We start from the raw sequence: 230,686 nt of genomic DNA, 5'->3' as shown, positions 1-230,686 counted from the left end.
GCATGGGCCGACTCGATCGCAGGGATGATGCCCTCGGTACGGCACAACAGCGAGAAGGCATCCATTGCCTCGGTATCGGTGATCGGCCGGTACTCGGCGCGGCCGACGTCCTTGAGCAGCGCGTGCTCGGGTCCGACACCCGGATAGTCCAGCCCCGCGGAGATCGAGTGGGACTCGATGGTCTGCCCGTCCTCGTCCTGCAGCAGGTAGGAGAACGACCCCTGGAACGCACCGGGCGATCCACCGGTGAAGGTGGCGGCATGACGGCCGGTCTCGACGCCGTCACCGGCGGCCTCGAATCCGACCAGACGGACGGCGGGGTCGTCGATGAAGGCGTGGAAGATGCCGATGGCGTTGGATCCGCCGCCGACGCAGGCAGCCACGGCGTCGGGCAGCCGGCCGGCCTGTTCACGCATCTGGACCCGGGCCTCCATGCCGATGATGCGCTGGAAATCGCGGACCATCAGCGGGAAGGGATGCGGTCCGGCCGCGGTGCCGAACGCGTAGTAGGTGTTGTCGGCGTTGGCCACCCAGTCCCGGAACGTCTCGTTGATGGCGTCCTTGAGGGTCGCAGAACCCGACTGGACCGAGACCACCTCGGCGCCGAGCAGCCGCATCCGGGCGACGTTGAGCGCCTGGCGGGCGGTGTCGACCGCACCCATGTAGATGACGCACGTCAGCCCGAGCAGGGCGCAGGCGGTCGCGGTCGCAACACCGTGCTGACCGGCTCCGGTCTCGGCGATGACCCGGGTCTTGCCCATCTGCCGGGCCAACAGCGCCTGTCCGAGCACATTGTTGATCTTGTGAGAACCGGTGTGGTTGAGGTCTTCTCGCTTCAGGAAGATGCGGGCACCGCCGACGTGCGCGCTGAGCCGCTCGGCCTCGTACAGCGGTGACGGACGCCCGCTGTAGTGGCGCTGCAGGCGGTCCAGTTCGTCGAGGAAGGTCTGGTCGCTGCGGGCCTTCTCGTAGGCCGCGGTGACCTCCTCGATGACGGCCATCAACGCCTCGGGCACCAACCGGCCGCCGTAGGCGCCGAAATGGCCCTTGGCATCGGGGTCGTGACTGGTGGGTTCGGCCAGTGCGGCACTGGTGTTCGGCAGGTCGGGGCCGGCGATATCGCCCATGTTCTACAGCGCCTCTTCGCGGGAGCGGCTCATCGTTGTCTGGGATCAGCGTGAAGGTTTCGGGCAGGACGGATGCGCACCCGCGGTGACCAGTTCCGACACCGCGCCGCGGGGATCACCGCTGGTGACCAGGCCCTCACCCACCAGGACCGCGTCGGCACCGGCACCGGCGTAGGCCAGCAGGTCGGCGGTCCCGCGGACACCGGATTCGGCCACTCGGATGATGTCGGTCGGCAGTCCCGGTGCGATGCGGGCGAAGCAGTCGCGATCGACCTCGAGGGTCTTCAGATCGCGGGCATTGACCCCGATGACGGTCGCGCCGGCGTCCAGTGCCCGGTTGGCCTCTTCCTCGGTGTGCACCTCGACCAGAGCGGTCATCCCCAAAGACTCGGTGCGGTCGAGCATCGACTCCAGAGCCTTCTGCTCCAGCGCCGCGACGATCAGCAGCAGCATGTCCGCGCCGTGCGCGCGCGCCTCGTGGATCTGGTACGGCCCCACGATGAAATCCTTGCGCAGCACCGGAATCGATACCGCCGCGCGCACGCTGTCCAGGTCGTCGAGCGAGCCGTTGAACCGGCGCTCCTCGGTCAACACGCTGATGATGCGGGCGCCACCGTCCTCATAGGCCGTGGCGAGTTGCGCCGGGTCGGCGATCGACGCCAGTTCGCCGCGCGACGGGCTGGCCCGCTTGACCTCGGCGATCACCGCGATGCCCGGTGCGCGCAGCGCGGCCATCACGTCGAGCGCCGGGCGTGCGTCCTTGGCCCGCTGCTTGATATCGGCGAAGCTGACGGCGGCTTCCCGGGCGGCAACATCGGCGCGGACTCCTTCGATGATGGAGTCGAGCACGGTCGCCGTCATTGGCCATCGTCCTTTTCGGTCGGTCGGAGCGTTCCCATGAAGGTTAGTCGCCAGCGCTGCACCCGCCGTCACCGACCCTTGTTGTCCGGGTCGGCCGACTTGTCGGGGCCTTCACGGGTGGGATCGCTGCCCTCGTCCAGGGCGTCCCACATCATCCGTTCCGACATCTGCGCCGGCTCCGACGCGGTCTCCTTGCGCACCGCCTCCCGGCGTGCGGCCGGCGCCGCGTACCGGGTGCCCGCACCCTTGGCCGTCCCGGCCGAGCGCATCAAGATCACCGCCGCCAGCAGGGCGATCACCGCGGCCAGGACGGCCGTCGCCGCGCCCCAGTAATGCCGCTGCGAGCCCACCAGCGCGACCACCGGCACCTCGGCCAGACCCGCACCGCGCACCGAGATGTCGTTGACCGCCCACTGACTGACACCCAGGTAGCCGATTCCGGCGCTGGACACGGCCACCAGCACCGCCACCGCACGCAACAGGCCCCCGCGTACGGCCAGGGCGACCACGGCGGCGGCCAGCAGCACCAGCGCCAGCGGTATCAGCGCCGTCGACCATTCGGCGCCGTTGAGCGTCGTGGTCTTGGGCTGCCCCAGACCGTCGGCCGAACTGATCTCGACCCAGGGCAACCGAGAGGCCACCCACAGGGCGAGCGCGGAGAGGGCCAGCAGCCCCTGTGCGAGGCGGATCATGACGACGCGGTATCCAGCGGCTCGCCGAGCGTCTCAGCGGCGGCAACGGCGGCCAGCACGGCCTTGGCCTTGTTGGTGGCCTCGTTGTACTCGTAGGGCCCGTTGGAGTCGGCCACGACTCCCCCGCCGGCCTGCACATAGGCGGTTCCGCCGCGCATCAGTGCGGTCCGGATGGCGATCGCGAAATCGGCGTTACCGGCGAAATCGAGGTAGCCGAGCACCCCGCCGTACAACCCGCGGCGGGTCAGCTCGACCTCTTCGATGAGCTCCATGGCGCGCACCTTCGGCGCACCGGACAGGGTGCCTGCCGGGAAACAGGCCGTGACCGCGTCCAGCGCGGTCTTGTCCTGGGCCAGGTGCCCGGTCACCGTCGATACCAGATGCATGACGTGGCTGTAGCGCTCGATATGGCTGTAGTCCTCCACCCGCACCGTCCCGGGCTCGCACACCCGGCCGAGGTCGTTGCGGCCCAGATCCACGAGCATCAGATGCTCGGCGCGCTCCTTGTCGTCGGCCAGCAGCTCCTTCTCCAGCAGCAGGTCCTCCTCCTCGGAGTCCCCGCGCCACCGGGTGCCGGCGATCGGATGGGTGGTGGCCTTGCCGTCCTTCACGGTCACCAGGGCCTCCGGGCTGGATCCGACGACCGAGAAATCAAGTCCGCCTTCGGCATTCGGCACGTTGAGCAGATACATGTACGGGCTAGGATTCGTGGCGCGCAGCATCCGGTACACGTCGAGCGGATCGGCGGTGGTGCTCATCTCGAACCGCTGCGACGGCACCACCTGGAACGCCTCGCCGGCCTCGATATCGCCGACGAGCTTCTCCACGATCGCGGTGTACTCCTGCACCGTGCGTTGCGCGTGGTACCGCGGCTGCGGCCGGCTGAAGGTCGCCACACTGGAGTGCAGCGGCTCACCGAGGGCCGCAGTCATCACGTCCAACCGCGCGACCGCATCGTCGTAGGCCTCGTCGACCCGCTCGTCGGTGCCGTTCCAGTTCACCGCATTGGCGATCAACGTGATGGTGCCCTCATGGTGATCGACCGCCGCGATATCGGTCGCCAGCAGCAGCAACATGTCCGGCAGGCCGAGGTCATCGGTGGCCAGCGCGGGCAGCCGTTCCAGCCTGCGCACCATGTCGTAGGCGAAGAATCCGACCAGACCCGAGGACAGCGGCGGCAGCCCGGGCAACGCGGCGGTGGCCAACAGGTCCAGCGTGCTGTGCACCGCGACCAGCGGATCACCGCCGGTCGGGGCGCCCTGCGGGGTGGTTCCCAGCCATCCGGCCTCACCGTCGCGCACGGTCAGGGCCGACGGCGCACCGGCACCGATGAATGACCAGCGCGACCACGACCGACCGTTCTCGGCGGACTCCAGCAGGAAGGTGCCGGGCCGGTTGGCGGCCAGCTTGCGGTAGGCCGACAGCGGGGTCTCGCTGTCGGCGAGAACCTTGCGGGTCACCGGGACCACCCGATGGCTGGCGGCGAGCTCCCGGAAGTCGGCGCGGGTCGTCGTGACGGCCAGCGTGCTGGCGTTAGCGGTCTGCACGAGGACAATCCTCCCAGACCCGCGTTGGGTAGCGTGGGCAGCCATGACGCTCCTCAAGCCCGGCGACCAGGTGGCCGAGTTCGAACTCCCCGACCAGACCGGGACCCCGCGCAGCCTGACCGCGCTGCTCGCCGACGGCCCGGTGGTGCTGTTCTTCTATCCCGCGGCGATGACGCCCGGCTGCACCAAGGAGGCCTGCCACTTCCGCGACCTCGCCGGCGAGTTCGCCGCCGCGGGCGCCGTGCGGGTGGGCATCAGCACCGACTCGGTGGACAAGCAGGCAAAGTTCGCCGATCAGCAGCGCTTCGACTACCCACTGCTGTCCGACTCCGACGGCGCCGTCGCCACCGCATTCGGCGTCAAGCGTGGCCTGCTGGGCAAGTTCATGCCGGTGAAGCGCACCACGTTCGTCATCGACACCGACCGCACCGTGCTGGAGGTCATCTCCAGCGAGCTCAGCATGGACGTCCATGCCGATCGGGCACTGGACGTCCTGCGGGCACGCACGGCGTGACACCCGTTCTCGACATCTGCGAGGTCACGTTCCGCCGCGACGGCAAGCAGATCATCGATGGCATCTCGCTGACCGTCCGAGCCGGTGAGCACTGGGCGTTGCTCGGCCCTAACGGGGCCGGTAAGAGCACCCTACTCGGATTCTGTGCGGCAGTGACGTTTCCGAGCAGCGGCACGGTGCGCATCCTCGGTGCGCAGATGGGCAAGACCGACCTGACGGTGCTGCGCCGCTCGATCGGGCATGTCAATCCGCGCCACCGGCTGCAGTATCCGCTGACCGTGCGCGAGGTGGTGCTGACCGGTTTCACCGCGACCATCGACACCGCCGCGCGGTGGACCCCGACCCCGGAACAGGCGGCCCGCGCCGACGATCTGATCGCGACGGTCGGCCTGGTGGCGCGCGCCGACGCGGTGTGGCCGACGCTGTCCCAAGGTGAGCGCGGCCGCGCCCTGATCGCCCGGGCGCTCATCGGCGAACCCGAGCTACTGTTGCTCGACGAGCCCAGCACCGGTCTCGATGTCGCCGCGCGCGAGCAGTTGCTGGAGACGATCGACACCCTGGACGACACCCACCCGGAGATGGCCTCGATCCTGGTCACCCATCACCTGGAGGAACTGCCGACCAGCACCACGCACGCGCTGTTGATCAGCGAGGGCCGCACCGTCGCCAGCGGTCCGGCGCCGACCACGGTGACCACCGAGCACGTCAGCGAGGCGTTCCGGCATCCCGTGACGGTCGGATTCGACGACGGCCGCTGGAGCGCGCGGGCGAAGGCCGGCTCGAAAGTGATCTAGGCGGTCGGGGCGCTGTTGCGCCGCCGCCGGGCCTCGCGGTGCCGGGTCACCGGGGAGGTGTCGATGACGCGGGAGGCCATGGCCGCCAGGAAACGGGCCGGCTGCAGTTGCGGCGGAACCGTGTCATGCCGGATGACGACGTGCGGTAGGGCCGCCAGTGCTTCGTCGACGGCCGCGGTCTCGACGTCGACGATCTCGAAAAGGGTTTCCGGATCGGCCTTTTCGATGCTGTCGACCTCGTCCTCGGGTGACTCCGCGATATCGGCGTCGTAGTCGATCATCACCAGCGCCACCGCGTGATAGGCATCGTCTTCGGTACCGAGCTTGCCCAGCAGGTCGATCATCCATTCGGCCTTGTCCGGTTCGGACGTCAGGATCGTCGAACGCAGACCGTAGACGAAGCCCAGCGCAGCCAACGGGTGCCGCAACCGCAGGTTCTTGGCGTCGCCGTAGCTCTCCTCGACCCGGTTGGCGGCGTTCTTGCCGAAGCTGGAATCCATCCGCTTGGTGCTGATCAGCAGCTCGGGGCCGGTGTCCCAGTCGGACATGATGACGTCGACCTGCTTCATGTAGTGCTTGCCCAGCACACTGGCGCTCGAACTGGACACGCCCTTCATGGAGCGCCGCAGCCGTTGCTCGATGAGGTGGCGTTCCTTGATCGGTAACGCCTGCAGCAGATTGGCGATGGCGCTGGGCATGATGCGGGGATCGGTCGGCCGTGGCCACACCGCGTCGGGATCGAAACCGGCGCGACGCAGTTCGTAGGACAGCCAGACATCGAGGGCCAATGCCGGCACCCCGGTGGTCGAGGGCGCGTCCAGGTACAGCGGAACGCCCAACAGCCTGCGCAACACCCGGAAATCGGGCACGTAGGTCAACGTCTCGGCGGTGCGGATCCACGGGTTGGTGTGCTCGCCGCCCGGTGCGGCATCGGCGACGATCCGGTCGAAGATGGCCCAGGCGGTGGCCTTCGCAGACGGTTTGGTGGACGGTTCAGCGGGCACGCCGCGACCTTACCGCCCTCCGCGATGCCAGCGAATGATGCGCGGCCCGAACCGATTCCAGATCGGTGTCGAGTCCCAGTGCGTCGTCGACGAGGGCCACGGCCTCCGGTAGCCGTCCGCGCGCCAGCAGTCCGGCCACGCCGCGGCGCACGGCGCGCAACCCCGCGGCGCGCGCGGTGACCAGTTCGGGTGCGGGCACCAGCCAGCGATCCGCCTCGCGCGGTTCGATTTTCAGCACCCCGCCGCCATAGGCGCGGCCCACCATCTCGGCGTGCAACACCGTGACCGAGTTCAGCGCCGCCAGCGGCAGCAGATCGCGCCCCACCGCGGCGACATCGTCGCGCAGATACACCCCGTGCACGGAGTTGAGGTGATGGGCGCGCGCCCGGTTGGTGACCAACCGCGGTGTGTCGGCGTTCATGCAGGTCAGCAGAAGATCGGCGGGGGCCAGCAGCGGTACCCGGTACCAGGGTGTGCGGACCCGGCACTTGTAGGCCAGATGCACCCCGGCGGCCTGTCCCGCCTCCACGTACCGCCGTGCCGCGGCCGACAACCGATCCGGGGGGCGGAACAGGTGCACCGACCGTCCTTCGGCGCCGAGCGTGCCGAGTTGACCCGCGGTCAGCGTGAGTCCGCGCAGATGCGCGCTGCCCGGCGGTGAGAGCGTCAGCAGTTCGGTCTCACCGAGGCCGAGTTCGGCGGCCCGCCCCGGAGACAGCGCGAAGAAGCCGTTGTTGCCGGTGACCATGCCCAGCGTCGTCTGGCCCCAGCGTTCCAGCACATCGAAGTGTCCGCCGGCCTGCAGCGTCTGCAGGGCCTCGACCGGCCGGTGCCCGATGAGCCCGCTGACCCATTTGTCGGACGGGTCCGCCGGTGACCAGTGCCGCTGCACCAGTTCGCTGTTGAGGGCATCGGCATTGCGCGCGCGGTGGATGACGGCATGCCCGGACGGCCCGGCGCCGAACCCGTCGGCCAGCAACAGCACCACATCGGCCTCCGCACCCGGGAAGACCTGTTCGTCGAACATCACCAGTTCCACGTTGGCGAACCGGTCGAAGAGGAACTGGCGGACGGCGGCGGCGTAGTTGACGCTGAGCAGTTCGGCCGGCAGCACCAACGCCATCCGGCCTCCGGGTGCCAGGAACAGCGCGGCGTGCACGGTGAACGCCGCCCAGCTGGATGCCAGGGCCGACAGCGTCACCCCGGCCTGCAATGCGGCACGGCGGGACTGGGCCCGCTGCTTACCGCGGAATTCCTGGTAGCGGATATAGGGCGGGTTGCCCAGGACCGCGGTGTAGGCCGGTCGCGGAGGGACATCGAAGAAGTCGGCGGTGCGGACCTGGGCCCGGCCACCGGCCTCGGCGACCCTGCGGCGGGCAATGGCCGCGCTGGCCCCGTGGATCTCGACCCCGTGCACCTCGGGTTGGTCCACCCCGAGACTGCGCAGCCGCTCGGTGGCCGCGACCAGAAAGGCGGCATCGCCTGCCGACGGTTCGAAGACGCTGTCCTCGGGGCTGCGAACCGCCCAGTCGGCCAGATGGTTCGTGATGGCCGTCGGGGTGAAAAACGCACCACGCGCCTTACGTGCGGCGGCTGTATCCATCGCCACCCTGCCGTCGGTCATCAGAGCATTGTTGCCGATGGCACCGACAAAACCGGTCAGCTGTCCCCGAGCAGCTGGTCGGCGTCGAAACAGCTGTGGTCGCCGGTGTGGCAGGCGCCGCCGACCTGATCGACCTGCAGCAGCACGCTGTCCCCGTCGCAGTCCAGCCGCACCGAGTGCACGTACTGGGTGTGCCCGGAGGTGGCGCCCTTGATCCACTGTTCGCCACGCGAGCGGGAGAAGTAGGTGGCCTCGCGGGTCTGCAGCGTGCGGGCCAGCGCATCGTCGTCCATCCAGGCGACCATCAACACATCTCCGGTGCTCCGCTCCTGCACCACCGCGGTGAACAGACCGTCGGCATTGCGCTTCAGCCGGGCCGAGATCGCGGGATCCAGGCTCATCGCACCTCCAGCCCATCGGCCGCCATCGCGGCCTTCACCTCGCCGATGGTCAGCTCGCCGAAGTGAAAGACGCTGGCGGCCAACACCGCATCCGCACCGGCATGCACCGCCGGTGCGAAGTGGTCGACCGCTCCGGCACCGCCGCTGGCGATCACCGGCACCGACACGGCCTCGCGCACGGCGTGCAGCATCGGCAGGTCGAAACCGGCCTTGGTGCCGTCGGCGTCCATGGAGTTCAGCAGGATCTCCCCCACCCCGAGTTCGGCTCCGCGGCGGGCCCATTCGACGGCGTCGATGCCGGTGCCGCGGCGGCCGCCGTGAGTGGTGACCTCCCAGCCGGACGGCGTGGAGGGTTCACCGGCGGGGACCGTGCGGGCGTCCACACTCAGCACGATGCACTGCGAACCGAACTGCCGTGACAGTTCGGCCAGCAGTTCCGGGCGCGCGATCGCGGCGGTGTTCACCGATACCTTGTCCGCCCCGGCGCGTAACAGGGTGTCGACATCGGCGACCGACCGGACACCCCCGCCCACGGTGAGCGGGATGAAGACCTGTTCGGCGGTGCGACGCACCACCTCGAGCATGGTGCTGCGACCCGACGAGGACGCGGTGACATCCAGGAATGTCAGCTCATCGGCGCCGGCGGCATCGTAGGCGGCCGCCAGCTCGACGGGATCCCCTGCATCGCGCAGGTTCTCGAAGTTGACCCCCTTGACCACCCGGCCGTCGTCGACGTCCAGGCACGGGATGACCCTGACCGCAACGCCCATCTCAGTAGTCCTCCGGTGCGCCCGCGGCGGTCACCAGTTCCAGGATCTGCGGGTGGATCCCGGGGGCGGCGGCCAGCGCCGACTTGGATTCGATGGTCCACGGTTGGCCGGCCAGGTCGGTGACGATGCCCCCGGCGGCGCGTACCAGTGCGACACCGGCGGCGTGGTCCCAGACGTGGTGGCCGAAACTGATGGCCCCACCCAGGATCCCGGCCGCCACATAGGCCAGGTCGACGCCGGTGGCACCGTGCATCCGCACCCGCGAGGACACCCGGCTGAGGTTGGCCAGCACCTCGGCGCGGTAGCGGCCGGGAAACCGGCCCCGCGAGTCGATGTTGAAGGTCTGGATCCCGATGATCGACTCGGCCAGGCCGGTCGACGTCAGCGCGGGAAGCTCGCCTCCGTTGTCCCGCAACGGGGTATCCACCATGGCGGTGTACCGGTTGCCGGTGAACGGCAACCAGGTCAGCCCGGCCACCGGGGTGCCCCGGTGCAGTAGGCCGAGCAGGATCGCTGCCATCGGCGACCCGGCGGCGTAGTTGAACGTGCCGTCGATGGGGTCGAGCACCCAGACCAGCTCCGAGTCGACCGGCGCTCCCCCGAATTCCTCACCGTGCACCCCGATGCCGGTGCGTTCGGTCAGCGCGGCGACGACCTGCCGTTCGATGGCCAGGTCCACCTCGGTGGCGAAGTCGTTGCCCTGCTTGCGGACCGCGGAGTCGGCGCGGTGCCCGGCGACGAACGGCGCCGACGCGTCGTCGAGGATCTCGGCGGCGGTCGCGACCAGCGCCGCCAGTTGGGCGGGCTCGAGCATCAGCTGCTGACCGCGGCGAGCGCCTCGGGGAGGGTGAACCGTCCGGCGTACAGCGCCTTTCCGACGATGGCGCCCTCGACACCTCGCTCGGTGAGGGTCGCGATGGCGCGCAGATCGTCCAGGCTGGACACGCCACCGGAGGCGATCACCGGTGCGTCGGTGCGGTCGGTGACCGCGGCCAGCAGCTCCAGATTCGGGCCGTTGAGCGTGCCGTCCTTGGTCACATCGGTCACCACGAAGCGCGAGCATCCCTCGCCGACAAGGCGATCCAGCACCGGCCACAGGTCGCCGCCGTCGGTCTCCCAACCGCGCCCGCGCAGCCGGTACTCGCCGTTCTCCAGCTTGACGTCCAGACCCACGGCAACCTTGTCCCCGTGCTCGGCGATGGCGGCCGCACACCACTGCGGGTTCTCCAGCGCCGCCGTGCCCAGGTTGACCCGACGACATCCGGTGGCCAGCGCGGCCTTCAAGGATTCGTCGTCACGGATACCGCCGGAGAGTTCGACCGCGACGTCGAGCCGACCGACCACGTCGGCGAGCAGTTCACGGTTGGAGCCGCGGCCGAAGGCGGCATCGAGGTCCACCAGGTGGATCCATTCGGCGCCGTCGCGCTGCCAGCCCAGCGCCGCGTCCAGCGCGGAGCCGTACTCGGTTTCGCTGCCGGCCACACCCTGTACCAGGCGCACCGCGCGGCCTTCGACGACGTCGACGGCGGGGAGAAGAATCAATGACACGTGCGGATACCTTACTTGTCGTCTCAGTCGAGGCTGTCGACCCAGTTGCGCAGCAGCATCGCACCGGCGTCGCCGCTCTTCTCGGGGTGGAACTGGGTGGCCGACAACGCGCCGTTCTCGACGGCGGCCAGGAACGGCACCTGATGGGTGGCCCAGGTCAGCTTCGCATCGGCGTCGCCGGTCCAGGTCTGCGCGGCGTAGGAGTGCACGAAGTAGAACCGGGTGTCGGCGTCGAGCCCCTTGAACAGGGTGCTGTCAGCCGGGGCGTCGACGACGTTCCAGCCCATGTGCGGGATGACCGGCGCGTCCAGGTGCGTCACGGCACCGGGCCACTGGGCGCAGCCGCGGGTCTGCACCCCGAATTCGACGCCCTCGGTGAACATGATCTGCATGCCGACGCAGACGCCCAGCACCGGACGGCCGGCGGCCAGCCGGTCGGCGATGATCTGCTCACCGCCGATCGCCCGCAGGCCGACCATGCAGGCCTCGTAGGCGCCGACGCCGGGCACCACCAGCCCGTCGGCCTCCAGCGCGGCGGTCGCATCGGCGCTCACCACGACCTCGGCGCCGGTACGTTCCAGCGCGCGCTGCGCCGAGCGCAGATTGCCGGACCCGTAGTCCAGGATGGTGACCTTCTTCGAAAGCCCCACGGTCACAACGTGCCCTTGGTGGACGGCACACCGGTGACGCGGGGATCGAACTCGACCGCCTGGCGCAGCGCCCGCGCGACGGCCTTGTACTCGGCTTCGGTGATGTGGTGCGGGTCGCGGCCGTAGAGCGTGCGCACATGCAGCGCGATGCGGGCGTTGTAGGCCAGCGACTCGAACACGTGCCGGTTGATGACGGTGTGGTACGGCGCTGTGCCGCCGGCACCAGATCCTGAAATGGTGAACTCCACCATGTAATCCGGCTCACCGGTGTGCACGAAGTAGGGTCGGCCGGACACGTCCACGGCGGCGTGTGCCAACGTCTCGTCCATCGGGATGTACGCGTCACCGAAGCGGCGGATGCCCTTTTTGTCCCCGAGCGCCTGACCCAACGCCTGGCCCAGCACGATGGCGGTGTCCTCGACGGTGTGATGGCCCTCGATCTCGATATCACCCTTGGCGTGCACCGTCAGATCGAAGCTGGCGTGGCTGCCGAGTGCCGTCAGCATGTGATCGAAGAACGGGACGCCGGTGTCGATGTCGACCTGTCCGGTGCCGTCCAGATCGATCTCCACGACGATGTCGGATTCGCGGGTCTTGCGTTCGACCTTGGCGCGGCGGGTCATGAGGCTCCTTGGTGTTGCGATAGGACGCCGGATTCGGCGATCGTGGCACTCACATCGAGAAATACGTCGTTCTCCTCGGCCAGCCCGATGGTGGTCCGTAGGTAGCCGGGCAAACCGACATCGCGGATCAGCACGCCGGCGTCGAGATAACGCTGCCAGACGGCGGGGGCGTCGGCGAAACCGCCGAACAGGACGAAGTTGGCATCGCTGGGGATGACGCGAAATCCCATGCCGCTCAACGCCGCCGAAACCCGTTCCCGCTCGGCGATCAGCGTTGCCACGCTGCCCAGGGTGTCGTCGGCATGGCGCAGCGCCGCGCGCGCCCCGGCCTGGGTGAGCACCGACAGGTGATACGGCAGCCGCACCAGCAGCACCGCGTCGATGACCGCCGGATCGGCGATCAGGTAGCCCAGCCGCCCACCGGCGAAGGCGAACGCCTTGCTCATGGTGCGGGTGACGATGAGTTTGGCCGGGTACTCGGCGATCAGTCCGATGGCGCTGGGCTGGGAGGAGAACTCTCCGTAGGCCTCGTCGACGATGACGACACCGGGCGCGGCGTCGAGCACCCGGCGCAATTCGTCGGGCGTGACGCTCTGGCCCGACGGGTTGTTCGGGCTGGCCAGGAACACCACATCGGGACGGTGCTCGGCGATGGCGGCGACGGCCCGGTCGGTGTCCAGACCGAAATCCTCGGCGCGGGCGGCTTCGAGCCAGTCGGTCTGGGTGCCGTCGGAGATGATCGGGTGCATCGAATAGGACGGCACGAAGCCGATGGCGCTGCGGCCGGGACCACCGAACGCCTGGAGCAGCTGCTGCAGGATCTCGTTGGATCCGTTGGCCGCCCACACGTTGTCGACCGTCACCGCGACGCCGGTCTGACCGCTCAGATAGGCGGCGAGGTCGGTGCGCAGCGCCACCGCGTCCCGGTCGGGATACCGGTGCAGTTCGGCGGCCGCATCGCGGACGGATTCGGCGACATCGTCGATGAGCGCCCGCGTCGGTGGGTGCGGATTCTCATTGGTGTTCAACCGCACCGGCACCGCGAGCTGTGGCGCGCCGTAGGGTGACTTGCCGCGCAGGTTGTCCCGCAGCGGCAGATCCTCGAGCGTGATGGATACCCCAGAGATGGTGGTCACCTTTCGAATCTCCGTCGGACCGCCTCGCCGTGGGCCGGCAGGTTCTCCGCCTTGGACAGTGTGATCACGTGTCCGGCAACATCTTTGAGCGCCGCCTCGTCGTATTCGACGACGTGGATGCCGCGCAGGAACGTCTGCACCGACAGGCCGCTGGAGTGCCGGGCGCAGCCCGCGGTGGGCAGCACGTGGTTGGACCCGGCGCAGTAGTCGCCGAGGCTGACCGGGGACCAGGCGCCGACGAAGATCGCCCCGGCCGAGCGGATCCGGCCCGCGACGGCCGCGGCCTGCTCGGTCTGGATCTCCAGGTGTTCGGCGGCGTAGGCGTTGACCACCTTGATGCCGGCATCGACATCGTCGACCAGCACGATCGCCGACTGCCTGCCGGTGAGCGCGGTGGTGACACGTTCGCGGTGCACGGTGGTCTCCAGCTGCGCGCGCGTCTCGGCGTCGGCGGCATCGGCCAGGTCGACACTGTCGGTGACCAACACGCTGGCGGCCATCTCGTCGTGTTCGGCCTGGCTGATCAAGTCCGCGGCGATGTGCCGGGGATCCGCGGTGTGATCGGCCAGGATCGCGATCTCGGTGGGACCGGCCTCGGCGTCGATACCGACCTGGGACCGGCAGATGCGCTTGGCCGCGGTGACGTAGATGTTGCCGGGTCCGGTGATCATGTCGACCGGGGCGAGTTCGGCCCCGTCGGTGTCGGTGCCACCGTAGGCCAGCAGGGCCACCGCCTGGGCGCCGCCCACCGCCCACACCTCGTCGACGCCGAGCAGCGCGGCGGCGGCGAGGATGGTCGGGTGCGGCAGACCGCCATGCTCGGCCTGTGGCGGACTGGCGATGACCAGTGAGTCGACGCCTGCGGTCTGAGCGGGCACGACGTTCATCACCACACTCGACGGGTAGACGGCGTTGCCGCCCGGCACGTACAACCCGACCCGCTCGACGGGAACCCACCGTTCGGTGACGGTGGCGCCCGGGGCCAGCGTGGTGGTGGTGTCGGTGCGTCGCTGGTCGGCGTGCACCACCCGGGTGCGCTCGATGGCGACCTCAAGGGCGGCGCGGACGTCGGCGTCGAGGACCTGCACAGCTTCGTGCAGTTTCGCGATGGGCACGCGCACGGCGTCGGGACGGATGCCGTCGAAGGACTGGCCGTACTCCAGCGCCGCCTCGGCACCGCGTGCCGCGACATCCTCGACGATCGGACGGACCTTGGGGACCACCGCATCCACGTCGACCCCGCCACGCGGCAACGTGGTGCGCAGCCGGGCCGCGGACAGGTCCGCACCGCGCAGGTCGATGCGGGACATGAGGGATCCTGATGACGTCACGGGTCTATTGTCCCAGAGCAGGCCAAATCGAAATCGGGAGCCGTCATGTCCGCGTCACCGTCGCGCAAGGATCACCCCAACAACGCCGCCGGCGTGCCGATGCTGGTGCCGCCGGCGCTGGAGAAATTCCAGATCAAGTACATCAATCCGCTGATGACACCGATCAGCCGCAAGATGCCGGGCATGAGCGTGATCAAGCACACCGGCCGCACCTCCGGGACCGAGTACGAGACGCCCGTCACGCCCTATCGCAAGGGAAACACCCTGGCCATCGGGCTGATCCACGGCAAGACCAACTGGGTGAAGAACGTGCTGGCCGCCGGTCAGGCGGATATCCGGGTGTCGGGCAAGGACCTGCACCTGGTGAACCCGCGGGTGCTGCCCGCCGGGACCGTCGACCGGTCGCTGCCGTTCATCGCTCGCGTCATGCTGCGCAAGACCGGCGTGTTCGTCGCCGATATCGCCTGATATCTCAGTTGCGCGCCCCTGCGACACTCCTGTCATGACCTGGCAGGTGTGGCTGGCGTTCCTGGGCGCCGCGATCGCGATCAGCATCGCTCCCGGGCCCGGTGCCGTGCAGTCGATGGCCACCGGCATGACCGAGGGCCTGCGGCGCGGTTGGTGGAGCGTGTTCGGGCTGGAGATCGGCCTGATGTTGCAGCTGACCCTGGTGGCTGCCGGCGTCGGCGCCGTGGTGGCCTCCTCGGCGCTCGCCTTCACGGTGATCAAATGGCTGGGGGTGGCTTATCTGGCGTACCTGGCGGTGCGTCAATGGCGCACGGCGCCGCGCGATCTGCGCGAACAGATGAACGCGGTGACCGTCAGCAGCCGGCGCGGGTTGGTGCTGCGCGGATTCCTGGTCAATGCCACCAATCCCAAGGGACTGGTGTTCTTCCTGGCCGCTCTGCCCCAGTTCGTCACGCCCGCCGCACCGTTGTTGCCGCAATATTTGGCGATCGGGCTGACGATGATCGTCGTCGACATCGTGGTGATGGGCGTCTACACCGGATTGGCCGGCCGGCTGGTCGGCTGGCTGCACAACGCCCGGCAGCAGACGATCCTGAACCGCGTCATCGCGGCGATGTTCGCCGTGGCGGCCGTCGTGCTGTCGCTGGTGCGCCGCGGCGCCCCGGCCTGAGACGCTGCAGGGTGGAGGACCTCACCTACGCCACCCGGGAGGCGATCTACAGTCTGGACTCCGATCTGGCGGGTGCGGGGCCCAACCTCGTCCTGCGGGTGCTCACCGCGGTCCCGGCGCATTGGGCCTATACGGCGCTCGCCGCCGTCGGCGTGCTGCTGTTGTTGCCGACCTTCAGCGGACCGCCCGCCTGGTCCTACGCCCGCCGGATGGGCGTGGCGCTGTCGCTGATGGCCGCGGCGTCGTTCATGCATTTCGTCTGGGACGCACCCGCTCCCGACGATCGCGGCTGGGTGTTCCTGCTCGGCAAGCTGGCGATCAACCTGGCGGTGTTCCTGATACCGGTGGCCCTACTGCTGCGGTTCGAGCACCGCTGGGTGGCCGACCGGATGCCACCGGCCGCGCCGACGGACACCTCGCGGCGGTACCCGATGACGTTCTGGATTCGCTGCTCACCGGCCGGGCGCGACGCCGACTGCGCAGCCACGCGCGCCGTACTGGAGGACGGCGCGCGAAGAAGGCCATGCGCCGGACGCAAAATGATGCCTTGGATTCCGTCCAGCTTTGCGCGTGACGGGCGACTTCAGCAAACCGTCCGCGGCCGTCTCGCAGTTAGCTGAGCCGGGTTGGTCTCGGTGCAAACACCTCGTGATGCCGCTCGGTCACCGAAGCGGCGGGTTGCGAGTTTTCCGGCCTGTCGAGATCTGGCGGATTCGAGTGGGGCTTATTCCCGTTGCGGCACAACATGATTCGTTGCAGCTAGCGCTGTGCAATTCGGCGGTCGCCGTGTATAGATGACGTTCGAAACCGATTGTCGGTGATGGCGCGCAGCGCAGATATCGAGGGGATTTGTTCATGGGGGCGACCGTTTTCGTGACGGCACAACGTACGGTTCTGGCCTCGGCCCTGACGGCTGGCGTGGTCGTGGCGACCGGACTCGGCACAGCAGGCAGTTTCTCGTTGACGACGGACGCACCCGAACGCGATCCTCGCCCGGTCACCGTGGCCACCGCCCCGGCCATCCGGCCGGTGAGCACCGCCATACCGCTGGTGCCGTCGGCGTTGCCGACGCCCAACGCCCTGTATGCGAGCGTCGCCGCGACGCTGCCGCCACCGGTGGCAGCCGAACCGGAAAGCGTCGCGCTCACCGGCGCAGCACAACGCGTTCTGGACGAAACGGCCGACGAGGACAATGACTTCCCGGCCTTCATCCTGCCCACCAACTTCGCTCGCGACGCCGAAGCGACCGGCCTGGCCCAGACCGGCGACGGGACCGCGGCCGCCGAGCCGGTGCCGTTCGACCCGCAGGTGCTGTTCGGCCCCGGCGGTCTGCTCATCGGTGACGCCATCGAGCCGGGCGCCAACGGCGGCCTCCTCGGCGGCAACGGTGCACCCGGCGCTCCCGGCCAGAAGGGTGGAAACGGCGGACTGCTGTTCGGCAACGGCGGCCGCGGCGGGGACGGTATCGACGGCGGGCCGGGCGGCGCGGGCGGTAAGGCCGGACTGATCGGCAATGGCGGCGCCGGAGGCAACGGTGACCTCGGCGGCCGGGGTGGTGACGGCGGCGACGCGGGCGTGATCGGTAACGGCGGCCGAGGCGGAAACGGCGGCACCAACACCGATTCCGGCGCGTCGAGCAACTACGGCGGTGTCGGCGGCCGAGGCGGCAACGGTGGTGTTCTCGGCGGCTCCGGCGGCGACGGCGGCACCGGCGGTAGCGGAGTGTCCACCGACGGCCGGCAGGCCGGCGGCGCCGCCGGTGGTGACGGCGGACGCGGTGGCCTGTTCGGCAACGGCGGCAATGGCGGCGCGGGCGGTGACGGTGCGTCGGCGACCGGAGACGGCGCCGGCGGACGCGGCGGGCAGGGCGGCGGTACCACGAACGGCAATGCCGGGCGCGGCGGTGCCGGCGGTGATGCCAGCGGCGGCACCAGTTCCTTCGGCGGATCCGGCGGCGACGGCGGCAGCGCCTCCGCGGGCGGATCCGGCGGTGCCGGTGGGGCCGGAGGTTCCGCCCAGACCGATGACGGCTACTCGGCCGGCGGACACGGCGGCAACGGCGGTCGCGGTGCGGGCGCCGGTTCGGGCAGCCGCGGCGGCGATGGCGGGAACGGCGGCAACGGTTCGGCCACCGCGGGTATCGGCCGCGGGGGCAACGGTGGAAACGGCGGCGCAGGTGGCATCGGCAGTCCTGGCGGTTCCGGCGGCACGGGCGGCACCGGCACCGGTTCGGACTCCGGCAGCCGCAACGGCACCGACGGGGCCGACGGCTAGCGGCGGCGCCGCCTCAGGTGTCCAAACCGACGTCGAGGACCCGCACCGAGTGGGTGAGCGCCCCGACGGCCAGGTAGTCGACACCGGTCGCCGCGTACGCCGCGGCCGATTCCAGCGACAGCCCGCCGGAGGATTCGAGCTTGGTACCCGGTGCGCGGGCATCGCGGCGCTGCACCGCGATCTGGGTCTGCCACACCGGGAAATTGTCCAGTAAGACGAGTTCGACACCGGCGCCGAGGATCTCGTCGAGTTGCTCCAGCGAGTCCACCTCGACCTCACACGGGATATCGGGGGCGGCGGCACGGACCGCGTCGAGCGCGGCCAGCACCGAACCCGCCGCGGCGACGTGGTTGTCCTTGATCAGGGCCGCATCCCCCAGGCCCATCCGGTGGTTCACCCCGCCACCGACTCGCACGGCGTATTTCTGCAGGAACCGCAAGCCCGGCAACGTTTTTCGGGTGTCCCGGATCCGCGCCGCGGTTCCGTCGACGGCATCCACCCATCGCGCGGTGGCGGTGGCGATCCCGGACAGGTGGCAGACCAGATTCAGCATCGTGCGCTCGGCGGTCAGCAGCCCCTGCGCGGGCGCCTGCACCTGCAACAGCGACTGACCCGGCTGCAGCCGGGTGCCGTCCTCGACGCGATCCAGCACGGTGTAGCCGTCGGTACCGAGCACCGCGTCGAGCACCAGCAGCGCAAGGTCCACCCCGGCCGCGACACCCGCCTCGCGGGTGGCCATCGAGGCCGTCGTCGTCGCGTCCGCAGGTACGGTCGCGGTGGTGGTGACGTCCGGGCCGTAGCGCAGATCCTCTTCGAGGGCGCGTTCGACGACCCGGCGGGCCTCCTCGAGTTCCTGCGCCGACAGTTGCTTCACCTGCGCTCCGTTCATCAGTTCACTCCCAGCGGTGTCACGACCACGGGGTCGTCGGTGGCGTCGAGGCGAACCACGACGCTGTGCGCCTGTGCCGCATCGGGTTCCGGAAAGTCGTGGCGATGGTGGCAGCCCCGCGACTCGGTGCGCGCGGCCGCGGCGGCGGCCACCGCACGGGCCGTCAGGGTCAGAGCGGCATCCTCGGCACCCGCCCGGCCGGAAACCGCACCGCTGCGCGCGCCGGCGAGCAGTTCGGACAGGCCACGCAGGCCCGCGCCGTCACGCACCACGGACGCGGCGCGGGTCATCGCCCGTTGCAGGACGGCGCGATCGAGCATCGGTAGCCTGATCGGCCCGTCGGCCACCGCGCGGGTGGCTCCGACGTCCACGGCGTGCGCCGCCGCCGCTCGACCCGCCCGGCCACCGACCACGAGACCCTCGAGCAGACTGTTGGACGCCAGTCTGTTCGCTCCGTGCATACCGGTTCTGGCGACCTCGCCGGCGGCGAACAGACCGGGCAGATCGGTGCGTCCGTGCACATCGGTGACGACGCCGCCGCAGCTGTAGTGCGCACCGGGTACCACCGGGATCGGTTGGCGCGCCGGATCGATGCCGGCGGATCGGCACGCGGCGGTCACGGTCGGGAACCGGCTCGCCACATCCACCACCCCGGTGGCATCCAGGTACACGCAACCGTCGCCGCTCTCGCGCAGCCGCGCGTCGATCGCGGCGGCAACCACATCGCGCGGGGCGAGATCGCCCAGCGGGTGTACACCCGCTGTCACCGAACGCCCGGCACCGTCGACCAGCACGGCGCCTTCGCCGCGCAGCGCCTCGGTGATCAGTGGACGGCGGCCTCCCCCGGCGGATTCCGAGTACAGCATCGTGGGATGGAACTGGACGAATTCGATATCGCTGACGGCCAACCCGGCCCGTAGCGCCAGCGCGATACCGTCGCCGGTCGAGCCTTCGGGGTTGGTGGTTGCCGCGTAGAGATGGCCGAGTCCCCCGGTGGCCAGAATGACCGCGGGTGCGTGCAACAGGCCGAGGCCGGCATCGCTGTGCACCAGGACGCCGGTGACGGCCCCGCCTTCCTGGCAGATCTGCAGCGCGACGTGGTTGTGTCGAATGTCCAGCCGGGCGGCGGCCGCGTTCAGTGCGCGCTGCACCTCGGCACCGGTGGCATCCCCGCCGGCATGGATGATCCGGCGCCGGGTGTGTCCGCCCTCGCGGGTGAGCGACCAGCGGCCCGGTTCGGACTCGTCGAAGCGGGCGCCGTCGGATACCAGCTCGGCCACCGCCGCGTAGCCGTCGGCGACGATGGACCGCACGGCCTCGACGTCGCACATCCCGCCACCGGCCGCCAACGTGTCGGCGACGTGCGCGTCGACGGAGTCAGCGCCGTCGCGCAAGGCCTCGGGGAGCACCACGGCGATGCCGCCCTGGGCGTAGAAGGTCGCGGTCTCGCCGATCTTGCTCAGCACGACCACTCTGCGCCCCTGGCGCACCGCGGCAAGCGCGGCCACCAGTCCGGCCACTCCGGTGCCGATGACGACGACGTCGGCACGCTGTTGCCAGTATCCGGCTCCGCCGCATCCGGAAGCCGGACGCGCAGTGGTCATTCCCCGCCGCCGGGCTGCCCGATCTCGATCATGCGCTGCACGCTCTTTCGACCGGCCGCTGCAACATCCGCGTCGACGTGCACCTCATCGCCACCGGTGACCAGGCAGCGCAGCAGGGCGGCCGGAGTGATCATCTTCATGTAGGTGCACGATGCCCGGTCGTTGACCGCGAGGAAGTCGACCTCCGGCGCGGCGCGGCGCAGCTGATGCAGCATGCCCACCTCGGTGGCGACCAGGACCTGGCGGGCCTGGGTTTCGCGGGCAGCATCCAGCATCCCGCCCGTGGACAGGATCTTGACCCGGTCCTCGGGCACCGCACCCTCACCGGCCAGGTACAACGCCGAGGTGGCGCAACCACATTCGGGGTGCACGAACAGCTCGGCGTCGGGATGGGCGCGCGCCTGGTCGGCGAGCTCGTCACCGTTGATGCCGGCGTGCACATGACACTCGCCGGCCCAGATGTGCAGGTTCTTGCGGCCGGTCACACGCTTGACGTGCGCGCCGAGGAACTGGTCCGGGCAGAACAGCACCGTGCGGTCCTCGGGGATGGAGGCGACCACCTCGACCGCGTTGGACGAGGTGCAGCAGATGTCGGTCAGCGCCTTCACCGCCGCGGTGGTGTTCACATACGACACCACTACGGCGTCCGGGAAGTCCGCCTTCCAGGCCCGCAGTTCCTCGGCGGTGATCGAGTCGGCCAGCGAGCAACCGGCGCGCTGGTCGGGAATCAGGACCGTCTTCTCGGGACTGAGGATCTTGGCGGTCTCGGCCATGAAGTGCACGCCGCAGAACACGATGGTGTCCTCGGAGGCCTCTGCCGCGATCCGCGACAGCGCCAGGGAATCCCCGACATGGTCGGCGACATCCTGAATGGCCGGCAGCTGGTAGTTGTGCGCCAGCAGGGTCGCGTTGTGCAGGTCGGCCAGCCGACGCACCTCGGCGGCCCACTGGCCGTCGGCGACGATGCCGCCGTATCCGCCCGGCCCGTCGACGATGCGCGAGGCCAGCGGGCTGCTGTATACCTGCGCGTTCGCCCCAGTGTGGTCCAGGACCGTCATGGCAGTCTCCTTTGTGCCCGTGAGGTTTTCGACTTATGATCGAAAACATGTCACATGGTAGCACCGACCACGAAGTGCTCGCCGTCGTCCTCCAGGTTCGCCGGCTGGAGACCAAGAAACCTCAGCTCAGCGTGCTGTTGTGGGAGCGCGCCATGGATCCGCAGCGCGGCGCCTGGGCCCTGCCGGGCGGACGGCTGCGTCACGACGAGGACATGACCAGTTCGGTTCGACGTCAACTGGCCGAGAAGGTGGACCTGCGGGAATTGACCCACCTGGAGCAACTCGCGGTGTTCTCCGATCCCGCGCGGGTGCCCGGTCCGCGCACCATCGCGTCGACCTTCCTGGGTCTGGTGCCCTCCCCCGCCACCCCGGAACTCCCGCCGGACACCCGCTGGCACCCGGTCGCGGCGCTGCCGCCGATGGCCTTCGACCACGGCATCATGGTGGCCAACGCGTGTGCCCGGCTGATCGCGAAGCTGTCCTACACCAATATCGGATTCGCTTTGGCGCCCCGAGAATTCGCGCTCTCGACGCTGCGTGACATCTACAGCGCGGCGTTGGGGCATCCGGTCGATGCGACCAATCTGCAGCGGGTGCTGGAACGCCGCAATGTCATCACCAGGACAGGTACCACCGCGCGATCGGGCCGCAGCGGTGGACGGCCCGCGGCGCTGTACAGGTTCACCGAGGCGCGCTACCGGGTCACCGACGAGTTCGCCGCGTTGCGCCCGCCCGGGTGAGTCGACTGGATTCTTAGACCCTTCTTAAGTAACAATGCCCGGATGGACTTTGGCAGCTCGGCCGCCACCGCGGACGCCGAATGGCTCGGAGCCGTCCCGCATGCGGAGCTCGATCCCCAGGCGCGCCCTCGGCTGCCCAAGGATGACGCCTTCTATCAGGCGCCGGCCGGCTTCGAGCACGCCACGCCCGGCACCGTGTTGCGCAGCCGCGATGTCGAGCTGGCCTTCCTCGGGCTCATCCCCCAGCAGGTCCGGGCCGTACAGCTGCTGTTCCGGACCACCGATATGAACGGCCATCCCGAGGTGGCGGCGACGACGGTCGTCGTCCCGGCCGAGCGCGGCCCCGAGCGGGTCTGCCCGCTGGTCTCCTACCAGTGCGCCATCGATGCCATCACGTCACGGTGTTTCCCGTCCTATGCGCTGCGCAGGCACGCCCTGGCGCCCGGTTCGGTACCGCAGTTCGAGATGCTGCTGATCGCCGCGGCCGTCGCCGAGGGCTGGGCGGTGTCGGTGCCCGATCACGAGGGCGTCAACGGCACCTGGGGAACCCCGTACGAACCGGGCTACCGCATCCTCGACGGTCTGCGCGCGGCCACCAGTTCGGATCAGCTGTCACTGTCACCGCAAGCGCCGATCGGGTTGTGGGGGTACTCCGGTGGCGGGCTGGCCAGCGCCTGGGCCGCCGAGATGAGCGGCAGTTACGCACCGGAACTCAACATCGTGGGCGCCGTACTGGGATCGCCCGTCGGTGACCTTGGCCGCACGTTCCGCAAGCTGAACGGCACGTTCGCCGCGGCGTTACCCGCGCTCGTGGTCGCCGCGCTGGCCGACGTCTACCCCGGACTGCAGAAGATCATCGCCGAGCACGCCAGCGAGCAGGGCCGCGCCCTGTTGGACCGGTTGCACCACATGACCACGGTCGAGGCGATCGTGCGTCTGTTCCGCACCGACATGGGCGATCTGCTCGATCAGCCGCTCGAGCAGATCCTCAACACCCCGGAGGTCCAGCACGTCTTCGCCGATATCAAACTCGGTGCCGCCGTACCCACCCCACCGGTGCTGATCATCCAGGCCGTGCACGACGAGATCATCTCGGTGCACGGGATCGACGAACTCGCCGACACCTACTCGGCCGGTGGCGCGCACGTCACCTACCATCGCGACCTGTTCAGCGAGCACCTGCTGCTGCACCCGATGTCGGCGCCGATGGCCCTGCGATGGCTGTCGGACCGGTTCGCCGACCGCCCCCTCGGCGAGAACCTGGCCCGCACCAAGTGGCCCACACTGTTCAACCCGTCGACCTACAAGGGCATGGCACGGTTGGCCGTCATCACCGCGAAAGTGTTGACCGGCAGGCGACTTCACCGGCTGCCGCTGTCGGTACTGGACCGCTGAACCTCAGGGTCGCCCGGGTGCCACCTCGGCAAGAGACGGCAGCTTCCAGTGCAGGCCCTGCTCGCGGTCGAAGCTCATCGGCTTGTAGCGCAGCAGACCGCTGCCCGGATACGGCGTGTACTCGCCGAACCACACCTCACCGTCGACGGCATACAGATCGATACGGATGAAATCCCAGTCGGCACCCAGGACCTTGGCGATCTCGAGCATCTTGTCGAGTTCGACGGGCCGCGGTTCCTCGGCGACGGGCTGAATCCGCCAGCGCACCGGGAGTTGGCGCCAGTTGGCGTCCAGAAAGGTGGTGGTCTGATGCGCGCCGAACCGGCCGCGATTCACCTGGATCAGTTCGACACGTCCGTCGAACACGAAGAACTTGTAGTCGACCGGCGGGTTGCCGTCCGGGGTGGGAATGCGCTCCTCCAGCAGCAGTTGCGCACGCGCCGCGCTGTACCCCCACTCGCCGAGTTCCAGCGGGGTCTCCGAGAACCACGTGCGGGTCTGCTTGTGCAGTGCGTCGATATCGGTCTGCGGGTCGGGCCCGAACAGCGCGCGACCGCTGCTGGCATTGGGTTTGAGGACCCAGGGCGGCAGCGAGTCGAGATCCGGGGCGTCGCGCAGATCGGTACCCGACCAGTACGTTTCCGGTATGCGCAGATCAGGACTCGGGTAGGCCTCGCGGGCCATCTCCTTCATCCACATCTTGTCGCAGGCCTTGACGATGCGATCGCGCCGATCGTTGAAGATCCGCCAGTTCACCTTCTCGTTGAAGGTGGTGGGGTTGGTGAAGTCACCCCGCTTGCGGATCATCATCAGATACAGGGCCTTGCGCATCGCCAGGACCGGCATCTTCTCGATCATCCGACGACGGGAGGCCTGCAGCCACGTCGGGGTGGGCACATATTCCAGCAGCGGCATCGCGGCACTCCGTAGATCTCGGTTATTGACGCGACGTCCATTTTGCTGATTCACCGTCGCGCGACCGACAACTTACTTGTCGGGCGCAGATCTGTGGGGCCTACCTTTTGCGAGATCTGCCACACCGGTGATGCCGGGTCAACGCTGCGCCGGTGCTGTCCCGTCGCTGCCGCCGCCGACGGGGGCGACCGGCACCGGGATGGGCGGGTACATCCCGGCGTAGTGCACCGGCGGCCAGGCGCCCAGATCATCGCGCGAGGCGGAGACCGCCATCAGCGCGTAGGTCAGCGCGGCCACCGCGGCCGGCAACAAAATGGTGGCCGCGATGACGAACGGCCCGTGCCCGAAGAACACCGCCGGGGCCTCGGCAACGTAATGCACCCGGTCGGACTCGGTGACCGGGGCGGTGTCCACGTCGATCGTGCCGTACCGCCAACGTGCCAGCACCGCGCCCACTCCCGCGGCGGCGCCCAGCGCGCCGGCCGCACCCAGCGCGAGCGCTGCCGCCAGCAGCGGCCCGCGGTGCGCACGCCACTGCCAGGCGGCCACCGCGCCGACCACCGCGATGACGCCGACGAATCCGACGAGCAGAAAAGCGCCCAGGAACAGTTGATCGGAGTCGTTGCCCAGATATGCGCGCACCCGGTCGCCGGCGCGGGTCAGCGCCACGATGCCCTGTGCGGGCGGCGCCAGCAGCGCCCACAGCGCGCCCGCCGCGACCCCGGCCGCCACCATGCCTGCGAAGACCCGCAGCGCCGCGCCGCGCCGCGAGATGCGCGGCGGATCGGTCGGTCCCGGGTTCACCGACGGGTGTCCAGATCGGTGGAGTCCACCTGACCGTGCCGCGAGCACTTGGCCCACCAGCCGGTGGGTCGCACCTGGACGATCATCCGGCGACCGCACTCGGCGCAGAACCGCGGCGGTTCCAGGCCCAGTTCGGCGGCGGTGGGCATCACCTTGCCCGCCGCACCCCCGACCTCGGCGCCGGTATAGACGTTGTAGACCCCGGCGCCGACGGGCGCGGGCAGAGCCTGGAATTCGTCGATCATCACCAACAGTTCTACAGCGTCGCGTTGAGCGCCTTGATCGGCATCTGCAGATCGTCGAGCAGTTCGAGGTCGGCTTCGGCGGGTCGGCCCAACGTGGTCAGGTAGTTGCCGACGATGACAGCGTTGATGCCACCGAGGATGCCTTGCTTGGCGCCGAGATCGCCGAGGGTGATCTCCCGACCACCGGCGAAGCGCAACATGGTCCGTGGCAGCGCCAACCGGAACGCCGCCACCGCCTTGAGCGCCTCCGACGCCGGCAGCACCTCCAGATCGCCGAAGGGGGTGCCCGGACGCGGGTTGAGGAAGTTCAGCGGCACCTCGTGCGGATTGAGTTCGGCGAGATTGGCGGCGAACTCGGCGCGCTGCTCGAGGCTCTCCCCCATGCCCAGGATGCCGCCGCAGCACACCTCCATCCCGGCCTCCCGCACCATCCGCAGCGTGTCCCAGCGCTCCTCCCAGGTATGGGTGGTCACCACATTGGTGAAGAACGACCGGGCAGTCTCCAGGTTGTGGTTGTAGCGGTGCACGCCCATCTCCGCGAGCCGCTGCACCTGCTCGGCGGTGAGCATGCCCAACGAGCAGGCGATCTGGATGTCGACCTCGTTGCGGATCGCCTCGATGCCCGCGGCGACCTGCGACAGCAGCCGCTCATCGGGTCCACGGACCGCTGCCACGATGCAGAACTCGGTGGCGCCGGTCTTTGCGGTCTGTTTGGCGGCCTCGACCAGGCTGGGGATGTCCAGCCACGCGCTGCGCACCGGTGAGGCGAAAAGCCCCGACTGCGAACAGAAGTGGCAGTCCTCGGGACATCCGCCGGTCTTGAGGCTGATGATGCCCTCGACCTCGACGTCCGGTCCGCACCACTTCATCCGGACCTCGTGTGCGAGTTCCAGCAGATCGTCGAGCCGATCATCGGAAAGCTGCAGCACCTGCAACGTCTGGTCCTGGTCGAGACCGACGCCGCGGTCGAGTACCTGCTCGCGTGCCACTGCCAGAATGTCGGTCACCAGAAGTCCTCCGTTTGAACACGTCGTCTGAACGTCGCCGCCGACAGTTGAACACTGTTCAGGCTTGAACGGTGTTCAGGTTAGGGTAAGGGTGTGCAGCTCCACAAACGGGACGTCGTCGACACGGCGACCGCACTGCTCGACGATTTCGGGATCGCCGACCTGACCATGCGCCACCTGGCGCGCGAACTCAGCGTCAGCCCGGGCGCGCTGTACTGGCATTTCGCCAACAAGCAGGAACTGCTGGGGGCGGTCGCCGACCGGATCCTGCAGCCGGCGTTGGACGATCCGGCAACCGGCCGCTGGCAGGATCAGCTCACGGCGTCGTGCCGCCGGCTTCGCGATGCGCTGTTGTCGCACACCGACGGTGCCGAATTGGTGTCGGCCAGTTTCGCCGCCGGACAGTCCGAGGCGATGACGCAGATCGTGGCGCGGCTGAGCGACGCGGCAATCGCGGCAGGTGTTGCGGATTCACATGCCGCGCTGGCCGCCCGCACCGTCGTCTACTACGTGCTGGGCTTCACCGTCGACGAGCAGTCCCGGCTGCAGTGGGACGCCGCGGGCGCCGAATTGCCGGAGAGTCAGTCCGCGTTGGCCGGCGGCGCCGACCAACGCTTCGCCTTCGGCCTGGGCTTGCTGGTGGACGGCATGGCCGCGCACAGCCGGCTCGTGCGTTAACCGGCAGCCAAGTCGATCGGGTACTCGACCCGCGCATCGCCGTCCCAGTGCCGCAGCCCGGTCAAGGTCCCGGCAAGATCCGCGCCGGTGCCCACCACCGTCATCGCCCGCTCCAGCTGCCCGGCATCCACGCGCCGCGCCAACGTGACGTGCGGTGTCCACTGCCCGGTCGCGGCGTGCGCCAGCGGCCCGGAGTTCATGTGCGGCAGGCAAATCCGGTTCACCTCGGCATGCAGGTCCAGCAGTGCCCGCGACGGCACCACCAGCAGCGCCAGAGTGAACGGTCCCCGACCGAACAGCAACGGCGCACCCATCCGGCACGGCACCGGCATCAGGTCGGCCACCGCCTGTAGCGCGGTGTCGACCTCCGATGACAGCGCGGCACCCACCGTGACCGTGACGTGCGGGCGATTGCTGGGTGATCGGTGCGAGGCCTGACTGCGCACCCCCGCCTCGGCGAGCGCATCCCAGATGCCCCGCACCGCCGCATCGGCGGCCGCGTCCAGGGTGAGTTCGACCGAGTGCACCATGACTAGACCAGACTCTCGATCCAGGTCCGCTCGAAGGCGGCGGCGCTGAGCGACTCGAACTGCGCGGCCGTCAATGCACCCGCCCGCGCTGGCAGTACCGCGCGCACCGGCGCCAGCGCCGCCAGCGCGTCCCGGTTCCCCCGTTCGGCGACGCCGGGTTCCTGCGGCCAGGCGCCGATCACCAGGCCGGCACAGCGGACACCTTGGCCCGCAAGGGATTCCAAAGTAAGGGCGGTGTGATTGAGCGTGCCGAGACCGGCCGCCACCACGACCAGAACCGGAGCCCGCAGTGCGACCGCCAGGTCGCGCAGCGTCACACCGTCGGCACCCAGTTCGACCAGCAACCCGCCGGCACCCTCGACGATCGTCAGCCGTCCGGGGGCGTCGACGGCCCGCACCGCGTCGAGCAACGCCGACCGACTGGGCAGCGGCAGTCCCGCGCGGGCAGCGGCAGCCACCGGGGCCAGCGGTTCCGGATAGCGCCAACCTCCGTGCAGCGCAGCGATTCCGGCCTGCCTGCGGACCTCCCCGAGGTCGTCGTCGCCGTCGATGGTGCCGGTCTGCACCGGTTTGCACACCGCGACGTCCAATCCGGCCAACCGTCCCGCACATGCCAGCGCCGATGTCGTCACCGTCTTGCCCACGCCGGTGTCGGTGCCGGTGATCAACAGGATCGTCATCGGCTGTGCCCGAGCACGTCGGTGAGCACCGCACGCGCCGACGCCATCTCGTCGGGGGTCAGCGCGGCCCGCGCGGTCAGTCGCAGCCGGGAGGTCCCTGCCGGAACGGTCGGCGGCCGGAAACACCCAACCCGAACCCCGCGCTCCAGACATGCAGCGGCCGCGGCGACGGAGACCTCGGGATCGCCGAGGATCACCGAGACCACTGCCGAGGTCGGTTCCTCGGCCACATCGCAGATCTGCGCGAGCTCGGCCGCCCTGGTGAGCACCGCATCGGCCAGTTGCGGTTCGCCGATGAGTACCTGCAAAGCGGCCAGCGCCGCCCCGACCGACGCCGGGGCCAGGCCGGTGTCGAAGATGAACGGCCGCGCGGTGTCGATCAGGTGGGCGCGCACGGCGGCCGGACCCAGCACCACCCCGCCCTGGCTACCCAGCGCCTTGGACAGCGTCGTGGTCATCACCACGTCCGGTTGCCCGGCCAGCCCGAGTTCATGGAGCAGGCCCTGTCCGCCGACACCGCGCACACCGAGACCGTGTGCCTCGTCGACCACGAGCAACGCGCCGGAGCGCCGGCACACCTCGTGCAGTTCACGAAGTGGCGCCAGCGCTCCGTCGGTGCTGAACACCGACTCGGTGACCACCACCGCCCGGTCTTCCGACCGGGTGGACAGGGCGTCGGCGACAGCGTCGACGTCGCGGTGCGGCGTCACCGCGACGCGGGCCCGCGCCAACCGGCAGGCGTCGACGATGGAGGCATGCGTCAGCGCGTCGGAGACCAGCAGCGATCCCGGCCCGGTCAGGGAGACCAACGCACCGATATTGGCGGTGTAACCCGAGGAGAAGACCAGTGCCGATTCGGCACCGACGAACTCGGCGAGCGCGGCCTCGAACTGCTCGTGAAGTTCGGTGTTGCCGGTGACCAGGCGTGAGCCACCCGAACCCGCGCCCCAGGTGCGCAACGCCTGCACCCCGCCCTCGAGGACGGCCGGGTGCTGCGAGAGGCCGAGGTAGTCGTTGGAGGCCAGGTCGAGTTCGGTGCCCACCGGCGGCCGGACCCGCAGGGTGCGGCGAAGTCCCTGCGCGCGGCGGCGCTCTTCGACCTCGGCCAGCCAAGCCAACGGGGAAAGACCGGTACGCGTCACGGTGCTGGCTCCTCCTGAACGGTGTTCAATTCACCGATCAGGTTAGTGCACGCGCGACAGCCACCATGCCGCCACCGATCTGAGCGACTTCCTCGGTGCTGCAGATGAACGGCGGCATGGCATAGACCAGCTTTCCGAACGGCCGCAACCAGAGGCCGTGCCGCAACGCGGTCTCGGTCGCACGCACCATGTCGACCGGCTCGTGCATCTCGATCACGCCGATCGCACCCAGAACGCGGACGTCGGCCACAGCCGAGAGCTCACGTGCCGGCTCCAGGCCGGCGCGCAGTCCGGATCCGATACCGCGCACCGCTGCGCGCCAATCGCCCTCCAGCAGCAACTCGACCGCGGCCACCGAGACCGCGCACGCCAGCGCATTGGCCATGAACGTAGGACCGTGCATCAGTGCGCCGGGCTCACCGGCACTGATGGCCTGCGCGATGTCCGCGGTGCACAACGTGGCCGCCAGCGTCAGGTAGCCGCCGGTCAGCGCCTTGCCCACGCACATGATGTCCGGGCTCACCCCGGCATGGTCGGCGGCGAACAGCTCCCCGGTGCGCCCGAAACCGGTCGCGATCTCATCGAAGATGAGCAGCACACCGTGCGCGTCGCAGATACGGCGCAGCTCCACCAGATAGCGCGGGTCATGAAAACGCATCCCGCCGGCGCCCTGGACCACCGGCTCGACGATCACCGCGGCCAGTTCGTCGGCATGTTCGGCCAGTTGCGCCTCGAATGCCGCAACATAGGCCGGGTCGTAGGCACCCGGCACCGGCGGTGCGAACACCTGCCGGACCAGCACATCGCTCCAGATCGCGTGCATACCGCCGTCGGGATCGCAGACGCTCATCGGCGTGAAGGTGTCCCCGTGATACCCACCGCGCCAGGTCATCAGCCGGTGCTTGCCCGGCCGCCCGCGGCTGCGCCAGTACTGCAGCGCCATCTTCGCGGCCACCTCCACCGACACCGAACCGGAATCGCTGAAGAACACCGTCTCCAACCCGGCGGGGGTGATCTCGACCAGCAGCTGGGCCAGCCGGGCGGCCGGCTCGTGGGTGAGGCCCCCGAACATGACGTGGTTCATCGTCGCCAGCTGCGCGGAGATGGCGGCGTCCAACCTGGGGTGGCCGTGCCCGTGCACCGCCGTCCACCACGAACTCATGGCATCGAGGACCTCGATCTGGCGGCCATCGTGCACGACGCGCAGCCACGCACCCTTGGCGCCGACAGCAACCACCGGGGGCTGCGCGGCCCGGCCCATCGTGCTGTAGGGGTGCCAGATGTGCGCGGTGTCGATCGCGCTGATCTCAGAGGGTGTCAACGCCGGCATGGGATCGGACACTATCGCCCGGTGGAGCGGACACCTTCGCGCGCGCCCGCGACCTGAGGCACCCAGGTTCCTTAGGTAGATTGACTCCCCGACCATGATGACCCTCGCTCCAGCCCGACCTGCGCGTACCGCCGGTCCGGTGTCGACCGCCGGCACCGCATCGGCCACTCGCACCTCGGGCTTCTACCGGCATGACCTCGACGGACTCCGCGGGGTCGCGATCGCGCTCGTCGCGGTCTTCCATGTCTGGTTCGGACGGGTCTCCGGCGGGGTGGACGTCTTCCTGGCGCTGTCGGGGTTCTTCTTCGGTGGCCGGCTACTGCGCTCGGCGCTGGACGAGGCGGTCGCGATCCGCCCGGTGTCCGAGGTGATCCGGCTGGTCCGACGGCTGCTTCCGGCGCTCATCGTGGTCCTCGCGGCTGCCGCCGTGCTGACGATCCTCATCCAGCCCGAGACGCGCTGGGAGACATTCGCCGATCAGAGCCTGGCCAGCCTGGGCTACTACCAGAACTGGGAACTGGCCAACAGCGCCGCAGATTACCTGCGGGCCGGTGAAACCGTCAGCCCGCTGCAGCACATCTGGTCGATGTCGGTTCAGGGTCAGTTCTACATCGCGTTCCTGGTGTTGATCCTCGCGTTGGCCTTCGCGTTGCGCGGCCGCCTCGGCAGGCACCTGCGGACGGTGTTCATCGTCCTGCTCACCGCGCTGACCATCGCGTCCTTCGTGTACGCGATCATCGCGCACAACACCGACCAGGCCGTCGCCTACTACAACAGCTTCGCCCGCGCATGGGAGCTGACGCTGGGCGCACTGATCGGGGCGCTGGTGCCCTATGTGCGGTGGCCCATGTGGCTGCGCACCATCGTGGCCACCGTCGCGCTGGCCGCCATCCTGTTGTGCGGCTGGCTGATCGACGGCGTCCGCGAATTCCCCGGCCCGTGGACGCTGGTGCCGGTGGGCGCCACCGTGCTGTTCATCCTGTCGGCGGCCAACCGTGGTGCCGATCCCCGGGTGGACGGCAAGTTGCCGGCCCCCAACCGCCTGCTGGCCACCAAGCCGTTCGTGTGGTTGGGCTCGATCGCCTACTCGCTGTACCTGTGGCACTGGCCGCTGCTCATCTTCTGGCTGGCCTACAGCGGCAAGGAGCACGTCGACTTCGCCGACGGCGCGGTGGTGCTGCTGATTTCCGGCGTGCTGGCCTGGTTGACGATGCGCTACGTCGAGACGCCGCTGCGGTACCGCGCACCCGTACGCGCCGCGGACGCAGTGGTCATCCCGTGGCGCAAGCGGATGCGCAGGCCCACCATCGTGCTGGGTTCGGTGGTGACGCTGCTGGGTGTCACCCTGACCGCCACGTCGTTCACCTGGCGGGAGCACGTCACCGTCGAACGGGCCAGCGGCAAGGAACTGTCCGGGCTCTCGGCGCGCGACTATCCCGGTGCGCGAGCCCTGATCAACAACGCCAAGGTGCCCAAGCTGCCGATGCGCCCGACGGTGCTGGAGGCCAAGAACGACATCCCCGAGTCCACGCCCGCGGGCTGCATCAGCGATTTCGACAACGTCGACGTCATCAACTGCACCTACGGCAACAAGGACGCCCAGCGCACCATCGCGTTGGCCGGCGGCTCGCATGCCGAGCACTGGATCACCGCGCTGGATCTGTTGGGACGCCTGCACGATTTCAAGGTGGTCACCTACCTGAAGATGGGCTGCCCGCTGACCACCGAGCAGAAGCCACTCGTGATGGGTGACAACCGCCCCTACCCGAAGTGCCGGGAGTGGAACGAGAAGGTGATGCCGAAGCTGCTGGCCGACAAGCCCGATTTCGTCTTCACCACCTCGACCCGGCCCTGGAACATCAAACCCGGCGACGTGATGCCCAGCCAGTATCTCGGCATCTGGCAGGAATTCGCCGACGCCGGCATCGACGTGCTGGCGATGCGGGACACCCCGTGGCTGGTGCGCAACGGCAAACCGTACTTCCCGGCGGACTGCCTGGCCGCCGGCGGCGACGCCATCTCCTGCGGTATCAAACGCGCTGCGGTACTGTCCGACGTCAACCCCACCCTCGCCTACGTGGAACGGTTCCCGAACCTGAAGCCCCTCGACATGACCGACGCGGTGTGCCGACCGGACTTCTGCCGAGTTGTGGAGGGAAACGTGTTGATGTATCACGACGCTCATCACCTCTCGACCACGTACGTCCGCACCATGACGAACGAACTCGGCCGCCAACTCTCGGCTGCCACCGGCTGGTGGTGACATGGACATCACGGTCTGGCCCGGCACCGCCTACCCGCTCGGCGCCACCTATGACGGTGCGGGGACGAACTTTTCGTTGTTCTCCGAGGTCGCCGAGAAGGTCGAGCTCTGTTTGATCGCCAAGGACGGCACCGAAACCCGCATCCCGCTGGATGAGGTGGATGGATACGTCTGGCACGCCTACCTGCCGACGGTCAGCCCCGGCCAGCGCTACGGATTCCGGGTACACGGACCGTGGGATCCGGCCGCCGGACACCGGTGCGATCCGAGCAAGCTGCTGCTCGACCCGTACGGCAAGTCCTTCCACGGTGACTTCACCTTCAGCCAGGCGCTGTTCTCCTACGATCTGAAATCCGACCACCCGGCCGTGACGGGCGCGGATCCGGCGGTGGACTCACTGGGGCACACCATGACCAGCGTGGTGATCAACCCGTTCTTCGATTGGGGATCGGACCGGGCACCGCGCACGCCGTACCACGAGACGGTCATCTACGAGGCCCATGTCAAGGGTCTGACGCAGTTGCACCCCGACATCCCCGAGCAATTGCGCGGCACCTATGCGGGACTGGCGCATCCGGTGATCATCGAGCACCTCAAGTCCCTCAACGTCACCGCCATCGAGCTGATGCCGGTGCATCAGTTCCTGCACGACCACCGACTGCTCGAGCTGGGACTGCGAAACTACTGGGGCTACAACACCTTCGGATTCTTCGCGCCGCACGCGGAGTACGCGGCCAATCGCCATGCCGGCGGCGCGGTCCCGGAATTCAAGGCGATGGTGCGCTCCTTCCACGACGCCGGCATCGAAGTCATCCTGGACGTGGTCTACAACCACACCGCCGAAGGCAACCACCTCGGCCCCACGCTGAACTTCCGCGGTATCGACAATGCCGCGTACTACCGCCTACTCGACGGTGAGGAGCAGTTCTACAAGGACTTCACCGGCACCGGCAACAGCCTGAACGCGCGTCATCCGCACACGCTGCAGCTGATCATGGATTCGCTGCGCTACTGGGTGCTGGAGATGCACGTCGACGGTTTCCGGTTCGACCTCGCCTCCACCCTGGCCCGCGAGTTCTACGATGTCGACCGCCTCTCGGCATTCTTCGACCTGGTGCAACAGGATCCGGTGATCAGCCAGGTCAAGCTCATCGCCGAACCCTGGGACGTCGGCGAGGGCGGCTATCAGGTCGGCAACTTTCCGGGCCTGTGGACCGAGTGGAACGGTAAGTACCGCGACACCGTGCGCGACTACTGGCGCGGTGAGCCGGCGACCCTGGGCGAGTTCGCCTCCCGGCTGACCGGCTCGTCGGACCTGTACGAGAACACCGGCCGACGCCCCGGCGCCAGCATCAACTTCGTCACCTGCCACGACGGCTTCACCCTCGCCGACCTCGTGTCCTACAACGAAAAGCACAATGAGGCCAACGGCGAGGACAACCGCGACGGGGAAAGCCACAACCGGTCGTGGAACTGCGGTGTCGAAGGACCCACCGACGACCCCGAGATCTGCGCGCTGCGGGCCCGGCAGATGCGCAATGTCATCGGCACGCTGATGGTGTCGCAGGGCACGCCGATGATCAGCCACGGCGACGAGATCGGCCGAACGCAGGGCGGCAACAACAACGCCTACTGTCAGGACAACCCGGTCGCGTGGGTGGACTGGTCCAAGCTGGCCGAGAACACCGAACTGCTGGAGTTCTTCCGCAAGGCGGTGGCACTGCGCAAGAAGCACCCGGTGTTCCGCCGGCGTCGCTTCCTGGCCGGCAACCCGATCCGCAGCGGCGAACAGGAACGCGATATCGCGTGGCTGACACCATCGGGCACGGAAATGACGCCCCAGGACTGGGGTTCGGGCTTCGGTAAGAGCATCACGGTGTTCCTCAACGGCGATGCCATCCCCGAACCGAACGCCCGCGGTGAGCGGGTGCGCGACGACTCGTTCCTGCTGTGCTTCAACGCACACGACGAATCGTTGGATTTCGTGCTGCCTCCCGATGATTACGCCGAAAAATGGGTAACCGCGTTGGACACCGGCGACCCCGCCGGTGCCGACGAGGTGACGATTTCTGCCGGCGAGAAGATCTCGCTGCAGCCACGTTCGCTTCGGGTGCTGAAGAAAACGACCTAGGCGGTAATGGCTGATGGGTGTCCCGGTCTCCACATATCGGCTTCAGATGCGCGGTGACTCGTTCACCTTCGCCGACGCGGTGGACCTGCTGGACTATCTGCACGACCTCGGCGTCTCACACCTGTACCTGTCCCCCATCCTGACCGCGGCGCATGGTTCGGCCCACGGTTACGACGTCACCGACCCGACGACCGTCTCGGCGGCCCTCGGCGGTCCGGAGGGGCTGGCCGAGTTGTCGGCCCAGGCGCGCGCCCGCGGCCTCGGACTCATCGTCGACATCGTGCCCAACCATGTCGGCGTCGACGATCCGACCCAGAACGCCTGGTGGTGGGATGTGCTCAAGCACGGCCGGGATTCGTCGTTCGGAGCGTTCTTCGACATCGATTGGGAGGTGGCCGACGGCCGGATCCTGTTACCGGTGCTCGGTTCCGACGACGACGTCGCCGACCTCACGGTGGACGGTGATGTGCTGCGCCTGGGTGAGCGGACCTGGCCCATCGCCGCAGGGACGGCCGACGACGGCGCCGCGGGCCCCGCCGTGCACGACCGCCAACACTACAAACTCATCGGCTGGCGCAACAATGTGTGCGGATATCGACGCTTCTTCTCGATCACCTCGCTTGCCGGTCTGCGCCAGGAAGATCCGGCGGTGTTCGATGCGACGCACACCGAGGTGCGGCGCTGGTTCACCGAAGGCCTCGTCGACGGTCTGCGCATCGATCATCCCGACGGGCTGACCGACCCCGCGAACTATCTGCGGTGGCTGCGCGATCTGGTCGGACCCGCCGCCTGGATCGTCATCGAGAAGATCCTGGCTCCCGATGAGCCGTTGGACGTCACCCTGCCCGTGGACGGCAGCACCGGTTACGACGCGCTGCGTGAGATCGGTGGACTGTTCGTCGATCCCGCCGCCGAGCCGGAACTGAGCGGGATGTACGACACCGACGCCGAGTACGAGACGCAGGTCGCCGAGCTCAAGATCCGAGCCGCCACCGTGACCTTGGCCAGCGAGTTGGCCAGACTGCACCGTGCGATCGTGGCCGAGACCGGGTCGGATCACCCGCGGCTGTCGGAGTCGGTCGCCGAACTGCTGACCCACATCGGGGTATACCGGTTCGATTACCCTGTCCTGGCGGCGGTGGGACCGGTGGCGATCGCCGAAACCATCTCGGCACGTGGTGATCTCGCCGAGCCGCTGCAGATCGTCGCGGCCGCCGTCGCGATGGGAGGCGAGTCGGCCAAGCGAATTCAACAGTTGTGCGGCGCGGTGACCGCAAAGGCCGTCGAGGACTGCGAGTTCTACCGCGACGCGCGGCTGGTATCGCTCAACGAGGTCGGTGGCGAGCCGGACCGCTTCGGCGTCAGCGCGGCGGAGTTCCACGCCCGCGCCGCGGCGAGGGCGCAGCTGTGGCCGCGCGCCATGGTGACCACGTCGACGCACGACACCAAGCGCAGCGAGGACGTCCGCGCCCGGATCGGGGTGTTGTCGCAGGTGCCTGCGCTGTGGGCCGACCGGGTCGCGCGCTGGTCGCAGGTGGTGATACCGCCGGATGCTGCCACCGGACTGTTCCTGTGGCAGAACATCTTCGGTGTGTGGCCGGTCGGTGGCGAGGTCACCGACGAATTGCGTGATCGCTTGCACGCTTACGCCGAGAAGGCCATCCGGGAAGCCGCGGTGCACACCTCCTGGAACGAGCCCGACACGGAATTCGAGACCGCCGTGCACGAGTGGCTCGACTCCGTCGTCGACGGACCGGTCGCCACCGAGCTGACCGCGCTGGTCGATCAGCTGCACCCGCACGCCGTCAACGACGCCGTCGGGCAGAAGCTGCTGGCGCTGACCGTGCCGGGCATCCCGGACGTCTATCAGGGCACCGAGTTGCTCGATGACAGCCTTGTCGATCCCGACAACCGTCGCCCGGTCGACTATGCGGCGCGGCGGGCGGCATTGGCCGCGGGCACCGACCCCAAGATCCGGGTGGTCGGTGCCGCACTGCGCTTGCGCAGGGAACGGCCCCAGAGCTTCCTGGCCGGCGATCATCGGCCGCTGTTGTCGCACGGCGTGGCCGCCGATCACGTCATCGGGTTCTGCCGCGGCTCCGAGGTGGCGGTGGCCGTGAGTCGATGGACCGCGGGGTTGACCGAAACCGGATGGGGTGACACCACATTGACCTTGCCCGACGGGACATGGACCGACAGACTGACCGGGCGCAGGCTGTCCGGTCCGGTCGCCGCGGCCGACCTATTCGCCGAGTTGCCGGCCGTGCTGCTGGAGCGTGCGTGATGACCTCCTTCGAAGTATGGGCGCCGCGGGCGCAGCGGGTCCAGGTCGACGTCGACGGGTCCCGGCACCCGATGGTGCGCGAGGACGGCGACTGGTGGCGCGCCGAGATCGCCGCCTCCCCGCAGAGCCGGTACGGGTTCGTCCTGGACGACGACGACACGGTGCTGCCCGACCCACGATCGGCGCGCCAACCCGACGGGGTGCACGGGCTGTCGCAACTCTGGCGACCGCGCGATCTCCCGATGCCCTGGGCCGGGCGCAGCGTCGAGGGCGCGACCATCTACGAGTTGCACATCGGGACGTTCACCCCCGAGGGCACCTTCGATGCCGCGGTCACAAAGCTGGACCATCTGGTCGATCTCGGCGTCGCTTTCGTCGAGGTGATGCCGGTCAACGCGTTCAGCGGGACGCACGGCTGGGGCTATGACGGTGTGCTCTGGTACGCCGTGCACGAGCCATACGGTGGGCCGGATGCCCTGCTGCGGTTCGTCGATGCCTGTCACAGCCGCGGTCTCGGCGTACTCATCGACGCGGTGTTCAACCACCTCGGCCCATCGGGCAACTACCTGCCCCGCTTCGGCCCCTATCTGTCCAGCGGCAGCAACCCGTGGGGCGAGTCGATCAACATCGCCGACTCCGGTGCCGACGAGGTGCGCCGCTACATCATTGACTGCGCTCTGCGCTGGATGCGCGACTTCGGCGCTGACGGGCTGCGCCTGGACGCCGTGCACGCACTGGTCGACACCACCGCAGTGCACATTCTGGAGGAGCTGGCCGCCGAGACCGAGCAATTGGCACAAGAATTGGGCCGTCCGCTGTCGTTGGTCGCCGAGAGCGACATGAACGACCCGCGCACGATCACCCCGCGCGACCAGGGTGGTCTGGGCATGACCGCACAGTGGGATGACGATATCCACCACGCCATCCACACGGCGGTGTCCGGTGAGCGGCAGGGCTATTACGGCGACTTCGGTTCCCTGCAGACCTTGGCCCAGACCTTGGCGAACGGCTTCTTCCACGCCGGAACGTTCTCGTCGTTCCGCGGCCGGCGGCACGGCCGCCCGTTGGACACCGCCACCATCCCGGCCACCAAACTGGTGGCCTACACGCTGACCCATGACCAGGTCGGCAACCGCGCCATCGGCGATCGCCCGTCACAGAACCTGACGCCCGGCCAGCTCGCCGTCAAGGCGGCCCTGGCACTCGGATCGCCCTACACGGCAATGCTTTTCATGGGTGAAGAGTGGGGTGCGAGCACACCGTTCCAGTTCTTCAGCTCCCATCCGGAACCCGAGCTGGCCCGTGCCACCGCGGAGGGTCGCAAGGCCGAGTTCGCCGCCCACGGATGGGACGCCGCCGAGATTCCCGACCCACAGGATCCGGCCACCTTCGAGCGTTCGAAGCTGAACTGGGCGGAGGTGGGCGACGGTGTGCATGCCCGACTGTTGGAAACCTACCGAGCCTTGATAGCGCTGCGTCGCGGCGAACCCGATTTCGCCGACCCGTGGCTGACGCACCTGCGCGTCGACTTCGACGAGGACGCACGGTGGATCGTGCTGCATCGCGGCGCGTTCGCCGTCGTGTGCAACCTCGGTGAATCGCCGGTGTCGGTGCCGGTCACGGGTGAGGTCGTCTTGGCCTGGGAGCAGCCGACCAGCGAGGGTGACGCGACCGTGGTGCCGGGGTATTGTTTCGCAATTCTGCGAACTGTCAACTGAGCTTCCACAGCCTGTGCACAGCGCATTGTGAGGCTGCAGCGCGTTCGCCACGATGCGGATATGTCTGCCATTCTTCCGATTCCGCCGCTCGAATCCGCCACCGATCCGGTGCAGTCCTCCGCCGACATCGGCCAACGTTGGCGAGCCCTGATGGGCCCGTTCAGCTTTTACAGACCGCTGCTTCACTTCCTGTTCGTCGGATCGGACCGGCGATTCATCAAGGTGCTGACCGAAGTGGAGGTCGACCTGAGACCGGATCCGACACACGCGCTGCGCTTGATGCGCGTCATCGCCGAATTGATGGATGACAGCCCGCCGGACACCACGGTGGCTTTCTTACTCGCCAGGCCCGGCCGGGATGGGATTTCGGCGCACGACAGGCGTTGGGCGGCGGTGCTCAACGATTGCGCCGCTGCATACCGGGTCCCGATCGAGCCGTTCTTCCGGGCGAACGATGACGACCTCGTCGAGGTGTCGTCGGCATGATGTCAGGTCAGGTATCGGTAGGTCGGTGAACCCGGCTCCAGCAGCTCGACGTGCGCATCGGAATCGTGCATCCGCTTCAGCAACCCATCCAGGTCGCCTGCCGATCCCATCTCGATACCGACAAGTGCCTCCCCGGTCTCGCGGTTGTTGCGCTTGACGTACTCGAACAGCGTGATGTCGTCGTTGGGACCCAACACGGTGTCCAGGAATCCGCGCAACGCACCGGGCTCTTGGGGGAAGTCGACCAGGAAGTAATGCTTGAGTCCCCGGTGCACCAGCGAACGTTCCAGGATCTCGCCGTAGCGCGAGACGTCGTTGTTGCCGCCGGAGATGATGCAGACCACCGTCGTGTCGGGGGTGATATCGGCCTCCAACAGCGCCGCCACCGACAGGGCGCCGGCGGGTTCGGCGATGATCCCCTCATTCTGGTAGAGATCCAGCATTGCCGAGCAGACCGCGCCCTCGTCGACCGCCGTGATGGACAGCATGTCACCGGCCGCGGCGAGCGCGGCGTAAGTGTGGGTACCGGCCCTGGCAACCGCGGCGCCGTCGACGAACTGGTCGACATGCTCCAAGGTGACCGGGGTGCCCGCCGCCAGCGCCGCCAGCATCGACGCGGCTCCGGCCGGTTCGGCGCCCAGCACCGCGGTGCTGGTGGTGCGCTCGGACAGGTATGTGGTGATACCGGCGATACAACCTCCGCCACCCACGGGGACGATCACCAAGTCCGGCTCGCCGGGCAACTGGTCGAGCAGCTCGACGGCGATGGTGCCCTGCCCCGCCATGGTGCGCGGGTCGTCATAGGGCGGCACCAGGGTGGCGCCGGTGCGTGCGACGTCGTCGAGGGCGGCCTGCGCCGCCAGATCGTAGGTCTTGCCACCGACGATGAGCTCGATGAACTCGCCGCCGTGATAGCGGATGCGGTCGCGCTTCTGCTTCGGCGTCTTGGCCGGCACATAGATGCGGCCGTGCACACCCATCGAACGGCATGCGAGCGCGAAACCCTGGGCGTGGTTGCCGGCCGAGGAACAGACCACGCCGGCAGCGAGCTCCTCGGCGGTCAGCTGCATGAGCAGGTTGTAGGCACCACGAAGCTTGTAGGAGCGGACCGCCTGCAGGTCCTCACGCTTGAGATACACCTGCGCGCCGGTGATGTGCGACAGTCGGTCGCTGAACTGGAGCGGGCTGACCGTAACGACACCGCTAATTCGCTCGGCTGCCTCGTCCACGTCGGTGGCGGTCAGCGGCGAAGTGCGGTGATTCAGATCGGTCGACACCCGACAATGGTGCCACTACCTGGGCCGCCTGCGAAAACCGGTTATGCTCGCGGCGACATGCCGGATCGAAGATTTCGGTTGCCCGAACTTCATGTTCAGAGTTATCGTGTAGGCGTGACGACGCGCTCCGAAATTCCCATCGCCGGGGTCCCCTGGCCGATGTACAAGCTGCTTGCCCTGATGGTGGGCGCAGTGGTGCTGGTCGTCGTCGGCGTCGTCACCGCCAGCCTGGCCCCGGCCGTTTTGACCGCAGCCGCTACGTCAACTGTGGTGTGGCTGACCGGCGGGATGTCGGCCCGCCGCTAGCACTGGGTCGGCATGGCGTGCGGAATTCTGCACGAACAATCCTCGATCGACGGACATGGGCAATCCAGTCCTCGGGCGATGACTTCCTTGGCGTGCTGCAGCGCCAGCACCTGTTCATCGATCTCGACGAGCTTGGCCTCGGCCAGGGCGCGGGCCACGGTCTTGCCCGGCGTGTCATCCCCCATCAGGACTGCGATCTCGTCGAGGGCGAAACCTGCCGCCTTGCAGGCGGTGATGATGTCCAAGCGCACCAGCACGGATTCCTGATAACGCCGCTGACCGCCGACGCGGTCCGGTGCCGGTAGCAGACCCACCTGCTCGTAGTAGCGCAGCGCGGTCGGCGCGACGCCGGCGCGGACGGCCACCTCGCCTATCGTCATCGATGCCGCCATGGAACCGGCCTCCTCGCAGGACTTGACTTCGAGTCAACTCTAAGTTGTTCACTGTCGATCATGACATCCACCAGAGCCGATCTGTCCGCCCTACGTTCATCCCGCTACGCGATGCTGCGCACCTACCGCAGGGACGGAGAGCCGGTCGACACGCCCATCTGGTTCGTTCTCGAAGGCCGAACGGTATTGTTCCGCAGCAAGATCGGACCCAAGACGCGAAGGTTGCAAGCCCATCCGGACGTCCGACTCGCGATATGCGATCACCGCGGCAACAAGGTGGGTGATTTCATGCCCGGTCGGGCCCGGATGCTGGCCGGCGACGACGCGCAGCGTGCCAACACCGCGCTACATCGCCGTTACGGGTGGCAGTGGAACATCCTGCCGCTACTGAAAATTCCGGGTATCACCAATGTCCACCGCGACCTGCCCATCGGTGAGAAGTTCCGGCGGACACGCCACCGCGACCTGTGGCCGGACAGCGCGATCGCGGCGATCGACCTCTGACCGCGGATCAACCGCCCAGGCAGCCGGGGCCCAGCAGCGCCTTGAGATCTCCCATCAGCGCGGACGACGGCGTCACCCGCAGCGACTGGTCGAGTTCCAGCGTCGTGATCCGCTCTCCGCTGATCAGCCGCAGATGCACCTGCGAGGTACCGGGATGGCGTGCCAACACCTGCTTGAGCGCAGTCACCTTGTCGTGCGTGCACTGGCGAGTGGGCAGGCTGACCGCCACCGGCCGGTCTCCCTGCGCATTCGAGAAATCGGGCACCACAAGATCATTGGCGATCAGCGAGATCCGGTCATCGCGGATGGCCACCTTCGCCCCGACGATCACCACCGCGTCATCGGCGATGTCCGCGCCGAACGCCGAGTAGGTCTGCGGAAAGAACAACACCTCGATACCACCGGTCAGATCCTCGACCTGCGCGGAGGCCCACGGCAATCCGTTCTTGTTGACCCGCCGGTTGACCGAGGCCAGGATGCCGCCGATACGCACCTGGGTGTCGTTGGCGATATCACCCTCCAGGATGGCCGGGATCTGGGTGTCGATATGCGAGGTGAGCAGATGCGCCACCCCGTCGAGGGGATGGCCGGACACATACAGACCCAGCATCTCGCGTTCGAGGGCAAGCTTGTGCTTGTCCTCCCACTCCCCCTCGGGAACCGGGATGGTGAACACCGATTCCATCCCAGAATCGGCGTCGCCGCCACCGAACAGGTCGAACTGCCCGACGGCCTCGGCCTTCTTGGTGCCCAGCACCGAGTCGACGGCATCGGCATGGACCAGGAACAGACCCTTACGAGGGTGGCCCAGCGAGTCGAACGCGCCGGCCTTGATCAGTGATTCCGTCACCTTCTTGTTGCAGGCGGTGATGTCGATCTTGTTCAGGTAGTCCGAGAAATCGGTGTACTTACCCTTGTCGTTGCGTGCGGTGATGATCGACTGCACAACATTCGCGCCGACGTTGCGCACACCGCCCAGACCGTAGCGGATATCGGTGCCGACCGAGGCGAAGTTGTGCACCGATTCGTTGACGTCCGGTGGCAGCACGGTGATTCCGAGCCGACGGCAGTCCGACAGGTAGACCGCAGCCTTGTCCTTGTCGTCACCGACCGAGGTCAGCAGACCGGCCATGTATTCGGCGGGATAGTTGGCCTTCAGGTACGCCGTCCAGAACGACACCAGACCGTAGCCGGCGGCGTGCGACTTGTTGAAGGCGTACCCGGCGAACGGAAGAATGGTGTCCCACAACGCCTTCACGGCGGCCTCGGAGAAGCCGTTGGCGGTCATGCCCTCCTTGAAGCCCTTGTACTCGGCCTCGAGCACCTCGAGCTTCTTCTTGCCCATGGCTTTTCGCAGCGCGTCGGCCTTGCCCATGGTGTAGGAGGCGACCTTCTGGGCGATGAACATGATCTGCTCTTGATAGACGATCAGGCCGTAGGTCTCGGCCAGGATCTCCTTGAGCGGTTCTTCGAGCTCGGGATGGATCGGCTTGATCGGCTGGCGACCGTTCTTGCGGTCGGCGTAGTCGTTGTGCGCGTTCATGCCCATCGGTCCGGGCCGGTACAGCGCCAGCACCGCGACGATGTCATTGAAACCGGTGGGCTGCATGCGGCGCAGCAGATCGCGCATCGGGCCGCCGTCGAGCTGGAACACCCCGAGCGTGTCACCGCGGGAGAGCAACTCGTAGGTCGCCGGATCGTCGAGCGGCAGGTGATCCATGTCCAGGTCGATGCCGCGGTTGGCCTTGATGTTCTCCAGCGCATCACCGATGACGGTCAGGTTGCGCAGCCCCAGGAAGTCCATCTTGAGCAGGCCGATGGCCTCGCACGATGGATAGTCCCATCCGGTGATGACGGCGCCGTCCTGCGGCCGCTTCCACAGCGGAATTGCATCGACGAGCGGCTCGGAGCTCATGATGACCGCGCAGGCGTGCACGCCGGCGTTGCGCACCAGGCCCTCCAGGCCGCGCGCGGTCTCGTAGATGGTGCGGACATCGGGATCGGTGTCGATCAGACCGCGCACTTCGGCGGCTTCCTTGTACCGCTCGTGGGTGGGATCGGTGATACCGGACAGCGGGATGTCCTTGGCCATGATCGGCGGGGGCAGCGCCTTGGTGATGCGGTCGGCGATGGCGAACCCCGGCTGGCCGTAGTTGACCCGGGCCGAGTCCTTCAGCGCGGCCTTGGTCTTGATGGTGCCGAAGGTGATGACCTGGGCGACCCGGTCACTGCCCCACTTGTCGGAGGCGTAGCGCACCATCTCACCGCGGCGACGGTCGTCGAAGTCGATATCGATATCGGGAGCCGACGGGCGTTCGGGGTTGAGGAAGCGCTCGAACAGCAGCCCGTGCGGGATGGGATCGATATTGGTGATGCCCATGGCGTAGGCCACCAGTGATCCGGCGGCCGATCCGCGGCCCGGACCAACCCTGATGTTCACCGACCGGGCGTAGTTGATCAGGTCGGCGACGATGAGGAAGTAGGCCGGGAAGCCCTTGTCGCAGATGACCTTGATCTCGTAGTCGGCACGGTCGAGGTACTCCTGCGCGGCGCCCTCGGGGAAACGGCGCGCCAAACCCGCGTGCACCTCGTGACGCAGCCAGGACTGCTGGTCGTGGCCCTCGGGCACCGGGAAGATCGGCATCCGGTCGCGCGGTGTCCACACGTCGGTGTAGGGCTGGACGCGCTCGGCGATGAGCAGCGTCGAGTCGCAGGCGCCGGGCACCTGCGGATCCCACAGCGCCCGCATGTCGGCGGCCGACTTCAGGTAGTAGCCGTCCCCGTCGAACTTGAACCGGGTGGGATCGGACAGTGTCTTCCCGGTCTGCACGCACAACAGTGCTTCGTGGTTGTGCGACGCCTCACGCGTCACGTAGTGACAGTCGTTGGTGGCCAGCGGCGGGATGCCCAACTTGCGGCCCACCGCCAGCAGACCTTCGCGGACCCGGCGCTCGATCTCGATACCGTGGTCCATCAACTCCAGGAAGAAGTTGTCCTTCCCGAAGATGTCCTGCCACTTGGCGGCGGCCTCCACGGCCTCCTTCTCGTGTCCGAGCCGCAGCCGCGTCTGCACCTCGCCGGACGGGCAGCCGGTGGTCGCGATGATGCCCTCGGCGTGCTCGGCGATCAGCTCGGCATCCATGCGCGACCACTTGCCGAGCTGGCCCTCGAACGAGGCCAGAGACGACAGCTTGAACAGATTGCGCAGGCCGGTGGCGTTCTCGGCGACCATCGTCATATGCGTGTAGGCACCGCTGCCGGAGACGTCGTCGCCCTTCTGGCTGCGGTCACCCCACTGCACGCGCTTGGTGTCGAACCGCGACGCCGGGGCGATATAGGCCTCGATACCGATGATCGGTTTGATGCCGGCGTCGGTGGCGATGTTGTAGAACTCGCTGGCGCCGAACATGTTGCCGTGGTCGGTCATCCCGATGGCCGGCATCTCGAGACGCTGCGCCTCGGCGATCATCGGCTTGACCTTCGCGGCACCGTCGAGCATCGAGTATTCGGTGTGGTTGTGCAGATGCACGAAGCTTGAAGACGATGCACCGGTACCCATAGGCCAGTCAGTCTAGGGCTCGGTACCGACACCTCCTGACGGACGCGCGGGAGGACTTTTCACTGTCGGCGTGCCGCCCGGCGTGTCGCACTCCAGCGGTCTGCCAGTGTCAGCGAACCTCTTTCCATTCCTTGCTGACCGACTTCTGGAACAGGAAGACCGACAGCGAGTTTGCGCCCCAGTCGCGCACCAGCTTGCCCCAGCCGACCGCGTGGGCACGCCGTCCTGTGTGGAACACGGTCAGGCCATTCTCGAAGCGAGTTTTACCAATCTTTGACAACCTTCGAAACAAGTCCATATCTTCGGCTGCCGTGAGCGTCGGATTGAATCCACCTACTCGCCGGAACTGAGTCGCTGAGATCATCTGGAACTCACCGCCAGACCCGCCGATGCCGAGTACGTTGTTCTGGAACCAGAACTGCAGTCCCAGCAAAGTGAACATTACCTGATCGGACCACGTCCGGTCGTCCCGCCGCACGCGGTATCGGCTGGTCAGAGCCACCAGATTTGGACGTAGACGGAAAGAATCCAGCGCATACTCAATAAATGAATCGATTTCTGGGATCGTCACATCAGCATCTAGAAACACCAGAAAATCGCCGCGCGCCTCGGCGGCCCCCATATTCCGAGCGAGCGCGATAGTCTGCCGTTCTGGGCGATCGTAAACAACCACCCTGTCCGCGTACCGACTGCACAACTCGACCGTGCCGTCGGTGCTGTTGCCGTCGGAGACGATAATCTCGTGGGGGCCGGAGTACTCGGCAATGCACTTTAGCGTTGACTCGATGGTCTTGATCTCGTTTAGCGCGGGTATGACGAATGAGATCACTTTCCAAACCCCCTCACGCGGACGCCGCTGCCGGCAAACAATCGGCACGACTCGATCTGGACGAATGGTACCCACTCAAGGCGTGAGGCGTCTGATGATGGTTCGCCTTCGCTACGTCGAACAGACCGGAGGCCACAGCGTCTGTATCGTATGTCTCCGTGATTGAGCTCATCAATGTCGCCAAAACATTCGGCGGGGACGTCCCCGCCTTGCGCGACGTGAGCTTCTCGGTTCCAAGCGGGTCAGTTTGCGCTTTGCTGGGCCACAACGGGGCTGGCAAGACAACCACAGTCAATATCCTGTCGACGTTGCTGAAACCGACGTCGGGTACCGCGCTCGTGGCTGGCTACGACGTTGCGAAGGAAGCGGCGAATGTCCGCAGGAGCATAGGGGTCACCGGCCAGGACGCCGCATTAGACTTGCGGTTGAGCGGACGCCAAAACTTGATCTTGTTTGGGCGGCTTCGCGGCATGCGCCGGGTGGAAGCTCGGGCTCGCGCAAACGACTTGATCGATCAATTCGATATGGGACATGCCGCCGATCGCGAAGTCAGTGGTTACTCAGGCGGCATGCGACGGCGCATCGACATTGCAGTGTCCTTGGTGGTGCCTCCCAAGGTGCTTTTCCTCGATGAGCCGACGACTGGGCTTGACCCGCGTAGCCGTCGCGATGTGTGGAACCTGGTCGCCTCACTTAAAGCTCAAGACATAACCGTGCTACTCACGACGCAATACCTCGAAGAGGCGGATATATTAAGCGATTCAATAGTCATCCTGAATCACGGCCAGATCGTGGCCAGTGGCACCGCCGATGACCTGAAGCGTCAGATTGGTGATAGCTACTGTCAGATGACTGCAGTCAATCCGAGCGACCTGCCTCGCATAGCTGCGGCACTTGCCGGTTTCGACGAGATCGAGGTGGATGCAGACTCGAGCACGGTGTCCGTACCGGCTCCGGGAGGCGTTTCAACACTGGCTGAAGTATTCCGAAAGATTGACGAAATCGGCGTGGACCTGCTCGACATCTCGCTGCGTCGCCCCTCGCTGGACGAAGTATTTCTACACTTGACGACCCCATCCAAGAGGCCATGAACGCACCTGCCATCCTCACGGCCCGAGTTCTGCAACGTAACAGGGTCGACCTGATATTCGCGGCTGTTGCGCCCCTGCTCGGTCTGCTCGGCTTGACTTTCTTGCTGCGCGGGGTAATTGACACGGGCGAAATGAGCTACGCGCAATACGTGTTGCCGGCTGTCGTGGTGCAAGCCATGCTTTTCGGTGCACTCACAACAACAGATCGTGCTGCAACAGAGAAAAACACGGGAATGGGTACCCGCTTGCGGACGCTACCGATTTCGCAGTATGCCTCTTTGACAGCGCGAATGAACTACTGCATCATACGTGGAATCATCGGTATCATTGCCTCCTTCGTGGCAGCAGCGGTGTTCGGTTACGTTTTCGACTCCGGGTTCTTATACTTCGCCGCCTTCCTCGCTGTCGCATTGACGCTCACTCTCGCTTTGTCGCTGGGTGCCGACGCCGCTGGCATGAAAGCTGGGCGCACAGAAGTCGCCAGTCAGCTGCTCCTCGTGCCACAGCTCTTCCTCGTCCTGCTGTCGACCGGAGTCGCACCCCTAACGGCCTTTCCGACGTGGTTGCAGCCTGCCGTGTATTGGCAACCCGTGTCGCAGATCACGGAGACCTTGCGCGGATTCACCATTGGCAGCATTGACGCGACTAATGTCACAACGAGTTTGGCGTGGTGCATCGGGCTGCTATTCCTGTTTACTTGGATGGCGCTCAAATCTCAGAGGCGGACCCAATGACCGACCGCACGAAGGCGGCGCATCTACCGTCTACGCTGCGCCAGCACTCGTTGCTTATGGAGAGCTGGATATTCGCAGGTCGTCTGTTCATGCACTGGCGCAGTTACCCGACAGTTCCACTGCAATCCCTTTTGCTTCCGACGGTGCTCCTGGTGACGTACAGCCTGCTCGTCGGCAAGTCCATGGTCCGCATTACTGGCGACAGCGGCTTGGACGTCCTGATTCCCGTATGCGCGGTGGCGGGCGCGATGTCTGGTGCTGTGAGTGCAGGAATGATCCTGCCTCAAGCACGTGAAACCGGCCTCCTCGCCCGTCTATGGGTAATGCCCGTCCACCGCGCCAGCGCGCTGACTGGCACTCTGCTAGCCGAGGCCTTGCGTACACTACTCGGGACAGCGTTGATCTTGCTCATCGGTTACGCGCTTGGGTTCCGATTCCACGGGCATGTACTTGGACTGGTGGTTTATCTAACTATTCCAAGTGTCGTGGTGGCGGTCTTCGCAACGGTCGTCGTTTCACTGGCGCTTCGTACCGAAGGACGGACGATCCTCGCTTGGGTGGGTACCGGCAGCATGGGGCTAGCGTTCGGTGCGATTATCCCGGTGGAACGAATTCCCACCGCGCTGCGACCGCTGGCGGAATATCAGCCGGTGAAACCGGCTATCGAGGCTATGCGCGCGTTGTCCCACGGCAGCACGCAAATCTGGTGGCCGCTTGTCGCGACCGCCATCTGGATGATTCTTCTCGCAACGGTTTTCGGCCGTATGGCTATGAGAAACTATGAGCAAGCCGCCGAGACAGGCAAAGTAGGCGACTGACGTTTACGACGTTTGATCAAACCAGGTACGTCCAGCCATCGCTGATCCATTTATCGCGATCGAGGCACATACGGCCATCAATAACGGTCTTATGGCGCACGACTGCGCCGAGAACCGCTGGGGCAATCTGTAGGAACTCCGACCATTCGGTGAGTACCATCACCAAATCCGCATTGTCGCACGCGTCGTGCACTGAATCGGCATACGCCAAAGTCGGGAAGACTGCCCGGGAGTTCTCGACTGCCTTGGGGTCGTATACGGTCACGGAAGCACCCTGCAGTTGCAGCTGCCCCGCCACGTTCAGTGCCGGCGAATCTCGGACGTCATCAGAATTTGGTTTGAAGGCCGCGCCCAGGATTGCGATGTTGGAGTTCAGCAACGACCCCTGGCAGGCCTTACGCGCCACGTCGACCATTCGTGTTCGCCGACGCATGTTCACGTTGTCGACCTCTCGCAGGAATGTCAGCGCCTCGGACGCACCGAGTTCTCCTGCCCTGGCCATAAAGGCTCGGATGTCCTTGGGCAGGCAACCGCCACCAAATCCTATGCCGGCGTTGAGAAATCGGCGCCCGATACGGTCGTCGTAACCAATCGCGTCCGCGACCGCTCTGACATCGGCGCCCACCACATCACACACCTCTGCGATGGCATTGATGAATGAGATCTTCGTCGCGAGAAACGCATTCGCAGAAACTTTGACCAACTCTGCTGTCCCAGGGTCTGTGACGACAAACGGCGTATCGACGTCCAACATGGCGGCGTAAACCTCGCGAGTCATCGCTTCGGCTCGACCACCCTGCTGGCACCCAAGCACGATCCGGTCGGGCCGAAGCGTGTCCTGGATGGCGAAGCCCTCTCGCAGGAACTCCGGGTTCCAAGCAATCTCAATCATTGCATGCCCGGACAGAACCTCAGCGCGCTCAGCAAGTTTCGCGCATGTACCCACCGGAACCGTCGATTTTCCTAGAATCACCACATCTCGACTCACCAATGGCGCGAGATTGTCAACGACCGCGTTTACGTAACGAAGATCTGCTGCGGATTCGCCCTTCTTCTGCGGTGTTCCCACAGCAATGAAGAAGAGGGTCCCCCACTCGGCCGCAAGTCCGTAATCGGTCGTGATCGTAAGCCGGCCGGTGTCCAAGTGTTTACGCAGGAGATCGGCCAAGCCTGGCTCGAAGAACGGCACCTCGCCCAACTCCAGCCTCGCGACCTTCTGCTGGTCGACCTCTACGCCCAGCACTTCATGTCCAAGCTCGGCCATGCAGACGGCATGCGTTAGCCCTAGGTAGCCGAGGCCAAAGACGGTCAAACGCACGACTAGATCTCCTTCTAGGGACGAACTGAGCACTGGGATGCGCATCGCACCGGCCGCTTTACCGAAACACTAATCCATGACCTCCTAGGTCGCGGAACGTAGTCCTGCGGTCTTGCTCGGCTTCCTCGGCGGTACAGGAACGCTCCACCGAGGGGTTAACTTCCTTTGTCGAAGCAACGAAATTCTCGGCTTTAGTTGCGGCATGAACGGTAGCGCGCCAAAGCCTGAGCGATCGCAAAAATTCACGATTGCCGACTACAGCGGACCCGGACTGTGTTGTGGCAAAATGCGCAGAATTAACTGCCAAAATCAGATGTTGAGCAGCGGCGCGTTCAACCGCATTGTCCCGGTTGCCGCGCTAACTGCGCCGTGTATGGTCCAGGTAAACCAGACCAGATGATGACGCGCTCTTCGGTCTCTCGAGAGTATTGGACGGCGCAACAGCAGAATGGTGGCCGACGGGTGCTCGTCTTCATAACATCGCTTCGCCATCCGGCGAACACTCCGAATTACCGGCGGACGGAAGGCTACTTCCGCGACACCCTGGCTTCGGTCGGTAATCAGTCGTCTGATGACTACGCGATAGTGGTAGTAGGCAACGAACGCCCCTCTTTCCGACTGCCTCCGCGAGTTCACTTTGTAGAGGTTGACTTTCCGCCGCCGACGGAATTCGCCGGTCAGATGAATGACCTAGCGCAGCATTTGTGGGACAAAGGCACGAAATTGGGTATCGGGCTGAGTGCAGCTCGATCTCTAGATCCCGACTACACGATGTTCTTCGATGCGGACGATTTCGTTCATCGTGAGGTGGCAGCGTTTGTGCATGACCATCCGGGCTGCCCCGGCTGGGTGGTACGCCGCGGCTTCATCTACTCACGCACCAGAAACGCATACGCGCCGCGACGCCGACTCTTCCGAATTTGTGGCTCCAGCTACATAGTCCCGTTCAGCGCACACGAGGTGCCTGCTGACCTATCGACCGCTGCCTCCCAAGAGCAGGTCGTTGATGCTTTCGGCATTGAACGCATCGACCGGGTGATCGCTGGTCATCGACGGGCACTGGAATGGTGGCAAGACTACGGGCTCAACCTCGAGCCGTTGCCGTTCCCGGGAGTCGTTTACCATGTCGACACGGGCGAGAATCACTCGCGCTCCGTGCTGGCAGGGCCGGCGCTGCCCCATAGTCCCCGGTTGCTATTCGACTTCGGAGTAAAACCGACAAGATCTCGGTGGCACGCGTATTGGTCAGCGGTGGGGATACCCGCATTCAAACCGGACCTCAGAGTTCGGCCACCGGGATTTCTCAAACCGACTACTCCGCGGATCGTTCGCCCTGAGGTCAATAAGTAGGCAAGAGCAACAATGTGCCGCAACGACTCTCATCGAACTTGCGATACTGCATGCCGTCTCGCGCCGACCCATCCGTTTTCGCGAACTTCGATGGAGCTTTCATGCGAAGTCGATGTCGAGTAATCACGGCGTAGCATGACTATGGGGTGGCAGTCCAATTTGTCGGCGCGCGCGGCTGAATTCATTTCGAAGGCGTTGACGCAAAGTCTGGACGGCAGCACGCTTCATCGAACGCACACCCGCACTGTCGGCCAACGAATCCAGGGCGCGACTGACGACTTCACCACTGGATAGCACATCGGTCCTAATCAACGACCTTTCGTCGTTGATCGACATTGCGAAGTCCCTACACTTGGGCTGGTATTCGAGTGAGATGGTCGGAGTATCGGAAAGAGCGGCGAGGATCAACGCGTGGAGTCGCGTTGCAATCACCAAGCTGCACCGCGCGAGTTCCGCTGACACAGCTAGCGAATCCTGCGGCGCGATCAACTCGGCGTCGACGCCGTCCAAAACTCTGGAAGTCCAACGGCGGTCGCTGCCGTCCATCAGGATCCCCACGAACCGATACCCCTGCAACGCCAATTGCTTGACGGCTATCGAAAGTTCGTGGACGACGGAATCCGGATCATGCCCCCAAAGATCGTCGTGGAAACCAAGATTGACGCCGATCAAACCATCCACAGGCGTCACCTTGGGCCGAGGCAGTAGAAGCGCAGGATCGCCCGTCACCGCCACATCGAAGCCGACATCCGCCAATAGTTCCGCACTTCGAGGCCCTCGGACCGACACATTCTGAAAGCGCGACAGGACGGCCGGCCATCGCGCGAGCTCACCTCTTGCAGAACCGCTACGCTTACCGCCGAAAGCAGGGTCTTCAACGCCGACGCCGATTGCATAGGTCTGCTGGTCACGCGTCAACCTTTCACCCATCTTTATCAGCAGACGCCAGTGACGGCGGCCGATGAGCGTTCCGCCACCGATAACTTGGGCGCCGCCGCGCAAGGCACGCGTGCTTCCCGCCAGGGTTCCTCGGATGTACTCTCCCGGTGTTCTAGGTATATCAACGAACCGCGCTCCGGCAAGTTCAGACCGGACCGCGTCGTAGATCGCTTCGTCACCAAGATTGCCGTAGCCGTGCCATCCGAGATAACCAACGCGCGGCACGTAACTCGACTCTGAAAGGCTGCTTCGCACGAGCACAATCGTAGATGCGATGCAGCCAAGTGGTGCTCTCGCCGTCGGCGCGGAACGCGTCTTCCCGTGCTTAGCTAAGTTCATAGTCCGCGGCCACGTGGTGACTCCAAAAGTTGACCGCATTGTTCCTCACAGCCCGGGCACAGTTATCTCAGGCAACGTAGGCCGGACAAAGACGCATGCTGTCGCTACTCTCGCAAGCAAGTATGTGCTTCGTTCACCCGGATCATCCGCGCCACTAGAAAGAACCAGCAACCGAGATGTCCAACGCCATCCCAGTCATCGCCGCAATACCCAACTACAACATGGGTCAACACTTACGGAAACTGCTCCCGCAAGTACTGGCCCAGGGCTATGACCGCGTGTACGTGATGGATGATGGCTCCACCGACGAGAGCGTCGCCGTCGTCAAGGAATTCGATGGTCGCGTCGAGTTGATCGCCGCCCGGCACAACCAGGGATGCACCGCGAACCGCAATCAAATCCTCAATAAGCTAGATGGCGATGAGTTGATCCACTTCATCGATGCTGACATGGATCTTGCCACTGACAACATCGCCGAGGTAGCCCGCGACCTCGCTGCACGCTATGCCGATCACGGGGTCGGAGCGATCGGCGGTTTGGTGAGCCGTGCTGATGGCAGCCAAGAGCCCTTCAATTTCGGCCCAGCGTTCTCGCTACAGACGCACATCACTTCAATTCCGCCGATCCTCGACCAGGTGAGGCACCGGCCTAGATTTGCCCGGACAATCGAGCGTGCGGTCCGGCCAGTCATGAGGCATTATCCGAATGTTCTGGCGGTTCCTGCAGCTCAGCCCACATTCTGGCTGCATGAGGGCAACATGTTGATCTTTGCCGACGTATACCAATCGATCGGTGGCTACGACATCAACATGCGTAACCACGGCGCCCAAGACCTTGCCATCCGGTTGGAGAAGCGCGGAATCAATCGCTGGTTCGACCCCAGCATCCGGGTGGTCCACCACTACATCGACGTTCGCGGCAAAAAGCGCAAGAAGCAGCAGTATGAATCACTGCGCTACCTGGTCGGAAAGCACGGCCCGATGGCGTGGGCTACCGGGGTCTATCGGTAGCCCTCAGCGCTTGCTCAGCAGGTAGACCTGGGCACCACCCATCGACTGGATGACGCCCAGGTTCTCGACGGCGTAACCCTGTTCCTCGAACTGGGCCACGAGGCGCGCGCGTTTGTCCAGTGTGTTGCCGTAGGTGTTCCCGACCATGACCCGACTTGCGTAGTACAGCCGACGATTGGCGATCTGTGACAGGTCCGGGGGATGCAGGAGCAATGAGTCCTGGGTGGCCACATAGGCGTGAACGCCCGGCGGAAGCTGAATCAATGTCGGCGGTACGAGCCCACGACGGTCGGAGTCCACGATGACCGCGGTATCGGCGCCGGGAAGCGGCTCGGGCCGCACACGCTCGTAGACGTGGACGGTGGTTGCTATCGCAACCCCAACGAACTGAAAGCCGAGCAACACGACGAGCGCACCCACCACTGCCGTACGCTGCCGGCCCGCCACCGCCAGGGCGACCGCGAGGAACGGCGTCAGGAAGTACAGGTACAGCGGGCGCATCGAATGTAGCGGGCTGACGCAGACCACGAACATTACGAGCACTACGAGACCGCTGCCGAGGAGCATGATCGAGACCATCGAGCGGTCGGTGACCATGCGTCTTTGCCGGCGACGGCACTGTTGCAGGAGCGATCGACCGGCCACGAACATCATCGGCAGCACAAGGATTGCGGTGATCACCGTCGCCACCACCATGGGCCCGGTGATCCGGTAAGCGGGATCCAGTGGTAGGAACATCTCCACCGCTGCGAGCAGGACCAGTCCTATTCGCAGCGGGACGGCAGCGAGGGTCAGCGGTTGAGCTTGCTCGGACCCGAGCTGAAGAGACTGCCTGAAATCGGGGTTCGCCAGAACGAAAATGACTACCGCACCGACATATACCAAAAGCAGCGCAAGCAGATTGCGGTAGCTGCGTCCGCGCACCGCGGCGACCGCGAGCACGAAGAAAGCCATGGCCGCGGGAACCGCAAACAGGTATTGGGTCAGCATGCCGCCGGCAAGTGTTGGCAGCAACGCCAGCAGGTAGATTGAGCTTGGCCGCCGGTACCACAAGATCAATAGAAGCAACAGCAGCGCCGAGAACGTGCCGAGCAGCGCGTACTGGCGCACCGACGTGACGGCGACCCGGGTTGACATCATTGACAACCAGACCAGGACGACAGCGACGGACCACGGTGTCGGGATGGCGAGTGACCGGCAGGCCAGGTAGATCAAAAGTGCGGTCGCGAGGACGAGCACCAGGTTCAGCGCCGCGGCCGCCGGGATCGACACCCCGAATACCAAGAACCACAGGTGCAGCAGCCAGAAGTACAGCGGCGGGTGGATGTCGTGTTGGGCCAGATCGGCACGGACCGTCTCCAAACACGACGATCCGATCGACCAGTACGAATGCCACTCCTCGACTGGCACCCAACGCCCGACGGGTGTCCCCATCGCGTACCGACCCTGCTGGCAGGTCGCACTGAGCAGCGTGATGCCATCGTCGTGAGCCAGATATGTCGACGTCAGAACGCGAATGCACAGCATAAGGAAGGTGATTGCGAGCATGCCGACAACCACTGGCGGCGTCGAGCGGCCGTTGACTAGGCAGGAATGCAGCGTAGCGGTCAGTTGCCGACGACGAGCGTCCACGACGTCGCGTAGCTTACCTATTGCCATATTATGCCTTCGTGATCCGAGCACGACGGGTACTTGCCTCGGTGCTGCGAACGACTACCGGTCCCGCCACGCCGCGTTGACCATCGACGCCTTGGCGACCGCCACGCCATAACCCTCGTTCGTGTCGTCGTCATCGGGATCGTCGTCGACCGCGAACCGCATGGGCGTCGTGCGCTCGCCGACACCCGCCCCCACCTTGGACCGCAACAGCGGCACCTTGTTGCGAAGTTCGTTGGGCACCACCGAGGGCCACCAGTTGCGCTCCCCCAGCAACACCGCAATGGCCGGCACGGTGATGGTGCGGACCAGGAAGGTGTCCAGCAGCAGACCGACACCGATGATGAAGCCCAGCTGCACGATCGCGGCGATGCTGGACACCGTCATCGCCAGCATGGACGCGGCGAAGATCAGGCCCGCCGAGGTGATCACACCGCCGGTCGCACCGACCGTGCGGATGACGGCCACCTTGGTTCCGCGGTGTGCCTCCTCCCGGATGCGGGATATCAGCAGCAGGTTGTAGTCGGCGCCGACCGCCACCAGCACCAGGAAGGTCATACCCGGGGTGTTCCAGAACAACGGCTGATCCAGGATGTACTGGAACACGATCACCGCGATACCGAGCGCCGACGCATACGACAGCACCACCGAGAGCACCAGATAGATCGGCGCGACGATCGCCCTCAACAGCACCGCGAGGATCAGGAACACCACGATCAGCGTCACCAGCACGATGTAGCGGATATCGCCGTTGTAGTAGCCGCGGATTTCGTTCTGCACCACACTGCCACCGACCATGACGATGTCGGCGTCTTCGAGCGTCGTGTTGGGTTTAGCGCTTTCGGCAGCTTCGATGATGTCGTCGACCTGATCCATCGCGTCAGATCCGAACGGATCCAGTGCGGTCTGCACCACGTATCGGGCGGTGTGACCGTCCTCGGAGATGAACAGCTTGGCGGCCTTCTCAAATTCTGGCCGGGTCAGGATCTGCGGCGGGATGTAGAAGCCGGACATCGATGGATCGCCCGCGTCGCGCTTCATCGCCAGCAGGAAGTCGGACGCCTGGCCGAGTCCGCCACCCATTTGCCGGGTCTGGTCGACCAGCAACTGCACTCCCTGCGCCAGCGCCTCACTGGAGTCGGCGAGCATGTTCAACCCGTCAAGAAGCTCGTCCATCTGTGCCTCGACATCGGCCGCGCTGGTGAGGCCGAGGTCATCGACCGCAGTGACGGCGGTGTCCAGTTCACCGGTGACGCCACCCACGGACTGGTGCAGGCTGTCACCCTCGGTCGTAGTCTCCAACTGCTTGGACAGCTCGTAAAGCTGCTGGATGGTGCCGTCGTCATAGGCGATGAGGATGCGTTCCATATCGATGCGCACGGCATTACACACCGGGTCGAGATTGCAGACCGGGCTGGACTTCATGATCGCCACGGTGGGTTCCATCCACAGCGTGTTCAGCACGACCTGCTCTAGTCCGACGCCCATCGTCTTGCCGACACCGCGCAGCAGGTCGATCATGCGAGCACCGGCTTCGATATCGCGCAACGTTGCGGTACCGCCGAACTGCTCTTCGACCTCGACCAGCGAGGTGAGGATGGTGCGGATGGAATCCGAGGAGGCGACGATCTCATCGCGGATCTGATCCAGCACATCGGCCAATGTGCGCGCACCCTCGGACAGCTGGGTCAGCCGCGAGTCGTTCTCGTCGATCAGGTCGGTGGCCTCACCGAGCTTGTCCCCGACCTCACCGGCCTGATGGGTGGCGCGGGCCTCGGTCAGCATCTCTCCGTTGGGCCGTGTTATGCCGCGTACCGCTTCGATGTTTGGGAGTTGGCTGACGCGGTTGGCCATCTGCTCCATGTCGGCCAAGGCACGCGGTGAGCGAAGGTCCTGAGACTCGGAGTGGATCACGATGAACTGCTGAATGGAATTACTGATGGAGAAGTGTTTGTCCATCACCTCGTACGAACCGTTGCTCTCCGATTCCGTCGGCAGGTTCTTGCGGTCGTCGTAGTTGAAGTCGACCAGCAGCGCGCAGCCGGCCAGGGCGGTCAGGATCGCGAGGCTGACCACGAGATTGAGCTTGGGCCTGCGGACGATGAAGACACCCATCCGGCGCCAGAACGGGCCGGTGATGTCCTTGCGCGGATTGACCCACCCCCGGCGGCCGGCCAGCGTGATGAACGCCGGCAACAAAGTGATCGAGCCGAGAAACCCGATGAAGATGGTTGCCGCCAGCGCTGGGCCCACCGTGGAGAACACGCTCAGGGTCGCAAACGACAGCCCGAGGAAGGTGATGGCCACCGTCCCCGCCGAACCGGCGATCACCTCACCGATCGACACCATCGCGGACACGATCGCGACGTCGGATTTGGCGCCGCGTCTCAGATACTCCTGATATCGGCTGAAGAAGAAGACGGCATAGTCCACCCCCGCGCCGAGCATCATGCCAGTGATCAACACGATGGTCTGTGGCGCCAGGCCCAGCCCGATCAGGCCCAGACCGGCCACCACCTGCTGGGCCACCGCGAGCGATATCGCGATGCTGATCAGCGGGATGATCATCGCCACGAGGTTGCGATAGACGATGATCAGGATCAGCAGCACCGTGACCACGGTGGAGATCTCGATGAGTACCTGATCACTCAGCGAGATCTTGCTGACGTCCTCGAACGTCGCGGCCGCGCCGACGATCGAGGGTTTGAGCGTCGTGCCGGCGGTGACCTCTTCGATGATCTTCCGCGCGTCTCGATAGGCGGCTTGGCCCTCACCGCTGCCCATCGATCCGTACAAACTGACGGGCAGATTCCACGCCATCCCGTCCTTGCTGGTCATCGCCTGCCGGATTTCGGGGATGCTGATGAAGTCCTGCATCGACGAGACGATGTCGGTGCGCGCGCGCAATCTGTCCACCAACGTGCGGTAGGTCGCTTCGTCGGCTTCGGTGAGGCCCTTCTCGTTGACCAGCACGACCGCGATGAGGTTGGCCGCATCAGCCTCGTTGAAGGCATCTTTCATTTGCTGGTTGGCGGCGGTCACCGCCGAGTCCGCGGGCATGAAATCCGGCGGATTGCGCTCTGCGACCGTGATCAACGGGGGAAACGCAAGAAACAGCGAACCGGCGATGACCAGCCAAGCGGCGATCATGAGTACCGGATGACGAACGATCATGCGACCGTTGGCGTCGAGAAGGCCGCGCAGGGTCACCTTCGAACGTCTGGACATTGGCGACAAGGCTACATGGTGTTGCTGTTAACTCGACCAGCTACAAACGCCCAGCGCCCCGGGTGTCGCCGAGTTCACCGACCGGTCTGTTCGCCCGCGCTCGGCGCGCGCGCAGCACCGAGTCGACCGTGAAGACCGCGAGCGCCACCCAGATCAGCGAAAACCCCAACCAGCGGGCCGGCGGCATCGGCTCGCCGCCGACGACGATCCCCCAGGACAGCTGCATGACCGGCGTCAGATAGAACAGCAGCCCCATCGTCACCAGCGGTAGCCGCTGTGCCGCAGCGGCGAACAGCAGCAGCGGCAGCGCCGTGAGGACACCGGCCAGGATCAGTAGCATCGTGTGCCCCGCGCCGTGTCCGGTGAAGGTGCCCGCACTCGTCACCTGCAACACCATGAGATAGCCCAGGGCCAACGGCGTGGCCAGCGCGGCCTCCACCCCGACGCTGACCCGGGGATCGGTGGGCACCACCTTCTTCACCGCCCCGTAGAGCCCGAACGACAACGCCAGCCCCAGGCCGATATAGGGCGGTGCTCCGACATGCACCGTCAACACCAGGACGCCGGCAACGGCCACCGCCAGCGCGACCCACTGAGCACCGGTGAGTCGCTCCCGGAACACGACCAGGCCAAGCATCACCGTGACCAACGGGTTGATGAAGTAGCCGAGGGCGGCGTCGACGACGTGGCCGTTGTTGACGGCGTAGACGTAGATCACCCAGTTGGCCGATATCAGTGCGGACGCCGCCGTCAACAACATCCAGGTACGGGCGCTGATGGCCCGCAGATCGGTCATCCGGCCGACGACCGCCACCACCACCGCCATGAACAGGAAGCTCCAGACGATGCGATGCGCCAGGATCTCCACTGCGCCGGCCGGTTTGAGCAGTGGGAAGAACGCCGGGAAGAGACCCCACATGCCGTAGGCGCCCACCCCGAACAGCAGTCCGGCACGACTATCCGGGCGATTGCTCACAGTTCGTGGCTGCGGATGCGGTCCAGTGCCAACTGCAGATCGGCGGGATACGGACTGGTGACCTCCAGCCACCGCCCGTCGCCCGGATGGGCGAAGCCCAGTGACCGGGCGTGCAGCCACTGCCGCTCCAGCCCGAGTTTCTTGGCCAGCGTCGGATCGGCGCCGTAGGTGAGATCACCGCAGCACGGGTGGTGCAGGGCCGCGAAGTGCACCCGAATCTGGTGGGTGCGTCCGGTCTCCAGATGGACATCGAGCAGGCTGGCCGCGACGTACGCCTCGACGGTGTCGTAGTGCGTGATGCTGTGCCTGCCGCCCTCGGTCACCGCGAACTTCCAGTCGTGGCCCCGGTGCCGCCCGATCGGGGCGTCGATGGTGCCACTGGACGGGTCCGGATGTCCCTGCACCAGCGCGTGATAACGCTTGTCCACGGTGCGCTGTTTGAACGCCCGCTTGAGCAAGGTGTAGGCACGCTCGGAGATCGCCACCACCATGACTCCGGACGTACCCACATCGAGGCGGTGCACGATGCCCTGCCGTTCGTGCACGCCCGATGTGGTGATGCGGTAACCCGCTGCGGCCAGCCCGCCGAGCACTGTCGGACCGGTCCAGCCCACCGAGGCGTGCGCGGCCACGCCGGCCGGCTTGTCGACGACGACGATGTCGGCGTCGGAGTACAGGATCGACATGCCCTCGATGTCGACGGGTGTGTTCTCCACCGGTGCGGGCGGTTCGGGCAGGCGCACCTCCAGCCACGCACCGGCCACCAACTTGTCGGACTTTCCGGCCGCGACGCCGTCGAGTTCGACCCCGCCCTCTTCGGCGATGGCGGCCGCGGCCGTCCGGGACAGACCGAGCAGCCGGGCCAGCCCGGCGTCGACCCGCAGACCGGCCAGCCCCTCCGGGACGGGCATCGAGCGGGTGGTCATCAGTTCGATGTGTCCGGCTGCTCGCGCGACGGCTCGACGGCTGTGGCGGTCGGCGCCGGTTGCACCTTCTCGGCGCCGGGTTCATCCGATGTCGGGTTGGCCTTCTCGGACTCCGGTCGGTGCCGGCCCGCGGTGTCGTAGTCGAAGCCGAACAGCGACAGCACCACCAGCAGGATGGCTCCGCCGACCACCGCCGGGTCGGCGACGTTGAAGACCGGCCACCATCCGATGGACAGGAAGTCCACCACGTGCCCGCGCAGCGGACCCGGTGAGCGGAAGAAGCGGTCGACCAGGTTGCCCAGCGCCCCGCCCAGGATCATTCCCAGTCCGAGCGCCCACCACGGTGAGACCAGCCGCCGGCCCATCCAGATGATGCCGATGACCACACCGATGGCGATCAGCGTCAACACCCAGGTGTAGCCGGTGGCCATCGAGAAGGCCGCACCGGAGTTGCGCACCAGCGTCCAGGTGACGGTGTCACCGATGATCGAGACCGGCTGACCGGGCACCAGCAGGCGCACCGCGAGCACCTTGGTGACGATGTCGAGGACCAACACCACACCGGCGATGGTCAGCAACAGACGCAGCCTCTTGCGGGGCCGCGGTTGTCCTGCGTCGTCCGCGGTCACCGGCTCGGCAGAGCCTGTCGAATCGTCAGTCACCGATCCATCATCCCAAACTGTCGAGCGGGCGACGCGATGCCGTCGCCATGATGGTGAACAATCGCAGCCATGCCCGGTATCACCGTCCTCAGTACCGGCGGCACGATCGCGACGAGTTCCGGAGCGGACGGCGTCGCCCGGCCCACCCGCAGCGGCGCCGACCTCACCGCGGGTCTCGACGTCCGCGCGCTGGATCTGATGTCGGTGGACAGTTCATCGCTCGGTCCGGCCGAGTGGGACCGCATCACCGCGGCAGTACACGAGGTGGCCGCCGACACCGACACCCGCGGCATCGTGATCACCCACGGCACCGACACCATGGAGGAGACGGCGCTGTGGCTGCAGATGACCTATGCCGGCGAGGTCCCGGTGATCCTGACCGGGGCGCAGCGCAGCGCCGACGCGCCGGACGCCGACGGCCCGGCCAACCTGCGTGATGCGCTGACCGCCGCCCACGGCGTCGACGCCGGTGTGCTGGTCAGCTTCGCCGGAACACTGTGGCAGCCGTTGGGCCTGTCGAAGGTGGCCACCGAGGATCTCGCGGGTTTTGCGGGCGTCGCGGTGGGCAGTGTGCGCGACGGACGGGTGCAGATGTCCAGGGCGACGCGCGGTCCGCACTTCGGCGCGATCGCTGCGGTCGACGCCCCGCGGGTGGACATCATCGCCGCCTACCCGGGCGCGGACGCAGTCGCCCTCGACGCGTGCGTGGCCGCCGGCGCCGGTGGCCTGGTGCTGCAGGCGCTCGGATCCGGCAATGCCGGACCGGCCATCATCGACGGCGTCCGGCGTGCCACCCGGGCCGGGGTCGCGGTCGCGATCTGCACCCGGGTACCCGGCGGACGCGTGCGTCCCGCATACGGACCCGGCCGGGACATGGCCGACGCCGGCGCGGTGCCGGTGGCGACGCTGCGTCCGGCGCAGGCCCGGGTGATGTTGATGGCCGCCCTGGCCGCCGGGGCCCCGATCGGCGACGTCTTCGCCGAATGGGGCTGAGGGGCTTCATTCGTTGCGCCGGTAGACCTCGTCGAGGTAATCGCGCCAGTCCAGGCTGTCGACCGGATTGGCGCGGGTGAGCTCGGGCAGGTCGGCGCGGAATGTCCGTGCGATACCGGGCCCGGACGCCCTGGTCTCGAAGCGCACCGTCATCACCCCGTGCCCGGCCCCCTGCACCCAGCCGTGCCCGTACTCGCTGTGCACCACATCGTCGCCGATGCGCCACGGTTCCGGGCCGGCATGCACCGGTGCCGCGGTCTGGCTGCCGGGCACCTCATCGTCGACCAGGTCCAGGTCGGGGAACAACGATTCCTGCTGCACCTCGGACAGACCCGAAAAGCCCACGCCCACAAGGCGAACGGGCCCGATCTCGATCGGGTCGAGCAGCAGCCGGCGCGCGGTGGCGACCAGCGCGGCGGGGTCGGTACTGGCATATGGCAGCGTCGCCGACCGGGTCAGGGTGGACATATCGGACTTCTTCAGCTTCACCGTGACGGTCCTGGCACCGCGGCCGTCCTTCAGCAGCCGCCGGTGCGCGTGCTCGCCGATGGTCGCCACCGCATCGCGGAGTTGGTCGAGGGTGCGCAGATCCTCGGCGAAGGTGGACTCGGCGCTGATCTGCTTGGCGGGCGCGTTCTCGGCCACCGGCCGATCATCGATACCGCGCGCCAGGCGATGCAGCGCCGGTCCGAGGGTGGGGCCCAGCACGTCGGCGACCTCACCGTCGCTGAGCGCGGCGAATGCGCCGATGGTCTCGATGCCCAGACGGCGCAGTTTGTCCTCGGCGACCGGGCCGATGCCCCACAGCCGGCGCACCGGTAGACCGGCCAGCAGCGTCTGCTCGTCCGGCCGGCCGATCACCCGGATACCGTCGGGTTTGGCCAACCCGGAGGCGATCTTGGCGACCTGTTTGCCCGAGCCGGCGCCCACCGAGGCGATCAGTCCGGTATCGGTCAACACCTTGGCGCGCAGGTCTTCACAGAACTGTTCGACCTCGGACACCGTCGCACCGGCCAGTTCCGCGGGTTCACCGAACGCCTCGTCGTACGACAACTGCTCGAGCACCGGCACGACCGAGCGCACCGTCTCGAAGACGCGTCCGCTGGCCGCGCCGTACACCACTCCGCGCGGTGGCAGCACCACGGCACCCGCGCCCACCAGCCGGCGAGCCTGATGCATGGGCATGGCCGACCGTGCCCCGAACACGCGGGCCTGATAGCTGGCACCGGCCACCACACCGCGACCGCCGAGACCGCCGACCAGGACCGGACGGTCCCGCAGGGTGGGCCGGGTCAGCTGTTCGACGGAGGCGAAGAACGCATCCATGTCCAGATGCAGCACCCACCGTTGCACAACAGGAAATGCTAGGTGCCGCACCCGACGCGGATACCCTGACGCCCATGGAAGACGTGCCGATCCGCGACGAGACGATCCGGCTGGGACAGTTCCTCAAGCTTGCGGGGCTGATCGACACCGGCGCCGACGCCAAGTCGGTGATCGCCGACGGGCTGGTCACGGTCAACGGTGAGGTCGAACTGCGCCGGGGTCGGCAACTGCGGGTCGGCGACATCGTGAGCTGCGGCGGCGAATCGGCCCGCGTCAGTCGCTGATCACTGCCCACCTCGACGAAATGGTGGGCTGCTCTCGCACTTTCCCGCCGAAATGTACATTTCGGCGGGAAAGGACAGGGTGATCACGCCTTGGTGATCGCGACGCGCACACCCTCGCCGATCTCGCTGCCGTCTACGGGATCGCCGAACTCGAAACCGGTGGCCAGGATCTCCCCGGCGATCAGGTCACGGTGGGCGGCGGCCCAGTCGGCGAATTGCGCGGGCACCGACATGACCACCGAGATCCGGTCCGAGACGTCCAATCCGGTGCTCTTGCGCAGCTCCTGCAGTTCACGGATGCGGTCCTTGGCCCAACCCTCGGCCTCCAGCTCGGGTGTGACGGTGCCGTCCAGCACCACCAGGCCCGCGCCGTCGGGCAGCGCCGCCGTCCATTCCGGATCGGCGGCAACGAGTTTCGAGGTGAACTCGGCCGGCAGCAGAGTGGCCGGTCCGGCCGTCAGGGTGCCGTCGGCGTTGAGCACCCCTTCGCCGGCCTTGACCGCCTTGATCGCCGCCTGCACGTCCTTGCCGATGCGCGGACCCGCGGCGCGCGCGTTCACCGCCAGTTCGAACCGACCGTAGGTGTCGATCTCGTCGCTGAGGTCGACGGCCTTGACGTTGAGCTCATCGGCGATCAGTTCGACGAACGGCGCCAGGCTCTCCGGGTGCTGCACCGCCACGGTCAGTTTGGGTAGCGGCAGGCGCACCCGCAGCTTCTTGGCCTTGCGCAGCGAGGATCCGGTGGAGCACACCTCGCGCACCTGATCCATGGCGGCGACCAGGTCCGGATCGGCCGGCAACTCGTCGGCCGACGGCCAATCGGTCAGGTGTACCGACCGCTGTCCCGTGACACCGCGCCAGATGACCTCGGAGACCAGCGGCAGCAGCGGCGCGGCCAACCGGCCGGTCACCTCGAGCACGGTGTGCAGGGTGTCGATCGCGTCGGCATCCTCCTCCCAGAAGCGCGAACGTGACCGGCGCACATACCAGTTCGTCAACGCGTCGGTGAACTGCCGCAGCTGGTCGCAGGCCCCGGAGATATCGCAGACATCCAGCGATGCGGTGAGCTCATCACGCAGGGCGGCGAGCTTGGCCAGGATGTAGCGGTCCAGCACATGGGGCGAGTCGGTGCGCCAGGTGCCCTGCTGCGGTGCGTACAGGGTGAGGAAGGTGTAGGCGTTCCAGAACGGCAACTGCACCTGCCGCACACCTTCGCGGATGCCCTGTTCGGTGACGATCAGATTGCCGCCACGCAGGATCGGCGAGGCCATCAGGAACCAGCGCATGGCGTCGGAGCCGTCGCGGTCGAACACCTCGGACACATCCGGGTAGTTGCGCAGCGACTTGCTCATCTTCTGACCATCGTTGCCGAGCACGATGCCGTGCGACACACACGTTTTGAACGCCGGCTTGTCGAACAGCGCCGTGGCCAGCACATGCATGGTGTAGAACCAGCCGCGGGTCTGCCCGATGTACTCGACGATGAAATCGCCGGGGAAGTGCGCGGCGTCGGCGCCACCACCGGTGCCAGTTCCCGCCGCCCCACCCGCGAACCACTGCTTGTTCTCGAACGGGTAGTGCACCTGCGCGTACGGCATCGACCCGGAGTCGAACCACACGTCGAGCACATCCTCGATGCGCCGCATGGTCGACCTGCCGCTCGGGTCGTCCGGGTTCGGCCGCGTCAGCTCATCGATATAGGGCCGGTGCAGGTTGGTGGGCCGGACCCCGAAATCGCGTTCGAGTTCGTCGAGGCTGCCGTACACGTCGGTGCGCGGGTACGCGGGGTCGTCGGACACCCACACCGGGATCGGCGTGCCCCAGTAGCGGTTCCGCGAGATCGACCAGTCGCGGGCATTGGACAGCCACTTGCCGAACTGGCCGTCCTTGACGTGCTCGGGGTACCAGGTGATCTGCTGGTTGAGCTCGACCATCCGGTCGCGGAACTGGGTGACCTTGACGAACCAGGACGACACCGCCCGGTAGATCAGCGGGTTGCGGCAGCGCCAGCAGTGCGGATACGAGTGCTCGTAGGTCTCATGCCGCAGCAGCACCGGCGCGTTGACCGCGGCGGGCCCGGTGCCGTTCTTGAGGTCCTTGATGATCTGCGGATTGGCCTCGAAGACCTGCAGGCCGGCGTAATCGGGCACCGTGGAATCGAAGCGCCCCTTGGAGTCGACGGGAGTGACCGCGACGATATCGGCGGTGTCGGCGGTGGCCTTGTCGTCCTCGCCGTAGGCGGGCGCCATGTGCACCAGACCGGTGCCGTCCTCGGTGCTGACGAACTCGGCACCGAGCACCTGGAAGGAGTTGCGGGCCTGCTCGGAGTCGACGAAATACGCGAACGGCGGGAGATAACGCGTGCCGAGCAGCTGCTCACCCAGATAGGTGGCCAGCACGACGGGCTCCTCACCGAGTTCGCGGGCATAGGCGCCCAGCCGCGCCTCGGCGAGCACGAATCGGTGCCCGTCCGGGCCCTCGACCACCGCATAGCTGACGCCCGGGTTGACCGCGACGGCCTGGTTGGACGGCAGCGTCCACGGCGTGGTGGTCCAGATCAGCAGGTACGCACCGGCGACCGGGCCGTCGGCGGCCTTGAAGCCGACCGTCAGCGCCGGGTCCTGGCGGCTCTGGTAGACGTCGTCGTCCATCCGCAGTTCGTGATTGGACAGCGGGGTCTCGTCATTCCAGCAGTACGGCAACACCCGGTTGCCCTCATAAGCCAGCCCCTTGTCCCAGAGCTGTTTGAACGCCCAGATGGTGGACTCCATGAAGTCCAGATCCAGTGTCTTGTAGTCGTTTTCGAAGTCGACCCAGCGGGCCTGGCGGGTGACGTAGGCGCGCCATTCGCCGGCGTACTTCATCACCGAGGCGCGGCAGGCGTCGTTGAACTTCTCGATGCCGAGTTCTTCGATCTGGGTCTTGTCGGTGATGCCGAGCTGGCGCTGCACCTCGAGCTCGGCCGGCAGACCGTGGGTGTCCCAGCCGAACCGGCGCTCCACCTTGTAGCCGCGCATCGTGCGGTAGCGGGGAACGATGTCCTTGACGTAACCGGTGAGCAGATGGCCGTAGTGCGGCAGACCATTGGCGAACGGCGGACCGTCGTAGAAGACGTACTCCGGCGCGCCGTCGCGGCGGGCCACGCTGGCGCGGAAGGTGTTGTCGGTGTCCCAGTAGTCGAGAACCTCGGCCTCCAGCGCCGGGAAGTTCGGGGTTCCGGCGGCCGGCTTGGGATAGGCGGTCACTGCTGTCGTCTCCTGTGTGCCCATTGGTTCAGGCACGGGGACGAACATCGCGCGGTTGCGCGAGCCCGCGGTACCACCCCGCTTGCGCACCCGGCTCGGGTGCGCCGCTCAACTATGGGTGATGACGGACCCCACCGTTCGGTTCTACTGGGCCCGCTGCGCGGGCCGTTCTTCCGAAGGCTCCCCGGTGATGTCCGGATCGACGCCGTTGGATCTGGAGTCTAGCGGTCAGGCTGCGTCGATGACGCTGGGGACGGCCTCCGAGGTGATCTCGACCAGCGCCTGCGGGAACTGCTCGGCCAGCTCTTCGATGGTGTAGGCCTCGAACCGGCGGGTGTCGAACCACAGGTCCAGCTGCACCAGGCCGTTGTCGCGGTAGGCCCGAAGCTCCAGCGCGTGCCCCTCCAGCGGCGCCTCGGCCGACACCGGTCCGGCGCACCGGAAGGCGAGGTCGGCGAGTGCCTGGCCCGGGCTGCGCACCGTCGAACCTGTCAGCGCCGAGCACACGTGCTCGAGCAGTTCGGTGGCATCCAGCTCGGAGGGCATCACACAGTCCAGGGCAATGGTGTGCGACTCCACGTCGACCGCGAGGACACCTCGGCCGATGGTGCGGGCCACCGCCCGGCCGAGTGCGGCGATCAGGATCTTGCCGTTGAGCACGCCGAGGTGCGCGGCGGCACCGTCGAGTTCGGCACTGAGCACCGCAGACAGCGCGATCGACAGCTGCTGCAGGTCCGAGGCGGCGGGCACGCCGTCGGCGTCGTAGTCGGTCAGGGTCAGAGTGGCGGCGATATCGCGCGCGTGTCCGATGACGAGATCGAAACCGGATGTCGAGAAGTCGTCGACCTGAACCCGGTCCTGAAAGAGCGGAGCAACCATGAGTAGGAGACTACAGCCGGATTCCCAAAAATGGGACATCACTCCCGAAAGTCTGACACCCATGTCAATTAAAGGCCAAATGTCCACCAAACGGTTGCTGGCCTTCAATACAGGGAAGGGGTTATTGTCAACGGGTGCCTCGTACCGATGAGAACGGCCGACAGCTCAAAGCCCTGCTCGACTACCTCCTGGACGGGGACGTCGAAGCCAAGGACATCTACGACGCGCTGGACATCTCCAGCAGCACCTACTACCGGCGGATCAAGGAAGACAGCTACCCCGACGCCGAAGAGCTGCGCCGCATCTCCGACCGCTTTGACCTGAGCTATCCCGACCTGCAGATCCGGTTCGGTCTGATGAGCAGGCAAGAAGTGTGGAGCTACATAGAGTCCACCCCGTTCACCGTCACCACGGTCAAGGAAGCGGTGCGCGAACAGACCGAGCTGCACCAGCGGACCCGGCCGAAACGCCTCTCCGAATTGACGCCGCGTAGCGACGCACCGCCGCTTTAGGCAGTACCATTTGCTGGTAGTAATTCAGCACGCCGGCCTCGAAGGCACACGATGGAACTGACAGCCCTGATCCTGATCACACTCATGTGTATCTCGTGGAGCTTGTGGATTCGTCGCGTCACGTGGTCGTGCCGGTGGGAGGTCGCCGCCACGCTGAACATCGCCCTGCAGGGCGGGGCGATCCTGCTGATGTCGCCCTGGGCCTCCGAGACCATCGGCAAGGCGCTGCACTCGGTGACCGGCATGTGGAATCTCGAGGATTTCATCGGCCACGACATGTACATCGTGGCGGCCTCGGCCATCGTCTACAACGCGCTCGGCAGGCTGCAGGACGACCATGCCATGCAGCGGACCTTCAAGCAGTACGTGGAGTTCCCCGCCACGATCTGCATCCCGCTGCTGCTGGCGGCCTTCTCGCTGAGCAACGCCCACAATGTCTACGCCCGGGACTTCTTCGCCTCCCCCACCGATGTCTGGCTGGGCGTGTACTGGGCGATGCTGTGCGGCCTGCTGATCTACCTGCTCGGGTACGGCGGTCGCGCGCTGCTGGTCCTGCGCAAGGACCCACGCTCGCGGCGCATCGCCAACATCTACCTGGCCGCCTGTGCCAGCGGCATCATCGCCTGCGTCATCCGGATCACGACCGCGTTGTGGCCCGCCGCCCTGGAATGGGAGGGTGGCGTGCTGGTGTGGATCTTCGCCTGTGCCTGCGGCGCCGGGTTCGCGCTGTCCTCGGCCCATTCCTGGCGGATCAAGACGAAGTGGTTCGCCAAGGCTGATCGCTGACCGCGGCCCGTCCGCACGACCAGCGACGACATACACTCTCGCCTGATGAAAATCGTTGTGGCAGTCCACGGCACCCGTGGCGATGTCGAACCGTGCACAGCCGTCGCCCGTGAACTGCGTGACCGCGGCCACGAGGTGAAGATGGCGGTGCCGCCGAATCTGGTCGGATTCGTCGGCGAGGTCGGGTTCGGCGATGCCGTCCCCTACGGGGTGGATTCGGCCAAGCAGGTCGAAAGCGACGCCTTCCAGAACTACTGGGCGCTACACAACCCGCTGACCGTGATGCGCAAGGCGGTGGACTACTACACCGCCGGCTGGGCCGATATGAGCGCCGCACTCACCACGGTGGCCGCCGACGCCGACATCATCCTGACCGGCACCACCTATCAGGAGGTCGCGGCCAATGTTGCCGAACACCACGGGATCCCGCTGGCGGCCCTGCACTATTTCCCCAGCCGCCCCAACAGCCAGCTGATCCCCGTGCCCGTCCCGGAGTGGGTGGGCAAGGCCGGTTTCACGGTGCTGGAATGGGGGCTGTGGCGGATCGCCAAGCGCGCCGAGGATGAGCAACGCCGCACCCTCGGGCTACCCAAGGCGACCACCCGGTCGGCCAAACGGGTCGTCGACTACGGCACCACCGAGATCCAGGCCTACGACGAGCTGTTCTTTCCCGGGCTCACCCGGGAATGGCGCGGCGCCCGTCCCTTCGTCGGCGCCATCACGCTGGGCCTGCAGACCGCCACCGACGACGAGGTGACGTCCTGGATCGCCGGGGGCACGCCGCCGATCTACTTCGGTTTCGGATCCATGCCCGTGGAATCGCCGCGCGAGGCCGTCGCCATGATCACCCAGGTGTGCGCCGAGCTCGGTGAACGAGCACTGATCAGTGCGGGCGTCTGGGAGCTCGACGAGATTCCGCAGGCCGACCATGTCAAGCTCGTCGGCGCGGTGAATCATGCCGCGGTGTTCCCGAGCTGCCGCGCCGTCGTGCACCACGGCGGCGCCGGCACCACCGCCGCCGGGGCGCGCGCCGGCGTGCCCACCCTGGTGCTGTGGGTGTCCGCCGACCAGCCGGTCTGGGCCGGTCAGGTCAAAAAGCTCAAGATCGGTACCGCGCAACGCTTCACCCGGATGAACCGCACATCGCTGACGTCGGCGCTGCGTACCGTTCTGGACCCGGCGGTCGCCGCGCGGGCGCGTGACTTCGCGGCGCGGCTGGCCACCCCCGAACAGAGTGTCCGCAGGGCCGCCGACCTCGTCGAGAACGCGGTCCGCACCTCCACGGTGCGCTGACCGCCCGGACGGGCATCAGCTAGGCGGCCGGCCCCTCCACGGTGCCGGTCAGCCCGAAGTCGGCCAGCGCGTCGACCACGACGTCGCGCAGCGCCTCCTTGGAGTTGGTGCGGCCGACCGTCCACGACCCGACGGCCACCGCCATCCGGCCCCGCGTCCGGCACCCGGCCAGCAGGAGCTGACCCCCGATCCGGTTGAGCACCCGACTGGTGATCTGCGGTTCCAGCCCGCGGATGACGACGTAGTCGGCGTCGGTCCCGTCAGGTCTGCCGAAGGCGGGGTCCAACTCCCCCATGTTCGAGCAGGCGATCGGGCTGTTGACGGCCAGCACCATGCCCTCCAGCCGGCGCAGCATGACCTGCGGCGTCACCGGGGTGAGCGGCAACGGCCCGGTCATCCGCACCGAGTTCACGGCGGATTCCGACAGCGCCTTCTTCGTCGCGGCCCGCAGGGCGCTGAGGTCGGTGACCACCTGCTCGGGGTCGACGGACATGTTCGCCTCGACCAGGGCGTTGGCCCGAGTGTCCCCCTCGGTGCGCTCACTGACCGGCCACGACAGGTACGCCAGACCGTCGCGGTCGACCCGGCCCAGACGGTGGCCGACTCGGGCCGCGACCCCGGAGAACAGCGAATTGCTGGTGCCACCGAGCCTGCGCGCGCACGCGTCCCACTGCTCGGTGTCGACGAAGGCCACCACCGACGGCGGCAGCATCGGCCGGTCGTCACCGCCGACCGCGTCACCGGCGGATCTGAAAGAGGTTGCCAGATCGCCACTTTCGGCGCGCGCCACCTTGATCGACGCGACCACCGCGCGCCCCATGCTGGGCACGCTGCGCAGGATCTGTCGCGCGTCCTGCGCCAGCGCACGCCCGAGGGTGCGGGAGTTGGGTGCCGGATAGCTCAGTCGCCGGTCCACCCCGTTGACCGCGTCCACGACCGAGTTCACCAACCCGAGCCCGTCGACGATCGAATGCGAGGTCACCAGGCTGACCGCAGCGCCGCCGTCGCTGAAGGGCTGCACCGCCAGCCGCCAACTGGGTCCGTGTTCGGGATCGATCGGGGCGCGCATGCAGTCATCGGCCCAGGACCACAGCTCGGAACGCCGGCATTCGCGCGAGGACATGTCCAGCGATTGCGGTGCGGGATCGGCCACCCAGCGGTGGCGGCCGAACGGCAGCGGCGACCGTTCGATCCGGCGGCCCAGCAGACCGTTGCCGAGATTGCGACGGAACCGCAGCAGCCCGTCCAGGTCGACCGGGCGGTCATAGATCCAGACCGCCTGGTCGATCGGGCCGCGACCCAGCGCGCGCAACCCGAGGAAAGATCCCTGGTCTATGTAGGCGAGTGTGTTGTCCACTGCTCCAGCGTAATTGGCGCTCAGGCGGTCGGAACCTTGTCGTCCAGTCGGGAGAACTCGTGGTTGCGGTACTTCTCCACGCACGACTGGCGGCGGATCTTGCCGCTGGTCGTGATCGGGATGGCACCGCGCGGCACCAGCACCAGATCCGCCGCGCTGATCCCATGCGTCTGCGATACCGCCGAGGCCACATCGCGCTTGATGTTGAGGAAGTGCTCGAGCACGGCCTCCTCGGTGTCGCCGCGCTTCTTCACCTCGATGATCGCGACGAGTTGCTCGGCGCGCTCCTCTTCCACGGCGATCGCCGCGACCCGGCCGCCGGTGATCTCCTGGATGGTGGCCTCGATGTCATCGGGATAGTGGTTGACCCCGCGCACGATCAGCAGGTCCTTGATCCGGCCGATGATGAAAAGCTCACCGTCGGAGATGAAGCCCAGATCGCCGGTGCGCAGCCACGGGCCCTCCGGGGTGCCCTCCGACGGGTTCTCGATGCGCCCGCGGAAGGTGTGCTCGGTCTGCTCGGGCTTCTCCCAGTAGCCCAGGCAGTTGTTCTCGCCGTAGGACCAGATCTCGCCGACGCCACCGGCCGGCACCTCGCGGCGGGTCTCCGCGTCGACGATGCGCACGACCGGCTCCTCGGGCCGGCCGTAGCCGACCAGCTGGGTGCCGCTGCCGTCGGTGGTGCGCTCGGCGACCCCGGCGGACAGCTTGGCCGAATCGAAGGCCACCACGCTCGGCGGGCCGGGCTCACCGGTGGCGACATAGAGCGTCGCCTCGGCCAGCCCGTAGGACGGCCGTAGCACATCCTGGGTGAAGTTGAACTTGGCGAACCGCTGCGCGAACCGCTTCAGGGTGGCCTCGTGCACGCGCTCGGCACCGCTGTACACCGCGATCACATCGCTGAGATCGATACCGGCGAGGTCCTCGTCGGTGGTGCGTCCCGCCGCGAGTTCGAAGGCGAAGTTCGGGCCGGCGGTGATGACCCGGCCGAAGCTGCCCATCAGCTGGATCCAGCGCGCCGGGCGGGCCAGGAAGGCCAGCGGCGTGGTGAAAACAGTGCTCCAGCCACCCAGGATGGGGGCGACGATGCCGAGCATCAGGCCCATGTCGTGGTAGAAGGGCAGCCAGGAGACCACGTGCGCACCCGAGGGCGGCACCTTGCCGAAGTGCGGGAAGAAGTCGCACATCATCTGCTCGAAGTTCGAGGTCAGGTTCCGGAAGGTGACCATCACGCCGGCCGGGGTGCGGGTGGACCCCGAGGTGTACTGCAGGTAGGCCGTCTCCGGCTTCTCCTCGCGGCTGCTCAGTGTCTTGCGCCGCGAATCCAGATCCAGCTTGTCGACCTCGATGACGGCCGCCGCGGCCGCACCGTCGTCGGTCTTGGCGTACTCGGCCACGGTCCCGGCCACCGCGGAGGTGGTCAGGATGATCGAGGGCGCCGAGTCCTTGATGACGGCCGACACGCGCTCGTCGTGCTGGCCGACCATGGGCACCGACAACGGCACGGCGATGATGCCGGCCTCCAGCGAGGCCAGGAACCCGATGACGTACTCCAGGCCCTGCGGTGCCAGGATGACGGCGCGATCACCGATCTGGCCGAGTGCGCGCATCTCGACGGCGAGATGGCGCACGCGCCGGTTGAGCTGCGCCCAGGTCAGGGTGGTGGAAACCCCGTCCCACTCGTGGTCGTAATCCATGAAGGTGTAGGCAATGTCCTCAGGCTGCAGGCTCGCGCGTTCGCGGAGCACGCCAATGAGGGAGGTATCGGACATCGGGTTGTGCCTTTCTCAGCCATTCTTTTTCAAGAACATGCTCAATCGGTAAGCAGTATTAAACGAACACGCCGGTCAGGTCGAATTCGGCCAGGGTCGCTGCCGCCAGCTCGCGCAGCCTGGCCTTGGAGTTCTCGGCGCCGGACTCATAGGCGACGATGCCGATGATGACCTTGCCGCTGATCCGCCCGGACACCAGCACCAGCTGACCGTCACCACTTTCCAGCTCACCGCGCGGGGTGGCCTGGTCGACGCCGTAGAACGAGGTGTATTCGGCCTCGGTGCCGTCGGGACTGGTCAGCACCGGCGGCAGGTCGCCCATGTTGGAACACACCACCGGCATGTCGTCGGAGGCGATCATCATGTCGGCGACCTTCTTGACCAGTGCCTTGGGTACCAGTGGGGTCAGCGGCATCAGGTCCAGGATCTCGTCGGGTTGATCCTTGGCCGACTTCAGCGCGTTGCGCAGCGTCGTGCGGGTGACGCTGAGGTCGGAGGTGACATCGGTCGGGTCGACCTTCGCGTTGACCAGCGTCATGGCGTTGGCCCGGACGTCGGTCTCGGAGGTGCGGTCGCTGATGGCGATCAGCAGCGACACGTTGCCGTCGGGATTGCGCCGGCCCATCCGCTCGCCCAGCTTGGCACTGACGGCCGCCAGCATGGAGTAGCCGTTGCCGCCGAGAGACTCGGCCTTGGCATCCCATTCGGCCAGGTCGACGTAGACGGTGATCGCCGGCACGATGACGAGTTCGTCGGGGTTGGCGACCGGCGGTTTGACCGGGCGTGCGGATGCTCCGACATCTTTGTGGCCGTCCTGCTGGCCACCGGCGCGCAGCACCTTGACCGCCTTGCGGGCGGCCCGCGCGATCTCGGGGAGTTCGCGGATGGTGTCGCGCAGGTCGGCGGCGATGGCGCGGCCGGTGCGCCGCGACAGCGGCGGCGGGTAACCGATGTCGATGTTGGCCCCGGTCACCGCGGTGCCGACGGCCAGCAGCGCGGCGACGCCGTCACCGAGGCAGTGTGAACCCACCACCGAGATGGCGGTCACGCCATCGGTGAACGACTGCACCGCCATCTGCCAGCCCGGCCCGTTCTCCGGGTCGACGGTCACCTGCGCCCAGCGGTCGGCCCAGTCGCTGACCTCCTCGCGGGGCAGCGGATCGGTGTTGATGTGCAGCGGCGCGGCCGGCCCGAGTGCGGACACCCACCGGTACCGCCCGAACGGCAGCGGTGAGCGCTCCACCCGGCGCCCGGCCATCCCGTAGCCGAAGTTGCGGTGGAACCGTCGCACCTGGTCCATGTCGACGGGATGCTCGTAGACCCACACCACCTGGATCATCTGCACCCGGCCGGTGGCCCGGTTCGCCCGGACCAACGCCTCATCCCACAGCGTCAGCCGGTTGTCGGTCAGCCCGAAGTCTGCGATCGCCAAGAACGGTCCCCCTGCTACTCGATCACGCCGGACAGCTCGAACGCGGCCAGCGTCTGCTCCAGTTCGGCCCGCAACCATGCGGTGGTGTTCTCCGCGCCGGGCGCGTACGCGGCGAATGTCATGGTCTCGGTGCCGTTGATCCGGCCGGCCACCACGGTCAGCAGCCCGCATCTTTCCTCCAGGGCGTGCCGGGTGGCGACCCGGTCGATACCGCGCAGGAAGACGAAATCGGCCGGGGTGCCGTCGACATTGGGCACATCGGGCGGGACATCGCCCATGTTGGAACACGACACCGGCAGCTCGGTGGAGAACCCGAACGCGACATCGGCCATCTTGCGGACCACCCGCTTGGGGATGAACGGCGTCAACGGAAGCAGTTTGAGGTCCTCGTCGGGGACCTCGCGGGCCACCCGCAGACCCTCCTTGAGCGCGGCGCGTGCCTCGCTCAGATCGACGGTCACCTTGGTCGGATCGATCGCGAGGTTGACCAGGATCACCGCGTTGGCCCGGGTGTCGTCATCACCGGGCAGCCGGTCACCCTGCGGGATGTTGAGCGTCACCCTGCCGTCCGGCCCGACCCGGCCGATCTGCTGCGCAAGTTTGGCGACGAACCCGGCCACCAGCGAGTGACCGTGGCCGCCTAGTTCGGCGGCGCGCCGGTCCCAGTCGTCGAGCTTGACGCAGACGGTCGCCGACGGGGTGAACACCTGATGGTCCGGTCCGGTGACGGTCGGCTTGGCTCCCCCGGACCTGGACAGTTCGTCGCGGCGGCGGACGGCCTGGCGGGCAGCCTCGGCGAGGGTGCGGCCGACCTCGGGCAGGCCGCGCACGGTATCGCGCAGGTCCGCGCGCAGTGCGGCGGCGCGGGTGCGCGACGCCGGCGGCGGATAGCCGAAGTCCAGCCGCCGCCCGTGGATCGCGTTGACCATGGCCTGCAGCGCACCGCCGCCGTCGCTGACGCAGTGCGAGATGACGATGCTGACCGCCGTCGACCCATCGGTCATCGGCAGCACCCCGACGTGCCAGGCGGGACCGTACTCGGGATCCAGTGGCATGGTGGCGCGCTCGTCGATCCAGCGGCCCAGCTCCCCGCGATCGCGCGGTTCGGCGAAATCGAGCTCGGATGTCGGCCCCAGCGCCGAGACCCAGCGATGCCGACCGAAGGGCAGCGCCGAGCGTTCGATACGGCGTCCGAGCAGGCCGTGCCCGATGTGCTGGTGGAACCGGCGCACACCGTCGAGGTCGATCGGACGCTCATAGATCCAGACGACCTGCATGACGGCCTCTTGGCCGGTGGCCCGCAGGCCCAGGAACATCGCCTGGTCGGTGAAGTCGATCCGGTTGTCAGGCGCCACCGACCGTGTGGCGGCACGACTCATCGCGTCGGCACCTCCGATACGAACAGGGCGATCAGGCCGTCTTGAGCTTGAGGCCCGCGGCGTCGGCACCGATCGGCACGAGCGCGATATCGCGGCCCTCGACGACGCTGACGTAGACGGCCTTCATCGCCTCGAGATAGCGCAGCACCGACTCGCGGGCGATCGGATTGGCCGGGAACGCCGCGGTGACGGTGGTCTCGTGCTCCACCCGGTTGACCCACATGCCGACCTGATAGGCCGCCCGCGAATCACTCCAGATGGTGCCGTTGAGACGCTGCCATTCGGCGATCACGCCGGGCGACAGCAGCCCGACATCGAGGTAGGACAGCATCGGCACGCCGCCATTGGGGGCGCGCAGCCCGTGCGACTCGGCACCGAGTTCGAGCACCCGCTCGACCGGGACGTGCGCGAGATCCAGGCCGCCGTCGAAGGACTCCTGCGCGGCGCGGGCGGTCTCCCCGAACGCGTCGGCGTCGACCGGCACCGTGATCGGCACCAGACCGGTGAACCAGCCGGTCGTCATGAACTCCGCCGGGGTGCGCCGCGTGGTGGTCGGTGTGATGACGCGGTACACATCGTCACCGGTGAGCGCCGCGTGCGCGATGGCACCGCAGGCGAACACGCCACCGCTGAACCGGGCGCCCGCGGCGATGCAGGCGGCCTCGAAACGGTCGCCCTGCTCCTTGTCCAGCAGCGGGAGGGTGATCACGTCACCGGTGTATGCCACCGACGGGTCACCCAGCGGCAGCGGGAAGGTCGGCAGGCTGCCGCCGCTGTCCTGCAGGAAGTCGATCCAGCCGGCCACCTCCGGCGAATCGGTCGTCAGGGCCGACACGTACTCGTGCTGTTCGCGGCAGTAGTTGTCATAGCTACCGGGCTCGGGCAGCTTCAGCGGCGCCGCGCCCTCGACCAGTGCGTTGTACATCATGTGGATCTCGACGAAGGCCAGCCCCATGAACATCGCGTCGGTGTGCACGTGGTCGACGCTGATGTAGACCGTGAAGTGGTCCTCGCGCTGGATGACGCCGACGTGGAAGCAGTCCCATTCCCAGGGGCTGGCGGTGGCCAGGATGTGCTCACGCCACTGCTGGGCGGTCATCTCACCCTGCTCGGTGGCGACAAACTTGATATCGCGCGGGTTGGTCACCGTGTGGCGCAGGATCTCCCCGGATTCGGTGTACTCGAACCAGCTGTGGAAGGTGTCATGCCTGCGCAGGTAGGCGTTGATGACATGGGTCATCGCCCGGACGTCGCAGCGGCCGGGGATGTCCCAGGACGGGATGTTGAGCCGGGCCATGTCGGTGCCGGAGGCCGAGTGCTTGCGGTAGGCCAGCAGATGCTGAGCCTGCTGGTAGCTGACCGGTACATCGCTGACCGGAGCTTCCTTGACCTTGGCAAGGGTCGCCCGGGAGGGATGCCAAGAGATGACGGCACCTGGTTCGCCGACCCAGTCATGGATCGGTTTCATCGCTACCACTATTTCTCTCCTGCTTCGACGACGCCAGATCCCCGACCGTGCGACGTTGCGCGACCTTTGATCATGACGGAACCGATACTTCTTCGGGAGCAAGAACGTCACAAAGACGATCTGCGAGCACCCGAATGGTCGAAATATCTGTCGATCCGATACGTATACCTGTTTCCGCCTCGATGCGGGTCCGTACCTCCAGCGTGCCGAGCGAGTCCAGACCGTACTCGGCCAGCGGCCGATCCGGGTCGACCGACCTGCGCAGGATCATGCTGATCTGCTCGGAGATCATCCGGCGCATCCGAGCCGGCCACTCGTCGCGTGGCAGTTCGTTCAGCTCCGCCAGGAACGCGCTGCCGGTGCTGCGCTGCCCGGTCGATGCGAACGCCTCGGCGAACTTGCTGCTCTGCGCGAACGCCGCCAGCCACGGCGTCCCGACCACCGGCGCATAACCACTGTAAGCCCTGTCATGGCGCAACAGCGTCTCGAAGGCGTGGGCGCCCTCGGCCGGGTCGATCGCCGCATCGCTGGTGTCGGCCAGCCCGGTGCCCGCACCGATCTCCGACCACGGGCCCCAGGCGATCGAGGTGCTGGGCAGGCCCTGGCTGCGGCGCCAGTGCGTGAAGGCGTCCAGCCAGCTGTTGGCCGCGGCATAGGCGCCCTGGCCGGGTGACCCGACCAGCGCGGCCGCCGAGGAGAACACGCAGAACCAGTCCAGGGTCTGCTTGGCGGTCGCGCGGTGCAGATTCAGCGCACCGTAAACCTTTGGCGCCCAGTCGCGTTCGACGAGCTCGTCGGTGATGTTGGACAGCACCGCGTCCTCGATGACGGCGGCGCCGTGCAGCACTCCGCGCAGCGGCAGACCCGTCGCGCAGGCGGCCTCGACCAGCCGGTCGGCGACATCGGGCTCGGCGATGTCGCCGCGCTCGACCTCGACCTCGGTGCCGGCGGCGCGGATCCGCTCGATGACCGCCAGGGCCGCCTCCGACGGAGCCGAACGACCGTTGAGGATGATGCGTCCGGCGCCGGACTGGGCCAACTTCTCGGTGAGGAAAAGTCCCAGGCCGGTCAGGCCGCCGGTGACGATGTAGGCCGAATCCGACCGGGCGACCCGGACTTCCTCCGGTGGCAGCACCGCCTCGATCTGTCCGCCGTGCGGAACGTCGAGCACCAACTTGCCGGTGTGCTCGGCAGCACCCATCACCCGGATGGCGGTGGCGCCGTCCTGCAGCGGGTAGTGGGTGGTCTCCGGCAGCGGCAACACGCCGTCGGCGATCTGCTGGTAGCAGACCTCCAGCAGCCGGCGCAGCGTGTCGGAGTCGGTCAGCGACAGCAGCGCGAGGTCCACGGCGTAGAACGACAGGTTGCGCCGGAACGGGAACAACCCCATCCGGGTGTCGCCGTAGATGTCACGCTTGCCGATCTCGACGAAGCGGCCGCCGAAGGACAGCAGTTCCAGACCGGCCTTCTGCGCCGCGCCGGTCAGCGAGTTCAGCACGATGTCCACCCCGTAGCCGTCGGTGTCCCGACGGATCTGCTCGGCGAACTCGGTGCTGCGCGAATCGTAGACGTGCTCGATTCCCATGCCGCGCAGCAGCTCTCGTCGCGCATCGCTACCCGCGGTGGCGTAGATCTCGGCACCGGCGGCCCGTGCGATGGCGATTGCGGCCTGTCCCACCCCACCGGTGGCCGAATGGATCAGCACCTTGTCCCCCGCGCTGATGCGGGCCAGGTCGTGCAGGCTGTACCAGGCGGTGGCGTGCGCGCTGGGCACCGCGGCGGCCCGGTTGGTGGGCAGCCCCGGCGGGAGCGTCACGGCCAGGTTGGCATCGCAGGTCACGAACGTGGCCCATGCGCCGTCGGCGGAGATGCCGCCGACCCGGTCGCCCACCTTGTGCCCGGTGACACCCGGCCCGACCGCGGTGACCACACCGGCGAAATCGGCGCCGAGCTTGGGCATCCGGCCCTCGAAGGAGGGATAGCGGCCGAACGCGACCAGCACATCGGCGAAGTTCAGGTTGGACGCGGTGACCGAGACCTCGATCTGCCCCGGACCCGGCGCCACCCGCTCGAAGGCCGCCAACTCCAGAGACTGGATGTCCCCGGGGGTGCGGATCTGCAGTCGCATACCGTCGCGGGCCGGATTGACCACGGTGGTGCGGCGCTCCTCGGGACGCAACGGTCCGGGCACCAGGCGCGCCACGTACCACAAGCTTGCACGCCAGGCGGTCTCGTCCTCGTCCGTACCGGAGACCAACTGCGCGGCGATCTGAGCCGCGTCGGTGTAGTCGTCGACGTCGATCTGGGTCGTGTTCAGCTGCGGGTACTCGGTGGCGATCACGCGCACCAGGCCGCGCAGGCCGGCCTCGTCCAGGTTGGCGACATCGTCGGCCAGCACCGTCTGCGCATTGCGGGTCAACACGTGCAGTCGCGGCGCCTCACCCGGAGTCTCGGGCAGCTCGCGCACGACCTTGACCAGATGACGCACATTGTCGCCGCCGCGCACACCGGACTGCTCATCGGTGACACCGTGCCGGGGCGGGCTGACGATCAGGACGTCGCCGAACGGTTGTGCCGCCAGCTGCTCGCGCAGCCGCGCGGCATGCGCGTCGTGATCGGAGTGCTGCGGCCACACCATCGTGGTGACGTCGACATCGTGGCTCTTGAGCGCGTCGGCGAGCTTGGTGGCCAGCAGGTCGGCGGCGTCGGACGTGCTGATCAGCAACCAGCGGCCGGCGTCGTGGTAGTCGACCTCCGGCAGCTCCTGCTGGCGCCACTCGACGGCGAGCAGCCGATCGTTGAACGTGCGGTCACGCCGGCCGCTGTCGGACACCCCGGTGCCCAGCCGCAGTCCGTCGACCGCCACCAGCACGGAGCCGTTCTCGTCGAGCAGGTTGAGGTCGACCTCGACGGCGGTGGCGGTCACGCTGATGATCCGCGCGTGGCAGTAGTGCGCGTTGCGTGTCGAACCGAACGCGCGCAACCGGCGTACGCCGAGTGGCAGCATGAGCGTTGCGGTGGTGTCGCTGCGCAGCGCGGGATGGGCGCCGACGGCCTGGAAGCAGGCGTCCAGCAGCGCCGGATGCACCCCGTAGGCGCCCTGCTGCGAGCGGATCGAGCCGGGCAGCGCCACCTCGGCCAGCACCGAGTCGGACCCGGCGTCGGAGCCGTCGTTGACGTTGACCGCGACCAGACCGGCGAAGGCCGGACCGTACTGGATACCGCGCTGGCCGTACCAGGCACGCATCTCGGCACCGTCGACACGCACGGTGTGCGCGGTCAGCAGGGCGTCGATGTCCACCGTCGCGGGCGCGAGCTCCTCGGTGCCGGCGCGCAGCGTGGCCGATGCGCGCTTGACCTGCTCACCCTGCTGATAGGTCTCGACGACGAAATCGGCGGCGGTCGCGCCGGTGACGGCGGCGGCCGCGGTCACCTCGGTGCTCTCCTCCAGCAGCAACAGCTGATCGAAGCTGATGTCGTGCACCTCGCCGGCATCGCCGTGGATCTTGCGGGCGGCGGCAAGCGCCATCTCGCAGTAGGCGGCACCCGGCAGCGAGGCGACGTTGTGCACCTGGTGATCGCCCAGCCACGGCTGGGTGTCGGTGCCCACGTCGGCCTGCCAGGCGTGCCGTTCGGGCTCCTCGGGCAGCCGGACGTGCGCACCGAGCAGCGGGTGTACGGCGATGGTCGCACCGCCGGGGGCCAGCTCGGACGGATCGCGCACCAGGATCAGTTCGCGGTGCGTCCAGGTCGGCAGCGGCGCATCGAGCAGGTTGCCGCTCGGATACAGCACCGAGAAGTCGATCCGCGCTCCGGCGTTGTGCAGGTCGGCGACGACACCGCGCAGCCCGTAGGGCAGTTCCTGCTCGCGCCGCACGCTGGCCAGCGCGGCATGCGTGATGTCCAGGCTGTTTGCGGTCTGGTCGACGGCATGGGTCAGCAGCGGATGCGGGGACAGCTCGGTGAAGACCCGGAAACCGTCCTCCAGCGCGGCCTGCACGGCCGCGGCGAAGCGGACCGCGTGGCGCAGGTTGTCCACCCAGTAGTCGGCGTCGAAGTCGGCGATATCGCGCGGGTCGTACAGGGTGGCCGAGTAGTACTCGATCTCGGGCTCGGCAGGGTCGAGGTCCTCCAGGGCGTCGGCGAGATCGTCGAGGATCGGATCGACCTGCGGCGAGTGTGAGGCGACGTCGACGGCGACCTCGCGGGCCATCACATCGCGGCTCTCCCATTCGGCGACGAGTTCGCGGATGGACTCCTTGGCGCCGCCGACCACGGTCGAGCGGGGCGAGGCGACGACCGACAGCACCACGTCGTTGATACCGCGCGCGGCCAGTTCGGACAGCACCTGCTGGGCCGGCAACTCCACCGACGCCATGGCCCCGGAGCCGGCGATCGTCGCCATCAACTTGGAGCGACGGCAGATGACCTTGACGCCGTCCTCCAGCGTCAACACGCCGGCGACCACCGACGCGGCGACCTCGCCCATCGAGTGACCGATGACCGCACCCGGGGTGACCCCGTAGGCCTTCAGCGTGGCCGCCAGTGCCACCTGGACCGCGAACACGGTCGGCTGCACCTTGTCGATGCCGGTGACGGTCTGCGACGCCTTCAGTTCCTCGGTGACCGAGAAGGCGGATTCGGCCGCGATGAGCGGTTCGATCTGGGCGATGGCGGCCGCGAAGGCCGGCTCGGTGGCCAGCAGACCGGCACCCATGCCCGCCCACTGCGAGCCCTGGCCGGAGAACACCCACACCGGACCGCGGTCACCGCCGGCCACGGACCGCTGGTACGGCGTCTCACCGTCGGCGACCTCGCGCAGCGCGGCGATCAGGGTGTCGCGGCTGTCGGCCAGCACGGTGGTGCGCACCGGCCGGTGTGCCCGGCGGCGGGCCAGCGTGTAGGCCAGGTCGTGCAGATTGAGGTCGGCGTCCTGAGCGGCGACCCAGTCGGCCAGCCGGCCGGCCGAACGCCGCAGTTCCTCGGCCGACGTCGACGACAGCGCGAAGATGTGCGCCGCGTCCTCGGCCGGCGCGTCGGTACGCACCGCCGACGGCGCCTCTTCGAGCACCGCGTGCACATTGGTGCCCGACAACCCGTACGCCGAGACCGCGGCGCGCCGCGGCTGGTCACCGGCCGGCCACGGCGTCACCGCCGCCGGGACGAACATCTCGGTCTTGATGCTCGCGAGCTCGTCGGGCAGCCGGTTGAAGTTGACGTTGGGCGGCACGATCGCGTGCTGCAACGACAACACGCTCTTGATCAGACCGATGGTGCCCGAGGCGGACTGCGAGTGCCCGAAGTTGGTCTTGGAGGAACCGAGCGCGACGGGACCGGAGGTGCCGTACACCTCGGCCAGGCTGGAGTACTCGATCGGGTCGCCGACCGGGGTTCCGGTGCCGTGCGCCTCGATCATCCCGACGGACGCGGCGTCCACCCCGCCGGATTCCAGTGCGGCCTTGTAGACGGCGACCTGGGCGTCCCGGGACGGGGTGGCGATGTTGACGGTGTGCCCGTCCTGGTTGACGGCACTGCCGCGCACGACCGCCAGGATGCGGTCGCCGTCGCGTTGGGCGTCGGCCAGGCGCTTGAGCAGCACGACGCCGGTGGCCTCGCCGGGGACGAAGCCGTCGGCCGCCGCGTCGAAGGCGTGGCAGTGTCCGGTCGGCGACAGCATGCCCTGTGCCGAGCCCGAGGACAGCTTGCGCGGTTCCAGCACCAGGTTCACGCCACCGGCCAGCACGAGATCGCTTTCGCCGTCGTGCAGGCTGCGGCAGCCCAGGTGCAGCGCCAGCAGGCCCGACGAGCAGGCCGAGTCCACCGAATAGGCGGGGCCGTGCACGCCGAGGTGATAGGCGATCCGGCCGGAGGCCATGCTGAAGTTGTTGCCGGTGAAGCCGTAGGGTCCCTCGATCGAGTGCGCGTCGGCGGCCAGCAACTGGTAGTCGCCGTGGGTCAAGCCCATGAACACACCGGTGAGCGAACCCTGCAGGGTCTCGGGGTCGATACCGGCGTGCTCGATGGCCTCCCAGGCAGTTTCCAGCAGCAGACGGTGCTGCGGGTCGACTGCGGTGGCCTCACGGTCGCTGATACCGAAGAAGTCGGCATCGAATCCGGCTACGTCGTCGAGGAAGGCTCCCCACTTGGAGACCGACCGGCCGGGCACACCGGGCTCGGGGTCGTAGTACTCGTCGGCATCCCATCGGTCCGCCGGAATCGTGGTGACGAGGTCCTCGCCGCCGAGCAACGCCTGCCACATACGGTCAGGTGAGTCGATTCCGCCAGGCAAGCGGCACGCCATCCCGATGACGGCGACCGTTGTGACAGGTGTCTCAACCACGTAGTTCAAACCTCTTTCAAGGGGTACTGCAAAAGTGATGGATAAGGAAACGACTGTTTGGAGCACGTCCAGCGCCGGTCGAAGCGCAGACGCTCTATGTGTCTCGCACCCTTACCGCACCCCTCTCACATCTTGCTGAGACTCGTCAGTGAGTCGGTAGCGTAATCGTCCCCGTTGACGACGGCGTCAAAACCTGAGCAAATCCACTGCAAACTCTACAGCTTCAAGTGCCGCGAGGCGCAGGCTACACCAGCTACATCGAGTTCATCCAGCAACTTCCCGATATGCCCTTCACCTGGGAATCCATTGTCTTATTGACGTTGAAGTAAATGTGATGCGGCTCACCGTGTCAAGTCGGGCATTAGCCAACTGATCGCTCAGCAAACAACTTCGAATGGCTACATATGACATCAGCACCCGTCCGTGGGCCGAAATCACCTCATCGGAGCGCCGGCACATTCCGCTGTTCGAGGCCTGCTAGCTCAGTAAACACTTGTAACAACTTTCCCAGTGGTGACATCACATGGGCCCGGATGCCCGCCGTGCACGCGCATCCGGGGAACTTCGCCACGGCGGTGGCAACGTTTGCATTGGTAACGGTCCACCTGGCTCACAGGTAATCCCAAGATTTCGTCTGCAGGCGCTGCGAATTCGCCTTCCGGCGCGACTTCGACCCATTCCGCGGCCCAACCGCCGAGGTCACCAGCAATATCGCGTAACCCGCGGTACCGCGTGGTCCTTGCGCCGGCAAGCAAAACATCGGCCGGGCGAAACCAAGATCGGCGAAGTGGTCACATGGCCGCCGACGCCGCCCCCGGGGCACCCTCGCCGAAGCGCGGGACGGCGGCGAAACCGCGCTCCCGCGCGCGGGCCGCGCCGCGCCGGATGAGGGCCGCCGTCGCGACGAAACCGGCCTGATCGGCGACCACGAGTGGAGTGAGCAGGCGGTTGTGGGCATAGCCGAAGGCCAGCCCCGTGGCGGGGTCGGCCCAGCCCAGCGAGCCGCCCAGCCCGACGTGCCCGAAGCCGGGTAGGACGCCCGGGAACGGCAGCGAGTGATACCCCAGATGGAAGGCCATCGGCAGCCCGATCGATCCGTCCGGATGCAGGCTGCGCGGACCGGTCAATCCGGCGACCGCCTCCCGCGACAGGAAGCGGGTGCCGTCGATCTCGCCGCCGTTGGCGATGGCGCCGTACACCCGCGCCAGCCCCCGAGCCGTCGCGACGCCGTTGGCCGATGCCATCTCGCTGTCCAGCAGCGGAGTGTTGCCCTGCACCATCGACTTCATGCCCGGGAAGTACAGCGCCCCGAAACCACCCGAGAGCGGTAACGCGGCGAGGTAGGGAGCGACCGCGTTGAAGACGGGGTTCTGCAGCGCCGATTGCGGTCCGATGATCTGAGCGGGTTGGGTGGGTGCCGACACCGGCGGCCGGCCCAAATGGATACCGTCGACATCCAGGGGTCCGGCCAGCTCGGTGCGGAAGAGTTCACGCATCCCGCGTCCGGTCACCGCGCGGGCCAGCCCGGAGATCAGCCAGCCGTAGGTCAGCGCGTGATAGGCCGGACGGCCGCGCAGCAGGCCGACCGGGGCGGCAGCGATACGTTCTTCCATCCGCACGTGGTCGAGCAGATCGGTCTTGGTGACGCCGTTGAGTTGGGACAGACCGGCCCGGTGCCGCATCACCTCGCGGACGGTGATCGCCGACTTGCCGTTGACCCCGAATTCCGGCCAGTACTGCGCCACCGGTGCGTCGTAGTCGATGAGACCGCGGTCGGCCAGCCGGTGGATCACGGTGGAGGCCAGGCCCTTGGTCGCGGAGAACACCATGGCCCCGGTGTCCGCCGACCAACGTCGCCGCCCCGCCCGGTCGGCCCAGCCGGTCCAGACGTCGACGACGGGCACTCCGTCCAGATAGACCGACAACGCGCCGCCCCCGAACCGGTGGTGGCCGAACAATCGGGCGAAGGCGTGGACGGCGCAGGCGAAGTTGGGATCGGCCGCACCCTGCACACCGCGCGGCAATACGAAGCCGCCGGTGGTCTGCGGGAGCGCCGCGCTGCGCTCCCCATCTATCGCGTGGGTCACAGTGCCACCAACTTACTCCGCCCACTGGCTAACTATCGAGGAGCGTTACCCAACCGTGAGACGTGGACGTTTAACGTTTCGGCAACGCTGTGCAGCCATTGCGCCGGCTCAGCCGGCGGCGTCCAGGATGCGTTGCGCCGCCAGCGCCGCGGTCAACTCCCCGTCGCGCACCTGCCGCTCGACCTCGGCGCGGATCCGTTTGACCTCCGGATTGCTGAGCACCCGGTCCAGCACGGTGTCACGCACCATCGACCACGTCCAGTTGACCTGCTGGGCGCGGCGGCGAGCGTCGAACTCCCCCGCCTCGGTGAGCACCTCACGGTGTTTGAGCACCGTCTCCCACAACGTCGCCAGCCCGTCGCCGGTCATCGCGCTCATCGTGAGAACCGGGGGCCGCCACAGTGTTTCGCGAGGATAGATCAGACGCAACGCACCGGTCAGCTCGCGTGCGGCCGCCTTGGCCTCGACGGCGTGCGGGCCGTCGGCCTTGTTGACGACCACGATGTCGGCGAGTTCCAGCACACCCTTCTTGATGCCCTGCAACTGGTCACCGGTGCGGGCCAGCGTGAGGAATACGAAGGTGTCGACCATGTCGGACACCGTCACCTCGGACTGACCGACGCCGACCGTCTCGACCAGGATCACGTCGAACCCGGCGGCCTCCAGCAGCACGATGGTCTCGCGGGTCGCCCGCGCCACCCCGCCGAGGGTGCCCGAGGTGGGCGACGGCCGGATATAGGCGTCCGGATGCACGGCGAGCTTCGCCATGCGGGTCTTGTCGCCCAGGATCGATCCCCCGGTACGCGTCGAGGACGGATCAACCGCGAGCACCGCGACCCGGTGTCCGGCCTCGATGAGGTGCATGCCGAGCGCCTCGATCGTCGTCGACTTCCCGACGCCGGGGACCCCGGTGATGCCCACATGCAGCGCACCACCGGCTTCCGGCATCAGCTCCAGCAGCAGTTCCTGCGCCTGCTGCCGGTGGTCGGCCCGGGTCGACTCGACCAGGGTGATGGCCCGGGCCAGACCCGAGCGTTCCCCCTCGCGGATCTTCGCGGCGAGTTCGGCGACCGTCTGACTCATCTAGCTCAGGCTGTAACCGAGTCGGTCGGCCAGCTTGCCCAGCAGACCGATCGCCGCCTCGGCGATGACCGTGCCGGGCGGGAAGATCGCGGTGGCCCCGGCCTCGTACAACTCGTCGAAGTCACCCGGCGGGATGACGCCGCCGACGACGACCATGATGTCCGGGCGGCCCACCTCGGCCAGTGCGTCGCGCAGCGCCGGCACCAGCGTGAGGTGCCCGGCCGCCAGCGAGGACACCCCGACGACGTGCACGTCGTTGTCGGCGGCCTGGCGGGCCACCTCGTCCGGGGTGGAGAACAGCGAGCCGACGTCGACGTCGAAACCGATATCGGCGAACGCCGTGGCGATCACCTTCTGGCCGCGGTCGTGCCCGTCCTGGCCCATCTTGGCCACCAGGATGCGCGGCCGGCGTCCGTCGGCCTCGGCGAAGCGTTCCACCAGATCCGTCGCGGTACCCACGTTCCCAGCCTTCCCGACCTCGTCGCGGTACACCCCCGAGATGGTGCGGATCTCGGCGACGTGCCGGCCGTACACCTTCTCCAGCGCATCCGAGATCTCACCGACCGTGGCGTGCGCCCGGGCGGCGTTGATGGCCAGCGCCATCAGGTTGTTGCCCATACCGTCCTCACCGGCGGACGTGTTCTCACCGGCGGCCCGGGTCAGCTCCGCCAACGCCGCCTGCGTGGCGGCCTCGTCGCGCTCGGCACGCAACCGCTCCAGCTTGGCCAACTGCTCGGCGCGCACCCGGCTGTTCTCGACCTTGAGAACCTCGATCTCCTGGTCCTCGGCGACCTGGTACTTGTTCACCCCGATCAGCGCCTGCACCCCGGAGTCGATGCGGGCCTGGGTGCGGGCGGCGGCCTCCTCGATGCGCATCTTCGGAATGCCCTCGTTGATGGCTTGGGCCATGCCGCCGTGTTCGGCGATCTCCTTGATGTGCGCGCGGGCCTTCTCGGCCAGCTGGTGGGTCAGCCACTCCACGTAGTACGACCCACCCCACGGGTCGATCGGGCGGGTGGTGCCGGACTCCTGCTGCAACAGCAGCTGGGTGTTGCGGGCGATGCGGGCGGAGAAATCCGTCGGCAGCGCCAGCGCCTCGTCCAGGGCGTTGGTGTGCAGCGACTGGGTGTGGCCCTGGGTCGCGGCCATCGCCTCCACGCACGTGCGCGCGACGTTGTTGAACACGTCCTGCGCGGTCAGTGACCAGCCGGAGGTCTGCGAGTGGGTGCGCAGCGACAGCGATTTCGCGCTCTTGGGGTCGAACTGTGACACCAGTTCGCTCCACAGCAGCCGGCCCGCCCGCAGCTTGGCGACCTCCATGAAGAAGTTCATCCCGATGCCCCAGAAGAACGACAGCCGCGGTGCGAACTTGTCGATGTCCAGCCCGGCGTCCAGGCCGGCCTTGATGTACTCCACACCGTCGGCCAGCGTGTAGCCCAGCTCCAGGTCGGCCGTCGCCCCGGCCTCCTGGATGTGATAGCCCGAGATCGAGATGCTGTTGAACTTCGGCATCTTGGCGCTGGTATAGCCGAAGATGTCGGAGATGATCCGCATCGAGGGCTTGGGTGGATAGATGTAGGTGTTGCGGACCATGAACTCTTTGAGGATGTCGTTCTGGATGGTCCCGGCCAGCTTCTCCGGCGGCACGCCCTGCTCCTCGGCGGCCACCACGTACAGCGCGAGGATCGGCAGCACCGCGCCGTTCATCGTCATCGACACCGACACGGTCGACAGGTCGATTCCGTCGAACAGCTGGCGCATGTCCAGGATCGAGTCGATCGCCACGCCGGCCATGCCGACGTCGCCGGCCACCCGCGGATGGTCGGAGTCATACCCGCGGTGGGTCGCCAGGTCGAACGCCACCGACAGGCCCTTCTGGCCGGCGGCCAGGTTGCGGCGGTAGAACGCGTTCGACTCGGCGGCGGTGGAGAACCCGGCGTACTGGCGGATGGTCCACGGCTGGTTGACGTACATCGTCGGGTACGGGCCGCGGATGAACGGCGGCTCGCCCGGGAAGCTGTCCAGCGGGTAGCCCGCCGCGACCGCCTCATCGCGATCGGCGGCGATGTACACCGGCTTGACGTCGATGCCCTCGGGGGTGGACCACACCAGCTGCTCGGGGGTGTAGCCGTGCGCCTCGGCGGCGACGGCGACCTGCTCGGTGACCGCCTCCGGCGTCGGCGTGGCAGCCGTATCCTCACCATGCAGCGGTACGTCGGCGAAACTGCCGATGACGGTGCGCTCAACGGCGGTCATGTCAGGCCCCCAATCGGGTGAGCAGCGTCGAGAGGGCCTCGACGGCATTGATCTTCGCGGTCAGATGATCGTCGGGCCGGGTGGTGGCGTCGCCGAGGGCCTTCTCCGGGCCGGCCAGATAGATGTGGGACACGCCCGCGGACCGCGCCGCGTCGATGACGGCCTCGGCCTCGGTGCCGTACCGGGCGTCGGTACCGCAGACGACGACGGCCTTGTGTTCCGCGACGACCGCCGCCACCCCTGCGGCCTCGATGGTGCCCGGATTGACCGCCTCGATACCGCCGGAGGCCAGCAGATTCGCGGCGAACGTGGTCCGGATGTTGTGCTCGGCAAGCGGACCCAACGGCAACAGCAGCGCCTGCGGCCGGGAGCCGGTTCGGGCGAGGTGGGCATCCGAGCGGTCGCGCAGCGCCTCGAATCCGGCCGCGTAGCGCAGCACCCCCTGCACGCCGGTGGTCTCGGGAAGGGGCCTCTCGGCGAGGTTCGGGAACTCGTTGACGCCGGTGAGCGAGGTCTTGCGGTGCGCGATGTCATCGGCGCGCGCCGCCTGCACCGCCGCGATCTGCTCGCCCAGGTACCCGCGCGCGGCGACGAAGCCGCCGCGGCCCTCCAAATCCTGGAAGTGCGCCCAGGCCTGCTCGGCCAGTTGCGCGGTCAGATCCTCGACGAACCACGATCCGGCGGCCGGGTCCAGCACCCGCCCCAGATGCGACTCCTCCAGCAGGAGCAGCTGGGTGTTGCGGGCCATCCGGCGGCTGAAGGTCGTCGCCGTGCCCGGCAGGCCGCCCGGGATCGCCGCATCGAAGGGCGCCACCAGCACGGTATCGGCGCCGCCGACACCGGCGGCGAAGGCGGCCAGCGTGGTGCGCAGCATGTTCACCCAGGGGTCGCGCTGGGACATCATCGGCGCCGATGTCACCGCATGCACGACGGCGGCACCGGCTCGGGCGTCGCCGGCGACCTCGGCCACCCGCGCCCACAGTCGGCGCGCGGCACGCAGTTTGGCGATTGTCATGAACTGATCGTCATCGGCGGCGATCCGGAAGCTGATGGTGCGCAGCGCGTCGCCGACCGGGAGCCCGGCCTCGGTGAGCACCCGCAGGTAGCTCACTCCGGCGGCGACCGCACCGGCCAGCTCCCAGGAGGCGCTCGCCCCGAGATCGTGCAGGGCCGGGCCGTCGACGGTGACCGCGCGGACCCCGGCCTGCCCGGCGACGCGTCTGGCGACGGCGCTGACGTCGTCGAGGTCGGGAGCGTCCCGGCCACTCAGCGGTGCCGTCAGCGGGTCGGCACCCAGATCCAGCGACAGCCGGGAACGCTGATCGTCGTCGAAGTCCGCGACCATCGACAGCAGCGCCCCGGCGGCCGCCGCGTAGTCGGTTCCGGCGTCCAGCACCACCGGGACGAGGTCGAGGTAGACCCCGGCCAGCAGCTGGTCCAGCTCGCCGGCCGGGATACCGTCGCCGCCCACGCTGAGCACCAGCGCACTGGTGCCCTCGGTCAGCGCCAGCAGCAGCGCACCGTTGGCCTCGGCGGCGCCGGAGGCGGCGAGCGGGAACTCCTCGGCGACCTTCCAGCCGCTTAGCACGTCACGGCGGGCGTCGCCGCCGCGGGCGAAGGGCCACTGCCCCGGCAGCGGCGACTCCGGCACCGCATCGAGGGCGGTGTACAGCGGCCGCACCGGGAAGCCTTCGTAGGTCGGTGTGTCGAGCAGCCGTTCCGGTTCGGCGGGCAGATCCGCGGCGTCGCGCCGCAGGCTCTTCGCCAGCACGCCGGCCACGCCGGAGCGCCAGCGCTCGCGATCCGATTCAATGACGCTCGAGGACACTCGCGACTCCTGAGGGATGTGAAGCGTTGTCTGACTTAGTTAGATTAGCCAGGTGTGACTGGCCGCTTTCACCTGAGGCTAAATGATCGGTATCACGGCGGCGCACGGCGGGCAAAGGCTACTGACCAGTAGCGTTGTGCGCAGGCCGGCGCGGCGCCCCGTAGGGTTGGCAGATGTGAATCGCGTCGGTACCACGTTGCGCACGGTCTGGGCCGCCGTGAAGACGACGGCCACTCAGCTACCGCCGCGCCGCGCGCTGGGCATCTTCGCCACAATTGTGATTCTCGTCGCAGTGGCGATTCTGGTGCCCCTGCCCAGTGCCGTGCAGATGCGCGATTGGGCCACCGCCGCGGGACCGTGGTTCCCGCTGGTGTTCTTCGCCGCCCACACGGTGATGACGATCTTCCCGTTCCCCCGCACCGCGTTCACCCTGTCGGCCGGGCTGCTGTTCGGGCCCCTGCTGGGCATCGTGCTCGCGGTGGCGGCCAGCACGCTCAGCGCCGTGATCGCCGTCGTGCTGGTCCGCGCGGCCGGTTGGCAGCTGAGCCGCCTGGTCCGCCACCCGCGGGTGGACTCCCTGGACGCCCGACTGCGTGCGCGGGGCTGGGTGACGGTGCTGTCCATGCGGATGATCCCGGCGGTGCCGTTCGCGGTGCTCAACTATGCCGCAGGAGCCTCGGCGGTGCGGGTGCTGCCCTACGCGGTGGCCACGCTGGTCGGTGTCATCCCGGGCACCGCGGCCGTGGTGATCCTCGGTGATGCGCTGACCGGCAACATCAGTCCGCTGCTGTTCTTGGTGTCGGCGTGCACGGCGGCCGTCGGCATCGCAGGCCTGGTCTACGAGATCCGGATCCACCGGCGCCACCACGGGCACCGAAGCGCCGAGGACAACCCGGCGGTGAACGGCTGACCTCAGGCCGCGCGATCGCTGCGGTCCAGGAAGCGCACCACGGCGGCATCGCCGGTGGGCGTCTTGATCCGCATGCTGCGCGGCGTGTGCAGCGCCACCAGGGCGCCCGAGCGCACCACTCCGAGCGGACCGGGCCCGGCGAACCGTCCGATGCCGGCCACGTGTACGGCCCAGCCCGCCTTGGCCTGGCGGTAGCCGATGCGCACGCCGAGGGCGCAGATGACGAGCAGTCCGCCGACACCGGGCAGCGCGACGGCGGCCAGGGCGGCCAGCGACAGCGGCAGCAGCACCTCGGTGACGGCGCGGTCCAAGAACGAGTCCGGGGTGCTGGAGGTGGCGATACCGCGCAGGCCCACCGGGACCGGAGTGGAGATGACCGTGCGCGGTGCCGCGGCCAGCGTGCTCGCCGACAGCAGCGTCGGCGCGACGGGCGTCTCGGCGACCGGAATCGTCAGCTGGCCGGCCGACTGCGTGGGTGCCGACATGATCGTGGACAGCCCGGTCGCCGCGGCGGAATCGAGCGGCCGCGGCGTCTGCGGTGGCACCGCCATGTTCGGCGTGGGCGTCACCGGGACACCCATCAGCGTGCTCAGGTCGGTGGGCAGTGCGGTGATCGCGCTGACCGAGGTGGTGACCGAGGCCAGCATGGACTCGATCGTGGTGATGACGTCGGTGACCGGGGTCTGCGAGCCCGGCAGGGCGGCGAGCAGCGCGGGCAGGGCCGCGACGGTGTCGTGCGTGGAGTCCAGAACGGTCGCCATCGTGTTGCCGACCGTGGCGACGGCGTCGGGCACCTTGGCGAACGGCAGGGTGGGCCGGCCGTTGTTCACCTTGGGTTTCGTCGAGGTGGACCGCGGCATAGTGACCGACAACGACGTCGTGGTGGCGGAGTTCGGCTCGGTTACCGTCGGGACCACCGGCGCCGTCGTCGAAGGCAGTGGCGCCACAACCTCTTCGGGCGCCGGGGCGACGATCTCGGCGGCGACCTCCGGGGTGACATCGGGCGCATCGATCTGGCCCGCCGGGAGTTGGGCCTCGGCCGCCTCCTCGATGGCGGCATCCACGGCGTCATCGATGGCCGAGGACTCCTCGGCGGCATCCGTTGCAGCACGCCGCTCGGTCAGCGAACCGAGCGTGGTGCGGACCTCACGCAGCGATTCGCGCACGGACTCACGCAGCGTGGATCCGATCTCGGTCGCGGTGCGCGGGCCGGTGGTGGGCTTGTTGCCGGTGGAACCGCTCGACTGGCTGTCGCTCGAGGTGTCCGCGGAACCGCCCTCGGTATCGGCCGCGGCGACGGCGACGGGACCGCCGATGAGCAGCGCGGTGGACAGCATGCACGCACCCATTGCGCCCCGCACGCACGCTCTCTTCATAATGCCGCCATTCCGTCTCCGCACCGGCAAGAGGTCAAGTACACCGTCAGCAACTGCTCAATACGCCATTAGACCACGCACAAGGCCCAGTGGCAGCAAAAATATTGTACGGACGCGTCAACTCCGGGGCCAGCGGCGCTCACGGAGCCTGATGCGCGCCGCCCGACGGCGGCGGGGTCGGCGTGCTGCCCAGCGCAGGCGACTGTGTCGGCGCGTCCAGCGGGGCGGCCGGCGCGCTGCCCAACGGCGGGACCGGGGTGCGCGCCTCGGCCTCGGCCTTGGCCACCGCGCGTGCGATCTCCGGGTCGGTCTCGGTGTTGAACCAGTCGGCCACCTCGGCGGCGTCGTCCTCGTCGGTCTTGGTCGGCTGGTCCTCGACCGGCGATGGGGTGTAGCGGAACACCCCGTCCTCCCCCGGCGCGCCGAGTAGCTTGGTGAACCCCTGCAGCGCCGAACCGAAGTCACTGGGCACCAACCACACCTTGTTGGCCTCGCCCTTGGCCATCTGCGGCAGCGTCTGCAGGTACTGGTAGGCCAGCATCTCCGGGGTCGGCCGGCCGTTCTTGATGGCCGCGAACGTCTTCTCGATGGCCTTGGCCTGCCCCTGGGCCTGCAGGTAGGCCGCGGCGCGCTCACCCTGGGCGCGCAGCATGCGGGACTGCCGGTCTGCCTCGGCGGCCAGGATCGCCGCCTGCTTGGCGCCCTCGGCCGCCAGGATCTGGGCCTGCTTCTGGCCCTCGGCCTGCTTGATCGACGCCTCCCGGTTGCCCTCGGCGGTCAGGATCATGGCGCGCTTCTCGCGGTCGGCGCGCATCTGCTTTTCCATCGAGTCCTGGATCGACGGCGGCGGGTCGATGCTGCGCAGTTCGACGCGGGCCACCCGCAGGCCCCAGCGGCCGGTGGCCTCGTCGAGCACGCCGCGCAGCTGACCGTTGATCGAGTCGCGCGAGGTCAGCGTCTGCTCCAGCGTCATACCGCCGACGACGTTGCGCAGCGTGGTGGTGGTCAACTGCTCGACACCGACGATGTAGTTGCTGATCTGGTAGACCGCGGCCTGCGGGTTGGTCACCTGGAAGTAGACGACGGTGTCGATGTTGACCGTCAGGTTGTCCTCGGTGATCACCGGCTGCGGCGGGAAGGACACCACCCGCTCACGCAGATCGACCCGGGCCCGGATCTTGTCGACGAACGGCAGCAGCAGGGTCAGCTGTCCCGACACCGTCTTGCTGTACCGGCCCAACCGCTCGATGACCGCCGCCTCGGCCTGCGGGATGAGCGCCACCGATTTCGCGACGATGATGACCGCGAAGATCACCAGTACCGCGAGCAGGACCAAACCTGCAATCGCACCGTCCACTACATCCCCCTTCGGATCCGAACTCGTGGTTCTAGACGATCTTGGAGACGACCGCGGTGGCTCCGTCGATGTGCACGACGGTCACCTGGTCGCCGGTTTCGAATACATCGTCGTCGTTGAGCGGTCGCGCCGTCCAGACCTCGCCGTCGAGCTTCACCTGGCCGTCATGTCGCGACACCGGGCTGAGCACCAGCGCACCCCGGCCCTCCAGCGCCTTGGCCGGATCCGGCAGCCCACCGCCGGACTCCATCCGGCGGCGCAGCGCCGGCCGGACCAGTACCAGCAGCAGCACCGAGACGATCAGGAACACCGCACCGTCGGCCCAGATCGGCCAGTCGAACACGAAACTCGCCCCGGCCGCGGCCAGCGCACCACCGCTGAGCATGAGCAGGAACATGTCGCCGGTGAGGGCTTCTGCGCCTGCCAGTCCCAGCGCTGCGACCAGCCAAATCCATGCGGGCATGAGTGTCAGCCTAGCGAATCCGGCCGTACCTGCGACCGACAACTACACTGCGGAAACTATGTGGTGTCCGAGTGCTTCGCTGACGGTCTGGGTCAATGCCTGGCTTGCCGGAGTCGCCGCACCCGACGACGTACTGGACGCGTTATCGCAATGGGCACCAAAGCATTCCGTGACCGCGTACGACTCGGTGGCGGCGGGCAGCACCGGGTTGCCGTGGCCCGACCTCAACCATTCGGGCACCATGTCGCTGCTACAGACGATGCGCACCGCGGCCGGGCCGGCCACCGGGGCGCCGGCGCTGACCCTGGTGATGCCGGTTCCCGGTGATGTGCGCGGCCTGCCGCCGGACACCCAGTTCCAGCGCGATGCGATCACCATGGGTGAGGCGATCATCGTCGGCACCGACCCGTCCCGGTCCGTCGGCATGGTGCCCGAATACATCTACCAGGACATCGACGATCCCGATTACGAGCCGGATCCGGTATCGCTGGCGTGGACCGTGTACTCGGTGCCCGGTCCCGGCTTCGTCGATCACACCGACCTCGGCGAGGCCGAGTACACCCTGCGCTCGGCGGTGCGGGCGGCCGCCGATGCGCTCGGGGCGTTGAGCGCCGGCATCGGCGCCGCCGACATCGACGATCCGCGCGGCATGGTGGAACAACTCCTGGAGGCCACCCGGCTGCACCGGCTACCGGATCACGCCCCCGAGCGCGCGGCGCGGGTGCTGGAGAACGCGGCGCACGTGGACGCGATCATCACCGCCAGTTCCGGCCTGATGCCGATCGGGCTGCAGAGCAGTTCGGAGGTGCGGATCGCCTCCGACACCCTGCGGCCGCTGGCCTCGGTGGTGCGCACCGCGCGACTTGCAGCGATCAGCGCGATTCTGCACTCGGCCTGGAAGCGCTGACCGGCGCGCACGCTGGCGTGCAGTACGCCCCGTCGACACTGTTGCCGTAGCCCGGAACGGGCTGTGGCCCAACGACTCTGACCGGCTCCGCACCCGCCTGGAGCTCGTCGACCAACCCGATGACGAGCTCGGCGAATCGGCGTTGCGCGTTGGGCGTGCCGGCCCGCGCCAGCGCCACACCGGCGCCCTCGGCCTGTTCGGCGAGTTCGTTGTCCAGGTCCCAGATGACCTCGATGTGGTCGGCGACGAAGCCGATCGGGCAGGCGATGACCGCCTTGACCCCGCGCTCGACGAGCACGTCGAGGTGATCCCCCACGTCGGGCTCCAGCCACGGCACCTGCGGCGGGCCCGACCGCGACTGCCAGACCAGGTCGAAGTCCGGGTAGCCGGCGGCGGCCGCCACCAGGCGCGCGGCATAACCGACCTGGCGTTCGTAGAGATCGGGGCCGCACCGGTCGGCAGCCCGCAACGGGATCGAATGCGCGGTGAACACCAGGCGCGCCCCGTCGCGCACCTCCGCCGGCAGGCTCGCGGCGGCCTCGGCGATGGCATCGGCGAACATCGCGATGAACAGCGGGTGGTCGAAATACTGGCGCAGCTTCACCAGCTGCGGCGCCGGACCGTTTCCGTCACCGTCCACCGCGCCCCGCGCCCGGGTGATGTCCTCCTGATACTGCGCACAACCCGAGTAGCCGCCCCACGCGGAGGTGGCGAACACGGCGGCCCGACGAACACCGTTGTCGCGCATGGCGGCAACGGTGTCCTCGATGAAGGGCTGCCAGTTGCGGTTGCCGAAGTAGACCGGCAGATCCCGGCCTTGCTCGGCCACGATGGCCTCGATCTGTTCGATGAGCGCACGGTTGATGCCGTTGATGGGTGAGACGCCACCGAAGTGGTGGTAGTGCTCGGCCACCGCCTCCAGCCGCTCACGCGGGATACCGCGTCCGCGAGTGACGTTCTCCAGGAACGGCATCACCTGTTCGGGTCCTTCGGGTCCGCCGAAGGACAGCACCAGCAGGGCGTCGACAGGTCCGGTCAGGTCTTCGCGCAAGCGCTCATCTCCCATCTACAGCAGCTGGGTGCTGGCGCCGCCGTCGGCGTAGATGATCGTGCCGGTGGTGGCGGGCAGCCAGTCCGACAACAGCGCGCAGACGGTCTTGGCGACCGGCGTCGGGTCCTTCATGTTCCAGCCGACCGGAGCGCGCTGATCCCAGCCCTCCTCGAGCAGACGCATCTGGTCGCCGGCCTCGGCACCCAGCGCGCCGCCGACGATGGCGCTCATGGCCAGCGTGCGGATCGGGCCCGCGGCAACGAGATTCGAGCGCACCCCGAACGGACCGGCCTCACGTGCGACGAAGCGGTTCACCGATTCCAGTGCGCTCTTGGCCACCGTCATCCAGTTGTAGGCGGGCATCGCGCGGGTGGGGTCGAAGTCCATGCCGACGATGCTGCCGCCGCTGTTCATCACCGGCAGGGTGGCCTTGGCCAGCGAGGCGTAGGAGTACGCCGAGATGTGGATGCCCTTGGCGACGTCCTCGTAGGGGGCGTCGAAGAACGGGTTGACGCCCATACCGGTCTGCGGCATGAAACCGATGGAGTGCACCACACCGTCGAGTTTGTTGCCCTCGCCGATCGCCTCGGTGATGCGGCCCGCCAACGAATCCAGGTGTTCGGGGTTCTGCACGTCGAGCTCCAGCAGCGGCGCCGGATTCGGCAGCCGGTCGGCGATGCGCTGGATCAGCTTGAGCCGGTCGAACCCGGTGAGCACCAGTTCGGCGCCGGCCTCCTGGGCCTGCTTGGCGATGTGGAACGCGATGGAGCTGTCGGTGATGATCCCCGTGACGAGGATGCGCTTGCCTTCGAGTAGCCCTGCCATGTCCTGTCTCTTCCTTTCCAGTGGCCCTAGTGGCCCATGCCCATGCCGCCGTCGACGGGGATGACCGCGCCGGCGATGTATCCCGCATCCTCGGACGCCAGGAAGCTGACGGCGCCGGCCACGTCCTCGGCGGTGCCGACCCGCTTGGCGGGGATGAACTCCAGCGCGCCTTCCTGGATCCGCTCGTCCAGGGCGCGGGTCATCTCGGTGTCGATGTACCCGGGTGCCACCACGTTGGCGGTGACGCCGGCCTTGGACAGTTCCCGGGAGATGGAGCGGGCCATGCCGATCAGGCCGGCCTTGGCGGCCGCGTAGTTGGCCTGGTTGCCGATACCCCACATGCCGGAGACCGATCCGATGTAGATGATCCGGCCGAACCGGTTGCGCTGCATGCTGCGTGACGCGCGCTGGGTCACCCGGAAGGCACCGGTCAGGTTGGCGTTGATGACCTCGGTGAAACGTTCCTCGGTCATCCGCATCAGGAAGGCGTCCTTGGAGATACCGGCGTTGGACACCAGCACCTCGACCGGCCCCTGGTGCTCCTCGACCTCTTTGAACGCGCGATCCACGGCCTCGTTGTCGGTGACGTCACACACCACACCGAACAGTCCCTCCGGGGCGCCGGAACCGCGGTGGGTCACCGCCACCTTGTGGCCGTCGGCGGCCAGTCGCTGCGCGATCGCCAGGCCGATGCCCCGGTTACCACCGGTGACCAGGACCGAGCGGGACACGAATGCGGGACGACCGGCGGGCGCGGCTTCAGTTGCAGCAGTGTCACTCATGATCGCCAACTTAGTGCCTGACCGGCGCCGGTCCGAAATCGCGTCACCGGCGCTCACGGTAGAGGCGGTCCCTGGGCAGTCAGCCGCGCCGCGTCGCGACCCGGCGGCGCTCCGAACATCCGGCGGTACTCCCGGCTGAACTGGGTCGGGCTGTCATAGCCGACGCGATGACCGACCCCGGCGATGTCACCGGGATGCGTCGCCAACAGCGTTCTGGCCTGATGCAGGCGGATCTGCTTCTGGAACTGCAACGGGCTCATTGCCGTGATGGCGCGGAAGTGCCGGTGAAAGGCCGATGGGCTCATCCCCGCGATCGACGCCAGATCGGCGATGCGCAGCGGCTCGGCGTAGTTCTCGCGGATCCATCGGATCGTCCGGTTGAGATGGACGAGCCCACCGCCTGCGGATCCGATCTGACCCACCACCGCCGCCTGCGGTCCGGTCAGCAGCCGCCACAGGATTTCGCGTTCGATCAGCGGGGCCAGCACCGGGGCGTCGCCGGGGCGCTCGACCAGCCGGACGAGTCGCCGCACCGCGTCGAGCAGCTCGGGCCCGGCGGCGCCGGTCGCCATGGCCGGCGCTGACGACGACCGACGCGCACCGGTCGGGGCATCGAGCAGCAGTTCGGTGATCGCCACCGGTCGCAGCACGACGCCGACACCCAACGCCGGGGTGTGCGGGTCGGCACCGACGAAGTGTCCGCTGACCGGCAGCTCGGTGGTGACCACCAGCAGGTCTCCGGCGTGGTACTCGAAGGTGCGGTCGCCGAGCAGCAGTCGCTTGGCGCCCTGGACCATCACCACCAGTAGCGGTTCGGTCAGCGAGTACTCCGGCACCGACCGGCTGACCCGGGACAGCAGCAGCCCATCGATCGGTGTCGACATGGAGTCCGTCGCGTGCCTGTCGACGAGCGTGCGCAGCTCTGACAGCGCGTCGTCGGTGTGCATACAGCCACTGAATCACTTCGGAGCCCTCCCGCCTATCTGATCGAGGCGAAGTCAGCAGGATCGGGCAAGAGGACGCGCGGATCGGTCTACCCCGCCCCGGCAGCGCGGCGGTTGTATGAGATGTCCGTCCGACAACCACAGAAGGAGAATGCGCATGAGCCTCGACCACTACCTGACACTGGGCCGATCCGGATTGCGAGTGAGCCCATTCGCGTTGGGAGCGATGACCTTCGGTGAAGACGACGGCGGCGCCGGATGCAGCGTCGCCGAGTCCGAGGCCATCATCACCGGTTACCTGGAGCGCGGTGGCAACTTCATCGACACCGCCAACTTCTACACCAACGGCCATTCCGAGAAGATCCTCGGCGACTATTTCACGGCTCATCCGCACCGGCGGGATCGTGTCATCCTGGCCACCAAGTTCTTCACCAACATGTTCCCCGGCGATCCCAACGGCGGTGGCGCCGGACGCCGGTCGATCATCGCCCAGCTCGACGACAGCCTGCGCCGGCTTCGCACCGATCACATCGACCTCTACTGGTTGCACAACTGGGATCGGCACACGCCCATCGAAGAGACCATGCGGACCCTCGATGACCTGGTGCGGGCCGGAAAGATCCGGTACCTCGGCTTCTCGAACATCCCGGCCTGGGTCACTGCGCAGGCGCAGACCGCGGCACTGTTGCAGGGATGGACACCGCTGATCGCGCTGCAGATCGGATATTCGCTGCTCAACCGTGGTGTGGAGCGTGAGGTCGCTCCGCTCGCCGAAGACCAGGGCATGGCGCTGGTGCCGTGGAGCCCACTGCAGAACGGCTACCTGTCCGGCAAGTACCGGCGCGGCGCCCAGGTGACCGACTCGGCTCGGGCCGCCTACGTCGGCGGCCCGACCGACGCGGAGTTCACCGTCATCGAGACCGTCGCCGCCGTGGCCGAGGAATTGGGCACCTCCTCGGCGGCGGTGGCGCTGGGCTGGCTGCGGTCTCGCCGCGGCACTGTCGTCCCGATCCTGGGCGCGCGCCGACTGGCGCACCTGGAGGCCAACCTGGCCGGACTTGAAATTGCCCTGACGCCTGAGCAGTTGCACCGACTCGACGCGGTGTCCGGTCCGGATCTGCACGCCGCCGTCGAGCCGGAACTGCTGTCGGCGCTCCAGTTCGCCGGCGCGACCGTCGACGGCGCGCCGTCGGGCGTCTATCCGCCGCTGGCAGCGGGCACGATCCGGTACTAGCCCGGCAGGCGGCGGTTGATCAGCAGCGCCGCCAGCGCGGCCAGCGCCAGCGTCAGAGCGCCGAGGCGCAGCCAGCCGACGCTGGCGTCACCCTTGATGGTCTCGTAGCCGATCTGCTCCTGCAGCGAGCTGAACACCGCCTTGAGCTGTTCCAGGCTGGAGGCGGTGAAGGCCTCGCCGCCGGAGAGTTCGGCGATCCGGCCCAGCATCTCGTCGTCCACCGGAACCGGCTGGCGCTGCTCGTTGATCTCGACGTAGCCGTACGGAGTGCCGAATGACACCGTCGAGATGGGCACACCCTGATCCTTGGCGGTGCGCGCCGCGGTGTAGGCACCCTTGGGGTTGTCCGGGTTCGATGGCACCGTTTCCTTGCCGTCGGACATCAGCACGATGCGCGCCGGTGGCGGCTCGTCACCGCCGCCGATCACCGCGCCGACGGTGGCGACGGCCTGCAGCGCGGTGAAGATCCCCTCACCGGTGGCCGTGCGGTCGGCCAACTGCAGTTTGTCGATGCCATTCTTGGTGGCCTCGCGATTGGTCGTCGGGGACACCAGCACGGTGGCCGTGCCCGCATAAGCGATCAGTCCCAGGTTGATACCCGGGGTCAACTGGTCGGCGAACTGCTTGGCCGCCTCCTGAGCGGCGACCAGCCGGCTCGGTGCCACGTCAGTGGCACGCATGGACTGCGAGACGTCGATGACGAGCATCACGACGGCACGGTTGCGCGGGACGCGGACGTCGTTGGTCGGCCCGGCCATGGCGATGGTCAGCAGGGTCAGCGCCGCGATCAGCAGGATGGCGGGCAGGTGCCGCCAGCGGGTCGGCTGCTTGGGCGCCACCCGCTCCAGCAGTTCCATGTTGGCGAACCGCAGGATCCGCTGCTTGCGTGCCCGCTGCACCACGATGTAGAGCGCGACAAGTCCCAGGACCGCCAGCAGGAACAGGAAGAACCACTTGTGTTCGAAGCCCGAAAGGCTCATCGGGCCGAGCAACGGCAATGTCATGTGTGCCTAGTCATTTCAGTATCGATTGCCCCACCCACGCTACCGACCACCGGCCATGGCACCCCGGCGCCGGTCCGCCACGAAGCGCACCACGTCGGCGATCCAGTCCCGGTCGGTACGCAGCGTCAGCAGCGGCGCATCACAGCGACGCAAGGTACGGGCCACTTCGGCACGGTGCGCCGCCGAGGCACGGGCGAAATCGTCCCGCAGCTTTTCGTCGATGGTGAACTCGCGCGTGACACCGGATTCGGTGTCCTGCAGCACCACATCACCGACCGCGGGCAGTTCCACATCGCGCGGATCGATGACCTCGATACCGAGCACCTCGTGGCGACCGGCGATGGCCCGCAACGGGCGCATCCAGTCGATCGGTCCGAGGAAGTCACTGATGATGACGGCCATCCCGCGCCGGCGCTCGGGCCTGCGCAACGCATCGATCGCACCGGCCAGGTCGCCGCGCACCCCCATCGGGGCCTGCGGCGTGGTGGCGATGGCGCGCAACAACTCCTGCTCGTGCAGGCGACCGGACAGTGCGGGCACCCGCTTCATCGACGCGCCGTTGGAGATCACCGCACCGATGCGGTTGCCGCCGCCGCTGTTGAGGAACGCGATGGCCGCCGAGGCCGCCACCGCCAGATCGCGTTTCTCGCACCCGGTGGTGCCGAAGTCCAGGCTGGACGACACATCGACCACGAGCCAGGTTTCCAGCTCGCGGTCGGCGATCATCTGCCGGACATGCGGTTGGGTGGTGCGTGCGGTCACCGACCAGTCCATCCGGCGGACGTCGTCGCCGGGCTGGTACATCCGCGACTCCCCTGGCTCCGAACCCGGTCCGGGGATCAGGCCGAGGTGATCGCCGTGCAACACCCCGTCGAGCTTGCGTCGCACCGTCAGCTCGAGCTTGCGCAGCGCCGCACTCAGTGCGGGATCGCGGATCTCACCACGCTTGAGCGAGGGCAGGTCGACCGTCCGTCCTTGCTTCGGCGAAGCCGAACGATCCGGCCCGGTCCCGGTCACCGACCGCCGGCCGCCGCCGCGGCGGGCACCCCGGGAGGCGCCGAATGACCTTGCTGCGGAATGGCATTGACCTGAGGCAGCCCGACCGTCTGCATGATGCGGTTGATCACGGTCTCGGCCGAGACCTCGTCGGCCAGCGCGTCGTAGGTGAGCACCAGACGGTGCCGCAGCACATCCGGGATCACCTCGACGACATCCTGCGGGATGACGTAATCGCGACCGCGCACCAGCGCCAGCGCGCGGGACGCCGAGATGATGCCGAGCGAGGCGCGCGGCGAGGCGCCGTAGGCGATCCACGACTTGGCATCGGGCATGCCGAACTTCTCCGGCTCGCGGGTCGCGGTGACGATGCGCACCACATAGTCGACGAGTGCGTGATGGACGAAGTTGTTGGCCGCCACCTCCTGCAGCCGAAGCAGGTCACCGGTGTTCAGGATCTGCTTGGGCTCAGGCGGTTTCACGCCCATCCGGTAGATGATCTCGCGCTCTTCCTCCGGCGACGGGTAGTCGACGTTGAGCTTGAACAGGAAGCGGTCACGCTGCGCCTCGGGCAGCTGATAGACACCCTCCTGCTCGATCGGGTTCTGGGTGGCCATCACCAAAAACGGCGTCGGCAGCGGGAAGGTCTTGCCGCCGATGGAGATCTTGCGCTCGGCCATGACCTCCAGCAGTGCGGACTGCACCTTGGCCGGGGCACGGTTGATCTCGTCGGCGAGCAGGAAGTTGACCACCACCGGGCCGAGTTCGATGTCGAACTCCTCCTGACCTTGGCGGTAGATGCGGGTACCGACGATGTCGGTGGGCACCAGGTCCGGGGTGAACTGGATACGCGCGAAGGTGCCGCCGACGACCTTGGCGAAGGTCTCCACCGCGAGGGTCTTGGCCACACCGGGCACACCTTCGAGCAGGACGTGCCCCTTGGCGAGCAGGCCGACCAGCATCCGTTCCACCAGGCGGTCCTGGCCGACGATGATGCGCTTGACCTCGAAGATCGCCCGCTCCAGGGTGTGCACCTCGCCCTGCAGGCCTGCACTCGCGGGCGGTGCGCTCTGCGTGCCGGGCGGGTAGCCCTGCGTCGGGGCCGGGCCTTGATAGCCTCCGGCGCCCTGCGGCGGCCCACTCGGTGACGTCATCTAGCTTCCTCCCACGGTCGATCTGCAACAAACTCGCTGGACTTCATGGCGACCGCCGAGGTGGCGGGGCATCCGCCGTCAACTATTCCAGGCAGTTCGAGATCCGTCGACGTCACCCACCCAGCGTGGCGGGTACGTCAGGATTCGATGATACGAACCAGGTGCGGTGACATCCCGGCGGTACGCAGCGGGCTGACGGTCACCTTCTCCGCACTGCCGGAGGCCTCCAGCATCTTGCCGCCGCCCAGATAGATGGCCACGTGCTGGCTGCCGCCGGGACCCCAGAAGATCAGGTCACCGCGTTTGGCCTGCGACGGCGGGATGGCCCGGCCGAAGTTGTACTGATCACCCGAATACTTCGGGATCTGCACGCCCACACCGGCGAAGGCATAGCGGGTGAAACCCGAGCAGTCGTAGCCGATCTTGCCGGCGTCATAGTCGACGCCGGGGCCGGGTCCGGTCAGCGTGCCGCCACCCCAGGAGTAGGGCACACCGAGCTGGGATCCACCGCGGCGGATCACGTACTCGATGGCCTGCGGTCCGCGCACCCGGGCACCCATCGGCAGGCCGCCGGTGGAGGCGGCCGGCGCGGGCGCCAGCCCGATGGACTGCAGGAATTTCGAGCCCAGGCTTTGAGTGGTTTCCAGCGCGATCTTGCTCACCTGGAACGACGCATTCGCGATCGCCACGGGGTCACCGGGCGCACCCGAGCTGGGCCGGGCCGGCAGGGTCGGATCCCATTCCGGCGCCGCGGTCGCAGGCGATGCGCTGCCGATGGCCATCGCGCCGGCCACCGCCAGCGCGGCGAGCACCCGGTTGAGGTTTCGAAAGCGTTTGGAGTTCAAGGAATTCCCTACGTTCAGTACTCGATGTAACGGACGGCATGCGGGGTCATGCCACTGGTGCGCACCGGTGAGATCTTGACGTGTGAGCCGGTGTACGGGGCCTCGATCATCTGGTTGTTACCGAGGTAGATGGCGACGTGCTGGCTGCCGCCGGGACCCCAGAACAGGACGTCGCCGCGGCGCATCTGCGATGTCGGGATCTTGCGTCCCATGTCGTACTGGGCGCCCGAGTAGTGCGGAAGCTTGATACCGACCCCGGCGAACGCATACAACACCAGACCCGAACAGTCGAAACCTACTGTGCCTGCGCCGGAATCGATACCGTTGCTCTTCCCGGCGGCGTTGCCGCCACCCCACGAGTACGGCACACCGATCTGCGACATGGCGCGCTTGATGACGTACTCGGATGCCGTCTGGCCATGCACCCGGGGAATGGCGCCGTTGTTGGTGAATCCGGTCGGCGTCGGCAGGATGCCGAGCTTCTGCAGGAACTTTCGGCCCATGTCCGCGGTCACCTGGGCCGAGGTCTGCATGATGCCCAGGATCGCGTTGATGATCGCGATGGGATCGCCGCTGACGAAGGCGCTCGGGATGGCCGGCAGGGTCAGATCCCATTGACTGGACTGCGCGGGCGCCGGTCCGCCGGGCTTGCGGTCCCAGTCGGCGGCCGGAGCACGTCCGGTCGGCGCCGCACCGCCCGGTGCGGCGGGCGCCGGAGCCCGGCCCGCAGGCACCGGTCCCGACGGTGCCGCCAGCGGCAGAGCCGGTCGCACGGCATCCAGCTTCGCTTGTGCGGCAGCACGTTCGGCGGTGAGACGGTCCAGTTCGGCCTGCTGCGATCCGAAGGTCTGCTGCGCCTGTGTCAGGCTGGCGACGGCGGCGTCCTGGCTCGTCTGCGCCGCGGCGGCGGCCTTGTCGGCGTTCTCCTTGGCCAGTCGCGCCGCGGACTCGCGGTTCACCTGTTCGGTGCGCGCCTTCTGCAGGTCGGCCATCACCTGCTGCGAGCTTGCGGCGAGCGCCTGCCCGGTGGCCGCGGTGTGCAGCGCCGCGTCCGGATCGGCGGCCGTCAGATAGGACGCCGAGGGGCCGTTGACATAGGCGGCGACGGCGTAGGTGTCGACGCGTCGTTGCGCATCGGCGATCGCGGCGCCGGCGTCTTCCACACCGCGCCGACTGGCCTCGACCTCGGCCGCGGCGGTCGCGGCGTTGTCGCGTGCGGTCTGCACCTCGACCAACGCCTTGTTGACGCTTTCCTGCTGAAGCTGTACTGCCGCACCGAGATCCTGCAGCTTCTGGTTGGCGTCGGCGACCGCGGCCACCAGCGCCGCGATCCCTTCCGGTTTGACCGGGTCGGCGATCGCGACCGGCCCGGTGATCGGGCTGTGCGGCAGCGCGCCCGCGCACAACAGGCCCATCGTCAGGGGTACCGCGCAGACTCGCCCGTAGAAACGGGACGCGGAGGCGCCCGGGGTGCGTCTCATTCGACTCAAGTCTCCTAGGGCTCAACGCGGAACGTTTGGCACATCCGTGTCAGGAGTCACATCAATCACAGCTGAAACACCAAACACTGTTTGCACCGTACGTCACATCACGCGCTAAAGAAACTTTAGTCACAAATTACATGAATGTAATTGAAATGACCGTTATCGAACGGTGATATTCGAATTCGAAGAAGGCCGTTCGGCGATTACTCGCGGGGGCTTGCAGAGCCCGTATCAGCAACGCTCCGACGGGCACGAACCTGCAGTACACGGGTACAAACGGCGGCCAAGGCAACGCCTAGCACAAGCACCACGGTAAACGGCGTCCAGGGAAAGTCCGGAGTTTGCAATTGGGTCACGAAATTTTGCGAAGACAGCACCGGATCGCCGGTTTTCGCGAGGTCCTGACCGGCCTCCAGAGTCACCCGGTCGAAAGCCCGGCTATAGGTGCCTGCATAGAAGGGGCTGATGGCCAGCACCGTGGAGCCGGGGAAGTCCTGGCCCACCTCGGTCGCGATATCGCGCAGCGGTGTGTCGATCGGCGGATTCTGGTCGATGACGACGATCTTGAGCTCGATACCGTCCGCTTCGGCCGCCGTGACCACATCGCGCAAGGCGGCGATATCGGCCCCAGGCGGGGCGCTGACGCCACCGTCGCCGACCTGGTCCTTGACCAGGTTCATGTCCACCCCGGGCGGGATGTAGGCGGGGATGTGCGGCAGTACGTGCGGTCCGGTCACCACCGCACCGTACCGCCGCCGCGCGCGCCGGCCATCACCCGACTCGCCACCTGTCACCGCCGCGTGACGTCGGCGTGATCTCACCATCTGGCCGAGCGGTCGCATACGGCGGCGCACTGGAGAAGACTGGAACCCACCCGCCCAGCTATGCAGGACAAGCGTACTGTTAGGATCAGTGGTGCCGTCGACACAGCCCGTCGCGGCGAGATCTAACCGGGAGTTGATGTGAGTAGCACAGATTCGGTCAATTCGTTTGGAGCCCGCGACACGCTGACCGTCGGGGACAACAGTTATGAGATCTACCGCCTCGACGCGGTGCCCGGTACCGAGAAGCTGCCCTACAGCCTCAAGGTGCTCGCGGAGAACCTGCTGCGCACCGAGGACGGCGCGAACATCACCAAGGAACACATCGAGGCCATCGCCAACTGGGATCCGCAGGCTGAGCCGAGCATCGAGATCCAGTTCACCCCGGCCCGGGTGCTGATGCAGGACTTCACCGGCGTGCCCTGCATCGTCGACCTCGCCACCATGCGTGAGGCCGTGGCGACCCTCGGCGGCGACCCGGACAAGGTCAACCCGCTCTCTCCCGCGGAGATGGTCATCGACCATTCGGTCATCCTCGACGTGTTCGGCCGCGCCGACGCCTTCGAGCGCAACGTCGAACTCGAATACGAGCGCAACGGCGAGCGCTACCAATTCCTGCGTTGGGGCCAGGGCGCGTTCGACGACTTCAAGGTCGTCCCCCCGGGCACCGGCATCGTGCACCAGGTGAACATCGAGTATCTGGCCCGCGTCGTGATGACCAGGGATGGCGTCGCGTACCCCGACACCTGCGTGGGCACCGACAGCCACACCACCATGGAGAACGGCCTCGGCGTGCTGGGCTGGGGCGTCGGCGGTATCGAGGCCGAGGCGGCCATGCTGGGCCAGCCGGTATCGATGCTCATCCCCCGCGTCGTCGGGTTCAAGCTGACCGGTGAGATCAAGCCCGGCGTCACCGCCACCGACGTGGTGCTCACCGTCACCGACATGCTGCGCAAGCACGGCGTGGTCGGCAAGTTCGTCGAGTTCTACGGCAACGGTGTGGCCGAGGTGCCGCTGGCCAATCGCGCCACCCTGGGCAACATGAGCCCCGAATTCGGTTCCACCGCAGCGATGTTCCCGATCGACGCGGAGACCATCAACTACCTGCGGCTGACCGGGCGAACCGAGGAGCAGCTCGCACTGGTCGAGGCGTACGCCAAGGAACAGGGCATGTGGCACAACCCCGACAAGGAGCCGGTGTTCTCCGAGTACCTCGAGCTGGATCTGTCCACCGTGGTGCCGTCGATCTCAGGCCCCAAGCGCCCGCAGGACCGCATCGAGCTCTCGGACGCCAAGAACGCCTTCCGCAAGGACATCCACAACTACGTCGAGGAGAACCTGCCGACTCCGGAGACCAAGCTGGACGAGGCCGTCGACGAGTCGTTCCCGGCCAGCGATCCGGTGTCGCTGTCCTTCGCCGACGACGGCGCCGTGGACGCCCGCCCGTCCGCCGCCAACGGCTCGGAGGGCCGACCCACCAAGCCGGTCACCGTGAAGTCCGACGAGCGTGGCGAGTTCGTGCTCGACCACGGCGCCGTGGTGGTCGCCGGCATCACGTCCTGCACCAACACCTCCAACCCTTCGGTGATGCTGGGCGCCGCGCTGCTGGCCAAGAAGGCGGTCGAGAAGGGTCTGACCACCAAGCCCTGGGTGAAGACCAACATGGCGCCCGGTTCGCAGGTGGTCACCGACTACTACAACAAGGCCGGCGTGTGGCCATACCTGGAGAAGCTCGGTTACTACCTGGGTGGCTACGGCTGCACCACGTGCATCGGCAACACCGGCCCGCTGCCCGACGAGATCTCCAAGGCCATCAACGACAACGACCTGTCGGTCACCGCCGTGCTGTCGGGTAACCGCAACTTCGAGGGCCGCATCTCCCCCGACGTCAAGATGAACTACTTGGCCTCCCCGCCGCTGGTGATCGCTTACGGCATCGCCGGCACCATGGACTTCGACTTCGAATCGGATCCGCTGGGGCAGGACAACGACGGCAACGACGTGTTCCTCTCCGACATCTGGCCCTCTGCCGCCGAGATCCAGGAGGTGATCGCCTCCTCGATCGACCGCGACATGTTCGCCGAGTCCTACGCCGACGTGTTCAAGGGCGATGACCGGTGGCGCTCACTGCCGACGCCAGAAGGCAACACCTTCGCCTGGGATGACAGCTCCACCTACGTGCGCAAGGCGCCCTATTTCGACGGTATGCCCGCCGAGCCGGAGCCGGTCTCTGACATCACCGGAGCCAGAGTGCTTGCCCTGCTGGGCGATTCGGTCACCACCGACCACATCAGCCCGGCCGGTGCGATCAAGCCGGGCACCCCGGCCGCGCAGTACCTGGAGGCCAACGGTGTGGAGCGCAAGGACTTCAACTCGCTGGGCTCGCGGCGCGGTAACCACGAGGTGATGATCCGCGGCACCTTCGCCAACATCCGGCTGAAGAACCAATTGCTCGACGATGTCTCCGGTGGCTACACCCGCGACTTCACCCAGGATGGCGGTCCGCAGGCGTTCATCTACGACGCCTCGGTCAACTACCAGAAGGCGGGCATCCCGCTGGTGGTGCTGGGCGGAAAGGAATACGGCTCGGGCTCCTCGCGTGACTGGGCGGCCAAGGGCACCACGCTGCTCGGTGTGCGTGCGGTCATCACCGAGAGCTTCGAGCGCATCCACCGGTCCAACTTGATCGGCATGGGCGTCATCCCGCTGCAGTTCCCGGCCGGCGAGTCGGCCGCGTCGCTGAAGCTCGATGGCACCGAGACCTTCGACATCACCGGTATCGAAGAGCTCAACAACGGCAAAACGCCGAAGACGGTGCACGTCACCGCCACCAAGGAGGACGGCTCGAAGGTGGAGTTCGACGCGGTGGTCCGCATCGACACCCCGGGTGAGGCCGACTACTACCGCAACGGTGGCATCCTGCAGTACGTGCTGCGCAACATGCTCAAGGCGAAATAGGCAGGGGGCACAGAGGCAACGGAACCACCGTGCCACGGGTAACCGACGATCATCTGGCCGCGCGACGCCGCCAGATCCTCGACGGCGCCCGGCGCTGCTTCGCCGAGTACGGCTATGAGAAGGCGACCGTGCGGCGGCTCGAACACACCATCGGGCTGTCGCGCGGCGCCATCTTCCACCACTTCAAGGACAAGGACACCCTGTTCTTCGAACTGGCCCGCGAAGATGCCGAACGGATGGCGGACGTCGCCGCGCGCGAGGGGTTGATCCAGGTGATGCGCGATCTGCTTGCCGCACCCGACCAATTCGACTGGTTGGTCACCAGGCTGGAGATCGCGCGCAAGCTGCGCAACGACCCTGCGTTTCATCAGGGTTGGGCCGAGCGGTCGGCCGAACTGTCGGCGGCCACCACCGAGCGGCTACGCAAGCAGAAGCAGGCCGGACGGCTGCGCGAGGACGTGCCGGGTGCGGTGCTGCAGACCTATCTGGACTTGGTCCTGGACGGTCTGGTGGCGCGGTTGGCATCCGGTGAGGACACCGAGAACCTCAGCGCGGTGCTGGACCTCGTCGAGGATTCGGTGCGACACCCGCGCTGAGCGTCAGCCGGCTTTACGGCGGTGATTGGGCCCGCCGCGACTCCGCATCCGCGTGCCGGACTCGAGCAACATGCTGTGCACGGACCCGTACGATCGGCCGGTCTGCGCGACCAGCGACCGAATGCTCGCGCCACGTTCATAGGCGCTGCGCAGGTCGGTCAGGATCTGCTCACGGGACTTGCTCATTTCATTCATCGATTTCTCCCCACTCCCGATCCTCGTCGCGGATACCCAGACTACGAATGGGTAAACGCGACGGATCGGAATCGATGAAAAGCGTTGCGCGCAGCGCTATGCCAGCTCGATGAGATCCCGGTACTCGGTGGACCAGAAATCCTCGGTACCGTCGGGCAACAGCACCACCCGCTGGGGGTCCAGAGCCTCGGCAGCACCGGGATCGTGGGTCACCAGCACCACCGCACCCTGGTAACTGCGCAGCGCGTCGAGCACCTGCTCGCGTGAGGCGGGGTCGAGGTTGTTGGTCGGCTCGTCGAGCAACAGCACGTTGGCCGTCGAGGCCACCAGGCCGGCCAGCGCCAACCGGGTCTTCTCGCCACCGGACAGCGTGCCGGCCGGCTGGTCGAGCTGCGGCCCGGTGAACATGAACGCGCCCAGCAGTCCTCGAAGGTCCTGCTCACCGGTATCGGGCGCGGCATGGCGGATGTTCTCCCACACCGTCGCCTCGTTGTCCAGGGTGTCGTGCTCCTGGGCGAAATACCCGATCTTGAGGCCGTGCCCGGGCACCAACCCGCCGGCATCCGGGGTTTCGGTGCCCGCCAGCAATCTCAGCAATGTGGTCTTGCCGGCGCCGTTGAGACCCAATACCACAACCCGAGAACCCCGGTCGATCGCCAGATCGACGCCGGTGAACACTTCCAGCGAACCGTAGGTCTTGGTCAGCCCCTTCACCACCAGCGGTGTCTTACCGCACGGTGCGGGCACAGGGAACTTGATACGCGCCACCTTGTCGGCCACCCGCTCGTCGTCGAGCTCGGCGATCATCCGCTCGGCACGGCGCAACATGTTCTGTGCCGCAACCGCTTTGGTGGCCTTGGCGCCCATCTTGGCTGCCTGCGCCCGCAGCGCGCCCGCCTTCTTCTCGGCGTTGGCACGTTCGCGACGGCGTCGTTGTTCGTCGGTGGCCCGGGCGTCCAGATACTTCTGCCAGCCCATGTTGTAGACATCGGCCTCGCCACGCACGGCGTCGAGGAACCACACCCGGTTCACCACGTCGGCGAGCAGGTCGACATCGTGGCTGATCACCACCAGCCCGCCGGTGTGGTTCTGCAGGAAGCTGCGCAGCCAACCGATCGAGTCGGCGTCGAGGTGGTTGGTGGGCTCATCGAGCAGCAGCGTGGTGGCCGATCCCGATCCGGTATCGGACGCCGCGAACAGGATGCGGGCCAGTTCGACCCGGCGGCGCTGCCCACCCGACAGCGTGCGCAACGGCTGCGTCAGCACCCGGTCGGGCAGGCCGAGGCTGGCGCAGATCCGGCCCGCCTCGCTCTCGGCGGCGTACCCGCCGAGGGCGGCGAAGCGTTCCTCCAACTGGCCGTAGCGACGCACCGCGCGGTCGCGGGCCGAGTCGTCGGCGACTTCGGCCATCAGGACCTGCTGCTTCTCCAGATCGGCCAGCAAGGTGTCCAGTCCGCGGGCCGAGAGCACGCGGTCGCGCGCCAGCACGTCCAGGTCGCCCTCGCGAGGATCCTGCGGCAGATACCCGATCTCCCCGGTCGACTCCACCTTGCCCGCGTAGGGCTCGCCCTCACCGGCGAGAATGCGCATCGTCGTGGTCTTGCCCGCGCCGTTGCGCCCGACCAGGCCGATCCGGTCGCCGGGTTGGATGCGCAGCGCGGCGCCCTCGATGGACAGCAGTGTGCGCGCCCCGGCGCGGACCTCCAGGTCCGTTGCGGTGATCACGCCACTACCTCCTGTTGACTACTTGTCGTCGGTGAACACCGGCGAACGCTTATCTTTGCGTGCGGCGACCGCTTCTTCAAAGTTGGCGGTGAGCAGACGCACGTAGAGCTGGCCGAGACCTTCGGCCTGCATGTGGCCCTCCAGGCTACCGGCGTCCAGTCCACTCCACAGCGTGCGCTTGGTCAACTCGATTCCGGGCCGGGAGAACGCCGCGATGCGCTCGGCCATGGCAAAGCACCGCGACAACAGCTCGTCCTCGGGTGCGACGCTGGAGACCAGGCCGATGCGCTCGGCTTCGGCGGCGTCGACATCGCGTCCGGTGAGCATGATCTCGAAGGCGCGCGAGGCCCCGATGGCGCGCGGCAGCAGATAGGACAGGCCCAACTCGCTGGCCGTCAGGCCGTTGTTGATACCGGCGGCCCGGAAGTACGCACCCGCCGCGGCAACCCGGATATCGCATGCCAGGGCAAGACACAGGCCACCGCCGATGGCGGCACCGTTGACCGCCGCGATCACCGGTTGGTGCAGCCGGCGCAGCGCCAGGATGACGTCGTCGAGCACCTCCATCGAGCGCAGCGCGTAGCTTGGCCGGGTCAGCCCGTCGACATGCGGAACCGATCCGGCGGATTTGTGGTCGGCGCCCGAGGAGAATCCCCGGCCGGCACCGGTGAGGACGACCGCGCGCACCGCGTTGTCGTGGCGCAGGTCGTCCAACACCGAGCGCAGCGGGACCATGACGTCGAACGCCATGGAGTTCATCCGCTCCGGCCGGTTCAACGTGACCAACGCCACGCCCGGTGTCGGCTGGTCGACCTTTACGAATTCGCGGTGCTCGGTCACGTCGTGCACGCTATCGCGTGCCGGGCCGTGACCGGCTCAGAGCGTCAGTTCTGCTGCGACGCGATGGCGGCGTCGATGTCGAAGTCCTTGATCTTGGTGATCAGTTCCTCGAGCTGGGCGGGGCCGAGCGCACCGGACTGCCGGAACACCTGGTGCCCCTTCTTGAACGCCATCAGGGTCGGGATGGCCTGGATCTCGGCGGCCTGCGCCAACTCCGGCTCGGCCTCGGTGTCCACCTTGGCGTGGACGACGTCGGGATGCTTGTCCGCCGAGGCGCCGAACGTCGGCGCGAAGGCACGGCATGGACCACACCACGACGCCCAGAAGTCGACGAGCACGATGTCGTTTTCGTCGACGATCGACTTGAACTCTGCTGCGGTGATGTCCTTTGTACTCACGTTCTCCCTAACGTCGCGGCCGGTCCCCGAATTCCCAGTATGGCCTGCCATGGGCGACCTCAAACGGATTCCGGTCGAGCCTTGATAGATGCACTTGTGTAGCTACATATGTGTAGCTATGGTGGCCGCATGCGCCGACCTGTGGAGTCACTCAAGAACGACTGCCGGGACGCGGTGCTCGCCGAGATCGCCGAGGCCGGACTGGCAGGGCTCACCGTGGACGGCGTCGCGCGGCGCGCTGGCGCGGCCCGAACCTCGATCTATCGGCACTGGAGCACCGTGGAGGAACTCCTGCTCGACGCTCTGGCTGCGGCCTACCCGCGAGAGCAGCCCACCGTCCGCGGCGGAAATCTGCGCGGTGATCTGGTGCGCTCGCTGGAGCAGCTCACCGACTGGCTGTCGGGGCCGACGGCCCCCGCGGTGGCCGCGATCCTCGGCGAGCGGCGTCGCCGCCCGGATCTGGTCGACGAGTTGTACCGCCGGGTGTTCGACGCCCACGGCGGGCGCTTCACCCGCACCGTCCTCGAGCACTACGCCGCCCGCGGCGAGATCGACCCGGCCCGGGTGACCCCGATCGTCTGCGATATCGGCGAGGCACTGGTCATCAAGCATCAGATCGACAACGGCGAGCTTCCCGACGCCAACGTCCGCCGCGCCATCGTCGAGCAGGCCATCATGCCCGCGCTCGGCATCTCGACCACCCGCGAAGGAGCATCGTGACCATCCCCGTCCACGTCGACTGGCAGCGCAGCACCGGGGTGTCACGGACCACCCTGACCACGCATCTGTGGACCGCTCCCCCGTTGCGCCGGGGATCACCGGTACACGACAGGGCGTTCGGCGCGCTGCGCGATCTGCGGGCCGATCTGGTCCGGTTTCTGCCCTGGTTCTCCCATCCGCGGTTGTCGGTACCCCAGCTCGAACCGCCGACCGTCACCGAGACCCATTGGAATTTCGGCCATCTCGATCCGTTCGTCGAGGACTTCATGGCCGCCGCCGAGGGGCGCGCGGTGGTTGCCAATTTCGCGACCATCCCGGCCTGGATGTTCACCGACCCGGTCGACGTACCCGCCGATCCCGACGAGATCGTCTGGGATTACGAACGCGGCACGGAGTTTCGCGACCCCACCCTGACCGAGGTCGCCGAGTACTTCTATCGGATCGCGAGCTGGTACATCGCCGGCGGTTTCACCGACGAACTCGGAGGCCGGCACGAGTCGGGTCACCGGTATCGCTTCGCGTACTGGGAAGTGCTGTGCGAACCGGATATGCGCGGGATGACGCCGCAGACCTATACCGCGCTGTACGACGCCGTGGTCCGGCGTCTGCAACCGCTGGATCCGCAGATGAAGTTCGTCGGTCTGTCACTGACGCACATGCACCGCGACCCGGAATACTTCTGGACCTTCCTGGACCCGGCCAACCATCACGACGGGCGTGCCCCGCACGCCATGTCCTACCACTTCTACGCTCACCCGGAGATCATCGACCCCACCGCACCCGAACTGAATGCACCGGAAAGCCACTGGCGCGACATCTATTTCGCGCAGGTCGAAGGCTTCATCGAGCAGGTGCGGCTGATCGACTCGATCCGGCGCAGGATCGCGCCGGACACCCGGACGTTCATCAACGAGGTCGGCACCTTCCCGGCCGACCTGATGAACCCCGAACCGGAGATCTCGCAGGAGTACTGGCGCCTCAGCGCGGCCGTGCAGTCCTATCTGTGGGCCAGGCTGCTGGAGATCGGCGTCGACCTGGTGGGCATCGCCGAGTTCATGGACTACCCCGCGATGATCCCCGGTGTCAGCCTGATCGACTGGGAAACCGGCGAACCCAACGCGCGATACGATGCGCTGGCCTACCTGCTGCGGCACTTCGGTCCCGGCGACACCCTGGTGGCCACCGCTGCCGGCCACCCCGGTCACCCGGACCCACGCATCCACGCGCAGGGGTTCCTCTCACCGGCCGGCGAACGCAAACTGTTGGTGATCAACAAGACCGGCGCACCGATGGACATCGCACCCGGCGACGGCGACACCGTCGGGGTCGGACCCTATGAGATCCGCGTGCTGGAGCACGCGGCGTCCGCATTGGCCAGCAGCTGATCCTGCCGCGTCGGCCACCACCAGATCTCGGCCGCCAGCAACGCCAGATAGATGCACGACACCACGGCATTGCCCAGTGATCCGAACACCGCGTCCCACACCGCCGTCAGGACCGCCACCACGAGCACGAAAATCAGTAGTCTGCGCCACGGCCGCGCCTGGTCGGCCGCCGCGTGCAAGCCGCACGCGTAATCGGCAAGGGCGCCGCTCAGGGCAGGGTCCGGCACCGCGACACCGCGGCGCGCCGCACCGGCCACCGCCAGGCGCTGCGCACCGGTCAGGGTGCGCGCCGCCGGCCAGAATCGCGCCATGCGACGTGCCATCCAGGACCCGTACCAGCCGCCGACCACCACGAACACAGCGATTCCGGCCGCCGCCAACCCGGAGTCGATCCAGGCCAGCACTCCCAGCGACAGGCCGACCACACCGCCGACGATCAGTGCACGGCCGTACGGTCCCTGTCGCCACACCCGGGCCGGAATGGTGACCATCCGGTGATTGTGCGCCGCTGCGCAGAAATCAGACGGTGAAACCCAGCGCGCGCAGCTGCTCGCGACCGTCGTCGGTGATCTTGTCCGGGCCCCACGGCGGGTTCCACACCCAGTTGATCTTGATCTCGTTGACCAGGCCGGCGCCGACCAGCGCATTACGGGACTGATCCTCGATGACATCGGTGAGCGGGCAGGCCGCCGAGGTGAGCGTCATATCGATGAGCGCGACGGTGCCCGCGTCGCCCTCCTCGAGATTCATGCCGTAGACCAGGCCGAGGTCCACGACGTTGATACCGAGTTCGGGGTCGACCACATCACGCATGGCCTCCTCGACATCGGCGAGCAGTTCCTCGTTCACGGGACCGGTCTCGGTCATCGTCTGTCCTCCACATCATGGCTGGCCTCGGCGAGGGCGGCCTTGAACGCCGTCCAGCCCAGCAGCGCGCATTTCACCCGTGCGGGGTATTTGGACACTCCGGCGAAGGCGATTCCGTCGCCGAGCACGTCCTCGTCTCCTGCAACGTTGCCACGTGAGGAGATCATCTCGGTGAAGGCGGCCACCGTCTTCAGTGCGTCACCCACACTCTGCCCGATCACCTGATCGGTCAGCACCGAGGTGGCGGCCTGGCTGATGGAACAGCCCTGCCCGTCATAGGAGATGTCGCGGACCGTCTCACCGTCGGCCGACAGCGCGACCCGCAGCGTCACCTCGTCACCGCAGGTGGGGTTCACGTGGTGCACCTGTGCCCCGAACGGTTCCCGCAGGCCGCGGTTGTGCGGGTGCTTGTAGTGGTCCAGGATCACTTCCTGGTACATCTGTTCCAGTCTCATCGCATCAGCGCCCGAAAAACTCCACCGCGCGCCGGACGCCGGCCACCAGCCGATCGACCTCGTCGAGGGTGTTGTACACCGCGAAGGAGGCCCGCGCCGTGGCGCTGATCCCGAACCGCCGGTGCAGCGGCGCCGCGCAATGGTGGCCCACGCGCACCGCGACACCGTCGTCGTCGAGTACCTGGCCGACGTCATGCGCGTGCACGCCGTTCACGACGAAGCTCACCGGCGAGGCGCGTCGCTCGGTGGACTGCGGCCCGATGATCCGCACACCCGGGATCTCGGCCAGACCCGCCAGCGCCGCCGCCACCAGTGACTGCTCGTGGGCCTGGACCGCCGACATGCCGATGGAGTCCAGATAGCGCGCCGCCGCGGCCAGACCGACCACCTGGGAGGTCATCGGGGTGCCCGCCTCGAACCGCTGTGGTGCCGGCGCGAAGGTCGTCGCCTCCATGGTCACGGTCTCGATCATGGAGCCACCGGTGATGAACGGCGGCAGCGCGTTCAACAGCTCGCGGCGCCCGTACAGGGCGCCGATCCCCGTCGGTCCCAGCATCTTGTGCCCGGAGAACGCGGCGAAATCGACGCTGAGTGCGTGGAGATCGACGGGTTGGTGCGGCACCGACTGGCAGGCGTCCAACACGGTCAGCGCGCCGACCGCCTTGGCCCGGGCCACCAGTTCATCCACCGGGGCCAGCGCGCCGGTCACATTCGAATGGTGGGTGAAGGCCACCACCTTGACCCGCTCGTCGAGCTGCAGGGAATCCAGGTCGATACGGCCGTCGTCGGTGACGCCGTACCAGCGCAGGCTGGCGCCGGTGCGCCGGGCCAGTTCCTGCCACGGCACCAGATTGGCGTGGTGCTCCAGCTCGGTGGTGACGATGACGTCACCCGGACCGACCGCTCCCTCGAAGCGGCTGTCCCCCAACGCGTACGCAACCAGGTTGATCGCCTCGGTGGCGTTCTTGGTGAACACCAGCTCGTCGAAGTCGGCGCCCACGAAGGCCGCGATATCGGCGCGGCCCTGTTCGTAGGCGTCGGTCGCCTCCTCCATCAACTGGTGGGCACCGCGGTGCACGGCGCCGTTGGAGGTGGTGAGGAAGGCGCGCTCGGCATCGAGCACCGGCAGCGGCTTCTGCGAGGTGGCCCCCGAGTCCAGGTAGGCCAGCTGACACCCGCCGCGCATCACCCGGTTCAGGATGGGGAAGTCGGCCCGGATGCGGGCGATCCCCTCCAGATCCAGTGCTGCCGAACGGGTATCGGACACGGTCATACCCGGAACTCCTTCCTCAAGCGGGCGTTGCCTGGGTGAAGCGGACGTAGCCGTTGGTTTCGAGCTCGTCGGCCAGTTCCGGGCCGCCCGATTCGACGATCCGACCGCCGACGAACACGTGCACGAACTGTGGCTGGATATAGCGCAGGATGCGGGTGTAGTGCGTGATCAGCAGCACGCCACCGTCCTCGGCGTCCTTGTACCGGTTCACACCCTCGCTGACGACCCGCAGCGCGTCGACGTCCAGACCGGAATCGGTCTCGTCGAGGATCGCGATCTTGGGCTTGAGCAGCGACAGCTGCAGGATCTCGTGGCGCTTCTTCTCGCCGCCGGAGAAACCCTCGTTCACGCTGCGCTCGCCGAAGGTCGGGTCGATGTCCAGGTCGCCCATGGCGCCCTTGACTTCCTTGACCCAGTGCCGCAGCTTGGGTGCCTCGCCGCGCACGGCGGTGGCCGCGGTGCGCAGGAAGTTCGACATCGACACACCCGGCACCTCGACGGGGTACTGCATGGCCAAAAACAGGCCGGCCCGCGCGCGCTCGTCGATGCTCATCTCCAGCACGTCCTGGCCGTCCAGGGTGATCGACCCGGAGGTGACGGTGTACTTGGGGTGACCGGCGATGGCGTAGGACAGCGTCGACTTGCCCGACCCGTTGGGGCCCATGACCGCGTGGGTCTCCCCCGACTTGACGGTGAGGTCGACGCCCTTGAGGATCGGTACCTCTTCACCCTCGGGCGTGAAGACCGATGCGTGCAGATCTTTGATTTCCAGTGTGGTCATGACTGTGAACTTCTCGATTCCGTGATGGCTAGTTCTCGTTCGATGGCTTCGGTGAGGCGCTCGCGCACGGCGGGCACGGCGATCTTGGCGATGATCTCGTTGAAGAAGCCGCGCACCACCAGTCGGCGGGCCTGCTCTTCGGGGATACCGCGGGCGCGCAGATAGAACAGCTGCTCGTCGTCGAAACGGCCGGTGGCACTGGCGTGTCCGGCGCCGACGATCTCGCCGGTCTCGATCTCCAGGTTGGGCACCGAGTCCGCGCGGGCGCCGTCGGTGAGCACCAGGTTGCGGTTGATCTCGAAGGTGTCGGTGCCGGTGGCCTCGGCGCGGATCAGCACGTCACCGATCCAGACGGTGTGCGCGTCGGGTTTGTCCGAGGACGGATCGCCCTGCAGCGCACCCTTGTACAGCACATCGGAGCGGCAGTTGGGCACCGCGTGGTCGACCAGCAGCCGCGATTCGAAGTGCTGGCCGTCGTCGGCGAAGTAGGTGCCCAGCATCTTGGCATCACCACCTGCAGCGGTGAAGCGCACATTGGCCGTCGTGCGCACCACATCACCGCCGAGGGTGACGTTGACGTGCCCGAGCACCGAGTCCTTGCCCAACCGGGCGTGGTGGGCGCTGACGTGCACGGTGTCGTCGTCCCAGTCGGCGATCCAGATGACCCCGAGACCGGCGGAGTCGCCGACGATGATCTCGACATTGTCGGCGTAGGTGCCGCTGCCGCGCAGATCCACCACCACGATGGCGCGTGACAGTTCTTCGACGCGGATCTGCAGGTGGCCGTAGGCCACATTGCCTTCGCCGGGTCCGGCGATGGTGATCTCGATCGGCTCGGCGACCTCGGTGTCCCGCGCCACGGTCACCACCGTCGCGTTCTCGAACGACGAATATGCCTGGGCGGCAACGCGGTCGGACGGCACACCGGCCTGGCCGAGTCGGTCGTCGTCGCGCGACACGGTCTCGACGGTGACACCGGGGCGTTCGGTGACCTCGATGAGGGCGGATCCGGTGGCCTTGCCGTCGGCCCCGGCGGTGCCGTCGTGCAGGCCGCGCAGCCGCTTGAGCGGGGTGAACCGCCACAGTTCGTCGCGGCCACCGGGCACCTCGAAGGCGTCCACGTCGAAGGATGCGAACAGCTCGCCCTTGTTGGCGTTCAGGATCGAGCCCGGCTTCGCGCCGCCCTCGACCGCTGTCGTGATGTCCTGTGGCACTAACCCACCGCGCCTTCCATCTGCAGTTCGATCAGCCGGTTGAGCTCGAGGGCGTACTCCATCGGCAGTTCCTTGGCGATCGGCTCGACGAAGCCGCGTACCACCATGGCCATCGCCTCGTCCTCGGTCAGGCCGCGGCTCATCAGGTAGAACAGCTGATCCTCGCTGACCTTGGACACCGTGGCCTCGTGCCCCATGGTGACGTCGTCCTCACGGATGTCGACGTAGGGGTAGGTATCGGAGCGGCTGATGGTATCGACCAACAGCGCATCGCATTTCACGCTCGACTTGGAGCCGTGCGCGCCCTTGTTGACCTGGACCAGGCCACGGTAGGAGGCACGCCCACCGCCGCGGGCCACCGACTTGGACACGATGTTGCTCGACGTGTTCGGCGCCAGGTGCAGCATCTTGGCGCCGGTGTCCTGGTGCTGGCCCTCGCCGGCGAACGCCACCGAGAGCACCTCGCCCTTGGCATGCTCACCGGTCATCCACACGGCCGGGTACTTCATGGTCACCTTGGACCCGATGTTGCCGTCGACCCACTCCATGGTGGCGCCGGCCTCGGCGCGGGCCCGCTTGGTGACCAGGTTGTAGACATTGTTCGACCAGTTCTGGATGGTCGTGTAACGGCACCGGCCGCCGGGCTTGACGATGATCTCCACGACCGCCGAGTGCAGAGAGTCGCTCTTGTAGATCGGCGCGGTGCAGCCCTCGACGTAGTGCACGTAGGCGTCCTCGTCGACGATGATCAGCGTGCGCTCGAACTGGCCCATGTTCTCGGTGTTGATCCGGAAGTAGGCCTGCAGCGGGATGTCGACGTGTACGCCCTTCGGCACGTAGATGAACGAGCCGCCGGACCACACCGCGGTGTTCAGCGCGGAGAACTTGTTGTCGCCGGCCGGGATCACGGTGCCGAAGTACTGCTTGAACAGTTCGGGGTGCTCGCGCAGACCGGAGTCGGTGTCCAGGAAGATCACACCCTGGGCCTCGAGGTCCTCGCGGATCGAGTGGTAGACCACCTCGGACTCGTACTGGGCGGCGACACCGGAGACCAGGCGCTGCTTCTCGGCCTCGGGGATGCCGAGCTTGTCGTAGGTGTTCTTGATGTCGGCCGGCAGGTCATCCCAGGTGGCGGCCTGCTTCTCACTGGAGCGCACGAAGTACTTGATGTTGTCGAAGAAGATGCCCTCCAGGTCGGAGCCCCAGTTGGGCATCGGCTTCTTGTCGAAGGTGCGCAGCGCCTTGAGGCGGATGTCGAGCATCCATTCCGGCTCGCTCTTCTTCGCCGAGATGTCGCGCACTACAGCCTCGTTCAGGCCGCGCTGGGCGCTGGCACCGGCGACGTCGGAGTCCGACCAGCCGTAGCCGTACTTGCCCAGGGACGCGATGGTCTCTTCCTGGGTCAGCGGGCTCTCCGGGGTGAGGGTCATTGCGACACTCCTTGTGTGGTGGTGGATTCGGCTCGGGCTGCGGGCCGAACTGGGGCGGGCTCATCGGAGCCGGCCGGGCCGTGGCCCGGCGTACTGCTCAGTGGAACGTGGGTGGTGCAGGCGAAATCACCGTTGACGATGGTGGCCAGCCGCTGCACGTGCGTGCCCAGGATCTCGGCGAACGCCTCTTGTTCAGCGTCACACAGCTCGGGAAATTCCTCGGCCACATGTGATACCGGGCAATGATGTTGGCAAATCTGTACACCGGAGCGCGGACCGGCCACCGGTGTGGTGGTCGTCGCATAACCGGCATCGGTGAGCGCGGCGGCAACCTCGTCCGCGGTCTGCTCGACATCGCCGGTGACGGAGGCGTCGTCTACGCCGGTCAGCAGACTGTCGATGCGGCGCCGGGCAAAGGTCCGCACCGCCTCGTCCCCGCCGATCTCGCGAAGCTGGCGCATTGCGGCGGCGGCCAGATCGTCATAGGCGTGCGAGAGTTTGGCACGACCGGCCGCGGTCAGCCGGTAGCGCTTGGCCGGACGTCCACGACCGTTGTGCTGCCAGGCCGCGGCGGCACTGGCCTGCGCGTCACCGGCGTCGATCAGCGCGTCGAGATGCCGGCGGACACCGGCCGCCGAGATGCCCAGTCGGGAGCCGATGTCACCGGCGGTGACCGGGCCTTCCAGCAGCATCTGGACGATCGCACTGCGGGTGTGACCGTCCGAGGACACCGAAGACAGCACGACACCAGCCGCGCTCGAAGCCTCCGGACGTAATTTCACAACACCATTGTGACGGAATTCGGTCGGCGGTTCCAGCAAGGCGACCCTAACCACTTCGGGCCTCATCCCGGCGGCCGCTACGCTGCTCGAATGACCGCCCTCGGGTCCTTCAGTTCCGCGGTCGCCCGTTGGCACGCCGACGAGCGGTCGGTCGGCTCACCGCTGAACGATGCCGAAGTCATCTCGCTGCGTCGCACCCGGGTCTTCGGGGCGACGGGCACGGTCCTGATGGCGATCGGCGCGCTCGGTGCCGGAGCGCGGCCGGTGGTCCAGGATCCGACCTTCGGGGTGCGGCTGCTCAATCTGCCCTCGCGCATCCAGACGGTCTCGTTGACCATGACGACGACCGGCGCGGTGATGATGGCGCTGGCCTGGCTGATGCTGGGACGGTTCGCGCTCGGCCCGCACAAGATGTCGCGCAGCCAGCTCGACCGCACCCTGCTGCTGTGGCTGCTGCCGCTGCTGATCGCACCGCCGATGTACAGCAAGGACGTCTACTCCTACTTGGCGCAGAGCCAGATCGCCCACCTCGGTCTGGATCCTTACAAGGTGGGCCCGGCCCCCGGGCTGGGGCTCGATCACGTCTTCACCCTGTCGGTGCCCAGCCTGTGGCGCGAGACCCCTGCCCCGTACGGACCGCTGTTCCTGTGGATCGGCGAGGGCATATCCGTGATCACCGGCGACAACATCGTCGCGGCCGTGCTGTGTCACCGGCTGGTGGTGCTGCTGGGTGTCGGCCTGATCGTCTGGGCCACGCCGCGGCTGGCCCAGCGGTGCGGCGTCGCGGAGGTCAGCGCGCTGTGGCTGGGACCGTGCAATCCGCTGCTGTTCATGCACCTGGTGGCCGGGATCCACAACGAGGCGCTGATGCTCGGACTGATGTTGGCCGGCACCGAGTTCGCGTTGCGCGGTATCGACGGGGTCCGCGAGGGCACCTGGCGGATGTCGGCGCAGCCGACCGCGATGCTGACCGCGGGCACGGTCCTGATCACGATGTCCTCACAGGTGAAGCTGCCCGCGCTGCTGGCCATGGGCTTCGTGGTGATGGCGCTGGCCTGGCACTGGGGCGGCACCGTCAAGGCCTTCCTGGCGGCGAGTTTCTCGCTGGGCACCCTGTCGCTGGCGGTGATGGCGATCATCGGGTGGGCCAGCGGGCTTGGCTTCGGGTGGTTGTTCACCCTGGGCACCGCCAACGTGGTGCGATCCTGGATGTCGCCCCCGACGCTCATCGCGCTGGGCACCGGGCAGGTCGGGATCCTGCTCGGTCTGGGCGATCACACCACCGCCGTGCTCGGTCTCACCCGATTCATCGGTGTGAGCATCATCGCAGTCCTGGTCACCTGGTTGTTGTTGGCCGTCCTGCGCGGCCGACTGCACCCGGTGGGCGGGCTGGGTGTGGCGCTCGGTGCCAGCGTGCTGCTGTTCCCGGTGGTTCAGCCCTGGTACCTGCTGTGGGCCATCATCCCGCTGGCGACGTGGGCCACCCGGCCTGGATTCCGCGGCTCGGCGATAGCGATGACACTGGTCGTGGGCATTTTCGGGCCGACGGCCAACGGTGACCGGTTCGCCCTGTTCCAGATCGTGGACGCCACCGTGGCCAGCGCGGTGATCGTGCTGATCCTCATCGCGATCACCTACCGCAGACTGCCGTGGCGCGGACTGCCGCCACCGGGGCCGGATGATTCGCGACCCGGACCACAGCCACCGACCGCCAGACCCGACGCCTACGCTGAATCCCCGTGACCACCGGTTCTGAAGCTGTCGTGCGCCTGCGCGAGGTGACCAAGCGGTACGGACCGACGACCGCGGTCGACACCCTCGATCTCGAGGTGCATCGCGCCGAGGTGTTCGCGCTGCTCGGCCCGAACGGGGCCGGCAAGACGACGACCGTCGAGATGTGCGAGGGGTTCCTGCGACCCGATTCGGGCAGCATCGAGATCCTCGGTCTGGACCCGACCGCCGACAACGCCCGGTTGCGCGAGCGCATCGGCGTCATGCTGCAGGGCGGCGGCGGCTATCCGGCCGCCCGCGCCGGCGAGATGCTCAATCTGGTCGCCTCCTACGCCGCCAACCCGCTGGATCCGCAATGGCTGCTGGAAACGCTCGGCCTGACCGACGCCGCCCGCACCACCTACCGCCGGTTGTCCGGCGGACAACAGCAGCGCCTGGCGCTGGCCTGCGCCGTCGTCGGCCGCCCGGAACTGGTGTTCCTCGACGAGCCGACCGCCGGCATGGATGCCCACGCCCGGATCGTCGTGTGGGAACTGATCGACGCGCTGCGCCGCGACGGTGTCACCGTCGTGCTGACCACACACCAGCTGACCGAGGCCGAGGAACTGGCCGACCGGCTGGTGATCATCGACCACGGCTCGACGGTGGCCGCCGGCACCCCGGCCGAACTGATGCGCAGCGGCGCCGAGAACCAGCTGCGTTTCACCGCACCACCGAAACTCGACCTCTCGCTGCTGATCTCGGCGCTGCCGGAGAACTACCGGGCCGTCGAAACGACCGCGGGCGAATACCTCGTGGAAGGTCATATCGACCCACAGGTGCTGGCCACCGTGACGGCGTGGTGCGCCCGGGTGGACGTGCTGGCCACCGATATGCGGGTCGAGCAGCGCAGCCTGGAAGATGTCTTCCTCGATCTGACCGGCCGGGAGCTGCGATGACCACGAATCGTTTCGCCGCGGGGACCTTCTCCCCCGATCCTCGGCCGGCCGAGGTCCGCCGGATGCTGGCCGCCCAGTTCAACCTCGAGCTCAAACTGTTGTTGCGCAACGGCGAACAGCTCTTGCTGACCATGTTCATCCCGATCACGCTGCTGGTGGGGCTGACCCTGCTGCCGCTGGGCGAGTTCGGTGCCGACCGGGCGGCGATCTTCACCCCCGCGATCATGGCGCTCGCGGTGATCTCGACGGCCTTCACCGGCCAGGCGATCGCCGTCGCGTTCGACCGCCGCTACGGCGCGCTGAAGCGGCTGGGCGCCACCGCGTTACCGGTCTGGGGTGTGGTCACCGGGAAGTCGCTGGCCGTGGTCGCCGTCGTCTTCTTGCAGTCGATCCTGTTGGGCGCCATCGGCATTGCACTGGGCTGGCGACCGGATGTCGCGGCCCTGGCGCTCGGCGCGGTGGTGATCGCGATCGGCACGGCCACCTTCGCCGCGTTGGGGTTGCTGCTGGGCGGCACGCTGCGCTCGGAGATCGTGCTGGCCCTGGCCAATCTGTTGTGGTTCGTCTTCGCCGCACTCGGCGCGCTGACGCTCGACGGCGGCCCGGTGCCGGCGGCGCTGCGCTGGATCGCCCGGCTGACACCATCCGGCGCGCTCACCGAATCACTCACCCAGGCGATGACGCTGTCGGTGGACTGGTTCGGGATCGCGGTCCTGCTGGCCTGGGGCGCGCTCTCGGCGCTGGCCGCGCTTCGTTGGTTCCGCTTCACCTGAGCCGATGACCACCGTGCTCGGTGTCGACGGCTGGCGCAACGGCTGGATCGGTATCGAACTGCACGACGGCCGGTTCCGCGCCGCGCATGTGCACCCGTGCCTGGATGGCCTCGTTGCCGCGGTACCCGGCGCCGACGCGGTCGGCGTGGACATCCCGCTCGGGCTGATGGACCGCGAGGCGCGCAGCTCCGACCGAGCCGCCCAGCGCAGGCTCGGTGCCCGCGCCTCGAGCCTGTTCGTGATGCCCCCGCGCCCGGTGTTCGACGCGCCCGATCACGCCGCGGCCACCGCCACGGCCAGGGCGCTCACCGGTTCGGGCATCAGCATCCAGACCTGGGGGCTACGGCGGAAGTTCCTGGAAGCCGAAGAGCTGCACGCGCGCTCGGCGCTGCCGCTGTTCGAGGTGCACCCCGAGCTGTCCTTCTCCGAGATGGGCCTGCTGGTCACCGACGGCAGGAAGAAGAGCTGGCGCGGGCAGCGGGCGCGGCTGCGCATCCTGGCCGGCCACGGTATCGACATCCCCGAGGATCTCGGCGCCGCGGTGGCCGCGGTCCCCGCCGACGATGTGTTGGATGCGGCGGCCGCGGCCTGGAGCGCGCATCGCATCGCGACCGGCGCGGCGTTCAGCCTGCCGGATCTGCCACAGATCAACGAACGCGGTCAGCGGCTGGCGATCTGGTGCTGAGCGCCGGCAGCAGGAACTCCAACTGACCGACCTCCTCGATGTTGTGCCGCACCCAGGCCCGCATCATGTCGTCGGGGAATCGCCGGTGCAGCAGCGCGTTGATCGGGCCCAGCAGGCCCGATCGGGCACCCACGTCCAGGACGCTGACGTAATGGGCACCCTCGACCCCCGGTGACCAGGTGTGCTCAAGCTGGAAGACGATGACACCGGCGACGCGCTGGACCAGTCGGATCCCGGTCGCATCCAACTTCTCCACGCGGTCGACGACGTCGACCCGGTATTGCGGACGCCCTTGGAAGGCCTCGACGATGCGGAACCGCGCGCCCTCGGCGGCACCGCCGGTGCGCGCGGGACGGGCCAGTTCCCAGCGGATGTGGTCGATCGGGTGCCAGGCCAGGTAGCGCGGGATCACCTCGTCGCCGTAACGCATGGTGCCGCCCAGGTGGCTGAACCAGTCCAGCAGCATCTCCGGTGTCACGCCGGGCAGCGGGCGGTGCACGATCGTCACGCGGCGACGCCGGTGCGGCCCGTTCAGGTAGTCGACGGTGGCGGTGTCGACGGTGCGCAGCGGGTACAGCACGGGGCGTGTCATGGCGACCTCCGAGATACGTCAGCGTTTCTTACGTCTGACGCTATGCTCGTATTGTTAGAAACGCAAGCGTTTCCTATCGGGAGGTATGGCGATGCGCCGACGCGGGGAGCAACTCGACGCGGCCATCCGGTCGGCCGTCGTGGCACTGCTGAGTGAGGGCGGGCCGGCCGCGGTGACCATGGAGTCCGTCGCCGCCCGCGCCCGCACCAGCAAGCCGGTGCTGTACCGGCGCTGGAGCGACGCACGCAACCTGCTTCGCGACACGCTGCTGCGGACCGCCAAGTCGGCCATCCCCCATCAGGATTCGGGGAGCTATCGCGCCGACATGCTGGCCGTGCTGCGCGGCTGGGCGGAGCTGTTCACCGGTCCCGCCGGCCCGACCATGCGCGCGGTCGTCGCCGCGATGGCCGATGACGACGACCTGGGCCGGATGTTCCGCGACGAGATCATGGCGTGGCGCAAGGAGGAGATGGCCGCGTTGCTGGCCCGTGGCATCGCCCGCGGTGACGTCCGGGCCGACGTGCCGGTACACCTCGCCCGCGAGCTGGGACAGAGCGTGCTGTGGCATCGGCTGCTGGTCACCGGCGACCCGATCACCGACGAGCTGGTGGTCGAACTGGTCGACGAGGTACTGGTCCCCTTCGTCGCCCCTACTACACCGCGTAGTTAGCGCTGCTCTACGATCGGGGCGTGGCTGTCGGACGTCTCTTCCTGCGACTCGTCGACATGCTGCCCGTGCCCAGCCTGCGCACCCAGCGCATCATCGCCGTGTTGGTGATCCTCACCCAGGGCGGGATCGCGGTCACCGGGGCCATCGTGCGCGTCACGGCCTCCGGTCTGGGCTGCCCGACCTGGCCGCAGTGCTTCCCCGGCAGCTTCACCCCGGTACCGCACGCCGAGGTGCCGGGCATCCATCAGGCCGTCGAGTTCGGCAACCGCCTGCTGACCTTCCTTGTCGTGTTCACCGCGGCCGCCGCCGTGATCGCCGTGATCCGCGCCCGGCGTCGCCGCGAGGTGCTGTTCTACGCCTGGCTGATGCCGGCCTCGACGGTGGCGCAGGCCATCATCGGCGGTATCACGGTGCTCACCGGACTGCTGTGGTGGACAGTGGCCATCCACCTGCTGGTGTCGATGGCGATGGTGTGGTTGGCGGTGTTGCTGTTCGCCAAGATCGGCGAACCCGACACCGGCGAGCCGGTGGCCGTGGTGCCGAAACCGTTGCGTCAGTTGACCGCACTGAGCGGTCTGGCGCTCTCGGCGGTTTTGGTGACCGGAACGATGGTCACCGGCGCCGGGCCGCACGCCGGTGACAAGAGTTTGGAGCGTCCGGTACCGCGCCTGGAAGTGGAGATCACGACGCTGGTGCACATGCACTCCTCGCTGCTGGTCGCCTATCTGTCGCTACTGGTGGCGATGGGTTTCGCGCTGCCGGCGGTGCGTGCTCCGCGCCCGGTGCGGACCCGGCTGGTCGTGGTGGTGATCCTGGTAGCCGCCCAGGGCGCGCTGGGCGCGGTGCAGTTCTTCACCGGTGTCCCGGAGGCCCTCGTTGCACTGCACGTGGCCGGGGCCGGCGCCTGTACGGCGGCCACCGCCGCGCTGTGGGCGTCGATGCGCGAGCGCCGGACGGCGGAGTCGCCGGACCGTCTCACCGCATCTGTGTGATTATTTCACAGCTTTCACATACACTGACGGCATGACCGCCGGTCTCAGCGCGCACGCCCGTCGAGCAGCGATCGCCGCCCGGATCCATACCGACCGCGAGGTCGACTTCGCCACGCTGGCCGGTGAATTCGAGGTCTCCGAGATGACGATCCGCCGCGATATCGAACGCCTGGAGGAGCAGGGCATCGCCCGCCGGGTGCTCGGCGGAGCCATCGCCTACGGCGGGAAGTCCACCGAGCCGTCCTTCGATGCCCGCGCCGCCGAATCGGCCGATGAGAAGCTGCACATCGCCCACGCGGTGGCCGACCTGTTGCGACCGCGCGAGACCGTCATCCTGGACAGCGGCAGCACCGTGCTCGCGGTCGCCCGGGCGATCAAGGGCCGGGATCTGGGGCTGACCGTCATCACCCCGAGCGTGCTGGTCGCGATCGAACTCGCCGACGAACCCGACACCACGATCCTGCTGACCGGCGGAAAGGTACGCCCCGGCGAGTTGAGCCTGATCGGTGCCGAGGCCGAGGATTTTTATCTGCGCTACAACTGCGACACCTACGTGATGGGGATCGCCGGCGTGGACGGCAGGCGCGGGGCCTCGGAGTACCACCGCGAGGAGGGCAATGTGAAGCAGGCCGCCATGCGCTCCGCGGACCGGGTGATCGTGGCCGCCGACGCGTCGAAGCTGGGCCGGGTGCAGCTGATCAATGTTGCGCCGGTATCGGCGATCTCGATCCTGGTCACCGACGGCCCCTCGACCCATCCCGCCGTCGAGGCACTGCGCGGGTCGGGAGTTTCGGTGGTGTGCGTGAACGCCGAACGAGCAGAGCGCTCAGCGCCGGTGCGCTGAAACCCCGTCGCTCGGCGACCGCGACACGACCGCCCCGGCCTCCTCGGCGATCAACGCACCTGCCGCCCAATCGTGCACGGCCAGATCGTCTTCGACGAAGGCATCGAGGCTGCCCTGGGCCACCAGGCACAGGTCCAGCGCGGCGGCCCCGAATCGGCGCATATCGGTGTACTCGGCCATCGCCGCGGCGAGGTCGCGCAACTGCCTGCGCCGGTGGCCGGGGTCATAGGACAGTCCCGTGCCCAGCAGCCGCATCGAGGACGTCATCAGCGACAACGGCAGCCTTGTTTCTCCCGCGCCCGAATCGACGTGCGCACCGAGCCCCTTGGCGGCACTCCAGGTGGTTCCCAGGGCCGGCGCGCACACCGCGCCGGCCAGCCAGGAGCCGTCATGCACCGAACGGGCCGCCACCGAGGTGCCGAAGAACGGCAGTCGCCGGATGTAGTTGGTGGTGCCGTCGAGCGGGTCGACCACCCACTGCACCGATCCGGAGCCGGTGTGCTCGGGCAACTCCTCGCCGAGCACCCCGTCCTCGGGACGGGCGTCGAGCAGGACCGCCCGGACGGTCTCCTCGGCGGCGCGGTCCACCGCCGTCACCACGTCGCCGGCCGCGCCCTTGGTGGCGATGTCCACCGGTTCGCCCAGGCGCTGCAGGCATATCGCCGCCCCGCGCCGCGCCGCCTCGATCGCCAGCAACCGCAGTTCCTCGCTCATAGCGACTTACGGAATTCCTTGACCGCGTCCATCAGTTCGGCCGCGCGCGAGGCCACGGCGCGGTTCTCGAACACCCCGTCCTCCTTGAAGTACGTGCCCACGACCGCGCCGTCGGCGATCGCCAATTGCTCGGCCGCATTGTGCGCGCGCACGCCGGTGTTGACGAACACCGGTACGGTACCGGCATTGTCCTTGACCACCCGCAGCGCCTGGGCGTCGGTGGACGCGCCCGCGGTCAGGCCGGACACGCAGATGGCGTCGGGCTTGGTCGCGAAGACGGTGGTGGCCGTGACGGAGGCCAGATCACGGTCGGCCAGATAGACCGCCGATTCCGGGACGATGTTGAACAGCAGCTTGACCCCGGCACCGCCGATGCGGGCGCGATGGCGGGCCACCTCGCCGACATTGGTGTCCCACAACCCGAAATCGCTGGCATACACCCCGGTGAAGATCTCGCGCACCCACTGCGCGCCGGTGGCCACCGCCAGGTCGATCGATGCCCGGCCATCCCACAGCACGTTGACGCCGTAGGGCACGGTGAAGTCTCCCAGCAACTCGCCGATCACCCGGGCCATGGTGATCGCCGTGATCGGCTCGGTCTTGGTCAGATACGGCAGGCTGAACTCGTTGGAGACCATGACGCCGTCGACACCGCCGGACTGCAGCGCGTCGAGTTCGGCCTTGGCGCGTTCGACGACGGCCCTGATACCTGCGGCCGAATCGAAGCCGGGATCGCCGGGCAGTGCTGCCAGGTGCAGCATCGCGATCACCGGCTTCCGTACGCCGAATACGTCATCGAGCCAACTGGTCATGAGGATGCCTCTCCGCTTCGTCTTGTGGGTGTCAGGCGCTGTGTTCGGTTAAACATATGTTACTAAATCACAGTAATCCAGCGGATTCTCGTGACTTTTCGTGATTGCCGCTCACCTATTGTGAGAATATAACAGAGTCAGTATTGTGGTCCCACCGCATCAAATGCGTCGCGACCGACCGAAGGGATGGCATGCCGGAGTTCACCATCGGCATTGATATCGGCACCACCGGTACCAAGACCGTGCTCGTCGACGTCGCCGAGGCGCGCATCGTCGCTCAGGCCACCCACGAGGCCCAGTTGTTCTCCGACGCCCCCGGTCACGCCGAGGCCGATCCGACCCAATGGCTGCACAACGTGCACGCGGGCATCCGCGAGGTCCTCGCCGACTCGGCAGTCAGCCCCGACCGCATCGCCGCGCTGTCGACCACCGGAATGGTCCCGGCCGTCATCGCCGTCGATCATGACGGCACGCCGGTGCGACGGGCACTGCTGCAGAACGATGCCCGCGCCACCGCCGAGATCACCGCGCTGAAGAACGCCGTCGACGACGAGGCCGTGCTGCGGGCCACCGGATCCGCGATCACCCAGCAGTCGGTGGGCCCGACCGCGCTGTGGCTGCAGCACCACGAACCCGAAACTTGGAGTCGCACCGCTCATCTGGTGGGTTCCTATGACTGGGTGCTGATGGCGCTGGGGGCACCCGCGCACGTCGAGCTGAACTGGGCACTGGAATCCGGGCTGGGCACCGTCGACGGGCGGCGCTTCGAACCCATGTACGCCGCGGCAGGACTGGACGCCGAACTGGTCCCGCCGGTGCTGATGCCGGGCGCCCGGGCCGGTGAACTGAGCGCGGCCGCCGCCGAGGCCACCGGGCTGCCCGACGGGCTGCCGCTGATCGTGGGCGGAGCCGACCACGTGCTCTCGGCCTACGCGGCGGGCATCAACGCCGAGGGCGACTGGTTGGTGAAACTCGGTGGCGCCGGCGACATCCTGGTCGCCGCCGACACGCCGGTCATCGATGCCCGGCTCTATCTGGATGCCCACCCGGTCCCCGGACGCTGGCTGCCCAATGGCTGCATGGCCACCAGCGGCAGCCTGATCCGTTGGTTCCAGACCCTCTCCGGCGGTGACGATCTGCTGTCGCTGGACGCCGAGGCCGCCACCCGCAACCCGGCCGAAGTCCTGTGCCTGCCCTACTTTCTCGGCGAGAAGAGCCCGCTGCACGATCCCGATCTGCGCGGCGCCTTCGTCGGACTGGACCTGGCCCACACCCGCGCCGACATGTACCGGTCGGTGCTGGAGGCCATCGCATTCGGCTTCAGACATCACACCGAGGTCTTCGCCTCGATGGGTGTGCCGTTGCACCGCGCGCTGGTCACCAACGGCGGCAGCAAATCGGTGCTGTGGAAACAGATCCTCGCCGACGTGCTGGGCGTCCCGCTGTCCCCGATCGTCGGTCACCCGGGCGCCTCGCTGGGCGCGGCCGTCATCGCCGCGGTCGGCACCGGCCTGCTGGACGGCTGGGACAGCACCCAGAAGTTCCAGACCATCGGGGAACCCGTCGTCCCGGACCCGGCACACGTCGAGCGCTACGCCGAGGCCTACGTCCAGTGGCGTGAACTCGGCGACGTACTGACCCCGATATCCCACCGCATCGCCCGAAAGGCCAGGCCATGACCACCGCAGGAAACATCCCCGTCCAGACCGTCGTCGTCACCGGCGCCGGATCGGGTATCGGCCGGGCCATCGCCACCACCCTGGCCCAGCGTGACTGGCGCGTCATCGTCACCGATATCGACGCCGACGCCGCCGAAGCGACCCACGCCGGTCTCGACGGGTCCGGGCACGAGGCGGCCCGCCTCGACGTCACCGATGCCGCCGCGGCGACGCAGCTTGCCGACGAGGTGGCCGACCGGCTGGGACTACACGCCTGGGTCAGCAACGCCGGCATCTCGGCGATGGCCCCGTTCGTCGACGTCTCGATCGAACAGCTCGACCGCAGCCTCGACATCAACCTCAAGGGTGTCTTCCTGTGCGGCCAGGCCGCCGCGCGCGCCATGATCCGCACCGGCGTGCACGGCACCATCGTCAACACCGCGTCGATGGCCGCCAAGCAGGGTCGGGTGCCGTTCCTGGCCGACTATGTCGCCTCCAAGTTCGGCGTGCTCGGTCTCACCCAGGCGATGGCCTTCGAGCTGGCCGCCCACCACATCACGGTCAACAGCGTGTGCCCCGGGTTCGTCGCCACCCCGATGCAGACCCGCGAACTGGAGTGGGAGGCCCAGCTCAGCGGCTCCACCCCGGACGGGGTGCGCAAATCCTGGGTCGACGCCACCCCCCTGGGTCGCCTGCAAACCCCCGACGACGTCGCCCGCGCGGTCGCGTTCCTGGTCTCCGAGGATGCCCGGTTCATCACCGGAGAAGCACTGTCCGTCAACGGCGGTGCCTACATGGATTGAGCCGACCGATCCCCCACGCACGCTCGATCCATTCGGACAAAGAAAAGTGAGGACCATGAAAATTCCGACCTCGCGCTGGTTGACCGCGATCATCGCAGCCACCAGCCTCACCCTGGCCGGCTGCGCAGGCAGCGGCGGCTCCGGCGAGCAGACCTCCTCCGGTGTGGGTGACGTCCCCACCGACACCAGCGCCACCGTGCGGGTGCTGATGGAGAACGTGCCGGACACCGATATCGTCAAAGGCCTTGTCGGACAGTTCAACCAGAAGTACCCCGATATCGACGTCCAGATCGAGACCATGACGTTCGACCAGATGCGCGACCGGCTGGTGTCCTCCTTCCAGGCATCCGAGCCGGCCTACGACCTGATCGTGGTGGACAACCCGTGGATGGACGATTTCGCCGACGCGGGCTTCCTGGAGCCGCTCAATGACCGGATCGCGGCCACCACCGGATACCAACCCGACGACTTCTTCGACTCGCTCACCGCGATCACCGACGTCGACGGCACCAGCTACGGCGTCCCGTTCTACAACTACGCGCTCGGATACATCTACAACACCGGCGATCTGACCGCCGCGGGGCTGACCGCACCGACCGACCTGGATACCCTGGTGTCCACCTCACAGCGGCTCAAGACCGGTGACCGGGCCGGCATCGCGATGCAGCCCCAGCGCGGATACAAGATCTTCGAGGAATGGGCCAACTGGCTGTTCGCCGCGGGCGGCTCGATCTACAGCGAGGACGGCAAGCCCACGCTGGACACCCCCGAGGCCGCCCGCGCCCTGGACGCCTATATCGAGACGTATGAGACCGCCGCCCCGGCCAACAGCCTGGCCTGGGGATTCGACGAGGCGTTCCGTTCGGTCTCGGGCGGCAACGCCGCCTCGATGATCGGCTACAACTGGAACCTGCCCGCGCTCAACGATCCCGACGGCGCCTCCGGTGAACGCGCCGGACAGTTCGCGCTGGCACCCATCCCCGGCGGCAAATCCGCACTGGGACTGTGGAGCTGGGCCATCCCGGCCAACTCCGGTGCCGCCGACGCCGCCTGGGCATTCGCCTCCTGGGTGACCTCCCCGGAGATCGACGCCGAACGCGTCGCCGACGGCGGGGCGGTGATCCGGCAGAGTTCGCTGACCAACGAGAAGGTGCTCGCCGACGGGTACGGCGCCGAGTACTACAAGACCGTCGGTGAGATCCTGGCCGACGCGGCCCCGCTGACCCAGGGCAAGGGCGGCGAGGAGATGATCCAGGCCGTGGGCACCGAACTCAACGATGCCGCCGCCGGCAACAAGAGTGTCGCCGACGCGCTGCGTGAAGCGCAGGCAGCAGCGGAGCGGATCCAGCAGTGATCGAAGGGAATCCGGCGGCCACGCCCGGCACACAGCGGTGGTGGCACAGGTGAAATTCAGATACGGCATGCTCACGCCGCTGCTCGCCCTGTTCGCCGTGGCCGTCGGATTCCCGCTCTGCTACGCGGCGTATCTGTCAGTGACCGACTACAAGCTGACCGATCGCACGCAACCCGATTTCGTGGGCGCGACGAACTTCGTCACCGCCCTGTCGAACTCGTCCTTCTGGGAGGCGTTTGCCACCACCGCCACCTATGTGGTGATCGCGGTCAGCGCCGAACTCGTGCTCGGCTTCGCCCTGGCGCTGGCGCTGCATCAGCAACGCTGGGCCAAGGACCTGTCCCGGGCCATCGTGCTCGCCCCGATGTTCATCACCCCGATCGCGGTCGGGCTGATCTTCCGATTCCTGCTCAACGACCAGATCGGTGCGGTGCCGGCCCTGCTGCACGCCGTCGGCGCCGACTATGACTTCTTCGGCGCCGGAAAGGCCCTGCTGACACTGGCGTTCATCGATGTCTGGCAGTGGACCCCGTTCATGGTGCTGCTGATCCTGGCCGGGCTGGAGTCGATGCCCAAACAGCCCATGGAGGCCGCCAGGGTCGACGGCGCCGGACCGGTGTACCGACTGCGCCGCGTGCTCATCCCGATGCTGGCCCCGGTGCTGACCGTCGCGGTGCTGCTGCGCGGCCTGGATGCTCTGCGGGTGTTCGAGTACGTCTATGCCACCACTCGCGGCGGGCCGGGCACCGAGACCGAAACCTTGCAGTACTACATGTATCTGGAGGGCATCCAGTTCTTCCGGCTGGCCCAGGCCAGCGCCATGGCCTTCATCGTGCTGGTGCTGGTACTGGCCGTCATCGTGGTGGCGTTCCGCGCCATGGAACGCACCCGCGCCGCCGAGCGGAGCGCGGCCCGATGAGTGCTCGTACCATCATTTCCCGTCGCTTCGCTCGCCCCGGCGGCCCGCTGGAGATACTGCGCATCGCCTTCCTGGCCGCCGCGTTCGTCTTCGTGCTCTTCCCCATCGTCTGGGTGGCGCTGGCCAGCTTCAAGACACCCGAACAGATGTCGGAGCCGTTCCTGATCGCCTTCACCCCGAGCCTGGCCAACTGGCAGGCCGTGTTCGACTCCGGGGTGTTCGCCGCGGCCGGGCGCAGCGCGCTGGTCGGCGTCGTCACGGTGTCGATCAGCCTGGTCGTCGGCAGCATGGGCGCTTATGTGATCGCCAAATACCGCGCCGGCGGGTCGCTGACGCGGTTCGGAATGCTTGCCGCACAGGTGGTTCCGCCGGCCGTCATGGTGTTCCCGTTCCTGACCATGGCGCACGCGCTGCGATTGACCGACACCATCGCGCCGGTGATCTTCGCGCATCTGTCCTTCGTGCTGCCCTTGGTGACCTGGTTTCTGATCGGCTTCTTCGAGGCGGTCCCGGCGTCGCTGGAGGAGCAGGCCCGCGTCGACGGATTCACCCGCTGGCAGGCGTTTCGGCTGGTGGTGTTGCCGCAGGTGTACCCGGGCATCGGCGCCGCCGGCATCTTCGGGTTCACGCTGTCGTGGAACGACCTGTTCTACGGGCTGATCCTGGCCCCCGGCAACGCCGCGATCCTGCCGGTGGCCATCGCGAACTTCAACACCTTCCGCGGTGTCCAGATCGGCACCATGAGCGCGGCGATCATGATCGCGATCATCCCGGTCGTGGTCGCCAGCTTCTTCATTCAGCGACGCCTGGTCCAGGGGATCAGCGGCGGCGCGGTCAAGTACTAGACGAGCGAGGTTGTACAGGCATGGCATCGGTGAGGTTCACAGCAGTCGGCAAGTCCTACGGATCGGCCAGTGTGGTCTCGGATCTCGATCTGGAACTGGCCGACGGCAGCATGACCGTCCTGGTTGGACCGTCCGGATGCGGTAAGACGACATCGCTGCGGATGCTGGCCGGCCTCGAAGAGGTCAGCAGCGGGACGATCCACATCGGTGACCGCGACGTGACAAATCTGGAGCCCAAGGATCGCGATATCGCGATGGTGTTCCAGAATTATGCGCTGTATCCGCATCTGACGGTGCGGGAGAACATCGCTTTCCCGTTGCGCGCCAAGAAAATCCCGCGCGATGAGGCGCTGCGCCGCGCCGACGAGGTCGCCGAACTCCTGGGCCTGGGCGCGCTGATGGAGCGCAAGCCCAAGGATCTGTCCGGTGGGCAGCAGCAGCGGGTGGCCATCGGCCGGGCCATCATCCGCGAGCCCGCGGTGTTCCTGTTCGATGAGCCGCTGAGCAACCTGGATGCCAAACTGCGCGTGGAAACCCGCACCGAACTGCTACGGCTGCAACGGAAATTGGGTATCACCTCGCTGTATGTCACCCACGACCAGGAAGAAGCGATGACCTTGTCGGACCGCATCGTGGTGATGCGTGACGGCCGCATCGCCCAGGCCGGCCCGCCCGCGGAGGTCTACCGGCGACCCGCGGACACATTTGTGGCCACCTTCGTGGGCAGCCCGAAGATGAACCTGATCGACGGCGCGGTGTCGGGAGGCGAGGTGCGCACCGCCGGCGGTGTGCGCATCGGTGTCGGCGGGCCGGATGCCGCGGCGGTCACCATCGGTATTCGCGCCGACGATCTCATCCTCACGCCGGACCCGCAGGCCTCGGCGATCGTCGAACTCGTCGAACTGCTCGGCCCGCGCGCCATCATCACGCTGCGGGCGGACGGTCAGCAGCTGACCAGCGTCGTCGACGCGGCCGCACTGGCCGACATCCCGGTCGGAACACCGGTCGCATTGTCGGCGCGCGATGTGCACCGGTTCGACGTGCAGACCGGCGTGCGCCTCGCCGACCCGGCTTGATCAGGAGTCGTCGCTGTCGATGAGTCTGCCCGGGGCCGCCTGCCGCCATGAGTCCGCGACGATGTCGTGCAACTCCCCGGCGTCCTCAAGCGCGTCGAGCCGGACCCGCACCCACGCCGAGGCAGCTTCGTGTGCGGGCACCCAGAACTTGTGCGGCTCGGCGGCGATCAGCTCGTCGCGATCAAATCTCGGGCAGCGCACCGCAAAAGACGTCTGATCGTCGGGCACGGTGAGGAACATCTTGCCCGCCACGTCGAAGGTCGGATGCCCCCAGCGCTCCTTCTCGGTGGTCTCCGGTAACGACAGTGCGAGGCGCTGGACGTCATCGGCATCGAACACGGTGATCGGACCTCCGGGCTTCAGCGGTTGCGGTGCGACAGCGGGCCCAGTCCCAACCGCTGCAGCGCGGATTCGACGCCGACGGCGTAATCGCGTTCGGCGCGCCGCTTCTGCGCCGCGGACAGCTGCCGGAAACCCAGGGACGGCTCGACCAGTTCCAATTCCAGCAGCCGCGGGTCGTCGGCACCGCCGATGACGTCGACGCGCGCATACAACAGATCGGTGGCGGGGATCCCGAACCGGCGGGTGACCGACTCGATGGCGGCGGCACCGACCTCCCACACCTCGTCGGCCGGATCCGCTGCGCCGAGCTTTTCGGCCGCGAACGTGCCGGTCTCCTCGAATTCCGGTTCGCTGCCGGCCGGCGGCAGGATCGGGCCCTTGGTGAAGGCGTGCGAGGGTCGGCCGTTGAGGAACACCAGAGCCGTCTCGCCGACCGCGATGCGCGGGTCATAGGGCTGCACCAGCACGGCCCTGCCGTTGGCCTGCAGGGACCGGGCGTGCGCCTGGGCTTCGGTGCTGTCGACGAAACGCTGCGCGCCCACCGAGCCGGCGCCGACGGCGGGTTTGACCACGACTTCACCGCCGGGGATCCGCGCCGTCTCGTCGACCGTGAAGTACTGCGTGGGAATGATCGGCAGCCCGTCGGCGGCCAGGTCCATCAGGTAGCGCTTGTCGGTGCTCCACGCGACGATGTCGAACGGGTTCAAAAGGTTTCGCGCGGCGCGCGCCCAGCCCAGGAACTCGTCGAGGCGCTCGCTGTAGTCCCATGTCGCGCGCAGCACCACCAGGTCGGCCGCCAGCGTGGCCGGGTCGTCCCACGGCAACCAGCGCACGTGCAGGCCCCGATCGCGCAGCGCGGCCACCAGGCCGTCGTCATCGCTGTCGCCCTCGGGCAGGGCGGCACAACTGGCCAGCACGATGCGGGGGTGGAACACGTCGGGACGGGCCAGCTTCACACATGGATGATAGGGGGTATGCATGCCATCGAAGTCGCCCAGACCGGCGGACCAGAGGTCCTGAACTACGTCGAGAAGCCGCAGCCCGTCCCCGGTCCCGGCGAGGTGTTGATCCGCGCCGAGGCGATCGGTGTGAACTTCATCGACACCTACTTCCGGTCCGGTCTGTATCCGCGCGAACTGCCGTTCATCTCGGGCAGCGAGGTCTGCGGAACCATCGCCGCCGTCGGCGAGGATGTGGCCGCGCTCAATGTCGGTGATCGGGTGGTGACGGCCAATGCCATCGGCGCCTACGCCGAATATTGCGTCGCCGCGGCCGACTATGTGGCGTACGTGCCCGACGGGGTGGCGCCCGAGGCGGTGGCGTCGGCCCTCCTCAAGGGCATGACGGCGCACTACCTGCTCAAATCCGTGTATCCGGTGCAATCCGGTGACACCATCCTGGTCCATGCCGGCGCCGGCGGGGTCGGTCTGATCCTGACCCAATGGGCCACCAGCCTGGGCACCAAGGTGATCACCACCGCCTCGACGCCGGAGAAGGCCGAACTGTCGCGCCGGGCCGGCGCGATCGAGGTGCTCGACTATCCGGAGGATCCGGCGGAGTTCGGCGCCACCGTCAAGCAACTGTCGGGCGGTGGGGTCGCCGCGGTGTACGACGGCGTGGGTGCCTCGACGTTCGAGGCGAGCCTGGCCAGCCTCGCGGTGCGCGGCACGCTGGCACTGTTCGGTGCCGCCAGCGGGCCGGTGCCGCCGTTCGACCCACAGCGGCTCAACACGGTCGGCTCAGCCTTCCTGACCAGGCCCAAGCTGGCTGACTACACTCGCACGGCCGACGAATTCTCCTGGCGGGCGGGCGAACTGATCAATGCCATCGCCGACGGCTCGATCACCATCACCGTCAGCGAGCGCTACCCGTTGGCCGAGGCGGCGCGCGCCCACACCGACCTGCAGGGCCGGCGCACCGTGGGTTCGATCGTGTTGGTGCCCTAACGGCGTAGTTTCGCGAGCCGGAACACCCCGTATATCAGCGCGATCAGCAGCAGCCCAGCGCCGACCCACGGCAACATCAGGCCCGCCAGCAGCACCATGTGGGTACCGGTGTCGACCAGGGCATCCCAGCCGCGGTGCATCTGGCCGAAGAATCCCTGGTACTGCTGCGGCGCCGGGCCGCCGACGACCGCGGCGATCAGCTCTACGGTGACCGTGCTGTAGGCGATCTGATCACCGAGTGCCGCCCGCTGCGCGCGCAGGCTGTCCAGATCCGCCTGACGTTGCGACAACGCGTTCTCGGCCTCGATCAGTGCCGACGGATCGCGGGCGTCACGCATGATCGCCAACAGGCGGTCCACCGAGGTCTGCAACGCCGTGATGCGGGCGTCCAGGTCGACGCGCTGGGTCGTGACGTCATCGGCCTTCATGTCCAGTGAGTCGACGGTGCCCAGGCCCTTCAGCCCGTCGATGACACCGTCGAGCTTTTCGGCGGGCACCCGCAGCGTCAGCGTGACCCGGGCCCGGTCCAGCGTCGAACCGCCGTACTCGGTGCGGCTGTCCACGCGCCCGCCGGCGTCGGTGGCCACGGTGGCGGCCTTGTCGGCGGCGCCGATCGCGGTGTCGGGTTCGGCCACCGTGACCGTCATGGTCGCCGTCTTGACGATGTCGCGCGCCACCGGGGGTGACGCCGGCGGCGCCTCCTGCGGCGCGTTGTCGGTCGCCGACCCGGTCAGCGGTGCCGGCGCGGCCGATCCGCCGCCGGCCTTGAACTCCTCGACCCCGCTCGGTGCGTCCGGCGGTGCGCCGGCCGAACATGCCGCGAGAGCGAACACCACGAACAGCCCGGCCAGGCCCTTGGACAGCCAGCGGTAGGTCATAGGCGCATCGTAATCAGGTTCAGGACCGGCGAGCGCGGATAATTCCGACGGCCAGCCACCCGGCCGAGATCAAGAAATAGAACGCCCCGAAGGCGGCATATGGCGCGATATCGGTGATCAGGGGTGTCTCCGGGGCTGCGGCCTGCAGCACGAACATGACACCGGCGGCGGTGGATTGCACTCCGCTCAGGATCATCGGCCACTGACCGCCGTGCGTCCTCCAGCGGCGCGCACCGGTGGCCAGTTGCAGCGCACCCGACAACGCCGCCCACACTCCGAAGACACCGAGCACGGCGTTCATGCCGCTGGTCAGCGCCACCGCGACGGATGCTGTGGTCAGCACGCTCACCGCGGCGTTGAAGGCCTGGGTCGGGTTCGGGCGCCATCCGCCGTTGTGTCGCGCGTCGACGATGTTGGCCGCCGCGTCCCAGGCCGGATAGCTGAGCAGCAGGGCGGCGACGATCGGGGTGCCGCTGTGCGCCACGCCGACGGCAGCACCCACCCAGGCGATCGAGAACGCCGCCCGGACAAGGTAATAGCGGGTGAGCCACGTGTCGGTCTGGACGGCGGCGGTTGTGGTGGCCATGGATTTTCCCTTCGGTCGGGGGCATGTTTCATCGGTGCGCGGACTTCGGTCCGCGCACTGACAGCTGTGGGGTTCGGTTACCTGCGGTCGGTACGGAGTCGTTGGATCGCCGGTCGGACGATGGCGGCGAATGCCCCGGCGTCGCCGTAGGCCCTGGCGGCCAGCATGGCGCCGTGTACGGCGGCCATCAGTGTTTCGGCCTCGACGGCGGCGCTCTCGGCCAGCGTGAAGACGCCGTCGTCCGCGCCGCGCTGCAGCAGCGCACTCAGCCATGCCGACAACGCCCGGAAGTACTCCCGCACCTCGGTGACGATCACGTCGGGCAGCACCGGTATCTGGGTGGCGAGCAAGGCACACAGGCAATAGCCGGTTTCGGGTTCGCCGACGCAGGTCTCCCAGTACCCGGTGTAGGCGTGTAGCGCCTCCAGCGGACCGTCGGTGTGCTGTTCGATCTCGGCGAGACCGGCCACCGCTTCCTCCCGGTACCGCTGCACCAGTTCGCGCACCAGGTCGACCTTGGTCGGAAAGTGGTGATGGATGCTCGCCTTTCGGATGCCGACGACGGCGGCGATGTCGGCATAGCTGAACGCGTTGTAGCCGCCGGCGATGATCGATGCGCGTGCGGTCTGCAGGATCGCGTCGGGAGTGCCCATGCGCTCAGCCTACCTTCTAGTAGGTAGGCTGACAACGCGCACGTCACATGCGGCACCAACAGGGACGAACCGGAGCTAGCGCCCGGGTGTCAGAACAGCGTCGGCAGCGCCAGCGCGGAATCGACCGCGAGCGCGCAGAACACCACGGCCAGGTAGTTGTTCGACTGCAGGAACAGCCGCAGCGGCTTCACCGGCTCACCCCGCTTCACCCCGGAGTACAGCTGGTGCGCCATCACCAGGAACCACACCCCCGCCAACGTGGCGACCGACGCGTACAGCCAGCCGGTGGCCAGCACGAGGGTCAGCGTCGTGAGCACCGTCAGCCAGGTGTAGATCAGGATCTGCCGGGTGACCTGGCGCTCGGTGGCGACCACGGGCAGCATCGGCACACCGGCCGCCTTGTAGTCCTCCTTGTAGCGCATCGCGAGCGCCCAGGTGTGCGGCGGCGTCCAGAAGAAGATGATGAGGAACATCACCAGCGCGGGCCACTGGATGGTCCCGGTGACCGCCGACCAGCCGATCATCACCGGCATGCAGCCGGCCGCACCACCCCACACGACGTTCTGCGAGGTCCGGCGCTTGAGCAGCAACGTGTAGACGAACACGTAGAACGCGATGGTCACCAGCCCCAGCACGCCGGAGAGCAGGTTGGTGGTCCACCACAGCCAGGCGAACGACCCGACGGTGAGCACCAGACCGAAGATCAGCGCATTGCGGGTCGGCACCGACGCCTTGGCCAGCGGCCGGCGTGCGGTGCGCTTCATCACCTTGTCGATATCGGCGTCGACCACGCAGTTGAGCGTGTTGGCGCCGGCGGCGGCCATCATGCCGCCGATCAAGGTGTTCAGGATCAGCAGCGGGTCGACGGTGCCGCGGTCGGCCAGCAACATCGCCGGAATGGCGGTCACCAGCAGCAGTTCGATGACGCGCGGCTTGGTCAACGCCACGTACGCCAACACCGTGGTGCGGATCCGACTCGGTTCCCTACTGACCGACCGGCGCTCGCGAATGCTCACGCAAATAACTCCTCGGGCAGCGGTCAAGCGGGCTTCTACTACAGACGATGGTAGACCGCACCCCGATCGGCCCGACACCGCAGGGTCGGGTTCACGGTGTGATCGGTGTGAACGGACACCAAACGTGCACGAACCGGTCTGCGGCGGATAAGTCTCCGGCACTAGGGTGTTTTAGGTAGCGAGTCCACAGTTTGCGAAAGTAGGAGTGAAGGTAGTGACCACCGTCGAAGAAATCTCTGCCCTCACACAGCCGAACCATCCCGACGACTGGTCCGAAGTCGACTCGGCCGCGGTGGACACCGTGCGGGTGCTGGCCGCCGACGCCGTGCAGAAGGTCGGCAACGGACATCCCGGAACGGCGATGAGCTTGGCCCCGCTGGCCTACACGCTGTTCCAGCGCCAGATGCGCCACGACCCGTCCGACACCCACTGGCTCGGCCGCGACCGGTTCATCCTGTCGTGCGGGCATTCCAGCCTGACCATCTACCTGCAGTTGTTCCTGGGCGGCTTCGGTCTGGAGATCGAGGACATCGAGGCGCTGCGCACCTTCAAGTCCAAGACCCCGGGGCACCCGGAGTTCCGGCACACCAAGGGTGTGGAGATCACCACCGGTCCGCTCGGTCAGGGCCTGGCCTCGGCGGTCGGCATGGCGATGGCCGCCCGCTACGAGCGCGGCCTGTTCGACCCGGAGGCCGCCCCCGGCCAGAGCCCGTTCGACCACTACATCTACGTGATCGCCTCCGACGGTGACATCGAAGAGGGCGTCACCAGCGAGGCGTCGTCGCTGGCGGGCACCCAGCAGCTGGGCAATCTGATCGTCTTCTACGACAAGAACCACATCTCGATCGAGCACGACACCGACATCGCGCTGAGTGAGAACGTCGCCGACCGGTACCGCGCCTACGGCTGGCACGTCCAGGAGGTCGAGGGCGGCGAGAACGTCGTCGGTATCGAGGCCGCCATCGCCGAGGCCAAGAAGGTGACCGACAAGCCGTCGTTCATCGCGCTGCGCACCATCATCGGCTACCCGGCCCCGACCAAGATGAACACCGGCGGGGTGCACGGCTCGGCTCTGGGCGATGACGAGGTCGCCGCCACCAAGAAGATCCTCGGCTTCGACCCGGACAAGAAGTTCGAGGTCCGCCCCGAGGTCATCGAGCACACCCGCAAGCTGGTCGAGCGTGGCCGCGAAGCCCATGAGAAGTGGCAGACCGACTTCGACGCCTGGGCCGAGCGCGAACCCGAGCGCAAGAAGCTGCTGGACCGGCTGACCGCCGAGGAACTGCCCGAGGGCTGGGACGCCGACCTGACGTACTGGGAGCCCGGCTCCAAGGCCGTGGCCACCCGCGCGGCGTTCGGCCAGGTGCTCAACGACGTCGCCCCGAAGCTGCCCGAATTGTGGGGCGGCTCGGCCGACCTGGCCGGCAGCAACAACACCACCATCAAGGGGGTGAACTCGTTCGGACCGCCGAGCATCTCCACCGACGACTTCACCGCCGACTGGTACGGCCGGGTGCTGCACTTCGGCATCCGCGAGCATGCGATGGGCTCGATCCTATCCGGCATCGTGCTGCACGGCCCGACCCGCGCGTTCGGCGGGACGTTCCTGCAGTTCTCGGACTACATGCGGCCCGCGGTGCGACTGGCCTCGCTGATGGACATCGACACCATCTACATCTGGACCCACGACTCCATCGGTCTGGGCGAGGACGGGCCCACCCACCAGCCGATCGAGCACCTCGCCGCGCTGCGTGCCATCCCGAACCTGTCGGTGGTGCGCCCCGGAGACCCGAACGAGACCGCCTACGCCTGGCGCAGCATCATCGCCCGCGGCAACGGGTCCGGCCCCGTCGGTTTCATCCTCACCCGCCAGGGCATCCCCGTCCTGGAGGGCACCGACTCCGACGGTGTCGCCAAGGGCGGCTACGTGCTCGGCGGTGACAACGCCGCCGACGCCGAGGTGATCATCATCGCCACCGGTTCGGAACTGCAGCTGGCCGTGGAGGCCAAGAAGCTGCTCGCCGACAAGGACATCGTGGCGGCCGTGGTGTCCATGCCGTGCGTCGAGTGGTTCGAGTCGCAGCCCAAGGAGTACCGCGACGCGGTGCTGCCGCCCGGCGTGTCGGCCCGCGTGGCGGTGGAGGCCGGTGTCGCGCAGCCATGGCACAAGCTCGTCGGAGACACCGGCGAGATCATCTCGATCGAGCACTACGGTGAATCCGCCGACGACAAGACGCTGTTCCGTGAGTTCGGCTTCACCGCTGAAGCCGTCGTCGCAGCCGCCGAACGAACCCTCGATAACTAGAAGGCAAGGCGAAACATCATGTCTCAGAACGCAAATCTCGCAGCACTGTCCGCCGCCGGGGTATCGGTCTGGCTCGACGATCTCTCCCGAGACCGCCTGCAGACCGGCAATCTGGCCGAGCTGATCGCCACCAAGAGCGTGGTCGGTGTGACCACCAACCCGTCGATCTTCCAGGCGGCACTGTCCAAGGGCAACGCCTACGACGACCAGGTCAACGAGCTGGCCGCCCAGGGTGCCGACGTCGACGCGACCATCCGCACCGTCACCACCGACGACGTCCGCAACGCCTGCGATGTGTTCGCCAAGGTCTACGAGCAGTCCGGCGGCGTCGACGGTCGGGTGTCCATCGAGGTCGACCCGCGGCTGGCCCACGACACCGACAAGACGATCCTGCAGGCCATCGAGCTGTGGAAGATCGTCGACCGCCCCAACCTGCTGATCAAGATCCCCGCCACCGAGGCCGGGGTGCCCGCGATCGCCTCCGTCCTGGCCGAGGGCATCTCGGTCAACGTGACGCTGATCTTCTCGGTCGAGCGCTACCGCCTGGTGATGGACGCCTACCTCACGGGTCTGGAGAAGGCCAAGGAAGCCGGCCACGATCTGGCCAACATCCACTCCGTGGCGTCGTTCTTCGTGTCCCGCGTCGATACCGAGATCGATGCCCGACTGGAGAAGATCGGCACCGATGTGGCGCTGGATTCGCGCGGGCAGGCCGGGCTGGCCAACGCGCGACTGGCCTACGCGGCCTACCAGGAGGTGTTCGAGGGCGGCGAGCGTTTCGCGGCGCTGGAAGCCGACGGTGCCCGCGTGCAGCGGCCGCTGTGGGCATCGACCGGTGTCAAGAACCCGGACTACCCCGACACCCTGTACGTCACCGAACTGGTGGCCGCCAACACCGTGAACACCATGCCGGAGAAGACGCTGGAAGCCGTCGCCGATCATGGCGAGGTCACCGGCGACACCATCCGCGGCACGGCCGAGAGCGCCAAGATCGTCTTCGACAAGCTGGCGTCCCTGGGCATCGACCTGCCCGACGTGTTCCGGCTGCTCGAGGACGAGGGTGTGGACAAGTTCGAGAAGTCCTGGGCCGAGCTGATGGAGGCCACCCAGGGCCAACTCGACGCCGCCAAGAAATAGGGCTCCGGGACGAGAGCAGGGACAGCCATGAGTGCGATCGACGCTCCTGCATGGCGTAATCCGCTGCGGGACAAGCGTGACAAGCGCATGCCCCGTATCGCGGGGCCGTGCGCCGTGGTGATCTTCGGGGTCACCGGAGATCTTGCCCGCAAGAAGCTGATGCCGGCGATCTATGACCTGGCCAACCGCGGGTTGCTGCCGCCGAGTTTCGCGCTGGTCGGATTCGCCCGCCGCGACTGGGCCGACGAGGATTTCGGCCAGGTGGTCTACGACGCGGTCAAACAGCACGCCCGGACCCCCTTCCGTCAGGAGGTCTGGGACCGGCTGGCCGAGGGATTCCGGTTCGTGCAGGGCGCTTTCGACGACGACAGCGCCTTCGACAAGTTGGCCGAGACGCTGCAGGCCCTGGACGTGGAACGCGGCACCGGCGGTAATCACGCGTTCTATCTGTCGATCCCGCCGAAGGCGTTCCCGCAGGTGCTGGAACAGCTGTCGAAGTCGGGGCTGGCCGAGAAGACGGACGGCAGCTGGAGCCGGGTCGTCATCGAGAAGCCGTTCGGGCACGACCTCAAGAGCGCCGAAGAGCTGAACTCGTTGGTCAACAGCGTGTTCCCGGAGTCGTCGGTGTTCCGCATCGACCACTATCTGGGCAAGGAGACGGTGCAGAACATCCTGGCGCTGCGCTTCGCCAACGAGATGTTCGAACCGATCTGGAACGCCCACTACGTCGACCACGTCCAGATCACCATGAGCGAGGACATCGGTCTGGGCGGACGCGGCGGCTACTACGACGGTGTCGGCGCGGCCCGTGACGTCATCCAGAATCACCTGATCCAGCTGCTCGCACTCACCGCCATGGAGGAGCCCGTCAGCTTCTCCCCCGCCGAGTTGCAGGCCGAGAAGATCAAGGTGCTGGCCGCCAGCCGGCTGGCCGAACCGCTGGCCGAGACCACGTCTCGCGGGCAGTACGCCGCGGGCTGGCAGGGCGGCGAGAAGGTGGTCGGACTGCTCGACGAGGAGGGGTTCTCCAAGACCTCGCTGACCGAGACGTTCGCCGCGATCACCGTGGACGTGGACACGCGGCGGTGGGCCGGCGTCCCGTTCTACCTGCGCACCGGAAAACGGCTGGGCCGCCGGGTCACCGAGATCGCCCTGGTGTTCAAGCGGGCGCCGCATCTGCCCTTCGACGAGACCATGACCGAGGAACTGGGCAAGAACGCCCTGGTGATCCGGGTACAGCCCGACGAGGGCATCACGTTGCGCTTCGGGTCCAAGGTGCCCGGCAATGCCATGGAGGTCCGCGATGTCAGCATGGACTTCTCCTACGGTTCGGCATTCGCCGAGGAGTCACCCGAGGCCTACGAGCGGCTGATCCTGGACGTGCTGCTGGGTGAGCCGTCGCTGTTCCCGGTCAACGACGAGGTCGAATTGTCCTGGAAGATCCTCGATCCCGCGCTCGAGTACTGGGCCACCCATGGCAAGCCGGACACGTATGAGTCGGGTACCTGGGGCCCGGAGTCGGCGTTCGAGATGTTGCGCCGCACCGGACGCGAATGGAGGCGGCCGTAGTGATGAGCGCTCGCGCGAGGAACCGAGGACTCCGATGATCATCGATCTGCCCGATACCAACACCGGTGCCATCAACAAGAAGATCGTCGCGCTGCGCGAGGAGGGTGGCGCGATCACCCTGGGGCGAGTGCTGACCCTGGTCATCGCGCCGGATACCGACGCGGTACTGGAGGATTCGATCGAGGCGGCAAACGCGGCCAGCCGCGAGCATCCCTGCCGCGTGATCGTGGTGATCCCCGGGGACCGGTTGGCCGGCGAGGCACGCCTGGACGCGCAGTTGCGGGTCGGCAGCGATGCCGGGGCCAATGAGGTTGTGGTGCTGCGCTTGTCCGGGCCGCTGGCCAACCACGCCAGCAGTGTGGTCACACCGTTCTTGCTGCCCGATACCCCGGTGGTGACCTGGTGGCCCGATCTGGCACCGTCCGTGCCGGCACAGGATCCGTTGGGCAAGCTGGCCATCCGCCGGATCACCGATGCGACCAACGGCGAGAACCCCCGAGCGTGCATCCGGGGTCGACTGGCCGGCTACACCGCCGGTGACACCGATCTGGCGTGGAGCCGCATCACCTACTGGCGGGCGCTGCTGACGGCGGCGGTCGACCAGGCACCGCACGAACCGATCACCTCGGTGCTGGTGTCCGGCCTGAAAGACGAGCCGGCGCTGGACATCCTGGCCGGATGGCTGGCCGGCCGGCTGGACTGCCCCGTCACCCGGGCGGTCGGCGAGCTCAAGGTCGAGCTCACCCGCGCCAGTGAGACCATCACGCTGAGCCGGCCGCAGGAGGGCATCACCGCGACCCTCACCCGGACCGGGAAACCGGATGCACAGATCCCGTTGGCTCGTCGGGAAACCCGCGACTGCCTGGCCGAGGACATGCGCCGGCTGGACGCCGACGAGATCTATCACGAGGCACTGCAGGGAATCGACAAGGTGGCTTATGTCTGAGCGAGTGGTCGAAACGTATCTCGACGCCGATGAATTGGCGCGGGCGGCGGCGGCACGCCTGGTCGGCTGCATCACGTCGGCGATCGTCAACCGCGGCCGCGCCGACGTGGTGTTGACCGGCGGCACCGTCGGAATCGCGCTGTTGCGTCACGTCACCGGCTACAGCCCCGATATCGACTGGAGCAAGGTCCACCTGTACTGGGGCGATGAACGCTTCGTGCCGCGTGACGACGAGGACCGCAATTTCCGGCAGGCCCGTGAAGCCCTGCTGGAGAGCATCTCGATTCCCGCCGAGAACGTGCACGCCATGGCGGCCTCCGATGGCGAGTTCGGTGACGATATCGACAGGGCGGCTCGTGCGTACGCACGGGTGCTCCCCGACGAGTTCGATGTGCACCTGCTCGGCATGGGCGGCGAGGGACACATCAACTCCCTGTTTCCTGACACGCCCGCGGTGCGCGAAAGCGAACACCTCGTCATCGCGGTGACCGACTCCCCCAAACCGCCACCGCGACGCATCACGCTGACATTGCCCGCCGTCCGCCGCGCGCGTGAGGTGTGGCTGGTGGTGGCCGGGGCCGAGAAGGCCGACGCCGTCGCGGCCGCCATCGGTGGCGCCGACGCGGTCGACATCCCGGCCGCCGGAGCGATCGGTCGGGAGAAGACCGTGTGGCTGCTCGACAAGGCGTCGGCGAGCAAGCTGCCGGCCTGACCGGTCAGTCCTCGATGCTGCTGTCCTGCTGGCGTTCGGCCCGCAGGTCGGCCAGCGCTTCACCGTATCCGGCCAGGTAGTCGGCCACCGCCCGCGCCGATCCCGGCTCCGGGCGCACCCGCGGACTGCCCTCACAAAACATCGCCATACAAGATCAGACGTGCGTTGACGCGATTCGGTTCCGTCAGCGGCCATACTGGCGTGTATGGCTGACAAAGGCGACGGTCGTACCCGCCCGGCGACGCGGCGCATCAAGACGCTGACGCAGGCGGCTCTGAACGCCGACGCCACCGTCGTCCAGGTCGAGGCGCTGCTGAGCGACCTCGACCGCACGGTCGTGACGCTGAACAATTCGATCGGCGACCTCGATGTGACGCTGGAGCGGTTCAACGCGACCATCACCAGCATCGACGAGCTCGCTCCGCGCCTGATCGCCATGGTGGAGCGGCTGGAGGTCATCGTGGCCAGGGTGGAGGCCATCGTCGAGATCGGCGAGGCCATCGCCGCCCCGATCGCCTCCGTCGACAATGCGGTGCGCGGCGTGATCTCCCAGCTGCGCCGGGCGGCCCGGATCTAGTGTTGCCGGCACCCTCGGCTCGATCCGCGAACGACCGTCCGGCCGCTTTCGCTGTGTAGTTTTCAATGTGCGTGGAACCGACTGGTAAGGCTGGGTTACGCGGCGGTGGGTAAATCGGTCATGGTGCGTCTGGCGTGCGAGCGCAAATGTGGTGGTTCTGGCTCACCCGGTTGGTGGGGTGGGATAAACCAGGGGTGCCGATCTGGGCCGAGGTAGACCTGCCAGCCGCCGTGGTGGATCTGGGTGTGGTGGTATCGGCAGAGCAGCACGCCGTTGTCCAAACTCGTTGTCCCGCCGTGGCTCCAGGGGGTGATGTGGTGGGCGTCGCACCACGACACCGGCCGCCCACACCCCGGATGCGCACAGCCCTTGTCCCGTATCCCCAACGCTTTACGGATCGCCGGGGTGAACAGCCGCTCGCTGCGCCCTAGATCTAGCGGCACGCCGGTGTGGTCGACGATCACCGATGACAAGGTGGAGTCACACGCGATCAGCTCGGCCGTGGCGGCACTGACCGGCCCACCGAACCCCAGGGTGTCCACACCCTCGCCACCAGACACCTTCCCCGCGGGCCGGACCAACGTGACATGCGGCAACACCCCACCCGACATCGGGCGCGTCGACTGGGACAGATAGGTACGCAGGATCTGCCCGACCGCATCGCCGCGGCGCCTACCGATCGGACGAGGGTCCGGTGAGCCGTCGGGCAGCGGCACCGGCCGGCACAACGGATCCAACGCCGCGCACAGCTCTTCCCCGGTCCCCACGTCCAGGTCCAAGGTGGCCTCGAATCGGCCTTCGCTGTTCTGGACCAGGGTCATCTCGTTGAGGTCGGTGTCCTCGGCGACCGGCACCGCACGCTCCTCCGGCGGCAGCGCCGCTGCGCGATCGATGGCGATCGCCCGGGCCTTCTTGTCCACGTCGACCGGGGTGACCTGTGTCATCAGCTTGGTCACCACGCCCACCCGGTCGTCCTCGGACAGCTCGACCCGGCGCTCGATATGGGCCACTCCTTTACCGACGGCGTCGACGAACTCGATCCCCAACCCACCCAATCGTTGGGCCCGGGTCAGCGCCGGCAGCCGGGGTGCCGCGCGTCCCACCCGTACCGCGCGCTTCGCCGCACTCGGCGCCATCCCCAACAAACCGAGCAGATCCGTTCCGGTCCGCAGGTGCCTGCGCGCCGGGATGCCCGCCTGCTCGGTCGCCGCGACAGCCGACGCGACAACGAAAGCCAGCAAATTCCCCGCGGTGACCGCCGCGGCAAGCACCGCCAACAACGGCTCGTCGTCGACGACCGGCCGCGGACACTCCAACAGCTCAAACAACGTGCGCCGCGCGCCGTCACCCGGCGGCGGAGCCGGAGCGAGATCGTCGATCAGCGCATCAACAAGACAATTGAGATCGGTGGCGTCCATCACGGGACCCAACCTTTCGGACAAGGCCAACACACATTGCCCCACGAGAGGCACCACGGCTCAGATCAACCCTCGTCAGGGTCGTCGAACCTCTTCGACGACCGTAGCCGCCGACACGGGCTCACCTGGAGAGTGGGAGCCACTTCGCTTCGAACTTGTGTTCGATAGTACGCCCATTGCTGGCCCTGCGCAAGGGAAATTCCGAGGGACTGATGCCGGCGGCGACCTACCCGGAGTTGCGCAGGGCGCTGGCCAGGCCGCTCATGGTCAGCAGGATGCCCCGCTGCACCAGCTCGTCCTGGTCACCGCTGCGGAATCGCCGCAGCAGTTCGACCTGCAGATGGTTCAGCGGCTCCAGGTACGGGAACCGGTTGAAGACCGACCGGGCCAGCGCCGGGTTGTCGGCCAGCAGATCGTCCTGACCGGTGATCAGCCCGTGCATGCGCACGGTCCGCTCGTGTTCGTCGACGATCTTGTCGAAGACCCGCGCCCGCAGTTCCTCGTCGGCCACCAGTTCGGAATACCGGGCCGCCAGGCCCATATCCGATTTCGACAGCACCTGCGCCATGTTCGACAGCACCGTCCGGAAGAACGGCCAGCGGCGGTAGAGATCGCGCAGGACCTCCAGTTTCGCGTCGTCGCCCGCGATGAAGTCCTCGAAGGCGGTACCCGTGCCATACCAACCGGGCAGCATCACGCGGGACTGGCTCCAGGCCAGCACCCACGGGATGGCCCGTAGATCAGAGATGGCGGTCGTCGGCTTGCGCGATGTCGGCCGGCTGCCGATGTTGAGTGCGCCGATCTCGCTGACCGGCGTCGATTCCTTGAAATACTCGACGAATCCCGGTGTCTCGTGCACCAGTTCGGCGTACGCGCGCTGGGCGCGGGCGGCCAGATCGTCGAGCACCGTGTACGCGTCGTCGGCGCCGTCGCCAAGCCCCTCGGTATCCAGCAACGTCGACTCCAGGGTCGCGGCCAGCAGCGTCTCCAGATTGCGGTGCGCGATCCGCGGTTCGGCGTACTTGGCGGCGATCACCTCGCCCTGTTCGGTGATCCGCAACGAACCCTTCACCGCACCGGGCGGCTGCGCCAGGATGGCGTCGTAACTGGGTCCGCCACCGCGGCCGACCGTACCGCCGCGACCGTGGAACAGCCGCAACCGGATTCGGGTCTCGGCGGCCGACTCGACGAGATCCAGTTCGGCGCGGTACAGCGCCCAGTTCGCCGCCAGGTATCCGCCGTCCTTGTTGGAGTCCGAGTAGCCGAGCATGACCTCCTGCTGCCCGCCGCGCGCGTCGACCATGGCCCGATACACCGGCAGGGCAAGCGCCGCTTCCAGGATCGAGGAGCCGCGTTGCAGATCGTCGATCGTCTCGAACAGCGGGACGATGCCCACCGGCGCGTGCACGGTGTCGCCGGCGGCATCCAACAGCCCGGCCTCCTTGAGCAGCACCGCGGCCTCCAGCATGTCCGAGACCGACTGGCACATCGAGATGATGTAGTTCGGAATGGCCTGCGGCCCGAACACCTGCACCGCGCGGGCGGAGGCACGCACGATGTCGAGTTCCTTGGCGGCCAGTTCGGACAGTTCGGCGCCGGGCCCGATCAACGGCCGGCGGGTGCCGAGTTCGGCGGCCAGCAGTGCGACACGTTCATCCTCGGGCAGCGCCGCGTAGTCCGGATGCACTCCGGACCATGCCAGCAGTTCGGCGATCACCTGCTCGTGCACCTCGGAGTTCTGCCGCATGTCCAGGCCGGACAGATGAAAACCGAAGACCCGCACGGCTTCCCGCAGGCGGCCCAGCCTGTCATCGGCGAGCACAGCACTGCCGTTGTCGCGCAGGGACGCGTCGACGATGTCGAGGTCAGCGAGCAGCTGCCCGGGCGTTTCATAGGGCTCGAGACCCAGATCCAGTGCGAGCGCGGGTTGGTCGTCCAGGATGTGCGTCGCGGTGGCGGTGAGCCGGGCGTGGATGACGCGCAACGCCCGCCGATATGGTTCGTCGGCGCGCGCGGGTTCGGCACAGGCGTCGGCCAGTTCGGTCAGGCCGGAGCTGACCCGTACCAGCCGCGAAGACATCGACAATTCCTGTTCCAGCGCGGTGATCTCGACGAAGTAGTGATCGAACGCAGTGAATGCCGCACGGCCGGTGGCCAGTCGGACCACATCGGCGGTGACGTTCGGGTTGCCGTCGCGGTCACCGCCGATCCAGGAGCCCGGCCGCAGGATGGGCTGCGCCAGCACGTCGGTCCCGGGAAAGCGCTGCTGCAGTGCGGTGCGCACCTCGGCGTTGACCCGCGGGATGACGTCCAGGAAGGCCGCCGGGTAATAGCGCAGGCCGGTCTCGATCTCATCGGAGATCTTGAGCCGCGACAATCGCACCAAAGCGGTCTGCCACAGCGTCAGGATGTGCCTGCGCAGTTCGGTTTCGATGTCACGGCCGTTCTCGGTGCGGCTATGGCCGTGCAGCCGTAGGCGCATGAGTTCGGTGATCTGGTGTTGGGTGTCGAAGACCGTGCGCCGCCGGGTTTCGGTGGGGTGCGCGGTGATGACCGGTGACACCAGTGCACCGGTCAGCGCGTCGGCGACCGCCGCGGGATCGAGCGCCGCGCCGTCGAGTTTGCGGTAGGTCGCGGCCAGGCTGCTGTCCTGCGGTGGTTCCCCGGCCGCCTCGTGAACGGCTCGCCGACGTTCACGGTGGATGTCCTCGGCGACATTGGCCAGCAGGGCGAAATGGGTGAACGCCCGGATGACCGGGATGGCTTGGCGCACATCGACATCACGGAACAGGTCGGCGAGTTCGGCGCGGTCGATCTCGGACCGGCGCACCCGGAAGGACTCGACGCGGGCGCGTTCAACCAGCTCGAAAGTGGTGTCGCCGTTCTGATCACGCACCGTGTCGCCGAGAATGGCGCCCAGCAGTCGGATGTCCTCACGCATCGGCTCGGTGGCCTCACGACCGATGGGCGTTCGTTGCACCGAGCCGATCGGTGCCAATGCGGTGTCCGGGCCGTCTGCCATCCCTCAATTATCGGTGTGCGGCACCGATATCGCAGAGCCGGGGGTCAGCGCGCCCCGAGATCAGGCGTTGTACTTGATGCGCAGCGCCATGCCGACGATCGACACCAGCCAGATACCGATGACGAACAGCGTCAACCGGTCGAGGTTCTTTTCCACCACCGTCGACCCGGACAGGCTGGACTGCACGCCGCCACCGAACAGGGTGGACAGACCGCCGCCCTTGGCGCGGTGCAGCAGTACCAGCAACACCGTCAACAGACTGGTGATCACCAGCACGATCTGCAGGGCGAGTTCCATGCCGGTCAGCCTACACGGAGGTGATTTGCGCACGAAAACCGGCGCAGACCGCCGGTGACCATGCGCAAATCACCGTCACGGTCAGGGCAGCGGCCCGCCGGCCGCGATCGCCGACAGCGTCGCGAACTGCTCACCGTCCAGTGAGGCCCCGCCGACCAGCGCACCGTCGACATCGGACTGACCGACGATCTCACCGACGTTCTTGGCGTTCACCGATCCGCCGTAGAGAACCCGCACCGTGGCGGCGATCTCCGGCGACGCCAGATTGCCCAGCTCCGCCCGGATGGCGGCACAGACTTCCTGCGCGTCGGCGGCGCTGGCCACCCGGCCGGTGCCGATGGCCCAGACGGGCTCGTAGGCGATGACGACCTGGGCGATCTGATCGGCCGAAAGCCCGGTCAGCGATCCGCGCAGCGACTCCACGTTGAACTCGACGTGGTTGCCGGCCTCACGCACCTCCAGCGCCTCACCGAGGCAGATGATCGGGGTGAGACCGTGCTTGAGCGCGGCGAGGGCCTTGGCGGCGACCAGTTCGTCGGTCTCACCGTGATAGGTCCGCCGCTCGGAGTGGCCGACGACGGCGAAGGTGACGCCCAGCTTGGCCAGGAACGCCCCGCTGATCTCGCCGGTGTAGGCACCCGAGTCGTGCTGGGAGACGTCCTGCGCGCCGTAGGTCAGCCGCAGCTTGTCACCGTCGACCAGCGTCTGCACACTGCGCAGATCGGTGAACGGCGGGATGACGGTCACGTCGACCTTGTCGAAGTACTTGTCCGGCAAGGCGAATGCGATCTTCTGCACCAGCGCGATGGCCTCGAAGTGGTTGAGGTTCATCTTCCAGTTGCCGGCGATCAGCGGTTTGCGAGCCATGTGTCATGCCTCCAGGACGTCAATACCGGGCAGGGTCTTGCCCTCGAGGTATTCCAGCGACGCGCCGCCGCCGGTCGAGATGTGCGAGAAGCCGTCCTCGGGCAGACCGAGCAGGCGCACCGCCGCCGCGGAGTCCCCGCCGCCGACGACGCTGAACGCGCCCTTGCCGGTGGCGCCGATGATGGCCTCGGCGACCCCCTTGGTGCCCGCCGAGAAGGCCTCGAACTCGAAGACGCCCATCGGCCCGTTCCAGAACACCGTCTTGGCGTTGGACAGCAACGCGGCGAAGCGCTTGACCGACTCGGGACCGATGTCCAGACCCATCTTGCCGTCCGGGATCTGATCGCACGCCACCGTCTCGGCTGCGGCGTCCGCGGCGAACTTGTCCGCGGCCACGATGTCGACCGGCAGGTGGATCACGTCACCGTAGGTTTCCAGCAGCTTCTTGCAGGTGTCGATCATCTCTTCCTGCAGCAGCGAGGAACCGACCGAAACACCCTGGGCGGCAAGAAAGGTGAAGCACATGCCGCCGCCGATGACGATGCTGTCGGCCTTGGTCGCGAGATTTTCGATGACCGCGAGCTTGTCGGACACCTTGGACCCGCCCAGCACCACGGCGTAGGGGCGCTCGGTCGAGCTGGTCAGCTGCTCGAGCACCTTGACCTCGGTGGCCACCAGCGTGCCCGCGTAGTGCGGCAGCAGCGTCGCCACGTCGTAGACGGAGGCCTGCTTGCGGTGCACCACGCCGAAACCGTCGGAGACGAACGCCCCGGGCGTACCGTCGGCGGCCTCGACCAGCCCGGCCAGCGCCTTGGCCAGTGCGAGCCGCTCGGCGCCGTCCTTGCTGGTCTCCCGCGGGTCGAACCGGATGTTCTCCAGCAGCAGCACGTCACCGTCGGTCAGACCCTCGGCGCGGGCCAGCGCATCGGTGCCGACGACGTCACCGGCCAACTGGACGTGCCGGCCCAGCTTCTCCCCCAGCGCAGCCGCGACCGGCGCCAGCGAGAACTTGGGATCCGGCTCCCCCTTGGGGCGGCCCAGGTGTGCGGTGACGACGACCTTGGCTCCGGCCTCGGCCAGCGCCTTCAGGGTCGGCACCGAGGCGATGATGCGGCCCGGATCGGTGATGTTGCCCGAGTCGTCGAGGGGGACGTTCAGGTCGGAGCGGACCAAAACGCCCCGCCCGCTGACCCCTTCGACACCCTCTCCCAGCAGGTCTTCGAGTGTCTTGACCGCCATGATCTAGAGCGACTTACCGACCAGGGCAACCAGATCGGCGAGGCGGTTGGAGTAGCCCCATTCGTTGTCGTACCAGGACACGACCTTGGCCTGGTTGTCGATGACCTTGGTCAGTCCGGCGTCGTACAGCGAGCTGTGCGGGTCGGTGACGATATCGCTGGACACGATGGGCGCGTCGTAGTACTTCAGGATGCCCTTGAGGCGGCCGCCTGCTGCTTCTTTCATTGCGGCGTTGATGTCCTCGACGGATGCCGACTTGCTCAGCTCGGCGGTCAGGTCGGTGACCGAGCCGGTGGGGATCGGCACGCGCAGCGCGTAGCCGTCGAGCTTGCCCTTGAGCTCGGGCAGCACCAGGCCGATGGCCTTGGCGGCACCGGTCGAGGTCGGCACGATGTTGATGGCCGCGGCGCGGGCGCGGCGCAGATCCTTGTGCGGCCCGTCCTGCAGGTTCTGATCCTGGGTGTAGGCGTGGATCGTGGTCATCAGACCCTTGACGATGCCGAACTCGTCGTTGAGGACCTTGGCCAGCGGGCCGAGGCAGTTCGTGGTGCACGAGGCGTTGGAGATGATGTTCTGGCTGCCGTCGTACTTGTCGTCGTTGACGCCCAGCACGATGGTGATGTCCTCATCGCTGGCCGGCGCCGAGATGATGACCTTCTTGGCGCCCGCATCGAGATGGCCCTGCGCCTTGGCGCGGGCGGTGAAGATGCCCGTGGACTCGACGACGACATCGACACCCAGGTCGCCCCACGGCAGCGCTGCGGGGCCTTCCTTGACCTCGAGGGCCTTGAGCTTGTGGTCGCCGACGACAATCGTGTCATCGCCTTCGAGGCTCACGTCGTAGGGCAGCCGACCCAGGATGGAGTCGAACTTCAGCAGGTGGGCCAGCGACGCGTTGTCGGTGAGGTCGTTGACCGCGACGATCTCGATGTCGGTGTTCTTGCCCTCGCGCTTTTGCGCATCGAGGGCACGGAAGAAGTTGCGGCCGATGCGCCCGAAGCCGTTAACGCCTACCCGGATGGTCACGGTGTCTCTCCTATGTGTGGGAAATCGCGGTGAACTGCTCGCACGTCAGCCTAGTGGTGCGATTTTCGACACCTGCACGCCGGTCAGGCGTCTTCGAGCAGATCGGGGGTGACCGCCGATTCGGTGTCGGGGATACCGTCCTGCTTGGCCTTGCGGTCGGCCATCGACAGCAACCGCCGGATGCGGCCGGCCACTGCGTCTTTGGTCATCGGCGGGTCGGCCAGGCGGCCGAGTTCTTCGAGCGAGGCCTGACGGTGCTCGACGCGTAGCCGTCCGGCCTGCGCCAGGTGATCCGGCACGGTGTCACCCAGGATGTGCAGCGCGCGCTCCACCCGCGCGGCGGCGGCGACGGCGGCACGCGCCGATCGGCGCAGGTTCGCGTCGTCGAAGTTGGCCAACCGGTTGGCGGTGGCCCGGACCTCGCGCCGCATCCGGCGCTCCTCCCAGGTCAGTCGGGTGTCCTGGGCGCCCATCCGGGTCAGCAGCGCGCCGATCGCCTCACCGTCGCGCACCACCACCCGGTCGCTGCCGCGCACCTCGCGGGCCTTGGCGCTGATACCGAGCCGGCGGGCCGCGCCGACCAGGGCGAGCGCCGCCTCCGGCCCGGGGCAGCTGACCTCCAGCGACGAGGACCGTCCCGGCTCGGTCAGCGAGCCGTGCGCCAAAAATGCTCCGCGCCAAGCGGCTTCGGCATCGTTGACGCTGCCACCGACCACCTGAGCGGGCAACCCGCGCACCGGCCGGCCGCGCAGGTCCAGCAGCCCGGTCTGCCGCGCCAGCGCCTCCCCGTCCTTGGCGACCCGGACGACGTAGCGCGTGCTCTTGCGGATACCGCTGGCCGACAGCACGTGCACCACCGCGTTGTACCCGTACAGGTCGTAGATGTCCTTGCGCAGCCTGCGGGCGATGATGCCGAGATCGACCTCGGCCTCCACCACGACCCGGCCCGCGACGATGTGCAGGCCGCCGGCGAACCGCAGCAGGGCCGACACCTCGGCGCGGCGGGCACTGACCGAGTTCACGACCAGGCGGCTCAGCTCGTCTTTGACCTCGGCCGTCATCGCCACGAGTCGTCCCCCCTCGGTCCGTTCATCGGTTGCTGCCCGTGTTCTCCGTGTCGTAGGCCGCCCGGCCGGGCCGGCGCCGGGGCCGTCGGTAGGTCACCGGTGACTCCACGTGCCGGGTCGCGTACCCGCACACCCTCCAGCGCGGCGGCCAGCATCGACGGATCATGTAACTGTGTACCAGGTCGGGAAACGTCGGCAAACTCGACTTGAGCACCCAAAAGAGTGGCAGTCTTCGCCAGTTGCTCGCGCTCACGATCGCTGGGCACCCGTGACGCGTCGATGATGATCTCGTCGACCCGGAATCCGGGCGCGTGCTGGGCGAGGACGTGGATGTGGCGCTCGGCGGAGAAGCCGGCGGTCTCCCCCGGTTCGGCGGCCAGATTCAGTACGAGTGCGCGACGGGCGGCGGTGGCGTTCAGCGCGGCGGCCAGGCCGGGCACCAGCACATGCGGGATGACGCTGGTGAACCACGAGCCGGGGCCGAGCACCACCAGGTCGGCGGCCATGATGGCGTCGACGGCCTGCCGGGTCGCCGGCGGATCGCCGGGCAGCAGCCGCACCCGGCGCACCTGGCCGACCGTGGTCGCCACCGCGACCTGACCGCGGATGACCCGGAACATCCGCGGGTCGGCTTCCAGACCGGCGACATCGGCCTCGATCTGCAGCGCCAGCGGGCACATCGGCAGTACGCGGCCCTTGAGGTCCAGGATGCGGCCCAATTCGTCGAGCGCGGCGACGGGATCGGCCAGGACCTCGCTGACTCCGGCCAGCAGGAGGTTGCCGATCGGGTGGCCGGCCAGCGCACCGCTGCCACCGAACCGGTGCTGGATGATGGTGGCCCACAACCGGCCGTGCGGGCTGTCGGACGCCAGCGCCGCCAACGCCATTCGCAGATCGCCGGGTGGGATGACATCGAGTTCGCTGCGCAACCGGCCCGACGAGCCGCCGTCGTCGGCGACGGTGACGACGGCCGTCACGTGCGGGGTGAGCCGGCGGGCCGCCGACAGGGTGGCGTAGAGGCCGTGGCCGCCGCCGAGGGCGACGATGCGGGAACTCATGACTTGACTCCCGCTCGCTCCGGTCCTCGCTCGTACCTCGCTGCGATCCTCACTCGCGCTCGTCTGCGGGAACTCATTCGCGACCCAGATCCCGGTGCAATGCCCGTACCGTCAGATGCTCGTCACCCTGCTCCAACAGCGCGGCCAGCGCCTCGGCGATGGCCACACTGCGGTGTTTTCCGCCGGTGCAACCGATGGCCACGGTCATGTACCGCTTCCCTTCCCGGCGGTATCCGTCGATCACCACCCCCAACAGCCGATGATAGGTATCGAGGAATTCCCCGGCGCCCTCCTGACCGAGCACGAAATCCCGGACGGCGGGGTGCTGCCCGGTGTGCGGACGCAGTTCGTCGACCCAGTGCGGATTGGGCAGGAACCGCACGTCCATCACGGTGTCGGCATCCATCGGCAGTCCGTACTTGTAGCCGAACGACTCGACGGTGACATTCGTCTCGGCGACGGCCTCACCACCGAAGGCGCGCTCGATGCTCTCCCGCAGCGCCGGCACCGCCAGCTTCGAGGTGTCGATCACCAGATCCGCGGTCGCACGCACCGGCGCCAGCATCGTCCGCTCGGCGGCGATACCCTCGGCGAGAGTCTGGTTGCCCTGCAACGGATGACTGCGCCGGTTCTGCTCGTAACGGCGCACCAGGATGTCATCGGCGGCCTCCATGAACAGCACCCGCGGGGTGATACCGCGGGTGGCCAACTCGTTGCGTACCGAGTCCAGGTCGCCGGTGAAGCCACGTGAGCGCACATCCATGACCAGCGCGAGCTGAGTGATCCGCGAACCGGCGGCCAGTCCGAGATCCACCATGCGCGCGATCAGTTCCGGCGGCAGATTGTCGGCGACATACCAGCCGAGATCCTCGAGCACCTTGGCGGCGGTGCCCCGGCCGGCACCAGACAATCCGGTGACCAGGACGACGTCGATTCCTGATTCCTCGCTCATGCCCTGGTCTGTCACCCCGTTATCTGTTCGGACGCTACTTGCTGGGACGGTGTCAGTTCTGACGTGGTCTGCTCCGGTGCGGGCGGTTGGTCCGGCGTCAAGTCACGATCATCGTCCAAAACCGGTGCCGGTGTACCGGAAACGGTCGGGGCATCGGCCGGTGCGCCGAGCGCGGCCAGCACCGCACGGGCGGTTGCGGCCCCGATTCCGGGCACCGCGGTGATCTCCTCGACGCTGGCGGCCTGCAGGCGCGCCACCGAACCGAAGTGTGTCACCAGCGCCTTGCGCCGGTGCTCGCCGAGTCCGCGCACCGAGTCCAGCGCCGAGGCCGTCATCCGCTTGGAGCGCTTGCTGCGATGGAAGGTGATCGCGAACCGGTGAGCCTCGTCGCGGATGCGCTGCAGCAGATAGAGACCTTCGCTGGTGCGCGGCATGATCACCGGGTCGGCCTCGCCGGGGACCCACACCTCTTCGAGGCGCTTGGCCAGACCGATCACCGCGACATCGGTGATGCCGAGATCGTCGAGGACGGCCTGAGCGGCGTTGACCTGCGGGGCGCCGCCGTCGACGACATAGAGATTGGGTGGGTAGGCGAAGCGGCGCGACTTCCCCTCGGCGACCATGGGCTGCTCGGCGTCGGCGATATGGCGGGCGAACCGTCGCCGGGTGACCTCGGCGATCGAGGCGACGTCATCGGAGCGACCCTCGCCGGCGGCCTCGCGGATCGAATAGTGCCGATAGTCCGATTTGCGTGGCAGACCGTCCTCGAAAACCACCATCGACGCCACCACGTCGGTGCCCTGCACATGGCTGATATCGACGCATTCGATGCGCAGTGGAGCGTCGGCCAGGTCCAGGAACTCCTGAATGCTCTGCAGTGCAGCCGATCTCGCGTTGAAGTCGCCGGCGCGCTTCAGTTTGTGCTGGGCCAGCGCCTCCTTGGCGTTGCGGTGCACGGTCTCGGCCAGCGCCTTCTTGTCACCACGCACCGGTACCCGCAGTCGCACCCGCGACCCGCGCAGCCCGGTCAGCCAGGTGGTCAGTTCGTCGGCATTGTCGGGCAGCACCGGCACCAGGACCTCACGCGGCACCGGGGTGGTCGCCTCATCGGCGGAGCCGGACACATTGCCGGCACCGCCGGCGTCGAGTTCGGCCTGGTCACCGTAGAACTGGGTGAGGAACTGCTCGACCAGGTACTCCTGGCCCGAGGCGCCGGGCTCCGAGGATTTCTCCAGCACCCACCCGCGTTGACCGCGGACCCGGCCGCCGCGCACGTGGAACACCTGGACGGCGGCTTCGAGCTCGTCATCGGCGAAGGCCACGACATCGGCGTCGGTGCCGTCACCGAACACGACGGTCTGCTTCTCCAGGGCCCGCTTGAGGGCGCCGATATCGTCGCGCAACCGTGCCGCGCGCTCGAAGTCGAGATCCTCGGCGGCGGCGTTCATCTGCTTCTCGAGATCGCGGACCAGCCGGTCGGTCTTTCCCGCCAGGAAGTCGCAGAAATCCTCGACGATCTTGCGGTGCACGGCGGCGTCGACCTTGCCGACGCAGGGCGCCGAACACTTGTCGATGTACCCCAGCAGACACGGACGGTCAATCTGCCTGTGTCGCTTGAACACACCGGCCGAACAGGTGCGGGCAGGAAATACCCGGGTCAGCAGATCCAGCGTCTCGCGGATGGCCCAGGCATGCGAGTACGGACCGAAGTAGCGCACGCCCTTGCGACGCGGTCCGCGGTAGACGAACAACCGCGGGTACTCCTCGTTGAGGGTCACCGCCAACACCGGATAGGACTTGTCGTCGCGGTAGCGGATGTTGAACCGCGGATCGAACTCCTTGATCCAGTTGTACTCCAGCTGCAGCGCCTCGACCTCGGTGGTCACCACCGTCCACTCGACGCTGCCTGCGGTGGTCACCATCTGTCGCGTGCGCGGGGCCAGGGCCGACAGATCGGCGAAATAGGAGTTCAGCCGGCTGCGCAGGCTCTTGGCCTTGCCGACATAGATCACCCGGCCGTGCGGATCACGGAACCGGTAGACGCCGGGTTCGACGGGAATCGAACCCGGTGCCGGGCGGTAGGTCGCGGGATCGGGCACGAGTCCAGGTTAGAGGCTGTCGATGACAGCGCAGAAAGCTGCGCCTTTGGCTTCGTAATTGCGGTACAGGTCATAGCTGGCCGCACCGGGCGAGAGCAGCACGACTTCGACGTTCGGCAGTGCGGCGGCCGCCCGCACGGCCTCGTCCAGATCGCGCACCGTGCGCGTGCGCTCGGGGTGCGTGCGGGCGAATTCGATGCCGATCGAGGCGCCGTTGGTGGGGCCCTGGATCAACGTCACCCGACGGGTGCCCGCGCACAGGTACTCATCGACCTGCCGGTAGTCCAGCGACCGATCCATGCCGCCGACGATCAACGCGATCTCGTCATCGGCCGACATCGCCGACAGTGCCGCGACCACGCTTTCCCCGGTGGTGGCCAGCGTGTCGTCGATCCAGCGGATGCCGTGGGTCTGTCGCACCGTCTGCAGCCGATGCGGCAGACCGGTGAAGGTGGCTGCGGCGGCGTCAATCTCGGCGTCGGACACCGGCCGTCCGAGCACCTCGGCGGCAGCCATCGCGGCGAGCGCGGCATTGACTGCGTTGTGCGGGTAGGCCAGCACCGAGTCGCCGGTGGGCCGGTGCACGGCCGCCGGGTCCAGTTCCCGCACGGCCGGAAACGCGGTGACGCCGATACCGCGCAGTGCGGCCGTCACCCCGGGCGTGGTGATCAGCACGTCGGCCCCGTGCCGGAACACCGCGGCTTTGGCCGCGTAGTAGGAGGGAACGTCACCGTGCCAGTCGAGATGGTCCTGATAGAGATTGGTGATCACGGCCAGCGATGGCGACGTGCTCAGCAACGCGCATTGCTGGCTGGACAGTTCGGCCACCACCCACTGCCCATCGGCCGGCGAGAGGTCCGACAGGGGTGTGCCGATGTTCCCGGCGGCGACCGCGGACACCCCTAGGTGCCCGAGCAGATGCGCCAGGAACGCAGCGGTGGTGCTCTTGCCCTTGGTGCCGGTGACGCCGATGGTCTGCGCACCGTGGCGCGCCATATACCAGTCCGCGGCGCTGGACACCGGCGGGCCGCTGCGGCGCATCTGGTCGAACACCGGATGCTGCCACGGCACGCCCGGGCTGACATAGACGATATCGGTGCCACGCAACAGATTCGGGGCGTCGGCACCGTAGTGGACGGTGAGTCCCGGGATGTCCGGCGCCGTCCCGTCGATGGCTCGGTCGTCGACGGCGATGATGCGCGCGGCCCCGTTCGCCGATGCGGTCCGGGCCATCGACAGCCCTTCCTTGCCCATCCCCCAGATACCGACGGTGCGGCCGGTCAGGTCAGTCATCGAGCGACTTCAGATAGCTCGGGGGAACATGATGCTGCGCAGGTTCGGTGTCGTGGTCGATCGCGACGGCAGCCAGTGCGGCGCGCTGCCCGGCGAAGTCGTCGACCAGCGGCAGGTCCTGCCACTGCGGGTCGTCGATCACCGTGAGCATGGCCTCGGCGGCCTCGTAGTACTCCCCCACACATTCGAAGGGTTTGTGCACCCCGAGGCCGAGGATATCGGCGAATCCGTCGCGATTGCCGGTATCGGCGAACAGGTTCCGGCCGAAGATGCGCTCCAGCGTCGATCGGCCGAGCCGTGGTGCCAGCAGGACGAAGACGAACTGGCATTTGGGGCAGATACCGCACCACGAACTGGCGCGGCGGGCGGGATCCAGAGCGAACAGCCGGTTGCAGCTGGTGAACACATCGAAGTAGTCCTCGCACGTCGCGAACCGGTCCGCGATCTGCGATTCGGACAATCCGCGCAACAGTGAGAAGTAGCGGTCCGGCGCAAAACCGTACTGGCGCAATGTGTCGCGCAGCAGCGTCTCGTAGACCAGGCTCTTGGACCACTGGTGGTTGACATCACGGCCCAGCCACTCGATATTGCCGATGTTGGAGGACCGCTCGTTGGACAGGACCACGGGCCCGAACCCGTTGGCGACGGCGACGATCAACCCGATGACGCTGTTGATCGCGGTGACCGGGACGTGGCCGTTGTGAGCGCCCTCGGCATTGGCCTCGATCAGGCCGCGGTCGATGCTGCGCCGGACGTGCACACTCTTGAGTCCGCTGACCGCGATACAGCGGTCGATGGGGTCATAGCGGTTGACGCTGAACAACATCGGCGTGAAGCCGTGCCGGCGCAGCGCCTCGATGCTGACCACCGAGTCCTTACCACCACCCACCGGGACCAGCGGGGTTGCCTCCGGATCCCACTCATCGGCGGTCCGCACCGGGGTGTCATCGTCGGCGCCGACGATCTCGGGGGTCAGCGCATGTGGCAGGTCGTTGCGGTAGGCGAACTCGCCGAGCCCACCCTCGATCAGGGTGCGCAGATAGTGCTTCTCGAATGCGTATGTCGGGAAGGCAATCTCGATGCGCGGCGGGGCGGCCGCCTTGTAATAGCTCAACGAACAGGTCAGCGTCAGCAGCCTGGCCAGAGCCGGATCCGGTGCGGCCCCGGACAGACTGTCCCCGAAATCGATGACCTCGGTGAAGGTGCGCGGCTGCGACCCCCGCAGGGTGTAGCGCATGGACAGGCGTCCGTCGGCGAATTCGTGGCCGTCGATCACCAGGGCGTCGAAGGACTCCGGCGTGAAGGTCATGCGGGCACCTCGAAACGGCGCGTTCCGATGGCCGCGACGGGGTGACGTTCGAATACCGGCGAGATCCACCAGGCCCTGCTGCCCTCGGAGATGTCGACGGGCTCATCGGTGCGGCGCAGATCCTCGAGCAGGCCCGCCGCGCCCAGCAGGTCCAGCGCGAAGACGCCGGTCCCGACACGATCGCCGTCGGTGTCGAACATCAGCGCGCCCCAGCACGGCCGGCCGATGCGGTCGCCGTCCACATCGACGATATCCACATGACCGTCGGCGGCCAGGTCGAGACGGGCCCGGTCGGCCGCGGCCCGGCTGGTGGTGTGCGCGGCCATTCGACGCCACTGCGGAACGGGCTGGAACTGTTGCACGGTCAGGGTGACGAGTTCGGGTCGCAGCGATTGCACGATGGTCGCCGAGACCACGAAGTGAGGGCCTTCGGCGACGGTGACGGCAAGCACATCGGCGGCCAGGGTCACGGCGCCGTGCCGTGCCATCGCCTCGTTCAGGAGTCCGCGCAGCGCATGGTCGAGGGCCTCGACATCGGCGATCGGGGTGCCGTAGAACTCGGCGGTGTCGGCCAGCCGCTGCCAGATGAGGTGCGTCGCGGGCGCGCGGCCGCACACCAGCGGAACCGTGACGGCGGGGTGGCTGCCCAGACCCGTGATGAGGGTGGGTGCGGTGACGAGTGGCACGGCCGTCCCGGCGATACCGTCAGCCGAGGTTGATACGAACTCCAAGGTACTCATCGACTTGTCGATCCTACCGGAGCTGTCAGCGGTGATACTGGTGCCATGGGCATGACGCAGGCGCGGGTGGCCCGGCTCACGGAGACCGACTGGCGCGCATTCGCCGGCGTGCGGTTACGGGCGCTCACCGATTCGTTGGGCGAGCTGGATCCGCACTACCGCCAGGAGAGCACCTTCACCGCGGCGCAGTGGCGCCGCCGGTTGCGGGCACACGCACAGTTCGCGGTCGTCGTCGACAACCGGGCCGTGGGTCTTATCGCCGCGCAGCGCCAGGGGGCGGAGTCGGTGTACCTGTACTCGCTGTGGCTCGACCCGGCGGCGCGCGGGCAGGGACTGGGCCGCACGCTGGTGGCCGAGGCCGTCGACTGGGCGCGCAGTCAGCGGGTGCAGCGGGTGACGCTGCGGGTGAACCGGGACAACGCCCGGGCGCGGGCGGTGTACGACAGTCTGGGCTTCCGGGTGGCCGCGGGTGACCCCGCGGCGCCGGAGGTCATGATGACGTTGAGCGTGTGTTGACGTCGCCCTGGTACCGCTGCATCAGCTCCCGCACCTGATCCATCGCCACGACAGCGCGTTCCTTGTCGACGGCCTGGATGGCCATCGCCGGGGTGTACTCGTCGTCGGGCAGATCCACCCGGGCCCACCGAGCGCCCCGCGGGAACGACACGTCCACCACGTCCTGCCAAGGAATCAACTTGTAGGCCAACACGTTTCGCACCGCGATACCGGAAGGGCCGACCCGCAGCCGCGGTCGTGCCAGCAGCAGTACGCACGAGGCGATGACAATGCCGACCAGCGCGATGCCGACCTGATCGGCGGTCCGGAAGAACACCCCACTGGAGCCGATCTTGAGCAGGAACCCGACGACGATATGGGCGGCGGCGATCAGGAAGGCCGCGCCGTAGACGAAATACGGCGCCAGATGCGGCCGGACTTCCAGATCCCAGGTCTGCGGTGAGTCGGATTCGGTCATGAGGTCAGGTCGCGCAGCACCAGTGCGGTCGACAACGCCGCCGCGGCGGCCTGCGCGCCCTTGTCCTCACTGGACTGCGGCAGTCCGGCACGGGCCAGCGCCTGCTGTTCGGTGTTGGTGGTCAGTACCCCGTTGGCCACCGGGGTGGAATGGTCCAGCGACACCCGGGTCAGGCCCTGGGTCACGGCGTCGCAGACGTAGTCGAAGTGCGGGGTTTCACCGCGGATCACGACACCCAGCGCGACGACGGCGTCGTACTTGGCGGCCAACGCCTGCGCGACCACCGGAATCTCGATGGCGCCGTGCACGCGCACGACGGTCGGCTCGGTGACGCCGAGCTGTTTGGCGGCGCGCAGCGCCCCCTCCAGCAGCGCGTCACAGATCTTGGCGTGCCAGGTGCTCACCACGATGCCGAGCGACACCGAGGAGGCGTCGATCTCCGGCAGGTCCGGGATGGCGCCGGCGTGGCCGCTCACAGGGCACCGCCCGGGTGCGCCTCGTCGTAGTCCTCCAGGCCCACCAGATCGTGGCCCATCCGGTCACGCTTGGTCATCAGATAGCGGATGTTCTCGGCATTGGCACGCACCGGCAATGGCACGCGCTCGGTGATGTGCAGGCCGTATCCGTCCAGGCCGACCCGCTTCGCCGGGTTGTTGGTCAGCAGCCGCATGGACCGCACGCCCAGGTCGACCAGTATCTGCGCCCCGATGCCGTAGTCGCGCGAGTCGGCGGGCAGGCCCAGCTCGAGGTTGGCGTCGACGGTGTCGGCACCGGCATCCTGCAGCTGATAGGCCTGCAGCTTGTGTAGCAGGCCGATACCGCGACCCTCGTGCCCGCGCATGTAGAGCACGATGCCCCGGCCTTCGTTGGCCACCATGGCCATCGCGGCGTCCAGCTGCGGGCCACAGTCGCAGCGGCGCGATCCGAAGACATCGCCGGTCAGACATTCGGAGTGCACGCGAACCAGAACGTCGTGGCCGTCGAAGTCGGGGCCGGAGATATCACCCCGGACCAGGGCGACGTGTTCGACGTCCTCGTAGATCGAGGTGTATCCGACGGCACGGAACTCGCCGTGCCGGGTCGGGATGCGGGCCTCGGCGACGCGTTCGATGTGCTTTTCGTGCTTGCGGCGCCACTCGATCAGGTCGGCGATGGAGATCAGGGCCAGGCCATGGTCGTCGGCGAAGACCCGCAGCTCCTCGGTCTGCGCCATGGAGCCTTCGTCCTTCTGGCTGACGATCTCGCAGATGGCGCCCGCCGGCTGCAGACCTGCCAGCCGCGCCAGGTCGACCGCAGCCTCGGTGTGGCCGGGACGGCGCAGCACGCCGCCGTCCTTGGCGCGCAGCGGGACGACGTGGCCGGGCTTGGTGAAGTCCTCGGCGATGGCGGTCGGGTCGGCCAGCGCCCGCATGGTGGTGGCGCGATCCGAGGCCGAGATACCCGTGCCGACACCCTTTTTGGCGTCGACGGTGACGGTGTAGGCGGTGCCGTGCTTGTCCTGGTTGACCGCGTACATCGGCAGCAGTCCGAGACGGTCACAGATCGCGCCGTCCAGCGGTACGCACAGGTAACCCGAGGTGTAGCGCACCATGAAGGCGACGAGTTCCGGGGTGGCCTTCTCGGCCGCGAAGATCAGATCGCCCTCGTTCTCGCGGTCCTCGTCATCGATGACCACGACGGCTTTACCCGCCGCGATGTCGGCCACCGCCCGTTCGACGGAATCCAGCCTCGTCATCTTCCAGCCACCTTCGTCAGTTCGTGTACGTCCCGGCCCGCGCAGGTGGGCGGGTCGAGCGGTTACACCAGTATGAACCACGGGCACCCAACGGTTATTGCCCGCCGGTCCACAGCGGGATCGACGGGCGACAACTTGTGCTCATCCCGATCAGAACGTGTACGTCACGCTCACGTAGGCGGGCGTTCCGTCGGATTCGACGTGACCGTCGTGGTAGCGCACCGAGAACGTCTCGGTGGGGTGATAGCGGCCGGCCTTCCTCGAGGTGGAGGTGTAGTTGACCAGGAAGGCACCCTGAGGATCCCGTAGCACCGACACCGTGCCCCTCGGGTCGGTCTGGATGACCTTCGGGGTGATGACGTCACCGTCGACGTCGTGGACGGCGGTGGTCCACCGCCCGGTCTTGAGCAGCGCGAGCCGCCCACTGGTGCCGATGGTGCGCTGGGTCGGTGTGTTGTTGTAGCTCAGCAGGTGCAGAGCCACTACGACGCCGGTGCCATCCACGGCGGTGACCGTGAAGGTGTCCAGCTTGTCGGCCGCCAACGCGTCGACGGCGGCCGCCGCGTGGCCGATCGCGGTGTTCAGTGCGGTGGAGTAGGTGAACGTGCCGTCGTCGTTCACGGTCACGGTGCTGCCCTTGGCCGAGATGACGGTGTTGCCGGGCAGTCCCCCGCCGTCGAAGCGCAGCGGTGCGCCGTTGGCGCCGAAGGCGAGGATCGTGCCCCGGGTGGTCTGCACTCCCGCCGCGGTGACCGTGGATTCGGTGATCTGTGCCCGGCCGGTCACCGGCGGCGTGTGCGACAGCGGCGGGCACACCTGCACGGTGGCCACGGTGATGGAACGGCCGTAATCGTCGGTGCCGATGATGGTGAAGCTGTCCTCGGCGGTGATGCCGTGACCCAGGCCCGGTGTGCGGGTGTACACATACGTGCCGTTGGCGCTCACCTGGGCCGAGCCCTTGTTCGGGGGCCGGCCGACGCCGTATTGCAACGGGCCGTTCCCGTCCGTGGCGATAGACAGTCTTCCTTGCTGCACATCGGGTGCGGTGGCCGTGGTCTCGACATCGATCCGAAGGTGTGCCAGCGGCCGCACGGTGATGTCGACGGAGCCGCCCTGCGGGTCGACGGCCGTGACCACGAAGCGATCGGTATCACGGCCCGGGATGACGGCGGTCGACACGGTCGGGATGAAGACGAAGCGGCCGGCTTCCGGGTCCAGTTGCACCAGACCGCCCTTCGCCGAATACGCAGACTCATCCGTAGAGTTATCCGGGTTCGTCGAATTCACCAACGTATAACGCAGTTTCGCGCCATTCCAGGCTGCACCCTCGATCCGGCCGAGCACGACTCCGTTGGCATCAGGTAACCCGATGTTCGCGGCGCCGGACGGCGGCACATTGGCGGCCAGTATCTGCACGGTCACCCCGGCCGGTACGCTCCGGCCGTATAGATCGGTGACTACGACTGCGAAGGTGTCGAATTCGTCCGCAGACTGGTCGCTGGCTCGCGCCAACTGCCGCGCCTGCACCGACGGGGTGTAGGTGAAATGGCCGGTTTCTGCGCCCACCGAAACCAGCCCACCCTTGGCAGTGGTGAACAACGCAGGACCGTAACTCGGCGCTCCACTGCCCTGGTCGACAGCGGTAACCACCCCGGACACCGCTCCAGTCCACGGGTGAGGATCACCGACGGTAACCATAGCTGAGGGCGCCTCATTGGCGCGCACCACAATTGGTGGCTGCGCCACGCCGGCGTCTACGCCGAGGTCCGGAACGGCCGTGACCGGAACTCCACTGGCAGGACCGATATGGATGCCCCGTTTCACGTCGTAGATGCGAGGCATATCGTCAATCGTGATGGTGCATCTCCTCTAGGAATTGGACACCGTCGGCTGCGGCGCGACTCACGGATAGGTGAACGTCGCAGTCGAGTAGAAGCCGAATTCGTCGGTGACCCTCAAGACAAAATTCGCATTCGGTCCGGTGTTGAAGAAGCTGCCGCCGTCGGACTCGTATGACACCGAGAAGATCGACCAGGTCGGTTGATCGATGCTCACCGAACCCCGGCTTACCGACTGCACCGTCACCCGCGTGTCGTCCCCATCGGGATCATTCACCGTCACACCAGTCCAACTTCTGGTCTTTGCTCCTCCCCAACCCAACGCTTTGGCGCCAGAGCCCGTGAACGTCGGCGGCCGGAGATTCACCGTTTGGATGACGAACGACTCACCACCCACGGTCGCGACGATGTTGAAGCTCACCGCCTGGTTGAGCGCGCCGGTATACGTGAACACACCATTTGACGCCACGGTCACCGCGCCGACGTTTCCGCTGCCGCCGGTGCCCTTGCTGAAGGTGAACAGTCCCATGTTGTCGCTGGGAATCCCGTTGATCCGGCCCTGGCCGGCGGTTCCGGTCGATACATAGTCGATGCCGTGCAGCTGGGCGGTGGTGATATTGACGTCGTGCGACGTGACACCGCCACGGCTGTCGGTGACATAGATGGTGATGGTGTCGTTGATCAAAGCGCCACTGTTCGGCTTCGGGACATAAGCCCAGTTGCCGTTGGCGTCGACCGTGACGATCGCCCCATTTCCGCGGACCTGCGAGCTGGCCCCGCCAGCGGTCACGCTGTAGGTCAACGCATCACCGTCGGCGTCATTGGCGCCCACGTTGCCCTTCGCGATACCGATGCCATTACCGAGTGCGATGCCCGAACCGTTGGTGGTCGGCAAGTTGTTGGGCTTCGGCACAAACGACACCTCGGCCAACACGATCGATTGTCCGCCAACGGTTCCCATGATGGTGAACGAGTCGGACTGGTTCCAACCAGCGGTGGTCGTGGTGTAGGTGAAGGTGCCGTCGGCATGCACGGTCACCGTGCCCCTGGCGGGACCGGTACCGACGCTGTACGTCATGACACCCTGCTCGCTTGCAGTGAGCTGAAGACCACCGGTGACGGTGCCGTTGTTGATCACTTTGGTCACCGGAATATCCAGTTCATGGGTGGTGACCACGATTGATGTCGTGGTCTGGCCGCCCTTGCCGTCGGAGACGTACACCGTGAATGAGGATCCGAGGATGGTCGGTGAGAGCCCGCCCAGGTCACCGCTGTTCAGACCGGGAATGTACGTCCACTTGCCGTTGGTGTCGACCGTGACGATCGCACCGTTGGACAGCACCTTCGTCGAGGCGCCGCCATATCCGGTGACGCTGTAATGCAGGGTGTCGCCATCGGCGTCGCTGGCCCCCACATTGCCGGAGGCGATACCCGAACCGACACCGAGCAGGATCGTCGCCCCGCCCAGGGTGTCCGACGTCGGCGTCTTGTTGACCTTGGGCACCAAAGTGACCTCGGCAACCGTGATCGTCTGCCCATCAACGGTTCCCACGATGGTGAAGGTGTCCGACTCGTTCCAGCCGGCCGTGGTCGCGGTGTAGGTGTAGGTGCCATCGGCGTTGACCGTCACCGTGCCCTTGCTCGGTCCGCTGCCCAGGCTGTAGGTCATCAGACCCTGCTCGCCCGCGGTCAAACCCAGCCCGCCGGTCACGGTGCCATTGCTGCCGACCTTGGTGACCGGGATGTCCAGTTCATGCGTGGTCACGATGACCGGGGTGCTGACCTGCCCGCCCTTGCCATCGGAGATATATACGGTGAACGTCGAGCCCGTGATGATCGGCGAAACACCCCCGAGGTCACCGCTGTTCAAGCCCGGGATATAGGTCCACTTGCCGGTGCTGTCGACCGTGACGATCGCACCGTTGGACAACACCTTCGTCGAGGCGCCACCGTAGCCGTCGACGCTGTGGTGCAGGGCGTCACCGTCGGCATCCTCGGCGCCCACGTTGCCGGTTGCGATGCCGCTGCCCGATCCGATGGCAATGATCGCGCCGTCGGCGAGGTCGGCGGTCGGGGCCGTGTTTGCCTTGGGCACCACGGTGACCTCGGCGACTGCAATCGTCTGCCCACCAATTGTTCCCATGATGGTGAAGGTGTCGGACTCGTTCCAGCCGGCGGTGGTCGCGGTGTAGGTGTAGGTGCCGTCGGCGTTGACCGTCACCGTGCCCTTGGCCGGACCATTGCCCAGGCTGTAGGTCATCAGGCCCTGCTCACCGGCGGTCAGCCCCAACCCACCGGTCACTGTGCCGTTGCCGCCGGACTTGGTCACCGGGAACTTCAGGTTATGGGTGTTGACGGTGACCAGCGTGCTGGTCTCCCCGCCCTTGCCATCGGAGATGTACACGGTGAACGACGAGGCGAGGATGACGCCCAGCGTGCCGCTGTTCAGGCCAGGGATGTAGTGCCACTTGCCGTTCTGATCGACCGTCACGATGGCACCATTGGACAGCACCTTGGTCGACGCTCCGCCATGCCCGGTGACGCTGTAGTGCAGGGTGTCGCCGTTCTCGTCAGAGGCGTTGATCGTGCCGGTCGCGATACCTGATCCGCCGACGACGGTGTCACCGTCGATCAGCGGAGAGGTCGGGGCGACGTTCGGCCGCGGCACCACGGTCACCGTCGCGATGGTGATCGACTTGCCGTCGACGGTGCCCACGATGGTGAAGGTGTCCGACTCGTTCCAGCCGGCGGTGGTCGCGGTGTAGGTGTAGGTGCCGTCGGCGTTGACCGTGACGGTGCCCTTACTCGGTCCGCTGCCGACGCCGTATGTCAGCAGACCGGTGTTGTCGTTGTCGTCGATGTCCAGGCCACCGCTGATCACCCCGTCGGTATTTGAGGTCACCACGGGATCGATCTCCAGGTTGGCGAACAGGGTCACCGTGGTGGTGGCGGTGCCGCCGCGCCCGTCGGAGATGGTCACTTCGAACGAGTCCAGCGTCAGGCTGCCCAGCAGGCCGCCCGGCTTGGGGATGAAGGTGAAGCTGCCGTCCGAGTCGAGCAGCACGATGCCGCCGCTGTTGCTGTAGCCCGAGGAGGCGCCGCCGGCGAGGGTGAAGGTGAGGTCGTCGCCGTCGAAGTCGGTGGCGGCGACGGTTCCGCGGACCACGCCGTCGGAATCGGGCAGTGCCGTGGTGATCCCACCGATCGGGTTGGTGTTGATCCGGTTGATCGTGACGGTCACCGCGACCTCGACGATGCCACCGTGCGCGTCGTTGAGCGTGACGGTGAAAGTGTCCGTGCCGCCCTGGGAACGGGCCAGCAGCGTCGGGGTGTACGCGTAGCCCAGCGGGGTCACCACGACGACGCCGCCGCGGGAGGTGATCACGTCTCCGGTGACGATGACCAGATCGCCGTCCTCATCCTTCACATCGAACGACCCGGTGATGATGCCGGTGATCGGCTCGGTATTGGCCTGCCCGACAGTGACAGTGGGCGGCGTGTTGGCACTGATGATGTCGACCGTCACGGCGGTGGGCAGGACCGTGATGCCGCCGCGGCCGTCGTTGGCCCAGATGGTGATCAGGTCGGTCTTGGCGCCCAGCAGCGAGGCCGCGGCGTGGCGCGCGAAATCCGTTGGCGTATAGGTGAAGCTGCCATCCTCGTTGCGGACGACGTCACCCCACAGCGAGGTGGCGGTGTAGGTGAGTTCATCACCGTCCGGATCGGTGGCCTGTGCGGTGATGGTGACCTTTCCCGTCACCGGATCGTAACCGGTCACCACAGCCTGTCCACCGGACTGGAACGCCGGCAGGTTGTTGATACCCAGGCCCGGGTACCGGAACGTCACGGTGTAGAACGCGTCATTGCCGTCCGGGGTCAGCGGGTTCTCCAGGAAGCCGAGGCTGTCGTTCACGCGGACGGTGAAGGTGACGTCGGTGCCGTTGTTCAGATCGTCCAACGAGGAGGGCACGAAGCTGAAGGTGCCGTCGGGGCTCATGGTGATGAGGCCGTTGCTGGGCTGCCCGTTCAGGTCGACGGAGTAGATGAGCGGATCACCGTCGGGATCGACGCTCTTGAGCTTCCAGGTCAGCGGCAGCGGCCCGGCGGAAACGGTGGGCGCCTCCGGCAGATGGTTGGTGGCCAACCGTTCGTAGCGTTGGTAGGCCGCGGTCATCAACACCAGTGCGCCGAACGTGAACGGCGTCGGCTGGCCGTTCCAGTAGGTGCCCTGCAGTCCGGCGAACAAGGTCATCACCCAGCCAGCGGCCACCTGGGTCGGGTTGAGGATCGGGTCGGATTCGAAAGGCGGGAAGATCTGGTCAACCCAGTTGGCCAGGGCGTTGACGACCCCCATGAACGGTGCGAACGCGGGAATGCTCGGCGGTTCGGGCACGATGTCGATCTCGAGCAGCGCGGACGCCAGTGCCGGTGGGGTCGGTGTCGGGTCGGTACCCGACATTGAGGCGAGCTGCGCCGAGTTGTCGGCGCCGGCAATGTCGGTCGGCGAGATCACCGGCGCCTTGTCGGTCTCGGTGGGGGTCACCGGCGTTTCGGCCGCCGGCGGTTCGACGACCTCGGATTCGACCGGCTCGATGATCTCGGGCTCCGCGACGACCACCTCGCTGTCGGTCCCGCCGGACGCACCCTCGCCGGCGCCGCTTTCGGTGCCGTCACCACCGTCGACCGCCTGATCGTCGCCGGTCTCGTCTTCCTCCCCGCCCTCTTCCTCGGCGTTGTCGCCGCCGCCGAGCGTCTCGTCACCACCGGAGAGCGTCTCGTCGCCGCCGGCGTCATCGTCCTCGGCGTCGGCATCGTCCTCGGCGTCATCGTCCTCGGCGTCATCGTCCTCGGCGTCATCGTCCAGCGCCGACGACGGACCCGCACCGGTGCCGCCGGACCCAACCGGGCCCGTCGAGGTGGTCTCGGTGTCGGTGGTCGTGCTGTCGGAATCCGACGACGGTCCGTTCGTCGGCCCATCGGTGGTGTCGGCGGCGGCGACGGCCGGCGCGGCGGTGACCGCGAGGCCGAGGAAAGCGGCGACGGCGAATTCGCCGGCACGCATCCGCTTCTTCGACGAACTCTTGCGATGGGTGGCCATAGCGCTCCTCGACTTCGGACCTCGGCGAGCGCTTGTGCTGCTCAACGAGGTATTGACTGCGCCGTAAGTTAACACGGGCGTCAATAACTGAAAAGCACATTCCGGGGAAGTTCCGAGCAGAAAATGTTTGCGTGTCGGCCATTCAGCGGACAGCGGATATCGCCCCGTCGACAAAATTTCCGAGCGAAATCAACCCATCCGAAACCGGCAGCAACGCTGCGGCCGGAGCGACGATTCGACGACGTCGGAACGTCGCCGTACCAGCTGTCGCGGGCCCACTGTCGCGGCCGAAGACCCTGACACGTCCGTTTGTGCGGCTGAACTGCGACAACCACTTGTCGGTCACGGCCTCGCCGACCCGGCGCCGGACGGCAGATTGGCACGCCCGTACCAACAACGGGTCGAGGGGACGGCAATCAGTTGTCCGACACCGTCACGTTCATCCGCGTCACGGCACCCGATCCGTTTACCGACGAAGCGACGAATCGGCTCCGATCGACATCGGCTGTCGGTGTCGCCGCGACCGGCACGGCGCGTTGCTGCCGTGGGTGAGAGCAAAGAATCAGCGGTCGCGTTCGCCGATCAGGCGCTCGACGTACTTGGCGATGACGTCGACCTCGAGATTGACCGGCGTGCCCACCTCGGCCGACCCCAGCGTGGTCAGCGACAGCGTGGTCGGGATCAACGAGACCTCGAACCAGTCGGGACCCAACCCGGACACGGTCAGCGATATCCCGTCGACCGTGATGGACCCCTTCTCCACGACATAGCGCGCCAACTCGACGGGCAGCGAGATCCGCACGACGTCCCAGTTCTCCGACGGTGACCGGGAGATCACCGCACCGGTTCCGTCCACATGTCCCTGCACGATGTGCCCGCCGAGCCGACTGTTGATCGCCGCGGCACGCTCCAGATTCACCCGGCCGCCGACGTCCACCGCAGCCAGACTGGAGCGATTCAACGTCTCGGCCATGACATCGGCGGTGAAGGCACCGTCGGGCAGCACCTCGACCACCGTCAGGCACACGCCGTTCACGGCGATCGAATCGCCGTGACCGGCGTCGGAGGTCACGACGGGCCCGCGGATCACGAACCGCGCGGCGTCGGGCAGATCCTCCTTGCCGACGACCTCGCCCAGCTCTTCCACGATTCCGGTGAACATGCACACCAGGCTAGTGCGGCACACGTAGCGCGGGCCCATCCAGGGCGCTCCACTACGATGCAGATCATGCAGACGCGCCCCCGTGCAGTCCGAGTCCTTCTTCCTGTTCTTGCCGCGATCATGGCTCTCGCGTTCGTCGGCTGCTCATCGTCGAAGACCGATGACGCACCACTCCCCGACGCCGCCACCTTGCTGACCGAATCGGCAGCCACCACCCGCAGCCAGCAGAGCGTGCACCTGGAACTCACCGTCGGTGGTGAGATCAAGGAACTGCCGATCGCGACGCTGAGCGGTGACCTGACCAATGCGCCCGCCGTCGCCGCGCAGGGCAGCGCCGACCTCATCTTCCTGGGCCAAAAGCTGACCGATGTCGGCTTCGTCGTCGTCGACGGTGATCTCTACGGCGCCATCACCAAGGGCGGCAACATGCAGAACTTCGGTCCCGCCGCCGACATCTACGACATCTCGGCGATCCTGAATCCCGACAACGGACTGGCCAATGTGCTCTCCAGCATCACCGAGCCCAAGACCGAGGGTCGCGAGGCGATCGGCGGCTCGGACGCCGTCAAGATCACCGGAACGGTCAGCGCCGAGGCGATCAACAAGATCGCCCCGCAGCTGAACGCCACTGCCCCCGCCCCGGCCACGGCCTGGATCCGTGAGGACGGCGACCACGAGCTCGCCCAGGTGATGATCGAGCCGTCCCCCGGCAACACCATCACGATGACGCTGTCGGACTGGGGCAAGGAAGTCACCGTCACGAAGCCCGCCACCTGATGTCGGCGGCCACCAGCCACCGGGCAGGCAGCTCGGCGGGCAGCAACCGCCGCCTGGCCATCAGCGCGAGTGGCCTCGCCGTCACCCTGGGTGCACTCGACACCTATGTGGTGATCACGATCATCACCGACATCATGCGCGATGTCGGTATCCCGATAAATCAGATCCAGCAGGTCACCCCGATCGTGACGAGTTACCTGCTGGGCTATATCGCCGCCATGCCGCTGCTCGGCAAGGCATCCGACCGGTTCGGCCGCAAGTTCATCCTGCAGGCGGGCCTGCTCGGTTTCATGATCGGATCGGTGGTCACCGCGCTGGCCGGCGACCTGACCACCATGGTCATCGGCCGCACCATATTGGGCGTGGCCAGTGGCGCGCTGTTGCCCGTCACCCTGGCACTGGCAGCCGACCTGTGGTCCGAGCGCGGCCGCGCCACCGTGCTCGGCGGTATCGGGGCGGCACAGGAACTCGGCAGTGTGCTGGGTCCGCTGTACGGCATCGCCGTCATCTGGGCACTGAACACCTGGCGCGACATCTTCTGGATCAACATCCCGCTGGCCGCGGCCGCGATGGTCATGATCCATTTCAGCGTGGCGCCCCGCGACAAGAGCCAACCGCAGCAGAAGGTGGATGTCGTCGGCGGTCTGCTACTGGCCATCGCGCTCGGTGCCGCCGTGGTCGGCCTGTACAACCCGTCGCCCGACGGACAGAACCTGCTGCCCAGCTACGGCATCCCATTGCTGATCGTCGCGGTGGTGACGATGGTCGGTTTCTTCGTCTGGGAGAAACGGGCCACCACCCGACTGCTGGAACCCGCCGGGGTGCGATTCCGCCCCTTCCTGGCCGCCCTGGCCGCATCGTTGTGCGCCGGAGCGGCGCTCATGGTGACGCTGGTGAACATCGAGCTGTTCGGGCAGGGCGTGCTCGGCATGGACAAGAACGAAGCCGTCGTCCTGCTGCTGCGCTTCCTGATCGCGCTGCCGATCGGCGCACTGCTCGGCGGCTTCCTGGCCACCCGGCTCGGCGACCGGCCGATCGCCGTCGTCGGCCTGCTGATCGCCGCCGCCGGCTACTGGCTGATCTCGCACTGGGGCGTGGACGTGCTGTCGGCCCGGCACGACTTCGGGCTGTTCACCCTGCCCACCTTCGACACCGATCTGGCACTGGCCGGCTTCGGCCTGGGACTGGTCATCGGACCCCTGACGTCGGCGGCCCTGCGGGTGGTCCCGGCTGCCGAACACGGAATCGCCTCGGCGGCAGTCGTCGTCGCCCGGATGATCGGCATGCTGATCGGCATGGCCGCGCTGTCGGCCTGGGGCCTGTACCGCTTCAACCAGATTCTCGCGACGCTGCCGGTCGTCAACACCACCAACATGATGGAAGCGGCCAATCAGCTGTTGGAGAACACCCGGACCGCGTACACCATGCAGTACGGCGAGATCTTCGCGATCACGTCGGTGGTGTGCCTGGTCGGTGCGGTGGCGGCCCTGCTGATCAGCAGTCGCACCGACAACAGCGGTCATGACGACGAAATCACCGCTGCCGCAACGAAGAGCGGCGACAGCGCGTCGCACGCCTAGCGTCCGATCGACCGGCGCTCGACGAGACGCCGGTCGATCAGGCGGTGCGAAACAGCGGTGACCAGTCGCGGTCGTCGGCGGCCGCCAGCACCGCACGTGCCGCCCGCGCGGCGGCGGCGGCACGCACCGCGGCCGGCGCGTCTACCTGCAGCGGCGCCTCCACACTGATCGGGACACCGGTCGGCAGGGCACGCAGCATGGCGATCAGATCGATGCCGCCGGCGCCCGGCAGCAACCGCGCACAGCGCCCCTGGAACATCATCTCGGCGACGCCGACGGGCCGTTGCGCGGGCGCATCGCAGATCTGCGCGTACCTGATCCAATTGTCCGGCAGCGCCGCCAGTTCCGACGGCGTACCGAGCGCGCGGTCGTAGTGGATGGCGTCGATCAGCAGACCGACACCGGCCGGGCAGTGGGCCACGATCGCAGCGCCCTGGCGAAGATCCTTCACCTCGGTCCAGGGCATCGGTTCCAGGCTCGGCGTCAGACCGAAATCCGCGGCAAGCAAAGCCAACTCGGACATGTTGTCGATGGTCCGGGCGTGGTCGGGATCGTTGCCCGTCACCAGGATCTCGGTCGCCCCGAGGAAGGCGCCGGTCTCCAGGAACGCCTCGAAATCCGGGCGCACGGCGGTCTCCGGGCGCAACCGCAGGACCTCGATGTCCAACAACCGCAAGCCCGAATCATCAAGGCGGCGTTTGGTTTCCCTGATCAACGGGGTCATGCCGATGGTGGGCCGCAGCGGCTCTTCGTCGGTGGCCCGGATGAGCCGGAGCCCGACGGCGTCATAACCGGCGTCGGCCGCACAGCTGACCAGTTGGGCCGGGTCCAGCTCGAGCACCGTCAACGGCGCCAGCGAAAGCAGACGTCCTTCGCGGGGCCCCTGGGTCCGTGTCAACGCGCTCATCACCATCTCCTTGCCGACCCACCATTTACACACCGAACAAGCGATACGCCAGACATCATCGCGGATCGGCATGCGAATTTGGGCGCTACCTTTTACGCCCTCGGCATTTCGGAAGGGTGAGTTACGACACCTGTAGCTGCGGTTTCAGCAAATCAGCAGCGTTCGACGCCCGGCCGCATGATCTTCGGGGCGCGCCGGTATTCCACGGGGGTCGTCCCCACCCGCAGCAGGTCGAAGACGAACGACTTCATGGTCTGGGGATTCATCGGGCCGGTACTGAGCCAGTCCTGCAGAGCAGTCATGCTCACGTCCTTTACTAGTGCTCATCACGCGCTACTCGTCGGTGAAGGGCGCTTTGCCTGAACTCTACCGGCGCACCGGAGCCACCGCCGGACCACGACACCCCGCACCGCTGCCTGACCTGCCAGTTCGGCTGACGTCACAGCAATCCACGAATGTGGTTGCAGTCACATCGAAATCAGTTGGGGATGAGGCTCAGACGCACATCGGGTCCGATCGGCTCGATACCGTCGAATCGCCATCGCTGCGCACCGGCGATGTTGAGTACCCCGACATCGTCGACCGCGGTGATCGGCCCGCCCAACAGGATGGGCGCGACATACGCCAGTATCCGATCGATCACGCCGGCGCGCAGGAAAGCACCCGCGAGGGTCGGCCCACCCTCCAGCAGCACCGCCGTGCGGTCCGACAGCGCCTTGATCACCTCGTGCGGATCGTGGGTCCGGATCACCATCGTCCGGGAGTCCTCGTTGAGAACGTTTGCTTCCGGCGAGATCTCGCGCTCCCCCACCACCACGCGCAGGGGTTGACGCTCGGCCAGGGTCCCATCGGGCAGCCGCGCGGTCAGCGTCGGGTCGTCGAAGAACACGGTTCCGGTGCCGACCACGATGGCCTCCACCACGCCGCGATACCGGTGCACATCGGCTCGTGCGGCATCACTGGTGATCCACTGGCTGCTGCCATCGGCCGCGGCGCTTCGGCCGTCGACGCTGGTCGCGAACTTCCAGGTGACATGCGGCAGACCGGTGCGCTGCTTGTGCAGCCACTCGCGCAACGGTCCACCACCCACGGCGGCGGCGAGCTCTCCGGACTGCACCTCGACACCGGACTCGCGCAGGCGTGCCGAACCACCGGCGGCGACCGGGTTCGGGTCCTCGACGGCGTAGACGACCCGCGCCAGACCCGCCGCCAGCAGCGCGTCCACACACGGTGGGGTTCGCCCGTGGTGATTGCACGGCTCCAGCGTCACCACCGCGGTGCCACCGCGGGCCAGTTCCCCGGCCCGCCGCAACGCGACCACCTCGGCGTGAGCGCCACCCGTCGGCTCGGTGGCACCGACACCGACCACCTCGCCGCCCTCGTCGAGGATCACCGCACCGACCGGTGGATTCGGGTAGGTGGCTCCCTTGACCCGCTCGGATTGTTCGATGGCCAGCCGCATCGCGGCCTCGAAGCTCATAGCGTCAGGTGACGTGAGGCGGCGCCGGCCTGCCGGCGCAGCCGTTGCACCGCTTCGGCGGGGTCCTCGGCGCTGTAGACGGCCGATCCGGCCACGAAGCAGTCCACACCGGCTTCGGCCGCGGCCTCGATGGTGTCGGCGTTGATACCGCCGTCGATCTCCACCACGATGGTCAGCTCGCCGGAGTCGACCAGGCGGCGCACGGTCTCGACCTTGCCGAGCACCTCGGGGATGAACTTCTGTCCCCCGAAGCCGGGCTCCACCGACATCACCAGCAGCGTGTCGAATTCGCGCAGAATCTCCAGGTAGGGATCCAGCGGCGTGCCGGGCTTCACCGAGAGCCCGGCCTTGGCGCCGGCGGCCCGGATATCGCGGGCCACGCCGACGGGGTTGTCGGTGGCCTCGGCATGGAACGTGACGTTGTAGGCGCCGGCCTCGGCGTACGGCGGTGCCCACCGCTCGGGCTGGTCGATCATCAGATGGCAGTCCATCGGGATGTCGGTGACCTTGAGCAGGCTCTCCACCACCGGCAGACCCAACGTCAGGTTCGGCACGAAGTGGTTGTCCATCACGTCCACATGCAGCCAGTCGGCGCCGGCGACGGCGGCGACCTCATCGGAGAGCCGCGCGAAGTCCGCGGACAGGATGGACGGTGCGATGAGCGGGGCAGGCATGGCGGCTAGCGTACTTTGAGCGCGGCGGCGAACATCGCGTCGGTGCCGTGCCGGTGCGGCCACAGCTGCACATACGGGCCGTCACCGAGATCGTCGACATCGGGGAAGAACTCCCGGGTATCCAGCGCCGTCACCGGGTGGCGCCGCAGCGCGTCGGCGACGACGCCGACCGTCTCGGCCAGATGCGGCGAACACGTCGCGTACAGCACGACCCCACCGGGGCGGGTCAGCGCGATCGCCGAGGCCAGCAGCTCACGTTGCAGTCGGCCCAGCGCGGGCACGTCACCGGGCTGACGACGCCAGCGCGCCTCCGGCCTGCGGCGCAGGGCGCCCAGTCCGGTGCAGGGTGCATCGACCAGAACCCGGTCGAAACCACCGTCGAGACCGGTGTCGCGGCCGTCCACCCGTAACACCTGCACCGGCAGCCCAGCGGTGTTCTGCTCCACGAAATCGGCGCGGTGCTCAGCCGGTTCGACTGCGGTGACCCGTGCGCCCTGCGGCGCCAGTGCGGCGATCAGCGCGGTCTTACCACCCGGACCGGAGCACAGGTCCAGCCACCGTCCAGAGTCCGCACCGTCGAGGACGGCCAGTGTCAGCGCCCGCGCCACCAGCTGGGAACCCTCGTCCTGCACCAGGGCGGCACCATCGCGGACCGCCGCCAGCTCACCGGGGTCACCGCCGGGCAGATACACCGCGTACGGCGAGTAACGTCCGACGGTGCCCCCGGCCTGCTCGGCCAGTTCGGCGGCCGTCAGGACACCCGGGCGGGCCACCAGGTGCACCACGGGCCGATCATCATCGCTGGCCAGCAGCGCGCCCAGCTCACCGGCCCGCGCCCCCAGGGCGTCCACGAAGGCCTGGGCCACCCAGCGCGGGTGCGCATGCACGAACGCCGCGTGCCCGACGGGATCGGTGGCGGCCGGCGGGGCCAGCTCGGCCATCCACGCCTGCTCGTCCCGGCTTGCGATCTTGCGCAGCACGCCGTTGACGAAACCTGCTCGTACCGAATCGAATTCGATACCCGCCTGTTCCACCGTGGTGTCCACCGCGGCGTGGTCATCCACCCGCATCCGCAGCAGTTGGTAGGCGCCCAGCCGCAGCAGATCCAGCAACACCGGGTCGATACGGTCGATCGGCCGGCCCGCCGCAGCGCTGATCACGGCGTCGAGCAGTCCCCGGGTTCGGCAGGCCCCATAGGCCAGTTCGGTGGCGAAAGCCGCGTCACGGCCGGTGATCCCGCGTTCGCGCAGCAGCGCCGGCAAGGTCAGGTTCGCGTAGGCATCGCGCTCGCTGACGGCGCGCAACACGTCGAAGGCGGCCCGCCGGGCGGGATCCAGCGGGGTGCGCCGCGGGCCCTTGCGCTGTGGTCCACGGTTGCCCTGACGCTGCGGCGGACGCGACCCGCGTCCGGGCCCCGGGCGGTTCACAGTGCCCGCACCGATACGTCGGGCCGGGCGCCGCGTGCCCAATCGGCGGCGTTCATCGGCTTCTTGCCCGGCGGCTGAATCCAACTGAGGCACACAGCATCCGATCCGGTGCCGATCCATACCTCACGCTTACCCACTTCGATCTCCCCGACGCCGAGTTGCTTGTCCTGTTCGGGTCGCACCGGTCCGACCTTCACCCGCATGTCACCGATCATCGTCCAGGCCCCCGGGTTCGGGGTCACCGCCCGGATCCGGCGGTCCACCGCATGCGCGGGCAGATCCCAGCGCACCCGCGCCTCCTCGACGGTGATCTTGGGCGCCACCGTGATGCCCTCGGCCGGTTGCCGCACCGGGGTCAGCGAACCGTCGGCGATACCGTCCATGGTGGCCTCCAACAATCCGGCACCCGAAACCGACAGTCGGTCAAGCAGATCCCCCGCGGTGTCGGTGGGCCGCACCGTCTCGGTGACAACGCCGAAGATGGGGCCGGAGTCCAGTTCCCGTTCGATGCGGAAGGTCGTGGCGCCGGTCACGGAATCCCCGGCGGCGATCGCGGCCTGTACCGGCGCGGCACCGCGCCAGGCCGGCAGCAAGGAGAAGTGCAGGTTCACCCAGCCGTGCGTGGGCACCGCCAACAGCTCATCACGCAACAGGGCACCGTAGGCCACCACGGCGCATGCGTCCGGGGCCAGTTCGGTGAGCTCGGCGACGAACTCGGCGCTGTTGGGGCGTTCGGGTTTGAGCACCGGGACGCCCTGCTCGGCGGCCAGCCGTGCCACCGGTGACGGTGCGGGCTTTCCGCGCCGGCCCGCCGCCGCGTCGGGCCGGGTCAGTACCGCGACGACGTCGTGGTTGTCGGACTCGAGCAGCCTGCGCAGCGAGGGCAGCGCGGGTTCCGGGGTGCCGGCGAAGATGAGGCGCACCGAGTCAGTCTAGGGACAGCACCCGTCAGCGCGGCGCCCGGTAGAACTCGCGCTCACCGACGCCGGCGATGGGCGCGACGAACATCCACGGCATGGTGGTGATCAGCCGATTCACCGTGGCGACGGCGTCGTTGTAGTACTGGCGGGCGAAGGCCAGCTTGTTTTCCGTGTCGGCCAGGTTCTGCTGCAGGTTCAAGAAGTTGTTCGACGAGTTCAGCTGCGGATGGCTCTGCCCCAGCGCCAGTACCCGCATGACCGCCGCATCGAGTTCGGACTCCGCGGCGCTGCGCTGGGCCACCGAGGCACCACCGGTGGCCGCGTCGAGCCGGGTGCGCGCCCGGCTGACATGGTTGAGCAGCGCCTGTTCGTGGCTGGCGAAGCCGCCGACGGTGTGCACCAGGCTCGGGATCAGTGCGGCCCGCCTGGTCAGCTCGACGTCGATCCCGGACAGTGCCTCCGATACCCGCACATCGGCCGATCTCAGCTTGTTGTAGCCGACGACGATGACGACCAGTACCGCCACCGCGATCAGCAACACCAGCACCAGCACCGCTCTCACCATGAGCCACCACCTCCCCCTCCGCCGCCTCCGCCGCCACCTCCACCGCTGCTACTGCTGCTGCTTGCGCCACTGCTGGAGGAGGACTGCGCTGCGGTGTAGGCGCCGATCGAGGACGACAGCGCCGATTCGAAACTGTCGAAATCCGTGCCGCCCGAACCCGACGTGACATTGCACGACGAGCTCGATGACGAGTGATACCAGTTCGGCTGGGGTGCCGCCACGCCGGTGGCGGCCTGGTACTTCTGTGCCCACAGCGCGGCGGTGCCCGCGGCGACCGCGAACGGGATGTAGGCGGTGTAGAGATCCTTGCGTGCGGCGAAGTCGAAGCGGCTCTCCGCGGAGTCGGTGGACAGCAACCGGTGGAATCCGCCGGCCTGCGACCACAGCTGACGGCCCGCCGCGGTGCGACGGGTACCCACACCGTCACCCCAGGCCGCGGCCGAGAAGAGGAAGAACGATGCAAAGGGCAACGCCCACAGCGTGATCGGGAAGCCCCACCGGAAGAATCCGCAGAACATCAGGATGGCGGCCACCGCGTTGGCGGCGCGCAGCCACATTTCCTTGCGGCGCTTGACCACCAGCCCCTCATCGATCGCCCACCTGCGCACCGCGGCGGCCATATCGGTCTTGGCCTTGTTCAGCTTCTCCCCCGACTGCACCGATCTGTGCGCCGAGAACTGCGCACCGGGGCCCATCACCTTCAACGCGGACCCGACGGCGACACTGACCGCATCGACATCGGCCCAGGCCCCCTGCGCAGCGGTGCCGGTGACGTCCCACCGGCCTTCGTCGATCTGTCGCAACTCCACGAGGCCGCGCTCGGCCAGGTAGAACAGCGTGGCGGTCAGACCGTGGCGGGGCACCGACTCGATGCGGATGTACTCGGTCTGCACCGGACCGAGTCCGGGCGGCGGCGCGTACTGAATCCCGAACCCGGGGTTCGGCTCGACGGTGGTGCGGTACCACAGCAGCGCCGCCCCAGCCGCCAGCGCCGAAATGCCCAGCAGCGTCAGCATGGTGCTCGGGGAACGGCCGAGCACCCGGTCCCAGTGATGGGTCCACGGCAGCTCGGCGCGCGGCGGAGTCGGCATGTCCACACCGGCACGCAGCGTCACCGGGGTGCGTGGCGCCAGATCGCGCGCCGACAGGGTGACGGTGCGGCCGTCGACGGTCAGGTCGTCACACGCCTCGCCGCGGCCGTACCCGACCGAGCACTGCGCGTCGGTCACCCGCTGCGGCAGGGTGACGGTGATGTCGGCGGCGTCGATTCGGTTGCTCCAGCCCGGTGCCACCACATTCCAGAAAAAGACCGTCTCGGCGGGGCCGCGACCGGTCCGGGAGCCGAAGTCTCGGTCGGCACCGGTGTTCCCAGGGTCGAGCACACCGGGTACCGCATAGCGGATCTCGAACGTGTGGGTGCCCGGGACCAGCGTCCGATCCGGGTCACCGATCTTGGCCACCCGGAATCGTTCCCGGCCCTCCCAGAGCAGCTGGTAGGACTCCGGGTCGCCGTCGAGCAGCACCGACTCGATCTCGGGCACCTGCCGCACGTGCGGGTTGTTCTGGTTGGTGATGTCCCAGTAGCGGAAGATGCCGTGCCGGTCGCTGGGGAACTCGCCGGTGATGGTCTCCACCGCGTCGACGGCGCCGTCCTCGGCGACGGTGTAGTGCGCGGTGTACTCGGTGATGCGCACCGGGTCCTCGGCGGTATCGGCCTGAGCGCCGAAGCCCGCACTGAAGATCACCGGCCACAACACGCCAAAGGCGATGAGCAGCAACGGGATCAGCATCTTGAACAGCCGCCCCATGCCCACCTCCTGTAGGAATGCTGCCTACCCTATGTGCAACGGGTCCATTTGCACACGCACCGGCTGCTGATCGTGGCGGCCGGACATCGCGTTCACCGCCCGGCGCAGCGCCGCCGCCAGTTCCAGTCCGCCGGTCCGGGGCACCCGCACCAGCATCCGGTTGACCGGGCTGTCGACGGCGATCCCGGGCGGGCGGCGTGCCCCCGGCGGCAGATCCACCGGCCCCAGCGGCTCGGCGTGCTCGGGCAGTGTGGCGGCGTCCAGCAGGGCCATCACCGCCTCCGGCGCGCCGTCGAGGACGGCCAGGTGCACCGCCGGCGGCAGGGCCACCTCGTCGCGGGCCGCCAGCTCGGCATCGGCATGACCGACCGGATCCCAGCGGATCAGCGATTGCACCGTCGGGATCGCCGATTCGGCGATGACGGCGACGGTGCCGCCGTCGGCGCGGCTGCGCACCAAGGCGGCCGCCGCCATCCAACGGCGCAGCGTGTCCTCGACGGCGCGCAGATCCTGCCGGCCCAGCAGCGCCCACGCATCCAGCAGCAGCGCCGCCCCGTAACCGCCGGGGGCCACCGGCTCCGCGCCCGGGGTGGCCACCACCACGGCGGGCTTCGCCGGCACGGTCGCGAGCACCGAATCCCCGCCGGAGGTGATGACGGTGGCCCCCGGCAGCGCCCGGCCCAGTTCCTCGGCGGTGCGCCGGGCCCCCACCACGACGGCGCGCACCGCATCCGAGCCACAGTTCGCGCACCGCAACATCAGATCGGTACGGGCACACCAGCGGCACACCGCACCGTGCGCGTCGCGTTCGGTCAGCTGCAGCGGCCCGGTGCAATGCCTGCAGCGGGCCACCGTCCGACACTTCGCGCACGCCAAAGCCGGGATGTAGCCGCGCCGGGGCACCTGCACCAGCACCGGATGTCCGGCGGCCAGCGCGGTCCGGGCCGTGCGCAGCGCCATCGACGGCAGCCGGGCGGTATGCGCCGCCGGATCGCGCTCGTGCTCGAAGGCGTCGTCGTCCAGCGCGACCACCCGCGGCGCGTGCGCGCGCACCACCGCACGGGTGGCCACCAGGTCGTGCGCCCAGCGATTGCGCACCAGCGCGTGGGCTTCCGCCGTGCGTGTGTAGCCGCCGATCATTGCGGCGCAACGCAATTGGTGCGCGCGCAACATGGCGACTTCACGTGCGTGCGGGTAGGGCGCCCGCGGTTCGGACAGTGAGTCGTCACCGTCGTCCCAGACGACGACGAAGCCCAGATCGGTGACGGGGGCGAACACCGCACTGCGGGTACCGATCACCAGCCGGGCCTGCCCGCGCAACACCGACAGCCAACGTCGATAGCGTTGTGCCGGGCCCAGCCCCGCCGACAGTGCGGCGACGCGGGAGTCGTCGACGCAGCCGATCGCCGCCGCGTGCACCGCATCCACGTCACGCTGGTCGGGCACCACGATCAGCGCGCCGCGGCCGGCGTTCACCGTCACCGCCGCGGCCTCGGCCAGCCGCAGCGGCCACTGCTCGCCGGGCAAGGCCTGCCACACCGCACGGGCGGCCCGGCCATCACGCAGCGCGGCCAGGAACTGCTCGCCGCGCCCGTACCGGTTCCAGCCGGTCCCGTCGACCGGGCGGTGCTCCAAAGGCGCCAGTTCCGGTCGGGCCTGCTTCTCGACATTGGCGTGGCGTGGTGGCACCGCCAGGCGCAGCACATCGGGCCGCGTGCCGACGTAGCGGGCCGCCACGGCGTCGGCGAGCCGCCTGATATCGGGGGTCAGCACGGGTTCGGGTGACACCACCCGGTCCAGCCAGCCGAGCTTGCCGGCATGGTCGGTGTCCGAGCGCCGCTCCAGGATGAACGCGTCGACCAGCCGACCGTGGAAGCGCACCCGGACCCGGACCCCGGGCTGCGCGTCGTCGGACTGGTCGGCCGACACCAGGTAGTCGAAATCGCGGTCCAGGTGCGGTACCGACAGCATCGGCAGCACCCGCGCGATCGGCTCGTGCTCGGCGGGGTGGCGGGTCGGGGTCACCGCTGCGGCCGGTGCCTGCCGAAGAAGAATCCGGCGGTGATCAGGAGCAGCGAGGCGGCATACGCCCACCAAATCGGGACGGCCAGCCGTTCATCACCGAGGACGAACTTGCTGATCCCGATCATCGAATCCGATACCGCGAAGCACACCGCGCCCAGCGCCGTCCACGGCGTCGGCAGTTCCGCCAGCAGCGCCGCGCACACCATGGCTCCGAGCACGGCGATGTAGACGGTGACCGGAAGCGCCATGCCCTGCGCGATCAGCGCCGGCCAGAACCACACCAGCAGCGCCGCACAGGCCAGCACCACCACACCGGCGGCGATCAGCCGGGACTGCCGGCGCGCCACCAGCGGAATCAGCGCGGCCAGGAAACACAGATGCGCCACCAGGAACGAAGCCAGCCCCAGCACGAACGACGGCTCCCACCACGGCATCGCCAGCAGATAGTCCCCTGCCGCCGACCCGACCAGGGCGGCCACCAGCCACCGCCGTTCCCGGGCGATCGGATGGCGCAGCGCGGCCAGCGCCAGCAGCACCGCGGCGGCGGCCTTGACCGCCGGTTGCAGCGCGAACTGCCCGGTCAGTTCGGCCCCGGCCGGGACCCTTAGCGCGACGATGACCAGGAAGAGGCCGTAGCCGGCGCCGGTCAACACGGCCAGGACCCACAGCAGGCGCGTCCAGCGCGCTGCGTACGGTGATGCCATGCTTGAATCCGGTACCGACAGACCCGCCTTGGACGCCATTCTGGAGAAGGTACTGGAAGCCGTGCCGTTCCAATTGACGATGGACGGCGGCCCCGACGCGGCTCGCGCGCGGTTCGCCGCATTGCCCCGCCGCGAGGTGCATCCCGAGCTGCGCGTCGAGGATCGCAGCATCGCCGGGGTGCCGGTGCGGGTGTACTGGCCGCCGACGTCGGATCCGGCCCCGCCGGTGGTGCTGTTCTTCCACGGGGGCGGCTGGGTGGTCGGCGACCTGGACAGCTATGACGGCACCGCACGCCAGCACTGTGTCGGCGCCGAGGCGGTGGTGGTGTCGGTGGATTACCGGCTGGCGCCCGAACATCCCTATCCGGCCGCGGTCGACGATGTCTGGGCGGTGACGCGGTGGGTGGCCGAGCACGCCGATGAACTGGGTGCCGACGGCACCCGGCTGGCCGTCGCGGGCGACTCGGCCGGCGGCAACCTCGCGGCGGTGGTGGCGTTGCTGGCCCGCGACGCCGGACTGCCGCTGCGCAGGCAACTGCTCTGGTATCCGGCGACCACCTGGGACACCCGCCTGCCGTCGTTCACCGAGAACGCCGATGCACCGATCCTCGGCCGCGGGGCCGTCGGGAAGTTCTCGCTGCTCTATGCCGGCGATGTCGACCTGAAGAATCCACCGGCCACGCTGGTCCCGGCCCGCGCCGAGTCGCTGGCCGGCCTGGCACCGGCCTATATCGCGGTGGCCGGATATGACCCGCTGCGCGATGACGGGGTGCGCTACGGCGAGCTGCTGACGGCGGCGGGTGTCCCGGCGCAGGTCCACAACGCCGAGACGCTGGTACACGGGTACCTCGGCTATCACGGTGTGGTCCCGGCGGCCACCGAGGCGATCGATCGTGGCCTTGCCGACCTGCGCGCCGCGTTAGCCTCGAAACCATGACCTCCACGCGTCCCGCTGTCGACCCGAATCTCAAGGCACTGCTGGATGCGGTGCCCCTGGAGTTCACCGCCGCAGACGGTGTGGAGGTGGCCCGGGAGAAATTCCGGGTCATGAAACCGCCGCCGAGCATGCTGCCGCAGTTGCGCATCGAGGAGCGCATCATCGGCCACGGCGAGCTGACCGACATCCCGGCGCGCGTGTACTGGCCGCCGGTCGACAAACACGATGATCTGCCCGTCGTCGTCTACTACCACGGGGGCGGGTGGGCGATCGGCGACCTGGACACCCACGACCACGTGGCGCGGGCACATGCCGTCGGCGCCGAGGCGATCGTGGTGTCGGTGGACTACCGCTTGGCTCCCGAACATCCCTACCCCGAGGGTGTCGAGGACGCCTGGGCGGCACTGCGCTGGGTGGGCGAACATGCCGCCGAACTCGGTGGGGACCCGAAACGCATTGCCGTGGCCGGTGATTCGGCGGGCGGGAACCTGTCCGCGGTGATGGCGCTGCGGGCCCGCGACGCCGGCGGTCCGCCCCTGGTGTTCCAGTTGCTGTGGTACCCGGTGGCCGTCGGAGACCGATCGGCACCGTCGTTCATCGAGAACGCCGACGCCTACATCCTCAACAGGGATGTCACCGACGCCTTCCTCACCTGGTATCTACCCGGGGTGGACCTCGACGATCCGGCCGGGTTGCCGACCGACGTCGCACCGGCCAATGCGGCGACGCTGGCCGGTCTGCCGCCGGCCTATATCGGGACCGCCGAACACGATCCGCTGCGTGACGACGGCGCCAAGTACGCCGAGATGCTGGGTGCGGCAGGGGTTTCGGTGCAGCACAGCAACGAACCGACCATGGTGCACGGGTACGTGAGTCTGGCCCTGGCCTCCCCCGCCGCCGCCGAGGCCACCGACCGCGGGATCGCTGCCCTGCGGGCCGCCCTCCACCCCTGAGAGTCGTTGTCATGACACCGGATCACAACACGCTGATCGTCGGAGCAGGCTTCTCCGGTATCGGCGCGGCGATCAAACTCGACGAGGCGGGCCTGCACGACTACCTGATCGTGGAGGCCGGCCCGGAGGCCGGCGGAACGTGGTTCTGGAACACCTATCCCGGTGTGGCCGTGGATATCCCGTCGTTCTCCTACCAGTTCTCCTTCGAACAGAGTCCGCACTGGTCACGCACCTATGCGCCGGGCCGTGAGTTGAAGGCCTACGCCGACCACTGCGTCGAGAAGTACGGGATCGGCTCCCGCATCCGGTTCGACACCGAGGTCACCGGCGCGCACTTCGATGCCGATGACGATGTCTGGCGCGTCGAGACCGATGGCGGCACCATCACCGCCCGGCACCTGATCAACGCCGCCGGCGTGCTCAACGTCCCGAAACCGCCCGATATCGCGGGCGTGGACAGCTTCGCGGGCACCACCGTACACACCGCCCGGTGGGACCATGACCTCGATCTGACCGGCAAGCGGGTCGCGGTCATCGGCACCGGGGCCTCGGCGGTGCAACTGATCCCCGAAATCGCCCCGATCGTCGCGCAGCTCAACGTGTTTCAGCGCACTCCGATCTGGTGCTTCCCGAAGCTCGACATGCCGCTGCCCGCGCCGGCGCGCTGGGCGATGCGGCTGCCGTTCGGCAGCTCGGTGCAGCGCGCGCTCAGCCAGACCTATGTGGAGGTCACCTTCCCGCTGACCGCGCAGTATCACTGCGTCTTCCCGCTGTCGGGCAGTGCGCGTCGACTCGGGCTGAACTATCTGCGCCGCGAGGTCGCCGATCCCGAACTGCGCGAACGCCTGACGCCGCGTTACGCCGTCGGATGCAAACGACCGGCGTTCCACAACGGCTACCTGAGCACGTTCAACCGCGACAACGTGCACCTGATCACCGAGCCGATCGACCACATCGAACCGGCGGGCGTGGTGACCGCCGACGGTGTCACCCACCAGATCGATGTGCTGGTGTTGGCCACCGGTTTCAAGGTGATGGACGTCGATTCGGGCACTTTTCCGCTGATCGGGCTGGGCGGACAGGCACTGGCCGAGTTCTGGTCGCAGCACCGGATGCAGGCCTACGAGGGCGTCAGCGTGCCCGGGTTCCCGAACTTCTTCAACATCTGCGGACCCTACGGGTACGTCGGCTCGTCCTACTTCGCGCTGATCGAGACCCAGACCCGCCACATCGTGCGGTGCCTGCAGCACGCCGACCGCGGCGGCGCCACCCGGGTGGAGGTGCGCGCCGAGGCCAACGATCGGTACTTCGACGAGATGATGCGCAAACGGCACCGGCAGATCTTCTGGCAGGACAGCTGCGCGACGGCCAACAGCTACTACTTCGACCGCAACGGTGACGTCCCGCTGCGGCCGGCCAGTACGCCGGAGGCGTACTGGCGCAGCCGCAGCTTCCCGTTGACCGATTACGAGTTCACTCGGTAGTCACCGAGAGTGACGAACTGTCGTGATCTACTCGCACTTCTGCGCCCAAATGTTCGTTTGGGCGAGGATCAGACAGAAGCCTTGAGCTCTTCGACCTTGTCGGTGCGCTCCCAGGGCAGGTCGATATCGGTGCGACCGAAATGACCGTAGGCGGCGGTCGGCGCGTAGATCGGGCGCAGCAGGTCCAGGTCGCGCACGATCGCACCCGGGCGCAGGTCGAACACCGCGGTGATGGCCTTCTCGATGCGGGCCGGGTCGACCGTCTCGCTGCCGAAGGTCTCGACGAACAGGCCGACCGGAGCCGCCTTGCCGATGGCGTAGGCGACCTGGACCTCGACGCGTTCGGCGAGGCCGGCCGCGACCACGTTCTTGGCGACCCAGCGCATCGCGTACGCGGCCGAACGGTCCACCTTTGACGGATCCTTGCCGGAGAAAGCGCCGCCGCCGTGGCGTGCCCAGCCGCCGTAGGTGTCGACGATGATCTTGCGGCCGGTCAGACCGGCGTCACCCATCGGCCCGCCCAGAACGAACTTGCCGGTCGGGTTGACCAGCAGGCGGAAGTCCGAGGTGTCCATGGTGTCGTGGTTGAGGTCGGCCAACACCGTGTTGACCACCTTCTCGCGGATATCGGGCGCCAGGGTGGCGTCCAGGTCGATACCGGCGGCATGCTGCGTCGAGAGCACCACGGTGTCCAGACGCACCGGCGTGGTGCCGTCGTACTGCACGGTGACCTGCGTCTTGCCGTCCGGGCGCAGGTAGTCCAGCACGCCGCTCTTGCGGACCTCGGTCAGCCGGCGCGACAGCCGGTGCGCCAACGCGATCGGCAGCGGCATCAACTCCGGGGTGTCCTTGATGGCGTAACCGAACATCAGCCCCTGGTCGCCGGCGCCCTGCAGGTCCAGCGGATCGCCCGCACCCTCGACCCGGGTTTCGTGCGCGGTGTCGACACCCATCGCGATGTCCGGGGATTGGCGGCCGATGCCGATGTTCACACCACAGGTCTCGCCGTCGAAGCCCTTGTCCGACGAGTCGTAGCCGATCTCCAGGACGCGATCGCGCACCGTCTGGTTGATATCGGCGAAGGCTTCCTTCGCCGAGGTGGTGACCTCGCCGATGACGTGCACCTGGCCGGTGGTCACCGCGGTCTCGACGGCGACACGCGACTTGGGGTCGACGGCCAGCAGCGCATCGAGGATGGAGTCGCTGATGGCATCACAGATCTTGTCGGGGTGTCCTTCGGTCACCGACTCACTGGTAAACAGCCGACCTGCGCTCACGTGACATCCTCCAAATAGTTAGGTAGGCGAATCATAACGTTGTTCTCTGGCAGCCAACCGCGTGAGGGCGGTTGGCGCAACCGTTGGCCGCAGTGTCCCGCGGTTGTCAATGGTGCAGGAACGCTCCGATCGCGTCCACGATACGGCTCGCCATCAGAGTCTTCGAACCGTGCTCCAGCGCGGTCTCGGTTCCATCCGATGCCAGCATCCATCCGTCGTTGTGGTCGACCTCGAACGCCTTGCCCTCCCCGACGGCATTGACGACGAGCATGTCGCAGCGCTTGCGGCGCAGCTTGGCGCGCGCGTGGAACAGCACGTCGCCGTCGGCGTCGCCGGTCTCGGCGGCGAACCCGACGATGGCCTTCATATTGGGCAGCTGCCCCTCGGCCCGGGCCCGGACGGCCCCGGCGAGCACATCGTCATTGCGCGTGAGATCGATCGACGAAGGCTCCGAGGCCCCCTTCTTGATCTTGGCGGTCGCCACATGGGCGGGCCGGAAGTCGGCGACCGCGGCGGCCATCACCAGCACGTGGTTTTCCGGTGCCAGCTTGGAGACCGCGTCGCCGAGTTGGGCCGCCGAACCGATGCGCACCACGTTGACCCCGGCCGGATCGATCAGACCCGAGGTGTTTCCGGCCACCAGGGTCACCTCGGCACCGCGCTGGGCCATCACTCGGGCGACGGCATAGCCCTGCTTACCGGAACTGCGATTGCCGATGAATCGGACGGGATCCAGCGGTTCGCGGGTGCCGCCGGCGGTGACGAGCACCTTGACCCCGGACATGTCGTAGGGCAGCGCATCCCCGCGCTCCAGCAGCAGCCCGGCCAGGGTGGTGATCTCCTCGGCCTCGGGCAGCCGGCCCGGACCGGTATCGGCACCGGTGAGGCGCCCGGACGCGGGCTCCAGCACGACGCTGCCGCGACGGCGCAGCGTGGCCACGTTGTCGACGGTGGCCGGGTGGAACCACATCTCGGTGTGCATCGCCGGCGCGAAGAGCACCGGACACCGCGCGGTGAGCAGCGTTCCGGTCAACAGGTCATCGGCGCGACCGGCCACGGCGCGGGCCAGCAGGTCGGCGGTCGCCGGGGCCACCACCACCAGATCGGCCTGCTGACCGATCCGGACGTGCGGCACCTCATCGACGTTCTCGAACACCCCGGTGTGCACCGGTTGCCCGGACAGCGCCTCGAAGGTGGCGGCGCCGATGAACTTCAGCGCCGACTCGGTGGGAACGACGCGGACGGAATGTCCGGCCTCGGTCAACTGACGGACGACCGTGCACGCCTTGTAGGCGGCGATGCCCCCGGCAACGCCGACGACGATGCGTTTGCGGTCGGTCATGTCTCGGGCCGGCGCCGTCGGTTACTCGCCCTCGGCGTGCTCGAGCAGGTCGGAGTGGATCTCACGCATCGCGATCGACAGCGGCTTCTCCTGCAGACCCGGCTCCACCAGTGGGCCGACGTACTCCAGGATGCCGTCACCGAGCTGGTTGTAGTAGTCGTTGATCTGCCGGGCGCGCTTGGCGGCGTAGATCACCAGCGCGTACTTGCTCGACGCACGACTGAGCAACTCGTCGATGGGCGGGTTGGTGATACCCAGCGGGGTGTCGTAGGCGCTGGCGGCGTCGATGTTCTCGACAGGCGTGGTCACGAAATATCTCCCAAGATGTACGAAGTATCGGCGTTAGAGACGATGCAGTTGGTGATGCTGAGGCAAACCGGCTAATGGGCCACCAGCAAGGATACCAATTCCGAGCAGGCCGATTCCAATTGACGGTTGACGACCACCACATCGAAGTCGTCCTGGGCCGCCAGTTCCTGACGCGCCGTCGCCAGTCGGCGGGCCTGGACCTCCGGGCTCTCGGTGCCCCGGCCGGTCAGCCGCTCCTCCAGCGTCGCCCAGCTCGGTGGCGCCAGGAACACCGATGTCGCCTCGGGCATCGCGGCCTTGACCGCTCGGGCGCCGGCCAGATCCACCTCGATGAGCACCGGGCAACCGGCCGCGACCGCGCGGCGCACCGGCGCCGCGGGCGTCCCCGAGCGGTGCAACCCGCCATGGATATCGGCCCACTCGAGCAGTTCACCGTCATCGATCAGTCGCTGGAACTCGGCCGCCGAGACAAACGTGTAGTCCACACCGTCGACCTCACCGGGTCGCGGTGCGCGTGTCGTCACGGACACGCTGAAATGCAGGTCGGGAATCCGGTCGCGCAGACACCGCACGACCGTCGACTTCCCGACGGCGGACGGGCCGGACAGCACCACGACTGCAGCCCCGTCCGGCCCACCACCGGTCTTCAAAATGTTCGCGCTTTAGGAGAAGTCGAACTTCTCCAGCAGGGCCTTGCGCTGACGATCGCCGAGGCCGCGCAGACGGCGGGTCGGGGCGATCTCCAGCTCGGTCATGATTTCCTGCGCCTTGACCTTGCCGACCTTGGGCAGGGCCTCCAGCAATGCGGAAACCTTCATCTTGCCCAAGACCTCATCGGTCTCGGCGTCGGTGAGCACCTGCTTGAGGTTGGTGCCGCCGCGCTTGAGCCGATCCTTGAGCTCGGCTCGCGCTCGACGTGCGGCAGCAGCCTTCTCCAACGCTGCCGCGCGCTGTTCGTCGGTCAACTGGGGAAGGGCCACGGGGTTCCTCCGTCTCTCGCCATCTGTTGTTTCGTCACGGCTGGATCACGTAACCAGCCAGCGACGACGACCGTACCCACGCAACCTGACGAAAGCTAACCCCACCCCCGGGTTCTGCGGCCAAAAGACCAGCGTGTACAGCGTGCGAGCACGACGCCGGATTATCGGGTCCAGGTCCGCACTTCGCGAGCCGAGAACCTGATGTGCCTGCATATCAATGGTTTTCGCCGCTTCGGCTGGTCGGCGCGGGTTTCCGCGGACGACGCCCGACTTTGCGGAAACGCGAATTCTGGCGGTCGGATGAGAAATTTTCGCTGGTCATGGCGTGTCGGGCGTGTCGCAGCCCCGTCACCTACCGGTCGGTAGCCGTCCTAAAGATTCGGTTGCGGGTCAGAGTAGGATCGGCGCCCCAGCAGTCTGCGAACGACCCGGTCGAAGCGCCGATCGGGACCCCACCCGGCCGGTACGGTCGGGCGATGTCAGCAGCCCGACGGACCGCGTGCGCCGTCCTGGCGACCGTGCTCGTCGCGCTCACGACGAGCCCTGCCGCGCCGGCGCGGGCCTGTGGTTGCGGCGCCTACATCCCCGACCGGGCGGGCGCGTCGGTGGTCGACGAGCGCCCGCTGATCACCTGGGATGGCAGCACGCAGAACATCCTGATGTCACTCGACGTGCACGGCGGTTCCGATCGTGCGGCCTGGGTGATGCCGGTCCCCTCAGCCGCCAACGTCACCCTGCGGCGAGGCCACCGTGTTCGACGAACCGGAACGGCAGCCGGCCGGGCTCCGTCGATGTCCTCGGCACTCGGCGCATCGGCCCGTGCGAGGTATCCAGCCGGCAACCGACACCCCGGCCACTCAGCTGACCGGCACCCTGCAGCCGCTGCGGCTGTCCTTCACCTCGGACACCTTCGAGCGGGCGCCGGCCGATACGGCCCACCAGCACGTGATCCAGCACAGCCCAACCGCGGTGACCTGACCGGCCGCGTTGATCCTGGCCGTGGCGGTGACGGCGCCGGCCGTCGCGCTCATCCGCCGCCGCCGCGCTCAGCCCAGGTAGGCGACCTGATCACGCAGCGTGGCCGTCGCCGCGCGTAACGCATCGATATCCGGACCGGCTCGCAGGATCTCGCGCGACACCGCGGGCAGCACCCGCGTCCCCAGCCGACCCAGATCCTCGACACGCCCGCCCTGCGCACCCACCCCCGGTGCCAGCACCGGCCCGCCGAGGGCACCCAGCTCCGGTAGCTCGGCCAGCGTCGCCCCCACCACGACGCCCACCGAACCGCTTGCGCTGCGCGCATTCTCGGCCGCGACGGCGTCGACGATGGACTGTGCGACGGTCCGGTCTTCGGCGACGGCGCGCTGCACGCTCGCCCCCTCGGGGTTGGAGGTCGCCGCCAGCACGAATACTCCCCTGCCGTTGGCGGCGGCGACGTCGAGCAGCGGACGTAGCGATTCGAAGCCCAGGTACGGTGACGCGGTGACCGCGTCGGCGGCCAACGGTGACTCGCCGGCCCAGGCCCGGGCGTAGGCGGCCATGGTCGAGCCGATATCGCCCCGCTTGGCGTCGGCGAGCACCAGCACCCCGGCCTCGCGCAGACCCGCGAATGTGCGTTCCAACACCGCGAATCCGGCCGAACCGTAGGCCTCGTAGAACGCGACCTGCGGCTTGACGATGGCGACCTCGGCGAAGGCCTGCACACAGATGTCGCTGAACACGCGCAGCCCGTCGACATCGGTACCCAGACCCCAGGCCGTCAACAGCTCCGGGTGCGGATCGATGCCCGGGCACAGCGGACCCCTGGCCGCGACGGCCTCGGCCAGCCGTGCGCCGAAGGGCGTCACTTCTCGGCCAGCTGGCTGTGCAGCTCCTGCAGCGAACGCACCCCGATATCGCCACGGATACCGGCCTCGATGCCCTGCACCGCCGCCGAGGCGCCCTGCACGGTCGTCACGCACGGGATGTTGACCGAGACTGCGGCCGACCGGATCTCGTAACCGTCGACGCGCGGTCCGGAGTTGCCGTACGGGGTGTTGATCACCATGTCGACCTCGCCGGCGCGGATCACGTCGACCGCCGAGCGGCGACCGTCGGAACCGGGTTCGCTCTCGGTCTCGAAGTGCTTGCGCACCTCGTCACACGGAATACCGTTGCGACGCAACATCTCCGCGGTGCCCTCGGTGGCCAGCACCCGGAACCCGAGGTCGGCCAGCCGCTTCACCGGGAACACCAGCGAACGCTTGTCCCGGTTGGCCACCGACACGAACACCGTGCCCGAGGCCGGCAGCGATCCGTAGGCCGCGGTCTGGCTCTTGGCGAAGGCCGTGCCGAAGTCGCGGTCGATGCCCATCACCTCACCGGTGGACTTCATCTCCGGGCCCAGCAGTGAATCGACCTGGGAGCCATCGGCCTTACGGAACCGGTGGAACGGCAGCACGGCCTCCTTGACCGCGATCGGCGCGTGCGGGGACACCGTGGCCCCGTCACCGGTGCGCGCCAGCACACCCTCGGCGCGCAGCTCGGCGATGGTTGCGCCGAGCATGATCCGGGCGCAGGCCTTGGCCAGCGGCACCGCGGTGGCCTTGGAGACGAAGGGCACGGTGCGGCTGGCCCGGGGATTGGCCTCCAGGACGTAGAGCACGTCGTCCTTGAGGGCGTACTGCACGTTGAGCAGGCCCACCACGCCGATACCGTGGGCGATGGCCTCGGTGGCGTAGCGCACCTTCTCGATATCGGTGCGGCCCAGCGTCACCGGCGGCAGCGCGCAGGCGGAGTCACCGGAGTGGATACCGGCCTCCTCGATGTGCTCCATCACGCCACCGATGTACACCTCGGTGCCGTCGCACAGCGCGTCGACGTCGATCTCGATGGCGTCCTCGAGGAAGCGGTCCACCAGCACCGGGTGCTCCGGGGACAGTTCGGTGGCCCGGGTGATGTACCCCTGCAACGTCTCTTCGTCGTAGACGATCTCCATGCCGCGTCCGCCCAGCACGTAGGAGGGGCGCACCAGCACCGGGTAGCCGATGTCGGCGGCGATCCGGCGGGCCTGCTCGAAGCTGGTGGCGGTGCCGAAGCGCGGTGCGGGCAGTCCGGCGTTGACCAGCACCTCACCGAACAGGCCGCGGTCCTCGGCCAGATCGATGGCCTCGGGTTTGGTGCCGACGATCGGCACACCGGCGCGCTCCAGCCGCTCGGCCAGCCCCAGCGGGGTCTGCCCGCCGAGTTGCACGATCACACCCACGACACCCGGCCCGCCCGCACCGGACTCCTGCTCGGCGTGGTAGACCTCCAGCACGTCCTCGAAGGTCAGCGGTTCGAAGTACAGCCGGTCGGCGGTGTCGTAGTCGGTGGACACGGTCTCGGGATTGCAGTTGACCATCACGGTCTCGAACCCGGCCGCACTCAGCGTGGTCGCGGCATGCACGCAGCTGTAGTCGAACTCGATGCCCTGCCCGATCCGGTTCGGCCCGGAACCCAGGATGAGTACCTTGGGCCGCTGCGCCTGCGGGGCGACCTCGGTCTCGGCGGACGGGTCGAGCTCGTAGCTGCTGTAGTGATACGGCGTGCGGGCCTCGAACTCGGCGGCGCAGGTGTCGACGGTCTTGTAGACCGGCCGGATACCGAGGCGCTCGCGCAATGCCCGGACTCCGGCCTCACCGGCCAGTTCCGGTCGCAGCGCAGCGATCTGGCGATCCGAGAGGCCGCTGTGCTTGGCGCGGCGCAGCAACCACTCGTCCAGCACCGGTGCGTCGACCAACTCGGTGCGCAACGTCACCAGGGTGGCGATCTGATCGACGAACCAGGGGTCGACCCCGGACGCCTCGGCCACCTGCTCGACGGTGCCGCCGAGACGCAATGCCTGCTCGATGTCATACATCCGGCCGTCGGTGGCGGTGCGCAGATCGGTCAGCAGCTCCTCCAGGGAGGCGTCCCGGTCCGGGCCGGTCCAGAAGCCCGCCTTTTTGTTCTCCAGCGAGCGCATGACCTTGCCGAGCGCCTCGATGAAGTTGCGGCCCAACGACATCGCCTCGCCCACCGACTTCATGGTGGTGGTCAGCGTCGGGTCGGCGCCGGGGAACTTCTCGAAGGCGAACCGCGGCGCCTTGACCACCACGTAGTCCAGCGTCGGCTCGAAACAGGCCGGGGTTTCCTTGGTGATGTCGTTGACGATCTCGTCGAGGGTGTACCCGATGGCCAACTTGGCGGCGATCTTGGCGATCGGGAACCCGGTCGCCTTGGAGGCCAGCGCGCTGGAACGCGAGACGCGCGGGTTCATCTCGATGACGATGAGCCGGCCGTCCTCGGGATTGATGGCGAACTGAATGTTGCAGCCACCGGTGTCCACACCGACCTCGCGAAGGATGGCGATGCCGAGATCGCGCATGGTCTGGTACTCGCGGTCGGTCAGCGTCATCGCCGGGGCGACGGTCACCGAGTCGCCGGTGTGCACGCCCATCGGGTCGAAATTCTCGATCGAGCAGACCACCACCACGTTGTCGTGGTGATCGCGCATCAGCTCGAGCTCGTATTCCTTCCACCCGTAGATGGATTCCTCGATCAGCACATTCGCCGACGGGGAGGCCGCGAGTCCATCCCCGGCCATCCGCTCGACATCCTCGGCGGAGTAGGCCATGCCGGATCCCAGGCCGCCCATCGTGAAGCTGGGCCGAACGACGACGGGCAACCCCAGGTCGGCGACGGTGTCGCGGACCTCGTCCATGGTGAAACACACCCGGCTGCGCGCCGATTCGCCGCCCACCTTGGCCACGATGTCCTTGAACTTCTGGCGGTCCTCGCCACGCTGGATGGCGTCGAAGTCGGCGCCGATCATCTCGACGTCGTAGCGTTCCAGCGCCCCGCTCTCATACAGCGCGACGGCGGTGTTCAGCGCGGTCTGGCCACCCAGGGTGGCCAGCACGGCGTCGATCTTGTTGCCGCGTTCGGCCTGCTGGGCGATGACCTTCTCGACGAAGCCCGGGGTGATCGGCTCGACGTAGGTGTTGTCGGCGTATTCGGGGTCGGTCATGATCGTCGCCGGGTTGGAGTTGATCAGCGTGACCTGCAGGCCCTCGGCGCGCAGCACGCGGCAGGCCTGGGTGCCCGAGTAGTCGAACTCGGCGGCCTGGCCGATCAGGATCGGGCCGGAGCCGATCACCAGCACATGGTTGAGGTCGGAACGACGTGGCATTACTACTTCTCCTCTTCCCCGCGAGCGTGCGTGTCTGCGCACGACACACCCTGGAAATTCCTACACATGCGCACGCTCGCCGCGTCTGCAATCACTTCTTGCCGTCCAACAGGTCGATGAACTGGTCGAACAGATACTCGGCATCGCGCGGGCCGGCCGCGGCCTCCGGGTGGTACTGCACCGAGAACGCACTGCCGTCAACGAGTTTGATGCCCTCGACGGTGCCGTCGTTGGCGCAGGTGTGGCTGACGATGGCCCGCCCGAACGGGGTGTCGAACTCCTCGCCCGCCTCACCCTCAAGGGCAAAACCGTGGTTCTGCGCGGTGATGGCGACGCTGCGGGTGGCGTGGTCGATCACCGGGATGTTGATACCGCGGTGCCCGAAGACCATCTTGTAGGTGGACCGACCCAGCGCGCGGCCCAGGATCTGGTTGCCGAAGCAGATGCCGAACAGTGGGATCTCGGCCCCGAGCACCTCGCGGGTCACCTCGACGATGTGATCGGCGGTGGCCGGGTCGCCGGGACCGTTGGACAGGAACACGCCGTCGGGCTTGAGCCCGGCGATCTCCTCGAATGTGGTCGAAGCGGGCAGCACGTGGCTGCGGATACCGCGCTTGGCGAAGTTGCGCGGGGTGTTGGTCTTGATGCCCAGGTCGATCGCGGCGACGGTGAACCGTGCCTCGCCGATCGGATCCACCGTGTAGCGCGTCGCGGTGGACACCTCACCGGCGAGGTCGGCGCCGAGCATCGAAGGCTGGTTGCGCACCCGGTCGACCAGCGTCGCGGTGTCCGCGAGGGCGTCACCGCTGAAGATGCCGGCCTTCATGGAGCCGACGGTGCGCAGATGCCGGACCACCGCCCGGGTATCGATACCGGCGATGCCGACGACACCCTGGCGCACCAGCTCGTCATCGAGGGTGCCCGAGGCACGCCAGCTGGAGGCGCGCGGTGAGGCGTCGCGCACCGCGTAGCCGGCGACCCAGATCTTGTCGTCGCGGCTCTCGCCGTCGTCGGCGTTCCAGCCGGTGTTGCCGATCTGCGGCGCGGTGGCCACCACGATCTGGCGGTGGTAGCTGGGGTCGGTCAGCGTCTCCTGATAGCCGGACATCCCGGTGGAGAACACCGCCTCGCCCAGCGTTTCTCCGGTGGCTCCGAAGGTCGTTCCGGTGAACACCCGGCCGTCCTCCAGTACCAGGACTGCCTTTTCGCTGACGGTCACTCGTCCTCCTTGACCCAGTTCTTGGTTTCGGTCCGGTCGTCGGCCCGGAATCCGGTATCGATCTCGGTGCCCGACGGTAGTCTCCAGCGGATGGCCACGATGCCCTCGTGCGTCAATGCCTTGCCTGCCATCGCCCGCTCGCCACGCACCGCCAGAATCGATTCGTCGGGGATCCAGATCGGCCCGGTTCCACTGCGCCGCAGCATGATTCCTTCGGGGTAGCGGGTCAGCACCGCCTTGGAGCGAAAGCCCAGTGCGGCCGCGGCCACCTTGTCGTTCCAGTGCGGTGCGATGGTGCTGCCGACGTAGAGGCCTTCGGTGGGTCCGGTCAACACCGGACCGACGGTGTCGGGCAGTGCGGGCAGATTGCCGATCAGTTCGGCTTGCCGCTCGATGCGGTGGCGCCAACCGGTGAGCAGCCGCCGGATGAAGAAGGCGATCAACAGCGCGATGACGACGGCCAGCACCAGCGACCCGATCAGGGTGCCCTCGTTCATGACATCACCGGACTCACCCCGTCACGGGCGGTCACCTTGCCGCGCAACATCGTCAGCGTCACCGCGGCGGGCAGTTCCATCGACTCGAACGGCGTGTTGTCCGACCGGCTGGCCAGGGCGGACCCGGTGACCGTCCAGGTGGCGTCCGGATTCACCACCGTCAGGTTGGCTGGCTCACCGACCGCGAGCGGCCGGCCCTGATCGGGCAGCCCGACGATCGCCGCCGGTGCCTCGCTCATCACGCGGGCGACATCGCGCCAGCTCAGCATGCCCGGCGCCACCATGGTTTCGACGATGACCGACAGTGCCGTCTGCAGACCGAGCATGCCGGGGCGTGCATTGGCGAACTCGCAGCACTTCTCCTGCTCGGCGTGCGGCGCGTGATCGGTGGCCACGCAGTCGATCACGCCGTCGGCCAACGCCTGGCGCAATGCGGTGACATCACTGGCCTCCCGCAGCGGCGGGTTGACCCGGTTACGCCCGTCGTAGCTTGTCAGCACGCCGTCGTCGAGCAGCAGATGGTGCGGGGTGACCTCCGCGGTGATCGAGATGCCTTGTTCCTTGGCCCATCTCAACAACTCGACGGTGCCGGCGGTCGATGCGTGGCAGATGTGCACGCGGGCGCCGGCATCGCGGGCCAGGATTGCGTCGCGGGCGACAATGGACTCCTCGGCCGACCGCGGCCAGCCCGCCAGACCCAGCTTGGCCGCATTCGGGCCCTCGTGGGCGACGGCGCCCACGGTCAGTCGGGGCTCCTCGGCGTGCTGGGCGATCAGCACGCCGAGGCCGGCGGCGTACTCCAGCGCGCGGCGCATGATCAGCGGATCGTGCACGCAGATGCCGTCATCGGAGAACATCCGGACCTTGCCGGCGCCGGCGGCCATCAGGCCCATCTCGGTGAGCTGTTTGCCTTCCAAACCGACCGTGACCGCACCGACAGGGTGCACGTCGACCAGGCCGACCTGCTGGCCGCGGTGCCACACGTGGTCGGTGACCACCGAGCTGTCGGCCACCGGGTCGGTGTTGGCCATCGCGAACACGGCGGTGTAGCCGCCGAGTGCCGCTGCGGCCGAACCGGTTTCGATGTCCTCGGCGTACTCGCGGCCCGGTTCGCGCAGGTGGGTGTGCAGGTCGACGAAGCCGGGAAGCAGGATCTGGCCGGCGGCGTCGATCACGGTATCGCCGGTCAGGTCCGATCCGATGTCGGCGATCTGCCCGTCGGCGATCAGCACGTCGACGGGCTCGCCCTCGCCGTAGAGCCGTACACCCTTGATCAGCACACTCACACCGTCACTCCCAGGTTCTCGGCGCCCGTTCCCACGAGCAGGTGGAACAACACCGCCATCCGCACATGCACTCCGTTCGAAACCTGTTGCAGCACCGCCGATTGCGAGGAATCGGCCACCGAGTACGCGATCTCCATACCGCGCAGCATGGGGCCCGGATGCAGGACCACCGCATGCTCGGCCAGCTGCGCCTGACGCTTCTCCGACAGTCCGTACAGCGTCGAGTACTCGCGCGCCGACGGGAAGAAGCCGCCGTTCATGCGTTCGGCCTGCACCCGCAGCATCAGCACCGCATCCGCGGCCGGTAGTTCGGCGTCCAGGTGGTGCGACACCGTGACCGGCCAGCCCGCGACGCCCACCGGCAACAGCGTCGGGGGTGCAACGAGCACCACCTCGGCACCGAGGGTCGACAACAGTTCGACATTGGAGCGTGCCACGCGGCTGTGCAGCACGTCGCCGACGATCACCACGCGCCTGCCCTCGATATCCCCGAGACGCTGGCGCAGCGTGAGTGCGTCCAGCAGCGCCTGGGTGGGGTGTTCGTGGGTGCCGTCACCGGCGTTGATCACCGAGGGTCCGCCCTGCTCGTCGACGGTCCAGGCGGCAAGTTGTTGCGGCGCACCGGAAGCCGGGTGCCGGATGATCAGCGCGTCGGCGCCGGCGGCGCGCAGGGTCAGCGCGGTGTCCCGCAGCGACTCGCCCTTGGCCACCGAGGATCCCGAGGCGCTGACGTTGATGACGTCGGCGCTCATCCACTTGCCCGCCACCTCGAACGAGACCCGGGTGCGGGTGGAGTTCTCGTAGAACATCGTGATGATGGTGCGCCCGCGTAGCGTCGGCAACTTCTTGACCTCGCGGCCCAGCAGCGCCTCGCGGAAGCGGTCGGCATCGTCGAGAATCGCGGTGGCCTCATCGCGCGACAGGTCCGCCGCCGTCAGCAGATGTTTCATCTGGCCGGCCCGCCGTATGGTGCGATCCGCACGCTGTCCTCCCCGTCGGGTTCCTGCAGGCGCACCTTGACGTTCTCGGCGCGCGAGGTGGGCACGTTCTTGCCGACGTAGTCGGCGCGGATGGGCAGCTCGCGGTGGCCGCGGTCGACCAGCACCGCCAGTTGCACGATCCGGGGCCGGCCGATATCGCGCAGCGCATCGAGCGCCGAACGCACCGACCGCCCGGAATACAGCACATCGTCGACCAGGATGACCAGTGCACCGTCGATGCCCCCGGCCGGGATGGACGTGGATTCCAACGGGCGCGGCGGCTTGATGTTCAGGTCGTCGCGATACAACGTGATGTCCATCGCGCCGTGCGGCAGCGCCACTCCGGAGAACTCCTGCACCCTCTCGGCCAGACGTGCGGCGAGCGTCACACCTCGGGTCGGGATTCCCAGCAGCACCACCCGAGGGGCATCGGAGGCGTCCAGCGCGGTCTTCTCGATGATCTGGTGCGCGATGCGCGAGATGGTCCGGCTCACATCCGCGGCGGACATCAATTCCCGGTCGGGGCTCGGCATGGCTTCGCCCACAGTCAACCTGGACCTCCTTCTCCGCCTCTCGGGACGGATCGTTAAAGGACGTCGAACTGCCGGTGAGCATAGCATCGGTGCGGCTCAGTAATCTCGACCGGATGAACCTCGACAACAACCAGGCCTCGGTATCCGAGGCCATCGATGCCGGGCTGCTGGCCGGGGCGGTGACCCTGGTGTGGCATGCCGGTCGGGTCGTCCAGGTCAACGAACTCGGACACCGCGATGTCGAGGCCGGACTGCCCATGCAACGCGACACGGTGTTCCGGATCGCGTCGATGACCAAGCCGGTGACCGTCGCCGCGGCGATGTCGCTGCTGGAAGAGGGTCGCTTCCGCCTCGATGATCCGGTGGCCCGGTGGCTGCCCGAACTGTCCGGGTTGCGGGTGCTGATCGAACCGCACGGACCGCTGGACGACACCACGGCCCTGCGCAGGCCCATCACCTTCGACGATCTGATGACCCACCGGGCCGGGTTCGCGTATCCGTTCTCGATCACCGGGCCGCTGGCCAAGGCGTACGGTCGGTTGTCGTTCCGGCAGAACGAGCAGCGTTGGCTCTCCGAGCTCACCGAGTTGCCGCTGGCTCATCAACCCGGCGCCCGCATCACCTACAGCCACGGCACCGATGTGCTCGGCATCGCGGTGTCGCGGATCGCAGGCAAGCCGCTGCACGAGGTGTTGTCCGAGCGGATCTTCGACCCACTCGACATGTCCGACACCGGTTTTGCCCTCTCACTGGTACAGCGACGCCGGATGGCCACCATGTACGCCCTCGGGCCCGATGACACGCTGCGCGATGACGTGATGGGGCCGCCGGCGCTGACGCCACCGGAGTTCTGCGCCGGCGGTGCGGGTTTGATGTCGACGGCCGACGATTACCTGCAGTTCGCCCGCATGTTATTGGGCGGCGGCGAGGTCGACGGGGTGCGGGTGCTGTCGCCGCAGTCGGTGCGGCTGATGCGTACCGACCGGTTGACCGAAGAGCAGAAGAGCCACAACTTCCTCGGCGTCCCGTTCTGGATCGGCCGCGGGTTCGGGCTGTCCATGTCGGTGGTCACCGACCCGGTGCAGTCCGAGCGGTTCTTCGGTCCGGGCGGGCGGGGCACCTTCGGCTGGCCCGGCGCGTTCGGCACCTGGTGGCAGGCCGACCCGGCCAACGACGTCATCGTGCTGTATCTGATCCAGAACTATCCGGACCTGACCGCCGATGTCGCACAGGTGGCCGGTAACACCTCGATGGCGAAACTGCGCCTGGCACAACCGAAGTTCGTCCGCCGCACCTATCAGGGGCTGGGCCTCTAGACCGGCTCGAGGGCCCGGCGTGCGTATGCGCGCACGTCGGCGTCGACATCCTTGAGCGCCAGGCCGAGCGCCTCGCGGGCCGCGGCCTCCGAGTCCGCCCACCGGGTCAGGCTCAGCACGGCGGCCTTGCGCACGTCGAGGTGGGTGTCGGTGAGCGCCCGCGACAGCGATGGCACCGCCAGGTGCGCCGACACCCCCGACAGCGCCCGTGCCGCTCCCACCCGGATCTGCCAGGCCGGCTCGGACAGTGCCCGTTCGATCACCGGGATGTCGGCATCGGCGTCACCCAGCTCGCCGAGTGCGCCCAGCGCGGCGGCACGGACCAGCGGATCACGGTCGGCGAGCAAGGTGCGTACGACATCCGCACCGGCCATCAACGTCGCCAGCGCCTTGGCGACGGCGATGCGGACCTCACGGCTGTCATCGGTGGCCGCGACGGCCACACCCTCGACATCGTCGACCGAGACCAGCGCGCGTACCGCCTCGATGCGGACCCGTTGATCGGTATCGGTGAGCGCCTGCCGGTAGCCCGCAGCGGCCCCGGCCCGCCGCGAACTCAGCACGTACACCGTCGCGGCGCGCACCACCGGATCATCCGAATGCAGGTGCGCGGCAATGGCTTCGGGATCGGGTAGCACCTCGACAAGCTCGCGCACCGAATCAGCGGCCTGCAACCGTACCTCGCGGTCCCCGTCGCCCAGCGCGGCCAGCAGCGCCGGAGAGTATCCGTCGGGCAGGTTCTCCACCAGGGTCGCCACCGCGGTGCGCCGCACCCCGGCATCGGCGTCGGCGAGGTACTCCGACAGCTCGACCAGCGTCGGCTCGTCGAGTGCCAGCACCGCAGCGATCCGCGGGGACGGCGGCGCGACGACCGGTTCGGTGATCCGCGACACCACCGACGCCGGCGCCTTGCCGCCGAACAGTTCAGGCTGCTGCACCGCGACGACCGGGGCATTCGACGGCACGTGGTCCAGGCCGGGCACCGGGACCAGATACGGTGCCACCGGCCGCTTCAGGAACTCCATCTCACCGGCGGCGTTCTTGCGCAGGTTCAGGTGGAACCCCCACTCCGTGTCGTCGCGCATCGGCACGTCGGCCCGGTCATGGTAGAGGCCCCAACGGGATTCGGTGCGGGTCAGCGACGACCGCGCCGCCATCTCCGCGCAGTCGCGGATGAAGGACACCTCGACAGCACGCATCAGCTCGTGCGGGGTACGCGCCCCGATACCGGCCACCTCGTCGCGCATCCGCTCGAAGGTCTGCACCGCGATGGACAGTTTGGCGGCCGTCTTCGGCGGCGCCACATAGTCGTTGACGAAGCGGCGCAGCTTGTACTCGACCTGGGGTTGCGGTGGCCCGTCCGGTTGCCGCAAGGGCTGATAGATCAGCTCGTGAGCGGCGGCCAACTGATCGGCCGGCAGCTCGGTCGGCACCGGCGTATCGGCCAGCGTGCCCGCGGCGTGCTCACCGGCCAGGTCGCCGTAGACGAACGCGCCGATCATGTAGTTGTGCGGGACACAGGCCAGATCCCCCGCGGCATACAGTCCGGGCACAGTGGTGCGGGCGTGCTCGTCGACCCACACGCCCGACGCGGAATGTCCACTGCACAGCCCGATCTCGGAGATGTGCATCTCGATGTCGTGGGTGCGGTAGTCGTGACCGCGGTTGGCGTGGAACGTGCCGCGGGTGGGCCGTTCGGTGGTGTGCAGGATGTTCTCCAGGGCGGTCAGCGTCTCATCGGGCAGATGGGACACCTTGAGGTAGATGGGACCGCGGGCGGATTCGATCTCGCTGTGCACTTCGGACATCATCTGCCCGGACCAGTAGTCCGAGTCGACGAAGCGCTCCCCCGCCGCATTGACCTGATAACCACCGAACGGGTTGGCCACATACGCGCAGGCCGGTCCGTTGTAATCCTTGATCAGCGGATTGACCTGGAAGCACTCGATCCCGGACAGTTCGGCGCCGGCGTGATAGGCCATCGAGTAACCGTCGCCGGCGTTCGTGGGGTTCTCGTAGGTGCCGTACAGATAGCCCGACGCCGGCAGACCGAGCCGGCCGCAGGGTCCGGTGGCCAGGATGACGGCCTTGGCGGCAACGGCCACGAACTCGCCGCTGCGGGTGTTGAGCGCGGCCGCACCGACTGCCCGTCCCTCATGGACCAGCACTCGGACCGGCATCAGTCGGTTCTCGATCTGGATCTTCTCGCGCATCGAGCGTTGCCGCATCACCCGGTAGAGCGCCTTCTTGACATCCTTGCCCTCGGGCATCGGCAGCACGTAGGACCCGGAGCGGTGCACCCGGCGCACCGCGTATTCACCGTGCTCGTCCTTCTCGAACTTCACGCCGTAGCGTTCCAGCCGCTGCACCATCGCGAAACCACGGGTGGCGGTCTGATAGATGGTGCGCTGGTTGACGATTCCGTCGTTGGCCCGGGTGATCTCGGCGACGTAGTCCTCGGGTTCGGCCTTGCCGGGGATGACGGCGTTGTTGACACCGTCCATCCCCATCGCCAGGGCACCGGAGTGCCGCACATGGGCCTTCTCCAGCAGCAGCACCCGGGCGCCGTTCTCCGCGGCGGTCAGCGCGGCCATGGTGCCCGCGGTGCCGCCGCCGATTACCAGCACATCACAGTCGAGCCGAACGGTGTCGGCGAGATCGGGAATCATGAATTGTCCAATGCATCGATGAGTTCGGTACGCAATGCGCCGCGGTCCAGCCCCTCGGTCCGGGGTCGGGGGACCTCGCGCAACAGCCGCAGACCGCCGCCGCCCAGCACCGCCACCCGGTCGCCGAGTTTGAGCGCCTCGTCGACGTCGTGGGTGACGAAGACGATGGTCGTCGGGTGTGCCCGCCAGGTGTCGACGAGTAGACGCTGCATGGCCGCGCGTGTCTGTGCGTCGAGCGCTCCGAAGGGTTCGTCCATCATCACCGCCCGCGGCGCCCCTGCCAGCCCGCGAGCCAGCTGCACGCGTTGGCGCATGCCGCCGGACAGACTCTTGGGCAGGTAGTCGGCGTAGCCGGTGAGGTTGACCTCGTCGATCCAGCGTTCGGCGCGCGCCCGCCGGCCGGCCTTGGGGACGCCGCGGAGCTTGAGCGCCAGTTCGATATTGGAGCGCACGCTGCGCCACGGCAGCAGGGCGCTGTCCTGGAACACCATTCCGCGGTCCCGGGAGGTGCCGGTGACCAGTTCGCCGTCGGCCAGTACCCGGCCGGTATCGGGGGCCAGCAGGCCGGCCAGCGCCCGGAGCACGGTCGACTTCCCGCACCCCGACGGTCCGGTGAGGACCAGGATCTCACCCGGCTGCACGGTCAGCTCAAGATCCCGGACAACCGCAGAACCGGTGTAGGACAGGGTGACCGCGTCGAGCTCCAGTCGCATGCCGGCCGTGATCGTGGCGGTCATCGATTCGTCTCCTCGCCGCGCGGCAACCAGCGGGTGGCGCGCCGGCCGATGAGCTCGATGGCCGCGGCGGTGCCGAAGCCGAGCAACCCGATGGTGATGATGCCGACGAAGACCCCCGGATAGTCGAGCACGGTGTAGGCCTGCCAGGTCCGGTAGCCGACACCGAGCCGCCCGGAGATCATCTCCGCCGAGATCACACAGATCCAGGCCACCCCCATACCGACCGAGAGACCGCCGAACAGACCGGGCAGGATGCCGGGCAGGACGACCTGGCGCAGCACGTCGAGCCGGCCGCCGCCCAGGGTGCGCACCGAGTCCTCCCAGATGGTCGGCAGCGCCCGCACCGCATGCCGGGTGCTCACCATGATCGGGAAGTACGCGGCCAGGAAGGTGATCGAGACGATGCCGGCCTCGTCGGAGGGAAACAGCAGGATCGCCACCGGCACCACCGCGATGGCCGGGATGGGCCGCACCAGTTCGGTCAGCGGCCCGAAAATGTCCGCGAACCACCGGGACCGACCCAGCATGATGCCGGTCACCACGCCCAGCAGTGCCGCCAGTCCGAAGCCGGTCAGGATTCGGATCAGCGATTGCGCGAGGTCCAACCAGTACTCGCCGGTGGCGGTCCTGGCCGCGAGCGCCCCGGCGATCTCGGTGACGGTGGGCAGCGTGTCGAACCGCAGCCAGAACCGAAGACCGTTGGCGGTCAGCAGTTCCCACAGCCCGATCGCAGCCAGGACCGAGGCCACCCGGATCAGCCGGTGCCGCCACACTCCGGGCGCCGCCGGTCTCTTCGTCTCCGGCGCCGCCGTCGTGGGTGGGTCCAGCAGCGCGGTCACTCGACGCCTACCAGGGCTTCGCGGTACCCGACGACCGTCGCGCCCGAGTGGGCGGCGATATGCCGCTGCGCTCCGGCTCGGGTGGCGAACGGTAGGTACCGCGGTCCGTCCTGCACCCAGACCGCCTTGTCGGCGAACCATCGGGTACCCAGTTCGGTGTCCGGGACGTAGGCCGCACGCACCGTCGCACCGCGGGCTTCGGCCTCGCGTACGGCGCGCAGCAGCTGCGTCGGATCGGCCACCGCCTGGGTGCTGTTCGCGCCCTCCAGCCAGAGTTCGCCGCCGACCGGCGCGCTCGTCGCATCCAGTGCGGCGTCGTAGTCGAGGCCACGTTCTTCGAATGCCTTGCGCAGCGGCCTGTCGTTGACGAAGCCGGGGACGTCGAGTTCGGCGAAGTCACCGATCGACTTGAGGTAGGGCACGTCGCCTTCGAGCGCATCGACGAGGGACGGTTTGAGCGTGGTGTCGAAGGAGGTTCCACCGGGTCCGTTGTAGAGGTAAACCACCTCCTGCGGCAGACCGCTGCCCTCGGCGACGATGCGTGCGGCCTCCAGCGGCTCGTCGTTGAGGAATTCGGTCGCGTCGAGCTGTGATTGCAGGAAGGCGTCGAGCACCTCGGGGTTGCGGGCGGCGTAATCCTCGCGGACCACCACCCCGTGCAGTGTCGGATAGTCGAGTTCGGCACCGTCGTAGAGCAGCCGGGCCTTGTCCTGGAAGACCAGTAGTCCCGGCCATGCGACGAATTGCGAAAGACCCTCGACCTGACCGGATTCCAGCGCCGACGCGCCGACCTGCGGCTGCTGGTTGAGCACCTCGACACCGGTCTTGGGGTCCAGTCCGGAGCGTTCGAGGGCGCGCACCAGGGTGCCGTGGCCGGCGGATCCGACGCTCGCCGACACCTTCTGCCCGGCCAGGTCGGTCAGCGTCTGCGCCGGCGAGGCAGGGTCGACGACCACCATGTTCAGCGCACCCTTGGGGTGGTAGCCGGTGACCGAGACGATATCGGTGCGGGCGCGTTCGTTGGATTGGGTCTTGGAGCCGTTGATGAGCATCGGGTAGTCACCCATGGACCCGATGTCGATCTTCTCGGCCACCATCTGCGCGGTGATCGGCGCACCGGTGTCGTAGTCCTGCCAGGTGACGTTGTATCTGGTGCCGTTCTCGGCAGTGACGTCGGCCAACCGATGCTCCAGGAATCCCTTGGCTCGCAACAGGGTTCCGGCGGTGACGGTGTTGATGGTCTTGGACTGGTAGCCGATGACCACGTTGACGACGTCGTCGGAGGACGCGGTGGAATCCAGCGAGCAGGCGGTGGCGGACGCGGTGAGGGCAGCAAGCAGCGCAACGAGTGGTTTCTTCACGGGAGGCCTTAAAGGTGTCAGCGAATCAGGAAGGGCATGTTGACGGTCACGGCGCCGGTGGGACAGCGGGCGGCGCACGGGCCGCAGTACCAGCATTCGTCGACGTGCATGAAGGCCTTGCCGTTTTCCGGGTTGATGGCCAGCGAGTCGAGCGGACAGATCTCGACGCACAGCGTGCAGCCCTCGATACACAGTGACTCGTCGATGGTCACCGGGACGTCGACGCGGTTGTTCACCAAGCCCATGTCAGCTCCTCAGGTTTCGGGAGAGGTTGCCGCGCATGGTGATCCGATCACCACGCATGCGGATGTATTCAAGGTCGACGGGTCGGCCGGCGTCCAGGCAGGTGAGGCGTTCCAGCATCAGCAGGGCCGCGCCGTCGGGTACCTGCAGGGTGTCCGCGGAGTGCGGGTCGGCGGCGATGGCTTCCACGGCGAGCGCCGCGGAGCCGAGGCGCTGACCGCTGACCTGCTCGATGAGCGCGAACACGTCGTTGGTCTCCAATGGATGCCGGATGACCTGTTCGCCGATATCGGGTGCCAGATAGGTGAGATCAAGTGACAGTGGCAGGTCGCCGAGGTAGCGCAGCCGTTCGATGTAGACCACCGCGGTGCCTGGGTCCAGTTCGAGCTTGCGAGCGACCGCCGGTGGGGCGGCCATCGTCAGCACAGCCCTGACCTCGTTGCGCACCTCGCCGTAGTGCTTGAAGGTCTCCTTGAGGCCGACCAGCGCGTCAAGTCCGTGGTCGAGCTTGCGAACCGCGACATGCGTGCCGACGCGGGTGCCGCGGTCGATCAGACCTTCGCCCTTCAAGGCACCAAGCGCCTCACGAATGGTGTTGCGCGATACCGAGAATTCGGCGGCGAGATCGGACTCATTGGGTAGCCCGTCGGGATAGTCGCCGGCGTGGATCTGATGGCGCAGCAGGTCGGCGACCGGACGGGCCTGGTCGGCACGTGCGCGGCGGATCGGTGTCGGGTCTGGAACTGCCACTCGATCACCGTAGAACCGATTCTGGTGCCCCTGCCGCTGCCGAACAGCGCCGACGCCCGGCGTCGACTCATTGCGCCGGTCCTGCGGCCGAGAGACCAGCCGAAAGCCGGGCGCATCGTGGTATTACGCCACCCGGCCGGAGGTCGGGCATATTTCAATCGCGGTGAATCGAATATCCGCGGCGCCGCAACGAGAGTCAGCGAGTGTCATCGTCTTCCGGGCGCTCCGGTTTCAGGAGTTCTTCGGGGTGGAAGTGGTGGTTGATGGTGTCTTGGCCGGTGTCCATCAGTGGTGGTGGGTGCCAGTGCACGCGTCCGGTGGTGGGGTCGATGTGGGTGGTCCAGCCCAGTTCGGCGAGTTGGTTGTCGGGCCCGCAGCCCAGTCCGAGGGTGTCGGCGTCGGTGAGCCCGCCGTTAGCCCAGCTGGGCTCGGCGTGATGGGCCTGGCAATGGTTGGCACCCTTCGTGCAGCCCGGCCGGGTGCAGCCGCGGTCGCGGTTGTACAGCAGCAGGCGTTGGGCCTTGGTGGCCAGGCGTTTGGTGCGGCCCATGTAGAGCGGTTCGGCGGTGTGTTGTCGATACACCACCAAATAGTGGTGGGCGTGCTCGGCCAACCGGATCAGGTCCGGCATCGGCATCAGGGTGCCGGTCCCGGTGACCGCGATCCCGGCCCCGGACTCCAACTCACCCAAGGTGGTGGACACCACCACGGTGACGGGGAGCCCGTTGTGCTGGCCCAGGCGCCCCGAGGCCAGGATCTCGCGCAGCACGGCTTTGAGGGCGTCGTGTTGGCGCTGGGCTTGGGTGCGGGTGTCGCGGTACGTGGGCCCGGTCAGCGGCGGCAGCGATGGTGGCGGGGTGGCTGCGGCTGCGGCGGCGGCCTCGACCGCGTCGATCCGCTCGGCGAGCTCGTCGAAGGTGGTGGGCAGCGGTAGCTGTTCCCACACCGACGCCGGATCATCACACGGTGCGGGCGGTGATGCCGGCGGGTTGTGCGGCTCGGGTTGCGCCTCGGCATCGTTCTGCGGCGCCTGCGCTTCAGCGGCAGCCGTCTCTGCGTCCGCTTCCGCGTCGGATGCGGGAGTTGCCTGCGCTTCCGACTCGGCTTCGGCGTCGCTCTCCGGCGCTTCCGGTTCGGTGCCCGGCGCTTCCGGCTCGTCAGCTTCGGCGTCGGCCGGTGCCTCGGGTTCGGGGTTGGCCGGTGAGTCCGGGTCCTCGGGATTGTTGATCCCGGGACGGGCCCAGGTGTCATTCACCGTACCCAGATAGGCCGCCAGCTCCGGATCCACCCAGCCGGTGATCCGGGTCAACCCGTCGGCATCCTGCTGACCGATGCTGATACCGCGCTTGTGGCGCACGATATCGGGCCCGGAGCCATTCTGATTCATCAGATACAACGCGGACACCGCGGTGGCGTGCACCGTCTCGGGCGGGCTGCTCTGGGCCAGGGGCACCAGGATGGCCTCCAACTCCGCGCATTCGGCGGCATCGACATACTTGGCCGCCAGGCGCACCGCCTCGGCGATCACCGCCACATGCCCCTCACCGATAGTCCCCTGCGCCAACGCCTGCGCGCACAACCCCAACGCCGGCTCCAGCGTCTGCCCGGTGATCGACTGCCTAGGAGCCAGTTCCTCGGCGCGGCGCACCCGGCGCGCGGCCTCGCGCCCGGACAGTCGCATCCGGGTGCCCAGCACATCGGCCCAGTTCTTGCCGCCGATCTCATGCGCGCTGGCCCGCGCCATCAACGCCGCCAGAATCCGGTGATCGACCGCCTCATCCTGGCGGGCGCGTTCCTCGCGTTCGGACTGCAACGCCAACAACTCGGCGGTGTCGAACACCGAGAAATCAGCATCCAACAACGCCTTCACCGACGCGGCACGATCACAGACCGCGGCGGCCACCGCGTCCCGAGACTGCACCACATCCGACTTCATGACTCGAACATACGTTCGACCACCGACAAATTATGTCAGAATGTGACATCAGAGGCGTACGAGTCAAAAGAAAATTCTGAGGCGCGAAAGTGCGCCTCAGCCAACGCGTTACATCGAGCGCGACAGGATCCGGCCGAACTGCAGCAGCCGCTCCATCTGCGCCAGGCCGCCGTCGTCGACGGTCTTGGTATAGCGGAAGGACTCGCAGTACAGATCGCTGTCGGTGGCGGATGTGCGCCGGGCGCGGGTCACCAATTGCGTGTACATCCGCAACCGCACCTCGGAAAGTCGCCGCGTGCCGTCGCCGAGTACGTCGAACTGCGTGCTCAGGATGTGATCGCTGACGGTCGACAACAGGATGGTCCGCACCGACGATGTCAGCCGGCGGCGGTCGTCGTCGTAGTCGTCATCGGCGCGCCAGAGGATCAGCCTCCGGCCGTCGGTGGCGACCACCTCCTGCCACACGGCGGTGCCCCAGCGCTCCTCGGACTCACCGCGCGACATGATGAACGCCTTGACGTTGCCGTACTCGACCACCGAGCGCAGCTGATCGAGTGCCAGCTCGGGGTCGCGCAGGTACACCGTCGCGGCGTCCTGCAGGCTCATATACGGTGCCCAGTCCTGGGGCACGCTCATTCGGCGCCGTCCGACGGCTTCAGCGCCGCGGCGGCCGCACGGATCTGCGGCGTCACCAGCATCACCTGGCCGAGCACGCCGTTGACGAATCCGGGTGACTCATCGGTGGACAGCTCCTTGGCAAGTTCGACGGCCTCATCCACGGCCACCGGCTCGGGTACGTCCTCGGCGTGCAGCAGCTCCCACACCGCGACCCGCAAAATCGCACGGTCCACGGCCGGCAGCCGGTCCAGCGTCCAGCCCTGCAGATGCGAGGAGATCAGATCGTCGACATGGGCGGCGTGCTCGGTGACACCGTGGGTCACCGACACCGTGTACGGGTTCAGCGGCGAGATGTCGGACTGGGTGTGCGACAGAGCATTGCGCTTGTCGGCGGCCTCGGCCGCCGTGATTCCCCGCGCCTCGGCCTCGAAGAGCAGATCGACGGCGCGCTTGCGGGCCTGGTGGCGGCCCTTGTCACCCCTGCGGTCAGCCATTCACCCGGCCGAGGTACGAACCGTCGCGCGAGTCGACCTTCAGCTTGTCACCGGTGTTGATGAACAACGGCACCTGCAACTCGGCACCGGTCTCCACGGTGGCCGGCTTGGTTCCGGCGTTGGAGCGGTCGCCCTGCAGACCGGGCTCGGTGTGCGTGACGGTCAGCTCGACGGTGACCGGCAGCTCCAGGTACAGCGGCGCGCTCTCGTGGAAGGCGATCTGCACCGGCATGCCCTCCAGCAGGAAGTCGGCCAACCGGCCGACCAGGGCCTCCGACAGCGGATGCTGCTCGTAGTCCTCGGAGTCCATGAAGACGAAATCGGATCCATCGCGGTACAGGTAGGTGGCGTCGCGACGGTCGACGGTCGCGGTCTCGACCTTCACACCGGCGTTGAAGGTCTTGTCCACGACCTTGCCCGACAGCACGTTCTTCAGCTTGGTGCGCACGAAGGCCGGACCCTTGCCGGGCTTGACGTGCTGGAACTCGGTGATCTGCCAGAGCTGGCCCTCGATCTGCAGAACGAGACCATTCTTGAAGTCGGCGGTTGATGCCACGGTGTGTACAGCTCCTAGATCAGGTGATGACGGCCAGTTCCTTGGGGAACCGGGTGAGCAACTCGGGTTCGGGTGCGTCCTCGCTGCCGACGACCAGGGTGTCCTCGATTCGGACACCGCCCCGGCCGGGCAGATAGACGCCGGGCTCCACGGTGACCGCAGCGCCAGCAAGCAGTGTACCGACGGCCGACGCGCTGATTCCGGGCGCTTCGTGTATCTGCAATCCCACGCCGTGACCGAGCCCGTGCCCGAAGTTCCCGGCGTACCCGGCATCGGCGATCACCTGCCGCGCCGCGGCGTCGACGCCCGGCAGGTCCGCTCCCGGCGCCACCGCGCGGCGACCGGCCGCCTGCGCGGCCGAGACCAGCTGGTACAAGTCGCGCTGCCAGTCGGCGGCACTACCCAACACGAAGGTTCGGGTCATGTCCGAGTGGTATCCGGCCACCAGCGCACCGAAGTCGATCTTGACGAAGTCCCCGGTGGCCAACACCGCGTCGGTGGGCCGGTGATGCGGTATCGCCGAGTTCGCCCCCGCGGCGACGATCGTCTCGAACGAGACCCCGTCGGCGCCGTGATCGAGCATCAGCGACTCGAGCTCTCGGCCGACTTCCCTCTCGGTGCGGCCCGGCCGCAATCCACCGCGCGACACCAGATCGTGCAGCGCCGCGTCGGCGGCCTCGCAGGCCAGCCGCAGGATGGCGATCTCGCCGGCGTCCTTGACCTCGCGCAGCCGCTCGACCATGCCCGCCGCCCGAATCAATTCGACGCCGTCGGCGACGGATTCCAGCCGGCCGTATCCGTCAACGGTCACGACGTGGCTCTCGAATCCCAGTCGGCGCACGCCGGCCGCGGCGGCGCGCGCGGTCAGACAGGGACCGACGGCCCGCTCGACGACCAGTTCGGCGTCCGGCGCCTGCGCGGCGGCCTGCGTTACATAACGCCCGTCGGTTGCCAACACCGGCGTGTCCGCGTCGGCGCGCACCAGCAGGGCCGCATTGGACCCGGTGAATCCGGACAGATAACGCACGTTGACCAGGTCGGTTACCAGCATTGCGTCCAGCTCGGCGGCGACCAGCCGACGCCGCAGCCGGTCCCGGCGCTGAGAAATCGTCACGGTCGATGACGCTACTCGCTAGGCTGTCCCCTCATGAGCAAGTGGTTGCTGCGCGGACTCGTGTTCGCCGCACTCGTGGTGGTCCTGCGGTTGATCCAGGGTGTGCTGGTGGATTCGTTCCCGACGCAGGCCGGCTGGATCAGCCCGACCCTCGGACTTTTCCTGGCGATTCCGGTGCTGCTGTGGGCCTACGCCGACGGTCGCTCCGACGCCCGCTCGCAGAGCGATCCGGACCGCCGCCAGGATCTGGCGATGGTGTGGCTGGTGGCCGGCCTGATCGCGGGATTGCTCGGCGACCTGGTGTGCTGGTTCATCGGGCTGTTCTACCCGGCGCTGTACACCGGCAACCTGCTCAGCGAGCTGACCTCGTTCGCCGCGTTCACCGCGCTGCTGGTGTTCGTTGCCGGCGTCGTCGCGGTGACCATCGGCCGCTGGTCGGTGGATCGCAAGGCGCCCCCGTTCGTGCGTCGCCGCGAGGGTGATGACGAGCGTGCCGACACCGACGTGTTCGCCGCCGTACAGCCCGGCCCCGAGGAACAGGCCCGCAGCTAGCGGGTGCCCACCACGGAGTAGGCCGCGGCCAGCAGCGTCGGATCCGGCCCCTCCAGCCGGCCCGGCTTGGCCAGCCCGTCGAGCACCACGAAGCGCAGCACACCGGAGCGGTTCTTCTTGTCCCCGGCCATGTAATCCAACAGTTGTGGCAGCGCGTCGGCGTCGTAGCTGATCGGCAGGCCCAGCGCGGTCAGTACCCGGGCGTGCCGGTCGGCGGTGTCGTCATCGAGGCGCCCGGCCAGCCGGCCGAGTTCGGCCGCGAACACCAGGCCGACCGACACGGCGGCACCGTGGCGCCACTTGTAGCGCTCCCGGCGTTCGATGGCATGCGCCAGGGTGTGGCCGTAGTTCAGGATCTCCCGCAGCGCCGATTCCTTCTCGTCGGCGGCCACCACCTCGGCCTTGACGGTGATGGCCCGCCGGATCAGTTCGGGCAGCACCGATCCCGCGGGATCCAGCGCGGCCTCGGGGTCGGCCTCGATGAGGTCGAGGATCACCGGGTCGGAGATGAAACCGGCCTTCACGATCTCGGCCATGCCGGCGACGATCTCGTTGCGCGGCAACGTCTGCAGGGTGGCCAGGTCCACCAGGACGGCGAGCGGCTGATGGAATGCGCCGACCAGGTTCTTGCCCGCGTCGGTGTTGATCCCGGTCTTACCGCCGACGGCGGCGTCCACCATGCCCAGCAGGGTGGTTGGCACGTGCACGATGTCGACGCCGCGCAACCAGGTGGCCGCGGCGAACCCGGCCACGTCGGTGGCCGCTCCCCCACCCAGGCTGACGACGGCGTCCTTGCGGCCGATCCCGATGCGGCCCAACACTTCCCAGATGAATCCGACGACCGGCAGTTCCTTACCGGCCTCGGCATCGGGGATCTCGATGCGGTGCGCGTCGATGCCCGACTCGGCAAGATGCGCGCGGATGGCCTCGGCGGTCTGGGCCAGGGTGGGTTGGTAGAGCACGGCCACCTTGTGCCGGCCGGCCAGGGTGCGGCGCAGATCATCGAGCAGTCCGGTGCCGATGATGACCGGGTAGGGCCGGTCCACCTGGACGTTCACTGTCACGGGTTCACTCATTGCGTGCCTCTGCTCGTTTGGCCAGCGCCGCCGGGGTGGGCGGGGCCTCGGTGGTCGGTGCCGGATTGAGAACGGTGGGAAGGCGTCGCCAGGCCGGACGGCGACGGCGCCGCGGCCGCGACGGGCCGCAGCCCTGCAACCGGGTGACGATATGGCGCACCACGGCACCGGGATTGCGCCGGTTGGTGTTCACCCGCATGGTGGCGACCTCACGGAACAGCGGCACCCGGGCGTTCATCAGGGCGCGGTATTTCTCGGCCGGGTCGTCGCCGGCCAGCAGCGGCCGGGCGCTGCCGGTGGTGCGTCGGATACCTTCTGCGGCACTGATTTCCAGATAGATGACGGTGTGCCCGGCCAGCGCCTGACGCACCGCGGGGGTGGTGACCGCACCGCCGCCGAGCGACACCACGCCCTCGTGCTCGGCCAGCGCCTTGCGCACCACCTCGGCCTCGATCTCACGGAACACCGGCTCACCTTCGGCGAAGATATCGGCGATGCTGCGGCCGGTGGTCTCCACGATCGCAACATCGGTATCCAGCAACGGAACTCCGAGCGCCTTCGCGAGCCGCCGCCCGATGGTGGACTTGCCGGATCCCGGCATCCCCACCAGTACAGCCTTCGGCGCCATGATTATCCCGCCTGGGCAGCGGAGTCGTTCCCCGAGTCGCTCCGCTCCAGCCCGCCGGACCGCGCCGCGACGGCTGCCAGGTAGCTCTGCACGTTGGCCTTGGTCTCGGCCAGCGAGTCACCACCGAACTTCTCCAGGGCGGCGCGCGCCAGCACCAGCGCCACCATCGTCTCGACGACGACGCCCGCCGCCGGCACCGCGCACACGTCGGAACGCTGATGGATGGCGACGGCCTCGTCACCGGTGGCCATGTCGACGGTCGCCAGGGCGCGGGGCACCGTGGAGATCGGCTTCATCGCGGCGCGCACCCGCAACGGCTGGCCGTTGGTCATGCCACCTTCGAGCCCGCCGGCACGGTTGGTCGAGCGGATGATGCCGTCGGGACCGGGATAGATCTCGTCGTGCGCGACGCTGCCGCGACGCCGTGCCGTCTCGAACCCGTCGCCGATCTCGACACCCTTGATGGCCTGGATGCCCATCACGGCGGCCGCCAACTGACTGTCGAGCCGGTTGTCACCGCTGGTGAACGAGCCCAGCCCGACGGGCAGTCCGGTGACCACGACCTCGACGACGCCACCCAGGGTGTCGCCGTCCTTCTTGGCGGCCTCGATCTCGGTGATCATGGCCTGCTCGGCATCGGCATCGAAGGCGCGCACCGGGCTGTCGTCGATGCGGGCCAGATCCTGGGGCATCGGCGGCGGGCCGTCATAGGGCGCCGAGGCTCCGATGGAGATGACGTGCGAGACGACCTCGACGCCGAGCGCCTGTTGCAGGAAGGCCCGGGCGATGGTGCCCGCGGCGACGCGGGCGGCGGTTTCGCGGGCACTCGCGCGCTCCAGTACCGGACGCGCGTCGTCGAAGCCGTACTTGAGCATGCCGGCGTAGTCGGCGTGCCCGGGACGCGGACGGGTCAGCGGGGCGTTGCGCGCGGAGTCGCTGTCGAGCTGTTCGGCGGGCACCGGATCCGCGGCCATCACGGTCTCCCACTTGGGCCACTCGGTGTTGCCGATCTCGACCGCGATCGGTCCGCCGAGGGTGACCCCGTGCCGAACCCCGGCCAGGAGCGTGACCTGGTCCTTCTCGAACTTCATCCGGGCACCGCGGCCATAGCCGAGTCGGCGGCGCTGCAACTGGGTGGCGATGTCGTCGGAGGTCACCGACAGCCCGGCGACCATCCCTTCGACCATCGCCACCAGCGCGCGACCGTGGGATTCACCTGCGGTAGTCCATCGCAACACGTGGGACATTCTCCCATGCGGTGCACGGGACGACCGAATCCGTCACGGCGTCTGTCCGGGCACGCTGTATTGCAGCAGCACGGTGTCGATCCAGCGGTCGTGCTTGTGGCCGACCCGCACCAGCCTGCCCGCCTCCCGAAATCCGAAGCGGCGGTGCAGCCGCGCCGAGGCCGGATCACCGGAATCGGCGATCACCGCGATGACTTCGCGGATACCGGCAGCGGCGCACCGCTGCAGCAGCGCGGCCAGCAATTCGGCTCCACACCCGGTGCCGATCGCGGACGGGGCGACGTAGACCGAGTCCTCGACGGTGGCCCGGTACGCCGGACGCGTCTTCCACGGCGCGCAGTAGGCGTATCCAACCACCGCCCCGGCCCGTTCGACGACCAGAAACGGCAGCCCGGCGTCAACGATCGCGCCGAACCGCCGCACCCACTGGGCCAGGTCCGGGGCGTCGATCTCGAAGGTCGCCACACTGTTGCCGACGTAGTGGGCGTAAATGTCGGCGATGGCCGGTAGATCGTCGACGGTCGCGGTGCGCACGGACATGGCTTCCGAACCTAGGACCCCAGGTGCACCAGGGCGAGCGGAACCGCCGCACCCACACACATCGACGGCCCGTGCGGCACCGGGTCGGTCCGGCCGAACATCCGGGCCGTGAGCGCCCACACCGCGGTCAGCAGCGGTGCGGCGACGGCGGCCAACGTCCACACGTCGATCCCGTGGGCACCGGTGAGCGCCCCGAGGCCGAGCGCCAGTTTGACGTCACCGGCACCGAGGTCGGCCGGGACCGAAAGATGGATCAGCAGGTACACCCCGAACAACGCGGCGGCCCCGGCCAGCGCCGGACCGCCCTGTCCGGTCACACTCGCCGCGGCCAGGATCACCACCGCGCCCGGCAGTGTCAGTGCGTTCGGCAGCCGTCGCTCGCGGAGGTCGTAGATGGTCAGGGCCGTCAGCCACACCGCCACGGCCACCAGCCCCATGAATCGAGGTTAGGGCCCCGTGAGAGCGGCTCTCATCACCTCTTGGGGCGCGGTCATCCCGGTGAACTGCTCCACCTGCGCCACCGCCTGATGTAGCAGCATCTGCAGGCCGCTGATGGCGTGTCCCCCGCGGGCGGTCACCACGTCGGCCAGCGGTGTGGGCCAGGGATCGTAGATCGCGTCGAGCAGCACTGGAACGTCGGCGACGGCGTCGGCGTAGATCACGGCCACTTCGGGCGGCAGTGTGCTGACCGCGACATCGACAGCGCCCACCGGCCGACCCAACTCGACCCAGTCGACGTCGGCACCGAGTCCGCGGCCGACCGCGACGGGCGCCTCGGCTTTGTCCCGGTCCCGCGCCAGCACCGAAACATGCTGGACGCCAAGGTTTATCAACGCGGCAACGGCGGCCGGAGCGGTGCCGCCCGAGCCCAGTACGGCCGCCCGCCGCGGCGCGTCCAGATGCTCCGACAACGCGCCGATGACACCGTCGATATCGGTGTTGTCGGCGCGCCAGCCGGTGTCGGTGCGCACCAGGGTGTTGGCGGATCCGACGAGCGCGGCACGATCGGTGCGCTGCGACGCGACGGCCAGCGCGGCGAACTTGTTCGGCTTGGTCACCGACAGGCCGACCCATTCGGGGCCCAGACCGGCGATCAGATCCGGCAGTTGCTCGGCGGTGCATTCGATGCGGTCGTAGGTCCACGACGTCAGACCGAGCGCGCGGTAGGCGGCCAGATGGATATCCGGCGAGCGGGAGTGCGAGATCGGCGAGCCGAGAACGGCGAGCCGCCTGTCTCGCACGGCGGCGGGCCGCCTATCTCGCACTGTCGAGGACTCCATTGGCCCTGGCCAATTCGATATTGGCCAGATGTTCTTCGTAATCGCGGGTGAAGTTGGTGGTGCCCTGCAGATCGATGGTGACGAAGTACAGCCAGTCCCCGATCGCCGGATTCTCCGCGGCGACCACCGCCGGCCCTCCGGGTGAGCAGATCGGCGTCTTCGGCAGGCCGAGGGAGGCGTAGGTGTTCCACGGTGTGACCCGGGCCCGGTCGGCGTCGGTGGTGGCGACCTCGGTGCGGTCCAGCGAGTAGTTCACCGTCGAGTCGAACTCGAGTTTGCGGTTCTCGGCCAGCCGGTTGTAGATCACCCGGGCGACCTTGGAGAAGTCCTGCGGCTTGGATTCCCGCTGTACCAGCGACGCGACGATGAGGACCTCGTACGGGGAGATATTGGCGGTGGTGGCGGCATCCAGCAGCCCGTTGGCCTCGTAGGTCGCGGTGCTGGCACCGATCAGGCCGGCCAGGATCTGCTCCGGCGTCCCTGCCGGGTCGACGTTCCAGCTGCCCGCGGCGATCAGCCCCTCGAGCCGCCGATGGTCGTTGCCCATGGCGTCCAGACCGGGAGTGGCCCAGGGCGGTACGGCGAGCGCGGTGGGCTCGGCGGTGCCGGCGGCCTGCTTGAGATCGTCGGCGGAGACACATTCGCGGGTGCCGTTGAGGTCGACGCAGGAGGCGTTGGCGATCAGCGTCAGGATGCCCTCGGTGACGGCGTTGGTCTTGACGTCGGCGACGTCGTCGAGCTGACGGCCCTCCGGGATGACGAGCTGACCGACGCGATTGGCCGGGTCGGCCAACCGCTCGACGGCGCTGGCGGCCGGGATCTCGGTGCGCACCTTGTAGAACCCGGGCTGGATCGCCGCGATGGCCGGGTTGGAGGCCGCGGCCTCCACGAAGGCCTTCGACGAGGAGACGACATTCTCCTGCTGCAGGGTCTGGCCGATTGCGGTGGTGGTGTCCCCGTTCTGAACCTCGATGACCACATCGTCGACGCCGTCGCCGGCGAAGTCACCGGTCGAGCCGAAAATGTTGTGCCACATCCGCGATCCGATGAACACCGCACCCACCACGACGATGACCAGCGTGGCCAGCGCCAGGCCGGTGTAGAGCCGGCGGCGCCGCGCGGTCCGTCGGGCCCTGGCCCGGTCGGTACGGTTCATCCGCCGCCGGGGAGGTCCCACCGCGATCGGCTCATGGCGATCGGTAGTCCATTCCGAATCCCACTGGTCACTCATCGGCCACCCTTAATGCGGACCGGCGCTGGTCCAACCAGGTCTGCAGAATTCCCACTGCCGCAACCTGATCGACCATGGCCCGCTGGTTCTTGGCGCGTACGCCTGCATCCCGCAGCGCCCGTTGTGCACTCACCGTGGTCAGTCGTTCATCGGCCAGCCGCACCGGTATCGGCGCGATCAGCTCGGCCAGTCTGTCGGCCACCTCGACGGCGTCCTGCGCCGAGGAGCCCGAGCGGTCGGCGAGGGTGCGCGGGAGGCCGACGATGACCTCGACCGCGGCGGATTCCTCGACCAGCGCGGCCAGCCTGCGCAGGTGCCGTCCGGTGCGCTCACGCTTCACCGTCTCCAGTGGGGTGGCCAGGATCCCGTCGGGATCGCTGCCCGCCACGCCGATGCGCACCGTGCCGACGTCGACGCCGAGGCGTCGGCCCCGTCCGGGATCATCGGGACCGGGTCTGTCCGGTTGGCGGTCTGCGGGATCGGCCACGCGGCTAGCTCCGGGCGATCTCTGCGTGCAGCGCGGCCAACGCCGCGTCGATACCCGCCGCCCCCTTACCGGAACCCTGGGCCAGATCGGCCTTTCCACCCCCGCGGCCGTTGACCGGGCCGCCCAGCACCTTGACCAGATCACCCGCGTTGAGTCCCAGGTCCTGCGCGCCGGCGTTGACCGCGACCACGAACGGCACGCTGTCGCCCTCCCCCTCGGCGATCAGGGCGACGACGCCGGGCTCGGAGCCCAACTTGCCCTTGATGTCGCCGACCAGGCTGCGCAGGTCCCCCGCCGAGACTCCGCCGGCCATCCGCTGCGCCACCAGACGCACCTTACCGACGAGCTCCGCACCGGCGGCGGCATTTGCCGCGGCGGCGCGCGCGTTCGCAAGGCGCACCTTGTCCAGTTCCTTCTCGGCGGCGCGCAGTCGCTCGACCAGGTTGGCCACCCGCGCGGGCACCTCTTCCGAGGGCACCTTGAGCGAGGATGCCAACCCGGCCATCAGCGCGCGCTCCTTGGACAGATGCCGGAAGGATTCGAGGCCGACATACGCCTCGACGCGACGCACCCCCGAGCCCACCGAGGACTCGCCGAGCAGGGTCACCGGGCCGATCTGCGCCGAACTGCGGACGTGGGTTCCGCCGCACAATTCCAGGGAGAACGGACCGCCGATCTCGACCACCCGGACCTCGTCGGGGTAGTTCTCGCCGAACAGCGCCATCGCGCCCATCGCCTTGGCCTGCTCGAGGGCGGTGTTGAAGGTGTTGACCGCGTAGTCGGCCTGCACGGCCTCGTTGGCGACCTCTTCGATCTGGGTGCGCTGCGCCTCGGTCAGCGAGCCCTGCCAGTTGAAGTCGAAGCGCAGATAGCCCGGACGGTTCAGCGACCCGGCCTGAACGGCGTTGGGTCCCAGAACCTCTCGCAGTGCGGCGTGCACCATGTGGGTGCCGGAGTGGCCCTGGGTGGCACCGTGCCGCCAGGTCGGGTCGACCTCGGCGGTGATGGTGTCGCCCTCGACGAATTCGCCGGACTCGACGCGCACGCGGTGCGCCCACAGCGTCTTGGCGATCTTCTGCACGTCGGTGACGGTGGCCTTCGCGGTCTCCGAGGAACCGGTACCGGTGATGGTGCCCTCGTCGGCGATCTGACCGCCCGACTCGGCATAGAAAGGGGTGCGGTCCAGGATCAGCTCGACGGTGCCGTCCGCGCCGCCGTGGCTGACGACCGGCACCCGCGCACCGTCGACGAAGATGCCGAGAATGTTTGCCTGCGAGGACAGTTCGTCGAATCCGGTGAACTCGGTGGGTCCACCGTCGACGAGATCCCGGTAGGCCGACAGGTCGGTGTGGGCCTGTTTGCGGGCCGCCGCGTCGGCCTTGGCGCGTTGGCGCTGTTCGGCCATCAGCCCGCGGAAGCCCTCTTCGTCGACGGACAAACCGGCCTCGGCGGCCATCTCCAGGGTGAGCTCGATCGGGAATCCGTAAGTGTCGTGCAAGGTGAACGCATCGCTGCCGGACAGCACGGTGTCACCGGCCCTGCGGGTGCTCGCGGCCGCCTCGTCGAACAGCCGCGACCCCGACGCCAGGGTGCGGTTGAAGGCGGTCTCCTCGGCGACGGCGATGCGGTGGATGCGGTCGAAGTCGGTGACCAGTTCGGGATAGGACGGGCCCATCTCGTCGCGGACGGTGGTCATCAGCTCGCTCATGACGGGCTGATCGACACCGAGCAGCTTGGCGGCCCGGATGATGCGGCGCAGCAGGCGGCGCAACACATAGCCGCGGCCCTCGTTGCCGGGGGTGACGCCGTCGCCGATGATGATCGCCGCGGTGCGGCTGTGGTCGCCGATGATCCGGTAGCGGACGTCGTCGGTGTGGTTGCCCTGCCCGTAGCCGCGGGGCGCGTACTCGGCGACCTTGTCGATGACCGGACGCACCAGATCAGTCTCGTAGACGTTGTCCACGCCCTGCAGC

Annotated in this window: 205 protein-coding genes and 2 pseudogenes (2 of these 207 running past the window's edge); 63 read left to right on the top strand and 144 right to left on the bottom strand. The window is 67.8% G+C overall.

The annotated features are described in order from the left end of the window. The 4 genes from trpB to ACWDUN_RS05560 all read right to left on the bottom strand — a co-directional run. Window positions 1-1,127, bottom strand: partial view of a tryptophan synthase subunit beta gene (trpB, locus tag ACWDUN_RS05575; RefSeq protein ID WP_449925642.1) — the 5' portion only. The gene continues 133 nt to the left of window position 1, outside the view; 1,127 of the gene's 1,260 nt are visible here — the first part of the coding sequence; it begins with the start codon at window positions 1,125-1,127; its stop codon lies beyond the left edge, outside the window. 45 nt (window positions 1,128-1,172) lie between these two features. Then, complete coding sequence (trpC, locus tag ACWDUN_RS05570; RefSeq protein WP_449925639.1) at window positions 1,173-1,988, bottom strand: indole-3-glycerol phosphate synthase TrpC; 816 nt, start codon at window positions 1,986-1,988, stop codon at window positions 1,173-1,175. A gap of 68 nt (window positions 1,989-2,056) precedes the next feature. Beyond that, window positions 2,057-2,680, bottom strand: a complete 624-nt coding sequence (locus tag ACWDUN_RS05565; RefSeq protein ID WP_449925636.1) for a TIGR02234 family membrane protein — start codon at window positions 2,678-2,680, stop codon at window positions 2,057-2,059. Then, a complete protein-coding gene (locus ACWDUN_RS05560) occupies window positions 2,677-4,272 on the bottom strand; it encodes an anthranilate synthase component I (protein ID WP_449925634.1) in 1,596 nt (531 codons plus the stop codon). Before ACWDUN_RS05560 ends, ACWDUN_RS05565 begins: the two co-directional genes overlap by 4 nt. Here ACWDUN_RS05560 and ACWDUN_RS05555 point away from each other — a divergent pair. Beyond that, window positions 4,271-4,741 carry a peroxiredoxin gene (locus ACWDUN_RS05555; protein ID WP_449925631.1) on the top strand — a complete coding sequence of 157 codons (471 nt, stop codon included), beginning with the start codon at window positions 4,271-4,273 and terminating at the stop codon, window positions 4,739-4,741. The genes ACWDUN_RS05560 and ACWDUN_RS05555 overlap by 2 nt on opposite strands. Further along, entirely contained in the window at window positions 4,738-5,535 is a 798-nt protein-coding gene (locus ACWDUN_RS05550) for an ABC transporter ATP-binding protein (protein WP_449925629.1), read from the top strand. Before ACWDUN_RS05555 ends, ACWDUN_RS05550 begins: the two co-directional genes overlap by 4 nt. Here the strand turns inward: ACWDUN_RS05550 and ACWDUN_RS05545 are convergent. The 10 genes from ACWDUN_RS05545 to hisD are packed head-to-tail and all read right to left on the bottom strand — an operon-like array spanning window position 5,532 to window position 14,580. Continuing rightward, window positions 5,532-6,539, bottom strand: coding sequence for a hypothetical protein (locus ACWDUN_RS05545; RefSeq protein ID WP_449925626.1), 1,008 nt, complete (start codon window positions 6,537-6,539; stop codon window positions 5,532-5,534). The two genes, ACWDUN_RS05550 and ACWDUN_RS05545, sit on opposite strands and share 4 nt — an antisense overlap. Next, window positions 6,529-8,163 (bottom strand): HsdM family class I SAM-dependent methyltransferase, encoded by a 1,635-nt coding sequence (locus ACWDUN_RS05540; RefSeq protein WP_449925623.1) that lies wholly within the window; start codon window positions 8,161-8,163, stop codon window positions 6,529-6,531. The genes ACWDUN_RS05545 and ACWDUN_RS05540 overlap by 11 nt, the downstream gene beginning before the upstream one ends. Window positions 8,164-8,198: 35 nt before the next feature. Then, entirely contained in the window at window positions 8,199-8,543 is a 345-nt protein-coding gene (gene hisI / locus ACWDUN_RS05535) for a phosphoribosyl-AMP cyclohydrolase (protein WP_449925620.1), read from the bottom strand. Continuing rightward, window positions 8,540-9,313, bottom strand: a complete 774-nt coding sequence (hisF, locus tag ACWDUN_RS05530; RefSeq protein ID WP_449925618.1) for an imidazole glycerol phosphate synthase subunit HisF — start codon at window positions 9,311-9,313, stop codon at window positions 8,540-8,542. The genes hisI and hisF overlap by 4 nt, the downstream gene beginning before the upstream one ends. A 1-nt stretch (window position 9,314) precedes the next feature. Continuing rightward, complete coding sequence (locus tag ACWDUN_RS05525) at window positions 9,315-10,127, bottom strand: inositol monophosphatase family protein (RefSeq protein WP_449925615.1); 813 nt, start codon at window positions 10,125-10,127, stop codon at window positions 9,315-9,317. After that, window positions 10,127-10,861: a bifunctional 1-(5-phosphoribosyl)-5-((5-phosphoribosylamino)methylideneamino)imidazole-4-carboxamide isomerase/phosphoribosylanthranilate isomerase PriA gene (gene priA / locus ACWDUN_RS05520; protein ID WP_449925612.1), complete on the bottom strand. Its 735-nt coding sequence runs from the start codon at window positions 10,859-10,861 to the stop codon at window positions 10,127-10,129. The genes ACWDUN_RS05525 and priA overlap by 1 nt, the downstream gene beginning before the upstream one ends. A 23-nt stretch (window positions 10,862-10,884) precedes the next feature. Continuing rightward, entirely contained in the window at window positions 10,885-11,511 is a 627-nt protein-coding gene (hisH, locus tag ACWDUN_RS05515) for an imidazole glycerol phosphate synthase subunit HisH (protein WP_449925609.1), read from the bottom strand. Between the two features lie 2 nt (window positions 11,512-11,513). Next, entirely contained in the window at window positions 11,514-12,134 is a 621-nt protein-coding gene (hisB, locus tag ACWDUN_RS05510; protein WP_449925607.1) for an imidazoleglycerol-phosphate dehydratase HisB, read from the bottom strand. After that, on the bottom strand, window positions 12,131-13,270 hold the full coding sequence (locus ACWDUN_RS05505; RefSeq protein ID WP_449925605.1) for a histidinol-phosphate transaminase: 1,140 nt from the start codon (window positions 13,268-13,270) through the stop codon (window positions 12,131-12,133). The genes hisB and ACWDUN_RS05505 overlap by 4 nt, the downstream gene beginning before the upstream one ends. Next, on the bottom strand, window positions 13,267-14,580 hold the full coding sequence (gene hisD / locus ACWDUN_RS05500; protein ID WP_449925602.1) for a histidinol dehydrogenase: 1,314 nt from the start codon (window positions 14,578-14,580) through the stop codon (window positions 13,267-13,269). The genes ACWDUN_RS05505 and hisD overlap by 4 nt, the downstream gene beginning before the upstream one ends. Window positions 14,581-14,646: 66 nt before the next feature. Between hisD and ACWDUN_RS05495 the strand changes: the two genes are divergently transcribed. The 4 genes from ACWDUN_RS05495 (at window position 14,647) to ACWDUN_RS05480 (ending at window position 18,013) form a co-directional block, all read left to right on the top strand. Continuing rightward, on the top strand, window positions 14,647-15,069 hold the full coding sequence (locus tag ACWDUN_RS05495; RefSeq protein WP_449925600.1) for a nitroreductase family deazaflavin-dependent oxidoreductase: 423 nt from the start codon (window positions 14,647-14,649) through the stop codon (window positions 15,067-15,069). A gap of 34 nt (window positions 15,070-15,103) precedes the next feature. Next, a complete protein-coding gene (locus ACWDUN_RS05490; RefSeq protein ID WP_449925597.1) occupies window positions 15,104-15,739 on the top strand; it encodes a LysE family transporter in 636 nt (211 codons plus the stop codon). An 11-nt stretch (window positions 15,740-15,750) separates the two neighbouring features. Next, window positions 15,751-16,359 (top strand): PrsW family glutamic-type intramembrane protease, encoded by a 609-nt coding sequence (locus ACWDUN_RS05485; protein WP_449925594.1) that lies wholly within the window; start codon window positions 15,751-15,753, stop codon window positions 16,357-16,359. A gap of 235 nt (window positions 16,360-16,594) precedes the next feature. Further along, window positions 16,595-18,013 (top strand): PGRS repeat-containing protein, encoded by a 1,419-nt coding sequence (locus ACWDUN_RS05480; RefSeq protein ID WP_449925591.1) that lies wholly within the window; start codon window positions 16,595-16,597, stop codon window positions 18,011-18,013. A 13-nt stretch (window positions 18,014-18,026) separates the two neighbouring features. Here the strand turns inward: ACWDUN_RS05480 and nadC are convergent, their stop codons facing one another. Genes nadC through nadA form a run of 3 tightly spaced genes read right to left on the bottom strand, consistent with a single transcriptional unit; the run spans window position 18,027 to window position 21,564 of the window. Continuing rightward, complete coding sequence (gene nadC, locus ACWDUN_RS05475) at window positions 18,027-18,902, bottom strand: carboxylating nicotinate-nucleotide diphosphorylase (protein WP_449925588.1); 876 nt, start codon at window positions 18,900-18,902, stop codon at window positions 18,027-18,029. Continuing rightward, window positions 18,902-20,506, bottom strand: coding sequence for an L-aspartate oxidase (locus ACWDUN_RS05470; protein ID WP_449925585.1), 1,605 nt, complete (start codon window positions 20,504-20,506; stop codon window positions 18,902-18,904). Before ACWDUN_RS05470 ends, nadC begins: the two co-directional genes overlap by 1 nt. Then, entirely contained in the window at window positions 20,503-21,564 is a 1,062-nt protein-coding gene (nadA, locus tag ACWDUN_RS05465) for a quinolinate synthase NadA (RefSeq protein WP_449925582.1), read from the bottom strand. The genes ACWDUN_RS05470 and nadA overlap by 4 nt, the downstream gene beginning before the upstream one ends. 47 nt (window positions 21,565-21,611) lie before the next feature. Here nadA and ACWDUN_RS05460 point away from each other — a divergent pair, with 47 nt between their 5' ends. Together ACWDUN_RS05460 and ACWDUN_RS05455 are read left to right on the top strand one after the other, a co-directional pair. Further along, window positions 21,612-22,304 (top strand): NUDIX hydrolase, encoded by a 693-nt coding sequence (locus ACWDUN_RS05460; protein WP_449925579.1) that lies wholly within the window; start codon window positions 21,612-21,614, stop codon window positions 22,302-22,304. Between the two features lie 42 nt (window positions 22,305-22,346). Next, on the top strand, window positions 22,347-23,699 hold the full coding sequence (locus ACWDUN_RS05455) for a lipase family protein (RefSeq protein ID WP_449925577.1): 1,353 nt from the start codon (window positions 22,347-22,349) through the stop codon (window positions 23,697-23,699). Between the two features lie 3 nt (window positions 23,700-23,702). Here the strand turns inward: ACWDUN_RS05455 and ACWDUN_RS05450 are convergent, their stop codons facing one another. The 4 genes from ACWDUN_RS05450 to bioB form a co-directional block, all read right to left on the bottom strand. Beyond that, a complete protein-coding gene (locus tag ACWDUN_RS05450) occupies window positions 23,703-24,614 on the bottom strand; it encodes an ATP-grasp fold amidoligase family protein (protein WP_449925574.1) in 912 nt (303 codons plus the stop codon). 138 nt (window positions 24,615-24,752) lie between these two features. Next, window positions 24,753-25,349 (bottom strand): DUF2567 domain-containing protein, encoded by a 597-nt coding sequence (locus ACWDUN_RS05445; RefSeq protein WP_449926297.1) that lies wholly within the window; start codon window positions 25,347-25,349, stop codon window positions 24,753-24,755. Window positions 25,350-25,414: 65 nt separating this feature from the next. Next, window positions 25,415-25,663, bottom strand: a complete 249-nt coding sequence (gene bsaP / locus ACWDUN_RS05440) for a biotin synthase auxiliary protein BsaP (RefSeq protein ID WP_449925572.1) — start codon at window positions 25,661-25,663, stop codon at window positions 25,415-25,417. Between the two features lie 11 nt (window positions 25,664-25,674). Next, the gene (gene bioB / locus ACWDUN_RS05435; protein ID WP_449925571.1) at window positions 25,675-26,670 is read right to left on the bottom strand and encodes a biotin synthase BioB; all 996 of its coding nucleotides are present in this window, start codon (window positions 26,668-26,670) and stop codon (window positions 25,675-25,677) included. Between the two features lie 93 nt (window positions 26,671-26,763). On the opposite strand from bioB, the gene ACWDUN_RS05430 reads away from it, so the two are divergent. Next, entirely contained in the window at window positions 26,764-27,348 is a 585-nt protein-coding gene (locus tag ACWDUN_RS05430; protein ID WP_449925568.1) for a TetR/AcrR family transcriptional regulator C-terminal domain-containing protein, read from the top strand. Here the strand turns inward: ACWDUN_RS05430 and ACWDUN_RS05425 are convergent. The 4 genes from ACWDUN_RS05425 to ACWDUN_RS05410 are packed head-to-tail and all read right to left on the bottom strand — an operon-like array spanning window position 27,345 to window position 31,030. Further along, a complete protein-coding gene (locus ACWDUN_RS05425) occupies window positions 27,345-27,878 on the bottom strand; it encodes a 2'-5' RNA ligase family protein (RefSeq protein ID WP_449925565.1) in 534 nt (177 codons plus the stop codon). The genes ACWDUN_RS05430 and ACWDUN_RS05425 overlap by 4 nt on opposite strands. A gap of 2 nt (window positions 27,879-27,880) precedes the next feature. Further along, window positions 27,881-28,558 carry a dethiobiotin synthase gene (gene bioD, locus ACWDUN_RS05420; RefSeq protein ID WP_449925562.1) on the bottom strand — a complete coding sequence of 226 codons (678 nt, stop codon included), beginning with the start codon at window positions 28,556-28,558 and terminating at the stop codon, window positions 27,881-27,883. Then, entirely contained in the window at window positions 28,555-29,700 is a 1,146-nt protein-coding gene (locus ACWDUN_RS05415; protein WP_449925560.1) for an 8-amino-7-oxononanoate synthase, read from the bottom strand. The genes bioD and ACWDUN_RS05415 overlap by 4 nt, the downstream gene beginning before the upstream one ends. Before the next feature lie 37 nt (window positions 29,701-29,737). Further along, on the bottom strand, window positions 29,738-31,030 hold the full coding sequence (locus tag ACWDUN_RS05410; protein WP_449925557.1) for an adenosylmethionine--8-amino-7-oxononanoate transaminase: 1,293 nt from the start codon (window positions 31,028-31,030) through the stop codon (window positions 29,738-29,740). A gap of 94 nt (window positions 31,031-31,124) precedes the next feature. Between ACWDUN_RS05410 and ACWDUN_RS05405 the strand changes: the two genes are divergently transcribed. The 5 genes from ACWDUN_RS05405 to ACWDUN_RS05385 are packed head-to-tail and all read left to right on the top strand — an operon-like array spanning window position 31,125 to window position 39,912. Further along, the gene (locus tag ACWDUN_RS05405; protein ID WP_449925554.1) at window positions 31,125-33,293 is read left to right on the top strand and encodes an acyltransferase family protein; all 2,169 of its coding nucleotides are present in this window, start codon (window positions 31,125-31,127) and stop codon (window positions 33,291-33,293) included. A gap of 1 nt (window position 33,294) precedes the next feature. Then, window positions 33,295-35,424: a glycogen debranching protein GlgX gene (gene glgX / locus ACWDUN_RS05400; RefSeq protein ID WP_449925551.1), complete on the top strand. Its 2,130-nt coding sequence runs from the start codon at window positions 33,295-33,297 to the stop codon at window positions 35,422-35,424. Window positions 35,425-35,437: 13 nt separating this feature from the next. Then, window positions 35,438-37,708 carry a malto-oligosyltrehalose synthase gene (gene treY / locus ACWDUN_RS05395; protein ID WP_449925549.1) on the top strand — a complete coding sequence of 757 codons (2,271 nt, stop codon included), beginning with the start codon at window positions 35,438-35,440 and terminating at the stop codon, window positions 37,706-37,708. Next, entirely contained in the window at window positions 37,708-39,426 is a 1,719-nt protein-coding gene (treZ, locus tag ACWDUN_RS05390) for a malto-oligosyltrehalose trehalohydrolase (RefSeq protein WP_449925546.1), read from the top strand. Before treY ends, treZ begins: the two co-directional genes overlap by 1 nt. Window positions 39,427-39,453: 27 nt before the next feature. Further along, on the top strand, window positions 39,454-39,912 hold the full coding sequence (locus ACWDUN_RS05385) for a hypothetical protein (RefSeq protein ID WP_449925543.1): 459 nt from the start codon (window positions 39,454-39,456) through the stop codon (window positions 39,910-39,912). A 2-nt stretch (window positions 39,913-39,914) separates the two neighbouring features. Here ACWDUN_RS05385 and ilvA read toward each other — a convergent pair whose 3' ends face one another. Then, complete coding sequence (gene ilvA / locus ACWDUN_RS05380) at window positions 39,915-41,189, bottom strand: threonine ammonia-lyase IlvA (RefSeq protein ID WP_449925541.1); 1,275 nt, start codon at window positions 41,187-41,189, stop codon at window positions 39,915-39,917. Between the two features lie 114 nt (window positions 41,190-41,303). On the opposite strand from ilvA, the gene ACWDUN_RS05375 reads away from it, so the two are divergent. Then, entirely contained in the window at window positions 41,304-41,495 is a 192-nt protein-coding gene (locus ACWDUN_RS05375) for a hypothetical protein (RefSeq protein WP_449925538.1), read from the top strand. Here the strand turns inward: ACWDUN_RS05375 and ACWDUN_RS05370 are convergent. Next, window positions 41,492-41,887, bottom strand: a complete 396-nt coding sequence (locus tag ACWDUN_RS05370; RefSeq protein WP_449925535.1) for a MerR family transcriptional regulator — start codon at window positions 41,885-41,887, stop codon at window positions 41,492-41,494. The two genes, ACWDUN_RS05375 and ACWDUN_RS05370, sit on opposite strands and share 4 nt — an antisense overlap. 60 nt (window positions 41,888-41,947) lie before the next feature. Between ACWDUN_RS05370 and ACWDUN_RS05365 the strand changes: the two genes are divergently transcribed. Next, complete coding sequence (locus ACWDUN_RS05365) at window positions 41,948-42,391, top strand: PPOX class F420-dependent oxidoreductase (protein ID WP_449925533.1); 444 nt, start codon at window positions 41,948-41,950, stop codon at window positions 42,389-42,391. A gap of 7 nt (window positions 42,392-42,398) precedes the next feature. On the opposite strand, the gene dnaE is transcribed toward ACWDUN_RS05365, so the two are convergent. Beyond that, complete coding sequence (gene dnaE, locus ACWDUN_RS05360; RefSeq protein ID WP_449925530.1) at window positions 42,399-45,950, bottom strand: DNA polymerase III subunit alpha; 3,552 nt, start codon at window positions 45,948-45,950, stop codon at window positions 42,399-42,401. 109 nt (window positions 45,951-46,059) lie between these two features. Beyond that, window positions 46,060-46,779 carry a glycosyltransferase gene (locus tag ACWDUN_RS05355; protein WP_449925527.1) on the bottom strand — a complete coding sequence of 240 codons (720 nt, stop codon included), beginning with the start codon at window positions 46,777-46,779 and terminating at the stop codon, window positions 46,060-46,062. Window positions 46,780-46,937: 158 nt separating this feature from the next. On the opposite strand from ACWDUN_RS05355, the gene ACWDUN_RS05350 reads away from it, so the two are divergent. The 3 genes from ACWDUN_RS05350 to ACWDUN_RS05340 are packed head-to-tail and all read left to right on the top strand — an operon-like array spanning window position 46,938 to window position 49,422. Then, window positions 46,938-47,870 carry an ATP-binding cassette domain-containing protein gene (locus tag ACWDUN_RS05350; protein WP_449925525.1) on the top strand — a complete coding sequence of 311 codons (933 nt, stop codon included), beginning with the start codon at window positions 46,938-46,940 and terminating at the stop codon, window positions 47,868-47,870. Further along, window positions 47,867-48,604, top strand: a complete 738-nt coding sequence (locus tag ACWDUN_RS05345; protein WP_449925523.1) for an ABC transporter permease — start codon at window positions 47,867-47,869, stop codon at window positions 48,602-48,604. Before ACWDUN_RS05350 ends, ACWDUN_RS05345 begins: the two co-directional genes overlap by 4 nt. Continuing rightward, the gene (locus ACWDUN_RS05340; RefSeq protein ID WP_449925520.1) at window positions 48,601-49,422 is read left to right on the top strand and encodes an ABC transporter permease; all 822 of its coding nucleotides are present in this window, start codon (window positions 48,601-48,603) and stop codon (window positions 49,420-49,422) included. Before ACWDUN_RS05345 ends, ACWDUN_RS05340 begins: the two co-directional genes overlap by 4 nt. 16 nt (window positions 49,423-49,438) lie before the next feature. Here ACWDUN_RS05340 and ACWDUN_RS05335 read toward each other — a convergent pair whose 3' ends face one another. After that, window positions 49,439-50,740: a UDP-glucose dehydrogenase family protein gene (locus ACWDUN_RS05335; protein WP_449925517.1), complete on the bottom strand. Its 1,302-nt coding sequence runs from the start codon at window positions 50,738-50,740 to the stop codon at window positions 49,439-49,441. 462 nt (window positions 50,741-51,202) lie between these two features. On the opposite strand from ACWDUN_RS05335, the gene ACWDUN_RS05330 reads away from it, so the two are divergent. Continuing rightward, on the top strand, window positions 51,203-52,090 hold the full coding sequence (locus tag ACWDUN_RS05330; protein ID WP_449925514.1) for a glycosyltransferase family 2 protein: 888 nt from the start codon (window positions 51,203-51,205) through the stop codon (window positions 52,088-52,090). A 123-nt stretch (window positions 52,091-52,213) separates the two neighbouring features. Here the strand turns inward: ACWDUN_RS05330 and ACWDUN_RS05325 are convergent, their stop codons facing one another. Beyond that, window positions 52,214-53,284, bottom strand: coding sequence for a polysaccharide pyruvyl transferase family protein (locus ACWDUN_RS05325; RefSeq protein WP_449925511.1), 1,071 nt, complete (start codon window positions 53,282-53,284; stop codon window positions 52,214-52,216). A gap of 260 nt (window positions 53,285-53,544) precedes the next feature. Between ACWDUN_RS05325 and ACWDUN_RS05320 the strand changes: the two genes are divergently transcribed. Then, a complete protein-coding gene (locus ACWDUN_RS05320) occupies window positions 53,545-54,378 on the top strand; it encodes a glycosyltransferase family 2 protein (protein WP_449925508.1) in 834 nt (277 codons plus the stop codon). A gap of 3 nt (window positions 54,379-54,381) precedes the next feature. On the opposite strand, the gene ACWDUN_RS05315 is transcribed toward ACWDUN_RS05320, so the two are convergent. From ACWDUN_RS05315 to lspA, 5 genes are all read right to left on the bottom strand, one after another. Beyond that, window positions 54,382-56,010 carry a glycosyltransferase family 39 protein gene (locus ACWDUN_RS05315; protein WP_449925505.1) on the bottom strand — a complete coding sequence of 543 codons (1,629 nt, stop codon included), beginning with the start codon at window positions 56,008-56,010 and terminating at the stop codon, window positions 54,382-54,384. Window positions 56,011-56,091: 81 nt separating this feature from the next. Then, window positions 56,092-59,262, bottom strand: coding sequence for an MMPL/RND family transporter (locus tag ACWDUN_RS05310; RefSeq protein ID WP_449925503.1), 3,171 nt, complete (start codon window positions 59,260-59,262; stop codon window positions 56,092-56,094). Window positions 59,263-59,302: 40 nt separating this feature from the next. Continuing rightward, window positions 59,303-60,181 carry an EamA family transporter RarD gene (rarD, locus tag ACWDUN_RS05305; RefSeq protein WP_449926294.1) on the bottom strand — a complete coding sequence of 293 codons (879 nt, stop codon included), beginning with the start codon at window positions 60,179-60,181 and terminating at the stop codon, window positions 59,303-59,305. A gap of 53 nt (window positions 60,182-60,234) precedes the next feature. Next, complete coding sequence (locus ACWDUN_RS05300) at window positions 60,235-61,164, bottom strand: RluA family pseudouridine synthase (protein WP_449925500.1); 930 nt, start codon at window positions 61,162-61,164, stop codon at window positions 60,235-60,237. Next, window positions 61,164-61,826, bottom strand: coding sequence for a signal peptidase II (lspA, locus tag ACWDUN_RS05295; RefSeq protein ID WP_449925498.1), 663 nt, complete (start codon window positions 61,824-61,826; stop codon window positions 61,164-61,166). Before lspA ends, ACWDUN_RS05300 begins: the two co-directional genes overlap by 1 nt. 69 nt (window positions 61,827-61,895) lie before the next feature. Here lspA and ACWDUN_RS05290 point away from each other — a divergent pair, with 69 nt between their 5' ends. Further along, a complete protein-coding gene (locus ACWDUN_RS05290; protein ID WP_449925496.1) occupies window positions 61,896-62,819 on the top strand; it encodes an asparaginase in 924 nt (307 codons plus the stop codon). A 6-nt stretch (window positions 62,820-62,825) separates the two neighbouring features. Here the strand turns inward: ACWDUN_RS05290 and ACWDUN_RS05285 are convergent, their stop codons facing one another. Next, window positions 62,826-64,145 carry a DNA polymerase IV gene (locus tag ACWDUN_RS05285; RefSeq protein ID WP_449926292.1) on the bottom strand — a complete coding sequence of 440 codons (1,320 nt, stop codon included), beginning with the start codon at window positions 64,143-64,145 and terminating at the stop codon, window positions 62,826-62,828. A gap of 74 nt (window positions 64,146-64,219) precedes the next feature. Here ACWDUN_RS05285 and ACWDUN_RS05280 point away from each other — a divergent pair, with 74 nt between their 5' ends. Next, window positions 64,220-64,429 (top strand): RNA-binding S4 domain-containing protein, encoded by a 210-nt coding sequence (locus ACWDUN_RS05280; protein ID WP_449925493.1) that lies wholly within the window; start codon window positions 64,220-64,222, stop codon window positions 64,427-64,429. Window positions 64,430-64,512: 83 nt separating this feature from the next. On the opposite strand, the gene ileS is transcribed toward ACWDUN_RS05280, so the two are convergent. Together ileS and ACWDUN_RS05270 are read right to left on the bottom strand one after the other, a co-directional pair. Continuing rightward, window positions 64,513-67,698 (bottom strand): isoleucine--tRNA ligase, encoded by a 3,186-nt coding sequence (ileS, locus tag ACWDUN_RS05275; protein WP_449926289.1) that lies wholly within the window; start codon window positions 67,696-67,698, stop codon window positions 64,513-64,515. 204 nt (window positions 67,699-67,902) lie between these two features. Continuing rightward, complete coding sequence (locus tag ACWDUN_RS05270; protein WP_449925491.1) at window positions 67,903-68,553, bottom strand: hypothetical protein; 651 nt, start codon at window positions 68,551-68,553, stop codon at window positions 67,903-67,905. Between the two features lie 134 nt (window positions 68,554-68,687). On the opposite strand from ACWDUN_RS05270, the gene ACWDUN_RS05265 reads away from it, so the two are divergent. The 3 genes from ACWDUN_RS05265 to ACWDUN_RS05255 are packed head-to-tail and all read left to right on the top strand — an operon-like array spanning window position 68,688 to window position 71,144. After that, entirely contained in the window at window positions 68,688-69,065 is a 378-nt protein-coding gene (locus tag ACWDUN_RS05265; protein ID WP_449925488.1) for an XRE family transcriptional regulator, read from the top strand. A 51-nt stretch (window positions 69,066-69,116) separates the two neighbouring features. Then, window positions 69,117-69,851, top strand: a complete 735-nt coding sequence (locus ACWDUN_RS05260) for a hypothetical protein (RefSeq protein ID WP_449925485.1) — start codon at window positions 69,117-69,119, stop codon at window positions 69,849-69,851. 45 nt (window positions 69,852-69,896) lie between these two features. After that, window positions 69,897-71,144, top strand: coding sequence for a glycosyltransferase (locus tag ACWDUN_RS05255; RefSeq protein ID WP_449925482.1), 1,248 nt, complete (start codon window positions 69,897-69,899; stop codon window positions 71,142-71,144). A gap of 19 nt (window positions 71,145-71,163) precedes the next feature. Here ACWDUN_RS05255 and ACWDUN_RS05250 read toward each other — a convergent pair whose 3' ends face one another. The 10 genes from ACWDUN_RS05250 to mutA all read right to left on the bottom strand — a co-directional run bounded on the left by ACWDUN_RS05250 (window position 71,164) and on the right by mutA (window position 92,146). Continuing rightward, window positions 71,164-72,501 carry a hypothetical protein gene (locus ACWDUN_RS05250; RefSeq protein ID WP_449925479.1) on the bottom strand — a complete coding sequence of 446 codons (1,338 nt, stop codon included), beginning with the start codon at window positions 72,499-72,501 and terminating at the stop codon, window positions 71,164-71,166. Between the two features lie 20 nt (window positions 72,502-72,521). Next, window positions 72,522-74,273, bottom strand: coding sequence for an AMP-binding protein (locus ACWDUN_RS05245; RefSeq protein ID WP_449925477.1), 1,752 nt, complete (start codon window positions 74,271-74,273; stop codon window positions 72,522-72,524). 58 nt (window positions 74,274-74,331) lie between these two features. Beyond that, window positions 74,332-75,705: a hypothetical protein gene (locus tag ACWDUN_RS05240; protein ID WP_449925475.1), complete on the bottom strand. Its 1,374-nt coding sequence runs from the start codon at window positions 75,703-75,705 to the stop codon at window positions 74,332-74,334. A gap of 14 nt (window positions 75,706-75,719) precedes the next feature. After that, window positions 75,720-77,084, bottom strand: a complete 1,365-nt coding sequence (locus ACWDUN_RS05235; RefSeq protein ID WP_449925472.1) for a hypothetical protein — start codon at window positions 77,082-77,084, stop codon at window positions 75,720-75,722. A gap of 31 nt (window positions 77,085-77,115) precedes the next feature. Further along, window positions 77,116-78,561, bottom strand: coding sequence for a condensation domain-containing protein (locus ACWDUN_RS05230; protein WP_449925469.1), 1,446 nt, complete (start codon window positions 78,559-78,561; stop codon window positions 77,116-77,118). Between the two features lie 61 nt (window positions 78,562-78,622). Then, window positions 78,623-84,853 (bottom strand): sulfolipid-1 biosynthesis phthioceranic/hydroxyphthioceranic acid synthase, encoded by a 6,231-nt coding sequence (pks2, locus tag ACWDUN_RS05225; protein ID WP_449926287.1) that lies wholly within the window; start codon window positions 84,851-84,853, stop codon window positions 78,623-78,625. Window positions 84,854-85,683: 830 nt separating this feature from the next. After that, window positions 85,684-86,979: an esterase/beta-lactamase LipL gene (gene lipL, locus ACWDUN_RS05220; protein ID WP_449925467.1), complete on the bottom strand. Its 1,296-nt coding sequence runs from the start codon at window positions 86,977-86,979 to the stop codon at window positions 85,684-85,686. Between the two features lie 108 nt (window positions 86,980-87,087). Continuing rightward, window positions 87,088-88,062 carry a methylmalonyl Co-A mutase-associated GTPase MeaB gene (gene meaB, locus ACWDUN_RS05215; RefSeq protein ID WP_449925465.1) on the bottom strand — a complete coding sequence of 325 codons (975 nt, stop codon included), beginning with the start codon at window positions 88,060-88,062 and terminating at the stop codon, window positions 87,088-87,090. Further along, the gene (gene scpA / locus ACWDUN_RS05210; protein ID WP_449925462.1) at window positions 88,063-90,318 is read right to left on the bottom strand and encodes a methylmalonyl-CoA mutase; all 2,256 of its coding nucleotides are present in this window, start codon (window positions 90,316-90,318) and stop codon (window positions 88,063-88,065) included. A 1-nt stretch (window position 90,319) separates the two neighbouring features. After that, window positions 90,320-92,146, bottom strand: a complete 1,827-nt coding sequence (gene mutA, locus ACWDUN_RS05205; protein WP_449925460.1) for a methylmalonyl-CoA mutase small subunit — start codon at window positions 92,144-92,146, stop codon at window positions 90,320-90,322. A gap of 175 nt (window positions 92,147-92,321) precedes the next feature. Between mutA and ACWDUN_RS05200 the strand changes: the two genes are divergently transcribed. Further along, on the top strand, window positions 92,322-93,056 hold the full coding sequence (locus ACWDUN_RS05200; protein ID WP_449925457.1) for a TVP38/TMEM64 family protein: 735 nt from the start codon (window positions 92,322-92,324) through the stop codon (window positions 93,054-93,056). A 2-nt stretch (window positions 93,057-93,058) separates the two neighbouring features. Here ACWDUN_RS05200 and ACWDUN_RS05195 read toward each other — a convergent pair whose 3' ends face one another. The 3 genes from ACWDUN_RS05195 to ACWDUN_RS05185 form a co-directional block, all read right to left on the bottom strand. Next, the gene (locus ACWDUN_RS05195) at window positions 93,059-94,393 is read right to left on the bottom strand and encodes a hypothetical protein (RefSeq protein WP_449925454.1); all 1,335 of its coding nucleotides are present in this window, start codon (window positions 94,391-94,393) and stop codon (window positions 93,059-93,061) included. 178 nt (window positions 94,394-94,571) lie between these two features. Further along, window positions 94,572-95,789: an SPFH domain-containing protein gene (locus ACWDUN_RS05190; protein ID WP_449925451.1), complete on the bottom strand. Its 1,218-nt coding sequence runs from the start codon at window positions 95,787-95,789 to the stop codon at window positions 94,572-94,574. A 31-nt stretch (window positions 95,790-95,820) separates the two neighbouring features. Next, complete coding sequence (locus ACWDUN_RS05185; protein WP_449925448.1) at window positions 95,821-96,252, bottom strand: NfeD family protein; 432 nt, start codon at window positions 96,250-96,252, stop codon at window positions 95,821-95,823. Window positions 96,253-96,310: 58 nt separating this feature from the next. Between ACWDUN_RS05185 and ACWDUN_RS05180 the strand changes: the two genes are divergently transcribed. After that, window positions 96,311-97,159: a hypothetical protein gene (locus ACWDUN_RS05180; protein ID WP_449925446.1), complete on the top strand. Its 849-nt coding sequence runs from the start codon at window positions 96,311-96,313 to the stop codon at window positions 97,157-97,159. Here the strand turns inward: ACWDUN_RS05180 and ACWDUN_RS05175 are convergent. The 4 genes from ACWDUN_RS05175 to ACWDUN_RS05160 are packed head-to-tail and all read right to left on the bottom strand — an operon-like array spanning window position 97,125 to window position 100,764. Beyond that, a complete protein-coding gene (locus ACWDUN_RS05175) occupies window positions 97,125-98,225 on the bottom strand; it encodes a ferrochelatase (RefSeq protein WP_449925443.1) in 1,101 nt (366 codons plus the stop codon). The genes ACWDUN_RS05180 and ACWDUN_RS05175 overlap by 35 nt on opposite strands. Beyond that, the gene (gene inhA / locus ACWDUN_RS05170; RefSeq protein WP_449925441.1) at window positions 98,226-99,035 is read right to left on the bottom strand and encodes an NADH-dependent enoyl-ACP reductase InhA; all 810 of its coding nucleotides are present in this window, start codon (window positions 99,033-99,035) and stop codon (window positions 98,226-98,228) included. Between the two features lie 26 nt (window positions 99,036-99,061). After that, entirely contained in the window at window positions 99,062-99,817 is a 756-nt protein-coding gene (fabG1, locus tag ACWDUN_RS05165) for a 3-oxoacyl-ACP reductase FabG1 (RefSeq protein ID WP_449925438.1), read from the bottom strand. Between the two features lie 53 nt (window positions 99,818-99,870). Beyond that, window positions 99,871-100,764, bottom strand: a complete 894-nt coding sequence (locus tag ACWDUN_RS05160) for an AraC family transcriptional regulator (RefSeq protein WP_449925436.1) — start codon at window positions 100,762-100,764, stop codon at window positions 99,871-99,873. Between the two features lie 154 nt (window positions 100,765-100,918). Here ACWDUN_RS05160 and ACWDUN_RS05155 point away from each other — a divergent pair, with 154 nt between their 5' ends. Then, the gene (locus ACWDUN_RS05155; protein ID WP_449925434.1) at window positions 100,919-101,995 is read left to right on the top strand and encodes an aldo/keto reductase; all 1,077 of its coding nucleotides are present in this window, start codon (window positions 100,919-100,921) and stop codon (window positions 101,993-101,995) included. Here ACWDUN_RS05155 and ACWDUN_RS05150 read toward each other — a convergent pair. The 6 genes from ACWDUN_RS05150 to ACWDUN_RS05125 form a co-directional block, all read right to left on the bottom strand. Next, entirely contained in the window at window positions 101,992-102,999 is a 1,008-nt protein-coding gene (locus ACWDUN_RS05150; RefSeq protein WP_449925431.1) for a VWA domain-containing protein, read from the bottom strand. The genes ACWDUN_RS05155 and ACWDUN_RS05150 overlap by 4 nt on opposite strands. 39 nt (window positions 103,000-103,038) lie before the next feature. Next, complete coding sequence (locus tag ACWDUN_RS05145; protein ID WP_449925425.1) at window positions 103,039-104,016, bottom strand: DUF58 domain-containing protein; 978 nt, start codon at window positions 104,014-104,016, stop codon at window positions 103,039-103,041. Continuing rightward, on the bottom strand, window positions 104,013-105,149 hold the full coding sequence (moxR1, locus tag ACWDUN_RS05140; RefSeq protein WP_449925422.1) for a chaperone MoxR1: 1,137 nt from the start codon (window positions 105,147-105,149) through the stop codon (window positions 104,013-104,015). The genes ACWDUN_RS05145 and moxR1 overlap by 4 nt, the downstream gene beginning before the upstream one ends. 137 nt (window positions 105,150-105,286) lie before the next feature. Beyond that, window positions 105,287-105,994, bottom strand: coding sequence for an NlpC/P60 family peptidoglycan endopeptidase RipB (gene ripB, locus ACWDUN_RS05135; RefSeq protein ID WP_449925419.1), 708 nt, complete (start codon window positions 105,992-105,994; stop codon window positions 105,287-105,289). 14 nt (window positions 105,995-106,008) lie between these two features. Next, window positions 106,009-107,475, bottom strand: a complete 1,467-nt coding sequence (gene ripA, locus ACWDUN_RS05130; RefSeq protein WP_449925416.1) for an NlpC/P60 family peptidoglycan endopeptidase RipA — start codon at window positions 107,473-107,475, stop codon at window positions 106,009-106,011. Window positions 107,476-107,681: 206 nt separating this feature from the next. Continuing rightward, on the bottom strand, window positions 107,682-108,215 hold the full coding sequence (locus ACWDUN_RS05125; protein WP_449925414.1) for an Rv1476 family membrane protein: 534 nt from the start codon (window positions 108,213-108,215) through the stop codon (window positions 107,682-107,684). A 225-nt stretch (window positions 108,216-108,440) separates the two neighbouring features. On the opposite strand from ACWDUN_RS05125, the gene ACWDUN_RS05120 reads away from it, so the two are divergent. After that, window positions 108,441-111,257, top strand: coding sequence for an aconitate hydratase (locus tag ACWDUN_RS05120; RefSeq protein WP_449925412.1), 2,817 nt, complete (start codon window positions 108,441-108,443; stop codon window positions 111,255-111,257). A 29-nt stretch (window positions 111,258-111,286) separates the two neighbouring features. Then, complete coding sequence (locus ACWDUN_RS05115) at window positions 111,287-111,853, top strand: TetR/AcrR family transcriptional regulator (RefSeq protein ID WP_449925409.1); 567 nt, start codon at window positions 111,287-111,289, stop codon at window positions 111,851-111,853. Window positions 111,854-111,856: 3 nt separating this feature from the next. Here ACWDUN_RS05115 and ACWDUN_RS05110 read toward each other — a convergent pair whose 3' ends face one another. The 4 genes from ACWDUN_RS05110 to trxA form a co-directional block, all read right to left on the bottom strand. Next, entirely contained in the window at window positions 111,857-112,048 is a 192-nt protein-coding gene (locus ACWDUN_RS05110; RefSeq protein WP_449925407.1) for a helix-turn-helix domain-containing protein, read from the bottom strand. A gap of 96 nt (window positions 112,049-112,144) precedes the next feature. Further along, the gene (locus ACWDUN_RS05105) at window positions 112,145-113,773 is read right to left on the bottom strand and encodes an ABC-F family ATP-binding cassette domain-containing protein (protein ID WP_449925404.1); all 1,629 of its coding nucleotides are present in this window, start codon (window positions 113,771-113,773) and stop codon (window positions 112,145-112,147) included. 18 nt (window positions 113,774-113,791) lie between these two features. Then, window positions 113,792-114,622, bottom strand: coding sequence for an enoyl-CoA hydratase (locus tag ACWDUN_RS05100; protein WP_449925401.1), 831 nt, complete (start codon window positions 114,620-114,622; stop codon window positions 113,792-113,794). Window positions 114,623-114,657: 35 nt separating this feature from the next. Then, window positions 114,658-115,011, bottom strand: a complete 354-nt coding sequence (trxA, locus tag ACWDUN_RS05095; protein ID WP_449925398.1) for a thioredoxin — start codon at window positions 115,009-115,011, stop codon at window positions 114,658-114,660. Window positions 115,012-115,140: 129 nt separating this feature from the next. On the opposite strand from trxA, the gene ACWDUN_RS05090 reads away from it, so the two are divergent. Continuing rightward, the gene (locus ACWDUN_RS05090) at window positions 115,141-115,731 is read left to right on the top strand and encodes a TetR/AcrR family transcriptional regulator (RefSeq protein WP_449925396.1); all 591 of its coding nucleotides are present in this window, start codon (window positions 115,141-115,143) and stop codon (window positions 115,729-115,731) included. Beyond that, the gene (locus ACWDUN_RS05085; protein WP_449925393.1) at window positions 115,728-117,116 is read left to right on the top strand and encodes a hypothetical protein; all 1,389 of its coding nucleotides are present in this window, start codon (window positions 115,728-115,730) and stop codon (window positions 117,114-117,116) included. The genes ACWDUN_RS05090 and ACWDUN_RS05085 overlap by 4 nt, the downstream gene beginning before the upstream one ends. Here the strand turns inward: ACWDUN_RS05085 and ACWDUN_RS05080 are convergent. Genes ACWDUN_RS05080 through ACWDUN_RS05045 form a run of 8 tightly spaced genes read right to left on the bottom strand, consistent with a single transcriptional unit; the run spans window position 117,065 to window position 123,984 of the window. Then, window positions 117,065-117,607, bottom strand: coding sequence for a hypothetical protein (locus ACWDUN_RS05080; RefSeq protein WP_449925391.1), 543 nt, complete (start codon window positions 117,605-117,607; stop codon window positions 117,065-117,067). The two genes, ACWDUN_RS05085 and ACWDUN_RS05080, sit on opposite strands and share 52 nt — an antisense overlap. Window positions 117,608-117,635: 28 nt before the next feature. Then, window positions 117,636-117,983 (bottom strand): metal-sulfur cluster assembly factor, encoded by a 348-nt coding sequence (locus ACWDUN_RS05075; protein WP_449925388.1) that lies wholly within the window; start codon window positions 117,981-117,983, stop codon window positions 117,636-117,638. Beyond that, on the bottom strand, window positions 117,980-118,438 hold the full coding sequence (gene sufU / locus ACWDUN_RS05070; protein WP_449925385.1) for a Fe-S cluster assembly sulfur transfer protein SufU: 459 nt from the start codon (window positions 118,436-118,438) through the stop codon (window positions 117,980-117,982). Before sufU ends, ACWDUN_RS05075 begins: the two co-directional genes overlap by 4 nt. Before the next feature lie 4 nt (window positions 118,439-118,442). After that, window positions 118,443-119,711, bottom strand: coding sequence for a cysteine desulfurase (locus ACWDUN_RS05065; protein ID WP_449925382.1), 1,269 nt, complete (start codon window positions 119,709-119,711; stop codon window positions 118,443-118,445). Window positions 119,712-119,727: 16 nt separating this feature from the next. Further along, window positions 119,728-120,492: a Fe-S cluster assembly ATPase SufC gene (sufC, locus tag ACWDUN_RS05060; protein ID WP_449925379.1), complete on the bottom strand. Its 765-nt coding sequence runs from the start codon at window positions 120,490-120,492 to the stop codon at window positions 119,728-119,730. Continuing rightward, entirely contained in the window at window positions 120,489-121,706 is a 1,218-nt protein-coding gene (gene sufD / locus ACWDUN_RS05055; RefSeq protein ID WP_449925377.1) for a Fe-S cluster assembly protein SufD, read from the bottom strand. The genes sufC and sufD overlap by 4 nt, the downstream gene beginning before the upstream one ends. Further along, on the bottom strand, window positions 121,706-123,136 hold the full coding sequence (gene sufB, locus ACWDUN_RS05050; protein WP_449925375.1) for a Fe-S cluster assembly protein SufB: 1,431 nt from the start codon (window positions 123,134-123,136) through the stop codon (window positions 121,706-121,708). Before sufB ends, sufD begins: the two co-directional genes overlap by 1 nt. Then, window positions 123,133-123,984 (bottom strand): helix-turn-helix transcriptional regulator, encoded by an 852-nt coding sequence (locus ACWDUN_RS05045; protein ID WP_449925372.1) that lies wholly within the window; start codon window positions 123,982-123,984, stop codon window positions 123,133-123,135. Before ACWDUN_RS05045 ends, sufB begins: the two co-directional genes overlap by 4 nt. A 24-nt stretch (window positions 123,985-124,008) precedes the next feature. Between ACWDUN_RS05045 and mptB the strand changes: the two genes are divergently transcribed. Genes mptB through ACWDUN_RS05025 form a run of 4 tightly spaced genes read left to right on the top strand, consistent with a single transcriptional unit; the run spans window position 124,009 to window position 128,045 of the window. Then, window positions 124,009-125,661 (top strand): polyprenol phosphomannose-dependent alpha 1,6 mannosyltransferase MptB, encoded by a 1,653-nt coding sequence (gene mptB / locus ACWDUN_RS05040; RefSeq protein WP_449925369.1) that lies wholly within the window; start codon window positions 124,009-124,011, stop codon window positions 125,659-125,661. Next, window positions 125,658-126,587 carry an ABC transporter ATP-binding protein gene (locus tag ACWDUN_RS05035; RefSeq protein ID WP_449925367.1) on the top strand — a complete coding sequence of 310 codons (930 nt, stop codon included), beginning with the start codon at window positions 125,658-125,660 and terminating at the stop codon, window positions 126,585-126,587. The genes mptB and ACWDUN_RS05035 overlap by 4 nt, the downstream gene beginning before the upstream one ends. Next, entirely contained in the window at window positions 126,584-127,360 is a 777-nt protein-coding gene (locus ACWDUN_RS05030) for an ABC transporter permease (RefSeq protein ID WP_449925364.1), read from the top strand. The genes ACWDUN_RS05035 and ACWDUN_RS05030 overlap by 4 nt, the downstream gene beginning before the upstream one ends. Window positions 127,361-127,364: 4 nt before the next feature. After that, the gene (locus ACWDUN_RS05025; RefSeq protein WP_449925362.1) at window positions 127,365-128,045 is read left to right on the top strand and encodes a DUF429 domain-containing protein; all 681 of its coding nucleotides are present in this window, start codon (window positions 127,365-127,367) and stop codon (window positions 128,043-128,045) included. Here the strand turns inward: ACWDUN_RS05025 and ACWDUN_RS05020 are convergent. Further along, a complete protein-coding gene (locus ACWDUN_RS05020; RefSeq protein ID WP_449925359.1) occupies window positions 128,008-128,637 on the bottom strand; it encodes a hypothetical protein in 630 nt (209 codons plus the stop codon). The two genes, ACWDUN_RS05025 and ACWDUN_RS05020, sit on opposite strands and share 38 nt — an antisense overlap. A gap of 85 nt (window positions 128,638-128,722) precedes the next feature. Here ACWDUN_RS05020 and ACWDUN_RS05015 point away from each other — a divergent pair, with 85 nt between their 5' ends. The 3 genes from ACWDUN_RS05015 to ACWDUN_RS05005 are packed head-to-tail and all read left to right on the top strand — an operon-like array spanning window position 128,723 to window position 131,143. Beyond that, window positions 128,723-129,307, top strand: a complete 585-nt coding sequence (locus ACWDUN_RS05015; protein ID WP_449925357.1) for a TetR/AcrR family transcriptional regulator — start codon at window positions 128,723-128,725, stop codon at window positions 129,305-129,307. A gap of 20 nt (window positions 129,308-129,327) precedes the next feature. Further along, window positions 129,328-130,299, top strand: coding sequence for a COX15/CtaA family protein (locus ACWDUN_RS05010; RefSeq protein WP_449925354.1), 972 nt, complete (start codon window positions 129,328-129,330; stop codon window positions 130,297-130,299). 31 nt (window positions 130,300-130,330) lie between these two features. Beyond that, a complete protein-coding gene (locus tag ACWDUN_RS05005) occupies window positions 130,331-131,143 on the top strand; it encodes a DeoR/GlpR family DNA-binding transcription regulator (RefSeq protein ID WP_449925352.1) in 813 nt (270 codons plus the stop codon). Here the strand turns inward: ACWDUN_RS05005 and ACWDUN_RS05000 are convergent. Both ACWDUN_RS05000 and ACWDUN_RS04995 read right to left on the bottom strand, forming a co-directional pair. Next, window positions 131,126-131,857, bottom strand: coding sequence for an inositol monophosphatase family protein (locus ACWDUN_RS05000; protein ID WP_449925349.1), 732 nt, complete (start codon window positions 131,855-131,857; stop codon window positions 131,126-131,128). The two genes, ACWDUN_RS05005 and ACWDUN_RS05000, sit on opposite strands and share 18 nt — an antisense overlap. After that, window positions 131,854-132,669 carry a BtpA/SgcQ family protein gene (locus ACWDUN_RS04995; protein WP_449925346.1) on the bottom strand — a complete coding sequence of 272 codons (816 nt, stop codon included), beginning with the start codon at window positions 132,667-132,669 and terminating at the stop codon, window positions 131,854-131,856. The genes ACWDUN_RS05000 and ACWDUN_RS04995 overlap by 4 nt, the downstream gene beginning before the upstream one ends. A 191-nt stretch (window positions 132,670-132,860) precedes the next feature. Here ACWDUN_RS04995 and ACWDUN_RS04990 point away from each other — a divergent pair, with 191 nt between their 5' ends. Genes ACWDUN_RS04990 through ACWDUN_RS04965 form a run of 6 tightly spaced genes read left to right on the top strand, consistent with a single transcriptional unit; the run spans window position 132,861 to window position 139,324 of the window. Then, window positions 132,861-134,348, top strand: a complete 1,488-nt coding sequence (locus tag ACWDUN_RS04990) for an FGGY-family carbohydrate kinase (protein WP_449925343.1) — start codon at window positions 132,861-132,863, stop codon at window positions 134,346-134,348. Further along, window positions 134,345-135,130: an SDR family NAD(P)-dependent oxidoreductase gene (locus tag ACWDUN_RS04985; RefSeq protein WP_449925341.1), complete on the top strand. Its 786-nt coding sequence runs from the start codon at window positions 134,345-134,347 to the stop codon at window positions 135,128-135,130. Before ACWDUN_RS04990 ends, ACWDUN_RS04985 begins: the two co-directional genes overlap by 4 nt. Before the next feature lie 55 nt (window positions 135,131-135,185). Further along, window positions 135,186-136,484, top strand: a complete 1,299-nt coding sequence (locus ACWDUN_RS04980) for an ABC transporter substrate-binding protein (protein ID WP_449925338.1) — start codon at window positions 135,186-135,188, stop codon at window positions 136,482-136,484. A 49-nt stretch (window positions 136,485-136,533) separates the two neighbouring features. Continuing rightward, a complete protein-coding gene (locus tag ACWDUN_RS04975; protein WP_449925335.1) occupies window positions 136,534-137,403 on the top strand; it encodes a carbohydrate ABC transporter permease in 870 nt (289 codons plus the stop codon). After that, window positions 137,400-138,248 carry a carbohydrate ABC transporter permease gene (locus tag ACWDUN_RS04970; protein ID WP_449925332.1) on the top strand — a complete coding sequence of 283 codons (849 nt, stop codon included), beginning with the start codon at window positions 137,400-137,402 and terminating at the stop codon, window positions 138,246-138,248. The genes ACWDUN_RS04975 and ACWDUN_RS04970 overlap by 4 nt, the downstream gene beginning before the upstream one ends. A 20-nt stretch (window positions 138,249-138,268) precedes the next feature. Beyond that, the gene (locus ACWDUN_RS04965; protein ID WP_449925329.1) at window positions 138,269-139,324 is read left to right on the top strand and encodes an ABC transporter ATP-binding protein; all 1,056 of its coding nucleotides are present in this window, start codon (window positions 138,269-138,271) and stop codon (window positions 139,322-139,324) included. Here ACWDUN_RS04965 and ACWDUN_RS04960 read toward each other — a convergent pair whose 3' ends face one another. Continuing rightward, window positions 139,325-139,663, bottom strand: coding sequence for an MmcQ/YjbR family DNA-binding protein (locus ACWDUN_RS04960; RefSeq protein ID WP_449925327.1), 339 nt, complete (start codon window positions 139,661-139,663; stop codon window positions 139,325-139,327). 20 nt (window positions 139,664-139,683) lie between these two features. Next, the gene (locus ACWDUN_RS04955; protein ID WP_449925324.1) at window positions 139,684-140,622 is read right to left on the bottom strand and encodes an ATP-grasp domain-containing protein; all 939 of its coding nucleotides are present in this window, start codon (window positions 140,620-140,622) and stop codon (window positions 139,684-139,686) included. 18 nt (window positions 140,623-140,640) lie between these two features. Between ACWDUN_RS04955 and ACWDUN_RS04950 the strand changes: the two genes are divergently transcribed. Further along, window positions 140,641-141,612: a quinone oxidoreductase family protein gene (locus ACWDUN_RS04950; protein WP_449925323.1), complete on the top strand. Its 972-nt coding sequence runs from the start codon at window positions 140,641-140,643 to the stop codon at window positions 141,610-141,612. Here the strand turns inward: ACWDUN_RS04950 and ACWDUN_RS04945 are convergent. From ACWDUN_RS04945 to ACWDUN_RS04930, 4 genes are all read right to left on the bottom strand, one after another. Beyond that, the gene (locus ACWDUN_RS04945; RefSeq protein WP_449925320.1) at window positions 141,609-142,490 is read right to left on the bottom strand and encodes a DUF4349 domain-containing protein; all 882 of its coding nucleotides are present in this window, start codon (window positions 142,488-142,490) and stop codon (window positions 141,609-141,611) included. The genes ACWDUN_RS04950 and ACWDUN_RS04945 overlap by 4 nt on opposite strands. Before the next feature lie 19 nt (window positions 142,491-142,509). Further along, window positions 142,510-143,076: a DUF308 domain-containing protein gene (locus tag ACWDUN_RS04940; protein ID WP_449925318.1), complete on the bottom strand. Its 567-nt coding sequence runs from the start codon at window positions 143,074-143,076 to the stop codon at window positions 142,510-142,512. A 77-nt stretch (window positions 143,077-143,153) separates the two neighbouring features. Next, window positions 143,154-143,729: a TetR/AcrR family transcriptional regulator gene (locus ACWDUN_RS04935; protein ID WP_449925315.1), complete on the bottom strand. Its 576-nt coding sequence runs from the start codon at window positions 143,727-143,729 to the stop codon at window positions 143,154-143,156. 89 nt (window positions 143,730-143,818) lie between these two features. Further along, a complete protein-coding gene (locus ACWDUN_RS04930; RefSeq protein WP_449925312.1) occupies window positions 143,819-144,745 on the bottom strand; it encodes a heme o synthase in 927 nt (308 codons plus the stop codon). A gap of 214 nt (window positions 144,746-144,959) precedes the next feature. On the opposite strand from ACWDUN_RS04930, the gene tkt reads away from it, so the two are divergent. From tkt to ACWDUN_RS04900, 6 genes are all read left to right on the top strand, one after another. Further along, window positions 144,960-147,050 (top strand): transketolase, encoded by a 2,091-nt coding sequence (gene tkt / locus ACWDUN_RS04925; protein WP_449925310.1) that lies wholly within the window; start codon window positions 144,960-144,962, stop codon window positions 147,048-147,050. Between the two features lie 15 nt (window positions 147,051-147,065). Then, window positions 147,066-148,187, top strand: a complete 1,122-nt coding sequence (gene tal / locus ACWDUN_RS04920) for a transaldolase (RefSeq protein ID WP_449926285.1) — start codon at window positions 147,066-147,068, stop codon at window positions 148,185-148,187. A 27-nt stretch (window positions 148,188-148,214) separates the two neighbouring features. Continuing rightward, window positions 148,215-149,756 carry a glucose-6-phosphate dehydrogenase gene (gene zwf / locus ACWDUN_RS04915; RefSeq protein WP_449925307.1) on the top strand — a complete coding sequence of 514 codons (1,542 nt, stop codon included), beginning with the start codon at window positions 148,215-148,217 and terminating at the stop codon, window positions 149,754-149,756. A gap of 34 nt (window positions 149,757-149,790) precedes the next feature. After that, complete coding sequence (opcA, locus tag ACWDUN_RS04910; protein WP_449925306.1) at window positions 149,791-150,702, top strand: glucose-6-phosphate dehydrogenase assembly protein OpcA; 912 nt, start codon at window positions 149,791-149,793, stop codon at window positions 150,700-150,702. Further along, window positions 150,695-151,414 carry a 6-phosphogluconolactonase gene (gene pgl, locus ACWDUN_RS04905; RefSeq protein ID WP_449925303.1) on the top strand — a complete coding sequence of 240 codons (720 nt, stop codon included), beginning with the start codon at window positions 150,695-150,697 and terminating at the stop codon, window positions 151,412-151,414. Before opcA ends, pgl begins: the two co-directional genes overlap by 8 nt. A 205-nt stretch (window positions 151,415-151,619) precedes the next feature. After that, window positions 151,620-151,991 (top strand): ATPase, encoded by a 372-nt coding sequence (locus ACWDUN_RS04900; RefSeq protein ID WP_449925301.1) that lies wholly within the window; start codon window positions 151,620-151,622, stop codon window positions 151,989-151,991. A gap of 95 nt (window positions 151,992-152,086) precedes the next feature. Here the strand turns inward: ACWDUN_RS04900 and ACWDUN_RS04895 are convergent, their stop codons facing one another. The 13 genes from ACWDUN_RS04895 to ACWDUN_RS04835 form a co-directional block, all read right to left on the bottom strand. After that, a complete protein-coding gene (locus ACWDUN_RS04895; protein ID WP_449925298.1) occupies window positions 152,087-153,409 on the bottom strand; it encodes a DUF222 domain-containing protein in 1,323 nt (440 codons plus the stop codon). Between the two features lie 226 nt (window positions 153,410-153,635). After that, window positions 153,636-156,431, bottom strand: a complete 2,796-nt coding sequence (gene ppc / locus ACWDUN_RS04890; RefSeq protein WP_449925295.1) for a phosphoenolpyruvate carboxylase — start codon at window positions 156,429-156,431, stop codon at window positions 153,636-153,638. Window positions 156,432-156,491: 60 nt separating this feature from the next. Continuing rightward, window positions 156,492-156,728 carry a preprotein translocase subunit SecG gene (secG, locus tag ACWDUN_RS04885; RefSeq protein ID WP_030135676.1) on the bottom strand — a complete coding sequence of 79 codons (237 nt, stop codon included), beginning with the start codon at window positions 156,726-156,728 and terminating at the stop codon, window positions 156,492-156,494. 81 nt (window positions 156,729-156,809) lie between these two features. After that, on the bottom strand, window positions 156,810-157,595 hold the full coding sequence (gene tpiA / locus ACWDUN_RS04880) for a triose-phosphate isomerase (RefSeq protein WP_449925291.1): 786 nt from the start codon (window positions 157,593-157,595) through the stop codon (window positions 156,810-156,812). A 3-nt stretch (window positions 157,596-157,598) separates the two neighbouring features. After that, window positions 157,599-158,834: a phosphoglycerate kinase gene (locus tag ACWDUN_RS04875; protein ID WP_449925289.1), complete on the bottom strand. Its 1,236-nt coding sequence runs from the start codon at window positions 158,832-158,834 to the stop codon at window positions 157,599-157,601. A gap of 3 nt (window positions 158,835-158,837) precedes the next feature. After that, window positions 158,838-159,860, bottom strand: coding sequence for a type I glyceraldehyde-3-phosphate dehydrogenase (gene gap / locus ACWDUN_RS04870; RefSeq protein ID WP_449925286.1), 1,023 nt, complete (start codon window positions 159,858-159,860; stop codon window positions 158,838-158,840). An 83-nt stretch (window positions 159,861-159,943) separates the two neighbouring features. Beyond that, the gene (gene whiA / locus ACWDUN_RS04865) at window positions 159,944-160,921 is read right to left on the bottom strand and encodes a DNA-binding protein WhiA (protein ID WP_449926282.1); all 978 of its coding nucleotides are present in this window, start codon (window positions 160,919-160,921) and stop codon (window positions 159,944-159,946) included. Next, entirely contained in the window at window positions 160,918-161,985 is a 1,068-nt protein-coding gene (yvcK, locus tag ACWDUN_RS04860) for a uridine diphosphate-N-acetylglucosamine-binding protein YvcK (RefSeq protein ID WP_449925283.1), read from the bottom strand. The genes whiA and yvcK overlap by 4 nt, the downstream gene beginning before the upstream one ends. Before the next feature lie 73 nt (window positions 161,986-162,058). Then, the gene (rapZ, locus tag ACWDUN_RS04855) at window positions 162,059-162,937 is read right to left on the bottom strand and encodes an RNase adapter RapZ (RefSeq protein WP_449925280.1); all 879 of its coding nucleotides are present in this window, start codon (window positions 162,935-162,937) and stop codon (window positions 162,059-162,061) included. Window positions 162,938-162,948: 11 nt separating this feature from the next. After that, on the bottom strand, window positions 162,949-165,036 hold the full coding sequence (gene uvrC / locus ACWDUN_RS04850; RefSeq protein WP_449925277.1) for an excinuclease ABC subunit UvrC: 2,088 nt from the start codon (window positions 165,034-165,036) through the stop codon (window positions 162,949-162,951). 9 nt (window positions 165,037-165,045) lie between these two features. Next, on the bottom strand, window positions 165,046-166,329 hold the full coding sequence (gene murD, locus ACWDUN_RS04845; protein WP_449925274.1) for a UDP-N-acetylmuramoyl-L-alanine--D-glutamate ligase: 1,284 nt from the start codon (window positions 166,327-166,329) through the stop codon (window positions 165,046-165,048). Beyond that, window positions 166,322-167,638, bottom strand: coding sequence for a hypothetical protein (locus tag ACWDUN_RS04840; protein ID WP_449925272.1), 1,317 nt, complete (start codon window positions 167,636-167,638; stop codon window positions 166,322-166,324). Before ACWDUN_RS04840 ends, murD begins: the two co-directional genes overlap by 8 nt. Continuing rightward, complete coding sequence (locus tag ACWDUN_RS04835; protein ID WP_449925269.1) at window positions 167,635-168,378, bottom strand: hypothetical protein; 744 nt, start codon at window positions 168,376-168,378, stop codon at window positions 167,635-167,637. Before ACWDUN_RS04835 ends, ACWDUN_RS04840 begins: the two co-directional genes overlap by 4 nt. Before the next feature lie 51 nt (window positions 168,379-168,429). On the opposite strand from ACWDUN_RS04835, the gene ACWDUN_RS04830 reads away from it, so the two are divergent. Continuing rightward, window positions 168,430-168,894 carry a GNAT family N-acetyltransferase gene (locus tag ACWDUN_RS04830; protein WP_449926279.1) on the top strand — a complete coding sequence of 155 codons (465 nt, stop codon included), beginning with the start codon at window positions 168,430-168,432 and terminating at the stop codon, window positions 168,892-168,894. Here the strand turns inward: ACWDUN_RS04830 and ACWDUN_RS04825 are convergent. The 6 genes from ACWDUN_RS04825 to ACWDUN_RS04800 all read right to left on the bottom strand — a co-directional run bounded on the left by ACWDUN_RS04825 (window position 168,869) and on the right by ACWDUN_RS04800 (window position 179,184). Beyond that, window positions 168,869-169,351 (bottom strand): PH domain-containing protein, encoded by a 483-nt coding sequence (locus tag ACWDUN_RS04825; protein WP_449925266.1) that lies wholly within the window; start codon window positions 169,349-169,351, stop codon window positions 168,869-168,871. The genes ACWDUN_RS04830 and ACWDUN_RS04825 overlap by 26 nt on opposite strands. Beyond that, window positions 169,348-169,827 carry a 6,7-dimethyl-8-ribityllumazine synthase gene (gene ribH, locus ACWDUN_RS04820; RefSeq protein WP_449925264.1) on the bottom strand — a complete coding sequence of 160 codons (480 nt, stop codon included), beginning with the start codon at window positions 169,825-169,827 and terminating at the stop codon, window positions 169,348-169,350. Before ribH ends, ACWDUN_RS04825 begins: the two co-directional genes overlap by 4 nt. Next, complete coding sequence (locus ACWDUN_RS04815) at window positions 169,824-171,086, bottom strand: bifunctional 3,4-dihydroxy-2-butanone-4-phosphate synthase/GTP cyclohydrolase II (protein ID WP_449925260.1); 1,263 nt, start codon at window positions 171,084-171,086, stop codon at window positions 169,824-169,826. Before ACWDUN_RS04815 ends, ribH begins: the two co-directional genes overlap by 4 nt. Window positions 171,087-171,236: 150 nt before the next feature. Beyond that, window positions 171,237-172,685, bottom strand: coding sequence for a VCBS domain-containing protein (locus tag ACWDUN_RS04810; protein ID WP_449925257.1), 1,449 nt, complete (start codon window positions 172,683-172,685; stop codon window positions 171,237-171,239). A 303-nt stretch (window positions 172,686-172,988) separates the two neighbouring features. Continuing rightward, window positions 172,989-178,022: an Ig-like domain-containing protein gene (locus ACWDUN_RS04805; RefSeq protein ID WP_449925254.1), complete on the bottom strand. Its 5,034-nt coding sequence runs from the start codon at window positions 178,020-178,022 to the stop codon at window positions 172,989-172,991. Between the two features lie 562 nt (window positions 178,023-178,584). Further along, a complete protein-coding gene (locus ACWDUN_RS04800) occupies window positions 178,585-179,184 on the bottom strand; it encodes a riboflavin synthase (RefSeq protein ID WP_449925251.1) in 600 nt (199 codons plus the stop codon). A gap of 66 nt (window positions 179,185-179,250) precedes the next feature. On the opposite strand from ACWDUN_RS04800, the gene ACWDUN_RS04795 reads away from it, so the two are divergent. Further along, window positions 179,251-179,961 (top strand): LppX_LprAFG lipoprotein, encoded by a 711-nt coding sequence (locus tag ACWDUN_RS04795; RefSeq protein ID WP_449925248.1) that lies wholly within the window; start codon window positions 179,251-179,253, stop codon window positions 179,959-179,961. After that, window positions 179,961-181,541, top strand: coding sequence for an MFS transporter (locus ACWDUN_RS04790; RefSeq protein ID WP_449925245.1), 1,581 nt, complete (start codon window positions 179,961-179,963; stop codon window positions 181,539-181,541). Before ACWDUN_RS04795 ends, ACWDUN_RS04790 begins: the two co-directional genes overlap by 1 nt. A gap of 37 nt (window positions 181,542-181,578) precedes the next feature. Here the strand turns inward: ACWDUN_RS04790 and ACWDUN_RS04785 are convergent, their stop codons facing one another. The 10 genes from ACWDUN_RS04785 to ACWDUN_RS04740 all read right to left on the bottom strand — a co-directional run bounded on the left by ACWDUN_RS04785 (window position 181,579) and on the right by ACWDUN_RS04740 (window position 192,051). After that, window positions 181,579-182,448, bottom strand: a complete 870-nt coding sequence (locus ACWDUN_RS04785) for a sugar phosphate isomerase/epimerase family protein (protein ID WP_449925241.1) — start codon at window positions 182,446-182,448, stop codon at window positions 181,579-181,581. Window positions 182,449-182,600: 152 nt separating this feature from the next. Then, complete coding sequence (locus ACWDUN_RS04780; RefSeq protein ID WP_449925240.1) at window positions 182,601-182,750, bottom strand: hypothetical protein; 150 nt, start codon at window positions 182,748-182,750, stop codon at window positions 182,601-182,603. Between the two features lie 176 nt (window positions 182,751-182,926). Beyond that, window positions 182,927-183,928 (bottom strand): bifunctional diaminohydroxyphosphoribosylaminopyrimidine deaminase/5-amino-6-(5-phosphoribosylamino)uracil reductase RibD, encoded by a 1,002-nt coding sequence (ribD, locus tag ACWDUN_RS04775; protein WP_449925237.1) that lies wholly within the window; start codon window positions 183,926-183,928, stop codon window positions 182,927-182,929. Continuing rightward, the gene (rpe, locus tag ACWDUN_RS04770) at window positions 183,925-184,602 is read right to left on the bottom strand and encodes a ribulose-phosphate 3-epimerase (RefSeq protein WP_449925235.1); all 678 of its coding nucleotides are present in this window, start codon (window positions 184,600-184,602) and stop codon (window positions 183,925-183,927) included. The genes ribD and rpe overlap by 4 nt, the downstream gene beginning before the upstream one ends. A gap of 5 nt (window positions 184,603-184,607) precedes the next feature. Further along, window positions 184,608-186,071 carry an RsmB/NOP family class I SAM-dependent RNA methyltransferase gene (locus ACWDUN_RS04765; RefSeq protein WP_449925232.1) on the bottom strand — a complete coding sequence of 488 codons (1,464 nt, stop codon included), beginning with the start codon at window positions 186,069-186,071 and terminating at the stop codon, window positions 184,608-184,610. Then, window positions 186,026-186,952 carry a methionyl-tRNA formyltransferase gene (fmt, locus tag ACWDUN_RS04760; RefSeq protein ID WP_449925229.1) on the bottom strand — a complete coding sequence of 309 codons (927 nt, stop codon included), beginning with the start codon at window positions 186,950-186,952 and terminating at the stop codon, window positions 186,026-186,028. Before fmt ends, ACWDUN_RS04765 begins: the two co-directional genes overlap by 46 nt. 25 nt (window positions 186,953-186,977) lie before the next feature. Further along, window positions 186,978-187,514 (bottom strand): LemA family protein, encoded by a 537-nt coding sequence (locus ACWDUN_RS04755; protein ID WP_449925226.1) that lies wholly within the window; start codon window positions 187,512-187,514, stop codon window positions 186,978-186,980. Then, window positions 187,508-189,322, bottom strand: a complete 1,815-nt coding sequence (locus ACWDUN_RS04750; protein WP_449925223.1) for a DUF2207 domain-containing protein — start codon at window positions 189,320-189,322, stop codon at window positions 187,508-187,510. Before ACWDUN_RS04750 ends, ACWDUN_RS04755 begins: the two co-directional genes overlap by 7 nt. 24 nt (window positions 189,323-189,346) lie before the next feature. Beyond that, entirely contained in the window at window positions 189,347-191,293 is a 1,947-nt protein-coding gene (locus ACWDUN_RS04745; RefSeq protein ID WP_449926276.1) for a primosomal protein N', read from the bottom strand. Between the two features lie 50 nt (window positions 191,294-191,343). Beyond that, window positions 191,344-192,051 (bottom strand): lysoplasmalogenase, encoded by a 708-nt coding sequence (locus ACWDUN_RS04740; protein WP_449925220.1) that lies wholly within the window; start codon window positions 192,049-192,051, stop codon window positions 191,344-191,346. Between ACWDUN_RS04740 and ACWDUN_RS04735 the strand changes: the two genes are divergently transcribed. From ACWDUN_RS04735 to ACWDUN_RS04725, 3 genes are read left to right on the top strand one after another with little or no spacing between them, the layout of a single operon-like run. Beyond that, window positions 192,050-192,988, top strand: a complete 939-nt coding sequence (locus ACWDUN_RS04735; protein WP_449925217.1) for an alpha/beta hydrolase — start codon at window positions 192,050-192,052, stop codon at window positions 192,986-192,988. The two genes, ACWDUN_RS04740 and ACWDUN_RS04735, sit on opposite strands and share 2 nt — an antisense overlap. Then, a complete protein-coding gene (locus ACWDUN_RS04730) occupies window positions 192,985-193,941 on the top strand; it encodes an alpha/beta hydrolase (protein WP_449925215.1) in 957 nt (318 codons plus the stop codon). Before ACWDUN_RS04735 ends, ACWDUN_RS04730 begins: the two co-directional genes overlap by 4 nt. An 11-nt stretch (window positions 193,942-193,952) precedes the next feature. Continuing rightward, a complete protein-coding gene (locus ACWDUN_RS04725; protein ID WP_449925212.1) occupies window positions 193,953-195,425 on the top strand; it encodes a flavin-containing monooxygenase in 1,473 nt (490 codons plus the stop codon). A gap of 68 nt (window positions 195,426-195,493) precedes the next feature. Here the strand turns inward: ACWDUN_RS04725 and metK are convergent, their stop codons facing one another. The 5 genes from metK to mihF form a co-directional block, all read right to left on the bottom strand. Beyond that, entirely contained in the window at window positions 195,494-196,702 is a 1,209-nt protein-coding gene (gene metK, locus ACWDUN_RS04720) for a methionine adenosyltransferase (RefSeq protein ID WP_449925209.1), read from the bottom strand. 106 nt (window positions 196,703-196,808) lie between these two features. After that, a complete protein-coding gene (gene coaBC / locus ACWDUN_RS04715; protein WP_449925206.1) occupies window positions 196,809-198,044 on the bottom strand; it encodes a bifunctional phosphopantothenoylcysteine decarboxylase/phosphopantothenate--cysteine ligase CoaBC in 1,236 nt (411 codons plus the stop codon). Between the two features lie 21 nt (window positions 198,045-198,065). Continuing rightward, window positions 198,066-198,353: a DNA-directed RNA polymerase subunit omega gene (gene rpoZ, locus ACWDUN_RS04710; RefSeq protein ID WP_449925203.1), complete on the bottom strand. Its 288-nt coding sequence runs from the start codon at window positions 198,351-198,353 to the stop codon at window positions 198,066-198,068. Window positions 198,354-198,424: 71 nt separating this feature from the next. Next, the gene (gene gmk, locus ACWDUN_RS04705; protein WP_449925200.1) at window positions 198,425-199,003 is read right to left on the bottom strand and encodes a guanylate kinase; all 579 of its coding nucleotides are present in this window, start codon (window positions 199,001-199,003) and stop codon (window positions 198,425-198,427) included. 12 nt (window positions 199,004-199,015) lie between these two features. After that, the gene (gene mihF, locus ACWDUN_RS04700) at window positions 199,016-199,333 is read right to left on the bottom strand and encodes an integration host factor, actinobacterial type (protein WP_011894593.1); all 318 of its coding nucleotides are present in this window, start codon (window positions 199,331-199,333) and stop codon (window positions 199,016-199,018) included. Between the two features lie 320 nt (window positions 199,334-199,653). Here mihF and ACWDUN_RS04695 point away from each other — a divergent pair. Both ACWDUN_RS04695 and ACWDUN_RS04690 read left to right on the top strand, forming a co-directional pair. Then, window positions 199,654-200,016 (top strand): annotated as a pseudogene (locus ACWDUN_RS04695) (hypothetical protein); the annotation flags it as partial. Between the two features lie 136 nt (window positions 200,017-200,152). Next, complete coding sequence (locus ACWDUN_RS04690; RefSeq protein ID WP_449926347.1) at window positions 200,153-200,311, top strand: hypothetical protein; 159 nt, start codon at window positions 200,153-200,155, stop codon at window positions 200,309-200,311. Window positions 200,312-200,379: 68 nt separating this feature from the next. On the opposite strand, the gene pyrF is transcribed toward ACWDUN_RS04690, so the two are convergent. The 7 genes from pyrF to pyrR form a co-directional block, all read right to left on the bottom strand. Continuing rightward, window positions 200,380-201,180, bottom strand: coding sequence for an orotidine-5'-phosphate decarboxylase (pyrF, locus tag ACWDUN_RS04685; RefSeq protein ID WP_449925175.1), 801 nt, complete (start codon window positions 201,178-201,180; stop codon window positions 200,380-200,382). Further along, complete coding sequence (gene carB, locus ACWDUN_RS04680) at window positions 201,177-204,524, bottom strand: carbamoyl-phosphate synthase large subunit (RefSeq protein WP_449925172.1); 3,348 nt, start codon at window positions 204,522-204,524, stop codon at window positions 201,177-201,179. Before carB ends, pyrF begins: the two co-directional genes overlap by 4 nt. A 91-nt stretch (window positions 204,525-204,615) precedes the next feature. Next, window positions 204,616-205,743, bottom strand: a complete 1,128-nt coding sequence (gene carA, locus ACWDUN_RS04675) for a glutamine-hydrolyzing carbamoyl-phosphate synthase small subunit (protein ID WP_449925170.1) — start codon at window positions 205,741-205,743, stop codon at window positions 204,616-204,618. Beyond that, the gene (locus ACWDUN_RS04670) at window positions 205,740-206,240 is read right to left on the bottom strand and encodes a PH-like domain-containing protein (protein WP_449925167.1); all 501 of its coding nucleotides are present in this window, start codon (window positions 206,238-206,240) and stop codon (window positions 205,740-205,742) included. Before ACWDUN_RS04670 ends, carA begins: the two co-directional genes overlap by 4 nt. Beyond that, window positions 206,237-207,526, bottom strand: a complete 1,290-nt coding sequence (locus tag ACWDUN_RS04665; RefSeq protein ID WP_449925163.1) for a dihydroorotase — start codon at window positions 207,524-207,526, stop codon at window positions 206,237-206,239. Before ACWDUN_RS04665 ends, ACWDUN_RS04670 begins: the two co-directional genes overlap by 4 nt. Then, complete coding sequence (locus ACWDUN_RS04660) at window positions 207,523-208,476, bottom strand: aspartate carbamoyltransferase catalytic subunit (RefSeq protein WP_449925160.1); 954 nt, start codon at window positions 208,474-208,476, stop codon at window positions 207,523-207,525. Before ACWDUN_RS04660 ends, ACWDUN_RS04665 begins: the two co-directional genes overlap by 4 nt. Beyond that, window positions 208,473-209,039 carry a bifunctional pyr operon transcriptional regulator/uracil phosphoribosyltransferase PyrR gene (pyrR, locus tag ACWDUN_RS04655; RefSeq protein WP_449926273.1) on the bottom strand — a complete coding sequence of 189 codons (567 nt, stop codon included), beginning with the start codon at window positions 209,037-209,039 and terminating at the stop codon, window positions 208,473-208,475. The genes ACWDUN_RS04660 and pyrR overlap by 4 nt, the downstream gene beginning before the upstream one ends. A 113-nt stretch (window positions 209,040-209,152) precedes the next feature. Here pyrR and ACWDUN_RS04650 point away from each other — a divergent pair, with 113 nt between their 5' ends. After that, complete coding sequence (locus ACWDUN_RS04650) at window positions 209,153-210,355, top strand: serine hydrolase domain-containing protein (RefSeq protein ID WP_449926270.1); 1,203 nt, start codon at window positions 209,153-209,155, stop codon at window positions 210,353-210,355. On the opposite strand, the gene ACWDUN_RS04645 is transcribed toward ACWDUN_RS04650, so the two are convergent. From ACWDUN_RS04645 to ACWDUN_RS04595, 11 genes are all read right to left on the bottom strand, one after another. Beyond that, window positions 210,352-213,024: a fumarate reductase/succinate dehydrogenase flavoprotein subunit gene (locus ACWDUN_RS04645; RefSeq protein ID WP_449925158.1), complete on the bottom strand. Its 2,673-nt coding sequence runs from the start codon at window positions 213,022-213,024 to the stop codon at window positions 210,352-210,354. The genes ACWDUN_RS04650 and ACWDUN_RS04645 overlap by 4 nt on opposite strands. Further along, window positions 213,021-213,761 (bottom strand): ABC transporter ATP-binding protein, encoded by a 741-nt coding sequence (locus tag ACWDUN_RS04640; RefSeq protein WP_449925155.1) that lies wholly within the window; start codon window positions 213,759-213,761, stop codon window positions 213,021-213,023. The genes ACWDUN_RS04645 and ACWDUN_RS04640 overlap by 4 nt, the downstream gene beginning before the upstream one ends. Further along, on the bottom strand, window positions 213,758-214,534 hold the full coding sequence (locus tag ACWDUN_RS04635) for an ABC transporter permease (RefSeq protein ID WP_449926267.1): 777 nt from the start codon (window positions 214,532-214,534) through the stop codon (window positions 213,758-213,760). The genes ACWDUN_RS04640 and ACWDUN_RS04635 overlap by 4 nt, the downstream gene beginning before the upstream one ends. Before the next feature lie 62 nt (window positions 214,535-214,596). Beyond that, entirely contained in the window at window positions 214,597-215,961 is a 1,365-nt protein-coding gene (locus tag ACWDUN_RS04630; protein WP_449925152.1) for an ABC transporter substrate-binding protein, read from the bottom strand. A 17-nt stretch (window positions 215,962-215,978) separates the two neighbouring features. Continuing rightward, a complete protein-coding gene (locus ACWDUN_RS04625) occupies window positions 215,979-216,206 on the bottom strand; it encodes a 4Fe-4S dicluster domain-containing protein (protein ID WP_449925149.1) in 228 nt (75 codons plus the stop codon). A gap of 1 nt (window position 216,207) precedes the next feature. Further along, on the bottom strand, window positions 216,208-216,954 hold the full coding sequence (locus ACWDUN_RS04620) for a GntR family transcriptional regulator (protein WP_449925146.1): 747 nt from the start codon (window positions 216,952-216,954) through the stop codon (window positions 216,208-216,210). A gap of 196 nt (window positions 216,955-217,150) precedes the next feature. Next, entirely contained in the window at window positions 217,151-218,890 is a 1,740-nt protein-coding gene (locus ACWDUN_RS04615; protein ID WP_449925143.1) for a DUF222 domain-containing protein, read from the bottom strand. A gap of 108 nt (window positions 218,891-218,998) precedes the next feature. Continuing rightward, complete coding sequence (locus ACWDUN_RS04610; RefSeq protein WP_449925140.1) at window positions 218,999-219,526, bottom strand: hypothetical protein; 528 nt, start codon at window positions 219,524-219,526, stop codon at window positions 218,999-219,001. Beyond that, entirely contained in the window at window positions 219,523-220,002 is a 480-nt protein-coding gene (gene nusB, locus ACWDUN_RS04605) for a transcription antitermination factor NusB (RefSeq protein WP_449925138.1), read from the bottom strand. Before nusB ends, ACWDUN_RS04610 begins: the two co-directional genes overlap by 4 nt. Continuing rightward, complete coding sequence (efp, locus tag ACWDUN_RS04600) at window positions 219,995-220,558, bottom strand: elongation factor P (protein ID WP_449925135.1); 564 nt, start codon at window positions 220,556-220,558, stop codon at window positions 219,995-219,997. The genes nusB and efp overlap by 8 nt, the downstream gene beginning before the upstream one ends. Window positions 220,559-220,577: 19 nt before the next feature. Beyond that, on the bottom strand, window positions 220,578-221,672 hold the full coding sequence (locus tag ACWDUN_RS04595) for a M24 family metallopeptidase (protein ID WP_449925132.1): 1,095 nt from the start codon (window positions 221,670-221,672) through the stop codon (window positions 220,578-220,580). Window positions 221,673-221,705: 33 nt separating this feature from the next. Here ACWDUN_RS04595 and ACWDUN_RS04590 point away from each other — a divergent pair, with 33 nt between their 5' ends. Next, window positions 221,706-222,224: a B-4DMT family transporter gene (locus ACWDUN_RS04590; RefSeq protein ID WP_449925129.1), complete on the top strand. Its 519-nt coding sequence runs from the start codon at window positions 221,706-221,708 to the stop codon at window positions 222,222-222,224. Here ACWDUN_RS04590 and aroB read toward each other — a convergent pair. The 9 genes and pseudogenes from aroB to alaS all read right to left on the bottom strand — a co-directional run. Then, window positions 222,221-223,300 (bottom strand): 3-dehydroquinate synthase, encoded by a 1,080-nt coding sequence (aroB, locus tag ACWDUN_RS04585; protein ID WP_449925126.1) that lies wholly within the window; start codon window positions 223,298-223,300, stop codon window positions 222,221-222,223. The two genes, ACWDUN_RS04590 and aroB, sit on opposite strands and share 4 nt — an antisense overlap. A gap of 118 nt (window positions 223,301-223,418) precedes the next feature. Next, window positions 223,419-223,928: pseudogene (locus ACWDUN_RS04580) on the bottom strand (shikimate kinase); the annotation flags it as partial. Window positions 223,929-223,930: 2 nt separating this feature from the next. Continuing rightward, a complete protein-coding gene (gene aroC / locus ACWDUN_RS04575; RefSeq protein WP_449925124.1) occupies window positions 223,931-225,166 on the bottom strand; it encodes a chorismate synthase in 1,236 nt (411 codons plus the stop codon). A 42-nt stretch (window positions 225,167-225,208) separates the two neighbouring features. Then, the gene (locus ACWDUN_RS04570) at window positions 225,209-225,715 is read right to left on the bottom strand and encodes an N-acetyltransferase family protein (RefSeq protein ID WP_449925123.1); all 507 of its coding nucleotides are present in this window, start codon (window positions 225,713-225,715) and stop codon (window positions 225,209-225,211) included. Window positions 225,716-225,726: 11 nt separating this feature from the next. After that, entirely contained in the window at window positions 225,727-226,152 is a 426-nt protein-coding gene (locus ACWDUN_RS04565) for a prepilin peptidase (protein ID WP_449925121.1), read from the bottom strand. Between the two features lie 9 nt (window positions 226,153-226,161). Continuing rightward, window positions 226,162-226,995 carry a shikimate dehydrogenase gene (locus ACWDUN_RS04560; protein WP_449925119.1) on the bottom strand — a complete coding sequence of 278 codons (834 nt, stop codon included), beginning with the start codon at window positions 226,993-226,995 and terminating at the stop codon, window positions 226,162-226,164. Beyond that, on the bottom strand, window positions 226,970-228,226 hold the full coding sequence (locus ACWDUN_RS04555) for an endolytic transglycosylase MltG (protein ID WP_449925116.1): 1,257 nt from the start codon (window positions 228,224-228,226) through the stop codon (window positions 226,970-226,972). The genes ACWDUN_RS04560 and ACWDUN_RS04555 overlap by 26 nt, the downstream gene beginning before the upstream one ends. After that, entirely contained in the window at window positions 228,219-228,713 is a 495-nt protein-coding gene (ruvX, locus tag ACWDUN_RS04550) for a Holliday junction resolvase RuvX (RefSeq protein ID WP_449925114.1), read from the bottom strand. The genes ACWDUN_RS04555 and ruvX overlap by 8 nt, the downstream gene beginning before the upstream one ends. A 4-nt stretch (window positions 228,714-228,717) precedes the next feature. Continuing rightward, on the bottom strand, window positions 228,718-230,686 hold the 3' portion of the coding sequence (alaS, locus tag ACWDUN_RS04545; protein WP_449925112.1) for an alanine--tRNA ligase. The gene runs 719 nt beyond the window's last position; only the last 1,969 of its 2,688 coding nucleotides appear in the window; the start codon falls outside the window, past its right edge; its stop codon occupies window positions 228,718-228,720.

The organism is Mycobacterium sp. NPDC003323 (assembly GCF_053589535.1).
This window is presented reverse-complemented; position numbering and strand designations above follow the sequence as displayed.

Coding starts and splice junctions, on each gene's coding strand:
- trpC (WP_449925639.1), bottom strand. CDS start 1,988: ATGACGGCGACCGTGCTCGACTCCATCATCGAAGGAGTCCGCGCCGAT.
- ACWDUN_RS05565 (WP_449925636.1), bottom strand. CDS start 2,680: ATGATCCGCCTCGCACAGGGGCTGCTGGCCCTCTCCGCGCTCGCCCTG.
- ACWDUN_RS05555 (WP_449925631.1), top strand. CDS start 4,271: ATGACGCTCCTCAAGCCCGGCGACCAGGTGGCCGAGTTCGAACTCCCC.
- ACWDUN_RS05560 (WP_449925634.1), bottom strand. CDS start 4,272: ATGGCTGCCCACGCTACCCAACGCGGGTCTGGGAGGATTGTCCTCGTG.
- ACWDUN_RS05540 (WP_449925623.1), bottom strand. CDS start 8,163: ATGACCGACGGCAGGGTGGCGATGGATACAGCCGCCGCACGTAAGGCG.
- hisI (WP_449925620.1), bottom strand. CDS start 8,543: ATGAGCCTGGATCCCGCGATCTCGGCCCGGCTGAAGCGCAATGCCGAC.
- hisF (WP_449925618.1), bottom strand. CDS start 9,313: ATGGGCGTTGCGGTCAGGGTCATCCCGTGCCTGGACGTCGACGACGGC.
- ACWDUN_RS05525 (WP_449925615.1), bottom strand. CDS start 10,127: ATGCTCGAGCCCGCCCAACTGGCGGCGCTGGTCGCGACCGCCGCCGAG.
- hisB (WP_449925607.1), bottom strand. CDS start 12,134: ATGACCCGCCGCGCCAAGGTCGAACGCAAGACCCGCGAATCCGACATC.
- hisD (WP_449925602.1), bottom strand. CDS start 14,580: ATGTCCCGCATCGACCTGCGCGGTGCGGACCTGTCCGCGGCCCGGCTG.
- ACWDUN_RS05495 (WP_449925600.1), top strand. CDS start 14,647: ATGTCCGCGTCACCGTCGCGCAAGGATCACCCCAACAACGCCGCCGGC.
- ACWDUN_RS05490 (WP_449925597.1), top strand. CDS start 15,104: ATGACCTGGCAGGTGTGGCTGGCGTTCCTGGGCGCCGCGATCGCGATC.
- ACWDUN_RS05480 (WP_449925591.1), top strand. CDS start 16,595: ATGGGGGCGACCGTTTTCGTGACGGCACAACGTACGGTTCTGGCCTCG.
- nadC (WP_449925588.1), bottom strand. CDS start 18,902: ATGAACGGAGCGCAGGTGAAGCAACTGTCGGCGCAGGAACTCGAGGAG.
- ACWDUN_RS05470 (WP_449925585.1), bottom strand. CDS start 20,506: ATGACCACTGCGCGTCCGGCTTCCGGATGCGGCGGAGCCGGATACTGG.
- nadA (WP_449925582.1), bottom strand. CDS start 21,564: ATGACGGTCCTGGACCACACTGGGGCGAACGCGCAGGTATACAGCAGC.
- ACWDUN_RS05460 (WP_449925579.1), top strand. CDS start 21,612: ATGTCACATGGTAGCACCGACCACGAAGTGCTCGCCGTCGTCCTCCAG.
- ACWDUN_RS05455 (WP_449925577.1), top strand. CDS start 22,347: ATGGACTTTGGCAGCTCGGCCGCCACCGCGGACGCCGAATGGCTCGGA.
- ACWDUN_RS05450 (WP_449925574.1), bottom strand. CDS start 24,614: ATGCCGCTGCTGGAATATGTGCCCACCCCGACGTGGCTGCAGGCCTCC.
- ACWDUN_RS05445 (WP_449926297.1), bottom strand. CDS start 25,349: ATGGTGGCGGCCGGGGTCGCGGCGGGCGCGCTGTGGGCGCTGCTGGCG.
- bsaP (WP_449925572.1), bottom strand. CDS start 25,663: ATGATCGACGAATTCCAGGCTCTGCCCGCGCCCGTCGGCGCCGGGGTC.
- ACWDUN_RS05425 (WP_449925565.1), bottom strand. CDS start 27,878: ATGGTGCACTCGGTCGAACTCACCCTGGACGCGGCCGCCGATGCGGCG.
- bioD (WP_449925562.1), bottom strand. CDS start 28,558: ATGACGATCCTGTTGATCACCGGCACCGACACCGGCGTGGGCAAGACG.
- ACWDUN_RS05410 (WP_449925557.1), bottom strand. CDS start 31,030: ATGCCGGCGTTGACACCCTCTGAGATCAGCGCGATCGACACCGCGCAC.
- ACWDUN_RS05405 (WP_449925554.1), top strand. CDS start 31,125: ATGATGACCCTCGCTCCAGCCCGACCTGCGCGTACCGCCGGTCCGGTG.
- glgX (WP_449925551.1), top strand. CDS start 33,295: ATGGACATCACGGTCTGGCCCGGCACCGCCTACCCGCTCGGCGCCACC.
- treY (WP_449925549.1), top strand. CDS start 35,438: ATGGGTGTCCCGGTCTCCACATATCGGCTTCAGATGCGCGGTGACTCG.
- treZ (WP_449925546.1), top strand. CDS start 37,708: ATGACCTCCTTCGAAGTATGGGCGCCGCGGGCGCAGCGGGTCCAGGTC.
- ACWDUN_RS05370 (WP_449925535.1), bottom strand. CDS start 41,887: ATGGCGGCATCGATGACGATAGGCGAGGTGGCCGTCCGCGCCGGCGTC.
- ACWDUN_RS05365 (WP_449925533.1), top strand. CDS start 41,948: ATGACATCCACCAGAGCCGATCTGTCCGCCCTACGTTCATCCCGCTAC.
- dnaE (WP_449925530.1), bottom strand. CDS start 45,950: ATGGGTACCGGTGCATCGTCTTCAAGCTTCGTGCATCTGCACAACCAC.
- ACWDUN_RS05345 (WP_449925523.1), top strand. CDS start 47,867: ATGAACGCACCTGCCATCCTCACGGCCCGAGTTCTGCAACGTAACAGG.
- ACWDUN_RS05340 (WP_449925520.1), top strand. CDS start 48,601: ATGACCGACCGCACGAAGGCGGCGCATCTACCGTCTACGCTGCGCCAG.
- ACWDUN_RS05320 (WP_449925508.1), top strand. CDS start 53,545: ATGTCCAACGCCATCCCAGTCATCGCCGCAATACCCAACTACAACATG.
- ACWDUN_RS05310 (WP_449925503.1), bottom strand. CDS start 59,262: ATGTCCAGACGTTCGAAGGTGACCCTGCGCGGCCTTCTCGACGCCAAC.
- rarD (WP_449926294.1), bottom strand. CDS start 60,181: ATGTGGGGTCTCTTCCCGGCGTTCTTCCCACTGCTCAAACCGGCCGGC.
- ACWDUN_RS05300 (WP_449925500.1), bottom strand. CDS start 61,164: ATGACCACCCGCTCGATGCCCGTCCCGGAGGGGCTGGCCGGTCTGCGG.
- ACWDUN_RS05290 (WP_449925496.1), top strand. CDS start 61,896: ATGCCCGGTATCACCGTCCTCAGTACCGGCGGCACGATCGCGACGAGT.
- ACWDUN_RS05285 (WP_449926292.1), bottom strand. CDS start 64,145: ATGGATGCGTTCTTCGCCTCCGTCGAACAGCTGACCCGGCCCACCCTG.
- ACWDUN_RS05280 (WP_449925493.1), top strand. CDS start 64,220: ATGGAAGACGTGCCGATCCGCGACGAGACGATCCGGCTGGGACAGTTC.
- ileS (WP_449926289.1), bottom strand. CDS start 67,698: ATGGGCACACAGGAGACGACAGCAGTGACCGCCTATCCCAAGCCGGCC.
- ACWDUN_RS05270 (WP_449925491.1), bottom strand. CDS start 68,553: ATGGTTGCTCCGCTCTTTCAGGACCGGGTTCAGGTCGACGACTTCTCG.
- ACWDUN_RS05260 (WP_449925485.1), top strand. CDS start 69,117: ATGGAACTGACAGCCCTGATCCTGATCACACTCATGTGTATCTCGTGG.
- ACWDUN_RS05255 (WP_449925482.1), top strand. CDS start 69,897: ATGAAAATCGTTGTGGCAGTCCACGGCACCCGTGGCGATGTCGAACCG.
- ACWDUN_RS05245 (WP_449925477.1), bottom strand. CDS start 74,273: ATGTCCGATACCTCCCTCATTGGCGTGCTCCGCGAACGCGCGAGCCTG.
- ACWDUN_RS05235 (WP_449925472.1), bottom strand. CDS start 77,084: ATGAGTCGTGCCGCCACACGGTCGGTGGCGCCTGACAACCGGATCGAC.
- pks2 (WP_449926287.1), bottom strand. CDS start 84,853: ATGGCGTGCCGCTTGCCTGGCGGAATCGACTCACCTGACCGTATGTGG.
- meaB (WP_449925465.1), bottom strand. CDS start 88,062: ATGAGTCAGACGGTCGCCGAACTCGCCGCGAAGATCCGCGAGGGGGAA.
- scpA (WP_449925462.1), bottom strand. CDS start 90,318: ATGACCGCCGTTGAGCGCACCGTCATCGGCAGTTTCGCCGACGTACCG.
- ACWDUN_RS05195 (WP_449925454.1), bottom strand. CDS start 94,393: ATGCTGTCCACCGCGCTGCTCATCGGCGGTCCCGTCGCCGTCGCCGCG.
- ACWDUN_RS05185 (WP_449925448.1), bottom strand. CDS start 96,252: ATGCCCGCATGGATTTGGCTGGTCGCAGCGCTGGGACTGGCAGGCGCA.
- ACWDUN_RS05180 (WP_449925446.1), top strand. CDS start 96,311: ATGTGGTGTCCGAGTGCTTCGCTGACGGTCTGGGTCAATGCCTGGCTT.
- ACWDUN_RS05175 (WP_449925443.1), bottom strand. CDS start 98,225: ATGGGAGATGAGCGCTTGCGCGAAGACCTGACCGGACCTGTCGACGCC.
- inhA (WP_449925441.1), bottom strand. CDS start 99,035: ATGGCAGGGCTACTCGAAGGCAAGCGCATCCTCGTCACGGGGATCATC.
- fabG1 (WP_449925438.1), bottom strand. CDS start 99,817: ATGAGTGACACTGCTGCAACTGAAGCCGCGCCCGCCGGTCGTCCCGCA.
- ACWDUN_RS05160 (WP_449925436.1), bottom strand. CDS start 100,764: ATGCACACCGACGACGCGCTGTCAGAGCTGCGCACGCTCGTCGACAGG.
- ACWDUN_RS05155 (WP_449925434.1), top strand. CDS start 100,919: ATGAGCCTCGACCACTACCTGACACTGGGCCGATCCGGATTGCGAGTG.
- ACWDUN_RS05150 (WP_449925431.1), bottom strand. CDS start 102,999: ATGACATTGCCGTTGCTCGGCCCGATGAGCCTTTCGGGCTTCGAACAC.
- moxR1 (WP_449925422.1), bottom strand. CDS start 105,149: ATGACGTCACCGAGTGGGCCGCCGCAGGGCGCCGGAGGCTATCAAGGC.
- ripA (WP_449925416.1), bottom strand. CDS start 107,475: ATGAGACGCACCCCGGGCGCCTCCGCGTCCCGTTTCTACGGGCGAGTC.
- ACWDUN_RS05110 (WP_449925407.1), bottom strand. CDS start 112,048: ATGAATGAAATGAGCAAGTCCCGTGAGCAGATCCTGACCGACCTGCGC.
- ACWDUN_RS05090 (WP_449925396.1), top strand. CDS start 115,141: ATGCGCCGACCTGTGGAGTCACTCAAGAACGACTGCCGGGACGCGGTG.
- ACWDUN_RS05080 (WP_449925391.1), bottom strand. CDS start 117,607: ATGGTCACCATTCCGGCCCGGGTGTGGCGACAGGGACCGTACGGCCGT.
- ACWDUN_RS05075 (WP_449925388.1), bottom strand. CDS start 117,983: ATGACCGAGACCGGTCCCGTGAACGAGGAACTGCTCGCCGATGTCGAG.
- sufU (WP_449925385.1), bottom strand. CDS start 118,438: ATGAGACTGGAACAGATGTACCAGGAAGTGATCCTGGACCACTACAAG.
- ACWDUN_RS05065 (WP_449925382.1), bottom strand. CDS start 119,711: ATGACCGTGTCCGATACCCGTTCGGCAGCACTGGATCTGGAGGGGATC.
- sufC (WP_449925379.1), bottom strand. CDS start 120,492: ATGACCACACTGGAAATCAAAGATCTGCACGCATCGGTCTTCACGCCC.
- sufB (WP_449925375.1), bottom strand. CDS start 123,136: ATGACCCTCACCCCGGAGAGCCCGCTGACCCAGGAAGAGACCATCGCG.
- ACWDUN_RS05045 (WP_449925372.1), bottom strand. CDS start 123,984: ATGAGGCCCGAAGTGGTTAGGGTCGCCTTGCTGGAACCGCCGACCGAA.
- mptB (WP_449925369.1), top strand. CDS start 124,009: ATGACCGCCCTCGGGTCCTTCAGTTCCGCGGTCGCCCGTTGGCACGCC.
- ACWDUN_RS05030 (WP_449925364.1), top strand. CDS start 126,584: ATGACCACGAATCGTTTCGCCGCGGGGACCTTCTCCCCCGATCCTCGG.
- ACWDUN_RS05025 (WP_449925362.1), top strand. CDS start 127,365: ATGACCACCGTGCTCGGTGTCGACGGCTGGCGCAACGGCTGGATCGGT.
- ACWDUN_RS05020 (WP_449925359.1), bottom strand. CDS start 128,637: ATGACACGCCCCGTGCTGTACCCGCTGCGCACCGTCGACACCGCCACC.
- ACWDUN_RS05015 (WP_449925357.1), top strand. CDS start 128,723: ATGGCGATGCGCCGACGCGGGGAGCAACTCGACGCGGCCATCCGGTCG.
- ACWDUN_RS05005 (WP_449925352.1), top strand. CDS start 130,331: ATGACCGCCGGTCTCAGCGCGCACGCCCGTCGAGCAGCGATCGCCGCC.
- ACWDUN_RS05000 (WP_449925349.1), bottom strand. CDS start 131,857: ATGAGCGAGGAACTGCGGTTGCTGGCGATCGAGGCGGCGCGGCGCGGG.
- ACWDUN_RS04995 (WP_449925346.1), bottom strand. CDS start 132,669: ATGACCAGTTGGCTCGATGACGTATTCGGCGTACGGAAGCCGGTGATC.
- ACWDUN_RS04990 (WP_449925343.1), top strand. CDS start 132,861: ATGCCGGAGTTCACCATCGGCATTGATATCGGCACCACCGGTACCAAG.
- ACWDUN_RS04985 (WP_449925341.1), top strand. CDS start 134,345: ATGACCACCGCAGGAAACATCCCCGTCCAGACCGTCGTCGTCACCGGC.
- ACWDUN_RS04980 (WP_449925338.1), top strand. CDS start 135,186: ATGAAAATTCCGACCTCGCGCTGGTTGACCGCGATCATCGCAGCCACC.
- ACWDUN_RS04970 (WP_449925332.1), top strand. CDS start 137,400: ATGAGTGCTCGTACCATCATTTCCCGTCGCTTCGCTCGCCCCGGCGGC.
- ACWDUN_RS04965 (WP_449925329.1), top strand. CDS start 138,269: ATGGCATCGGTGAGGTTCACAGCAGTCGGCAAGTCCTACGGATCGGCC.
- ACWDUN_RS04950 (WP_449925323.1), top strand. CDS start 140,641: ATGCATGCCATCGAAGTCGCCCAGACCGGCGGACCAGAGGTCCTGAAC.
- ACWDUN_RS04945 (WP_449925320.1), bottom strand. CDS start 142,490: ATGACCTACCGCTGGCTGTCCAAGGGCCTGGCCGGGCTGTTCGTGGTG.
- ACWDUN_RS04940 (WP_449925318.1), bottom strand. CDS start 143,076: ATGGCCACCACAACCGCCGCCGTCCAGACCGACACGTGGCTCACCCGC.
- ACWDUN_RS04935 (WP_449925315.1), bottom strand. CDS start 143,729: ATGGGCACTCCCGACGCGATCCTGCAGACCGCACGCGCATCGATCATC.
- zwf (WP_449925307.1), top strand. CDS start 148,215: ATGAGTGCGATCGACGCTCCTGCATGGCGTAATCCGCTGCGGGACAAG.
- opcA (WP_449925306.1), top strand. CDS start 149,791: ATGATCATCGATCTGCCCGATACCAACACCGGTGCCATCAACAAGAAG.
- pgl (WP_449925303.1), top strand. CDS start 150,695: ATGTCTGAGCGAGTGGTCGAAACGTATCTCGACGCCGATGAATTGGCG.
- ACWDUN_RS04900 (WP_449925301.1), top strand. CDS start 151,620: ATGGCTGACAAAGGCGACGGTCGTACCCGCCCGGCGACGCGGCGCATC.
- ACWDUN_RS04895 (WP_449925298.1), bottom strand. CDS start 153,409: ATGGACGCCACCGATCTCAATTGTCTTGTTGATGCGCTGATCGACGAT.
- ppc (WP_449925295.1), bottom strand. CDS start 156,431: ATGGCAGACGGCCCGGACACCGCATTGGCACCGATCGGCTCGGTGCAA.
- secG (WP_030135676.1), bottom strand. CDS start 156,728: ATGGAACTCGCCCTGCAGATCGTGCTGGTGATCACCAGTCTGTTGACG.
- tpiA (WP_449925291.1), bottom strand. CDS start 157,595: ATGGCTCGCAAACCGCTGATCGCCGGCAACTGGAAGATGAACCTCAAC.
- ACWDUN_RS04875 (WP_449925289.1), bottom strand. CDS start 158,834: ATGGCGGTCAAGACACTCGAAGACCTGCTGGGAGAGGGTGTCGAAGGG.
- whiA (WP_449926282.1), bottom strand. CDS start 160,921: ATGACGGCCGAGGTCAAAGACGAGCTGAGCCGCCTGGTCGTGAACTCG.
- yvcK (WP_449925283.1), bottom strand. CDS start 161,985: ATGAGTTCCCGCATCGTCGCCCTCGGCGGCGGCCACGGCCTCTACGCC.
- rapZ (WP_449925280.1), bottom strand. CDS start 162,937: ATGAGCGAGGAATCAGGAATCGACGTCGTCCTGGTCACCGGATTGTCT.
- murD (WP_449925274.1), bottom strand. CDS start 166,329: ATGACTGACCTGACCGGCCGCACCGTCGGTATCTGGGGGATGGGCAAG.
- ACWDUN_RS04840 (WP_449925272.1), bottom strand. CDS start 167,638: ATGACCTTCACGCCGGAGTCCTTCGACGCCCTGGTGATCGACGGCCAC.
- ACWDUN_RS04835 (WP_449925269.1), bottom strand. CDS start 168,378: ATGAGTACCTTGGAGTTCGTATCAACCTCGGCTGACGGTATCGCCGGG.
- ACWDUN_RS04830 (WP_449926279.1), top strand. CDS start 168,430: ATGACGCAGGCGCGGGTGGCCCGGCTCACGGAGACCGACTGGCGCGCA.
- ACWDUN_RS04825 (WP_449925266.1), bottom strand. CDS start 169,351: ATGACCGAATCCGACTCACCGCAGACCTGGGATCTGGAAGTCCGGCCG.
- ACWDUN_RS04815 (WP_449925260.1), bottom strand. CDS start 171,086: ATGACGAGGCTGGATTCCGTCGAACGGGCGGTGGCCGACATCGCGGCG.
- ACWDUN_RS04805 (WP_449925254.1), bottom strand. CDS start 178,022: ATGGCCACCCATCGCAAGAGTTCGTCGAAGAAGCGGATGCGTGCCGGC.
- ACWDUN_RS04800 (WP_449925251.1), bottom strand. CDS start 179,184: ATGTTCACCGGAATCGTGGAAGAGCTGGGCGAGGTCGTCGGCAAGGAG.
- ACWDUN_RS04795 (WP_449925248.1), top strand. CDS start 179,251: ATGCAGACGCGCCCCCGTGCAGTCCGAGTCCTTCTTCCTGTTCTTGCC.
- ACWDUN_RS04790 (WP_449925245.1), top strand. CDS start 179,961: ATGTCGGCGGCCACCAGCCACCGGGCAGGCAGCTCGGCGGGCAGCAAC.
- ACWDUN_RS04785 (WP_449925241.1), bottom strand. CDS start 182,448: ATGAGCGCGTTGACACGGACCCAGGGGCCCCGCGAAGGACGTCTGCTT.
- ACWDUN_RS04780 (WP_449925240.1), bottom strand. CDS start 182,750: ATGACTGCTCTGCAGGACTGGCTCAGTACCGGCCCGATGAATCCCCAG.
- ribD (WP_449925237.1), bottom strand. CDS start 183,928: ATGAGCTTCGAGGCCGCGATGCGGCTGGCCATCGAACAATCCGAGCGG.
- rpe (WP_449925235.1), bottom strand. CDS start 184,602: ATGCCTGCCCCGCTCATCGCACCGTCCATCCTGTCCGCGGACTTCGCG.
- ACWDUN_RS04755 (WP_449925226.1), bottom strand. CDS start 187,514: ATGGTGAGAGCGGTGCTGGTGCTGGTGTTGCTGATCGCGGTGGCGGTA.
- ACWDUN_RS04750 (WP_449925223.1), bottom strand. CDS start 189,322: ATGGGGCGGCTGTTCAAGATGCTGATCCCGTTGCTGCTCATCGCCTTT.
- ACWDUN_RS04745 (WP_449926276.1), bottom strand. CDS start 191,293: ATGCTGTCGGTACCGCACCTGGACCGCGATTTCGACTACCTGGTGTCG.
- ACWDUN_RS04735 (WP_449925217.1), top strand. CDS start 192,050: ATGCTTGAATCCGGTACCGACAGACCCGCCTTGGACGCCATTCTGGAG.
- ACWDUN_RS04740 (WP_449925220.1), bottom strand. CDS start 192,051: ATGGCATCACCGTACGCAGCGCGCTGGACGCGCCTGCTGTGGGTCCTG.
- ACWDUN_RS04730 (WP_449925215.1), top strand. CDS start 192,985: ATGACCTCCACGCGTCCCGCTGTCGACCCGAATCTCAAGGCACTGCTG.
- ACWDUN_RS04725 (WP_449925212.1), top strand. CDS start 193,953: ATGACACCGGATCACAACACGCTGATCGTCGGAGCAGGCTTCTCCGGT.
- coaBC (WP_449925206.1), bottom strand. CDS start 198,044: ATGACCGACCGCAAACGCATCGTCGTCGGCGTTGCCGGGGGCATCGCC.
- carB (WP_449925172.1), bottom strand. CDS start 204,524: ATGCCACGTCGTTCCGACCTCAACCATGTGCTGGTGATCGGCTCCGGC.
- ACWDUN_RS04670 (WP_449925167.1), bottom strand. CDS start 206,240: ATGAACGAGGGCACCCTGATCGGGTCGCTGGTGCTGGCCGTCGTCATC.
- ACWDUN_RS04660 (WP_449925160.1), bottom strand. CDS start 208,476: ATGAAACATCTGCTGACGGCGGCGGACCTGTCGCGCGATGAGGCCACC.
- pyrR (WP_449926273.1), bottom strand. CDS start 209,039: ATGCCGAGCCCCGACCGGGAATTGATGTCCGCCGCGGATGTGAGCCGG.
- ACWDUN_RS04650 (WP_449926270.1), top strand. CDS start 209,153: ATGAACCTCGACAACAACCAGGCCTCGGTATCCGAGGCCATCGATGCC.
- ACWDUN_RS04645 (WP_449925158.1), bottom strand. CDS start 213,024: ATGATTCCCGATCTCGCCGACACCGTTCGGCTCGACTGTGATGTGCTG.
- ACWDUN_RS04640 (WP_449925155.1), bottom strand. CDS start 213,761: ATGACCGCCACGATCACGGCCGGCATGCGACTGGAGCTCGACGCGGTC.
- ACWDUN_RS04625 (WP_449925149.1), bottom strand. CDS start 216,206: ATGGGCTTGGTGAACAACCGCGTCGACGTCCCGGTGACCATCGACGAG.
- ACWDUN_RS04615 (WP_449925143.1), bottom strand. CDS start 218,890: ATGAAGTCGGATGTGGTGCAGTCTCGGGACGCGGTGGCCGCCGCGGTC.
- ACWDUN_RS04610 (WP_449925140.1), bottom strand. CDS start 219,526: ATGAGCGTGCCCCAGGACTGGGCACCGTATATGAGCCTGCAGGACGCC.
- nusB (WP_449925138.1), bottom strand. CDS start 220,002: ATGGCTGACCGCAGGGGTGACAAGGGCCGCCACCAGGCCCGCAAGCGC.
- ACWDUN_RS04590 (WP_449925129.1), top strand. CDS start 221,706: ATGAGCAAGTGGTTGCTGCGCGGACTCGTGTTCGCCGCACTCGTGGTG.
- aroB (WP_449925126.1), bottom strand. CDS start 223,300: ATGAGTGAACCCGTGACAGTGAACGTCCAGGTGGACCGGCCCTACCCG.
- ACWDUN_RS04570 (WP_449925123.1), bottom strand. CDS start 225,715: ATGTCCGTGCGCACCGCGACCGTCGACGATCTACCGGCCATCGCCGAC.
- ACWDUN_RS04565 (WP_449925121.1), bottom strand. CDS start 226,152: ATGGGGCTGGTGGCCGTGGCGGTGTGGCTGACGGCCCTGACCATCTAC.
- ACWDUN_RS04560 (WP_449925119.1), bottom strand. CDS start 226,995: ATGGAGTCCTCGACAGTGCGAGATAGGCGGCCCGCCGCCGTGCGAGAC.
- ACWDUN_RS04555 (WP_449925116.1), bottom strand. CDS start 228,226: ATGAGTGACCAGTGGGATTCGGAATGGACTACCGATCGCCATGAGCCG.